The sequence below is a fragment of the Bacillus sp. FSL R5-0431 genome, assembly GCF_038002985.1.
Lineage (GTDB): Bacteria > Bacillota > Bacilli > Bacillales > Bacillaceae > Bacillus.
This window is the reverse complement of the sequence record NZ_JBBOOG010000001.1, coordinates 2,187,363-2,418,048: the sequence shown is the minus strand read 5'-3', so window position 1 is coordinate 2,418,048 and position 230,686 is coordinate 2,187,363. Positions and strand designations below refer to the sequence as shown.

Below are 230,686 nucleotides of genomic sequence, written 5' to 3'. Positions count from 1 at the left end.
AAAAAACAAGTGAGTGCTCTAGAGCGCAACTGTGCTGAATTTGGTGTCCGTCTAGCTGACCTTCACAGTGTAGATCAAGGGATCGTCCATGTTGTTGGACCGGAGCTTGGGTTGACACTGCCAGGGAAAACAATCGTTTGCGGAGATAGTCATACATCAACTCATGGCGCGTTTGGCGCACTTGCTTTTGGAATCGGTACAAGTGAGGTTGAACATGTACTTTCCACACAAACGCTTTGGCAGCAGCGTCCGAAAACATTAGAAATTAGAGTAGACGGAAAGCTGCAAAAAGGGGTAACGGCCAAAGATGTCATTTTAGCAGTCATTGGTGCGCATGGCGTGAAGTTCGGATCAGGTTATGTGATTGAATACACTGGGGAAGTATTCAGAAACATGACGATGGATGAACGCATGACGGTTTGTAATATGTCGATTGAAGCAGGCGCAAGAGCAGGATTGATTGCACCTGATGAAGTCACCTTTGAATATTGCCGCGGCCGCAAATATGCACCGCAGAAAGAAGACTTCGAAGCAGCGATTAAAGAATGGGAAGAACTTAAAACAGATCCAGGTGCAACCTATGATAAAACGATTGTTTTAGATGGGAATGAGATTTCACCAATGGTCACATGGGGAATTAACCCAGGAATGGTGCTGCCTGTAGATGCGTCGATCCCAGGACCTGAGGATTTTGCACAAGAGGATGATCAAAAAGAAGCGATTCGTGCGTACGAATACATGGGTGTTCATCCGCATCAGCGTATTGAAGATATTACGATTGAGCATGTGTTTATCGGCTCATGTACAAACTCAAGAATGACTGATTTACGCCAAGCAGCTTCTATGATAGAAGGACAAAAGGTAGCTGATCATGTCAGAGCGATTGTCGTGCCTGGCTCTCAAAGCGTCAAATTGCAAGCAGAAGAAGAAGGTCTTCATGAAATCTTCCTTGAAGCAGGATTTGAATGGAGAGAATCTGGCTGCAGTATGTGTCTTAGCATGAATAACGATGTGGTACCAGAAGGCGAACGCTGCGCATCCACATCAAACCGTAACTTTGAGGGACGTCAAGGAAAAGGTGCGAGAACGCATCTTGTCAGCCCGGCAATGGCTGCAATGGCTGCAATACATGGCCGATTTGTCGATGTCAGGAAGTTTAATCAAGAGAAAACAGTCGTGTAAGGAGTTGTCATAGATGGAGCCTTTAGTCACACACAAAGGGAAAGCCGCTGTGCTTAACCGTATCAACGTAGATACAGATCAAATTATTCCGAAGCAATTTTTGAAAAGAATTGAACGAACAGGATATGGCCGGTTTGCCTTTTTCGACTGGCGGTATTTAGCCGATGGCAGCCCAAATCCTGATTTCGAGCTGAATCAGCCGATTTATGAAGGAGCATCCATTTTGATCGCAGGAGAAAACTTTGGCTGCGGATCATCAAGGGAACATGCCCCTTGGGCACTTGATGATTATGGTTTCAAAATTGTCATCGCACCATCATTCGCAGATATTTTTCACCAAAACTGCTTTAAAAATGGGATGCTTCCGATTCGTCTTGATTATGATGTGTGGAAAACATTCGCTGCGTCATATGAGAACAAAGGGTATGAGATGACGGTTGATCTGGAAAAACAGCAAATAGAAGATCATGAAGGGAATATCACTCCTTTTGATGTGGATCCTCACTGGAGAGAAATGCTCCTGAATGGCTATGATGAGATCTCATTAACTTTACTACTAGAAGATGACATTCAAGCATTTGAAGATAAGCGCAGCAGCTGGCTGCGTGCGTAAACAACAAGAAGCCGTCCGCCCGAGGTGTGACGGCTTCTTTTTTGCATGAAAACCTCTCGTTACTTGTGTTTACTAACCTTCGTTGGTAAACTGATAAAAAATATGCGCCCGAAAGGAACGTAAGCATGAAACATGACAAGAAGAAAGATAATGTCATTTTGTTTCCTGGTCTGAAAGAAAGACTGATTGAAAAAGGAATGGCAGCATTAAAAGATAAACAGTATCAAGAGGCGCTTCACTTGTTTTCAGAAGCTAAATCTTATGATGACGATGAAGAATCCGATATTCACCTCGGCATGGCCATTTGTTTTCTGGAGCTGGGCGAGCTGCAGGATGCAAAGCGTGTTTGTGAAAAGATGCTGCATGAGGGATATGGTCATTACTTCACCGTGCTTCAAGTGTATATGACGATTTTAATTCAGCTGAAAGAATATGAAGAAGTGAAGCAGACAATTGAGGCAGTACTTGAGGAAAACCACCTTCCAGCAGAAAGCGCGGAGCATTTTTACAAGCTGCTCGAATTTAGTAGAAAAATGATTGAATCGCCTGAACAGATTTTAGATGAAGATGAGGAAGACGGCGGCGAAATCAATATAGATGATATGCTTGAGCGGCCAGAAGAGCAGGTGCAGTTCATCCATTCGTTGAAAGACCGGAACATCACACCACACATGGGTCTATTAAATACGATCTTACAAAAGCCTGATGGAAACCCTTTGGTCAAATCATTAATCCTGCAGCTTCTGTCAGATCATGATGTGGCAAAGCCGGTTCATGTGACGAAATTCGGTGATTCTTTAACGCTTGTTCCTTCTGAGGCTGTTAAGCCAGAGCAGATGCCGCTACTTCAGCAAGTCCTTCGTAAGCTCGATGACACACTCGGCAATGAGAACCCAACCCTTTACCAAGGCGTGGAAGAGTTATGGCGCCGGCACTTATTTGTGCTTTATCCATTTCTTCCTAAATACACAGATCCGAATCTTTGGGCAGCAGCACTTCATAAAGTCGGCTATGAAATGCACGGGATTGAGATTGACCTCGAAGAATTGCATCTATTGTATGAATTTAATGAACGAGAGCTGAGAGAAGCTTGCACAATGCTGAAAGATATTGAAGAAATTTCTTATTTGTAATTTGTCGATTTAGTTGAAAGACGGACTTGTTATGTTATAATATAATGGTTGTATTTGTGCATATATCGTGCAGTTGTAGATTCCAACGGTTGAAAGACGATATGTATAATCAAGTCAAATGTTGTATACATAATACCGCTTCTTGAGCGGCGTGCGTGGTTTTTGATTGGACGAAGTCTTTATGATGCTTTAGAATGTAACAACGCACAATCTGAATAGATTTTTGGAGGGAAACACACATGTCAGTAAAATGGGAAAAACAAGAAGGTAACGAAGGCGTCCTAACTGTAGAAGTTGATGCTGAAACATTTAACAAAGCACTTGATGATGCGTTTAAGAAGGTTGTCAAGCAAGTATCGATCCCTGGATTCCGTAAAGGGAAAGTACCACGTGGTCTTTTCGAACAGCGTTTTGGTGTAGAATCTCTTTATCAAGATGCATTAGATATTCTTCTTCCAGTTGAATATCCAAAAGCAATCGATGAAGCTGGTATCGAGCCAGTTGACCGCCCTGAAATCGATGTTGAGAAAATCGAAAAAGGCGAAAGCTTAATCTTCACTGCAAAAGTAACAGTGAAGCCTGAAGTGAAACTTGGTGACTACAAAGGTCTTAACGTAGAAAAAGACGACGCAACTGTCACTGATGAAGATGTACAAGAAGAGTTAAAAGGCATGCAAAACCGTCAAGCTGAGCTTGTTGTCAAAGAAGAAGGCGCAATCGAAAACGGCGATACAGTTGTTCTTGATTTCGAAGGATTCGTTGATGGAGAAGCATTCGAAGGCGGAAAAGCTGAGAACTACTCTCTTGAAGTAGGTTCAGGTTCATTCATCCCTGGTTTCGAAGAGCAGTTAGTTGGTCTTGAAGCAGGCGCTGAAAAAGACGTAGAAGTCACTTTCCCAGAAGAATATCATGCTGAAGACCTTGCAGGTAAACCAGCTGTATTCAAAGTGAAAATTCACGAAATCAAAGCAAAAGAACTTCCAGCACTTGACGATGAGTTCGCGAAAGATGTTGATGAAGAAGTAGAAACTCTTGCTGAACTAACTGAAAAAACAAAGAAACGTCTTGAAGAAGCGAAAGAAAACGAAGCAGAAGGTAAACTTCGTGAAGAGCTAGTGGAGAAAGCTTCTGAAAATGCGGAAGTTGACATCCCACAAGCGATGGTTGACACAGAGCTAGACCGTATGATGAAAGAATTCGAACAACGCCTTCAAATGCAAGGAATGAACCTTGAGCTTTACTTCCAATTCTCAGGACAAGATGAAAATGCGCTGAAAGAGCAAATGAAAGAAGATGCTGCTAAACGCGTGAAATCTAACCTAACACTTGAAGCAATTGCTGCTGCAGAAAACTTACAAGTGTCTGATGAAGAAGTAGAAGAAGAACTTTCAAAAATGGCTGAAGCATACAACATGCCAATTGAAAATATCAAACAAGCGATCGGATCTACTGACGCAATGAAAGAAGATCTAAAAGTTCGCAAAGCAATTGATTTTCTTGTAGAAAACCGTTAATATGGTGCATAATAATAAAACAGGGCGCGAGTGACTCGTGCCTTGTTTTGTACAATTTTTGACTTATCATCGCTTCTTTTGGAAACGATAGTGTAAGTCGCATCTTTCTGTTATACATATTTCAATGTGCAGTGTTAGAAACACATCATTACCGTCTTTTAGGAAAGTATGGTAAAATGCATACATACTGGACCCAGAAAGGTAGCTGACTGTTAGCTACAGGCAAGTGAAGAAGAATAAGGGGTGAAAGAATGTTTAAATTCAACGAGGAAAAAGGTCAATTAAAATGCTCGTTTTGCGGAAAAACGCAAGATCAAGTGCGTAAACTGGTCGCAGGACCTGGCGTATATATATGTGATGAATGTATCGAGCTTTGCACGGAAATAGTTGAAGAAGAGCTCGGCACTGAGGAAGAAGTTGAATTCAAGGATGTTCCGAAGCCTCATGAAATTCGGGAGATTCTTGATGAATATGTCATCGGACAAGAAAATGCGAAGAAATCCTTAGCTGTAGCGGTGTATAACCACTACAAACGGATCAATTCCAACAGCAAGATTGATGATGTTGAGCTTTCGAAAAGTAATATCTCTATGATTGGGCCAACAGGAAGCGGTAAAACTTTACTTGCTCAAACGCTTGCTCGTATTTTAAATGTGCCATTTGCGATTGCAGATGCAACATCTTTAACTGAAGCAGGTTATGTTGGTGAAGACGTAGAGAATATTTTACTAAAGCTGATCCAAGCAGCCGATTACGATGTAGAAAAAGCGGAAAAAGGCATTATCTACATCGATGAAATCGATAAAGTAGCAAGAAAATCAGAAAACCCTTCTATCACTCGTGATGTATCTGGGGAAGGTGTTCAGCAAGCACTATTGAAAATTCTTGAAGGAACTGTCGCTAGTGTACCGCCTCAAGGTGGACGTAAGCATCCTCATCAAGAATTCATTCAAATCGATACAACAAATATCCTCTTTATTTGTGGTGGAGCCTTTGACGGCATTGAGCAAATCATCAAACGCCGCTTAGGTCAAAAAGTCATTGGATTCGGTGCGGAAAATAAAATCGAAGATCTTGAAAAAGAAGTCCTTCTATCAAAAGTACTCCCAGAAGACTTGCTTCGCTTCGGTTTAATCCCGGAATTCATCGGCCGTCTACCGGTTATTGCAAGCCTAGAGCCGTTAGATGAAAAAGCACTTGTAGAGATCTTGACGAAGCCTAAGAATGCGCTCGTTAAGCAGTATACAAAAATGCTTGAGCTTGATGATGTAGAGCTTGAGTTTGAAGAAGATGCTCTTAGCGAAATTGCGAAAAAAGCAATTGAGCGTAAAACAGGAGCTCGTGGTCTACGTTCAATCATTGAAGGCATCATGCTTGATGTGATGTTTGATCTTCCATCACGTGATGATATTGAAAAATGTGTGATCACTGGTGCAACGGTTGCTGATGGCGAGTCGCCGCGTCTTGTGTTAAAGGACGGCACAGTCGTCAATAAAGATACGAAAACATCTGCATAAGAGTAGTCTCACTCCTGAATCTTTTTGATTCAGGAGTTTTTTATTTATCGTGGAAGTTGTGTTTATTCCGTCCAGCTCTAGGAAATACTAGCAGACAGAAACCAATACATACGATAGATGAAGGAGGGAGCACCGATTGAGCTGGACAGGAATCGTATTATTCATACAGCTGTTCTTTGGTATCGTCATCGGGCTGTACTTTTGGAACTTACTGCGAAATCAGCGCACACAAAAGGTGACGATAGACAAAGAGTCAAAGAAAGAAATGGAAGCACTCAGAAAGATGCGGTCAATCAAGCTGAGTGAACCTTTATCAGAGAGAGTCCGGCCAAAGGGGTTTCAAGATATTGTAGGGCAGGAAGACGGCATTCGTGCACTAAAAGCGGCACTATGCGGGCCGAACCCTCAGCATGTCATCGTCTACGGACCACCGGGAGTCGGTAAAACAGCCGCTGCCCGTCTTGTGATGGAAGAAGCGAAGCGTCACGCTGATTCTCCGTTTAAAAAAGATGCGGTCTTTGTAGAGCTCGATGCAACAACCGCGAGATTCGATGAACGAGGCATCGCAGACCCGCTCATTGGTTCCGTGCATGACCCGATTTACCAAGGGGCTGGAGCAATGGGACAGGCAGGCATTCCGCAGCCAAAACAAGGAGCCGTCACACATGCTCATGGCGGGGTTCTGTTTATCGATGAAATTGGCGAGCTGCATCCGATCCAAATGAACAAAATGCTCAAAGTGCTTGAAGATCGGAAAGTCTTTTTAGACAGTGCCTACTACAGTGAAGAAAATACCCAAATCCCCAATCACATTCATGATATTTTCCAAAATGGGCTTCCGGCTGATTTTCGATTGATTGGTGCCACGACAAGAACGCCTGACGAAATTCCACCAGCGATCCGGTCAAGGTGTCTCGAAATTTTCTTTAAGGACCTTGACCAGCATGAACTGAAAATCGTCGCTGCCAAGGCTGTCCAAAAAATTCAAAAGGAATTAAGTGATGAAGGGCTGAACCTTTTAACATCCTATGTGAAAAATGGACGTGAAGCGGTCAACATGGTGCAGATTGCCGCTGGTATGGCTGTCACGGAAAACCGAAAAGACATCACGATCGAAGATGTAGAATGGGTCATTCATTCAAGCCAGCTGACACCAAGATATGAACAAAAAGTACCAGAAAAGCCAAAAGTGGGGGTAGTCAATGGCCTGGCCGTTTATGGACCAAACAGCGGTGCCCTGCTTGAGATTGAAGTGAATATCTGTAAGGCGCTTGAAAAAGGCAGTATCAACATTACAGGCATTGCAGAAGAAGAAAGCATTGGCAATCAGTCGAAATCCATTAGACGAAAAAGTATGGCCAAAGGGTCAGTTGAAAATGTATTAACGGTGCTTCGAAATTTAGGCATTCGGACAAATGAATATGACATCCATATTAATTTTCCAGGCGGTGCCCCTATTGATGGACCGTCTGCTGGGATTGCCATGGCGACCGCGATCTTCTCAGCCATACATCAAATCCCGATCGATCATCTAACAGCCATGACGGGTGAAATCGGATTGCAGGGTCAGGTGAAGCCGATCGGCGGTGTGATACCGAAGATTAAGGCAGCGAAACAAGCTGGTGCCACAACTGTCATTATTCCTTATGACAACCAGCAGTCGATCTTAAAAGAGATTGAAGGGGTCACCATTGTGCCTGTGAAGCACTTCCAAGAAGTGCTGGATCAGTGTTTGGTCAACCCGCCAGACGAGAAGAAAGATGGACTAGAAGACGAAATGAAAAGGAAATCTGTTTAATCCCCATCACATATGGGGATTTTTTAGTGAAATAGATCTTTTTTTCTTTTTCATGATAAAAAGAAAGGGTATACTACGGTAAGATCAACATTTCTCAAGTCTTTTACATTGTACAAGACTGAAACAGGTATATTATAATGATTCATACTAGTGACGGAGGTGTCAATCAACATGGCAGATGAAATCAAAAAGAATGTTCCGCTCCTTCCATTGCGAGGTTTACTTGTTTATCCAACAATGGTCTTGCATTTGGACGTTGGACGCGAGAAGTCTGTTCAAGCATTAGAACAGGCGATGATGAACGATCATATGATTTTTCTAGCAACACAGCGGGAAATTTCAATAGATGAACCAGGTGAAGAGGAAATTTTCAAAGTCGGCACCTACACAAAAATTAAACAAATGCTGAAGCTGCCAAATGGAACGATTCGTGTACTCGTTGAAGGCTTAAATCGAGCGCAGATCGAATCATACGTAGAGCTGGAGGACTATACGTCCGTCGACATAAAAGAATTGGCAGAAGAAGAATTAAAGGACGCAGAAGCAGAAGCACTCATGCGCACATTGTTAGATCACTTTGATCAATACATAAAAATTTCAAAAAAAATCTCAGCTGAAACATATGCAACAGTGACGGATATTGAGGAACCAGGGAGAATGGCAGATATCGTCGCTTCTCACCTGCCGCTCAAATTAAAGGACAAACAAGAAGTACTGGAAACAGTGGATGTCAAAAAACGGCTGAATCGGGTCATCAGCTTAATACACAATGAAAAAGAAGTACTGGAGATTGAAAAGAAAATCGGGCAGCGCGTGAAACGTTCAATGGAACGTACGCAAAAAGAATATTATTTGCGTGAACAAATGAAAGCCATTCAAAAGGAGCTTGGAGACAAGGAAGGGAAAACTGGCGAAGTCAGTTCTTTAATGTCTAAAATCGAAGAGTCGAGCATGCCGGATTCTGTTCGTGAAACAGCGCTCAAAGAATTGAACCGTTATGAAAAAATTCCTTCAAGCTCTGCTGAGAGCTCTGTGATTCGAAATTATATTGATTGGCTGATCAATCTTCCATGGGGCATCTATACAGAAGATCGTCTAGATTTAAAGCTTGCAAGTGAAATTTTAGATGATGAGCATCACGGGCTGGAAAAGGTCAAAGAACGGGTGCTTGAATATCTTGCTGTACAGAAGCTGACCAATTCATTAAAAGGACCGATTCTTTGCTTAGCAGGGCCTCCTGGGGTAGGGAAAACGTCACTTGCCAAATCTATTGCCAAATCACTTGACCGAAAGTTTATCCGTATCTCCCTTGGCGGTGTGCGTGATGAGTCTGAAATTCGTGGACATAGAAGAACGTATGTAGGTGCGATGCCTGGCCGTATCATTCGCGGGATGAGCAAGGCAGGAACGATGAATCCGGTGTTCCTTTTAGATGAAATCGATAAGATGTCCTCTGATTTTAGAGGCGATCCATCTTCTGCGATGCTCGAAGTCTTAGACCCAGAGCAAAATCATAACTTTAGCGATCACTATATTGAAGAAACATTTGATTTGTCTCAGGTGTTATTTATTGCCACTGCCAACAATTTAGCAACCATTCCAGGTCCACTTCGTGATAGAATGGAGATTATCACGATTGCAGGGTATACAGAGGTTGAAAAAGCAGAAATTGTGAAAGATCACCTTCTGCCGAAGCAGCTAAAGGAGCACGGATTAAAGAAAGGGAACTTGCAGCTTCGTGAAGCAGCGATTTATGATACGATTCGCTATTACACAAGAGAAGCGGGTGTTCGTGGATTAGAGCGTCAGCTTGCGGCAATATGCCGTAAAGCGGCAAGAGCGATTGTGGCTGAAGACCGCAAACGCATCACGGTGACGGAAAAGAACTTATCTGAATTTCTCGGAAAAAGACTTTACCGTTATGGCCAGGCTGAAACGACAGACCAAGTGGGGGTTGTCACAGGACTTGCGTATACCACTGTTGGCGGAGACACCTTGTCGATTGAGGTATCACTTTCTCCCGGTAAAGGCAAGCTCTTGTTAACAGGTAAGCTTGGTGATGTCATGAGAGAATCTGCACAGGCGGCATTCAGTTATATTCGTTCGAAAGCAGATGAACTGAACATTGATCCTAATTTTAATGAAAAGCATGATATTCATATCCATGTTCCAGAGGGTGCGGTTCCAAAGGACGGGCCATCAGCTGGTATCACCATTGCGACGGCTCTTGTATCAGCACTCACAGGACGACCTGTGTCAAAAGAGGTTGGTATGACAGGAGAGATTACGTTAAGAGGAAGAGTGCTTCCAATTGGCGGACTAAAAGAAAAAGCATTAGGCGCACATCGCGCAGGACTGAAAACCATTATTCTTCCAAAGGACAACGAGAAGGATATTGATGATATTCCTGAAAGTGTGAGAGAAGGACTAACCTTTATTCCGGTCTCACATTTAGATGAGGTGCTTGAGAAAGCGTTGGTAGGAGAGGGAAGATGAAAGTAACAAAATCAGATATCGTCATTAGTGCGGTAAAACCAGAGCAGTATCCGAGCGGGGGACTGCCTGAAATCGCTCTTGCTGGACGATCAAATGTTGGGAAGTCCTCGTTCATCAACTCATTGATTAATCGTAAAAATTTAGCGCGTACGTCTTCTAAACCAGGTAAGACTCAAACGCTTAATTTCTACATCATCAATGATATGCTCCATTTTGTGGACGTTCCAGGCTACGGCTTTGCTAAAGTATCAAAGACAGAGCGCGAAGCCTGGGGTAGAATGATCGAAACGTATATTACAATGCGTGAAGAATTAAAAGCAGTCGTCCAAATTGTGGACCTGCGTCATAAGCCATCAGTAGATGATGTGAACATGTATGAATTCCTGAAATATTACGGAGTTCCCGTGATCGTCATCGCAACAAAGGCTGACAAAATTCCAAAAGGCAAATGGGAAAAACATGCGAAAGTCGTCAAACAGACACTCGACATTGACCCATCAGATGAACTAGTCCTGTTCTCTTCTGAAACGAAAAAGGGAAAAGACGAAGCCTGGAATGCCATCCTTGCGAAGATTAACAGCTAAAAGAAAAGGCATCTGTCATGGACAGATGCCTTTTTATTGTATAAGTTATTTCCTTTTTAAAAATAATAAGAGGAGACTGACAGCAATCAGTACATAAGGCCAGTACAATTCAAAACCGGAAGTAGGGATCGAAAGGGAACTTAGCTGTTTTGTAATTTGCTGAAAGAAATAAAGGAACAGACCGAGTGCAATGAGAACAACACTTTCAATACGATATTCTTTTTTCTGAGATGATTTCACAAAGAGTGCAAGTCCAACGATGAATACGATCATCGTAAATGTGTCTGGCCAGTGGTCTAATTTTGGCTGAAGAATAAAGTGTAGCGAAAGGCCCGTCATAAGCATACCGATAAACACATGAGCGCTTTCTTGCTCCTTCTTTCCTTGATATAAGAAAGCAAGGCCAAAAAGCAGTATGAGTGTATACCATTTCTCTTGATCCTTCCAAATGTCAAATTGACCTCCTGAGAGAATGGCATATAGCGCTACAGCCAGCAAAGTGAGCGGCAGCAAAATGGATTTCTTCTTCAAAGATGTCACCTTCTTTTAAGCAGATCATTTGTCCGCACGCGCCAAATCTGGTAAATTGCTTGAAGTGATGATATGGCATAATTAGTGTCGAACATTTTTCTACTATATCACAACATTTTTGAAATCTGTTCACAATTTTCATCCAGTTAAAAATGAATATATGTTATAATCATTATAAATAATAAATTCTATATTGTAATTATTATAAATTAGACAGGGCGTTGGGGGTGCAAGCTGAAGTTATGCATATTCTTGTTGTGGGTTTAGATTATAAAACAGCCCCTGTTGAGATACGGGAACAGCTGAGCTTTGAACCGAGTGAGCTCGGAACAGCGATGTCCAAGCTTAAAGAAGAAAAAAGCATTCTAGAGAATATCGTCATCTCAACATGTAATCGAACAGAGATCTACGCAGTGGTAGATCAGCTTCATACTGGACGGTTTTATATAAAAAGATTTTTAGCCGATTGGTTCGGTTTACAAAAAGAAGATGTCTCTCCTTATTTGAAGTTCTATGAAAATGATGGAGCGGTTGAGCATTTATTCCGTGTGGCCTGTGGACTTGATTCCATGGTGATTGGCGAAACACAAATACTTGGTCAAGTGCGCTCTAGCTTTAAAGTTGCTCAAGAGGAGAAGACCATTGGTACCGTTTTCAATTATTTATTCAAACAGGCGGTCACCGTTGCAAAACGCTCTCATGCGGAAACAGACATTGCGTCTAATGCCGTGTCTGTCAGCTATGCAGCTGTCGAGCTTGCAAAAAAAATCTTTGGACGTCTTTCTGATAAACATGTCCTGATTCTTGGTGCGGGTAAAATGGGCGAACTAGCGGCTCAAAACCTCCAAGGTCAAGGGATTGGTCAAGTAACGGTTATCAATCGAACGTATGAGAAAGCAAAAGAATTAGCGGGTCGTTTTTCAGGAGAGCCTAAAAGCTTAAACCAATTGGAAAAAACATTATCCGAAGCGGACATTTTAATTAGCTCCACTGGTGCGAAACAATTTGTCATTACAAAGGAAATGGTCGAAAGTGCGAATAAAAAGCGGAAGGGCAGACCTCTATTTATGGTGGATATTGCTGTGCCCCGTGATTTAGATCCAGCCATTTCTGAAGTAGAAGGTGCTTTTTTGTATGACATTGATGACCTTGAGGGCATCGTGGCAGCCAACTTAAAAGAACGCCGTGCGGTGGCTGAGCAGGTTGAGCTCCTCATTGAAGCAGAAATTGTGGAATTTAAGCAATGGCTGAATACGCTTGGTGTGGTTCCTGTCATTTCTGCACTTAGAGAAAAGGCGCTGACGATTCAAGCGGATACGATGCAGAGTATTGAACGAAAGCTTCCGAACCTCACACACCGTGAAATGAAGCTATTAAATAAACATACGAAAAGCATTATTAATCAAATGCTGAAAGATCCTATCTTAAAGGCAAAAGAAATTGCCGCGGAGCCGAATGCAGAGGAAAAACTTTTACTCTTCAAAGAAATCTTTGATTTACAGGTTGAAGATGAAGAGCAAAAGGTGGAGCCTGTACAGGTGGAGCAAGGGTCATTTCAGCTGTTCAAACCAAATATGGCACAAGGCTTTGCTACAGTTGCCAGTGAGTGATTAAGCGATGATGGAATCCATTGTAGCGAGACTAGGCGAAGCGACGACCTTGATCTATGCTCTAAGTGTCTTGTTCTATTTCATAGATTTTCTTCAACACAACCGGAAGGCTGGAAAAATGGCTTTCTGGTTGCTTTCTATTGTCTGGCTGCTGCAAACAGTCTACATGTTCTATATTATGATGGAAACAGACCGATTCCCTGTGTTGAATGTAGCAGAGGGTTTATATTTTTATACGTGGGTGCTTGTGACACTTTCACTTGTTCTCACAAAAGTATTGCGTGTTGAATTTATTGTCTTTTTTACAAATGTCATCGGTTTTTCCATGATGGCGATTCACACCTTTACACCATCTGATCTCCACTCTGCAGAACTAACGGGGAAGCTGACGAGTGAATTGCTTGTGATTCATATTACGATGGCGATTTTATCATACGGTGCCTTTTCACTTTCATTTGCTTTCTCCCTTCTCTATCTCTTTCAATATCGTTTGCTGAAAAAGAAAAAATGGGGAAAATGGCTTCTGAGAATTGAAGATTTATCGAAGCTTGATCATATGGCGTACGTATTAAACATTATTGGTGTGCCAATGCTCTTGCTTAGTTTGATTCTTGGCATCATTTGGGCATATATTTCGTATGATACGTTGTACTGGACAGATGCAAAGGTGCTTGGTTCGTTTATTATGCTGTTTTTATACGGCTTTTACTTATATATCAGATTGGTGAGAAATATGCAGGGCAAAATCGTGGCACTGTGGAATGTCGGTTCATTCATTGTGCTGATGATCAATTATTTTCTGCTTGGTAGCTTATCAACCTTTCATTGGTTTCAATAAATAATGATGAGTCTTAAGGGCATTGTCGGGAGGAAGACGTATTGCGTACAATTAAAGTAGGTTCTAGAAGAAGTAAGCTTGCAATTACACAAACAAAATGGGTTATTCAAAAGCTGTCTGAACTAAACCCTTCTTATTCTTTTGAAATAAAAGAGATTGTGACAAAGGGTGATCAAATTTTAGATGTGACCTTATCAAAGGTTGGCGGAAAAGGACTGTTTGTCAAAGAAATTGAACAGGCGATGCTGAATCATGACATCGATATGGCGGTTCACAGTATGAAGGATATGCCGGCTGCTCTTCCTGAAGGTTTAGTCATTGGCTGTATTCCTGAGCGTGAAGATGTAAGGGACGCTCTTATTTCGAAGGATCATCTGCGTCTTCATGAACTGCCGAAGGGTGCTATTGTGGGAACAAGCAGCTTACGGCGCAGTGCCCAGCTTCTTCAGGAAAGACCAGATCTTGAAATTAAATGGATTCGAGGAAACATTGATACAAGATTGGAAAAGCTGAAAAATGAAGAATATGATGCCATTATTCTAGCGGCTGCCGGTCTGTCCAGAATGGGATGGAGCAAAGAGGTTGTGTCGGAATTTTTATCTCCTGAGACTTGCCTGCCCGCCGTTGGCCAAGGCGCTTTGTCGATAGAGTGCCGCGGGGATGATGAAGAGCTATTGCAGCTCCTCGCTCAATTTACGAATGAATATACGAAGAAAACGGTTCTCGCTGAAAGAGCCTTCCTCAAACAAATGGATGGCAGCTGTCAGGTGCCGATCGCTGGCTATGCAACGATGAATGAGCGTGATGAAATTGAACTGACGGGTCTTGTGGCATCTGCTGACGGACACACGATTATTCGAGAAACTGTATCAGGCACTGACCCTGAGGCAATTGGGACAGCATGTGCGAAGCAGATGGCTGATAAGGGAGCAAAGGATTTAATCGACAAGGTGAAAAAGGATCTGTCCTCCCAATGACCATAGGCAAATCGCTTCACGGACAGACGGTGCTTGTCACTCGAAATGAACGTCAAGCGGGTGTGTTTCAGCAAAAGATTGAAGAGCTGAACGGCCATGCTGTTTTAACCTCTCTTATTAGGTTTGAGCCTACGCTCACAAAAGAAAAAGCGCAGGCCTTTTTAAAGGACTTAGAAAATAGCCAATGGCTTGTTTTCACGAGTGTGAATGGTGCGTCTTTTTTTCTGAGCTACATAAAGGACCATCATTTACATAAGAGTTTATCGCATTTGAAAGTGGCTGCTGTAGGTGAGAAAACCTCTGCCTATCTTGAGCAGCACGGCTTGAAGGTGGATGTGGTACCAGAACGATTCATAGCGGAAGAGCTCGCAGATGCGTTACTTGACCATGTGCGTTCAGGAGAGCGTGTGTTTGTAGCAAAAGGACACCTGTCTCGAGATGTCGTGAAGAAAACCCTCATTCCGCTTGGCATAGAAGTAAAGGAATGGATTTTATATGAAACCGTCAAGGATGAGGAAGGTATTGCCGCTCTCAAAACGGCGATGACGAAGCAATCATTTGATTTTATTACATTTACGAGCTCATCCACTGTCCATTCATTTATGCATGCCATGGAGGCAGATGCAGCGAAGCTGGCTGCTTCTGGCACCTGTTTTGTGACGATCGGTCCTCTGACAAAAGAGGCACTGCTTCAATACGGGATTTCTTCTGAAACCCCAGATACTTATACGATAGACGGAATGCTTGAATTGATGTGCCGTTTATCTGAAAGGAAGTTGAACCAATGATGAAATTTAACAGACACCGCAGACTGCGGACAAGCGCAGGAATGAGAGAATTAGTCAGAGAAACCTTTTTAAGACCATCTGATTTCATTTATCCGATCTTTTTTGTAGAGGGAGAAAATGTCCGAAAAGAAGTCCCTTCAATGCCGGGTGTTTATCACATTTCAGTTGACCTTGTAAAAGAAGAAGTCCAAGAACTTGTCGACCTAGGCATCAAATCAATTATTGTATTTGGTGTTCCAGATCATAAAGACCATGTGGGCAGTGAGGCGTATCACGACCATGGCATTGTTCAAAGAGCGACGCTTGAGATCAAAAAGCATTTCCCAGAACTTGTGGTCATTGCAGACACTTGCTTATGCCAATATACAGATCATGGACATTGCGGCATCGTTGAAGATGGTGAAATTTTAAATGATGAATCTCTTCAGCTTTTAGCGAAAACAGCTGTTAGCCAAGCGCGCGCAGGTGCAGATATCATTGCTCCTTCCAATATGATGGATGGATTTGTTGTGGCCATTCGTGAGGCACTTGATGAAGCTGGCTTTATTCATGTACCTGTCATGTCATATGCTGTGAAATATGCAAGTGCTTTTTACGGCCCGTTTCGTGACGCGGCGCATAGCACACCGCAGTTTGGAGATCGTAAAACATACCAAATGGACCCTGCAAACCGTTTAGAGGCACTCAGAGAAGCACAGTCTGATGTAGAAGAGGGGGCTGATTTCCTCATTGTCAAACCATCCCTTTCTTATTTAGATATTATGCGTGATGTCAAAAATGAATTTACACTCCCTGTTGTTGCTTACAATGTGAGCGGAGAATATGCAATGGTCAAAGCCGCTGCTCAAAATGGCTGGATTTCTGAAAAAGAGCTTGTTCTTGAAATGCTGACAAGCATGAAACGTGCAGGAGCAGAGCTCATCATTACGTATCATGCAAAAGATGCAGCCAAATGGCTCTCAGAATAAAGAACGGATAGACAGGAGGACGTTGAAATGGGACGTAGCTATGAAAAATCAAAGCAAGCATTTGAAGAAGCGCAGCATTTAATGCCTGGTGGTGTCAACAGCCCTGTGCGTGCATTTAAATCAGTTAACACAGACCCGATTTTTATGGAACGAGGCAAAGGCGCCAAGATATATGATATTGATGGAAATGAATACATCGATTATGTCTTATCATGGGGACCGCTAATTTTAGGGCATACGAATGACCGTGTGGTTGAAAGTATTCAACGAGTTGCGGAACAGGGGACAAGCTTTGGTGCTTCCACGTTAGTTGAAAATGAATTAGCTAAGCTTGTATCAGAGCGAGTTCCTTCCATCGAAGTCATTCGTATGGTCAGCTCTGGTACAGAGGCGACCATGAGTGCACTTCGTCTAGCTCGCGGCTTTACAGGCAGAAATAAAATTGTGAAATTTGAAGGCTGCTATCATGGCCACGGCGATTCTTTGCTCATTAAAGCGGGTTCAGGTGTCGCAACGCTAGGGCTTCCAGATAGCCCAGGTGTACCTGAAGGGACTGCAAGCAACACGATCACAGTGCCGTACAATGATTTAGAGAGCATTCAAGTTGCTTTTCAGGAGTTTGGAGACGATATTGCAGGTGTCATTGTCGAGCCGGTTGCAGGAAATATGGGGGTTGTTCCTCCGCAAGAAGGTTTCTTACAAGGGCTGAGAGACATCACGGAGCAATACGGAGCTTTACTCATTTTTGATGAGGTCATGACTGGCTTCCGTGTGGATTATCACTGCGCGCAAGGCTATTTTGGCATCACACCTGATCTGACGTGCCTTGGTAAAGTGATCGGAGGCGGTCTCCCGGTCGGTGCTTATGGCGGAAGAGCGGATATCATGAGACAAATTGCACCAAGCGGTCCAATTTATCAAGCAGGAACGTTATCTGGTAACCCTCTTGCGATGACAGCAGGCTTAGAAACCTTAAAACAGCTGACACCTGAGTCTTATGAAGAGTTTAGACGAAAAGGAGACCGGCTGGAAGAAGGCATTTCAAAAGCGGCGAAAGTACACGGAATTCCATTAACGTTTAACCGTGCGGGTTCGATGATTGGATTCTTCTTTACAAATGAAGAAGTGGTCAATTATGACAAAGCAAAAACCGCTGATCTCGCTTTATTCGCTGAATTTTACAAGGAAATGGCGGATCGCGGCATCTTCCTTCCTCCTTCTCAATTCGAAGGACTGTTCCTGTCAACAGCTCATACAGATGAAGACATCGAATATACGATTGAGACAGTGGAAAAGGTATTTCAAAAACTGCGTCGATAAACGAAAGCCGGTATGGGGACATATCGGCTTTTTTGTGTTGCTGAAAACCAATCATATTTTCACTGCCTCTCACATACATCTGTATTGACATCTAATTTTATTTTGAAGGATTAGATGAAAGGAGGACACCGACTTGTCTCAAAACAATCGATTACAGTTTTCGGTAGAAGAATCCATTTATTTCAAAAGCGGACAGGAAGTCAGTGAGCTGCTGTCAATTTCTCTCGATCCTGACATTCTCGTTCAAGAAGTGAATGATTATGTTTCGATTAGAGGTTCACTTGAGCTAACAGGAGAATACAACATAAATCAAGAGGAGCTATTGGGTGAATTGAGTTCCTATGCATCATACAGGGAAGCTGATGAGGTGAAGGTAAGAGAAGACGGAACGGCGGAGCTTCTGCATCAATTCCCGGTCGATATCACCATCCCTAAGAACAAAATCAGTCATTTAAATGATGTGTTTGTGTTTATTGATGCGTTTGATTACCAGCTGACAGAAAATCGTTTGCTCACCATTCAAGCTGATCTGGCGATTGAGGGTCTATTAGACGAGAAAATGCCTCAAGCGCCTGTAGTGGAGCCGTATGAATTTGTCCATCGTCCTCAAGAAGAATATGGCGATGTGACCTACGATTATCAGCTGCAGCCAGAGCATGAGGAACAAGAAGAGCTGCAAGGCAATGAACGTGAGGTCTATGAGGAACAGGCTGTATTACAGCATGATACACACGCCGAGCAAGAAGAACAGGAAGAAGAACGGGAAGAAGAAATTGAGATAGAGCTGGTGAGTAGGGAAGAAGAGGGAGAAACCGAAGAACTGGAAGAATCGGAAGAACTGGAGGAAACGGAGAGCCAAGAATATGAGGAACAGGCTGTATTACAGCATGAGACACGCGCCGAGAAAGAAGAACAGCAAGAAGAACAGGAAGAAGAAATTGAGATAGAGCTGGTGAGTAGGGAAGAAGAGGGAGAAACCGAAGAACCGGAAGAATCGGAAGAACTGGAGGAAACGGAGAGCCAAGAAGAAGTGGCGCTTGGTTATCGCTCCTTACCTGAAGCTCAGGTGCAAGAACCACCATTTTTTGAACCGCCTAAGCTCTTAGAAGAAGAGAAGCGGGAAGATACGTTCTTTGAGGTGGAAGTGAGAAAAGATCCGGAAGCAGCCGAAGAGCTGGAAGAAACGGTTCAGCCGTATCCAATATTTGAATCACCCACTTACCACGTAGAAGAGGAGCAAGAGGAACAGGAACAGGAACAGGATGATACGAACCAGCTCGGACGGTTATATGAACGAGAAGCACCAAAAGTATATGAGTCAGCTCAAGAAGAAGAGGAGCCTGAATATGACGAGAGAGAAACGTCTGGCAGTGAGAACTCTCTTTATTTAACAAAGCTATTTGCTAAGCAGGAGGAGGAAGATTTTTCTCGCATGAAAATATGTATAGTTCAGCAAGAAGATACGGTCGATCTTATTTGTGAGCGATATCAGTTGAATGTGCAGCAGCTCCTTCGCACAAACTCATTATCGGTTGATGCGGAGCTTGAAGAAGGGCAGATTCTTTATATTCCTGAATATCAAAAAAGCAATGCATAACAAGCGATGACCGACCGAGAAAATGTGGTGAGTGAACGTGGATGAAATCCAGTCTATCCTATACGAATACGGGCTTGAGGCGGAATACATTGAACCTGTCAGTCCTGCTGTCGTCAAAGTATATACAAAGCAGGGCATATTTGCCCTAAAGCGAGTAAAAGCCAATCGACATATGCAGTTTACAGAGCAAATGCTTGAACTAGAATCAAAGGGCTATCGCTCTTTTGTGCCGATTTATCGGACGAAGAGCGGTTCTTTTTTCTCAAGTCATCGAGAAAGCCAGTACGCATACTATCTCATGCCGTGGCTGACGAATGAAAAGAGAGAAGAGCAGGATGATAAACATGAATATTTATTTCAAGAGATTGCAAGACTTCATAAGCGGACTGAAGTGATGATGGATATCACAGAGCAAGAGATAGAAGCGCACTACACACAAATTAAGACCAAATGGGAAACAGAGAAAGACATGTATGAACGATTCATAGAGCGGGCAGAGCAGACTTGGTATATGTCGCCATTTGAACTGGCTGCTGCGATGTATTTTTCAGAGGCGATGTCTGCCAGCGAATTTGCGCTTGAACGATTAGAAGATTGGCATGATGAAATGAAAGATCAAGAGACAACACGTGTTGTGTTAAATCATGGGCAGCTGTCGATTCATCACTTTTTGTATAATGATGTGGGCACAGGACATTTCACCAATTTTGAGCGGTCTAAAAAAGCCGCCCCTATTTATGACCTTCTGACCTTTTATTTTCGGACATTCAAAACCTATCCCACGTCTTGTCCTGAATGCACTTCCTTGTTTTATACGTACCAAAAAGGAAATCCTCTTCGGGAGGAAGAGCTGCATTTGTTTCTTAGTTACCTTGCTTATCCGCAAGGTCTGTTTGATACAGTAAAAGCCTATGAAGCAGGCGGACAGGATGAAATGGAAAGCTGTCAGCGGCTGTTAAGAGCGTATTGGCAGATGAAAAATTCAGAGCCGATCGTCATGAAGATTCATGAGATTGAGCAGGCTAGACGGCTTGAAGAAGAACAAAGTGCCTCGTCATCAGCGGAATGACGAGGTTATTTTGTGTTCATATTGGCGGGTACATAAGCGCGAGTTTAAAACCAATCAAGGTGAAAGGCGCAGGCGAGAAAAATCAGAATACCTAGGATGAGGACGTCAAATGTCGTGGGGAAAATGATCGTACGAAATCCTTGAAATATCGCAATCGGGAGAACGACTTGGGAGGCCACTGCCCGAATTTGTCTCAGCCAGGGGGGAAGTGTGTAAGGATTGATCTTCTTCAAATCAAACGCCCTCCTTCTTCATTTTGTTATTATCATATGGGTAATAGGGCAAAGGGTGCCTGCTCAATTTGTATAAAGAAGAAGAAAAGCGGAAAAGATGATTGACGAAAACAAAAGGCATTTAGTAATATAAATAAAAGATGAGTATGTGCTGATGAACGTGATATATCGTAAGCGTGGATCAGGAAGAGTACGAGCAAGACCCTAAAGAGAGGGGGACCATGAGCTGAAAGGTTTCCTAGGATGTACTTGTTTGGAAGGTCGCCTGTGAGCTTAATTTCTTGAATGAACAAGTAGAGAAATTCGGGAGAACCCCGTTATCCTTTAGAGTGTATGGGACACGTCTATGTGTTCCATGAAAAAAGGTGGTACCGCGAAAAAGCTTTTTCGTCCTTTTATAAGGATGGAATGGCTTTTTTATGTTTCATCAGCCGAAAAAATGTGGAGGTTACACAAATGGGAACAAATAATCAAGAAATGCCAACAAAGTACGATCCAAATGCGATTGAAAAAGACCGCTATACGTACTGGCTTGAAGGGAAATTCTTCGAAGCACAAAATGACAAAACGAAAGATCCATATACAGTCGTCATTCCTCCACCAAACGTGACAGGAAAACTGCACCTTGGGCATGCATGGGATTCTACACTTCAAGACATCGTAACACGTATGAAACGGATGCAGGGCTATGACGTTCTATGGCTTCCAGGAATGGACCATGCTGGTATTGCTACTCAAGCAAAGGTAGAGGCAAAGCTTCGCGAAGAAGGCGTGAGCCGTTATGACCTTGGCCGGGAGAAATTTGTGGAAGAAACGTGGAAATGGAAAGAAGAATATGCGGACTTTATTCGCAGCCAGTGGGCGAAAATGGGACTTGGTCTTGATTATTCACGTGAACGTTTTACATTAGATGAAGGTCTGAATAAAGCGGTACGCCAAGTGTTTGTCCAATTGTATGAAAAAGGACTTATCTATCGCGGAGAGTACATCATTAACTGGGATCCAGCGACGAAAACGGCACTTTCTGATATTGAAGTCATTTATAAAGATGTTCAAGGTGCGTTTTATCACTTGAGATACCCGCTTTCAGATGGCACGGGTTCAATTGAAATTGCGACGACAAGACCTGAAACCATGCTTGGGGATACAGCCGTTGCCGTGCACCCTGATGACGAACGCTATCAGCATTTGATTGGAAAAACAGTGGTCTTACCAATTACAGGCCGAGAGATTCCAATCGTTGGTGATGACTATGTCGATATGGAGTTTGGTTCAGGAGCTGTGAAAATTACACCTGCCCATGACCCGAATGACTTTGAGCTTGGAAACCGCCATGAGCTAGAGCGTATTCTTGTCATGAATGAAGATGGCACAATGAATGCAAATGCATTGCAATACAAAGGAATGGACCGCTTCGAATGCCGTAAACAGCTTGTGAAAGATTTACAAGAAGAGGGTATTTTGTTCAAAATTGAGGACCACATGCATTCAGTTGGTCATAGTGAGCGAAGCGGAGCTGTCGTTGAGCCTTATTTATCTACTCAATGGTTTGTAAAAATGCAGCCGCTGGCAGACGAAGCCATCAACCTTCAAAATGGGGACGACCAAGTTCAATTTGTTCCAGACCGCTTTGAAAAGACGTATTTACACTGGATGGAAAATATCCGTGACTGGTGTATTTCTCGTCAGCTATGGTGGGGACACCGCATTCCGGCTTGGTATCATAAAGAAACGAAAGAAGTATATGTTGGACTGGAAGCGCCAGAAGATCTGGAGAACTGGGAACAGGATAACGATGTGCTTGATACATGGTTTAGTTCAGCGCTTTGGCCTTTCTCTACAATGGGCTGGCCGGATGCAGACAGTGAAGACTTCAAGCGCTACTATCCAACAAACCTGCTGGTCACAGGCTATGACATCATTTTCTTCTGGGTCTCTCGCATGATCTTCCAAGGCCTTGAATTTACAGGGGAAAAACCGTTCAAAGACGTTCTGATTCATGGGCTGATCCGCGACGAACAAGGACGTAAAATGAGTAAGTCGCTCGGCAACGGAATTGATCCAATGGAGGTCATTGATCAATACGGTGCAGATTCATTAAGATATTTCTTAGCGACTGGAAGCTCACCAGGTCAGGATCTTCGCTTTAGCTTTGAAAAGGTTGAATCCACTTGGAACTTTGCGAACAAAATTTGGAACGCATCGCGTTTTGCTTTAATGAACATGGATGGCTTAACGTATGATGAACTTGATTTGACTGGAGAAAAATCAGTCGCTGACCAATGGATTTTAACCCGCTTAAATGAAACGATTGAAAGTGTCACACAGCTAGCTGACAAGTATGAATTCGGTGAAGTGGGCAGACATTTATACAACTTCATTTGGGATGATTTCTGTGATTGGTACATTGAGATGGCGAAGCTTCCACTTTATGGTGAAGATGAAGCAGCGAAGAAAACGACTCGTTCGATCCTTGCGTACGTATTAGATCAAACGATGAGACTTCTTCATCCGTTTATGCCGTTCTTAACAGAAGAAATCTGGCAGCATCTTCCGCATGAAGGTGAGTCCATTACTGTAGCAGCTTGGCCTGAGGTGAAGCCGGAGCTTTCAAATGATCAAGCTTCTGCTGACATGAAACTGCTTGTTGAACTCATTCGCTCTGTTCGTAACATTCGCAGTGAAGTAAACACACCAATGAGCAAACAAGTCGAACTTTACATCAAAGCATCCACATCTGATGTACAAGAACGTTTAGAGAAGAATCGTTCATATATTGAGCGCTTCACGAACCCAAGTGTTCTTGAAATTGGCACAGAGGTCCCAGCTAGTGATAAAGCGATGACGGCTGTTATTTCTGGAGCAGAGCTCATTCTGCCGCTTGAAGGCTTAATTAACTTAGATGAGGAAATTGCTCGTCTGCAAAAAGAGCTTGATAAGCTGACAAAAGAAGTAGAACGCGTCCAGAAAAAGCTTGGCAACGAAGGCTTTATGAAAAAAGCGCCTGAAAGTGTCGTAGAAGAAGAGCGTGCGAAAGAACGTGATTATGTCGCAAAACGCGAAGCTGTTCAAAAGCGGATTGAAGAGCTGAAAGTATAAGGTTGAAAAGACGGCTCCTAACAAAATGGAGTCGTCTTTTTTGAAAATTTCGTATGAAATGAGAGATGACATTGTTTACAACCTATCATGAAGCCATTGAGTGGATTCACAGTAGACTGGCCTTTGGTGTAAAACCGGGTCTTGAAAGAATGAAGTGGCTGATGAACAGACTAGGCCATCCGGAACAACGCATAAAAGCGGTGCATGTTGCAGGGACAAATGGAAAAGGTTCAACCATTGCGTTTACTCGTTCCGTTTTACAGGCTGCAGGCTATTCGGTCGGAACCTTCACCTCTCCGTTTATTTTAACGTTCAATGAACGAATCAGCGTGAACGGAGCACCTATACAGGATGAAGAATGGCTGAGTTTGGTGAATAAGATCAAGCCTTTTGTTGATGAATTAGATCAAACAGAGCTTGGCGCAGCAACAGAATTTGAAATCATTACCGCATGTGCATTTGCTTATTTTGCCGATGTGCACCAAGTAGACTTTGTCCTATTAGAGACAGGGCTTGGCGGAAGACTTGATTCAACAAATGTTGCCGTACCTATCTTAACAGCGATTACGTCGATTGGTCATGATCATATGGCAATTTTAGGTGACACACTTGAACAGATTGCATCTGAAAAAGCGGGCATTATCAAAGAGAATATTCCGATGATCACTGCTGTTCATCAACCGGAAGCACTTGCGGTCATTCAAAACATCGCAAAAGAAAAGAATGCGGAATGCATCTCATTACAGCATACTTGTACCTTCGGTGAGCAGCAGCCAACAGAAACAGGCGAACGGTTTACGTTACACACATCAAAAAGGCAGTATCCGCAGCTTGAAACAGGATTAATTGGAACGCATCAACGGCAAAATGCTTCCCTTGCTGTTCTACTCATTGAATGGCTGGAGCAAGAAGGCTATATCAGCGTGACAGAAGAGCAGATGTATGAAGGCATTCGGCAGGCAGTGTGGGCTGGAAGATTTGAAAAGGTCAAAGATCATCCACCAGTTTATTTAGACGGCGCTCATAATGAAGAAGGAATCGACCGTTTAATCGAAACCGTACAAGCTCATTTTTCCAGTAAACAGGTGCATGTATGTTTTAGCGCTTTAAAAGATAAGCCTTACAAACAAATGATTCAAAAGCTTGAAGCTGTTAGTTCATCTATTCATTTTGTTTCGTTTGACTTTCCAAGAGCGGAATCAGCGGAAAAGCTTTATGCGTGCAGTCAGTTAGAGGCAAAATCGTATGATGATGACCCTCGTGCAGTGCTTGAATGGATTCAGAAAAAGAGTGATGATCCTTTAGCGGTGATCCTTGTGACAGGCTCTCTTTATTTTATTTCAGATATACGAAATCGTATGATCGGGTAACGAAAAGACGCAAATGGCTTTGGTGCCTCCTGCGTCTTTTTCTTTTTATATGTAGTAAAGGGGGAAAATCATATTTTCACTAGATGCTTTAGTGGATAGGGTCATGGTAAAATCCGGTCTATCTTATTCCCGGAAGGAGCACCATATATGATTGAGATTTTTCTGTTTATTGCAGGCATCACGATGGGGTCGTTCTTTCATCTCGTTGGCGAAAGGCTGCCGGTGAAGCGGTCCATTCTCTTCCCTCGCTCTCACTGCACAGTCTGTAAACAGCCGCTTTCTCTATACGAGATGATCCCGATAGTTTCGTATGCTTTCTTGAGGGGGGCCTGTAAACATTGCGGCACTCGGTTGTCTAGGTTATATCCAATGGTTGAGCTGCTGTCAGGCGGTCTTTTTTTGTTCATTTATAGAATCGCTGGTTTTTCGTTTGAAGGTCTTTTCCTTGTGATTCTTTGTAGTTTATTCGTGATTGCTGTCGTGAGTGATCTTCTCTATATGAAGGTGCCAAACGAGCTGTTTCTCTTCTTTTTCCCTCTTTTCGTCATATACCGCACGCTGGAACCGCTTCTTATCTGGTGGGAAGGAGCGGCTTCTCTGATTTTTTGCATTCTTTTGTTTTCTAGTCTAGATTATTTTAAGCCAAATAGCATGGGCGGAGCTGATATGAAGCTGTTCAGTTTGCTTGCGTTTTGCTTTGGATTCAAGCCGTTCCTTCTCATGCTTTTTCTCTCATGTATCGCTGGAATGGTCTATGCGAAGGTCTTTTCCTTTCAATTAGACGAGCCATTCCCCTTTGTTCCTGCGATCGCTTTTTCTTTTTGGCTGTATCTCTTTGGTGCTCCTGTCTTGTTTCTATTTGGCTAGTCGAAGGGGTAAAAAAATTGGCGAACACTTTTTTTCCCTGCCGACAAAAGTCTTGTTCTTTTTTTTTACTGCTATGTTAAAGTGTGAAACAGAAAGAAGGACGGGTTAAATTCGCGCTGATTCATTGGACAGAAAGGTCTTTCTTACAAACATGTCAGAAAGCGGGGAATGACAGTGAAAAAGAGGCAGGCAAAAAAACAAGGGCTCAAGGTCAATATTAATGGCAAGGAAGAAATGCTGCATGAAGATGATCATCAGCCGCCAAAACAGCAAGAAGATCAAGTGACGTTTTCGAATTGGGAGGAAAAGAGGCAGTCGGAACAGGAGACAGCGGCTTCTCAGGAAGATTCGTCTAAACCGAAAGAAGAAGATTTCCAGTGGGATGATGCAGCTGATCATATTTATCATTCTGATCCAAAGGTCGTCACGCCTTATCAAAAGAAAAAAGGCTCCTTTGATCAGAAGTTTGGTAAAAACCGCGGTCCCTTCAAGAGAGTAATGACAACGATTGTGTTTGCGGTGGTTCTTGGGACAGGCCTTGGGGTGTTTGCGCTTAGTTTAAGTCAAGATGGTACACCAAGTCCATCAGGTGGAGATATCAGTGTCTCAGCATCTGGAAACCAATCGTCGATGAAAGCCGGCGGGGATGCGCCGAAAGCAGGTACTACAGATGAATCAAAAGAGAACAACGATGAAAAAAGTGCCTCTGGCAGTTTGTCAACCTTTGTTGTACAGGCTGGGAAATTTTCCTCTGAAAAAGGAGCAGATGACTTAGTTGGAAGCTTAAAAGATGCAGGATATGCGGGGAAAAAGGTCTCAATGGATGATGGATATTATGTCATTGCTGGGCTTGCGACAGAGCAGGGAATGACAAGCGCTGTAGGGAAGAAGCTGATCGATCAGCACTTTGAGGCGTGGGGAGGAAAGGAGCTCTCATTTCAAGTACCGGATGAGCTGACTAGTTTAATAGAAAAGGCATCTGTATTATCCTCTAAAGTGATTGCCGGCGATGAAGTGGATCAAAAGGAAGTCACGCAGCTGGTTTCTGAGCTTGAAAGTGCCAAAACAGCGGACGCATCGGCTAAAAGCAGTTTGCTAAAAGCTGTGCAGCTATTAAATGACCCAACTGCTGAAAACGGCTGGAAATCTCAGCAGGCACTGCTTGATCAATTAAATACGTAAAATCATTTTTTAAGAAACGAAACTAGTCAAAAAATGACTAGTTTTTTTCTTTTACATCCAACATAATGATGAAGGTACATGAAAAATGAATTTTCGTAGATTGTCGGTAAGATGTACATTTGCTAGGATGAATGGGTATCTTACTTCTTAGGCTAAACCCTGAAAGGATGAACAAACATGAACCAATTGATTCTCGCATCTCAATCACCTAGAAGAAAAGAATTGCTTGATCTAGCAGGGTTTTCTTATGACATTCAAGCAAGTCATTTAAAAGAAGAAATAAATCGAAACCTTTCTCCTGCTGAGAACGTCCAATGGTTGGCAGAACAAAAAGCAAATGATATTCAAAGATTAAATCCTAAAGCTGTGATCATTGGTGCAGATACAATTGTTGCAATTGACGGCAAATGTCTTGGGAAACCAAAAGATAAGAAAGAAGCGGCTTTCATGCTTCAATTATTATCAGGAAAGACACATCAAGTCTTGACGGGTGTCACGGTTCAGTCAGAGAATAGAAAAGAAACATTTTATGAACAGACAGAAGTGACATTTTGGACGCTGACTCAAAATGAAATAGACCGCTATATCAATACGGGCGAGCCCCTTGATAAAGCGGGAAGCTATGGCATTCAAGGGAAAGGCGCACTGTTTGTTCAAAAAATAGATGGTGATTATTTTTCCGTTGTAGGTCTACCTATTGCGAAAACAGTCAGAGTGCTTGAAACCTTTGGAATCACCCCTTTTTGAAGACAGGAAGGAATTCTAAAAGGAGTGGTCATCCTGAACGATTTCCCTATGCTGCTAAAGCATTTCCCTCATGATGAAAAACCGAGAGAACGATTTATCAAATACGGGCCCAGCAGTTTGTCAAATCATGAACTTGTTGCGATCCTTCTAAGAACAGGCACAAAAAAAGAATCAGTTCTCCAAATTTCCGCAAGACTTCTGCAAACATTTGGCGGTCTTCGCTCTGTAAAAGAAGCCTCAATTGAAGAAATGTCGAAGATCCGAGGAGTTGGAAAGGCGAAGGCGATTTCTCTTTTAGCTGCTTTAGAACTCGGCACTAGATTACACCATCAAACGACGGATAACCGCTATGTGATCCGCACACCAGAAGACGGAGCGAACTTTGTGATGGAAGATATGAGATTTTTGACACAGGAAAATTTCGTTTGTCTTTATCTCAATACCAAAAATCAAGTTATTCATAAACATACCGTGTTTATTGGAAGCCTGAATTCATCGATCGTTCACCCGCGTGAAATTTTCAAAGAGGCCTTTAAACGTTCGGCGGCTTCATTTATATGTGTGCACAACCATCCATCTGGAGATCCGACGCCCAGCAGGGAAGATATTGAAGTTACACAGCGACTTTTTGAATGTGGAAAGCTGATTGGAATACAGCTGCTTGATCATCTTGTCATAGGTGATCAAAAATTTGTGAGTTTGAAGGAAAAAGGGTATTTGTAACACTTTTTTTTTCAATGTTTTACGATATAATAGAGTTTATGAGTTTTTCCCTAAAGGGAATTTTGGTTTAAGAAAGGAAGATACATACATATGTTTGGAATTGGTACAAAAGACCTTGGAATAGATCTTGGAACAGCGAATACGCTTGTTTTTATTAAAGGAAAAGGCATTGTTGTAAGAGAACCTTCGGTCGTAGCTTTGGAAACTGATACGAAGTCTATAGTGGCGGTCGGAAATGACGCTAGAAACATGATTGGCCGTACACCTGGTAATGTTGTGGCACTACGCCCGATGAAAGACGGAGTCATTGCAGATTACGAGACGACAGCAACAATGATGAAATATTACATTAATCAAGCATTAAAAGGCAAAGGGCTTTTTGCTCGTAAACCTTACGTGATGGTATGTGTACCATCTGGTATTACAGCTGTAGAAGAGCGTGCAGTCATTGATGCGACAAGACAAGCTGGAGCACGTGACGCATACCCTATCGAAGAGCCATTTGCTGCGGCAATCGGTGCTAACCTGCCTGTATGGGAGCCAACAGGAAGTATGGTTGTAGACATTGGCGGCGGTACAACAGAGGTAGCTATTATTTCTCTTGGCGGCATTGTGACCTCACAGTCGATCCGCGTGGCAGGAGATGAAATGGATGATGCGATCAGCAGCTACATCCGTAAAACGTATAACCTGATGATCGGTGATCGTACGTCAGAAGCCATTAAAATGGAAATCGGTTCTGCACAGCCTGATGTACATGATGAGATGGATATTCGCGGCCGTGACCTTTTAACTGGTCTGCCAAAAACGATCTCTATTACGGCAGATGAGATTGCAAAAGCGCTTCGCGATACGGTGGAAACAATTGTCGATGCGGTGAAAATGACACTTGAAAAAACCCCGCCTGAGCTGGCAGCAGATATTATGGACCGTGGAATCGTTTTAACTGGCGGCGGTGCATTGCTTCGTAATCTTGACAAAGTCATTAGTGATGAAACGAAGATGCCAGTCATTATTGCTGAAGACCCGCTTGACTGTGTGGCAATCGGTACAGGAAAAGCACTAGAGCATATTCATTTGTTCAAAGGAAAATCTAAAGATAATCGATAATCGGGCGTAAATAAAGAGGTGTAAGACATGCCGCAGTTTTTTATGAATAAAAGATTAATGTTGCTCCTTGTCTGTGTCATCGTACTGGTGGCCATGATTGGTTTTTCAGTGAAAAGCGGCAGAGGTGCTTCATGGCCGGAAAAATTAGTGGGGGATACGACAGGCTTTTTTCAAGGTGTCTTTCATAAACCATCACAATTTATTGCCGGTATTTATGGGAACGTACAAGATTTAAAGAACACATATGATGAAAACGAGCGTCTTCGAAAAAAACTTGATGGACAAACTCAATATGAGGCGAAACTTCAAGAGCTAGAAGATGAGAACAAAAAGCTTCGCAAGCAGCTCGGATATGTGAACTCTATTCGTGATTATACGCCAATTCTATCAACGGTTATCGCGAGAAACCCGTCCCTTTGGGATAGCTTTGTGATGATTGATAAAGGGAAAAAACAAGGCGTTGACAAAGATATGGCGGTCACAAATGAGAGTGGTGCGTTAATTGGGAAAATTGAAAGTGATAAGCTCAACAATTTTACTTCAACTGTAAGGTTGCTAAGCTCTACGGACCAAAATAATAGAATTTCAACGAAAATTTTTGCGAAAAAGGGCAAAGAAGAACTCAACGGAATTATTAACGGTTATGACAGTAAGAAAAAAATGCTGACAATGAATATTCTGAAATCTGATGCAGATGGAGATGTCAAAAAAGGAGATCTTGTTGAAACATCTGGAGCAGGGGGCGTATTCCCGCAAGGCTTGACGATTGGTAAGGTGAGTGAAATCGAACCAGATCATTACGGCCTGACAAAAATTATTTATGTAGAACCAGCGGCTGAACTCAACAATTTAGACCGCGTGATTGTGGTGAATCGCAGCTCAAGTACGGCAGATGCATCTGAATTGACGAAGGAGGAAGGCTCGTGAGACGTGTCCTTCTTGCTTTCGTCATGTTGTTTATCTTCGTATTTGACAGTATTTTTGTCGATCTAGTGAAGCTCCCATTTGTTTCAGACAATCAAATTTTAGCTCCTCATTTCATCTTACTCGCACTTGTATTTATGACTGCTTTTGTGAATCAAAAATATGGTGTGATTTTCGGTTTTATCTTTGGACTTTTATATGATATTTCGTATACAGGCATACTTGGTGTTCATATGTTTGGCTTTGGAGCGCTCTGCTATTTGCTAGCGAAAGCCTTTAAAGTTCTGCAAACGAATATGCTAGTGGTCGTCTTTCTGTCGATTATTGCTGTTTCCGTGATGGAGTTTTATGTATACGGCGTTCAAGCGACAATTCAACCAGGAATTATGCCGTTTAATACGTATGTCATCGAACGCTTTATTCCAACGATTCTTTTAAATACTGCTGCGTCTCTCATACTTGTTGTGCCGCTTAGGCTCTTTTTCATCAATATGAAACAAGGACTGATCGACGAATAAAAGCAGGAGTTTGTCCAATTACGGCGAAATGAGTATGTTGTTGAGGTGAGCATCTTGAAAACTCAAAAACAGCAATATGTGACGATAAAAGGTACAAAAAACGGATTAACATTACAGTTAAATGATGACTGTTCGTTTGATGACCTTCTTTCTGGCTTGCGAGAGGTTCTTTTACTTGAGCAATATACAGATGGTAGAGAAGGGCATAAGGTCAATGTGCATATTAAGCTTGGTTTTCGGTATTTAACAGAGGATCAGGAAATGCGTTTGACTGAAGCGGTCTCTGAAAATGAACATCTCGTCATTCACTCCATTGAAAGTGACGTCATGTCAACTGAAGAGGCGAGACGATTAAAAGCAGAGGCCGAAATTACCTCTGTAGCCAAAATTGTGCGCTCTGGACAGGTGCTGTATGTCGAAGGAGATCTCTTATTAATAGGAGATGTCAATCCTGGCGGAACGATTCGTGCAGGGGGAAATATTTTTGTGCTCGGCTCTTTAAAAGGCGTGGCACATGCTGGATGTAATGGGAATAAACAAGCTGTCATTGCGGCATCTCGTATGATTCCAACACAGCTTCGCATCGCACAAGTGTTTAACCGTGCACCAGATCAAAAAGAAGATGGAAACGAAATGGAATGTGCTTATTTAGATATAGATGGCAACATGATCATTGAACGCCTGCAGCAATTGGCTCATATAAGACCTAATCTGACAAGGCTTGAGGGAGGAATGTGAAATTGGGCGAGGCTATTGTGATTACCTCAGGAAAAGGCGGCGTTGGCAAAACAACAACATCTGCAAACTTAGGCACAGCACTAGCAATTCAAGGGAAAAAAGTGTGTCTAGTGGATACCGATATTGGCCTTCGGAATCTAGATGTCGTGATGGGGCTTGAGAACCGCATTATTTATGATCTAGTCGATGTAGTAGAAGGAAGATGTAAAATTCACCAAGCGCTTGTAAAAGATAAGCGTTTCGAGGATCTTTTGTATCTTTTACCCGCTGCTCAAACAAGCGATAAAACGGCTGTAGAGCCGGAGCAGATCAAAGAATTAATTCAATCATTGAAACAAGACTTTGATTATGTCGTCATTGATTGCCCTGCTGGAATTGAGCAAGGCTTTAAAAATGCTGTATCTGGTGCAGATAAGGCAATTGTCGTGACGACGCCTGAGATCTCAGCTGTGAGAGATGCTGACCGTATCATCGGCTTGTTAGAACAAGAAGATATCGAACCACCTCGTTTGATTGTCAACCGTATTCGTACACACATGGCGAAAAGTGGCGATTCAATGGATGTGGATGAAGTTGTACATCACTTATCGATTGATCTTCTTGGCATTGTCGCAGATGATGATGACGTGATTAAGGCTTCAAACAATGGTGAACCGATTGTCATGGATGCTAAAAACAAAGTATCGATTGCGTATCGCAATATCGCCCGCCGTGTACTAGGCGAATCTGTTCCGCTTCAATCATTTGAAGATGAAAACAAAGGAATGTTTGCGAAGCTGAAAGCATTTTTTGGTGTAAGAGCATAAGCATTCAAGTAAGATGAGACCGATTCGATGAGAATCGGTCTTTTTGTTGCATATCAGATGAGGTCGTCACATAAAATGTACAAACTGTTTGTATGTAAAGGGTGATCTCATGAAAAGAGTGGACGAGTACCGAAAGAAAATTGCGCAGCGCCGCAAAACGAAGCAGCCAGCTGCTCCACCTAAGAAGACGACTTTCAAGAAAAAAGAAGATATCCCTCCATGGGTCATGCTGACAGAGGAAGAAAAGCATTCAGGGTCGTCTTCCTTTGAGTCGTCGTCTCATCAGCCGAAGAAATATCGGCATCCGTTATTTAACCCCAATACCTTTGTGCTGAAATGTTTATTATCTGCGTCCCTTGTGTTGATTGCAGCCATTTCATTTAAAGGTCAGGCAGGGCCGTTTCAGCAGCTGAAGCCGATCATTACGCAGACCTTTGAGCAAGATTTTCAATTTGCTGCTGCCAATCACTGGTTTGAGAAAACAGTTGGAAACCCCCTTGCCTTTTTAACCGACAAAAAGGCAGACCAAAAAGATGTACAAGCGAACCAAGAACTGGCTGTACCTGCTTCTGGAAAAGTGCAGGAATCCTTTACGCAAAATGGAGCAGGTGTCAAAGTCGAAACATCGGCTGAAGCCATTGACAGTATGAAAGAAGGCTATGTGGTAGAGGTAAAAAAGAAAAGTGACACAGGGCTTACAGTGGTCGTGCAGCATGCGGATAACAGCTATAGCTGGTACGGTCAGTTAAAGGAAGCCGATGTGGCCTTATACGATTTTGTCGATAAGGGTGAGAAAATTGGCCAGATCTCACTTGATGATCAAGGAAAGGGCACATATTACTTTGCCATTAAGCAAAATGAACAGTTTATCGATCCTATTCAGGTGATGACCTTTGAATAGATGGCTGGTCATGCTGACGAAAATTCACATTCATCCGCTGCTGTGGATTGTGATGGCGTTTGCGATTCTCTCTGGTCAAATCAAGCCGCTGCTTTGTCTGCTCATCATCGTCTTTGTCCATGAGCTTGGACATGCAGCGGCTGCTTGCTATTATCATTGGCGCATTCGGCGGATTTTTTTACTGCCATTTGGCGGAGCGGTAGAAGTAGAAGAGCATGGGAACCGTCCGCTAAAGGAAGAGTTGGCAGTCATTTTATGCGGGCCGCTCCAGCATGTACCGCTCCAGCTTATGGCATGGCTTTTCATGGAAACTTCTCTTATTTCGCACGACATTTTTACGATGTTCACTTTTTATAATATGGCGATTTTTCTTGTGAATCTTTTGCCTATTTGGCCGCTTGATGGCGGGAAATTATTCTTTTTGCTCTTATCAGCATATTACCCTTTCCAACGTGCACATGCCCTTGCCATAAAAGGCTCACTTGTCTTTTTCGTTCTATTGACTGCAGGGTTGCTTTTGTTTGCGCCTCTGCAATTCAATGGCTGGGTGCTGCTCACTTTTTTAGCCTATTCACTCGTAATGGAGCACCGGCAGCGGCATTACGTCAGGGTCCGCTTTTTACTAGAACGCTATTACGGTAAAAAAGAGCAAAAGGTAGAAAAGCTTATTCCGCTGAGAGCGAGCGCTGAGGAAAAAGTATATGAAGTAATGGCGCGATTCCAAAGAGGCTGTAAGCATCCGATTATTATTGAAAGAGATGGCGTGAAAATGAGCCAGCTTGACGAAAATGAACTGCTCCATGCGTATTTTTCAGATCGAAGAACCACCTCCTCAATGGAAGAGCTCCTTTTGCCGTACTAGTGATGAAAATACGTTGACATTCTGCGTCTAATTTGATATATTTTTTAATGTTATGGATATGTAGCACCCGTGCTACAACCGCGCGAAGCAGGTGTAAAGAGCCTAAGGCCCCCTGTATTCGGCGAGTCTGAGTTTATTAGGAGGTGCAGAGATGTACGCAATTATCGAAACTGGTGGTAAACAAGTAAAAGTTGAAGAAGGTCAAACTGTTTATGTTGAAAAACTAGCTGCTGAAGCAGGTGAAACAGTAACTTTTGAAAACGTATTGTTTGTCGGCGGAGACACTGTCAAAGTGGGTAACCCTTCAGTTGCTGGAGCAACAGTAACGGCTAAAGTTGAAAAACAAGGTCGCGGTAAGAAAATTACTGTGTTCAAGTACAAACCGAAGAAAAACAACCACAAGAAACAAGGTCATCGTCAACCTTACACTAAAGTTGTTATCGAAAAAATCAACGCTTAAGGCGTGTGAGTGATATGATCAAAGCAACCATTACTCGGTCGGCAGCAGATGAAAGCATTACGTCTTTTCAGATGACTGGACATGCCGAGTTTGCTGAAAAAGGTCAGGATCTCGTTTGTGCAGGTGTATCTGCTGTTGTTTTCGGCTCAGTCAATTCAATTATTGCACTGACAGGAATGGATCCACTGCTCGATATTGGTGAAGAAGGCGGCTATTTCTCTTTTGAATTGCCAGCTGATACAGATCCAGTATCCTTTGAAAAAGCCCAGCTGCTTTTAGAAGGCATGGTCGTTTCCTTAGAGACAATCGAACGAGATTATCACGATTATGTGAGAATATCTACAAAAAAATAGGAGGTGAACTTCATGCTTAGATTAGATCTTCAATTTTTCGCATCTAAAAAAGGGGTAGGTTCTACAAAGAACGGACGTGACTCTGAGTCTAAACGTTTAGGCGCTAAACGTGCTGATGGTCAATTCGTAACTGGTGGTTCTATCCTTTATCGTCAACGTGGAACGAAAATCTATCCAGGTGAAAACGTTGGACGCGGAGGCGACGACACTCTTTTCGCTAAAATCGACGGAACGGTTAAATTCGAACGTTTCGGTCGTGACCGTAAAAAAGTGAGCGTATATCCTGCGGCACAATAATTGCTAAAAACTCCGGTCATTGACTGGAGTTTTTTTCACTTTTTACAAGTAGTATCGAAAATGATAAAAGAAGATGCACTCCATAAATATCAAAGAACGTTTGCTGACTTTGCCTCATTTTCTCCTATAGATCAGAAAAAACAACCTTTCCTCACATAACTAGTGTTTTTCTATGCTGTCTTCTCTGTTATAATTCAGGGAGACATAGTGATGATAAGACTCCTAAAAGAGAGACCAAACGATTGGGAGTGCGATAATGGAAGAGATACCAAGTAAACAAAACGAAAAATTAACTCACGTTGCATTAACAAATGAATTGATCTATCTGCTCAGTCGTTCAAGACACGACTGGATGAATAAATTGCAGCTGATCAAGGGCAACTTGACATTAGAAAAATATGACCGGGTGTTTGAAATTATAGAAGAAATGGTCATTGAAGCACAGCATGAATCCAAACTCTCAAATTTAAAAATTCCCCAATTGGCCTATTACTTTCTAACATTTAATTGGGAGTCGCATTTTATCACCCTAGAATATGAAGTGCTTGGTGAAACCCGAGACTTATCAGCATATGAATCGCAGCTGCTAACGGTATCACAGGAGTTGTTTTCGATATTCGATCAATCAGTTTGCCAAAAAACTGAAAATCATTTAACGGTCACGTTCCAAACAGATCAAGAAGAGAATGATGTGGTCTTATATTTTGATTTCAAAGGAAAATTAACAAGTTTGGATGCGTTAAATGCGTTTCATGACGCAAACTATCCATGTATGAGTGTAGCTCAATTTCATGTGACAAGTCATGAGTCCATGATTGAGCTTTGTTTGAGGCAAGAACGAGATATGTGATGCAGAGAAACGGAGGAAGTTATGTTTGTAGATCAGGTTAAAGTGTATGTTAAAGGCGGTGACGGCGGAAACGGTATGGTGGCGTTCCGTCGTGAAAAATATGTGCCAAAAGGCGGACCAGCTGGCGGCGACGGCGGAAATGGTGCAGATGTTGTATTTGAAGTAGACGAAGGACTCAGAACGTTGATGGACTTTCGTTATAAGCGCCATTTTAAGGCGGATCGCGGCGAGCATGGAATGAGTAAAAACCAGCATGGCCGAAATGCGGAAGAAATGATTGTCAAAGTTCCGCCCGGTACGGTCGTGACAGATGCAGAGACGGAACAAGTACTCGCTGACTTAACAGAGCATGGACAGCGGGCAGTCATTGCAAAAGGCGGACGAGGCGGACGTGGAAATTCACGTTTCGCAACACCGGCAAACCCTGCACCGCAGCTTTCTGAAAACGGTGAGCCGGGAAAAGAACGTGACGTCATCTTAGAACTAAAAGTACTTGCAGATGTTGGACTTGTTGGTTTCCCAAGTGTCGGGAAGTCGACACTGCTTTCAATTGTCTCTTCTGCGAAACCGAAAATTGCGGATTATCATTTCACAACGCTTGTGCCGAACCTAGGAGTTGTCGAAACAGATGATAACCGAAGCTTCGTCATGGCGGATCTGCCAGGACTGATCGAAGGAGCGCACGAAGGTGTTGGCTTAGGTCATCAATTTTTACGCCACATTGAGCGGACACGGGTTATTGTCCATGTCATTGATATGTCAGCACTTGAAGGACGTGACCCGTACGAAGATTATGTGACGATTAATGAAGAGCTTGAGCAATACAATATGAGATTGACTGAGCGTCCACAAATCATTGTAGCGAATAAAATGGACATGCCAGATGCAGCTGACAATCTAGCGGCATTTAAAGAAAAATTAACGGATGACTATAAAGTGTTCCCAATTAGTGCGATCACAAGAGAAGGGCTTCGTGAGCTTTTATTTGAAATCGCCAATCAGCTTGAAACAACACCGGAATTCCCGCTCTATAATGAAGAGGAACTGTCTGATAACCGCGTGATGTACAGGTTTGATGAGGGAGATGCACCATTTGAAATCACAAGAGATCCTGACGGTACGTTTGTCATAACGGGTAAAGCACTTGAGCGACTGTTTAAGATGACAGATTTCTCAAGAGATGAGTCTGTGAAACGATTCTCTAGACAACTGCGCGGAATGGGTGTCGATGATGCCTTGCGTGAGCGTGGTGCAAAAGACGGCGACATCATTCGTTTGCTTGAATTTGAATTTGAATTTATTGATTGATCAAAAGGAGGGTCCAGTCCATGGGCTCTCCCGTTTTTAAAAGGGGAGAAAACAGGTGAAAGAAGAAACGTTCTATTTAGTAAGAGAGGATGTCCTTCCAGATGCGATGCGAAAAACGCTTGAAGTCAAAAAGCTTCTCGATCGCAAAAAAGCGGATTCAGTTGCCGATGCTGTTCAACAAGCGGATTTAAGCCGCAGTGCTTTTTATAAATACAGAGATGCTGTTTTTCCATTTTATACGATGGTGAAAGAGCAGATCATCACATTGTTTTTCCACCTTGAGGATCGGTCTGGGGCTCTGTCAAGGCTGCTTCAAATTGTGGCGGACTCTGGCTGTAATGTGTTATCCATTCACCAAACGATTCCGCTGCAGGGAAGAGCGAATGTCACCCTATCCATTAGCACGGCTGGTATGGCAGATGATATCAATACAGTCATGAATCAATTAAGAAAACTTGAATTTGTCGAAAAAGTTGAAATTCTAGGTTCTGGGGCGTAAAAGGAGAGATCATAGCAGATGAAGCAATTAACTGTAGGTTATTTTGGACCAGAGGCAACATTTACTCATTTGGCCGTATGCTCTTGCTTTCCAGCAGATGCAGTGCAGCGTGCCTATGCAACGATTCCGCAATGTATGGATGCTGTGTCAAAAGGCGAAGTCGATTTGGCGGTCGTTCCACTTGAAAATGCACTCGAAGGATCTGTGAACTTAACGATTGATTATTTAATTCATGAAGAAGAGCTGTCCATTGTTGGTGAAATGACAGCACCGATTCGGCAGCATTTGCTTGTCCACCCATCAAGAGCGGAAAGCTGGGAGACATTAGATGTGATCCAATCACATCCGCACGCGATTGCCCAATGCCATCAATTTCTGAAAAAACAGTACCCAGATATTCCGCACCGTCCGGTAGAATCAACAGGCTATGCAGCCAAATATATCAGTGAGCATCCGGATGAGGCTGCTGGGGCCATTGCCAATGAAATTGCCGCACAAACGTATGGTTTAACGATTGCAAAAAAAGACATTCATGATTATCCGCACAATCATACACGCTTTGTTATTTTACATAAAGATCCTAAGGCGTCGTTCCCAATGAATGCTGGGTTCTCATCGAAGCCAAAAACGACCATTGTGGTCAGTCTGCCAAAGGATGACCAATCAGGTGCATTGCATCGCGTGTTATCTGCTTTTTCTTGGCGGAATCTCAACTTGTCAAAAATTGAATCTCGTCCAACAAAAACGGGTCTTGGACACTATTTATTTATAATAGATATTGAAAAAGAAATGGATGATGTCCTTGTCCCTGGCGCGATTCAGGAATTAGAAGCGATTGGCTGTGAGGTCAAACTGCTCGGCAGCTACCAAACATATGAACTAACGAATGAAAAATAGTGTCCCTTGCAGGACACTTTTTTTAGTCTTTAATTAAAAAACCAGCGTCATCGAGTGCTTGAATGGCTTGGTCAAGCTGCTTTTGACTGTAAGAAGTGAGTGTATGTAAATGCACGCCGTCTGTTAGTTCTGACAAGTAGGAGGCGCCCGTGTTAGAAATGTGATGGACGAAATCAGCTACTTGCTTGCGAGTGCTGACGCGAATAGAGGCCGTTAGTTCACCGTAAACGGGGTGCTCTATGATCACATCTTTCACCGTCACACCAAAGTCTACAATCAAGGTTAGTTCCTCTTCTGTACGAACAGGATTATGCTTGCAGGCGATGATTTGTTCAATTTCTCTTTCTGGCGCATGCTGCGGTGCCATATATACATAGCCTTGACTTGTAGCAATAATGGGTTCGTTTTTTGCTTTCAATAGTGACATATCTTGTACAATGACTTGTCGAGAGACAGCCGCCTTTTTAGCCAAAAAGCTTCCGGTGAGCGGTGAATCTGTTTCTTTCAGCCACTCTAAAATGGCGTTTCTTCTCTCTTCGCCAATGAGTTTCCTCTCTTGCTCCACGTCTTATGCTCCTTTCTTCTCCTTTTGCAATTGTTCAAATGTATGCAAAAGCTGATCGATGTCCTCTTTTGATGACTTCGATCCAAATGATACTCGAATGAATTGAAGAGCATCACGATCTGATACGTGCAATGCCTTCACAGCCGGTGAAGGATGATTATAACCAGAAGCACATGCGCTTCCAGTCGATATACAAATCCCATGCCGGTTACATGCTAACATTACATATTGTCCTTCAAACCCTTCAAAAAAACAACCAATAATATGAGGCAGCATGCGGCGATTGCCATTGTTTTGAAGTGTACGAACAGGAAGCTGTCTCATTTTCAGCTGCTGAAGAAAATAATCACGAAGCTGCTCATTCTGTCGTTGCTGCTCATCTAGCTTAAGCATCAATTGTTCACTCGCAGCAGCAAAAGCACCGATGCATGGAACGTTCACTGTTCCAAGGCGGAAGCCACCTTCCTGAACTGCACCTGAATATAAAGGCTTCCAAGGAACATGAGCGCTCATATAGACAGCACCAGCTCCTTTAGGTGCATAAACTTTATGGCTAGAGATGGACACGGCATCAACCCCAAGCTCCTTGATGGACACACGAATCTTTCCGAATGTTTGCACGGCATCTGTATGAAAAAGAATGTGCCTTTCTTTTAAAAGGGGTGCTAATTCAGCGAGCGGCTGGATAATCCCTGTTTCTGAATTAGCATGCTGAATAGATACTAGTCCTGTTTCAGGCAATAATGCTTCTTTGAGAATGTCCTGAGTGATGATCCCATCTTGATTCGGTTCAATGATTGTGACCTTCACGCCAAGACGCTCTAAGCTACTAACCGCGTGATGAACAGAAGGGTGCTCTACAGAAGTTGTGATGACATGCTGCCTGTGTGCTGGCAGACCATTTGCGATCGATTGAATCGCCAGAAGATTGGATTCTGTTCCGCCGCTTGTAAAGTAGATGCCGTCTGGTTCGCCCTCAAGAATGGCAGCGAATGATTGTCTGCTGTAAGTCAGTATGTCATTTGCTCTTCCACCTGCATCATGAAGACTGCTTGCATTCCCGTAGCAATCTTGACTTAGCTGCTGAAAAACATGCAGTGCTTCCTCTGAAACAGGTGTAGAAGCTGCGTAATCTAAATAAACCAATCCATCCATCTCCTATGAGAAAATTTTTTCTTGTATTTATTGTAGTGTTGTGTAATGATATGTGTCAAGACAGGTGTAAATGACAGGAGGGGCGAAGGTGTCATCAATCAAAAAAGTCATTGTGGTGGGATCAGGCATTGCAGCGCTTTCCTTTGCAAAAACCATTTCAGAAAGCTGCCAAGTTATCATGATGACAAAAAAACAATTTTCCTCTAGTAATTCCATGCTTGCACAAGGAGGAATCGCTGCTGCCTTTTCAGCACAGGATTCAGTTCATCAGCATGTACAAGACACATTAGCTGCCGGCTGTGATCACAATGATGAGAGGGCGGTACAAGAGATCGTAAGTCTTGGAAAGCAATTGGTGGAGCAGCTCGTAAAAGAAGGCTGTCCATTTGATCAAACGGAGACGGGCGAGCCGCAATTAGGTAAAGAGGGGGCACATACGACTCATCGCATTTTGCATGCAGGAGGAGACCAAACAGGCAAAACACTCGTGCAGTATTTAAAAAGTCAGCTTGGCTCACATATTCATTTATACGAATATCACCATGTCATTGATCTATTGGTCTATGAAGGAACCTGCATGGGTGTGGTGTGGAAAGACGAGAAAGGACACGTCCATACCATGACCGCAGATGCAGTTGTTTTATCCACGGGCGGCTGCGGCTCCCTATATGAAACAAACACAAATGATCCTTCTGTAACAGGAGACGGACTGATGATGGCCTATCGAGCCGGGGCACAATTAGCAGATCTTGAATTTGTTCAATTCCACCCCACCCTCTTGACGATCGCTGGAAAAGCAGTCGGTCTCGTTTCAGAGGCAGTCCGGGGAGAGGGAGCCTATTTAGAAGATGAAACAGGCAGGAGGATGATGAAAGGCATTCACCCACAAACTGATTTAGCGCCTAGAGATGTGGTCGCTAGAGCTATTTTTCATGAGCAGCAATTAGGTCATGATCTGTATCTCAATATCCGCGAGATTCCACATTTTTCAGCTCGTTTTCCAGCAATTAATGCGATGTGTCAGCGGGCAGGTGTCGATATGGCAAGCGGCAGGCTCCCAGTTTCCCCTGGTATGCATTTTTTAATGGGCGGAATCTGCGTGAATGAATATGGAGAAACCACTGTTCCATCTCTTTTTGCTATCGGAGAAGCGGCCTGTACAGGATTACACGGAGCGAACCGATTAGCGAGTAATTCTCTCTTGGAAGGTCTCGTTTTAGGAAACAAAGCGGCACGGAGAATTGAACAGGTACCTAAACAGAAAAAAACAGTCCCATCTTTTTCTATTCAAGAAGTATGGTCCGTCCCAGCGATTTCAGAGGATCAGTTGAGACAATGGATGATGACATATGCCGCAATTGTAAGAGACGAAAAAGGGCTAAAGACCTTGCTTCAAGTATTACAGCAAGTCCCTTATCAGCAAACGAATGTGAAGAATATCACAAGTGAACAGATCGAATTAAGCAATCAATGGGCATTAGCGATTTGCCTTGTGAAGTCTGCATTACTTCGTACAGAAAGCAGAGGCGGCCATTTTCGAATGGATTATCCAAATCGGAATGATGCTTTGTGGCGGGGCATGCAGATTGTCCATGAAAAAGGCCACATTCATATGATGAAAAATGAAAGGATCGGTGCCAAATGGAACGTTTACAGTTAAAACAAATGATGACTCATTTTTTCACAGAAGATATTGGCTTTGGAGATGTATCAGCTGATGCCATTTTTGGAGAAAAGAAAGGAACAGCATACATCATCGCAAAACAATCGGGTGTATTGGCAGGTTCTCAAGTCATTGACATAGGGTACCGCCTGCTGAATGAACAGATTCAAGCTGAATTGTTTTTTAAGGAAGGTGATTGGATTCATTCAGGCGCTGTGCTGGCGAAAATAAAGGGGCCGGTCAGCGACTTATTAAAAGGAGAAAGGGTCATTTTGAATGTCTTGCAGCGCATGACAGGTATCGCCACATTAACACATGAAGCGGTGCAGCGATTAGCGGATCCGTCGATTACGATTTGTGATACGAGAAAAACGACTCCCGGCTTGCGCATGTTAGAGAAATACGCTGTGAAGACAGGAGGCGGAAAGAATCATCGCTTCGGCTTATCAGATGGAGTGATGATTAAAGATAATCATATTGCCGCATGCGGCTCTATTCGTGAAGCTGTAGATAAAGCAAGAGCATATGCCGGTCATATGGTGAAAATTGAAGTAGAAATTGAATCAGAAACGCAGCTAATGGAAGCCATTGATGCAAAAGCCGATGTCATCATGTTTGACAACTGCTCTCCGGACGAAGTAAAACGTTTTAAACAAATGACGCCGGAGACAATTCTGACGGAGGCTTCAGGAGGCATCACGTTAGAGACATTGCCAAGTTACAGGGGGACAGGTGTCGACCTTATTTCACTTGGTTTTTTGACACATTCTGCTCCAGCATTTGATTTTAGTATGAATATGGAATTCAGTCATAAAGGGGGAACAACTCATGTCACTGCTTGATGTACTCGCAAATCAACATGCAGCCATGATGCCAGAAGAATATAAGCACCGCTCTGTTGATGAGATGAAGCAGCGTGTGTTAGACATTAAACGGGCCTTTGGATCAAAGCTTTTTATACCGGGGCATCATTATCAAAAGGATGAAGTCATCCAATTTGCAGATGCAACAGGAGATTCATTGCAGCTCGCACAAATAGCCGCGGACAATCAGGAGGCTGAGTACATTGTGTTTTGCGGTGTTCACTTCATGGCTGAAACGGCAGATATACTGTCAAATAAGAATCAAAAGGTCCTATTGCCAGATATGAGAGCAGGCTGTTCAATGGCTGATATGGCGAACATGAAGCAAACGGATAGAGCATGGGAGCAGCTCACTGATCTGTTTGGGGATACGATCCTGCCGCTCACGTATGTCAACTCAACAGCGGATATTAAAGCATTTGTCGGCAAGCATGGCGGGGCGACTGTTACATCGTCAAACGCTAAAAAAGTGCTGGAGTGGGCGCTCACACAAAAAGAGCGGATTCTGTTTCTCCCTGATCAGCATTTAGGGCGTAATACGGCATTCGATTTAGGCATTTCACTAGAAGAAATGGCTGTCTGGGATCAAATAGAAGAAAAGCTCATCACCGATCAGCCGCTTTCTCGCATCAAGATGATTTTATGGAAAGGCCATTGCTCTGTCCATGAGAAATTTACGGTGCGGAATATTGAAGAAACGAGAAAAAGAGACCGTGACATTCAAATCCTTGTCCATCCAGAATGCACGCATGAAGTCGTCAGGGCTTCTGATCTTGCCGGTTCAACGAAATTTATTATTGATACGATTAAGGAAGCGCCAGCAGGAAGCAAGTGGGCGATTGGAACAGAGATGAATTTAGTCAAGCGGATAATAGATCAGCATCCAGATAAACAAATTGAATCCCTCAATCCGGATATGTGTCCATGTTTGACCATGAATCGGATCGATCTTCCTCATTTGTTATGGTCACTAGAAAGCATTGAGAAAGGTGATTCGGTCGGTTTGATTCAGGTCAATGAAGACATTACCAAAGAGGCTTTACTTGCACTGAATAAAATGCTCGCCATTAAATAATAAATCAGCCCCTCCTATCAGAAAACAAGTTTTTATCATATCGGCTTGTAAATAGGCATAAATTTATGGTGAAACATATTGTACTTCTGACATAACCGTTACGTTCACGTTTTGCATAGGAGGGGAAAACGTTGAAAATTCATATTGTGCAAAAAGGAGACTCCCTTTGGAAAATTTCAAAGAAATACGGAGTCGACTTTCAAGAATTGAAAAAACTAAATTCACAACTCAGTAACCCAGATTTGATCATGCCGGGTATGAAGATCAAGATTCCATCTAGTGGTGTTCCTGTAAAAACAGATCATCACAAAGCAAAAGAAATGCCAAAGTCGAAAGAACATCCGTATGTGAAAGAAAAGCCAAAAGATGTCGTGCAAGTGCAAGATACGAAGCCGAAAGAAAAGCCAAATGAACCGGTACCTTATGTACCGCCAGTGCCAAAGATCGAGCATCCAGTTTTTCCACAAGTCGATGTGAACTATTATCAGACCAATCTCTACCAGCCATTCACGCCTCCTCCCAAAAAAGAACATCATGAGAAAAAAGATTACGTTCATGAAAAGAAAGATCATGTTCATGACAAAAAGGATCACAAAGATCATGTTCATCATGAAAATAAGGACTATAAAGATAACAAAGAACATTTTTATGATGAAAATAAGGACCATAAAGATAATAAGGAACATTTTCATCATGAAAATAAGGACCATAAAGATAATAAGGAACATTTTCATCATGAAAATAAGGACCATAAAAATAACAAGGACCATTTTTATGATGAAAATAAAGGCCATCTAAAAGATGAAGTGGCAAAGGGGTATGATCCGTTTATTCATATTCCGCATCAAAAGGAGGAGGGAAAAGATATGGAGCAAAGCAATTACCCAAACCTTCCTAATTTCCCGCAAATGCCGAATGTTGGAGGCGCAGCGGTAGGAGGAATGGCTGAGAATAAAGAGCATCATCACCATCACCAGCATCATGACTCATATGATCCTTATTATGGTTTTGGTCATGGACATTACATGCCGGCAATGTATCCATACCCGCAACAAATGGTGCCAGCATCGCCAATTTTACCTGGTTCAGGTCTTTGTTATCCTGTCCAGCCATATTATCACCATCACATGATGCCATATCCATACCCAGCTCAGCCGTATTATCCTGCGTATCAAGCGCCAGCTTATTACGGGGAACATTATGAACATCATGCACATCATGCAAACGATGGGCATCACTGGCACCACCATATGCACCCAAATGACAATGCGAACGTGAATCAAGGCTTTTATCCAAACGTTTCAAATGAAGCTTATGGCAAGGAAGACTGCGGATGTGATGATGGCATGAAGCAGCATCAGCCGTGGCCAGGACATTATCCGAATCCTGTTCCTTATGGCCAAATGGGGGGGTATCCAGCTCAGCCTTATATGCAGCCATATCCAGGTCAATCTGTTTTTGCAAGGCCAGAAGAAGACGAAGAAGAGTAATGACAGAAGGAACGATCTCAATCGTTCCTTTCAGCGTGTAGACAAACCCTCGCATTCGTTGTCAGGGCTGTGCTCCGGTGCTCGCCCTTCCTAGACTGCAAAGGTTTTCTATCACGCTGAAAAAGAGACAAAGGGCTAAAATAAAGATCATTTTAACAATCTGGAAGGAACGATCTCAATCGTTCCTTTTTTTGTTTATAACTGACAGCTTGATTTTTCCCCAAACTGTACATGCTAAAACAGAGCCTGTTTCGCGCTCATGAGATTGAATTTGTACAGGGGGTTTTTCGTTTGAGACAAAAATGGCAAAAAACGATCGCATTAGTGCTTCTTCCTATTGGGTTAACGGCATGTGGTACAAATGATAATGCAGGTGTAGATACACGTCATAATCAATCAGGTCAGCCAGTCGGATATCATTCGAATAACCGTGCGGCTGACAATAATCAAGATCATCAAGGGCCAGTTTCTGAACTCATGGAGGGGATGAACGGTGGGAACACAACGAATGTTGATTATCGCACCCGTCCTCAAGCCGATGATCGAATGCCTCTCGCAGGTGGAGATGGACGCTACAGTCATGGAGATATGAACTATCATAACCAAATGTCGTTCTCTGGCTACGATAAACAAGAGAACGTCCAGCGTTCAAGAAAAATTGCCAACCGGGTCAATAAAATGAACCACGTTGCAGACTCACAGGTGATGGTGACAGATGAAAATGTGTATATTGCCATTAAATCAGATGGACGTCTGACGTCAGAGGGCGTATCACAAGTTGAAGAAGCAGCGACTCGTTATGCAGATGGAAGAGCTGTCCAAGTCATTAAAGACGAGGGTGCTTTCACACGCTTTAGAGATATGAGAAGAACACAATTTGAAACAGGCCAAACAGGCATGACTCGATAGGTTGGAGAATAAGAAAGGCTAAAGTTCCTCAAGAACTTTAGCCTTTTCTTAAAAATAACCCTTGATGCCTGTATAAAATTCGTAAAAGAAATAACAGCCAAATCCAAGTAATAAAATACCAGCAATAATGAAGGTCCCTTTGATCATCGTTCGATTCATCACTTTTCTTGTTAAGGATACAAGGGGGAGAAGACCGATGTCATGAAGGAGAATCCCTGCCAAAATACCGCCTGAAGCCAGCATAAATTCAGATGAATCTGTTTTTGTATATGCATCTGCCAGTACAGCACCGAATACAGAAACCCAGAACACAAGGTTTCCAGGGGATACCGCGACAAGCAAGCCGTTTCTGTACGTTTTTGCGAATGATTTATTGACTTTTTCGCCAGCTAAATGGATGTCTTGATCCGAATTATTAAGAATACTGCTCCGATCAGCCAGAGCGGGATTTGGACAAATGGCAGTGATAAAAACTGAGCAAATTCAGCATCCATCAAAGAATCCGTTTTTTAATCCCTGTTTTGTCATTTCAACCGTGATCGCTCCAACTGGCAGAGCAATTGACAATCCTACGACGATAAATGCGAGAAATATTTGCAATCGACTAGAACTTCCTTTGGAAAAGTTTGTATAAAAATTCTCAGTTTAGATTAACTATACATATTAGGAGAAAAGGATCAATGATTATTTCATATTTTATCGAAATGATTGGGAGAGATGATGTATATAAAGGTGCATATCAAGCTTGCTGTATCTCTTTTGTAGTGGAAAGGAACTATTTTCCTAAAACTTCTTTTTTTCATGGCATCTCTATGCTACACTGTTGTGGAAATCAATAAATAATGTGACTAGGGGTGCCCGCAGTTGGGCTGAGAGAGAAGTGTATGCTTCTTAACCCTTTGGACCTGATCTGGCTCGTACCAGCGTGGGGAAGTTGAAGATGATACATGGGTCATATGGATGACATTCATGTTTATTTCTGTCGACGAAACCAGGTTCTGTTCATAGAGCCTGGTTTTTTGCTGGTGCTGATTCCATCCTGTCCGGTGACAAGAAGAGAAGGAGAGAACAGCAAATGAAAGAAAAGAAAAATACCCCAACAACTCAATCCTTATTATCAAGCTTTGACGGCAGCCGAAAGGTGTATGAGAAAGGATCAAGACCTGACATTTTAGTGCCAAAAAGGGAGATTGCTCTCTCAAAAACTGTGACACAGGCGGGGAACATTCAAAATGAACCGATTCGTGTGTACGATACGAGTGGACCGTACACCGATGAGAGAGCCCATATTGATGTCACTAAGGGATTAAAACGCCTTAGGGCAGCATGGATCGAAGAAAGAGGGGATACAGAAAGCTATGAAGGGCGCCATGTGAAACCAGAAGATAACGGATATCGTTCTAAGGAAAAAGAGTCCTTTCATCATGTTCATACTGATTTTCATCATGAGCCGCTCCGCGCAAAACAAGGTGCCTGTGTGACGCAAATGCATTATGCAAAAAAAGGTATTGTGACGCCTGAAATGGAGTTTATCGCGTTAAGAGAAGAGCTAAGCCCTGAGTTTGTGAGAGAGGAAGTAGCCAGCGGAAGAGCAGTCATTCCAGCGAATATTAACCATCCTGAAAGTGAACCGATGATTATTGGAAGGCATTTTCACGTCAAAATCAATGCGAATATTGGCAATTCAGCTGTGACATCATCCATTGATGAAGAGGTAGAAAAGATGACATGGGCGATCAGATGGGGTGCAGACACCATGATGGACCTGTCTACAGGAAAGGACATTCATACAACGAGAGAATGGATCATACGGAATTGCCCAGTCCCAGTAGGAACCGTTCCCATTTATCAGGCGCTTGAAAAAGTAAATGGAGTGGCAGAAGATTTGACGTGGGACGTGTACAGAGACACATTAATTGAACAAGCAGAGCAAGGAGTAGACTACTTTACGATTCATGCGGGCGTGAGGTTAAGGTATATTCCGCTGACAGTCGATCGGGTGACCGGAATTGTTTCAAGAGGCGGTGCCATTATGGCAAGGTGGTGTCTTGCCCATCATCAAGAGAATTTCCTCTATACCCACTTCGAAGACATTTGTGAGATTATGAAAACGTATGATATTGCTTTTTCACTTGGAGACGGTCTGAGACCAGGCTCGATTGCTGATGCCAATGATGAGGCGCAGTTTGCAGAGCTTGAAACGTTAGGTGAATTGACAGAGATCGCTTGGAAACATGATGTACAGGTGATGATTGAAGGGCCTGGACATGTTCCGATGGATAAAATCAAAGAGAATGTGGACAAGCAAATGGAGATTTGCAAAGAGGCACCATTTTATACGTTAGGGCCTCTTACAACAGATATTGCCCCGGGATATGATCACATTACATCCGCCATCGGTGCGGCCATGATCGGCTGGTATGGAACAGCGATGCTATGCTATGTGACGCCAAAAGAGCATTTAGGTCTGCCGAACAAAGAAGATGTGAGAGAAGGTGTGATTGCCTATAAAATTGCCGCACATGCCGCTGATCTAGCAAAAGGACATCCTGCTGCTCAAAAGCGCGATGATGCTTTATCGAAAGCAAGGTTTGAATTTAGGTGGCGTGACCAATTCCACCTGTCACTTGATCCAGAAAGAGCTATGGCGTTCCATGATGAAACATTGCCTGCGGAAGGCGCTAAGACTGCCCATTTTTGCTCGATGTGCGGACCGAAGTTTTGCAGTATGAAAATTTCCCATGATATTCGCAATCAATCAGAAGAAGTGAAAAGAGAGATGGAGAAGAAGGCGAAGGAGTTTATCAGCCAAGGAAGTCAAATTTATTCATCCTAAAAAAGAACCTCGCACGTATGTTGTGCGGGGTTTTATCAGATGGCGGAAAAGGCTTTTCTTAAGAGGTGGAAAAATGCTTTTAATGCAAGTACCATCATGTCCAAACTCGGAATGAGGGCATCTGTTAAATGAAAAAAGACGGTTTGTCTTTCGGGAGATGTTCGTTTCTTTTTCCGTTTCATGAAGAGAGCCTCCTTTTTAAATAATATACTTCTTTGCAAAGCAGAGGGATAGAGATGTTGTTTGAATTTAAACAAAATTTAAACTTCTTGTGTTTGAAAGGAAAGAAGGAGGGGAAACGAGTTGAATAGAGAATGAATGAAAAGAGCCGATCTATTTGGCCAGCTAACAAGAAAGAGTGGAAGGTGATCTTATGATGAAAGTATTTAAGGTAACATTTCATATGAACAATGGGGAAGTGCTTGATTTCGAGCTAAAACGCCCAGCTACCTATGATGTGTATAAGAAAATTGAAGAAGCCAATCATTGGTTTAAGCTGAATAATGAAATCATTAACTTATTAAATGTGAATAGCATCCACGTAGAAACAGATTAAAACAGAAAGCCGCTCTCTCTGAGCGGCTTTCATTATGCAGAAAAATCATTTCGATTATTAAGCTGACCGCGGGACAGCCAGTTCTTTTTATACAAATAAGCAATCACTTCAAGCCATAGACGCGGTGCTTTTTTAGGGAAAAAAGGTTTTTGATAATAAGCGTAAGCGGCTTTTAAATCATTCCATTGATGGCATGCTTTTGTTTGTGTGAAACGGGCTACGTCGATGACCCTGACCTGGCCTTCCTTTGTTAAGATCAGATTCCGCAGATGGATATCAGAAGGATTCAATCCTTTCTCGCGTGCTTCTTCTAGCGCATCATCGACTTGTTCAATCATTTGTTTTTTAATAGGAATCCCCTTTGTGAGGCATTCATAGAATGTGTAGCCTTTAATATATTCCATTAAAATATACTGATCCCCAGATTCATAAATCTCAGGGTAGTAAGACGAACCAGAAAGTTTTTCATAAATGGCGGCTTCTTTGCGGGCAATATGTTGATAAGAAGGGAAAAAGACTTTTAGTGCCATTTTCTTGCCGTCTTTTTTGTATGAAAAGACATAGGCACTTCTTCCTTTGCCGCACAGTTCAAGCTCTGCCGGTTTAAAGGCAAGCTTATGAAGACGTTTATCTTCATGATACTGAATCGATTCGGCTAATCTTTTAACATCTGACATTGACTTCACCTTCTTTGGTTTCAGTTTATGCGGCTGAAAAACGAATGATGAAAAAACCGAGTCATTCGATAAAGCAATGGATTGTATAAAACATACCATTTACGAATGAAGGATACAACGAAAGACTCTTCCCATACATTCATGTCATCGATTTGGTTAATGTTTAGAAAAATGGGTCAAACTACATATGTCATGCATCGATCTCATGTTCTAAAGAGGTGTAAATAGTGAAAGTGAAGATGAAATGTTTCGTTACAGGACTTATCATGACAAGTGTGCTTTTTTTCGCTGTGGATATGGAAGGAAAAGAACACTTGCAAAAGCAGTCAAACTCTATCACCGTGCAGCTTGAAAAAGTCTATCTAGACGGAGATGTGAGTATTGAAAGACACCGGGCATCATTAGAAGACAAAGACACATTCTGGGCACAGTATAAAGGCTGGACGCTAGTAGAACAGAGAGAGGATTTTGCGCTTTTTAGAAAGCAAATTGATGATATCTCTCCATTAAGTAAAGCAAATGGATATATCGGGTTATCAGAGGACGGTGTGATTTCTACGTTTCATGGAAGGCCTGACGGCTGGGCGGAGCCTATTCATCTCTTTTTTCAAATTGATACGTCCCGTTTAGAAAGTCATGTGGAGGAGCAGCTTGAGCAAGGCATTCCTTTTCGAACAAAGGATGAATTTGAGCATGTGCTTGAAGTCATGAAGCCTTACCGAAATGAAATATCGTTTTAAAGCGTGTAACAGCTTGCTGGTGTGAAGGCCGCAAGCTGTTTTTCGTGGTTTCATCGTAAAAATGCATTGAGCGAACGTATGTTAACTTTTATTGCGGTTTTCTTCTCGATTTATGTTACAATGAAGAACAGTCAAAGAGGTGAAAACGGTGATAGAGTTTGTAAAAGGGACCATTGATTATGTGTGCCCGCAATATGTTGTCATTGAAAACGGCGGAGTGGGATATCAAGTCTATACCCCAAACCCGTTTATCTATCAAGTAAACAAACAAGAAACGATTTATACGTATCATTACATAAAGGAAGACGCTTTTTCGTTATATGGATTTCAAACGCGAGAAGAAAAAGCGCTGTTCACAAAACTGTTAAATGTCACGGGGATTGGGCCGAAGGGGGCTCTAGCGATTCTTGCTTCCGGTGATCCTGGCGCTGTCATTTCAGCGATAGAACGTGAAGATGAAGCGTTCCTGATTAAGTTCCCTGGTGTTGGCAAAAAGACAGCTCGCCAAATCATTCTCGATCTAAAAGGAAAGCTAGCCGATGTCGTACCGGAAATGATTGGCAACCTATTTAATCACGAGGACCATATTCAGGTCGAAACGCAGCAAACGGCATTAGACGAAGCGCTTGAAGCCTTACATGTTCTTGGATACGGTGATCGTGAAATTAAAAAGGTTCTTCCATTATTAAAAGAAGAAAAGAATCTCACAACCGATCAATATGTGAAAAAAGCTTTACAAAAAATGTTGAAATAGGGTGATGTCTCATGGATGAACGGCTCGTCTCAACTGAAGCAGACAACCATGAATCAGCCATTGAGCAAAGTCTGCGGCCACAGACACTTAGCCAATATATCGGTCAGCAAAAAGTAAAAGATAACCTCAGTGTGTTTATTGAAGCTGCCCGCATGAGGCAGGAAACACTCGATCACGTCCTTTTATATGGACCGCCTGGACTCGGGAAAACAACGCTTGCGTCGATTATCGCCAATGAAATGAATGTTCAGCTGCGTACAACATCTGGACCAGCGATTGAACGTCCTGGCGATTTGGCGGCAATCTTAACTTCTCTTGAGCCAGGTGATGTGTTGTTTATAGATGAAATTCATCGCTTGCAGCGCTCAATTGAGGAAGTGCTTTATCCGGCAATGGAGGATTTTTGTTTAGATATCGTCATTGGCAAAGGAGATACAGCGCGCTCTGTACGGCTTGATTTACCGCCATTTACACTTGTAGGTGCCACGACCCGTGTAGGGCTTTTAACAGCACCGCTTCGTGACAGGTTTGGGGTACATGCAAGATTGGAATACTATGAGCAAAGAGATTTGGCTCACATTGTGGCAAGAACAGCCGAGCTGTTTGAGATTGGGATCGATCTTCGCTCAGCCGAAGAGATCGCAAGACGTTCCCGGGGGACGCCAAGAGTTGCCAATCGTCTGCTCAGAAGAGTAAGAGATTTTGCGCAGGTGCTTGGGAATCATGCGATTACCGAGGACATTGCGGAAGATGCCCTTGAGCGCCTTCAAGTCGACAGGCTTGGCCTGGATCATATAGATCATAAGCTGCTTTTAAGTATGATCGAAAAATTTAGAGGCGGTCCTGTAGGGCTTGATACAATCTCAGCGACAATTGGAGAAGAATCACATACGATTGAAGATGTGTACGAACCGTATTTACTGCAAATTGGTTTCCTGCAAAGAACACCAAGAGGACGGGTCGTCACAAGAGAAGCGTATGAACATTTTCAAATGGAGGTTCCGATTCGTGACTGAATTCCCTAAAATATTGATGATTTTAGGTGGTGTCCTTTTTGCCGCAGGATTAGTATTTCAATTGGTTGGTAAGCTTCCAGGTGATATTTTTGTAAAAAAAGGAAATGTGACATTCTTTTTTCCTGTGATAACATGCATTGCCATTAGCATTGTGCTAACCATATTACTTAATATCTTTGGACGGATGAAATAACGTTAACTAGTTAACTACAGAATAGGTGAAGGAAATGAAGCTAGAACTATTTGATTTTGATTTACCAGAAAGATTGATTGCACAAGTGCCGCTTGAAAAACGAGATGCATCAAGACTGATGGTCTTAAACAAACAAACGGGTGCGATGACACATGATACATTCTCACAAATCACCGATTATTTTCAAACGGGTGATTGTCTCGTTTTAAACAATACTCGCGTTCTGCCGGCACGTTTGTTTGGAATGAAAGAGGATACAGGTGCAAAAGTTGAACTTCTTCTATTAAAACAAGAGGAGGGAGACAACTGGGAAACACTTGTAAAACCAGCCAAACGGGTGAAAAAAGGAACGGTTATCACATTTGGTGATGGACGGCTTCAAGCGGTATGTACAGAAGAGATGGAACATGGTGGAAGAAAAGTTAAGTTTCAGTATACAGGCATTTTTTATGAAGTACTTGAATCCCTCGGTGAGATGCCGCTGCCTCCTTATATTAAAGAGCAGCTTGACGATCGTGAACGCTATCAAACGGTGTATTCAAAAGAGGTTGGCTCCGCTGCTGCTCCAACTGCTGGTCTTCACTTTACAAACGAGCTGCTGGATGCGCTGAAAGCAAAAGGTGTGCATATAGCTTTCATTACACTGCACGTGGGGCTTGGTACTTTTCGTCCGGTCAGTGCTGAACGTATTGAAGAACACGAAATGCACGCAGAGTTTTACGAAATGAATGAAGAAACAGCTGAAGAGCTCAATCGCGTTCGCAAGGAAGGCGGACGGATTATTTCAGTTGGGACAACGTCAACGAGAACGCTCGAAACCATTGCAAGTGCGCATGACGGCGAATTCAAAGCGTCAAGCGGCTGGACGTCAATCTTTATTTACCCAGGCTATACATTCAAGGCCATTGATGGCATGATCACGAATTTCCATCTGCCAAAATCCTCGTTAATCATGCTTGTCAGCGCATTAGCTGGACGAGAGCATGTACTAAAAGCGTACAATGAGGCTGTAAAAGAGGAATACCGATTCTTCAGCTTTGGCGATGCCATGCTGATTCAATAACATCATACAACAAAGACAGGAGGGCTCATTTTTGTCGCAATTACCGATACGTTATGAGTTCATTAAAACATGCAAACAAACAGGTGCACGACTAGGACGCGTTCATACACCGCACGGCTCCTTTGAAACACCTGTATTTATGCCGGTAGGTACACTGGCTACAGTCAAAACGATGGCACCTGAAGAACTAAAGGCAATGGATGCAGGCATCATCTTAAGCAATACGTACCACCTATGGCTCCGTCCGGGTCATGACATTGTGAAAGAAGCAGGCGGGCTGCACAAATTTATGAACTGGGATCGAGCGATTCTGACCGATTCAGGCGGATTCCAAGTATTCTCTTTGAGTGAATTTAGAAAAATTGAAGAAGAAGGCGTCCACTTCCGTAATCACTTAAACGGAGACAAGCTGTTCCTTTCTCCTGAAAAGGCCATGGACATCCAAAATGCGCTTGGCTCTGATATTATGATGGCATTTGATGAATGTCCGCCATATCCAGCAGAGTACGACTACATGAAACGTTCTGTGGAGCGGACAAGCAGATGGGCAGAGCGCTGTCTAGAAGCGCACCAGCGTCCAGAGGATCAAGGGCTGTTTGGAATTGTCCAAGGCGGAGAATACGAAGAGCTTCGTAAACAAAGTGCAAAAGATCTGGTTTCACTTGATTTCCCAGGCTACGCCATCGGAGGCTTATCTGTTGGTGAACCAAAAGATGTGATGAACCGTGTACTGGAGTTCACAACGCCATTGTTACCGGCAGACAAGCCAAGGTACTTAATGGGTGTCGGCTCACCAGATTCCTTAATTGACGGTGCCATTCGCGGTGTAGATATGTTTGACTGCGTGCTGCCAACGCGAATTGCAAGAAACGGCACCTTGATGACGAGCGAAGGACGTCTTGTTGTGAAAAATGCAAAATATGAGCGTGATTTCAGACCAATCGATGAAAATTGTGACTGCTACACATGTAAAAACTACACACGCGCCTATATTAGACATTTAATCCGAACAAATGAAACGTTCGGAATTCGATTAACAACTTATCATAATCTTCATTTTCTGTTAAAATTAATGGAGCAAGTGAGAGAAGCTATCCGTGAGGATCGTTTAGGTGATTTTAAAGAAGAGTTTTTTGAGCGTTATGGCTTTAACAAACCGAATGCGAAAAACTTTTAACGCATAAACGAAAGGCTTTATAATGCTTTAGAAAGGGGTGAAATAGAATGGATGGTGGTATGGGTTCAATCATTATGATTGTTGTCATGTTTGCTGTGCTTTACTTCTTGTTAATCCGTCCACAGCAAAAGCAACAAAAAGCTGTGCGTCAGATGCAGCAATCTTTATCAAAAGGCGATAAAATCGTCACAATCGGTGGTTTACACGGTGAAATCGACTACATTGATGAATCAAAAGTGGTCATCAAAACTAGCGAGAACAACCGTTTAACTTTCGATCGACGTGCTATTAGAGAATTAGCTGACAAAGGTTAATCCTCCGATACATAGCCATAAAAAAAGAGCGATATGATCCGCTCTTTTTTTATTTGCCTCGAAGATTGACGCCAATCATTCCGCCCAGCATACAAATCCCTAGAAATGCCCCATGATAGATAAACTGCTCTGGTGAAAAGGTTTCTCCAAACCCTAAATATTGAAATAAGAATACAGTGAGGGAAAAGATCATAGAAGTGATCGCGCCAATGAGCCAGCCGCGCTCCTTTGCTTTTCCTCCAGAAATGATCCCTCCTAATAAAAGTGCCACAAAGGACAAAATCATAATCATCCATTTAAACGATGATTCCTGCATACTTGTGAAGGTAAGCATGAGCGATACAAGTAAGCTTGTGACAATCATCACGATAAAAATGGCCATTAAGCCGGATAAAATCCCTTTTCCGATTTGTTTCGTTTCCTGCATGTGATTCGTCTCCTCTCCAATTGACCGAAGCTTGTCTTTTACTAAAATGTATTCACCGTGAAGAAAAAATAGACATGTTTCTCACGATAAAAACAGAGGCTTTCTTTTCTACATAAATAAAGTGTTTTGACACAAGCTATGGTGGAGAAGGAGGGTTTACATCACATGCAGGACATCTTGATTATCTCCATGAGAACAATCATTTTATATTTTCTTGTTTGGTTTATTTTTCGGTTAATGGGCAAGAGAGAAATTGGCGAATTGAGTATTTTAGATCTTGTCATTTTTATGATGATCGCAGAAATTGCAGTTCTCGCCATAGAAGAAGTCGAAGATCACATGTTACATACGGTATGGCCGATCCTGCTGTTAACCTTCATTCAAATCACACTCGCCTACCTCTCATTGAAATTCCAAGGTGTCCGGCGCTTTCTAGACGGCAAACCGACCCTGCTCATCATCAATGGGAAAATCGACGAGGGTGCGATGAGAAAACAGCGATACAATTTTGATGACCTGCTTATTCAATTAAGAGAAAACAACATCGATAGCATTCAGGACGTCTCTTACGCCATTTTAGAGCCATCCGGAAAGCTTGCGGTCGTTGAAAAAGAAAACAAGCACACACACGGAGCGCTTGAGCTGCCACTTATTGCAGATGGTGTTGTACAGCACGATCATCTGAAGCAAATTAATCAAAATGAACAGTGGCTGAAAGATGAGCTTGCCAAAAGGGGCTATCATGAAATTGATCAGATTTCCTACTGCAGCTTTAATCAAAAGACATTTTATATTGATTTGAAAGATGAAGTGATCAAGAAGAGATGAGCTAAAGCAGTTTCCCAATGAATGGGATGCGGCGAAGCTCTTCACGCTTCACTAGCCCTAGACAGATTAATAGAATGACATATAGCATACACGTAACAAAGATCAGCATCACAAGCTCAATAGGGGCAGAAAAGAGCCCGTTTACTTGAGACTTCAGCCAAAGGCTGACAGCCCCGGTGCCGATGATCACAAGAACGCATATCCCGTATTCCTTCATTGGTAAATGAATAGGCAGTACTTTACCGACAGTTGCCGCATGAAGCAGCGTGACAAGGACGATGCCGATTAATATCGCGAGTGCTGCCCCCATAATGCCAAAGCCCGGCTGTGAAGCAAGGACAAAAATCATCCCTGTTTTCACAACAGCACCTATCAGACTATTCGTCATCGCCGCACCAGCTAAATTGAGTGCTTGCAGGACAGCTTGAAGCGGCCCTTGAAAATAATATAATAGAAAAAATGGGGCCATGAATTTCACATAGATAGCCGCATGCGATGAACCATACATAAAGAGCGTTAAATCTTCTGCATAAACGAAAAGAATAATACAGGAAATGCCTCCGCTGAGTAGACAAAGACGCATCGCCTGCTTCAGCCGGTATTCGACCGTTTTGCGTTTGTTCTGCTCCATTCCTTCACTGATCGCCGGGACCAATGCAGTGGATAGAGAGTACGTAATAAAGCTAGGCAGTGTCAAAAGGGTCAGCGCAAGACCAGTCAACTCCCCATACTGCCTTGTCGCTTCTACAGCCGCATATCCAGCAATAGCAAGACTTTGCGCGACAACTATCGGCTCTAAAAACCACGAAATATTCCCGATGAAACGGCTGCCTGTTGTTGGCAGGGCAATACTCATCAGCTGCTTAAACGTGTCCTTACCGTCATGAATCGCCTTAAAAAATCGTTTTCGAATACGAATGGTCTTTTTATAACGAAAGGCAATCAGTAAATATGCAAGTGAAATCATCTCTCCAATGACAGATGAAATCATCGCACCAGCTGCCGCGTATTCAATCCCATAAGGAAGGAAAGCTGTTGTACATACTGCCACTAGAGAAATTCTTGCGACCTGTTCCAGTACTTGAGATATGGCAAGCGGGCTCATTTGCTGTCTGCCTTGAAAATATCCTCTCAGCACACTGGAAATGGCGATGACTGGGACAACGGGAGTAATGGCAAGCAGTGGATAGACCGTTCTAGGATCTGTCAGCATATTTTCTGCCATGATGGGTGCAAACCATAAAAAGAGCGGCGTGAATATCAGGCTGAGTGTCCCTGTTATCGCAAGGGACATGACTAGAATACGTTTAGTTTTCTGTTTGTCACCCCGGGCTTCTGCTTCTGCGACAAGCTTGCTAATAGCGACAGGCAGTCCAAATTGTGTCAGCGTCACAGCGAGAAAAAAGGTAGGGGCAGCCATCATATAAAGCCCGACTCCTTCTTCGCCAATGAACCTTGCAATCACAATCCGATTGACAAAACCCAATATTCTCGTGATAAAACCTGCTAAAATTAAAATAATCGTGCCCTTTAAAAACGTTTGCTTCGTCAAATCAAAGATCACCTGCCTTCTCAAACGACATAGAATCATATACAATAAGATATGCGTGTATATCGTCCAAGCATGACAAGTCTCTCGATAAAAACTGAAAAGGGGGAGCATCCCATTGACACAACATCCGGCTGCAATTTACAAAGACCATTTAAAGCCTTTTCTGTTCAGTAAGCTTGAAGAATTCATCGTTTTGGGCTATAAAGATGTAGATTTAGAGGAATTATGGTCATACTTAGAGAATAAGAAGTGGAAGAAAAAACAAGAGTATCCGATTCATGAAATGGTTGCAGATATTTTATCTGTGAAAATTGGCGAATTTATGAACTATGCAACCGTTCAGTCGTTTAAAACGTCTGCTTTTTTGGACAGTGAAGATGGCAAGAATATGCTAGATGAACTGTTGAAATAAGCCATCTTAATGGATTCAGGTGTTTAAGGAGGAAATACATAATGAAAAAAGGGCGCATTCTTGCGTTTTTCTTAGTGGTTCTGTTAATCGGAACTGGCGTAGGCTTACTAACAAAGCCTGTTGCGAAAGATATGACGCTAGGGCTGGATTTGCAGGGTGGATTTGAAGTCCTGTATGATGTACATCCAGTGAAAAAAGAGGACAAGATTACAAATAGTGTCCTCGTCAGTACAGTGGAGGCTTTAAACCGAAGAGCCAATGTGCTAGGTGTAAGTGAGCCGAACATCTCGATTGAAGGCAACAATCGTATCCGCGTGCAACTTGCGGGGGTAAAAGATCAAAACAGAGCTAGGGAGATTCTTTCCACTGAAGCACAGCTATCCTTCAGAGATACGAATGATAAAGAACTCCTAAACGGGGCTGACTTGGTCGAAAACAGTGCAAAACAAACATTCAGTCAAACGAATGAGCCAATTGTGACGGTTAAACTAAAGGATGCGAAAAAATTTGGTGACGTCACAAGAAAAGTAGCGGCGATGGCGCCGAATAACCAGCTTGTCATTTGGCTTGATTACCACAAAGGAGATTCCTTCAAAAAAGAAGTCTCAAAATCAAACCACAAGTATGTCTCTGCGCCGAATGTGAACCAAGAAATTAACAGCAGTGACGTGCAAATTGAAGGGAAATTTACTGTCCAAGAGGCAAAGGACCTTGCAAGTATTTTAAATGCTGGGGCATTGCCAGTGAAATTAACAGAAAAATATTCAACATCTGTGAGTGCACAGTTTGGTGAACAAGCACTGAACGAAACGGTGTTCGCAGGAATTGTAGGAATCGCATTTATCTTCTTATTCATGCTGCTTTATTACCGATTACCTGGTCTTATTGCTGTCATCACACTTTCAGCTTATATTTACATTACGCTTCAAGTGTTTGACTGGATGGGTGCAGTCATGACTCTGCCTGGAATTGCGGCACTGATTCTAGGGGTAGGGATGGCTGTTGATGCCAACATTATTACTTATGAGCGAATCAAAGAAGAACTCAAGCTCGGCAAATCTGTCCGTTCTGCTTTTAGATCAGGGAACCGCCGATCATTTGCGACCATCTTTGATGCAAACTTAACAAGTATCATTGCCGGCGGCGTGCTGTTCTTCTTCGGGACAAGCTCTGTAAAAGGGTTTGCAACGATGCTCATCCTCTCGATTTTAACAAGCTTTATCACAGCTGTCTTCCTATCAAGATTCCTTCTTGGTCTTCTTGTTGAAAGCCGTTATCTTGACCGGAGAAAAAGCTGGTTTGGTGTTCGTCAAAAAGACATTATGAACATTCACGAAACAACAGAAAATACCGAGCCGAAAACGCCATTTGATAAGTGGGATTTCGTCAGCAAACGTAAAGGATTTATGATTTTCTCAGCTACTATCACCATTGCGGGAATCATCGTTCTTTCCATCTTCAAGCTGAATGCCGGAATTGACTTTACAAGTGGAACTAGAATTGATATCCAAAGTGATCACAAGCTGTCAACTGAACAAATCGAGCAAGACTTTAAAAAACTGGACCTTGAGACAGACAGTGTCGTGTTATCGGGTCAAAAAGAAAATCAGGCAGCAGCGAGATTTGTCGGTGTGCCGAACAAAGAAAAGATTGCTGAAGTGAAAGATTACTTTAAAGATAAATACGGAACGGAGCCGAACGTAAGTACAGTGTCTCCGACTGTTGGAAAAGAACTTGCCCGAAATGCATTATATGCTGTCATCATTGCTTCAATCGGGATCATTTTATATGTATCCATTCGTTTTGAATATAAAATGGCAATTGCAGCGATTATCTCACTACTATATGATGCGTTCTTTATCGTGGCCTTCTTTAGTATTACGCGTTTAGAGGTGGACGTCACCTTCATTGCGGCGATTCTCACAGTCATCGGATATTCGATCAACGACACGATCGTCACCTTTGACAGGGTTCGTGAACAAATGAAGAAACGCAAACCAAAAACCATTGAAGATCTTTCGTACATTGTGAACTTGAGTTTACAGCAAACCTTTACGCGATCTGTCAACACGGTATTAACCGTACTTGTCGTTGTGATCGCACTGCTTATCTTTGGATCAGCATCTATTACAAACTTCTCCATCGCCTTACTTGTCGGTCTGTTAACAGGGGTGTACTCATCTCTATATATCGCAGCGCAAATTTGGCTCATGTGGAAAGGCCGTGAGATGAAAAAACCGGCGAAGATTGATACTGAGCAAGATATTTAATGTAGCGAGACTGCCTAATTGGCAGTCTTTTTCTGTAGTTTCTCCGGATCAGCAGTCGATTCGAAAAAAACATTTCGGGTTTCATTGATCTTGAAATGGTCTTTTGCTATAATGACATACGTTTAGATCAGTATAGAAAGCAAGTGTCCGTTTGAGGCATTTGGCTTTATTCATTGGAGGGGCTGTTATGAAGGTTCGGGAAACTGAACTGCCAGGTATCGGTCACAAAGCCGAAATGATCACAAGAAATAATGAGAAGCTTGCCATCATTACACACGATGACGGCAGAAGAGAAATGTATCATTTTCAAGAGGACGACCATGAAGAATCTATTTCTGGTATTTTGCTAAACGATGAAGAAGCAAGACAAATTGCAGCTATTTTAGGCGGCATGGTATATAAGCCGAAAGCGCTTGAAACTGTAGAGGTAGCCATTGATGAACTGATGATTGAATGGTTTAAGATTGAAAAGAATGCACCAGCTGTTCAGCAGACAATCGGAGACCTCAATGTCCGCCAAAACTATCAAGTAACAGTCATCGCTATCGTGAGAAAATCACATGAGAAGATTTTAAATCCAGGACCTGATACGGTCATTGAAGAAGGGGATACCCTTGTTATTTCTGGAGAAAGACAAGAAATAAAGAACCTCATTAAAGAAAAACTCAGCAGCTAATCATGCCCATGCTGATAGATTTTCTTCCGCTCTTTTCTTTCTGTGTTTAAAAAGGACAAGGAAAAGGGAAGAATAAAAGAAAAAGCTTGGGGGATATGTAGATGAACAAACAACAATGGACCATCATATTCGCATTTATTTTCGTATTAATTGTCTCAGTATTTGCCGTGATCAATGTGCGGCCAGTGCAAGTTGACTACTTATTTGGAACGGCTGAATGGCCGCTGATTCTTGTCATTATTGGTTCTGTGCTAATGGGCGGACTCATTGTGGCTTTTGCAGGGATTTTCCAAATTGTGAAACTAAAACGTGAACTAAGGGCTTTAAAAGATGAGCGTGCAGCCGCACCTGCACCTGCTGCTTCGAATAAAAAGATCGACAAAGACGTTCAAAAGAAACCGAATGTGACGCCTTTAAAAGAACAGCCAGCATCATTTGACCGGAAGGAAAAATAATCTTCCAGCACAATTTCATAAAATAAAAATTGAAACCCCTCAGGCCACTCTAGTATAATAGTGTGGTTGAGGGGTGAATTTATGTTATTATCCAAAATGCGCTGGGAATATGAACATCCAAGCGAAGAAAAAGTGAAATCACTCTCTGAAAATCTGAATATTTCAGCGCTGACTGCATCGCTTCTTGTAAAAAGAGGACTCGAAGAAGTAGAAGAAGCGAGGTCTTTTTTATTTGATCAAAAAGCCGAATTTCATGATCCATTTCTATTAAAAGGAATGAAAGAAGCAGTAGAGCGCATCAACAAAGCGATCGAAGAGCAGGAATCGATTGTGATCTTCGGAGACTATGATGCGGATGGTGTGACAAGTACGTCTGTGCTTTTACATACATTAAAAGAGAGGTCTGCGAAAGTAGACTTTTATATTCCAGATCGATTTAAAGAAGGCTACGGGCCTAATGAACAGGCTTTCCGATATATCAAAGAGCAAGGCGCATCGCTTGTCATCACGGTCGATACAGGCATTGCAGCTGTAAATGAAGCACGTATTGCAAAAGAAATAGGGTTAGACCTGATCATTACAGATCACCATGAACCAAGTGAGGAGCTGCCTGAGGCATTTGCGATTGTCCATCCTAAGCAGCCGGGCTGTGAGTATCCCTTTAAAGAACTTGCCGGTGTAGGCGTAGCGTTTAAAGTGGCGCATGCACTCCTTGGAAAGCTGCCAGCTCAGCTGTTAGATCTTGCGGCAATTGGGACAATAGCGGATCTTGTGCCGCTTCATGATGAGAATAGATGGCTCGCCAAAAAAGGGCTTGTGCAGCTTAGGCAGTCGAATAGACCGGGGCTGAAAGCGTTATTGAAAGAAGCGGGAGCTACTCTTGAAGAAGCAAATGAAGAAACGGTCGGCTTTCAAATTGCGCCAAGGCTGAATGCTGTAGGGCGAATTGAACAGGCAGATCCAGCTGTTCATCTTCTCATGACAGAGGATAAGGATGAAGCAGAAGAGCTCGCTCGTTTTGTACAAGAACTCAATAAAGAACGTCAAAAAATTGTGAGTACAATCACAGAAGAAGCCATTCAAATGGTTGAAGAGACAGGTGATGACCAGTCTGCGATCGTTGTAGCGAAAGCTGGCTGGAATCCGGGTGTTGTCGGAATTGTTGCTTCTAAATTGACGGATAGATTTTCTCGTCCGGCGATTGTGCTTGGAATAGATGAAGAGACGCAAATGGCAAAAGGATCAGCGCGGAGTATTCCTGGCTTCGATCTATTTTCCCATTTAAGCAAATGCCGTGACATTCTGCCGCATTTCGGCGGGCACCCGATGGCTGCGGGTATGACACTTCGAGCGGATGATGTTCCTTTACTAAGAGAAAGATTAAATCAATATGCGAATGAAACGTTGACAGAAGAAGATTTTATTCCGATTCAGCGGGTCGATGCCGTATGCAAGGTAGACGAATTGACGGTTGAAGCGATTGAAGAAGTGGGGAAGCTGTCACCATTTGGCATGCAGAATCCAAAGCCGTTCATCATGATTGAAGATGCGAGGCTTGAAGAGATTCGAACGATTGGGGCAAATCAGAATCATATTAAAATGTCTCTGAAAGACGAAGACAAGCTGCTTGACTGTGTCGGTTTTCATCAAGGTCAATTAAAAGAAGAAATTGTCACAGGTAGCCGCATTTCCGTAATTGGTGAAATGTCCATCAATGAATGGAATAACCGGAAGAAACCTCAGCTTATGTTAAAAGATGCCCGAGTAGATGAATGGCAGCTGTTTGATTTGCGCGGCAAAAAGGATTGGGAAAAGACAATCTCCACGCTTGATCCAGAAAAATATGTGGTGGTCTGTTTTGACGAAGAAACAAAACAGGAAGTCAATATCCCAATTTATCATGTCCATGCAGAAAATGTTTCAACGTTCGATGTAGAGGGCAAGTATATCGTCTTTGCGGATGTTCCTGCAGATGAGCATTTGCTAAGGCAGCTTTTAGAAAACCAAAAGCCAGCTAGAGTTTATACGGTTTTTCAAAGAAAAGAAGATCATTTTATGTCTTCTTTCCCTAGCCGTGATCAATTCAAATGGTTTTATGGATTCTTGTTAAAACGAGGAAGTTTCCCCCTCAAAGAACAAGGAATGGAGCTTGCCAAACATAGAGGCTGGACAAAAGATACAATCATTTTTATGACAAAGGTGTTTTTTGAACTCGATTTTGTTAAAATAGAGAATGGTGTGCTGTCAATAGTACGTGATGCCCCTAAAAAAGATTTAACGGCATCAGCATCCTATACAGCAAAACAACGATTGATGGAACTCGATCAAACACTAACATATTCCTCAGCCAAAGAGCTGAAGGAATGGCTGAATAGCATGATGAGCGAAGTCTCACCTGTGCTTTGACGTACGAGGAGGAAAAGGAAAAGATGGATTTAAAACAATATGTGACAGTTGTACCTGACTACCCAAAGGAAGGTGTACAATTTAAAGATATTACAACGTTAATGGATAAAGGCGAAGTGTACCGTTATGCAACGGATCAAATCGTTGAATACGCGAAGGAAAGAGACATTGATCTCATTGTTGGACCTGAAGCGCGTGGATTCATTATTGGCTGCCCTGTAGCATACGCACTAGGTGTAGGTTTTGCACCAGTTCGTAAAGAAGGAAAGCTTCCTCGTGAAGTCGTTAAAGTCGATTACGGCTTAGAATATGGTAAAGATGTATTAACGATTCATAAAGATGCGATTCGTCCTGGTCAGCGTGTCCTGATTACAGATGACTTACTTGCGACTGGTGGAACAATTGAAGCATCCATCAAGCTTGTAGAGGAATTAGGCGGCGTTGTGGCAGGAATTGCATTCTTGATTGAGTTGACGTATCTGGATGGCAGAAAGAAGCTTGACGGTTACGACATCTTGACGTTAATGCAATACTAATGGAGTTTTACGCAAAAAGCACTCGGTAAGAAGGGTGCTTTTTTCCTATCAAAAATCTTTTAGCGGACTTCTTCTCTTTACATCTATCGAATTTTTCTTGATAATAAACTACAATACAGTTTTCATTTAAAAAGGTGATTCCATGGCGAACGAACAAGTTTTAACGGCGCAGCAGGTCATTGACAAGGCAAGAGAATACCTGTCCGCTGAACATATTCAATTTATAGAGCAAGCATATGAATATGCTGAAAATGCACACAAGGAGCAATACCGGAAATCTGGTGAGCCTTATATTATCCATCCAATTCAAGTGGCGGGGATTCTTGTTGACCTTGAAATGGACCCATCGACCATTGCAGGCGGTTTCCTGCACGATGTTGTCGAGGATACGGATGTGACATTACAGGATTTAAAAGAGCATTTTAACGAAGAAGTTGCGATGCTTGTTGATGGTGTGACAAAGCTCGGGAAGATTAAATATAAATCACAAGAAGAACAGCAGGCCGAAAACCATCGAAAAATGTTTGTGGCAATGGCGCAGGATATACGCGTCATCTTAATTAAACTGGCAGACCGTCTGCACAATATGAGAACGCTCAAACACCTTCCTCAGGAGAAGCAGCGAAGAATTTCAAATGAAACACTTGAAATCTTTGCACCGCTTGCGCACAGATTAGGGATTTCAAAGATTAAGTGGGAGCTTGAAGATACAGCGCTCCGTTATTTAAATCCGCAGCAATATTACCGGATCGTGAATCTCATGAAGCGCAAACGAGCGGAACGTGAGGAATACTTGGACGAGGTTGTTAATGAAGTGAAAGACCGTGTGTCAGAGGTGAACATCAAGGCTGAATTTTCCGGCAGACCAAAGCATATTTATAGTATTTATCGCAAAATGGTCCTGCAAAATAAGCAGTTTAATGAAATTTATGATCTGCTGGCCGTTCGTATTTTGGTTGACAGCATTAAAGACTGCTATGCCGTGCTCGGGATTATCCATACATGCTGGAAGCCGATGCCAGGCAGGTTTAAGGATTATATTGCGATGCCAAAGCCGAACATGTACCAATCCCTTCATACAACAGTGATTGGGCCAAAAGGTGACCCGCTTGAAGTTCAGATCCGTACAGTGGAAATGCACGAAATTGCAGAGTACGGAATTGCAGCGCACTGGGCATACAAAGAAGGAAAAGAGTCAGCAGAATCAACGGAGGAAGCTGTCTTCCAGAAGAAGCTCTCTTGGTTTAGAGAAATCCTTGAATTCCAAAATGAATCGACAGATGCAGAAGAATTTATGGAATCATTAAAGATCGATCTCTTCTCTGATATGGTGTTTGTGTTTACACCAAAAGGAGATGTCATTGAACTGCCGTCGGGTTCCGTTCCGATTGACTTCTCTTACCGGATTCACTCGGAAATTGGGAATAAAACGATTGGTGCTAAAGTCAACGGAAAGATGGTCACGCTCGATCATAAATTGAAAACAGGTGACATTATTGAAATTCTGACATCTAAGCACAGCTATGGACCAAGTCAGGATTGGGTCAAACTTGCCCAAACCTCCCAAGCGAAGCACAAGATCAGACAGTTTTTCAAAAAACAGCGCCGTGAAGAAAATGTCGAAAAAGGCCGAGAACTCGTGGAGAAAGAAATCAAAAACCTTGAGTTTGATGTCAAAGACATTCTGACAGATGAAAACCTGCAAAAAGTGGCTGACAAATTTAATTTTTCAAACGAAGAGGACATGTATGCAGCGGTTGGTTATAACGGAATTACTGCACTTCAAGTCGCCAATCGTTTAACAGAAAAAGAAAGAAAACAAAGAGATCAAGAAGAACAAGAGAAAACTGTTCAAGAAGTGACAGTAGAGTCAAAGACGTATCATGGGAAAAAACGAGAAGCAGGCGTAAGAGTCAAAGGGATAGATAACCTGCTTGTCCGCTTATCTAAGTGCTGTAATCCTGTTCCAGGTGATAGCATTGTTGGTTTTATTACGAAAGGCAGGGGCGTATCTGTTCACCGTGATGACTGTCCGAACGTGAAGACAGGAGAAGCGCAGGAACGGTTAATCCCGGTAGAGTGGGAGCATGAACAGCCTGCTCGAAACCGTAAAGAATACAATGTGGAAATTGAAATATTAGGATATGATAGACGCGGCTTACTCAATGAGGTGCTTCAAGCAGTCAATGAAACCAAAACGAACATCTCTTCAGTTTCTGGGAAGTCTGACCGTAACAAAGTGGCGACGATCCATATGGCGATCTTTATCCAAAACATTAACCATTTGCACAAAGTAGTAGAGCGCATTAAACAAATCAAAGACATTTACTCTGTTCGCCGATTCATGAATTAGAAAGGAAGTATATCGTCTATGAGGCTTGTAGTGCAGCGTGTGACAAGTGCATCTGTGAAGGTAGAAGAAGAGATCACAGGTGCCATCAATGAAGGGTATATGGTGCTCGTTGGTGTCACACATGAAGATACAGAAGAAGATGTGCTTTATTTAGCAGAAAAGCTTGCACATTTACGTATTTTTGAAGATGAAAACGGGAAAATGAATCATTCGTTATTGGATGTAAAAGGAAGCGTCCTGTCTGTGTCTCAATTTACCCTTTATGGTGATACGAGAAAGGGCAGACGACCGAATTTTATGAAAGCAGCCAAGCCAGATGCCGCGAACTCCCTTTACGAATGTTTCAATAAAGCCCTTAGAGAAAAAGGCATTCATGTAGAAACTGGCCGCTTTGGCGCGATGATGGATGTGTCATTGACCAATTCAGGGCCCGTCACCATCTGGATGGATAGCAAAGAATAGATTCGCTTTAGACTGTAGATAAACTCATGCAGGAGTTTGTTTAGAGTCTTTTTCTTTTGCGATCAAACAAAAAAGAGGCGCAGAGGCCTCTTTCTTTTTAACGGAAATATTGTTTTAATCCTTCCGTCATTCCTTCTGTGACTCGTTCTTGGTAAGAAGCGCTATAAATGATCGCTTCCTCCTGAGGATTGCTTAAATAGCCGAGTTCATATAAAAGAGAAGGGCGTTTGTTCTCTCTTAAAACAAAATAATCTCCGAATTTGACACCCTTATCAGGGATTTGAGAGCGTTTAGCGACTTCTGTATGGACATTTGTCGCTAATTGCTGGTCTTTTGCTGCTTGATAATAATACGCTGTACTTCCTCTGACACTTGGGTCCATAAAACTATCATAATGAAGACTAATAAATGCATCTGCATTTCTGTAATGAGATGTCGCGACCCTCGATTGAAGGCTGATAAAAGTATCATCACTTCTTGTTAAATAGACATTTGCACCAGAAGCCCTTAATTTGCCTGCAAGTAAATTGGCGGTTTTGATGGTAATGTTCTTTTCAAATGCACCATCTGCGCCAATCGTGCCGCTGTCTTTTCCGCCATGACCAGGATCAAGAACAATCGTTTTTCCTTTTAAAGACCCAGTTCCAGACGATGAATCCTGCTGTGGTCTTGGTGCTTCGCTGCTATTTTTATTCGTTTGAACGACCCAGCTTGCCACATAACCAGTTCCGCCGTTTGATAGTGTCACCTCGTACCAGTCACCTTGCGTGCGAACAATTTGATAGGCAGCGCCTTTTGTGGCTCTTTCTGCAATCCCAGCAGAGGTAGAAGCGCTTTTTCGGATGTTGGTGCCATCGTAGACAATGTACGCTTTCTTTTGGGAAGACGAAGAAGATGAATTCTGTTCACCCGCCGAACTCGCTCCATTGCTTGTGACGATGTAATAGCTTGCAGCCCATCCTTTTACGCCTTTTGCCTCAATTTCATACCAGCCGTTCTGCTCGCGCAAAATGGTGATCTGTGTGTTGCGGGCAAGTGAAGCGACGACTTGTGCATTCGGTGCCGCCGATTGCCTTACATTCAAGCTCGATACGCCAACTGTGCCTGTCTGTTTAGAGCTAGAGGACTCGCCAGAGCTTGATTGAGAAGCTTTTTTGCCGCCTGAAACATAATCAGAGTGAACCCAGCCTACTGCTTGTTTATACGAAATTTTTGTCCATTCGCCGCTTGTTTTCAGCTTTTTAGCGGAAGCGCCTTGCGGGAAAGTTCCGATGACTTGATAGGAAGTTCCAGGGCCTGTCCGTATGCGAAGATCCGAGGCTGTCGATGTAATGGAACTGCTGCCTGATGCGCTCTGATTTTGCGCCTTTGGCTTAGCAGACTTTTTGCTGCCAGATGATGTGGTAATCAGCCATGAGACGACCCAGCCTTTTTGACCGTTCGACAATTGGATCTGCACCCATTCTCCTTGTTTAGTGAGAATGGGATAGCTTTCTCCGCGCTTCACAACAGCTGCGATTCCATAGCTTAAACCAGGGCCCGTTCTCACATTGATTTCATCTGTTGCGACCACAGCTTGATCTGTTTGTGCTGTAGCATGTGTCATAGGCAAAGTACTTGCGATGAGAACAAAACAGGTAAGAAGCATCAACATTTGATTGTGTTTTTTTAGATTCAAAACGGTGTTTTCCCCTCCCTTGTAAAACCGATGAATGTAAATTCGTTATGTAATGGACTAATTCCTTGCAGTTTCCCTAATAAAAATGAATCAATCTGTTTATACTAAATAAAAACGTGATAAAAGGATGTACAAACATGAGATTAAGCAGAAAATTAGGACGAGTGCAATATAATGGACACCGTGATATCGACCGCTGGCAGCACGACGAAATGGATCAACCAGGCTTCCTTGAAGAAACCGCATCTGAATACGGATGTACGTCAAAAGAAGAGCTGGAAAAGAAAAAGAGGCACGGCAAGGGTTGACAGAGTGGCAGCACCGACCTTATTATAATATAAATCAACACACTTGAAAATTTAAAATGTGGAACTGATGATAGAGAATAGTAGGGTAAATTGCGTGAGCAGAGAGGAATCGCCTTAGGCTGAAAGCGAATCCGCATGGCATTTATCACGAAAGAACACTCTGTAGGTTTCCTGCTGAACGCTCTAAAAATGAGTCAATAGGCGGAGAACGTGAATCTGCGTTAAGGATTTGAGCGGGAACATGGCTGGATCATGTTCCAACTAGGGTGGCACCACGGGTATAACTCTCGTCCCTACTATACACATAGTAGAGGCGGGGGTTTTTTATATGTCCACATAAAAAATGAATGATGGTCGTAGGAGGACGAAAAATGAGTTTTAATATTCCAAGAGGCACACAGGATATTTTACCTGGAGAGTCAGAACGCTGGCAGTATGTTGAACAAATTGCAAGAGATACATGTGCAGCCTTTCAATACAAAGAAATCCGTACACCGATTTTTGAGCATACAGAGCTGTTTGCACGGGGAGTAGGCGAATCAACCGATATCGTTCAAAAAGAGATGTATACATTTGAAGATAAAAAGGGACGCAGCATCACCCTTCGTCCAGAGGGAACGGCTTCAACTGTACGTTCTTATGTTGAAAATAAATTATTTGCACAGCCCGCGCAGCCAACAAAGCTGTATTACATTGGACCGATGTTCCGCTATGAACGTCCGCAAACAGGGAGATATCGTCAATTTTATCAATTTGGGATTGAAGCGATCGGTTCAAAGGATCCTGCCATTGATGCAGAAGTCATTTCACTTGCGATGAGTGTTTATGAGAAAGCAGGCCTTTCTAACTTAAAGCTCGTCATTAACAGCCTTGGTGACAAAGAGAGCCGTGCAGACTACCGCAAAGCACTTGTCGAGCACTTTGAGCCAAGAATTGATGAATTCTGTCATGACTGTCAAACCCGTTTACATCAAAATCCGCTGCGAATTCTTGATTGTAAAAAGGATCGTGACCACGAATTGATGGCAACGGCTCCATCCATTCAAGATTACTTAAATGAAGAATCACGGACTTATTTTGAAAAGGTCAAACAATACTTAACAGATATAGGCATTGAATATGTCGTCGATCCGAACTTAGTGCGCGGTCTTGATTACTACAATCACACGGCATTTGAGATCATGAGTAATGCTGAAGGCTTTGGCGCGATTACCACATTAGCCGGCGGAGGCCGTTATGATGGACTTGTTGAAGGAATTGGCGGTCCTGAATCACCAGGAATCGGTTTTGCTATGAGTATTGAGCGTTTCCTAGCAGCAATCGATGCTGAAGGGATTGATCTTCCACTGCAAGATGGCATTGATCTATACATTGCTGCACTCGGTGATGAAGCGAAGGATTACTCTGTTTCATTATTAAATCGTCTGAGAAAAGAAGGCATTTCAAGTGAAATGGACTATACAGGGAAGAAATTAAAAGGGCAATTTAAAGCGGCTGATCGATTAAAAGCCAAGTTTATTGCAGTCCTTGGTGAAGATGAGCTGGCGCAGCGCATTGTGAATGTAAAAGATACGACAACGGGTGAACAAATTGAAGTGAAGCTTGATGAGCTGATTCAAATGATGAAGGCCCACAAGAAGGCGTAAAGAAGGAGTGGAATGTTTGTGTTTGGTAGAACTTTTTATTGTGGAGAAGTAACAGAAGACCAAATCGGTCAAACCGTTGTATTAAAAGGATGGGTTCAAAAAAGACGTGACCTTGGCGGATTAATCTTTATTGATCTGCGCGACCGTACAGGGATTGTACAAGCTGTCTTCAATCCAGACCTATCAAAAGAGGCGCTTGAGACAGCAGAATCGATTCGTAATGAATATGTCCTTGATATTAAAGGAACGGTTGTCGCAAGAGAAGACGCAACGATCAACCCAAATTTAAAAACAGGGAAAATTGAAATTCAAGTCGAAACGGTCAGCGTGTTAAATGAAGCGAAGACCCCTCCTTTTGTGATTTCAGATCAAGCAGACGAGGTATCAGAAGATGTGCGCTTAAAATACCGTTACTTAGACCTTCGCCGTCCTGCTATGTTTGAAACGATGAAAATGCGACATGAAGTCACAAAAGCATTCCGCCATTTCTTAGATGACAACGGCTTTCTAGATATTGAAACACCGATTTTAACAAAAAGTACGCCAGAGGGAGCACGTGACTATCTTGTTCCAAGCCGTGTACATGAGGGAGAATTCTATGCCTTGCCTCAGTCTCCGCAATTATTTAAACAATTGCTGATGGTCTCAGGGATGGATCGTTACTATCAAATTGCCCGCTGCTTTAGAGATGAAGACTTGCGTGCGGACCGTCAGCCGGAATTCACACAAGTCGATATTGAAATGTCCTTTATGAGTCAAGAGGACATTATGACGCTTGCCGAAGAGATGATGGCAAAGGTGATGAAAGATGTCAAAGGCGTAGACCTGACATTGCCATTACCCCGTATGACATATGATGAAGCGATGAATTCTTATGGATCTGATAAGCCAGATACACGTTTTGAGATGAAGCTTGTCAACATTTCAGATACGGTAAAAGATTCCGATTTCAAAGTCTTTAGCGGAGCTGTGAAAAATGGTGGAGCTGTGAAAGCCATCAATGTAAAAGGTGCTGCAGCGAACTACTCAAGAAAAGACATTGATGCCCTTGGTGCATTTGCAGCGAACTACGGTGCAAAAGGTCTAGCTTGGCTAAAAGCAGAAGGGGCAGAATTAAAAGGACCGATTGCTAAATTCTTTGATGAAGCAAAGCAGGCAGAATTAAAGGAGCAGCTGCAAGTCGAAGAAGGTGACCTGTTACTTTTTGTTGCAGATAAGACGTCTGTTGTCCATGATGCACTTGGTGCCCTTCGCCTAAAACTCGGCAAAGAGCTTGAACTCATTGATGAGTCTCTATTCAACTTCTTATGGGTTGTTGATTGGCCGCTGCTTGAAAAAGATGAAGAAGAAGGCCGCTTCTATGCTGCCCATCATCCTTTCACAATGCCAGTACGCGACGATCTTGAATTAATTGAGACAAGCCCAGAAGACATGAAGGCACAGGCTTACGATCTTGTACTGAATGGCTATGAGCTTGGCGGAGGTTCGATTCGTATTTTCGAAAAGGATATTCAAGAAAAAATGTTTAGCTTACTTGGGTTTTCAAAAGAAGAGGCATATGAACAATTCGGCTTCCTTCTAGATGCTTTTGAGCATGGAGTTCCTCCGCATGGCGGAATCGCGCTTGGTCTTGACCGCTTAGTGATGCTGCTTGCCGGCCGCTCTAACCTAAGAGATACCATTGCGTTCCCGAAAACGGCAAGTGCGAGCTGTGTGCTTACAGATGCTCCTGGCACTGTAAGCGAAGCGCAGCTTGATGAGCTAAGTTTAGCCATTAAAACAAAAGTAAAACAGTAAAATAGACGCATGGTTATGGGCATGTAAACGCTTGAAAAAGCGGCATGCCTATGATATGCTTTCTTCAATCAATAAATAAAGTCCTGATACGTACGGTGGTTACCTAGTTTTGACCGAACATTTTTTTATACGGGAGCTTGCCTTTCCTTTCTGCATAAATGCCTCTTTAGAGGACTTATAAAGTCAGGAAGAAAGCACCCACCTGCATGGTGCGGGGTTCAAAACGAAGGAAAAGCTGGCGGCGTTGTCGGGACTTTTTTGTGTTTTTTTCTTTTTCAGAAGGATGACGAAGAAGTTTGAATATGATATGATTCTTTCGATTCATTTTAAATAAAGGTGGAGTGAGGCACTTGTTACATCAGTTTTCAAGAAACGAGCTTGCTATAGGCAAGGAAGGCTTAGATATATTAAAAAACAGTACAGTTGCAGTGCTTGGTGTGGGCGGCGTTGGCTCATTTGCAGTTGAGGCACTCGCTCGTTCAGGCGTTGGCCGTATTGTTCTTGTTGATAAAGATGATATTGATATTACAAATGTGAACCGTCAGCTTCCAGCGTTGCTTTCAACAGTTGGTCAGCCAAAGGTTGACTTAATGCAGGCGAGAATCGCTGATATTAATCCGGAATGTGAAGTAGTTGCACTAAAGATGTTTTATACAGAGGAAACATATGAGCAATTTTTTGAGTATCCGCTTGATTATGTCATCGATGCGTCAGATACGATTCACTATAAAATTCATTTAATGAAAGAGTGCCTGAAACGCAATGTGAACATCATTTCGAGTATGGGTGCTGCAAACAAAACAGATCCGACCCGCTTCAAAATTGATGATATTTCAAAAACACATACCGACCCAATTGCAAAAGTCGTGAGAACGCGTCTGCGCAAAGAAGGGATTCGTAAAGGAATTGAAGTCATTTTCTCTGATGAAAGTCCGATTGTGATTCGCGAAGATGTCAGAAAAGAAGTTGGAAATGATGAAGCGAAGATTCGAAAGGCACAAATGCCGCCATCATCCAATGCGTTCGTCCCGTCTGTTGCAGGGCTGATCATGGGTGGTCATGTCATTATGCAGCTCTTAAAAGATATTCCAATTACACGTGTGAAGGATAAATAAACAGCCCACCTGCTAACATGCAGGGGGCTTTTTTTATTTTTGGCGTTTTAAATTCTCATATACCTGTTTCAGTGCGCCTTCAAATTTGCCTGTTTGCTTCGGTTCATAGTATTGCTTGTTTTTCAGCGGATCAGGTAAGTATTGCTGCTTCACCCAGCCGTTTTCATAATCGTGTGGGTATAAGTAATCGACACCTCTGCCGAGTGCTGTAGCTCCTTTGTAGTGAGCATCCTTTAAATGAACAGGGATTTCACCAATTTTCCCTGATCGAATGTCACTGAGCGCCGCATCAACCGCCTTATATGCTGAGTTGGACTTAGGAGAAAGACACAGTTCAATGACTGCGTTAGCCAGCGGAATGCGTGCTTCCGGGAAGCCGACTCTTTCTGCTGTTTGAACAGCGCTTAACACACGAGGACCGGCCTGCGGACTAGCTAAACCAATATCCTCGTAAGCCATCACGAGTAATCTCCTTGAAATGCTTTCAAGGTCTCCTGCTTCAATCAGTCTGGCAAGGTAATGCAGCGCCGCATCTGCGTCAGATCCTCTAATGGATTTTTGAAAAGCCGAGAGGACATCATAATGAGCATCACCATTCTTATCATGTGAGAAGCTCTTTTTTTGTAAACATTCTTCTGCTGCGGCAAGAGTGATCATAATATGCCCAGCCTCATCTGCTTTTGTCGATAAGACAGCTAATTCTAACGCATTTAAAGCAGAGCGTACGTCTCCACCGCATCCATTGGCAAAATGATTCATCGCTTCATCGTCCACTGTCACCTCATAACCGCCAAGCCCGCGATGTTCATCCTGTAACGCTCTTGTTAACGCAGCTTTGATTTGCTCTGTTTCAAGCGGTTTTAGCTCAAATATTTGTGTCCGGCTTCGGATGGCAGGGTTGATCGCATGATAGGGGTTAGCCGTCGTTGCGCCAATTAAAATGATCATGCCATTTTCTAAATAAGGAAGAAGGAAATCCTGCTTTCCTTTATCAAGCCTGTGAACCTCGTCTAAAATAAGGATGACCTGGCCGCTCATTTTCGCTTCAGCGGCGACAGCTTCCATATCCTTTTTGTTATGAATGACTGCATTCAATGTCCGAAACGCAATGCTTGTGCTTCCAGCGATCGCGGTCGCAATCGATGTTTTGCCGATGCCCGGCGGTCCGTATAAAATCATCGAGGATAAATGTTTTGCCTCGACCATTCGTCTAATAATTTGACCTTCTCCAACGAGATGCTCCTGCCCAATGATGTCTTCAATATGACTTGGGCGCATCCGGTACGCTAAAGGTTTCATGATTATCTCTCCTAAAGCAATGTCTTGTTTGTATAGAGTACCGAAATTTCTTCAAATAGAAAAGGGATGCGTCCTCCTAAAGCGCTCAGAACCGGCAAATGAAAGTTGGCTGAAAGTATGATATAATTGCTTTTGGTCTATATATCAGCGTATATGAAATCAGAAAAATAATTGATGACATAGAATAGAAAACGCAGAGGTGTTTAACTTGAAAATTTCAACTAAAGGCAGATATGGTCTGACGATCATGATCGAATTAGCCAAAAAACATGGCGAAGGCCCCACATCATTAAAATCAATCGCTCAAAACAATAATTTGTCTGAGCATTATTTAGAGCAGCTTGTCTCACCACTTCGTAATGCCCGTCTTGTGAAAAGTATTCGCGGTGCATATGGCGGCTATGTTCTTGCACATGAACCAAACGAAATCACAGCCGGTGATATTATTCGTGTATTAGAAGGACCGATTAGTCCTGTCGAAGTCATCGAAAACGAAGAACCAGCAAAGCGTGAACTTTGGATTCGGATTCGTGATGCAGTAAAAGACGTACTAGACAATACAACTCTTGAAGACTTGGCAAGCTACACAGATGACGGAAATCAAGACGCGTATATGTTCTATATTTAGATCAGAGGTGTACCGGAAATGGAACGAATCTATTTAGATCATGCGGCCACAACGCCAATGGATCAGCGTATTGTGGACAAGATGATGCCTTACTTTACAGAGATATTTGGCAATCCCTCTAGTATTCATTCATATGGGCGCGAGGCAAGAAAGTGGCTCGATGAAGCAAGAGAAGTGATTGCAGGAGAATTACACTGTAAACCACAGGAGATCATCCTCACAAGCGGAGGAACAGAGGCGGACAACCTGGCGATTACAGGTGTGGCCATGGCAAGACAGCATAAAGGAAAACATATCATCACATCAAAAACAGAACATCATGCGGTGCTGCACACATGTGAACGCCTAGAGAAGCTAGGATTTGACGTGACATATTTAGATGTGGATGAAACTGGATTGATTCATCTTGAACAACTAAAACAAGCACTGAGAGATGATACGATTCTAGTGACCATCATGTACGGCAATAATGAAACAGGTGTGATTCAGCCAATCAAAGACATTGGCGAACTTTTATACAACCACACTGCTCATTTTCATACAGACGCCGTGCAGGCGTTTGGAACAATGCCTATTGATGTAGCAGACCTTCATATTGATCTCTTATCTGCTTCTGGCCATAAGCTAAATGGTCCAATGGGAACAGGCTTTTTATATGTAAACGAAGGCGTGAAACTTTCTCCGCAAATATTCGGAGGAGAACAAGAAAGAAAACGCCGTGCTGGCACTGAAAATGTGGCAGGGATCGTTGGACTTGCAGAAGCTGTTCAATTAACGAAGCAAAATAGAAGAGAAAAAGCCATGCATTATGGTAAGCTCAAAGAAATCATGCTGCAAGTATTCGAAGAGGAATCACTCAATTTCTCTGTCAATGGGCACCCGAAAGAGACATTGCCTCACATTTTAAATGTTCATTTCCCGGGCGTTTCCATCGAATCGTTACTTGTGAATTTAGATATGGAAGGAATTGCTGTTTCAAGTGGATCTGCATGTACGGCTGGATCCGTCCTTCCTTCGCACGTGTTAAGCGCCATGTATGGCGAAGAAGCAGACAAGCTGACGTCCTCAGTCAGAATAAGCTTCGGTCTTGGGAATGAAGAGGATCATGTGAAGCAGGCGGCGCGCAAGATAGCAGCTGTTGTCAAACGCTTAGCCAAATAAATGCTCCTCTTTTGTTCGTGTGTGAAAAATGAAACAGCCAAGCACCTGAAGAACGAAACGCACATGCTGTTTCATTGAAAATGGAGTTGATGAAGATGACAAAAAGACCAGAAGACACAAGAGTTGTGGTCGGTATGTCCGGAGGAGTCGATTCATCAGTTGCTGCTCTTATGCTAAAGGAGCAAGGCTATGATGTAATCGGCATATTTATGAAAAACTGGGATGACACAGATGAAAATGGTGTATGTACAGCAACGGAGGACTATGAGGATGTCATCCGCGTGTGTAACCAAATTGGAATCCCTTATTATGCGGTGAATTTCGAGAAGCAATATTGGGACAAAGTGTTTCAATATTTCCTTGATGAATATAAAGCGGGCAGAACGCCAAATCCAGATGTCATGTGTAACAAAGAAATTAAGTTCAAAGCGTTCCTCGAGCATGCATTGTCACTCGGTGCGGATTATTTAGCAACAGGCCACTATGCGCGCGTCGACAGAACTGGCGATGAAGTCAAAATGCTAAGAGGTCTTGATGCCAACAAAGACCAAACGTATTTCTTAAATCAGCTGACTCAGGAACAGCTTGATAAAGTCATGTTCCCAATCGGAGATTTAGAGAAGAAAAGGGTTCGTGAATTGGCAAAAGAAGCAGAGCTCGCAACAGCAACGAAAAAAGATTCAACGGGTATTTGCTTTATTGGGGAAAGAAACTTTAAAACATTCCTCAGTCAATATTTGCCTGCACAGCCTGGCGTGATGCAGACAATGGACGGAGAAGTCAAAGGTGAACATGATGGACTGATGTATTACACGATCGGTCAACGCCAAGGTCTTGGCATTGGCGGCAGCGGTGATCCTTGGTTTGTCGTTGGAAAAGACTTGGAACAAAATATCTTGTTTGTCGAACAAGGTTTCCACAATCCACTTTTATATTCTGAAAGCATTTCAGCCGTCAATATCAGCTGGACTCGTCCTCATATTGTCGGCGAAAATGGTGAATTAACATGCACAGCCAAATTCAGATACCGTCAAGAAGATCACCATGTGAAGGTCAAAATGACAGGTGAGCAAGAAGCGATGGTCATCTTTGATGAACCCGTTCGTGCTGTGACTCCAGGACAAGCGGTTGTCTTTTATGATGGCGACGAATGTCTTGGCGGCGGAACAATTGACGATGTTTTCAAGGACGGTCAAAAGCTGTCGTATGTGTAACATGTTTTCAAAACCTCAACGTCGCTGTTGAGGTTTTTTAATGAAAGGATGAGAGAGCGAATGAACTATAACGAAATCGGCATAAAAGCCTTAAATCAAGGCAACATCGAAAAAGCAGCTGAAGCTTTTACGAAAGCCATTGAAGAAAGCCCAAAAGACCCGGTTCCATATATTAACTTTGCGAACTTGCTTTCAAGTATCAATGAATTTGAACGTGCGTTAAACTTCTTTCAAAAAGCCATTGAACTTGATCACGCCGCAGCTGCAGCCTATTACGGGGCAGGAAATGTATACACATTAAAAGAAGACTTTATGAAAGCAAAAGACTATTTTGAACAAGCACTACAAGCTGGCATGGAAAATAGTGATTTATTTTATATGCTGGGGCAGACGCTCATCAAATTAGAGCAGCCGAAGCTTGCGATGCCCTATCTTCAGCGTGCCATCGAACTGAATGAAGAAGATAATGAAGCAAGATTCCAATTTGGCATGTGCTTAGCCAATGAACAATTGCTGGAAGAAGCGGTGACAACCTTTACCGAGGTGGTCGCGCGTGATCCGCAGCATGCAGATGCCTTTTATAATTTAGGGGTTGCGTATGCATACTTAGAGAAAAAAGACGAAGCACTTGAGATGCTAGGAAAAGCCATTGACGTGCAGCCTGACCATATGCTGGCACTACATGCGCAAAAGCTGATTCAAGAGGCAGAATAGACGGAAGGAGGGAAGACCTGTGCAGGAACATCCAGATCAAATGAAGCTTGAGGACGAACCGTTTTTAAAGGGGACAATTCAAGCCGTTATTTTCCATAATGAAAGTAATTTATACTCGGTGTTAAAGGTGAAAGTCATTGAAACATCGGAAAACTTAGAGGAAAAAACAGCATCTGTCACAGGCTACTTCCCAGCACTTCATGAGGAAGAAACTTACACCTTCTATGGCAAAGTCACAAGCCATCCGAAATTTGGTGAACAGTTTCAGGCCACTCATTTTCAAAAGGAAGTACCGACAACGAAGCAAGGAATCATTCATTATCTCTCAAGTGATTTATTTGAGGGGATAGGGAAAAAGACGGCGGAAGAAATTGTGGGGCAGCTTGGCAATCAGACGCTTCATAAAATTATGCGTGACCCAGCTGTTTTGTATGATGTTCCGCGCTTATCAAAAAAGAAGGCAGATAAGCTGGCCGCAGCGCTCCAGGAACATCAAGGATTGGAACAAATCATGATCAGCCTGAATCAATATGGCTTTGGTCCTCAGCTCAGCATGAAGATATACCAAGTGTACGAGAGTGAAACGCTGCAAAAGATTGAGGAAAACCCGTATCAGCTCGTCAAGGATGTTGAAGGGATCGGATTTATTAAGGCGGATGAGCTTGGCGCTAGAACCGGCATCTCAGGCAATGACCCAGAGCGAATCCGTGCAGCCCTGCTTTATACAGTTGAAACAGCCAGTCTTCAGGATGGTCATACGTACATACAAACGAAAGATTTGATCGTTGAAACCCGCAAGCTGCTCAATCAGACAGGCAATGAGTACAAAGTGACGGAAATGGATGTCGCCAATCAGATCATTGCACTTGGCGAAGGAAAAGAGATGATCATTGAAGATGAGCGCTGCTATCATCCGTCCTTATTTTATGCGGAGCAAAGTGTCGCCAAACGGATACAAAAGATCGTCTCCCAAACGGAATATGCAGATCAATTCCCTGAATCGGAATTCCTGCTCGCACTTGGCGAGCTTGAGGAACGGCTGGGCGTCCAGTATGCGCCGACACAAAAGGAAGCGATTCAAAAGGCACTCATGTCCCCGATGCTGCTTTTAACAGGCGGACCTGGGACTGGGAAGACAACGGTCATTAAAGGGATTGTTGAGCTTTACAGCGATCTTCACGGTGTATCTCTTGATCCGAGTGATTACAAAAAAGATGAATCCTTTCCATTTGTGCTTGCGGCGCCAACTGGACGAGCAGCTAAACGGATGACAGAATCAACAGGGCTTCCAGCTGTAACCATTCACCGTTTGCTCGGCTGGAACGGATCAGAGGGCTTTTCGCATGATGAGGAACAGCCGATTGAAGGAAAGCTTGTCATCATTGATGAATCAAGTATGCTGGATATTTGGCTTGCGAATCACTTGTTTAAAGCGATTCCTGATCATATCCAAGTGATCATGGTAGGAGATGAACATCAGCTTCCATCTGTCGGACCAGGCCAAGTGTTAAGGGATTTACTTGCCTCACAAGCCGTACCAGCTGTTACACTGACAGATATTTACCGGCAGGCAGACGGCTCCAGCATTGTTGAACTTGCACATGATATGAAAAATGGCGTACTGCCAAAAGATATTACCGCACGTTCAAAGGATCGATCTTTCATAAAATGCTCAGCTGATCAAATGAAAGAAGTGATTGAGAAAGTCGTCAGCAATGCTGCTCAAAAAGGCTATTCAGCAAAAGACATTCAAGTGCTTGCGCCAATGTATAAAGGGAAAGCAGGCATTAATGAGCTCAATAAAATGCTGCAGCACATTTTGAATCCTAAAAAACCAAAGGGCAGAGAAATCCCGTTTGGTGATGTGGTGTACCGGACCGGTGATAAAGTGCTTCAGCTTGTGAATCAGCCGGAAAATAATATTTTTAACGGTGATATCGGCGAAATTGTCTCGATTTTTTATGCGAAAGAAAACACGGAAAAAGAAGACATGGCTGTGATCTCCTTTGATGGGAATGAAATCACCTTTACAAAAAAGGATTTTCATCAATTTACACATGCCTATTGCTGCTCCATCCACAAATCACAAGGCAGTGAATTTCCAATCGTTGTGCTGCCAGTCGTGAGAAGCTACTACAGAATGCTGCGGCGAAATCTGCTGTACACAGCCATTACACGAAGTAAAAAGTTTTTAATCCTGTGCGGCGAGGAATCAGCGCTGGAGTGGGGCGTGAAAAACAATGAGGATTCGCTCAGACAAACGTCCTTAACGATGCGGCTGATGCAAACTGATGAAGTTATGGATGCGGAGCTTGCAGCGCTCCAAAAAGAACTTCCGTTTAGCGTACATGACGCAAATATTGGCATGGAGGGAATCACTCCATTTGATTTTATGCATGAATAAAAGGCTTCCATACGGGAGCCTTTTTAGCGTGAAAAGAAATCCTCATATTCCGTTCATGGAAGCCATTTCTTCGTATGAGTATCGAAGCAAACGCACACGATAAGACTGTTCCGCAAAAGGTGGTTGAGCACATTTTGAGAACATGTCGAGAGCTTGAAGGAATGTCAATCTATACAGGTGAGCTGTCTCATTCACTTGGTTCCATTAAAGATATTTGCTTATTAGCCGGAGGCAGCTGCGGAGGATATGTGTTAGATGGGAAAAAGAAAGACTGTGCACTCATTCCATTCTCTGCTGGTGATCAGCTGACAGACAAAGGCTTATATGTGAGCTGCCAGGAGGGAGTAGGCATGGATTCCTCTGCCCCATCCTTCTTATTTTCGAAATTGAAAAAGAAAATGATGCAGTCGCCTGAGGGTGAAAATTTAGGCATTTTGGAAGATGTATACTTTTGCACAAATTCGGGCACAATCGTAGCATATGAACTCTCGGACGGCTTCTTTACAGAGCTATCAGGGATTCGAAAACAGCTGCAGGCTGCCGGAACCTTGATCAACGTTCAAAAGGAAGCACTTGTTCTAAACCGAACGTAAAGAGGTGCTGATTATGCTCATTTGCCCAAATTGCAAATGTAAAGACATCGGAAAAATTGGGGTCAATCAATATTATTGCTGGGGCTGTTTTATTGAATTGACGCTGTCAAAAGGCAAAATATCTACACACCAAGTGGAAGAAGACGGGACACTAAGCAGCTTAGATGATCTGTTTAGTGATGATGAACGTTCAATTCAACTATAAGTGTTAAGGGGGAATTTCGAATGGGCAAAATGACTTCTTCACTATTAACGCTTGGTGCAGGTGCACTCGCATATCACTTTGCAAGTCGATATGATATGCCATCAAAGCGGGATATGAAAAAGCTAAGAAAACGTGTTATGAGAATGATGTAAACAAAAAGGCATCCGCCAAAAGCGGATGTCCTTTTTTATGCCTGCCTGTATTCTAATCGGCGTGCAAGTAGTGATAAGCTGAAATTGACGACAAAATACATCATCGCCGCTAATAGGAAGATGGGCAGTAAGTAAGATTGGCTCTGACCGTTTAATATTTGAGCGTGATGCAATAGTTCTGGAAGTGCAATGACAACAGCAAGCGACGTATCTTTTAAAAGAGAGATGAATTGACTGACAATTGGCGGCACCATTCGGCGTAAAGCCTGCGGCATAATAATCATTTTTAACGTTTGAATATAGGTTAAACCAGAAGACCTGGCTGCTTCGATCTGCCCCTTATCAATTGACTTTAAACCGCTTCGAATAATTTCTGACAGCATCGCTGATTCAAATACGGTTAAAGCTGCAATAGCCGAGGCTGTAATGCTCAGCTTAATGCCGATTTCGGGCAGTGCAAAATACGTAAAAAAGATGATCAATAAGAGCGGCAGGTTTCGAATGGTTTCTACGACGACTGCAAGTATCTTTGATAAAACCGGAATTTGAGCGAACCGCAATGTGCCAATGACTAATCCAATGAGAAAGCTCAAAATGATGGAGATAAAAGCCACTTTTAAGGTGACAGCAAATCCTTCAAGTAAAAAGGCGAGATGATCAGGCTGGTAGGCACCTATAAAATCCATGGTGTTTCCTCCTTTCTAGTGGCTTCTTGCTAATCTTTTTTCTAAATAACCAACGCCTATACTGAGCGGAATCGTTAATAGCAGATAGAACATGGCAACAAAGATGTAGACATCAAATGTCACAAATGTTCTAGAAGCGATGAGGTCTCCTTGATACATGAGATCAAACCCTGCAATGACACCTAAAATAGAGGAGTTTTTGACAAGGTTAATAAATTGATTCCCAAGAGGGGGAATGACAATTTTAATCGCCTGCGGCAGAATGATATACCGCATCGTCCCGCCATAGGATAGACCTGAAGCGCGGGCGGCTTCCATTTGTCCAAGCGGTACAGCTTGTATCCCTGCGCGAATGGCTTCAGCAATAAAGGCAGAAGTATAAATGGCAAGGGCAATGGTGCCAGCGGTGAAGCCATCTGCTACAATACCTAGCACGGGTAAACCAAAGAAGAAAACGAATGTAATCAATAATAACGGAATATTCCGAATAAATTCCACATAAGCCGTTCCTAACCAGTTGAGCGGCCTGAGTGGCGCAATTCTCATAATGGCAATGAGTGTACCGATCAAAAAGCTTCCAATCAAAGCAATGACACTTGCACCAATGGTATATTTAAAGCCTTCTACATAAAGATTGAAGTTTTCAGTGAGAATGGAAAACCGCAGCAATCAGTTCACTTCCTTCCTGATCAACAGGGGAGCCAATGAGCGGCTCACCCTAAGATAATAGGTCTTAACAAGTCAAACGGTTATTCTTTGATCCATTTTTGATGAATCTTGTCATACTCTCCATTGTCTTTTAAGGTTTTTAGGGCTTTATTGATCGCAGTTGTTAATTCCTGATCCCCTTTCTTTACAGCAATGCCATAAGGCTCATCTGTAAAGGTGCCGCCGACGACTTCGTAATTTGAATCCTCATCTGCCATACCAAATAAGATCGCATTATCAGTTGTCAGCACTTGCCCTTGGTTTGATTTTAAAGCTGTAAAAGCTTCCTGATAGTTCTCAAATTCTAATACAGACGCTTCAGGTGCTTTTTCGCGGATATTTTGAGAAGAAGTAGATCCTTTCACTGCAAGCACTTTCGTCCCTTTTTTAAGATCATCAATCGATTGAATGTCGCTTCCTTTTTTCACAAGCAGTGATTGTCCTGCTTCAAAGTAAACATCTGAGAAATTGACTTCTTTTTTACGCTCTTCGGTAATCGTCATGGTTGCGACGATCGCGTGAATATCTCCTTTTTGCAGTAAAGGGATTCTCGTTTTCGATGTCACTTCTTTGAATTCTGCTTTTTCTTCATCACCGAGCATTTCCTTTGCGATGGCTTTTGCTATATCGATATCAAATCCTTCGATATCTCCGCTGCTAGGATTTTTTAGACCGAAGAGACGTGTATCATTCTTGACCCCGAATATGATTTTTTTGTCTTTCTGAATGGCTTCTAAAGAGCTTCCTTGCTTTGCATTCGTCGAGCCTTTTTCAGCAGAGCCGCAAGCAGCTAAAGCGGCAATACAGCAAGTCATAAAGAGTAGTAGGCCAAAGCGTTTCATTTTTTTCATCAAATCTTTCCCCCTAGTGATTTAAAATACGGCTTAAAAAGAGCTGAGCGCGTTTCTCACGCGGTTTCTCATAAAATGCAGCCGGTGTTGACTCTTCAAGAACTCTGCCTTCATCAATAAAGACAATGCGGTCGGCCACTTCCCTGGCAAACCCCATCTCATGTGTGACGACAACCATGGTCATTCCTTCTCGGGCGAGCTGCTTCATCACATCTAGTACCTCTCCAATCATCTCTGGGTCGAGTGCCGATGTCGGTTCGTCGAACAGCATGACCTCTGGCTTCATCGCAAGCCCTCTTGCAATGGCAACACGCTGCTGCTGTCCGCCTGAGAGTCTTGAAGGGTAGGAATCGGCCTTATCAGGAATGCCGACTTTATTTAAATAAAATTCGGCTGTTTCCCTCGCTTCTTCCTTGCTCACCTTTTTCACCTTCATTGGCGCAAGCATAATGTTTTCAAGCACCGTTTTATGAGGATAGAGATGAAAATGCTGAAACACCATCCCGATATTTTGCCTGACAAGATTAATGTTGGTCTTCGGATGCTGAACAGGCACTTGGTTGACGAGTACCTTTCCCTCATCAATGCTTTCAAGACGATTGATGCATCTGAGCATCGTGCTTTTACCTGATCCTGAAGGACCGATGATCACGACCACCTCACCTTTTTGAATATGTAGGTTAATGTCCTTAAGTACATGGAACTGGCCATAATGCTTGTTGACTTCTTCGAATCTGATCATAAAAAACCTCCTCTTGTACATGATGGAATATTCAGTGGAGATATTTTAGTGACTTTTGATGGAGCTGTATGTTTCATGTGTATTCATTTTTAACAAAGTTAGGACAAATTTTATTTACATGGATAATTGCAGAAGAAGGTTAAACAATAAGAAAAGAGGTGAAAAAGGTGAAGAAACGTCCGATCCAATTTCTGATATATGCTGCAGGGGTCCTGCTTGTCCTTGCATCCTTGCTCATTTTACTGCAGCTCGACGAGTTATGGATGCCTATTTTTTTGTTGTTAAAGGCGGTTCTGATTCCGCTTCTCATTGCCATTTTTATTTCTTATCTGCTTTATCCGATAGTGGAAAGATTGCACGCGGGGGGCTTACCAAGGACTGTTAGTCTCTTATTGATTTATGTACTGTTTTTTGGCGGGATTGGGCTTGCGGTTTATAAAGGGGCACCGGTCATGATCAAGCAGTTAAATGAGCTGTCAGAACAAATTCCTGTGCTTGCCGAAACGTATAATGGCGCCTTATCTCATATTCATCGTCATACTAGCCATTGGCCCGACGGACTTCACGACCGGCTGGACCGTTTGATTGTCCAATCGGAGACTTATGCAGCTAACGGCGCAGAGCGGATGATTCTTAGCTGTAAAGTATTACTTGATTACGCATTAGTTGCAGCGCTCATTCCTTTTCTTGTTTTTTATATGGTGAAGGACATGAATACGATGAAGCGGGCTGCATGGTATTTAACGCCGCCCTCATTTCGGAAGAGGGGACATGCGTTTGTGAAGGCAGTTGATGAATCGCTTGGTAATTATATTAGAGGGCAGCTGCTTGTCTGTTCCTTAATCGGCGGTGCAGCAGCCATTGTGCTCTGGCTGTTTCATATCCCGTATCCGCTTGTCCTAGGTATGCTGATTGGCGCAACGAATGTCATTCCGTATTTTGGACCGATTATTGGCGCGATTCCCGCTGTCTTTATCGCGTTTACCATCTCGGTCAAATCGGTTATTATTGTGCTGATCACAGTAGCAGTGCTGCAATTTTTAGAAAGCAACGTCCTCAGCCCGATCATCGTAGGGAGAAGCCTTCATATGCATCCTGTCGTCATTATGCTTGTCTTGCTAGGAGGAGGAGAGTTATTTGGCTTAATTGGGATGATTTTAGCGGTACCTACAGCTGCTATAATCAGGGTGATCATTGTGCAATATATCCTCATGAGACGAAGCGTTCATTGACAAGAGGAGCCGAGTTGTCTATAATAATTTCGATTCATACATACTGAATTCAATGACGGACCCGAGTACGTTAAAAAGCTGTTGCAGAGAGAGGCTTTATTTTGCTGAGAAAAGCCTTATCAGACCTTTAACGGAAGCTAGTCCCGAGTGCAGATAAACACTGCCGCTCTCTTCCGGCGTTATCGGATGTGAAGGTGATAGACGAATAGGTCTATAATCAGGGTGGTACCGCGAGAGCATCTCGTCCCTGTGTAAGTCGTTTTGTGCTTGCATAGGGCGGGATGTTTTTTCGTTTGTGTGGAGATTGATGAATGATAAGGGAGGATTTTTGAATGAAAACTTTAACTTCAGCTCAAGTACGCCAAATGTTTTTAGACTTTTTTAAAGAAAAAGGACATGCTGTAGAACCGAGTGCGTCACTCGTACCGCATGATGATCCGACACTTTTGTGGATCAACAGCGGCGTGGCAACATTAAAGAAATACTTTGATGGCCGCGTCGTACCTGACAATCCGCGTATTTGCAACGCGCAAAAATCGATTCGTACAAATGATATTGAAAATGTAGGAAAGACAGCACGCCATCATACGTTCTTTGAAATGCTCGGCAACTTCTCTATTGGTGATTATTTTAAAGAAGAAGCGATTGAATGGGCGTGGGAATTCCTCACAAGTGACGAGTGGATTGGCTTTGATCCGAATTTGTTATCTGTAACTGTCCATCCAGAGGACGATGAGGCGTATGTTCTATGGAGAGATAAAATCGGTGTTCCTGAAGAACGTATTATTCGTCTTGAAGGAAACTTCTGGGATATTGGCGAGGGCCCAAGTGGACCGAATACGGAAATTTTCTATGACCGCGGCGAATCATACGGTGACGACATGAACGATCCAGAATTATATCCTGGCGGAGAAAATGAGCGTTATCTAGAAGTGTGGAACCTAGTGTTCTCTGAATTTAACCATAATCCAGATGGGTCATACACGCCGCTGCCGAAGAAAAACATTGATACAGGGATGGGTCTTGAACGAATGGTATCTGTCATTCAAAACGTGCCAACGAACTTTGATACAGATCTATTCATGCCAATTATTCGTGCTGTTGAAACCATCTCTGGAGAAAGCTATGGCGAGACAAAGGAAAAGGATACAGCATTTAAAGTAATTGCTGACCATATCCGGACGGTTGCCTTTGCTGTAAGTGATGGAGCGCTTCCTTCCAATGAAGGCCGAGGGTATGTGTTAAGACGTTTACTTCGCCGTGCAGTGCGTTATGCAAAAACCATTCACATTCACCGCCCGTTTATGTATGACCTAGTCCCAGTGGTTGCGGAAATCATGAAGGATTTCTACCCAGATGTACAAGCAAAAGAAGAATTTATTGCGAAAGTCATCAAAAATGAAGAAGAACGTTTCCATGAAACACTGAACGAAGGGTTAGCTATTTTGTCAGAAGTCATCAAAAAAGAAAGAGACAAAGGCAACACGCAGATTTCAGGTGAAGATGTCTTTAAACTGTATGACACGTATGGATTCCCTGTCGAGCTGACAGAAGAATACGCAGAAGATGAGAACATGACAGTGGATCGAGAAGGCTTCCAGGCTGAGATGGAGAAGCAGCGTGAACGAGCAAGAAATGCGAGACAAGATGTCGGCAGTATGCAGGTTCAAGGCGGCGCTCTAGGAGATATTAAAGTAGAAAGCACATTCGTTGGCTACGAAAATCTAACGGCAGATGCCCATATTGTCGAATTGCTTCAAAATGGTGAAATTGTCACAGAAGCACATGAAGGCGATACGGTACAAATCTTGTTAGATGAAACACCTTTCTATGCGGAAAGCGGCGGACAAGTGGCTGATAAAGGGACATTAAAAAGCGCTGAAGTCATCATCGACATTAAAGATGTGAAAAAGGCGCCAAACGGTCAGCATGTCCATGAGGGAGTGGTTGTAAGCGGTACAGCCAAAAAAGGACTTGAAGTCACTGCAGAAGTGGAATCAGCTCTTCGAAAAGGCATTGTGAAAAACCATACAGCGACACATCTTTTGCATCAGGCGCTAAAAGATGTATTGGGCAGCCACGTGAACCAAGCGGGATCATTGGTGAATGAAAACAGACTTCGCTTTGACTTCTCTCACTTTGGACAAGTGACAAAAGAAGAATTGTCTCAGATTGAAAAAATCGTGAACGAAAAAATCTGGGAAGGCATCTCTGTTGCGATTGACCTGAAGCCGATTGCTGAAGCAAAAGAAATGGGTGCAATGGCGCTCTTTGGCGAGAAGTATGGCGATATTGTCCGCGTGGTCCAGGTAGGCGATTACAGCATCGAGCTATGCGGCGGCTGTCACGTGCAAAACACGGCGGAAATCGGGTTGTTTAAAATTGCGTCTGAATCGGGTATTGGTGCTGGAACACGCCGGATTGAGGCTGTGACTGGTAAAGGTGCATACGAAGAATTAAATGACCAGCTGGCCATTTTAGAACAGGCAGCGAGTGAGCTGAAGTCAAATACGAAAGACGTACCAAAACGTATCGCCGCATTGCAGGCAGATTTAAAAGAGGCTCAAAGAGAAAACGAATCTCTTCTTGCAAAATTAAGCCAGGCTGAAGCAGGCTCTATTTTAGAGAAAGTGACAGAAATCAGCGGAGTGAAAGTGTTAACTGAAAAAGTAAACGCGAAAGACATGAACCATTTAAGAACAATGGTTGATGACTTAAAAGCCAAATTAGGATCAGCTGTCATTGTGCTCGGAGCCGTTCAAAACGGAAAAGTAAACATTTCAGCAGGAGTAACAAAAGACGTCATCGAAAAAGGTCTGCATGCAGGGAAACTTGTGAAGCAGGCAGCTGAAATCTGCGGCGGAGGCGGAGGCGGACGTCCAGACATGGCACAAGCAGGCGGTAAACAACCGGAAAAGCTAGAAGAAGCACTGGCAACTGTCGAAGAATCTGTCAAATCCGTTTTATAATCAGGCGATGTAGTGTAGAATAATGGTATTAGATGAGCGGTTAGAAAAAAGCTTGCTAGTAGAATGTTGGAAGAGAGGTGCAAGAAGCAGTGAGTTCATTTGATAAGACAATGAAGTTTAACTTCTCTGATGATTCAGCTGAAACCAATGTGAATGAAGTGCTCATTACAGTATATGACGCACTCCAAGAAAAAGGATACAACCCGATCAATCAAATTGTCGGATACTTGCTGTCAGGCGACCCTGCTTATATTCCAAGACATCAGGATGCACGCAACCTAATTCGTAAACTAGAACGAGACGAATTAATTGAGGAATTGGTTAAATCGTACTTAGAGACACATAAAGAGGCGTAAAACATGAGAATTTTAGGCTTGGATTTAGGCACGAAAACCCTTGGTGTTGCGATCAGTGATGAAATGGGATGGACAGCGCAAGGGATAGAAACAATTAAAATTGATGAAGCAGGCGGAGACTTCGGTCTCAGCCGCCTGTCTGAGATCGTCGCGCAATACGGAACGGATAAAATCGTACTTGGCTTTCCAAAAAATATGAACGGTACGGTCGGTCCTAGAGGCGAAGCCAGCCAATTATTTGCGAAAGTGTTAGAAAACACGTACAATGTTCCTGTTGTGCTTTGGGACGAGCGTCTGTCGACAATGGCAGCGGAAAAAATGCTCATCTCTGCAGATGTGAGCAGACAAAAGCGTAAAAAAGTCATTGATAAAATGGCGGCTGTTATGATCCTGCAAGGGTATTTAGACAGCTTAAATTAAAATGAGGTGAATCAAATGGAACACGGAGAAAAGCAAATTACAATCGTTGATGATAATGGAAATGAACAGCTTTGCGAAGTACTATTTACTTTTGAAAGCGACCATTTTAACAAATCATATGTTCTTTACTACCCAATTTCTGAGCAAGACAATGAAGAAATTGAAATTCATGCATCAAGCTTTACGCCGAACGAAGACGGTGAAGATGGCGAGCTAGAGCCTATTGAAACGGATGAAGAGTGGGACATGATTGAAGAAACGTTAAATACGTTCTTAGATCAAGAAGAAGACGAAGAATAGAACGAATAAAAGGCCTGTGAACGGATCTTAGTGATCTTTCTTCACAGGTCTTTTTTTACGATCAATATGTTAACTTTATTTTATTTTATGTTGACATAATAAACTGTACCTTTTACTCTATTTTTAACAATGAATTGAGTGAGGGGTATGAATATTGAAAATTCAAGACATGATGCAAATGGCTTTAATGACAGCGGTTATCGGGATGTTAGGGTTGATCCCGCCGATTTTACTTACGTTTACACCTGTACCAATCACATTGCAAACGGCAGGTCTTTTGCTTGCTGGGGGGCTGTTAAAGCCAAAACAGGCACTGATCAGTTTACTTCTGTTCCTCTTGGTTGTGGCAGCAGGCGCACCTCTTTTGTCTGGTGGGAGAGGCGGAATAGGGGTCTTTTTTGGACCAAGCGGTGGTTTTTTACTAGCTTATCCAGTGGCTGCTCTTATGATCAGTTTTTGGCTGAACCGACTAAAAAAAGTGACCGCTCTGCGTCTTTTTATGATCTATGCGGTATGCAGTATCGGGATTTTATATCTATGCGGTATTCCTTTTCAAGCCATGATGATGGATATAAAGGTCACTCAGGCAGCTCTTCTTAGTCTGATTTATATTCCAGGTGATCTCACCAAAGCGGGCATGTGTGCCGTTCTCACGGTGAAAATCATTGAGGCCATGTCATATCGAAAAAGGGATGTGCATAAAGGGAGGCGTGCGGTTTGAACAGAATAACGGATAGCTATACATTACATGCAGAAATGAACCCAGATCATATCGCTATCATTGATGGAAAAGAAAGGATCACTTATCAAGATTGGTATGAACGTGTCCAGATATCGGCACAATGGCTGCAACGAACGGCTCATGAGCAAAAAAGAGTCGCTTTTTTATTATCAAATGGTGCTTCTTTCTTGCAAATATTTGCTGGCGCTGCTTGTGCAGGGTGGACAGCTATCCCGCTTGATCCGAGATGGGGCCATGAGGAATGTGTAGAAAAGCTCTTGTTAAGTGAGGCAGCTCTCGTCATTATAGAGGATCGATATATGAAAAGATTTGAAAAACACAGCGTAGACATGCCGGTTTTTTCTTTATCTGAATGGAAGGAAAGAATGAGCCTGATCACACAAGGTCCATATAACAAAAGCGACAGCGAGAACGACCCTGTCTTTTATATGGGATTTACGTCAGGATCAACGGGTTCACCTAAAGCCTTTATCAGGCGTCAGCAGTCATGGATCGAAAGCTTTCGAACGACAGCGGATACATTTGGAATCACTCATCAAGATCATGTTCTTATAGCAGGCACACTCTTATCCTCTCACTTTTTATATGGTGCCATCAGTACCCTATACTTAGGCGGCACAGTGACGCTTTTAGAAAAATTCACGCCAGTGAAAGCAAAGAAAGCTTTAGAGACAGGAGACATCACTGTTATGTATACTGTCCCGACAATGACAGAATCGTTACTGCAAATTAATGCTTTTGACGGAGACAATCCGTTTCTTGTCATATCATCTGGAGCAGATTGGGGCATCTCTTCAAAAAAACAACTCGTCACCAACTATCCTCATGTCACTTTTTTTGATTTTTACGGCACATCAGAGTTAAGCTTTGTTTCCTACTTATCTTCAAATGACTTTCTGCAAAAACCTTCTTCTGTCGGACGACCCTTTTCTTCCATTCAAGTCGAAGTGAGGCGGGCCGATCAATCTGTCTGCCAGCCAAATGAGACAGGAAGAATTTATGTGAAGAGCCCAATGTCTTTTTCAGGCTACTTACATGAGGTGAAACCGCCGGAGGAGTGGCTGACAGTTTATGATATGGGCTGGATGGATGAAGACGGCTATTTGTATATGAGTGGCCGTGAGAATGGCATGATCGTCTATGGGGGGCTGAATATTTTTCCGGAGGAAATTGAACGCATGCTAAATGAACAGCCCGAGGTGAAGCGGTCGATTGTGGTTGGCGTTCCTGACCCATATTGGGGTGAAATTCCTGTTGCCATTATTGAAGAAGGACAGCAGACAAAGACGGTTCGGCAAGCTGTCAAAGAAAAATTGGCTGCCTACAAGATGCCTAAAAAATGGCTTGTCATTGATCAAATGATTGAAACATCTGGAGGGAAATTAGCACGTGCCAGCATGAAAAAGTGGGCGGAGGAGCAGTTGTCATGCAAGCAGTAATCGTACAAGCAAAACGGACACCCTTCGGTGATAAAAACGGGATGCTGAAGGATTATCGTCCAGAGCAATTAGCCGCGCCCCTTATTCAGCATTTGTCTCAAGGGATGACGCCGGACGACGTCATATTAGGCAATGTTGTAGGAGGCGGCGGAAATATGGCCCGTCTGTCCTCATTAGAAGCAGGGCTTTCTTTGCACGTTCCTGGTATGACGATTGATAGGCAGTGTGCCTCTGGTCTAGAAGCAATCCGAACAGCTTGCGTCATGGTTCAATCAGGGGAAGGCTCAATGTATATCGCTGGCGGGACTGAGAGCATTTCCAGATCACCAATGAAAGAAAGAGCGCGCTTTTCACCTGAATGGATAGGAGATCCGGCTATGGGAGAAGCAGCAGAGCTGACCGCATCGACATTTTCTGTGACAAGAAAAGAACAAGATGACTATGCGCAATTAAGCTGGGAAAGAAGTATAGACGCAATCAAACGTGGTACATATTCAGAGGAAATTGTTTCGATTAGCGGATTGAGCATTGATGAAGCGGCCGCTAAAATAAGACCGATGGAGAAGCTGATCCAGCGGGCAAAGCCTGTATTTTCACCGGGAAAAGGAACTGTGACTGCCGCCAATAGCTGCAAAGAAGCAGACGGGGCAGCAGCGGTCGTTGTGATGGAAAGAGCGTTAGCGGAGGCGAATGATTTTCAGCCGATGCTGCGATATGCCGGAAGTGCTGTGACGGCGATGCATCCACATTTTCCAGCTGCTGCGCCGATTGATGCGATCAAGAAACTTCTAGATCAAAAGAAAATTAAGGCAGAGGATGTAGCGCTGGTTGAAATCAATGAAGCCTTTGCTCTGAAAATAGCGCTGATTGCTCGTACGCTTGGTATTCCTTATGACCGGATCAATAAAAGAGGCGGTGCACTTTGTCTTGGTCATCCATACAGCGCATCGGGAGCTGCTATGATGGTGAGACTATTTTACGAAGCACGCGCTTTACCAAATGGAAGCTATGTCATGGCTGCTATTGGAAGCGGTGGCGGCGTTAGTTTAGCCGTATTATGTCAAGTTCTGTCATGAAATGCATGAGCAAGTAATTGCCGAACTCCGTCGAATCATGTACTATAAAAGCTAGATGTGAGGAGGGCCATGCATGTTTTCAGAACAAAAGAAACGACCATTTTTTAAAAGAAAAATGGGGATCGTCCTGTTATCTGTTCTTGCTGTCATCATCATTGCAGCATTATCAGGCTTTTTATATGTTAAATCAGCACTTGGACCGGTCGATCAAAAAAGCAAACAAACGATTAATATTCATATTCCAAATGGGACATCTGTCCGTGAGATTGCGGGCATTTTAAAAGAAAATGGGCTCATTTCGAATGACACGATTTTCACTTATTATGCAAAATACAAAAATGCGTCCGGATTTAAAGCAGGGTATTTTCATTTAAAACAAACGATGGACGCAGACAAGCTGATTCAAAAGCTGACATCTGGAGGGACAGACTACGCCTTTCAGCTTGTGATTCCAGAAGGAAAACAGCTGTCTGATATTGCGGCGGTTATTGCAAACCAGACGCATTTTTCAGCCAAGGAAGTGGAAGCAAAGCTTGATGATCCTGCGTTTATTCAAACGTTAATGAAAAAATATCCGAAAACGGTGACATCACAGGTAAAAGGCAAACAGGTGAAACATCCGCTAGAAGGTTATTTATTCCCTGCGACGTATCCATTTTATCGCGAGGATGAATCACTCGAAACGATCATTGAAACAATGATTAAACAAACAGATCAATACGTGAAAACGTATGAAAAAGACATGAAAAAGACAAACATGTCCATACATGATGTGTTAACGATGGCATCACTGATTGAAATGGAAGCGACGGAAAAGACGGATCGAGCAAAAATCTCTAGTGTATTTTATAACCGGTTGAAAAAGGACATGCCGCTTCAAACCGACCCAACCGTTCTTTATGCACTGGGTGAGCATAAATCCCGCGTTTATTACAAAGACCTTAAGGTGAAATCTCCTTATAATACGTATAATAACAAGGGGCTGCCGCCTGGACCTATTGCAAATGCTGGTGAATCTTCCTGGAAAGCCGCACTGCATCCAGAGAAAACGGATTATGTGTACTTCCTTGCGAAGAAAAATGGAGAAGTCGTCTTTACGAAAACGTTAAATGAGCACAACAAAGCGAAAGCAAAATACATCACAGGCAGTAATTAATGTACATGTGAATCGAAAAAGACTGTAGACAATACAAGATTGCCTGCAGTTTTTTTCGTTGGAATATCCATTTTATAGGTTCGCAATTACCACTTCTTTGTGGTAAAATATATCGGGTTGTTTTTACTTAGATGAACGAAAGATTGACGAGAAAGAGAGCTGCAATAGGCAGGACTCTTCTTTTTCAGGTCATGAAGGAGCTAGACAAATAATGACTATCGAAGATGATCAAATCAACGATTATATTGAACATTTAATTCACCCAAGTCCTGATGCAATCGCTCAATTAGAGGTATACGCAAAAGAGCACCATGTGCCAATTATGGAAAAGGTGAGCATCGAACTTTTACTGCAGCTGCTGTCGATGAAAAAGCCGAAGAAAATTCTTGAGGTTGGGACAGCGATTGGCTACTCCGCCATTCGAATGGCGACAGCTCTGCCAGATGCTGAGATTTATACGATTGAGCGAAATGCAAAACGCTATGAAGAGGCGACACGGAACATTGAGGAATTAAAGTTAAAAGAAAGAATACACGTGTTCTTTGGTGATGCCATGGAATCGGCTAAAACGGTCCAAACGATGGCGCCCTATGACGTGATCTTTATTGATGCCGCAAAAGGGCAGTACAAACGTTTTTTTGAGCTGTTTGAACCGATGCTTGCTCATGACGGAATGATTATTACAGACAACGTATTATTCAAAGGCTTAGTGGCAACGAATTATGAAGATGAAATTGAAGATAAACGAAAAAAACAATTAATTGGAAAAATTGATCGATACAATCAATGGCTCATGTCAAACCCTGATTTCCAAACGTGTATTATTCCAGTTGGAGACGGGATCGCCATTAGTACAAAAAGAGGTGACCAATCATGAAAAAACCAGAATTGCTTGTGACGCCAAGCAAGGTGTCAGACGTACTGCCATTAATCGAGGCGGGAGCTGATGCATTCTTCATAGGCGAACAAACATACGGTATTCGTCTTGCAGGCGAGTTTTCAAGAGAAGATGTGAAGCAGACGGTTGAGCTTGCACATGCGCATCACAAAAAAGTGTATGTGGCGATGAACGCGATTTTTCATAATGACCGTGTGCAGCTGCTTGGAGATTATTTAACCTTTCTCGATGCATTAAACATAGATGGCGTCGTCTTTGGAGACCCGGCCGTGATTATGGCGGCGAAGGAAACAGGAGTAAGCCTGAATCTTCACTGGAGTACAGAAACGACTGGGACAAACTATTACACTTGTAACTACTGGGGCAGAAAAGGCGCAACGCGTGCTGTTCTTGCCAAAGAACTGAACATGGACAGTGTAATCGACATCAAAGAAAATGCTGAGGTGGAAATCGAAATTCAAGTCCATGGCATGACATGTATGTTTCAATCGAAACGTACGCTCATTGGCAACTACTTTGAATACCAAGGCAAACAAATGGACGTTGAAGGCAGAAATATGGAGGAAGGACTATTCCTTCATGACCAGGAACGTCAAAACAAATACCCTATTTTCGAGGATGCAAACGGCACACATATTATGAGTCCTAATGATGTGTGTATGATTGACGAATTAGAAGAATTTGTTGACGCAGGCATTGACTCATTTAAAATTGACGGAATTTTAAAGTCACTTTCTTATATGACAGAGGTGACGTCACTATATAGAAAAGCAATTGATTTATTAGTGGCTGACAAAGACGCCTATGAAGATCAGAAAGAGGACTGGGTGAAGCGGATTGAAGAGATTCAGCCTTTCAACCGTTCAATCGATACAGGGTTCTTCTTTAAAGAAACGGTTTATTAATATAAGAGGAGGCAGAGGAAATGGCACTATTGAAAGATGGTATTTCTGAAATGATTGATGGAAAACGTGTCATTACAAAAAAACCAGAACTGCTTGCACCAGCAGGAAACTTGGAAAAGCTGAAAATTGCTGTACATTACGGAGCAGACGCGGTCTTTATTGGCGGGAAAGAATTTGGACTTCGCTCAAATGCCGATAACTTTTCAATTGAAGAAATGGCTGAAGGCGTCGCATTTGCAAACAAATACGGTGCACGAATTTATGTGACAACGAATATCTTTGCCCACAACGAAAACATGGACGGACTTGAGGAATACCTTCAAGGGATTGAAGGCGCTGGAGTAGCGGGCATTATTGTGGCTGACCCGCTGATCATTGAAACGTGTAAACGTGTCGCACCGAAGCTTGAAGTCCATTTAAGCACACAGCAATCTCTTTCGAATTGGAAAGCTGTTCAGTTTTGGAAGGAAGAAGGTCTTGAGCGTGTGGTGCTTGCTCGCGAGACAAGTGCGCTGGAAATTAGAGAAATGAAAGAAAAGGTCGATATTGAAATTGAAACGTTCATTCACGGTGCAATGTGTATTGCTTACTCTGGCCGCTGCGTGCTCAGTAACCACATGACGGCAAGAGATTCTAACCGCGGAGGCTGCTGCCAGTCCTGCCGCTGGGATTATGATCTTTATAAACTAGAAGGTTCTGAGGAAGCGCCATTGTTTGGAGAGGAAGACGCACCATTTGCGATGAGTCCAAAAGACTTAAAGCTTGTCGAATCCATTCCTCAAATGATCGAAATGGGAATTGACAGCTTGAAAATCGAAGGGCGAATGAAATCAATTCATTATGTGGCAACTGTCGTGAGTGTATATCGCAAAGTCATTGACGCCTATTGTGCTGACCCGGACAATTTTGTCATTCAGCAGGAATGGTTAGATGAACTAGATAAATGCGCAAACCGTGACACAGCGCCAGCCTTTTTCGAAGGTGTACCAGGAACGGATGAACAAATGTTTGGCATTCATGGAAAGAAAACGACATTTGATTTCGCAGGTCTCGTTCTTCATTATGATGAAAAAGAACAAATCGTCACATTGCAGCAGCGCAACTTCTTTAAAGCTGGCGATGAAGTCGAATTTTTCGGACCAGAAATTGAGAATTTCACATGCAAAATTGAGACGATTTGGGATGAAAAAGGAAATGAACTAGATGCCGCTCGTCATCCGCTGCAAATCGTAAAATTCAAGCTCGATCAAAAAGTATACCCTAGCAACATGATGAGAAAGGGGAAATAACAGGCACATGAGGAGTAAACCAGTTGTCATTGGAATTGCTGGCGGCTCGGGTTCAGGTAAAACGAGCGTCACCAATTCGATCTATGAAAAATTTAAAGGACATTCCATCCTCATGCTTCAGCAAGATTTATATTACAAAAATCAAAGTCATATGCCATTTGAAGAGCGCTTGCTTACGAATTATGATCATCCGCTTGCATTCGACAATGACCTGATGTTTGAGCATTTGGAACAGCTCCTAAGGTACGAATCCATTGAAAAACCAATATATGATTTCAAGCTAAACACACGTTCAGAAGAGACTGTCCATGTTGAACCAAAGGATGTCATCATCGTTGAAGGCATCTTTGCACTAGAAGATGAACGTCTAAGAGACTTAATGGATATTAAACTGTATGTCGATACAGATGCAGACCTTCGCATCATTCGCCGCATTTTACGCGATACAAAAGAAAGAGGCCGTTCAATCGATTCTGTGATTGAACAGTATGTATCTGTTGTCAGACCAATGCATAATCAATTCATTGAACCGACAAAGCGATACGCCGATATCATCATCCCAGAAGGCGGCCAAAACCATGTGGCGATTGACCTAATGGTAACAAAAATTCAAACGATTCTTCAAAACCGAGCAGAGTAAATGGTGGAGAAGAAAAAGACCTTTACATTGTAAAGGTCTTTTCAACATCATGATAAAGAGAATAAATACCAATATATCACTTGTTTCTATAAGTAGAAGCTGCTTAAATATTTTTAGAAGGAACACCTTGAATGAAAGATTTGGTATGATAGGAAAACAATGATGTGAAATAGATGTAGAAAAATGCCGTTTTCAAGCTGAATATTGAAGTTGTTTCGATTTTGTAATAGTATATTAAAAAAACGACAAACAAATCATCACAAATTTTCAAACAATTCTTGATCAAAAAGCAATTTTGTAATAATATAGCATAGACATATCGTACACTGACCATATTATGTATTGGAAGATGGAGAATGGATAAGCTATTCTTCTACATATGATCGAAATGGCGAACGAGGTACAGGAGCTTCCTGTGCCTTTCCACAGTTTGTGCGATGAAGATAGATCATCTTTAGACCACAGAGAGTGGTTCTGTCTGAAAAAAGGCATAATAGTTGCATCTAAAAGGGACGCCATGTAAGATGGACTTTTACAAATATGGGACAGAAGGAATGAGGGCCTGAAGAAGTCCTCATTCTTGTATATTTCAGTCGTCACTCACGTGCAGAAAGTTTGTATGATGAGGATTAATAGAAGGAGTGAATGATTCATGGCACAAGAGAAAGTATTTCCAATGACAGAAGAAGGAAAACGTAAATTAGAAGAAGAGCTTGAATATTTGAAAACGGTTAAACGTAAAGAGGTTGTAGAGCGTATTAAAATTGCTAGAAGCTTTGGAGACCTCTCTGAGAACTCGGAATATGATTCTGCTAAAGAAGAGCAAGCGTTTGTAGAAGGCCGTATCACAACGCTTGATAATATGATTCGCAATGCCAAAATTATCGAAGATGAAGGAAACTCAAATATTGTCTCACTTGGTAAAACAGTCACTTTCGTTGAATTACCAGACGGAGAAGAAGAGTCTTACACAATCGTTGGAAGTGCAGAAGCTGATCCGTTCGAAGGAAAGATTTCAAACGATTCACCAATCGCAAAAAGTCTGTTAGGCAAACAAGTAGACGACAAAGTAACCGTTCAAACACCTGGCGGAGAAATGTTCGTCCAAATTGTAAAAATTTCATAATCACGTTTATACGATAAACACCTCGTCCACAATAGGGACGAGGTGTTTTTATGCGCAAAAAACGTAGAATTCAATGGACAGGTGCTATCATTTTTATGCTGCTGCTCGGTCTTCTCATGAGACTGGCAGAAATTCAACTGTTTTTCACAGAATCTTTTTCAAAGCTTGATATCAATTTAATACAAGAAAGTGTCAAACAGCGTACAGAAGAAGTGGTCATTTCAGATGGTCGCGGTGAATTTTTAGATCGAAACGGCGAAGCGCTTCTCACAAAAGAACAGCCCGCGGTTATCTTATTTCCTTTTCTGCAATATGATCTTCCTCATTTAAAACAAACCGCTTCTATTCTTGAGATGGAAGAAGATGAACTCAAAAAACAGCTGACAGAAACCAAAAAACCTCTGATTCTCAAAGATGACATCACGAAAAAAAAGTTGAAAGACATCAATGATATGAAATATTCAGGTGTTTACGGCGTATATATGAAAGAGAAGGACAAAAAAAGACTTGCCCTCCACACATTAGGCTTCACGAGTGAAAATCCAGAATTGCTCAGAAAGCGTTATCCTGACAAAAAAGAGCTTTCCATCCGTACAGAAATCGGTACTTTTGGGCTAGAAAGTACCTTTGACGAATTTCTATTACCCGAGCAAGACACAAAATTGTTATATCATGTGGACGGAAGGGGAAACCCTTTGTTTGGAATGGACGTCAAATATACAGCAGAGGCTCATTCATTTTATCCTCTTCAGGTTCAAACAACAATTGATGAAAACATGCAAGCTGAAATGGAGAAAGTTCTGAAAGAACAAGGCGTCGAAAAAGGCGGGGCCGTTCTGCTCGACATTGAAAGCAGCAGCGTGCTGGCGATGGCGAGTACGCCAAATGTCACAAGCAAAAACCGGCATGAGGCAAGAAATTATATGCTGACTGCCATGGCACCAGGCTCTGTCTTTAAAACCGCTGTACTTGCCGCAGCAATCGAAAAAAACCTCGACCAGCCACAAACGATGTATGACTGTCGAAAGAATTTATATGGAGAGCCAGAAGGAACGCAGGAAGTGCTGAATCTGTCTGAGAGCTTTTCGCAGAGCTGTAATTATACCTTTGCGACACTTGCTGGCAAGCTTATCCAAACAGATGATCAAATCATCGAAAAGACGGCTGCAAAGCTTGGACTCATTGATCGAGCTGGCTGGGAAGGGGATGTCTATCATAAGCAGCATTTCAAACAGTTTGATCGTGAAGAAACCGGCAGTGTGTGGGGAGATAAAAGAGACAAGCATGTCAAAAAAGCCATTGCCCAAACCGCAATAGGACAAAAAAATGTCAAAACGACTCCTTTGCAAATCGCCAATATGATGGCATCGATTGCGAGAGGCGGAGAACGAAAAGAAGTGAAAATCGCTGAAAAAGTGCTGTATCAAAACGGAACAACGATGCTAACCTTTCAAAACAAACGACCGGAAGGAGACAGTATTGACCGCTATACAGCTCAAAAGCTGCAAAAGTACTTAAGGCAGGTGGTGACGTCTGACAAAGGAACAGGAAGAAGGTTTCAAGATCTTCCATTTGATGTAGCGGGGAAATCAGGCACTGCCCAAACCGGCAGTAAAGATAAAAAGGGGAATCCGCTTTATCATAAGTGGTTTGCTGGGTACTTTCCGGTGGGAAAACCAAAATATGCTCTTGTCGTTGTTCACCTTGATGAGGCAAGTGGCCGGGCTAAGACAAATGATGCGTTTTATGATATTGTAAAAAAGGTCAATGAAATTGAAAAGAAACAGACATAGAACATCCCTTCATGTCATGTTAGAATAGTAACGACTTAGGGAACGAGGCAAAGGAGTGCAGAGATTTTGAGTAGAAATTCTCGATTTGAACATCGTGATAAGCGCAGAAAGGCGAATATGGTGCTTAACATATTAATTGGTATCGTTGTGGTGCTTATTTTGGTTGTCGCATCGAGTTTGTTAATTTTTAATAAACCGAAAGATACAGATGTAGCGAAAGAACCATCAAAAACGGCGCCTGCAACAAGTGAAAATAAACAAAACTCAGAAGAAGATGTGAAAGATCAAAAGAAAGACACATCCGATGATTCAGATGCAAAAAAAGAGGACTCATCTGATCAAGACGACGATACGAAGCAGACAGATGATGAAGAAGAGCCTAATAAAGATGCGTTAAAAGACGCCAAAGAAACAGACGGCGGCAAAACGAGTGACGTAGACAAAACATATGAAAGCGATGACTGGGAGCCTGTAGGAACAGAGCAATCCGGTTCACATACAGCAACCTATGATTCTAACTCAAAAGACTGGAAAGAAATGATTAAAGCCATGTCCTACGCGACGGGAATTTCAGAAGATCAAATGACGGTTCTTTGGTTAGGAAATAACGGAGGCCCTCAAGATGCAAAGGGAACCATCCGTGACAAATCATCAGGTGAACGCTACCGCGTGGAAATCACATGGGTAGATGAAAAAGGCTGGAAACCTGTAAAGGTTGAAAAATTAAAATAAACATGAAAAAAAGATAGCAGCCATGCTATCTTTTTTATTTAGATATTCGCCTTAAAATGAACAACCGCTGTATACAAAATCCGGTCATCAATTACAGTCGTTTGATGACTGACAGAATGAACAGTCAGCAAGATTGCCTGATTATGTTCAATTTGTTTTTGGATCTTTTGTTCAAGTTCTTTTAAAGACGATGCTTCAAAGAATTCAATTTTATCCTTTAGAAAATCCAGCTGAAAATCCATTTGATTCACTCCTCCATACTCTCCATTCATCTTAATCTCTCTCCTCTAAAAGGGCAAATATTTTTCTACCCCTCCCAGTATTTTTTAGTAGGAAAGAAACAGAAGATGTGGTAGGATAAGAACTGTTCGACGAATTAAAGCATACTATACGCATAGGAATAAATAGATAAAGTGGAGGGAAAGAAAATGGGACGTGAGTTTCTTTCTTTATTTGATCATTGGGCTGAGTCTTATGACGACACGGTAAGTGGTCATGACGAGCAGTATGAAGAAGTGTTTCGCCGGTATCCGGCCATTTTAAAAGAGATTGTAGAACGTTCAGGTCAATATGTCCTTGAGTTTGGAAGCGGCACGGGTAATCTAACAGTGGCACTGCTTGCAGCTGATAAGAACGTGTTTGGTGTTGAACCATCAGACGCCATGAAGAAAGCGGCTCTTCAAAAGGGAGTACCCGATGTGTTTCATGATGGGGATTTTTTATCATTTCCAGCGCCGCCATTTGAGCCGGATACGATTGTCAGTTCATATGCTTTCCACCATTTAACGGACGAAGAAAAAAAACAAGCCATTCACACCTATAGCAACATCCTTCACTCAGATGGTAAAATAGTCTTTGCTGATACAATGTTTCAAAATCAAGCAGCACATCAAGCGGAAATCGACAAAGCGAAAGCCGCAGGATACGATCAGCTTGCTGAGGATTTAGAAACGGAATATTATCCATCCATTGATGTGCTAAAGCAAATCTTTGAAGAAGAAGGTTTTAGCACGTCCTTTCATCAAATGAATGATTTTGTTTGGATCGTAGAAGCGAAGAAAAGGGAATGAAAGGGTGTTTTTGATTTGAAAATCGCAGTCATAGGTGCAATGGAAGAAGAAGTGACAATATTAAGAGATCAACTAAAGAATGCTACACAAGAAAACATCGCTGGGTGTGAATTCACAACAGGTGTTTATGAAGATAAAGAAGTGATTTTATTAAAATCAGGGATTGGAAAAGTAAATGCAGCGGTCAGCACAACACTTCTGCTTGACCGCTTTCAGCCGGATTATGTGATCAATACAGGATCTGCTGGCGGTTTCCATCACACATTAAATGTAGGGGATATTGTCATATCTACTGATGTTCGACATCATGATGTGGATGTGACAATCTTTGATTACGAATACGGACAAGTACCAGGGTTGCCAGCTGCTTTCGCTGCAGACGAAAAGCTTGTGAAGCTGGCAGAGGAATCGGCTTTAGAGATCGATCATATTCAAGTGGCAAAAGGAACAATTGCAACAGGAGATTCGTTTATGAATGATCCGGATCGTGTAGCGTTTGTGAGAGAGAAGTTTCCAGAACTATATGCGGTGGAAATGGAAGCCGCAGCTGTTGCACAAGTTTGCCAGCTCTTTGGAACGCCATTTGTTGTCGTTCGAGCGCTATCTGATATTGCAGGGAAAGAATCCAATGTCTCCTTTGATCAATTTCTTGAGCAAGCAGCGATTCACTCAACTGACCTTGTCTTGCGTATGATAAAGCAAACTCAATAAAAGAAGGGGGTTCCCCCTTCTTTTCCATACAAAGGAAGGGAATCATATGGCTGTCATAAAGGATATTACAGAATTAATTGGCCGCACACCGCTTTTAAAGCTGTCAGGGATTGGCATCCCAGATGGTGTAGAGGTGTATGCAAAGCTTGAAATGATGAATCCGGGTGGAAGTATTAAAGATCGTTTAGGTGATATGCTCATAAGAGAAGCATTGGCATCAGGCAAATTGCGTTCAGGCGGAACCATCATTGAAGCAACTGCTGGAAACACAGGAATTGGTCTTGCCCTCAGTGCAAGAAAGCATCAATTGCGGACCATTTTTTGCGTACCAGAACATTTTAGTCAAGAAAAACAACAACTAATGAAGGCGCTCGGTGCAGAGATTATTCATACACCAAGAAAAGAGGGCATGAAGGGTGCGATTGATCGAGCTCTTGAATTAGAGGCAAGCCTTGACAATGCCTATTGCGTTTTACAATTTAAAAACCAAGTAAATCCATTGACTTACTATAAAACGCTTGGCCCAGAGTTATGGTCCGACCTACAAGGAAACATCGATGTATTCGTAGCAGGAGCGGGATCTGGAGGAACTTTTCAAGGGTGTGCTGCCTATTTAAAAGAGCAGCATCCGGCGTTAAGAACAATTGTTGTCGAACCTGAAGGATCGATTTTAAATGGAGGAGATCCGGGCCCGCATAGAACGGAAGGAATCGGCCTTGAATTTATCCCAGATTATATGGAATCTGCTTTATTCGATGAGATTTACACGGTCAGTGATGATGATGCTTTCCAAATGGTGAAAGAAGCTGCTGAAAAAGAAGGCGTTCTCATTGGAAGCTCTTCAGGTGCCGCATTATATGCCGCTTTAGAGGAAGCAAAGAAGGCAGCACCTGGGACAGTCATTGTCACCATTTTTCCTGACAGCAGTGAACGGTATTTAAGTAAAGGAATTTATGAGGGAGGAAAATAGAATGAAACCAAAAACAATGATGGTACACAGCGGAACAACTGGTGATGAAAAAACGGGCGCTGTGTCTGTTCCGATATACCAAGTGAGCACTTATAAGCAGCCGAAAGCAGGCGAACATACAGGGTATGAATATTCTAGAACAGCGAATCCAACAAGAACGGCACTTGAAACCGTCATTCGTGATCTTGAAGGGGGAGCAAACGGCTACGCATTCGGTTCAGGGATGGCTGCCATTACGGCAGTCATGATGCTGTTTAACAGCGGAGATCATATTGTCCTGACAGATGACGTGTACGGCGGAACCTACCGCGTCATTACAAAGGTACTAAACCGTATTGGCATTCATGCGACCTTTGTGGATACAAGTGATCCTGAAGCGGTGAAAAAAGCAATTTTACCCGAAACAAAAGCGGTTTACATTGAATCACCAACCAATCCTTTACTGAAAATGACTGATCTCAAAGCGATCGGCCAATTGACAAAAGAAGCCAACATCTTAATGATTGTTGATAATACATTTTTTACACCTTATTTCCAAAAACCGATTGAATATGGGGCGGACATTGTCCTCCATAGTGCCACTAAATATTTAGGCGGCCACAGTGATGTCGTAGGCGGGCTTGTTGTAACAGCGACGAAAGAGCTTGGAGAAGAACTTCATTTTGTTCAAAATTCTACTGGTGGAATTCTTGGACCGCAGGATTCATGGCTTCTCATGAGAGGGATCAAAACGCTTGGACTAAGAATGGAAGCACATCAACAAAATGCGCAGAAAATTGCTGAGTTTTTAGAACAACATCCAGCGGTCACACGTGTTTATTACCCAGGTCTCGGTGCTCACCCTGGACATGAACTTGCGAAAACGCAAGCATCAGGCTTCGGCGGAATGATCTCTTTTGATATTGGAAAAGAAGAACATGTCGATGTGTTTTTAAGCCAGCTTAAGCTGTTTACAATCGCAGAAAGCCTTGGAGCGGTTGAAAGCTTAATCTCTGTTCCTGCTCGAATGACTCATGCGTCCATTCCGAAAGACCGCCGGAAGGAGCTTGGCATCACTGATGGTTTAATTCGTATATCCGTTGGGATTGAAGATGTGGATGATTTACTGAATGATATGAAGCAAGGACTAAACGCACTAGTGAATGGATAGATTTACATGCCACTACCTTTCTTTTACTATGTTAAGCTATCAATAGACATGTTAAACAGGAAGGTGATTCAAGTGAAGAAAAAGTGGAGTGGTTTAGTGACAGATTACAAGCAGTACGCTTTTATTTTGCTTGCTGTCAGCACCTTTTTATATATTGGTACGATCATACCAAACCAGCACATCGAAGCATCTCCAAAAATGCTGATGATGGGAATTGATTGTGTTTTCTTATTAGCAGCTTTTCTTTGTGTCAGACGCGCGATCTTTTTTCAAAAGAAACTGCAAGAACTAGATGAAGATTAATTCGAAAAGTCTCCTCATATACGTGAGGGGGCTTTTTTGATTGTATTGGACAAACGGACAAGAATAACTGTAGAAATTTAGTCAAAAACACAAAAATCATCTATATTACTAAAAACAGGTTTACAAAATGGTGCTTGCTGGATATACTTACAAAGTAATTAAAAACGTAAAGGAGGCTGAAGAATATGTTATTCGTATCTACTTGTGATCAATTCAACCAACAATTTCATCATGTCATCAGCCTGTGGAAGAGCTCGTGTCCTTCCTTTACCTTATACGGTGCACGCTTCAAAACTGTTTAAGTAAACGAGGATTTCACGCATCATCCATTGCAGGTTGGAAGACATTGTCTTTTGATCTGCATTTTTGTGTGCCCGCAGGTCAACTGATAAAGAAGATCTGCGGGCTATTTCGCATGCTGCGAACTGAAGGGAGGTGAGCGTATATGACAATCCATTTATTCTTTATTACATTGACGATTCAGCGTAAATACAAAGACATTGAGACCGTTCTTTATGAACAACAAGTCGAAACATTTTATGAAGAAATGAAGCAGAAACAACTAAAGTATATGAACTAAAACAGGAAAAGAAAAATTGGAAAAGGAGGAGATTGACATGTTTATGATGCTTGCAATGCTTGATTGTTATACTAGGGAGAAGGACCAGGTTTAGACACGCTCCACATTGATCACCTGCACATATGATATCCGTAAAAGGAGATTGTGAGGTGATCAATGAATGTCGATGTCACCATATATGAGGTTTCCGTCAGTGGGGCACGGGTATACGTCCATTCCGCATTCCTTAAAGCACGGGTACGGCAATCCATACCGGATGCAAAGAGAGCAACAAGAAATGCTTAGACGCTATATGTACAATTACAATTATCCAACTTATTGGTATTAAAGAAAAGGAGCAGGAAACAATACGTTTCCTGCTCCTTTTACATTAGTAAATCCAGCTTGCACCGATGATGATCAACAAAATGAACAGTACAACAAGCAATGCGAATCCGCCTGCAAAACCGCCACCGTAACCACCGCAGTCTCCAGAATAACCGCCACCAAAGCCCATAATCTAGCACCACCTTTATCTAATCAAGATACATTCATAAAATATGCAGCTCATGCAGAAAACGAAATCAATCTGAGCACAATTAATGAAAACGCCTATTCAGATCAAAATTTTTTAAAGTTCTGCGAAACATTTTCTGAAAAGGTGCCGTCTAATCAATGACAACTAATTAGGACTAGGTCTTAAACTTTGTTAGGCGAGAGCCGATATGAAAAGTAAGAAAATTCGTAAATAGTTTTATTTACTGGTGCAAAGCAGGTGTTAACATTGATTCAAAGCTGGATTGGAAAACAAATGAGGGAACCAAAAGGCTTGTTCTCAAAATGGGTTGCCCGCTATATGGAAAAAAATCATCATAATATCAATGAATGGACGATTCAACTCTTAAATATACAAGAAAACGACCGAATTTTAGAAATCGGAACTGGAAGAGGCATGACATTATCGAAGGTAGCAGAAAAACTTGATCGCGGTAAAGTATGTGGAGTGGATGCCTCTCGTCATATGATCAAATATGCAAAAAGAAAACATAAGAAGCTTGTAGAACAGGATAAAGCCGTCGTGACTCTTGGTAAAGCTGAGCATTTACCTTTTGAAGACAGATCATTCAATAAATTATTTACGGTACAGACCATCTATTACTTGAAGGATATTGAGCAGGTCATGAAGGAAGTGTACCGCGTCCTTCAAGTGGATGGAGAAGTATTCTTATCTTTCCAACAGCAGGAACTGATGAAGGAACAAAAACGGTCACAATCTTTTTCATCGTATAGTGAACAAGAGATCAGCCGCCTATTTTCAGCGTATCACTTTAGAGAAGTTTCGGTTTATCACTATGATACATACATCTGTATCAAAGCGTTAAAATGATGAAAATATTTCCCAGGTAATGAACAAGCATTCAAAAAGAGGCTCTTCGTCAGAGGAGCCTCTTTGCTTACAATTGTACCCGTGATTGATGGGACGCAAAGTTAAAAAAGACTCTTCATCAGAAGAGTCTTTTCAATGTTATGTAGGCGCCAGCCAGGTGTGTAAGGAATGATAGTATATATAAGGAATTTGTTTGTCGATTAAGGATACCTGTCTGGCTTATTTCTTATATCGACACCGTTCTTCAAAAGTTTAGCTTTTTTTTCAATATTTTCTTTTTTATTTGACTGGAAGATACATTTTTCTCCCCCTGATAGACATTCTTCGCTTTTTTTTCATCCATTGTGCCATTTGAAGCAGGGAATTGCTTCATAAATAGAGAAAATTGTAGAGACTTCATTTTTAAACAAAAAGGGAGGAATGAAAACATGTCGGGAAACAAAGGTGTCGTTTATAAAGGAGCAGGAAATGTAGCAGTTGAGGATATTGGATACCCTGATTTGATTTTAAGAGATGGCCCGGGTGTACCGAAAGCCAATGTGGGGCGCAAATGTGAGCATGGCGTCATTTTAAAAGTAGTGACGACGAATATTTGCGGAAGTGACCAGCACATGGTGAGAGGTCGTACTACTGCGCCTGAAGGACTAGTCCTTGGTCATGAAATTACAGGTGAAGTCGTTGAGGTTGGACGAGATGTGGAGTTTATTCAAAAAGGAGACCTCGTGTCCGTTCCATTTAATATTGCTTGTGGACGCTGCGTCATGTGCAAGGAACAAAAAACTCATGTGTGCTTAAATGTAAACCCGGACCGTCCAGGCTCTGCCTATGGATACGTCGATATGGGCGGATGGGTTGGCGGTCAATCCGAGTACGTCATGGTCCCATATGCAGATTTTCAGCTGCTCAAATTTCCAGACAAAGATCAAGCGATGGAGAAAATACTTGATCTGACGATGCTTTCCGATATTTTCCCGACAGGTTTTCACGGTGCTTATACGGCTGGAGTAAAGCCTGGTTCGACTGTATATATTGCTGGTGCCGGGCCAGTAGGTCTTGCCGCAGCACATTCCGCTCAGCTCCTTGGCGCCTCTGCGGTAATTGTCGGTGATTTGAATGAACAAAGGCTGGAGCAGGCCAGAAGCTTTGGCTGTGAGACGATCAATTTAAGAAAACATGATCGAATCGGCGAACAAATCACGAATATCTTAGGAGAGCCAGAAGTTGACTGTGCCGTCGATTGTGTCGGCTTTGAAGCGTCAGGTCATGGAGATCAAGGAGAAGCACCTGCAACCGTTTTAAATACAATTATGGATATTACCAAAGTTGGCGGTAAACTCGGAATCCCAGGGCTTTACGTCACAGAAGACCCAGGTGCCGTGGATGCTGATGCAAAAGTTGGTTCTCTGAAAGTGCGAATTGGACTCGGCTGGGCAAAAGCCCATACCTTTGTGACAGGTCAAACCCCTGTCATGCAATATCACCGCAGTCTAATGAAATCCATTTTAAGCGGACGAGCACAAATCGCCAAAGCGGTGAATGCGACCGTCATTAACCTTGATCAAGCTCCTCAAGGATACAGCGACTTTGATTCGGGTGTGGCGAAGAAATTTGTCATTGACCCGCACGGAATGCTTTCTCGATAATTTTTAACATGGAAGGGGCCGCTCAATAAAATGGGACGGCTCTTTATTGTGGAAAATCACATAGAATATACAAATCCATTTCAAAGGGGAGGAATCAGATGAATTCAGATCAGGCTAAAAGAAGAGTTGTAGAACAATTTGGGAGAAATGCAGAAAAGTATGTGACGAGTCAAACTCATGCAAAGGGAGCAGACCTAGATCTAATTGTTGAATGGGCAGCTCCAGAAAAAAGCTGGATCGTACTCGATATAGCAACAGGTGGCGGGCATACCGCAAAAGCACTGGCTCCATATGTGAATCAAGTGTTTGCGACAGATTTAACGAAAGAGATGCTTTCTAATACATCACTTCATTTAAAAGCGTATCCACAAATTTTTTATGTAGTAGCGGATGCAGAAAGCCTTCCTTTTTTAGATGGAACATTTGATATGGTCACATGCCGAATTGCAGCACACCATTTCCCGCACCCTGAACAGTTCGCCAAAGAGGCGTCTCGCGTATTAAAATCAAATGGTCTGTTTTTCTTTATTGATAATGTTTCGCCAAATGATGAAGAGCCTGCACTATTTATCAATCAGCTAGAACGATTAAGAGACCCAAGTCATGTGTCCTGTCTATCTACAGAACAATGGAGGAAATTGTTTTTAGAAGAGGGAATAAAAGAAGTAAGATCAATGGAACGAAAAAAACGTTATCCTTTTCAAGAATGGGTCAAGCGCACAACGAAAACTTTAAAGGAAGAAGAGATTGTTACAGAATACTTGTTAGATGCTAACGAGAAAATAAAGCAATATTATAGATTAAAAATGACAGAGGAAAAAATAGAATCAATAGAGGTGGATGACTGGATCGCTCTTTTCAGGAAAGGATAAAAGTATTTCATTCATACCAGTTAGAAAGGAATCAATCATATGCTGAATTTTAAAGGAAAAACCGTTATCATCACAGGCGCAGCCAATGGAATTGGTGAATCGATCGCCTGGGGCTATGCAAAAGAAGGAGCGCGAGTGGTGCTTGCAGATATAGATGAAGAGAAGGGTAAGCGCTTGGAGGAAGAGCTAAAAAAAGAATCCTTAGAAGCTTATTTTAAAAAAACGGATGTGACACAAGAGAAGGATATTCAACACTTAATGTCGTTTGCGGCGGAGCGCTGCAAAAAGATTGATATTCTCATCAATAATGCCGGCGTCATGTGCACAGTATCGCCTTATGAATTAACGGTCGATGAGTGGGATCGTGTGTTACATACGAACCTAAGAGGGACTTTTCTATGTGCAAGAGAAGCAGCACGTTATATAAAAGAGAATCCAAAAGGCGGTTCTATTGTGAACATTTCATCCACCCGCGCGACCATGTCAGAGCCTCATACGGAAGCATATGCTGCATCAAAAGGCGGAATATCAGCACTGACTCATGCCTTGGCTGCTTCTTTTAGCCCGGATCACATCACGGTGAATAGCATTTCCCCTGGATGGATTGAAACGAAGGATGAGGAGAATCTTCGAGAGGTCGACCACAAGCAGCATCTTTCCAATCGAGTCGGGGCGCCAAAGGATATTGTGAAGGCTTGCTTTTATTTAACAGATGAAGACAATCAATTTGTGACGGGTACAGATTTAGTCGTTGATGGCGGCATGACCAGAAAGATGATCTATGCTGATTAACTTGAAAAAAAACATTGACGCTTTGATCGAGGCGCAGTACAATATGTAACAATTCAGCTGTTGATCGTGATGAAATAAAGACACAGCGCAAATAGAGAAGAGTACATCATAGTTGTCCCGCACAGAGAACTCCGTTAAGCTGAGAAGGAGCTGGGAAGCATGATGGAACCAAGCCTCTTAGCTCTGCACCGGATTCCTTCGGATGGTGGTGCAGCGAAATTCTCCCGTTACAGAGATGGGTTCATGATGACCTGCTAAGGTTCATCTGGCAACAGATGAATAAACTGAGGTGGCAACGCGGAGTAAATCCCGTCCTCAAGACAGAAATGTCTTGAGGGCGGGATTTTTTTATGACAAATAGGGGGAACAGCTATGAAAAAACATTGGCGGGATATGAGTTTGCTGCTTGGAGCCATCGGAATTGCGAACATAGGAGAATGGATTTATATGATTGCTCTCCATCTGCTCATTTTTCAAGAAACGGGCTCTGTGCTGGCTGTAACAGCCGTCTATATGCTGAGACCGGCTGCAGCTCTTTTGACAAACAGCTGGTCTGGCAGTTTGGTTGACAGGCTGAATCAGCGGAATGTGATGATCAGCTTAGATATCACCCGGGCTATCCTGATCGCATGTGTACCCTTTGCGTTATTTTCAGGACACCTGCTGATCCTGTATGTGATGGTGTTTCTCATTCAAATGGCACAAGCGATGTTTCATCCAGCTTCGATGGTATATATGACAGGATTGATCCCGGCGGATAATCGAAAACGGTTTAATGCCATTCGCTCATTATTACAATCGGGTGGATTTTTACTTGGACCCGCAGCAGCAGGTCTGCTTTTTTTAATCGGTACACCTGTTTTTTCAATTTATATAAATGCGATCTGCTTGTTGATATCTGCTCTGTTAACGATGTGTTTACCGAATTTGCTAAAACAAGATGCTGGCCAAAATGGCTTTTCCCTTTCAATGTTAAAAGAGGATGCGAAGCTTGTTCTTCGGTTTAGTTTGACATCACGCCAGATTATGGCGGTGTATTTATTGTTTAGTGCCGCCATCACGGTGCTTCCTACTGCCATTGACTCTCTTGAAACAGCCTTTGCAAAAGAAGTGCTGCTGCTGACTGATACAGAATATGGTCTTCTTGTCAGTATAGCTGGGGCAGGCATCATCACAGGCGCAGGTCTCAATTCGGTGATTGTGGAGAGGCTGCCTGTTTCGATCATGCTTGGGATTGGCAGTTTGTTTGTTGCATGTGGCTATCTCATTTATGCTTTTTCCAGCACATTGTTTGTAGCCGCTGTTGGTTTTTTTATACTAGCATTCTTTTTAGCATTTGCGAACACAGGTTTTATGACTTTCTATCAAACGAATATCCCGGTAGAGGTCATGGGGAGGGTAGCCAGTTTTTATGCTTTGGTTGAAGCTATTCTGACGATGATGATGACAGGGGTCTCTGGTGGACTTGCACATGTTTTATCAATCCGAACCTCCGTTGTCATCGGGTGTGTATGTATGCTTCTTGTCTGTTTATTGCTATGTTTTGTCATCTTTCGTCCATTGAATGTCAAAAAAATAGTGCATCCTACTTAGAAAATTAAAAAAATTATGTTATAATTATTTAAGTAAGTTAATCAAATTGATGAGAAAAGGAGTCTTACACATGAAAGCACTACGCTGGCACGATCAAAAGGACATTCGACTAGAGGAAATTGACGAACCAACAGTTGCTCCAGGAAAAGTGAAACTAAAAGTAAAATGGTGCGGCATTTGTGGTAGTGATTTACATGAATATTTAGGAGGACCGATTTTCATTCCAGTGAATGAACCTCATCCACTTACAAAAGAAAAAGCACCCGTTACGCTGGGACACGAGTTCTCTGGTGAGGTTGTTGAAGTAGGAGAAGGCGTGAGCAATTACAAAGTAGGCGACCGAGTGGTTGTAGAGCCTATTTTTGCGACTCACGGACACCAAGGTGCTTACAACTTAGATGAAAACATGGGCTTTTTAGGACTTGCCGGAGGCGGCGGTGGATTCTCTGAATATGTATCTGTCGATGAAGAATTACTTCATTTATTACCAGACGAAATCTCATATGAGCAAGGTGCGCTTGTAGAGCCTTCTGCAGTTGCTTTATATGCGGTTCGTTCTAGTAAAGTACAAGCTGGGGATACAGCGGCTGTGTTTGGCTGCGGACCAATTGGCTTACTTGTCATTGAAGCATTAAAAGCAGCTGGTGCTACTGATATTTACGCAGTAGAATTATCTAAAGAACGCCAAGAAAAAGCTAAAGAGCTTGGAGCGATCATTGTTGATCCTTCTCAATATGAAGATGTTGTTCAAGAAATCGCAAGCCGTACAAACGGTGGCGTCGATGTTTCTTTTGAAGTGACAGGTGTACCTGTTGTATTGAAGCAAGCAATCCAATCAACAAGAATTTCAGGTGAAACAGTCATTGTGAGCATTTGGGAAAAAGGCGCAGAAATTCTGCCAAATGACATTGTCATTAAAGAACGTACAGTCAAAGGAATTATCGGCTACAGAGACGTATTCCCATCTGTATTAAACTTAATGAGAAAAGGCTATTTCTCTGCAGATACGCTCGTCACGAAAAAAATCAAGCTGGACGATGTGATCGAAGATGGTTTCCATGCATTAATCAATGAAAAAGATCAAGTGAAAATTTTAGTTAGTGCTGAATAAGTAGGATGACAAAGGGAATGGCAGAGGCCATTCCCTTTTTTTGTGCACATATTCTGCTCATTTTCATAAAGAGGCATGCGGTTGAATAGTGATAAGTGAAAAGATGTTTTGATAAGGGAGATGACATCATGTTTTATCACATCAAAGAACTGCAATATGAAGCAAAGCCCTCAAAGCCTGATCCGCTTTACGCGAAAAAGCTGCAAGAAGTATTAGGCGGACAGTATGGAGAAATTAGTGTCATGATGCAATATTTATTTCAAGGCTTTAATTGCCGGGCAGATCAAAAATACAGAGATTTATTGTTTGACATAGGGACAGAGGAAATTGGTCATGTCGAAATGCTGGCGACGATGATCGCGCGTTTACTAGATAAAGCACCGGTTAAAGAACAAGAACAGGCGTATCAAAGTGATCCAGCTCTTGCAGCTGTCATGGGTGGAATGAATCCTCAGCATGCAATTGTTGCCGGTTTAGGAGCTATGGCAGCAGATAGTCAAGGGTATCCGTGGAATGCCAAGTATATCATTGCAAGTGGAAATTTAATGGCTGATTTTAGGGCTAACTTAAATGCAGAATCACAAGGGAGGCTTCAGGTTACAAGGCTCTACGAAATGACCGATGATCGCGGCGTGAAGGATATGCTTTCTTTTCTTATTGCTCGTGATACATATCATCAAAATATGTGGCTTGCGGCCATTAAAGAATTAGAAGAACGAGAAGGGGACGTCGTCGTACCAACCACCTTCCCGCGCTCACTAGAAAAACAGCAAGTATCCTACGATTTGTTTAACTTCTCAAGAGGAGAAGCAAGCAAGGAAGGCAGATGGGCATATGGCCGAAGCATGGATGGAAAAGGGGAATTCAGATATATTTCTGCACCAGTCGTGTTCGGTTCCGCACCAAAACTAAAACCCGCACCAAAGGAACTGTTTAACACACCGAAAAAAGGCGAATAAAAAAAAGCCGGTCAGGTATTTGAGCCTGATTGGCTTTTTTTAACGTCCGAGAGATCTTCCGTACACGCTGACACGTTTCTCTAACAAGGCAAAAACGAGTTCAAAGAAAATGCTCAGCAGCCAATAGATCAAAGCAGAGACGAGGTACGTTTCTAAAAACTGATAGCCGTCATTCGCAATGATTCGGGAAATCCCCATGATTTCAAGTACTCCAATCGTAAACGAAAGAGAGGTGGCTTTTAATAGCTGAATGAGCTGATTGCCTAGGTTCGGTAAGGCGACCACAAAGGCCTGCGGCAAAATAATGCGCATCATCGCCTGGCGCGTCGTCATACCCACAATTTTTGCCGCTTCAAGCTGCCCTTTGTCTACCGCAAGGAGTGCACTCCGAACCACCTCTGTTAAATGGGCGGCTGAATGGAGGCTGAAGGTAATGAGGGCAACAGCTAATGGGGAGACCATATCTGGATGAAAGGTCAGCCCGAATGTACCGCTCACTTTGGTTAGAACAAAAGGGAGTCCATAAAAGAAAGCGAACAGCTGAACAATAAGAGGCGTTCCTCTAAAAAACGAGACATAGAGTGTCACAAGCTGCCTGAGTACAGGAATGCGAAAGAGACGAATGAAAGCAAAAACAGATCCGATCAAAAGGCTCACAGCCATGGAAACGAGTGCAATCAATAAAGTAAAAGGAACGCCTTTTAGAATATGAGGTACTTGGTCAATCGCAAATGGAATATCAATGGTTTGCATCAAATCGCCTCCTTAACGTGACAGGCTGGTGCGGCCTTTTACAAATTTCCTTTCAAGCAACATGGTGATCAGTTCAATGCTCATGCAAATGAGCCAATACACAATCGCAATGATCGCGTACACTTCAAACATGCCGATCCCGTAGTTATTTCCTAAAATGATCTTCACCTGTCCCATGATATCAATAAGTCCGATTGTAAAGGCAATCGCTGTGTCTTTCACGAGATCAATGGTGTAATTTCCGAGGTTTGGCAGTGCAATGAGAAAGGCCTGCGGGATAATAATCCTGATCAAGGCCTGTGTATCTGTCATCCCAACAATGTAGGCGGCCTCAAGCTGATCCTTCCCAACAGATGAATACGCACTGCGAAAGACTTCAGATAAATAAGCGCCCGTATGTAAAGAAAACGTCATCATCACAAATAACACACGATCCCAATGATTGATTTGAATCCCTGCCACAAGTAAAAGCTGAGGCAGTCCAAAATAAATCAAAAACAACTGAACAATTAAAGGCGTACTTCGTGTAAAAGATAAATAGATAACAGCCAATTGCTTCAGCACTGGGATTTGCTTGATACGAATGAAAGCAAATAGCAACCCGATGATGATAGCGAAAAACAATGACACCGTAATAATGAGAAAAGTGAGTGGCAGGCGTTCAAGCACCTGTAAAAAGATGCGCAGCCAATCTCCAGCTGTAAACGTCATGACGCTTCCTTCCTTTCTTCATTTTGATCCCCTTGCTCTGAGATGTCATCAATATTTTGAAAGAAATCAACACCAAACCACTTTTTCGCAAGCTTAGGCAGTGTTCCATCATCAATCATTTCTTGTGTGATCCGGTCCAAATCTGCTGCAAGCTGCTTCTCGCTTGGCTGTAAGACAAGATAGATAGGCTCCTTTGACACAATGCCGCCAACTTTGACCTTTAGGTTCAAATGCTTTTGAATGGTATCAAAGGTTGAAATGTTCATAAATGCTGCATCGGACCGTCCGCTTTCAACACGTTTTAAGTTGAGTTCATTTGAAGGACTTTCAATGGTCGTCAGTGGAATATCCGGATCATGCTCTTTATTATATTGATTTAATATCGAACGCAAGCCTCCGCTAGGACTGACAGGAGCCAGTTTTTTAGATGTCATATCATCAAGCGATCGAATCTCCTTGTCTGATTCATTCACAATTAAACCTGTCATCGAATAGCCATACGGAACCTTAGGGTAAAGAAACCGCTTTTCACGTTCAGGGTTACTAAAAAACCAATTAGCCGCCATTTCAAACTTCCCTGCGCCTACACCAATTAAATTCGATTCTTCCTCGCCAAAAATGTAATCAAAATGTACGTGGGGAAGCCTCTTTTCCACTTCATTTAAATAATCAATGTTATAGCCAATCGGTTCGTTTCGTTCATTTGTTGCTAAAAAGGGTGGATTGACCTCTGCACTCAGTGCGACTTTTACAATTTTTCTACCATCTTCTGTCGTGGTTTTCACACTGCTGCAGCCCATCAGAGAAAGAAATAACAGAAGGACACTGGACATCATGAAAGCTGTCTTTTGCTTCATTTGTCTTTCTCCGATCCTTGCCACATTCCGCGATGAATCCTTGATAAAAATTGTTTCGTTCGTTCATGCTGTGGTTTCAACAGGACGTCTTCTGGTGAGCCTTTTTCAACAATTTCGCCATCTGCCATAAAGATCACCGTATCCGCCACGTCCTTTGCAAAAGAAATTTCATGTGTCACAATGACCATCGTCATTCCTTGGCTCGCAATATCTTTGATCATTTCAAGAATTTCTCCTACCATCTCTGGGTCCAGTGCCGACGTAGGTTCATCAAACAAAAGCACCGAAGGGTTCATCGCAAGAGCGCGGGCTATGCCAATTCGCTGCTGCTGACCGCCAGATAATTCACTCGGAAATGCATCCTTTTTATGAAGCAGTCCAATCCGCGTTAAAAATTGCTCTCCGACCTTTTCTGCTTCTTTCTTAGACATGTTTTGAGACACAATCAATCCTTCTGTAATATTTTCAAGTGCTCGTTTATTTTGAAACAAGTGATAATGCTGAAACACCATGGAAGATTGCTGCCTGAGTTTTAGCAGATCTTTTTTATGGTATCGTTCAAATTGAATCGTGGCTTCACCAACTGTCAGCTCTCCTTTGTCTGGAATATCGAGGCTGTTTAAGCTGCGAAGAAGTGTTGTTTTTCCTGATCCGCTCGGTCCAATAATTGCGACCACTTCACCTTCCTGTACGGTGAAATCAATGCCTTTTAACACATGGGTCTGCCCATAGGATTTATGTAGATTAGTAGCTGAGATCATAAAAGCATCACGTTCCTTTGACATATGTACTTAATATTGATAAAATTTAACACATTAAATCCTATAAGTAAAGTGTGTTTTATTTATTCCGATTGGAAAAATCAGATATGATAGATTGTGAGAAACAGAGGAGTTGGATACGTTTTGTCTAAAGCATTATTTGTCGATACCGGTTTTCAAAAAACATGGCTCAATCAACTAGAATCTCTTCGTGAAACGATCGAACAAACGGCAAAAGAACATGATGAAGGCGCTTATTTTCCTGAAAAAAATATTGAATCATTAGTAGAGATGGGCTATACGACGTTGTCTCTTCCTGCTGAATACGGAGGCGGAGGTCAATCTGTGAAGGATATGGTTCTGTTTCAAGAGACGCTCGGCAGCATGGACGGAGCAACTGCCTTATCAATCGGCTGGCACCAAGGGGTTGTAGGCGAAATTTACGAAAAGAAACAATGGAGTGAAAAGCAGCTGCAATTCTTTGCGGAAGAAGTGAAGAAGGGCGCCCTTGTCAACCGTGCCGTGAGCGAGGCGCAGACAGGCAGTCCAACAAGAGGCGGGAAGCCTGGGACAACAGCCACTAGATCAGGTAATGAGTGGATCATCAATGGACGTAAAATTTTCACAACGATGTCACCAGCACTTACATACTTTTTAGTCGGCGTATGGATTGAAGAAAAAGAGGCAATGGGCTTCTTCTTAATTCATCGCGAGACAGAAGGTGTCTCAATAGAAGAAACATGGAATGTTGTGGGGATGAGAGGAACTGAAAGCCATGATTTAATCTTAGATCAGGTGAAGGTTTCAGATGACATGCTTGTTGAGGTGCAAAAAGGGCCGCGCGGTGGTACGCTAAATCCTTGGATTGCACATATTCCATCCTGCTATTTAGGCATTGCGCAAGCGGCAAGAGACTATGCTGTTCAGTATGCCATCACCCATTCACCGAACAGTATCAGCGGAACGATTAGTGATCTACCAAATGTCCAAACACTTATTGGTGAAATTGACTTACTATTAAAGCAAGCACGCCACGTCATCTATTCAACGACCACATTGTATGAAAAGACGGAGAAAAGAGAGCTGTTAACCAATGAATTCGGCGCTGTGAAACATACAGTCGTCAATCACAGTCTGCAAGTTGTTGATAAAGCCATGCGTTTAGTCGGTGCAAAAAGCTTAAGCCTTGACTGTCCACTGCAGCGTTACTATCGAGATATTCGTGCCGGGCTCCATAACCCGCCAATGGACGATATGACGATTTCAAAAATCGCGAAGCAGGCCATTGAAGAGAAAAAAGAAAGCTAATATACAGCAAAAAGCCGGATGAACCGGCTTTTTTTGTTTGAAAGAAAAGAGGACAAGCGTACCTTATATCTCATCGCTCAACATGCTACAATCAATGGAATCATGGGAAAAGGAGCGATTGTTTTGAAGAAAAAGTATATAAAATGGCTCATTACTGGCATGATGCTGATGGCACTTTGTATAAGCCAGCCTTCATCAACTGAGGGAACATCACCAGCATGGTCAGTAGATGAATTCTTGAAAGACCGAGAAGGCACATTTGTGATTCAAGAAGTAAAAGAAAAGTCGCCCTGGGTGTATAACAAAAAAAGAGCGAAAGAGCGCTTTGCACCTCAATCGACATTTAAGGTAGCAAATGCCTTAATCGGACTCCAAATAGGCGCAGTGAGAGATGAATACGACATCAAATATTGGGATGGAGTGAAAAGAGAGATTGATAACTGGAATAGGGATCATACACTTGGTTCCGGCATGAGAGATTCAGTCGTCTGGTACTATCAAGCCATGGCCCGTGACATCGGTGAAGAACGCATGAGTCAGTGGGTGAAAGCCATTCATTATGGGAACGAAGACATATCTGGCGGAATCGATCAATTTTGGTTAAGCAGTACGTTACGTATTTCTCCAATTGAACAAGTTCGTTTCCTCAAACAGCTATATGAAGAGACTCTCCCATTTGACCTAAACACCATGAGAACGGTCAAACGAATGATGGTACAAGAAGAAGAGAAACACACCACCCTATACGGAAAAACAGGCTCCGGCTCAGGCATCGGCTGGTACGTAGGCTTCATCAAACATGAAAACAAAACCTACATCTTCGCCACAAATATCGAAGGCACCGGAATAGAAGCAAAAGAAATCACCTATCGCATTTTGAAAAAATATCATTTGATTGAAGCATCCGTTTAGGGTGCTTTTTTATATGAACTTATTATGGTTATCTACAAAACTAATGTTTTATTAATCAAAAAATTTGACGAGTAAGAGAATAGATAATGACCGTTGAATAAAGAGTTGTCATATAAATTAGTGAATAGACAAACATAATTGATGCCCACTTCTCGGAATGCATTCGCTTGTAACCCAAAATACTTAAGCAAATCCATATAAGGCCTAAAAAAAAGGATACAAGCACAAGCCCTATGCTTAAAGAATGGAAAAGAAAACTGCTTAAGGTAATTGCTAAGATATAAAGATTCGTTTGTAAGTATGTTCTTTTCATTCCTTTTACAACCGGTAACATGGGAATGTTTGCTGCCTTGTATTCATTTTGTTTTCTAATAGCTATCGAATAAAAATGCGGCATCTGCCAAATAATTGTAATGAAAAACAACCCCATAATAGCTGGGTGTGATATATCTGGTGAAATAGCTGCCCAACCAATGAGAGGAGGCATTGCTCCAGAAATACTACCAATTTCTGTGTTGTATACGGTTTTTCTTTTACTCCATATTGTATAAGGAAAAATATAAAAAAATAAACCAATCAATCCTATAATAGCTGCTAGATAGGTTGTAAATGCTAAAAAGCCTAGTCCTAAAACAGACATTAAAATACTAAGCCATAGAACTTTTTTAGGATTGACTTCTCCTGTTACAGTAGGTCTGTTTTTTGTTCTATTCATCACTGAATCTATGTCCCTATCATACAAATTGTTTAAAGCTCCAGCAGCACCAATTAATAAAATTGAACCTGCAAAAGCCAATAGTATCTCAATAGATTTATGAAGGATGTCAATTTGATATGTGTATAATGCCAAGGTTAAGCCAGCACACATTGGGATCAAATTTGATTTAATAATCCCTGATTTAACTGTTTGAGCGATTATTTCCATTTTCGTTTTGTGAATTTTTTTCCCCATCTGTCGCATTGTTTTTCTCCTTTTCACATTATATACCCTTTTGAATTTATATACTAATTGGTATATTAATTCTATATGGTATGATTGTCAAGAAAAGGAGGTAAAGGAATGATTAGACAAAGAAAGACGCAAAATGAAAGGAAAGAAGAAACAAGAAAATTACTCTTAAATTCTGCAGTTGAGAATTTCGCCAAGTATGGTTTTCATGGGGTCTCCATTGATAAATTGACAGAACATGCGGGATTTAGCAAAGGGGCCTTTTATGCGCATTTTCATTCAAAGGAAGAGATCTTTTTGGCACTATTGAAACAACAAATGCAATTACATGTAGAAAAAATTAATGCTTTAATAGCAGAACAACCTTCTCTTTTACACTTTTCAGAAAAAATGAATCAACAGTCTATTCAAAGTCGTGAAGAAAATCGGACGTGGAGTCTGCTAAACATGGAATTTCTTCTGTATTCAATGAGAAATGAAGAAGTAAGGTGTCAGTGGTCAAATATGATCCTACAATCGGTAAAACAAATATCGCAATCCCTTGAGAATTTGATGAAAAAAGAGAACCTTACATGTGCCCTTTCTTCTGAAGAAATGGCATGGGCAATTCTTTCACTGGAAAATGGTGTAGCAATATTCCACTATATTAGTCAAGACCATATACCAATTGACTTATTAGAAAAATCCCTAAAAAGAATAATTTCATATAAATAAAAATTATGGTCTATCAGTTGAATATGGAAGGTGTTTTTAGTCAAGATATGAAAAGTAAAAAAATAGCTCAAACTCAACATGAAATACGATTTATGAATGTGGCGTGCCTTTACCCTAATGGGGAGATGGTGATTCTAGAAAGGAGGTATAAGGAGTGTACTTAAAATATATCCAATTAATGTCAGATGATGACCGTGGGAACTTAGCCAGCCAATCCCTTTGTGTGACAGAAATGTTTTTATGGGAATTAGGGAAAAGAATTCAAACGAAAGATTGTGAGGCTATTATTTTTATATGTGGCTCTTTTAAAGATTACAAATTACTGAGTACTTCTAAAAAAGAACCTGACATCTTATTTTTAAAAAATACGTACGAGCTAGAATTACCCTTTAGTTACAGTGAATTTGAAAATGCAACAAATAAGAAAAAGATCTTAGCTGATACTTTGGAAAAAGCGATGCTCTATCTGTGTGAATTAAAAAACTGGGACAGTCAGCTAGTCAAAGCGACATTTCAAAAAATGAAAGAAAAGGAATATAAAGCGAAGATGAAAGGAAAACAAAGAAAATTAAGTCCTGATAAAACAAAGAAAGCATATACTCTGATTGAATTAGATTTAAAGCAGTTTACTCTTTATCTTGTAGTTGCAGACAATAAAAGAAATATCTTCCTACTTAGAAGATATTTCGTATCATATGAGAGAGCTTAAATGGTTAACGGATCATGAAGTGGCACTTTTCAAACGTGCACATAAAACAGTTTATACAAGTATACGTTTATCATGATAAAGCAAAATGAGAATAACATACATAACACTTGATGAAATCAAGAACGCAATATATAAGGAGTGTATTTTAAATGGGCTTTTGGGAAGAAGAACATAAGAAAAAGAACATCATGATTGGTGATGACGGACTAGATATTTTTGAAGAAGCGATCGAACAATTTTATGAAATGACTGAGGAACATTTGGAAAGAAAGCCAACGATTGATGAGATGCTTTTGACAATCATGACGGTCTTAAACAATGGAGGCAGTCACTATTTTGATGATTTAAATGAGAAAGAAGTAACGGATATTAAAGTAACAACTAAAAAAGCAAAAACTTTAAGTGACATTGAACCAGGAGCTATTATTGAACTCCCATTAAAAGAAGTTGGAAAATTGAGCTATGCTTTGATCATTTCAGGTGAGGGAAAAAATCAATATGATGAAATTTTAATCCAATACTATGATTTGTTTGTTGATGAAAGAATAGAAAAAAGAGAATTAAAACAATTGATGAAAAAGGAGAATGAGCTATTTGTTGCAAGTACAGGTTTGACAGGCTTTTTAAGTGGTTCATGGAAAGTCATCACAAAAATAAATAAAGACTTTATAAAAGAAGAGGATCTTCAAAATCTGAAATTCGTGACATATAGAGATGAAAATTATTACGTAAGCGAGGGGAAAGAAGGTTCAACTGCACCTGTAATGGACTTAGAGGTTGCTGATCCAAAAACGGCTAAGACTATATTTAACCCGATTGGTATATATGGCGAATACACTATTACGAACATTCTTTCTTTATATTTTAAAGGTATGTCAATGGAGGATATTATCAAATATGAAATATAGGCAGTTTACAACGTGAAGTGAGTTTTAAGAAAGGAATGGTGTAATGAATGGATGAACCCAAAATGCTAGACTGTTTAAATAAAATAAGACAAGTCTTGAAGGGGACGATCACAAGAGAACAAGTATCTGATTGGGCTGAAATTTACGTTTCTGCAGACGATTCAGAAATAAACGATGATCAAGTTTGGGATATGCTGATTCTTTTGAGTGGAATTGATTTGAAAGATTCACCTAATTCTTACTTGCATTGTGTAGATGATTTGAATGATTGGATAGAAAAGTACCAATAGCTCCTATATATCAGCTTACTATATTCTTATGGTTAAGCCCCCATCTATTAAAAGGAGTGAATGTTATGCCGAAACAGTCATCGCAATTCCAGGATTTTGGTCACATCATTTAAAAGAACTTGAAGAATTGAATGATTATATATTCGTGAATGATCGAATCATACATAAACGAACTGGAACTGATTACGAACTTGAAGTAGTGGATCATATTGATCAATTAAGCGAGACTTTCTTTCCAAATGAACAATTCAATTCAGAAGAACTTAAACAAATAGATACGCATCAAACATGCTTGTATATCATTGGGATGACTGAATCCTTAGAAGAAATAAACGCGTTTGTACAAGTTACTACGGATTTACTAAAGATTGATGGCATGGCGATAAAAGTTGATTCATCAGGTCGTTCTTTTATGAAGAAGACATGGCAAAGTTTAATAGAAGAATTCAATCCTTATCAATATATGCAACAATTTGGAGAGCCGGAAATGATGTTTGAAGGGTTTCAAATGAAGACGAAGACTCCAATGCCGCTTATTGTGCGATTGAACAATGGGGAAAATCTATGCCAGAAATGATTGATATAGACGATTCTTTAGAAGAGTGGCTGCCGGGAATGATAGCAGATGGAATCAATCCGTCCATTTTCTATAATCGAAATGATTCGGTTTCAATTGAAATTCAAACATTAAAAGAAGATATAGAGGAAGAATTAAAAAACTACTAGTTCGACAAGAGTGGAGGTAGTTGTTTGAAACGGCTTGAAGACTTATTTATTCGTTCAGAAAAAGAATTCAAATTCTATCAGAATTTAGTAGACCATGTGTTTCACACAAATAAAGAGCTACCACAACAAGTCTTCCGTAAGACATTTGATTGTTTTTTGTTTCAAGAGTTTGATTGGGCATTGAGTGATGATATTTTACCAACCATTAAAGAGTTATCAACTGTTACACAAGATAGAGAATTTTTGACTGCAGTCCTTCAACCAGATCCAACCGAATATTATTTGAAGGAATTTGGTTATTTTAATTGGCTGAAAGCGAGTGTGAACATTTCAGGTGAGGGTTATGTAAATGCACTATGGATGCACCCAAAAGGGTCTTTAGCAGATGATATCATAACGAATTCAAACATAGTGGTCTGGCTATCGCATTCGTTGCAGTGGGCGATTTGGGCAGATAGAGATATGGATATTTGTATCATAGGGTTGGTATCAACAAAAGATTCTGTGAAAAATAGGTTATTGAAAGAAGGATGGAAACCAATGGATCATCCTGTTTTAACAAATTGGCTTGAAGGATTATTGAAGGATCAAAAAACATTCAATGACTATTACACTCAAATGCTATCTCATTATGCGTCATGTTACAAGCGTTGAAATGGAGTATTAGTGGCTGATGATAGACCTATCCGAAGATATGAAAGGAACATAAAGTGAAACAATTGTTTATATCCAATCCAAAAGAATTTGAACATGTTCTATCGTTTGTTCATTCGCTCGTTCACAGTACAAAGACATTCCCTGATCAAGTGTTGAAAACGAAAACACCTCATTATTTATTCGAAGAATTCCATTGGTTGTTATCAGACGATAGCTGGGAAATCATCATGATGACTATATACTCATGGCTGTATTAGATGAGCAGAAGACTATGGATGATTATTATCGTGATTTTGGTTATTATCACTGGGTGAAAATCCCGTTAAACCTCACACCAAGTGATTACCTTGCTGGAAATTATGGTCATATTTTGATACTGTAATATATTTTTAAATTAGTCTTGTGTTTTAAATTGATGAGGTGGAGCAAGTAATGAGAATCGTATTAGCAAAAGAGAAAAATTTATTCGAAGCAAATGAATTAATAAAGAAAATCAATTTAAACGTAGAAGAGTATCATTGGGTCATAAGTGATGTGACACTCACAATGCTTCATGATCGGAAAAATCAATCCCATTCAGAAGTAATGCCGAATTATACGGATTTTTATTTCTGAAGGGTGAACATTTCAAAAAGTTCTTAAATGACTATTCTTATTCTTTTATTTTCGCCGTTTTGACCGCATTGCCTCGTCATGTACATCATTTGAATATCAACTCAATACCTCAAATTGAAGATAACGAACAATATTGGAACGTGAATTATACACCCGTTATTCCTCAAGCTGTGTTTGAAAGCGGATTTTTTGATTCGACAGATGTTATTTTTACAGGAGATCAGAAAATCTTAAGCGAATTTCGAAAAAAAGCGGACTTTATTTCATTTGAAGAATATTTACAAACTCCGTGACATGATAAGAATAGAGTTCATTCTGAAAAATACGTTAGGAGAGTGAATGATTAAAAACATTAAGAGAAAGGGGAAAGTCCATGAAAATCAGCCGAGATAAACAAGGTTTATTCGATGATTTAAAACAACGTTATCAATACTTATTAGATTCAGCTTATCCAGATGAGATCGTCTCTTTTGAAGAAGAAACTGGTATGTACTCAGATGATTTTTATATGTTTTTTTCACTTGTTGCAGGCAGCTTGAGTTATTTGATCGATCATAAACGAATACCGAAAAAACAGTTAAACGTGCTGCGTCAGTCATTTGAAGAGCAATATCCCCAAATCAAATCGTATCAACATATCCTTGAATCGTATCCTTTATTGCATTCCTATGTTCAATACCATGAAGAAACGAGAAAACGAATGATTGCACTTATACAATAACCTCTTGGAGGACAAACGATGACATGGTTTTTAAATGAAAAAATCCAGAAACAAATCCCTGATTTCGATATCAACCATCTAAAGCAAATCAATGAATTTCACTACTTTAAAGAGTATAATGAACATTACGACTTGATCAACTGTATTGTCCTGTAAATCTCATACGAATCTGCGACCCATAAAGCAGAAATCCATCTAAAATTCACCAATGTATCTTCTGTTCAAATCAAAGATTTGGACTTAACAAACGATTCTAGTCTATATTTAAATATTGAGCCTTTGAATAGAGGCTGGGAAAACATCAATTATTTCGTAGAAGACTATGAAGAAGATTATTTTTCATTTTATTGTCAAACAGTTCAAGTCATACAAGTCGTATCAAATGAATCGTACTAGTCTATCTACATATGTGCTAATCATGCTTCTTCATCCCAACATAGAAAGGTGCAATGACATTGAAACGAATCACGAAATGGCTCTTATTTGCGGCTGTCATCGCGGGCTTATTGGTATGCGCATTCTTTGTGTTCCGTTTAAACCAGCCTAAGCCGACGACGAACATCCATTATGCAGACACACAAAACAAACAGCAAACACTCGATATGTATATGCCAAAGGGAAAAGATGAAGACAATAAGAAGAAGCATCCAGTCATGATCTATCTCCATGGCGGCGGCTGGACAGGCGGCGATAAGAATAGAGTCGCTTCAAAGGCTGATTATTTTACGGGTCAAGGGTATGTGTTTGTTTCGATGAATTACAGGCTTCACCCTGATGCCAACTATGAGCAGATGGCAGATGATACGGCAAACGCCATTAAATGGGTCAAGGATCATGCAGGTGAATATCAAATCGATTCATCAAAAATCAACATGATGGGACATTCGGCAGGCGGTCATTTAACGGCATTGGTGGCCACAGATTCAACTTATTTAAAACGTGTTGGATTGTCGCCAAAAACGATCAATTCCATCGTGATTTTAGATGGACCGTTAAACATCAATCAATTTATACAAGCCATACCATCGTACAAAAAGGTGTTTGGCAAACAGGAGAAGAACTGGACAAAGGCATCACCTGTCACTTATATGAATCAAGCGAATGTACCGCCTGTTTATTTAGTCACAGGCTGGGAAAATCCTGAGGTGTACCGATTTGCAGAAAAACTGAATCATGATAAAGGCTCGCGGTTTGTTTTTCGAGTTCATTCGCTGAGCCACAGTGACTTGAATAAATGGTTTGGATCAGACAGGGCGCCAAAAGAAGCGCAAAAAATGACAAAGGCTGTCATGTCTTTTGTGAATAAACAGAATCAATAACGAAGACCGTATGCTCGACAATCTAATTTGCCGCAGTATATGATAAAGCGTAAATGGTTTGTACCAAAGGAGTGTATGTCGTTGTCATCACGTATGGAAAATAAAGTGTTCAATTGCGAAAAAGAGCTGACGCTGAATATTATCGGCGGTAAGTGGAAAATGCTGATTTTATGGCACCTTGGCAGAGAAGGGACAAAACGGTTTGGTGAGCTAAAGTCGTTAATGCCTGGGATTACGCAAAGAATGCTTGTCAATCAGTTAAGAGAATTAGAGGAAGATCACATTGTGCATCGGGAGGTTTATCCTGTCGTTCCGCCAAAAGTTGAATATTCCCTCACAGAACTAGGAGAAAGCTTAATGCCGATTTTAGAGGCGATGTATGATTGGGGAAAACAATATCTCGACAGCAATTTTTTAAAGGATGATAAATAGAAAGTGCAAAAGATACTGGTCGAAAGACAGTATCTTTTTTGTGACCATATGCGAAAAAGTATAGTATGTAAAAAAAAAGTGCGTACTTGGATTGCTGCCATCCTGTTGTTATACTCATTTCATCGTTCAAGAAGCACCATCCGCGAAGCTCTTGAAGATGAGATGAAAAAACGGGAGTGAAAGTTAATGAAATTACAATTAGCATTAGATTTAGTGAATATACCAGAAGCGATTGAGCTGATCAAAGAAGTAGAAGCATCTATTGATGTGGTCGAAATTGGGACACCTGTTGTGATCAATGAAGGCTTGCGTGCTGTAAAAGAAGTCAAACAGGCTTTTCCGAATTTACGTGTACTCGCTGATCTGAAAATTATGGATGCGGCCGGTTATGAAGTGCAGCAGGCATCTGAAGCTGGAGCGGATATCGTCACCATTCTTGCAGCGGCAGAAGATATGTCCATTCAAGGAGCGGTGAAAGAAGCGAAAGCAAGAGGGAAACAAATTTTAGTTGATATGATTGGTATCAAAGATATCGCTGGCCGGGCAAAAGAGCTGGATGAGCTTGGAGTCGATTATATTTGTGTGCACACAGGCTATGATCTGCAAGCGGTTGGTCAAAACTCATTTGCTGACCTTATGACCATTAAACAAGTCGTCAAACAAGCGAAAACAGCCATTGCAGGCGGGATTAAGCTTGATACGTTACCTGAAGTCGTGAAATTAAATCCTGATTTGATCATTGTCGGCGGCGGTATCGCAAGCCAGGACAATAAAGCAGAAGTGGCCGCACAAATGAAGCAGCTGATCGCACAATCATGAAGACCAGTGACTATGTGAAAGCCATTTTGAATGAGCTTTCTGAGCACTCGCCCGCTATTCAAGACGAACAAACGGAGCGGCTTGTCTCAAGCATTTTAGCTGCACGAAAGGTCTTTGTGGCAGGTGCTGGCAGATCTGGTTTGATGGGAAAATCATTTGCCATGAGACTCACACATATTGGCGTCAAGGCTTATGTGATCGGTGAGACCAATACTCCTTCCTTTACAGAAGAAGATCTCTTGATTGTTGGGAGCGGCTCTGGTCGAACAGAGACATTGCTAATCCTTGCAAAAAAGGCAAAAGCAATTGGCGGAAAAGTGGCAGCATTCACGCTTTCAGTTGACTCACCTCTAGCTGATCTATCGGATGAAGTCATTTTACTGTCAGGTGCGCCGAAGGATCAAAAGGAAGGAAGCCATCATACCATTCAGCCAATGGGCTCGCTATTTGAGCAATCGCTTCTTCTGACATACGATGCGGTCATTTTGCGTTTAATGGAAATAAAAGAGCTCGACACACATACAATGTACGGTCACCATGCAAATTTAGAATAGATATTTTCAAAGCCTTTCCTTTCTTAGAAGGAGAGGCTTTTTTTATCTAAATCAAGAGCAGAATCTTGACATCATCGATTGGATGTAACTATAATTGTTACATCGTTAAAGAAAAAGCGTAAGCTCGGAAGGAAGATGAAGATGAAAGTACAAATCTGGTCAGATATCGCCTGTCCTTTTTGTTATATAGGAAAAAAACAACTAGAAACAGCGCTTGAACAATTCCCTCAAAAGGAACAGGTAGAAATCGAGTTTAAAAGCTTTGAGCTTGATCCACATGCACCCGTTGATGTCGATTATGATGTCCATGATATGCTCGTCAAAAAATATGGGATGAGCCGCAGCCAGGCCATGGCGATGAATGAGCAGGTGAAGCAGGCCGGCAAAGAGAAAGGAATCGATTTTCAATTTGATCCACTCGTGTTGACAAACACCTTTGATGCCCATCGATTGGCGCAATATGCTGGTCAAATGGGGAAAGGCGATTTCGTCATGGGAGAGCTGTTTCAAGCATATTTTACAGATGGAAAGCATGTTGGTGATCGTCAAACCCTTTTAGATATTGCAGAAAAAGCAGGTCTTGATTTGCAGGAAGTACAGCAAGTTTTAGGCGGCGAAGAGTTTGCAGATCATGTACGAGAGGACGAAAAAGAGGCGAGACAGCTTGGCATTTCTGCTGTTCCTTTCTTCTTATTGAATGGCAAATATTCAGTGGCAGGTGCACAGCCACCCGATACCTTCCTTCGTGCACTTGAAACGGCTTGGACAGAAGAAGCAGCTCAAGCTGAGAAAGCGGCTGCCAATTCATTTGAAGCAGCATGTGCAGACGGCGTATGCGCAGTTCCTACCCCTAAAGAAGAGATCTAATCATATAAAAAATGAGCCTCCTCCAAAAAGGGCTCATTTTTTTCTTGCATTCATATGTTTGATCGTTTCACCTGGAACCAATTCAGGTTCGTAAAAGGTTTGATGAGGGAGATTCTTTTTTCCTTGAACTTTTTTAATCATCCAGTCTGCCGCATCCCGGCCCATTTGCTCCTGAGGGTGGGTCAATGTTGTCAGCTTCACATGGGCATTTTTCTGGGCAATATACGAATTATCCTGTCCAATAATGGAGAGATCCTCTGGAATGGACAGCCCAATGTCACTGCATACATTGGCAACTTCTAATCCAACCTCGTCGTTATAGCAAACAAGGGCAGTCAGCTCATGCTGATGCTCTATTAAGAAAGTTTTGATATCATCTCCCAAATGCTGCTTCGATTCTGTATCGAAAAAGAGGACGTGCTCAGGCAGAAAGTTAAGCTTGGCTTCACCGAGCGCTTGAATATATCCCTTCATTCGGTACTTTCCCTGTAAGTCATCTGTTTTTGAGATCAGGCCGATTTGCTGATGTCCAGAGGTGATCAGCTCTTTTGTGGCTAAATAACTGGATTTCACATCATCTAGACAGAGAAAAGGAACCTCTAACTGTTCATAATAGGCATTGATCATAATGAGCGGTACATCCTGTTCTTTAAAAGATAGGTAGTACGAGATGTTCGGATTATATAAATTGCTTTTCGTCGGCTCGACAATGAGTCCGTCCACACCAAAGGACAGCATCATTTCTAGCGCTTTTTTCTCCTGTTCCACATCATTATTCGTACTTGCCAGTAACAAAGAATAGTTTTCTTCGTTTAATCGGCTTTCAATGCCTCGAATGATGGAAGGGAAAATGTAATCGGATATGTATGTCGTCATGACGCCAATCGTTTTCATATGCGTATGTCCAGCAGGCTTTGTTTGATATTGATTGGTCACAAATGTGCCTGAACCTTTTTCACTTCGTAAAAACCCTTCGCTCGACAATTCTAAGATGGCCTTTCGAACCGTATGCCTGCTCACTTGATACATCTCCTGCAGGCTTGATTCGGTTGGAATACGTTCCCCGATCCGGTAATCCCCTGTGAGTATTTTGCTTTTTATATCATCGATAATGATCTGGTACTTCTTTTTCATCGTTTCACTTCTTTCTCAGTTGATCATCTACTCGGATTGAGAAGAAATTGTATGGACATATTTTAACATGGTTGTCGAATCAAAAACAGGCGCTTTCCCTTTCTGTCGTCTCAGCTTTAGAAAAGTGAAGGTTTTTGTCATATTGTGTATGCACAACTATTTTTAATATTGACATATGTACGTACAAATATTATATTGTGAATGTGCACAGAGAATCAATGAATCTAGAAAATTAAAATTGAAACCGCTATCAATTATGGAGGTGAACGCAGAATGGATCATGAAGAGACGACCAAAGCCTTAAAAGAAGGACGGACATCTTTAGGCATTGAATTTGGTTCAACACGAATTAAAGCCATTTTAATAGATGAAGCGTTTCAGCCAATTGCTCAAGGTACATTTGAATGGGAAAGTTCTCTCCAGGAAGGAATTTGGACGTACAACTTAATTGATATCATTACAGGTCTTCAAGTGGCGTACCGGGAGATGAAAGAGCAAGTCGAGCAAAGGTATGGCGTGACCATTCAAACCATTGGCTCAATTGGAGTATCAGCTATGATGCATGGCTATGTGGCATGTGACCATACAGGAGAGGTCCTCGTTCCGTTCCGCACATGGCGGAATGCAACAACCATTGAGGCGAGTCAAAAACTGACGGATGTCTTCCAATTTCATATTCCAGAAAGATGGAGCATTGCCCATTTGTATCAAGCCATATTAGAAGAGGAAAAACATCTTTCCCGTTTAGAATATATGACCACCCTATCAGGTTACATTCACTGGCTGTTAACCGGAAAGCAGGCCATTGGCATTGGGGATGCGTCAGGCATGTTTCCAATTGATGAACAAACGAAGGACTACAATGAAGTAATGCTCCATCAATTTGAAGACTTGATCGTAGAAAAAGGCTACCCGTGGAAGCTGCGTCACCTTCTGCCACGTGTTTATTTAGCAGGCGAGGAGGCTGGCGTGTTAACGGCAGCAGGAGCAGCCATTTTAGATCAAGGCAAACACTTGAAGCCAGGCATTCCATTTTGTCCCCCGGAAGGTGACGCCGGAACGGGAATGGTGGCAACAAACAGTGTAGAAAAACGGACAGGGAACATTTCAGTTGGGACATCTGTTTTTGCCATGATTGTGCTAGAGCAGGAGCTAAAGGGTGTGTATCCAGAAGTGGATATGGTCACAACGCCAGACGGACTGCCAGTCGCAATGGTTCATGCGAACAACTGTACAAGTGACTTAAATGCTTGGATGAATATATTCAGAGAGGCATTTGAAGCATTGGGTATGCAAGTGGCGTCAGAAAAGGTATACGAAGCCTTATTGCAGCAGGCGTTAGAAGCAGATCGAGATGGCGGCGGGCTCTTAAGCTATGGCTATTATTCTGGTGAAAATATTACAAGATTGCCAGAAGGAAGGCCTCTTTTTGTCAGATCAGCTGAAAGCCGCTTTAATCTGGCTAATTTCATGCGTACCCATCTTTTTTCTGCTTTTGGTGCAATGAAAATAGGGATGGATCGTTTAAAAGAACATGAACAGGTTGTGATTGATCGGTTACTAGGGCATGGGGGGTTATTTAAAACCCCGCTCGTTGGTCAAAAAATGGTGGCCGCAGCGCTTGATACACCTGTATCAGTCGTTTCCACTGCGGGAGAAGGCGGTGCGTTTGGAATGGCTGTCCTTGCTTCCTATATGGTCCATCATCAAAAGCAAACATTGGCTGAATTTCTCACGCATCAAGTGTTTGCCCATACATCAGAAGAGCTCATAGAACCCGATCCGCTTGATGTCAAAGGCTTTGACGAATTTTTAAAGCGCTATCAAGAGGGCCTTGCGATTGAAGAAGCGGCAGTAGCACATCTGATGCCAAAGAAAGGAGTGACAACTGTATGCTAGAGCGCTTAAAAGAAGAAGTATTTGAAGCGAATTTAGATTTGCCGAAATACGGACTTGTGAAATTTACATGGGGCAATGTCAGTGCGTGTGATCGTGACAGCGGTCTATTTGTTATTAAGCCGAGCGGTATAGCGTATGACCAATTATCAGCAAAAGACATGGTTGTGGTCGACTTTGACGGTGAAGTAGTGGAAGGGGAATTCAGTCCTTCATCAGATACAGCGACACATGCTGTTCTTTACAAACACTTTGAGGAAATTGGCGGTATATCACATAGCCATTCCATGTGGGCAACCGTTTGGGCGCAGGCGGGTCTTGATTTACAGGCAATGGGCACAACGCATGCCGATACATTTTACGGCGCTGTTCCGTGTGCTCGATTTCTGACAGAAGAAGAAGTCAACCGCGGTTATGAGGTAGAAACGGGCCGGCTGATCATCGAAACGTTTGAGGAAAGAAACCTAGATGTGATGGCGGTGCCGGGTGTATTGCTTCAAGGTCACGGCCCATTCACGTGGGGAAAAGATGCAAAAAGTGCGGTCACAAACAGTGTGATTTTAGATGAAGTTGCCAAAATGAACCTGTTCGCAAAGCAATTAAACGAATACGCGGAGCCTCTCCCGCAGCGAATTTTAGATAAACATTACTTAAGAAAACACGGAGAACATGCGTATTACGGACAAAAACCTTCAAGATAAAGAAAAGAGGGATTTCTATGTTAACAAGTCAACATAAAGAATGCTGGTTTATTGTTGGATCGCAGCATTTATACGGAGATGAAGCACTGCAGAAAGTAAAAGCAGATGCTCAAAAGATGACGGATGCCTTAAATAAGAGTGGTTTACTTCCTTACCCAGTGATCTTGCAGGAGCTGGCTGTCAGCGCGGATCAAATCACAAAGCTCATGAAAGAAGTCAATTATCGCGATGAGGTTGTCGGCGTGATGACGTGGATGCATACATTTTCACCGGCAAAAATGTGGATACGCGGAACCGATCTCTTGCAGAAGCCTCTTTTGCATCTTGTCACACAGTATTATGAGAAGATTCCGTGGGACACGATCGACATGGACTATATGAATCTTCATCAATCTGCCCATGGAGATAGAGAATATGGCTATATCAATGCGCGCTTAAATAAACAAAATCAAATTGTCGCCGGTCATTGGTCTAAGCCGGATGTGCAGCAGCAAATCGCTGATTGGATGGACGTGGCGGCTGCTTATCATGAGAGCTTTCAGATTAAAGTAGCTAGGTTTGGTGACAACATGCGCCAAGTGGCTGTAACAGAAGGCGATAAAATTGAAGCCCAGATTCAATTAGGGTGGACTGTTGATTACTTTGGAATAGGCGATCTCGTCGAATATGTAAATGCAGTAGAAGAAGCAGAGGTAGATGCATTATTTGCGGAGTATTTAACGCAATATGATGTGGATTATGGAACGTATTCAGTTGAAGAATGGGAAAAAAGTGTCAAGGTGCAAGCGCGTTATGAAATTGCCATCAAACGCTTCTTAGATGAAGGCGGCTACAATGCCTTTACGACAAACTTTGAAGATTTACATGGAATGAAACAGCTGCCAGGACTTGCGGTACAGCGGCTAATGGCAAAGGGATATGGCTTTGCTGGGGAAGGCGATTGGAAAACTGCTGCACTGGACCGATTATTAAAGGTGATGAGTCATCATCAATCCACTGGTTTTATGGAGGACTACACGTATGAAATGACCTCTGGACAGGAAGCGGTGCTGCAATCTCATATGTTAGAAGTAGATCCAGCGCTCGCCCATACGAAACCAGTGATTGTCGTATCTCCACTTGGTATCGGAAACAGGGAAGATCCAGCGCGTCTTGTGTTTGATGGAAAAGCAGGCGAAGGTGTTGTTGTTTCCATTGCTGACTTTGGAACCCATTTCAAATGGCTCATACAAGAAGTCGAAGCCTTTGAGCCGGAGGAAGCAGCACCTCATTTACCGGTTGCACGTGTGCTCTGGAAAATCAAGCCGAATTTTCAGGACGGAGTCAAAGCATGGATTAAGCAAGGCGGGGGTCATCATACAGTCGTATCCCTCAATTTAACAGTTGATCAAATTGTTCATTTTGCAAAGCTTGTCAATGCAGAATATGTGGTTTTATAGAAGGGTGAAAGGTCTTCTACTGATTGCAGTAGAAGCACGGGATGAAATGAAAGCGGTTAATTAAGTGAGGGGGTCATCCACTTGGAGAAAAAAGTGTCAAGCAAATTTATCTTCTTTTTCGGGTCCTTTGCAGGCATCTTATTCGGATATGATATTGGAATTATTGCAGGGGCAGAAGGACATATTCAGGAAGAATTTCAGCTAAGCCCATTATGGCTTGGAATAGTCGTCTCTTCATTAATGGGCGGAGCAATCATTGGTTCGATTTTAAGCGGCCTCATGGGGGATAAGTTCGGCCGCAGAAAGCTCATTTTGGTCTCATCGATCATCTTTTTTGTCGGAGCTATAGGGTCAGCCATCGCACCAGAAGAGATTTCATTAACCATTGCTCGTATCTTTTTAGGGACAGCAGTAGGAACAGCCTCATCTTTGGTGCCGGCTTACATGTCTGAAATCGCTCCTGCTAAAATCCGCGGGAAATTGTCTGGGCTCAATCAGCTTATGATTGTGAGCGGACTATTGCTGAGCTATATTGTCGCGTTTGTGTTTGAACCTATTCCAGACAGCTGGCGCTGGATGCTGGGAAGTGCCGCTTTATTTGCTATCGTGCTTTATATTGGTATGCTGAGGCTCCCTGAATCTCCGAGATATTTAATTAAACACGGAATGGCTCATAAAGCACGGGAGGTATTAGGATCACTGCGTTCTTCCCGTGAAGAAATCGAAGCAGAAATGCAGGAAATTTTAGAAGTCGCGAAAGAAGAACGCTCTGGTATTCGTGAATTGTTCCAAAAGAAATTCAGAATGGCTCTTTTCATCGGGGTTGGGATGGCGACCCTTCAGCAAATTCAAGGCGCGAACTCCATTGTGTATTATGCAACGAGTATTGCTCGGAATGTAGGCCTTGCGCCGCAGGTCGCAGCAGGCTTTACAGTCATTGTCGGTGTCATTTTTGTCGTGACAACCGTTATCTTTTTACAATTTGTCGACCGGTTCGACCGCCGAACGATTCTCACCGTAGGAGGCACAGGTATGGCACTTTCCTTCTTTGCACCAGCGGCATTAGGTGCACTTGGCGTTAGTGAAGGGATTTTAAACTGGGTGACATTGATTTCCCTTTGCTGCTTTATCTTGTGCTATGCTTTCTCATGGGCACCGATCACGTGGATCATCATCGGCGAAATCTTCCCACTCTCTGTCAGGGGCATTGGAGCAGGCATTTCATCTGCCTTTAACTGGACGGGATCGTTAGCTGTTGGACTCGTTTTCCCTATCTTAGCTGATAAGTTCAGCTTTGGGGTCATTTTCTCCTCATTTGGGGTTATCTGCTTAATCGGACTATTGTTCACCCGCTTTGTACTAGTTGAAACAAAAGGAAGAAGCTTAGAGCAAATCGAAACCGATATGGCAGCACGTGTATAAAGAAACCCCTCTATCCCATGTGGATAGAGGGGTTTTTTACTCAAGCGTCTGTTTTAGCTCAGCGGGCAATAAATCAATCAATTGATCATAAGAAGATAAATCCAGCACTTCAAGCAGCGCATAATATTTCGCATAAACCTCACTCAACTGATCAGGATGACTCGTTTCATATCGATTCAAATGCAATTGAGTCAGTTCAAGTGCAATGTCTAGCTTGTTTCGTTCGATTGGTTGTGTCGTATTGATCATATCGTTCACCTCGTATTTGATAAGTGGGAAGGTTATGGGCCACAATTTCTTCTACCACAATATATCATTTGTATAATATGTTAAAATTGTCCTTTTGTAAAGGAAGAGAAAACGAGATGAATAGTGGATTTTTTTAAAAATAGACAAGCATCTAGTCACGAAATGCACTTCTTACATACGATAGAGTGTAAGTGAAAGACAACTTGAAGGGGTGTTGAGATGAGCCGGAATCGATTAGATGACTTTTTCTTTGGTCCTCGCAGAGGAAACCAAGGAGGAGATGAAACGGTTGTTTTCCCCACACGTCAAATTGTCAGCACGACAACGAATGAACAAACCATCAGAAAAATTCATCCAACGCATATCACAAACGTCAATAAAAACATCAAAAGAATTGAAAACTACTACCCTGTCACTCAATCTACTCATAACGAGTACATTGTGGAAGAATACGATTGCGGCAGGGATATCAAAAACCCTTGCTGCCGTCCAGTGAAACGCTGTAAGTTGTAATGTGATCGAGAAAAAGAAGAGAGGCATCCTTTTATGGGATGCCTTTTGTATGTCTAACGTTCCACTTCGTTTAATTGTCCTTGATCCAGCTGGAAGAAACGATTTCCTAATTCTGAATAAAGGTAGCGCTGATGGCTGGTAAATAAAACACATCGATGTGAGAATTCTTTTTTTAATAAAGAAATCGATTGTATCTGTGAGGCCTCATCAAGAGAGGTAAAAGGCTCATCAAGAATGATCAGCTCTGGAGATCTTGCCACCATACAATTAAAGAAAAGTTTATATCTCATGCCCAATGAATACTGTTTGACTGGCATCTTTAGGGCATGCGTTAAATCAAATGCATCACAAAGCGATAGGAAAGTCTCTTTGTATAATTCTTTTTCTGACTTGTTCATTTTCCATAAAGACTGGACAAGCTCCATGTGCTCAAGACCAGTGAGCGCATCATAGACTAAAGGCTTATCAGGGATGTACGCCACCAGACTTTTATATTGAGTGGTCCCGGGGTGAAGCTGTTTGTTGAGTAAAATCGTTTCTGATACAGAAGGAAGCAGACCAGCGATGATCTTTAAAAGAGTCGATTTACCACTGCCGTTCTTTCCAATGATACAAGCTCGATCACTTCCTTTCAGATCAAACGAAACTTGATCGAGGAGGAGAGAGCTTTCTTCTGTTGTTTCATAGCGAAAAGATAGCTGAGACACTTGAAGACTAGCCATTGATGAATCCTCCAATAACAAACACAGTGGTCACCAGCATATACAAGATCACTGTCGCAAGGGCAGCCTTTTTCGACCCTTCTGCATAGTAAATGATGCCATCATAAAGGATGCGCAAAAGATATAAGTTGATGAAGAAGGAAATTGCTTGTATCAAGATAAAATAGTGATCTAATTGTAACACCATCACACAATAGATCGCTGCACTATTCACTAATAAAAGAAATGCATTATAAACCAAAATGACAAGATACATTTTGCGTAAAATAAAAGCTTTATGAAAAAAATACATATAAATAGAAGTGAGAACGGTACTGAGAAAATTTAAAATGAAATACAGCGGGATCGTCAGCAAAAAAATAAAAACAATGCTGGCTACTTGTTTTCCAGCAGATAACGGTTCATCTACTAACAAATCAATAATAAAAAATGTTAAAAAGACAGTCGAAACAAATAATGATAGTAAGACAAGGCCTACAATGGTTTTAATCGATTGATTCTGATTGAAAAATTCCTTAGGTCGTAGAAGTAGCTCCATGGAACCACATTCCCCTTTCTTCTATGGTAGATGTACATGGCTAACGTATTCCTCTAAAAGAGATGCTGCGAATAAGAGAACAATTGCTGCAAAAATCAATTGAAGCACAGTCACAGTCAGCTTTTTTAAATCAATTGTTTCTCCTTTTATAAATCGATAAAGATAAATAAAAGGAAAAGAGCTGACAATTGAAAACAGGATGAAACCAAGAATCTCTACGAAAGCATGAGGCAGTAATCCTGTGAATATCTGCTGCACTTCTTGATTGACAATCAAATACTGAACTAGTTTGCCAATAATGTATCCGTTGTAAAAAAGAATGCCAGCAGCCATGATGCCGCCTGTAAAAGCTCCGATCCCTAATATCGCCATCCCAACTTGCAAATTGTTTAAGAAAATAGATAGAAAAAACATCTCTTCATCCTTTTTTAAATAAGGAATCTGATCATAAGGAAGAAGGCTACCAATCAGCACTGCTGCAATAAAGATAGCAGCATAAATGTAGCCGAGTCGTAAAATCAGTCTATTCTCCGATAGAAAATATCTTATTTTTTTCAACATACTCAATCCCTTTATAGATGGTCTTGCGGCATAACACCCAGCAGATCAATGAAACGATCACAAAATATAAAGCAAACAGAAAGTTTATGAGACCTGAGGATTGCTGCAAAATAGGTAGAAAAGAGGTCAAGATCATGTAGTACATAAAAGGTAATACAAGAAAGTTTCTTGCAAAAGCCTGCCCTTTATCGATAACTTCTATTTCCTCATTGGTTGTCCCTATTTCATGCTCATGAATAAAATTGAATTTCGTTGTAAATGGAAACAAGTAAAGCTGAATCAAAGGGAAAATGAAAAAACCAATCCCTAATGCCACAAATTGAATGAGCATCTGAATATCAAAAAGCTGATATACACCCATGATTGATAGATTAATGAATAGCAGAAAGAGAGCTGGTATGGAAAATAAACAATAAAATAACTGGATTTTTGATAAGAAAAACTGAATAAGAGATGTTTGAGAAAGCTCAAAAAGCCAAATATTCTTTTTTTCAGCACTTAAAGAAAAAATAGAAGGGGTCAGCATTCTCATCTCATACGTTTGATTTGCTAAAATCATCACATTTAATGTAAAAAGCAGCTGAATCTGCAAAGCCGGATGATCAATAATGGAGATCAAACTAGTCATAACCCCGATATAAAAGAAGGCTTCATATGACATAAACATATAATTAAAAAACTCTTTAGACAGCAGCCATCTTTTTTCTTTTAACACCTTGAGGTCTTTTTGGATCAACATATTCTTTTGAAACAGCGAGCCTTGAATTTTATTAAGTACTTGAAAGTACCAATAAAATAAATCTCGAAAATGTGTTGAGTTTTGATCATGATCTTTCCCAGTTGGAATCCAGCGTACAGGACTCTTCATGACGAGTATAGCTGCTAATATCACCACGAAAAATGTGACAGGTGAAGTGAAAAGCGCTTGAAATTGTAGAAATACAGAATCCTTTGAGAATAAAGCATGATGGATATGCTGAAGATCATTTTGATATAAAGCCACCAAATTGTTGGAAAGTGTAATCCAAAACGAATCCTCTGCAAGCGATGAAATCGACTGAAAAAGTTGTTGGAAGGTGTGATAAAAAGGGAAAATAATGTTCAATATCAGGACTCTTCCAAATAAGAAAAAAAGTAAAGAGATGCTTGCGAAAAAAAGAACACGAATGATCCCGATTTTTTTCACGACAATATTATAGATGTAAGCACCAAATATCTTATTGCTGACGATAAAAAGGAAGAAACCTGTCAACATGACATTGAGATGCTTTAACCAGAATATCCAGTCATGTGTTTGTGCAATGGAATATTGAAACAGAAAATAGATTAAATAAGTACTCAAACTGGTCAACATCAACCAGATCAGTTCTGAAAACAAAAGCGTTTGGAAAAGGTGTCTTGAGGAAACAGGTGCAAGCTGTATCAATTCTTCAAAAGGAAGAATATGAGTTCTTCTATAAGATTCAATCCCTTTGACGATAGAGAAAAGAAACAAAAATATCACAAAAGCACTTTCCCATTCTATTTGATAGATCGGAGAGTAAAGAAATGAAGAAATAACGAATACAATCACACATCCGAATAAAGTATCAAGGATACAAGTAAATAATATGTACTGTTTAGAAGAAAACGATGTGAAAAATGGAACCTTACGTATTATAAACTGAGCTAGATTTGAATATTGTTGTTGAATTCTAATTGATAGAAGTAGTGATAATAATGGATATAACATCTTCTCACCTGCATCAAAATTTAAATAGAAGGAGAACAAAGTCTCCTTCTATTGAGTCATAAAAATGAATTACCAAGCAATAACGGCTTTACGGCCTTTTTTCTTAATTTGGGCTTTAAGGTACTGACGAATGGTCTCTTTACCAGCCGCTGCAATAAGAGAAAGACCACCTGATCCTACAGCAGTTAAAATGGAGACGATTGTTGTAACAGCTCCGCCCGCTTCAACAACGTTCAAAACAACAGCTGCAACACTGCCTGGAATACCAAATTCTTTTGCTAGATCAGCAACTGGCAGCATCTGTAGCGAGAAGGAAAAAAGAGCTAGCATAAGGAAACCTACTGCTAAAGCACCAAAAAGAACATGTAGTTTGATTTCGTTTCTTGTTTCTGTCATATCAAATTCCTCCCTTTTTTGTATTTTTATTACTATTCTATCTTATGATATCTTTTCATTCATAGCAATCCTTTTTTTTCTTTTTTTTCATGAATTAGTTATAGATTAATATAAAAAAGGTGAAAAGATAAGTGAGAAAAGAATCGTTTTTGCTAGGATAAAACGAGTAAACATGATCGGAAATACCTTGTTTTCACAGATGGATAAGCAAGTCTAATTGCATATAAGAAAAGAGATTGGTGCTAAGGGATCAATATCCTTTGATCAAAACCTCCTTTCAAGATAAAATTGGAAGTATCAATCATTCTGTTGGAGGTGGTTGTCTGAATATTCAATTGTTAACGCAGGTGATGCTGAAGAATTTACAGCATTAAGACTAGAAGCACTGCGATTACATCCAGAGGGCTTTGCGATGAGCTATGAAGAAGAACAAATAGATACAAAAGACAAATATGCGGCTCGTTTTACTTCGGCACAATCTATGTGGACCTTTGGCACCTTTTATCAAGGGCAGCTTGTGGGGACGGTCACGCTCATCCAAGAAACCTTACAGAAATTAAAGCACCGAGCGAATGTAGTAGCGATGTATGTAACGGCTGGTGCCCGCGGAAAGGGAGTAGGCAAGGCTTGATGACGGAAGCTCTTTCCTTCGCACGAGAACGACAGGACATCGAGCAAATGTATTGATCAGTGCACTAAAATGGACGGATACATATGCAGATGAAGAAAAAATGGGTTTATTTTTATCATCGTTTGGAGGAGATACAAGTGGAACAACAGACCATGCGCATCACATTAGCAACAGGACCAAATAGTGAGCTAGAATCTTTTGCCCTGCGTGCAGCATTTGAGAACTTTGGTGCACAAGTCGATATGCATTGGATAGGCAGACCCAATGATCTGATTGATGTGTTATCTGGGAGAAATAGAAGGGAGACGGACTACTTTCTTTTATCTTTTCATGGGGAAGAAGGAGCGTTTCTCATGCCGGAGTTAGGGGAAGATGTATACGAAGATGGGGAGCCTAGAGGTGTAATTTTTGGAGCGGATGAAATCAAGCGGTATGCTTCGTTAAAAGGGGTTCACGTCATATCAACCGGCTGCACACTAGGTGAGAAAAAACTTGCAGAAGCCTTTTTAGAAGCAGGTGCTTTGTCCTATACAGCGCCTGATGATTACATTGATGGAGATGCGGCATTTATCTTTGTCCTGACAATGCTGTATGAGCTCATGAACAATACGAAGACGGTTAGAGCGGCTTTTGATCGAGCGAGTTCTATTGATGAAGAAACGAAATTATTTCAACTATATATGCAAAAATAATCAAAGGGCTGAGAGATCAAGCCCTTTTTTTCAACCTCTCTTAATTGTGACGAAAATGTGACAAATGTGTTTTTTGAAAACTAAATCGAGTTCGCGCAAAGTCTATCCTACAAACACACGTCATCAAGACATGACGCCATCACGAGAGGGGAATCATTGTGTCAATGAAATGGAAAATTAGTCTCGTCCTATGCGGACTTGCAATCATCATCGGAATCGCTGCGTTTTATCATAATCAGCAGGCAAGCGGGACAGAGAAGAAGAAGGTAGAACCAGATGCGAGCTATAAAGAAGTTGAAATTGTCACTCTCGTGAATGACGGGAGATACTTGAGATATGCTGTGAACTATCCAGTGTTTCATCAAAAAAAGCTAGATCAAGAGATGAAAAGATTTGCAGAAACAGCGCTCGACAAATTCAAAACATCATTTAGTGAAGCAAGCGATGTCGATGAAGATCATCGATACGAATTAAACATAGATTACGAGATTACTCATTATGCCAAACAAACCGCTGCGATCAAATTCAATACATATGAATTGAAAGGCGGAGTAAAAGGCGCACATCAAACGAAGTTGTTCAATTTTGATTTCAAGAAACAGCATTTTTTATCAATAGATGATTTATTTTTATCAAAGAAAGAAGATCTGCAAAAACTGTCTCAAATGACATTTGAGGAATTAAAGAAAGATCGCACTCTTGCTGAAAACGAGCATTTGCTCAAGCAAGGAACGTCTCCTGCGGCAGAGCATTATCAGTATTTTGCCATCAAAGATCGTTTTATTGAATTCTACTTTCCAGCAGGACAAATCGCACCAAGCAAACAAGGTCCTCAAGTGCTGGCGATTAAAAAAACGCTGCTTAAAGGAATGTTAAAGCCTGAATACATTCATAAAGAAAAGAACAAAAATGAGAAAAAAGAACCGATCTCAAAAAGAAAGCTTGTAAAACTGCCAAAACAGGCAACATTCAACCCAAATCAAAAAGCCATTGCCCTGACATTTGACGATGGACCAAATCCATCCACGACCTCAAAAATCTTAAAAGCCTTAAAAGAAAACAAAGGACATGCGACATTTTTTGTATTAGGCAGCAGGGTTCAATATTACCCCGATATGCTGGGTGAGATCAGAAAGGGTGGGAATGAAATCGGAAATCATTCCTATAGCCATCCTTTACTCACAAGACTGCCGTTAAAACAAGCTATCAAACAAGTAGAAGATACGCAGCAAATTATTGAAAAAGCAGGCGGATTCACACCGACTCACTTTAGACCGCCATATGGTGGAACAAATGGGCAGATCAACGAAGCTGTCAACATGAAAGTCACGCTTTGGGACGTAGATCCTGAGGACTGGAAATATCGCAACAGCCAATACGTCGCCAACTATATTCTTACACATGCGTCTAGCGGAGAAACCGTCTTAATGCACGACATCTATGACACCTCGGCAAACGCAGCTGTCACAATTATCAAGGAATTGACCAAACAAGGATATCAATTATTAACAGTTTCAGAGCTTGAGCAGTGGAAGGAAGCGCGCGCGAAGAAAGGTGAATTGAATACGTAATGATCATGCGAATCTTAGTGGATTCGCATCTTTTTTTAAAAGCCAATCATGAAAATAAAGGGAAAATATGTTAAAGTGAATGTAGAAAGGGAGGGCTTCGGATGGTATTGATGAGGTTGATCAGTCTATATATGCTGACAGCGTTTTGTTTGGGTTTTATCGTCAACTATGTACCTGGTTTGATGCTGCCCATCTATATTCTTGCGATGATCGGGCTCATTTTATGTCTCGTTCATATTGCACTGCATTATATTCGTCGAATCAGATATATGTTGCTTCATGAGAAACGATAAGAATAATTGCTTACTCTAAAAACCTCTCTCTAAAAGGGTGAGGTTTTTATTTTTTCGGTTTTTGATGTTCTAACAGTTGTATGATTTTCTCGTTTGACTCTTTCATTTGTCTTAATAAAGAAACGATATTCCCTGTAAATCCAATGAGGACAATAAGTAAAATGATGATGATCCACATGCTGTGGCCTCCAATCTGCCCACCAATGCTGTTTTGCCCCTTATCCATTATCTTATATCAAGGATACAGTATAATGAATGTATTGAAATGAACAGTTCGTGCTATTTATTCGACAATTGATGTGAACAGAGAATGATTGAGGGGGATTCATTTGAAACGAGTAGACGTAGTATCAGCTATTATTTATGATGAGGAAGAAAATATGTTAATGGTCAAAAATGTAAAAGGATATTGGGAACTTCCGGGTGGTGCTGTAGAAAAAGGAGAACACCTGAAGCAGGCCGTGATCCGTGAGGTGAAAGAAGAGACAGGATATGTTTGCAAAGTAAATGAACTTCATTCGGTTCGAGAAGCGTTTTTTCAAGATAAAAAGCATCATGCGCTGATGATCACCTTCTTTGCTGAAATCACCGGGGGACAAATGAGTATTCTCGATCCGGATCATGATATTGAAGAAGTAAAATGGGTCAGCAAGCAAACTTTTCAAAAGCTAAACCCCAAGCTATATAACTTGCTAAAATTAAACGAAGAACCACAAGCTTTTTATAAATTTGAAGGAAATAGAACAGTTGGTTAACAAGTTGATATAGGTATGAAGGAGAGATATGGATGTTTTTATACTACGGCCCCACAGGAGCTCCAGTAGAAAATCCGGGAGAAGAATTCATGAAAAGAATTTTCTTTCAGGAGGGTGAAGAGTATTGGAAACAAGGAAATGGCGAATCTTCCATTGAGATAGAAGAAGAGTGGGAATGTGAAAGTCTAGTTTTCTTTTATACGGAACCGTATGGTTTCTTGATCATGAGGTATCCAAATTTTTTGGTTCCTTTTAAAAAGGGAGAAAAAATTGAAACTATCGAGCATTTGGTCGCAGGAGCCCCATTGTATGTGCCATCGTGTAGCTACATCAATCGGGATCAAGCTTATCAAATCGTTCACCTTTTTTTGACGACAAAAAAGGTACCTGATTTTGTTGAATGGGTCGAGTTGAGGGATATTGATTTTCAGCATGATATGGAAAGTTAAGGGGGTAAGATGAAAGTGAGTACAGCAGAAAAATTACATAGTTTAGACGATACTATGCATTTACATGTAGGATATTATGAACATGGTTTTGATTATGAAGGCGTGTTTTTTAAGAGTTTAGAAACAGGAAGATGGCTCTTGTTTTTTAATCAAAAAAGCTATGGGATAACGCTTTTAAAGGAATATGAGAAGTGGAATGATCTAGGGCTATTGATTGGAAAATATCTCGTTGAAGATGACCAAATTGAGGAAGAAGGTCATAAACTTTTTGAGCGTTTTTTAAAAGAAAACAATATAGTGAAATAAATGAGGATAAAACATGACATAGTTTTCTTTTGTGTATGTGGGCTAAATTGTGATGATAAAATAAAAACAGACCCAACAAGGTCTGTTTGTTATTAGAAGTTGGAAAGAGTTTGTTTTCACTTCCCCTTCTCCCGCTTCCGTTTCTCCTTCTCCGCCCTGTAAAACTCATGAAACATCTTCATCAGCGCCCGCTTCTCAATACGGGATACATAGCTCCGCGAAATCCCGAGCTCCTTTGCTATTTCCCGCTGCGTTTTTTCTTTCTTTAAATCAAGACCGAACCGGCCGACGATGACTTCTTTTTCCCGGCCGTCGAGAATGTCGATATACTCCTTTACTTTTTCAAGCTCCATGTTGAGCTGAATGGTATCGATCACATCTTCACTTTCTGATTTTAAGACATCAATTAAAGAAATTTCGTTGCCTTCTTTATCCTGACCGATGGGGTCATGTAAGGAGACATCCTTTTTAGTTTTTTTGAGTGCGCGTAAATGCATCAGAATTTCGTTTTCAATACACCGCGCCGCATACGTTGCCAGCTTTGTTCCTTTTCCAGAGGAATAGCTTTCGATGGCTTTAATGAGTCCGATCGTCCCGATGGAGATGAGGTCTTCAGCGTCTTCCCCGGTATTTTCAAATTTCTTGACAATATGGGCGACGAGCCGAAGGTTATGTTCAATCAGCATATTTCTCGCGTGTTCATCGCCCTGTGCCATAAGGGCTAAGTATTTTTTTTCATCATCTCCTGAAAGGGGCTGTGGAAAGGCATTGTTTTTGACATAGGACACTAAGAACACCAATTCTTTGACCATCAATCCCATCGCTGTAAATACTCCTGCCACGATTTTCACCTCCACCATGTTTAGGCCACTGCCTATATCCTCAAATGTATGTGAAGGGGGGATTGTCTGTGTCTGTACGATGAAAAAATCATCTTTTTCGAAAAAAACGGGCTTCTGTTCGTCTGTTTTTGCTGCCCTTCTCATATGTTTGCGGTTTCTTTGCGGTGCTTGGCGGTCAAGAAGCGTGCTAAAATATGTAATATTAGACCGAAAAGGAAGGGGTTTTTTCGGAACATGGGGAAGGTTCTTTCTTCACATGTAGGTATGAAAATTAATGAATGGTATCGAATGATACGGCAGTTTAGTGTTCCAGATGCGGAAATCCTGAAAGCAGAAGTAGAAGCGGAAATTGAACGGATGGAAGAGGACCAGCATTTACTGATTTATTATCAGCTCATGTGTTTTCGGCACCAAATCATGCTTGACTATATACACCCTTCAAAATATCAACCTTTCTCAGTATCTAATCTTGTCGATAAAATCGAAAATTCCAATCATGAGTTATCTGATATGCTGCATTATTACCATGCATTTTTTCGTGGCATGCATGAGTTTAGTCAAAAAGAATATTTAGAAGCCGTCAAATATTATCGAGTGGCAGAAAAACAGCTGTCCATGGTATTTGATGATATTGAGCAGGCTGAGTTTCATTTTAAAGTAGCAGAAGCCTACTATATAATGAAGCAAACGCATGTCTCGATGCATCATATTTTAAAGGCGCTGGAAATATACGATCAGCATGATGCCTACTCTATTCGCATCATTCAGTGCCTTTTTGTTATCTCAGGAAACTATCAAGATCTAAAACGGAAAGACCGGGCACTGCCTCATTTAAAAAAGGCAAAACAGCTCGCATCACAGATTGATCACCCGCGGATATACAGTTCAGCGCTTTATAATTTAGGAAAATGTTATGGGGAGCTGGGCTATAGAGAGGAAGCAGAACGCTATTTAACGGAATCGGCTGACATTGCCTGTAAAGAGCAGCTTCCCACGCTTCCGCATACGCTCTATACGCTGGCAAAACTGCTTTTTAGACAAAATGAACAAGTGGAAGCACGCCGCATATTAGAAGATGGAAAATTAGCTGCAAAGAAGCATGAAGACCAGCTGTTTTGTCATATGTTTGAGTATCTGGATGCTTTATATGTTCAAGGAATGAATGAAGAACAACTGCAAAAAACCATTGATTATTTGGAAAAACTTAGCCTATACTCTTATATAGAGGATATCTCACTAGAAATTGCGACAGCCTTAGAAGCCTCTCAACAATACCAGAAGTCCAACCAGTATTATCAGAAATTATTATGGGCTCAAAATCAAATCCAAGAAGGAGAGTGTCTGTATGAATTCTAAGCAACGTTCGACAGTTGAAGAGAGAAACCAAACGTGAAACAAAAAGCGGGCCTGATGGGCCGGCTTTTTTTTATGTCAAAAAAGAAGTCAGAGATGCGGACCGTGACTATGAATGCTGAATGATTCATCAAAAAACGGGCAATTTAATCTGTAAGAATGTTCTGTGGAGGCGGTCAAATGAGAGGGTTGCATGTCTTGATGTGTATATTGCTGCTATGCACGTTTGTTCCTAATAAAATAGAGGCTCGAACATTAAAAAGGATCGACCTAGAAAAAACAGGACGAGCTTTTTGGGACATGAGACAGGAACGAAAAAAGATTGCACTGACCTTTGATGATGGACCTCATCCAGTGTACACGAATCAAGTATTGGATGTGCTGAAGGAGCATCAAGTGAATGCCAGCTTTTTTGTTGTAGGCAGCCGTATCCATACATATCCAGAGATTGCGGAACGAATCGTAGGCGAGGGAAATGAGCTTGGCAATCACACGATGAATCATACGTATTTTGACCTGTTATCATCAAAGGAGATCAAGCAGGAATTAAAAGAATCAGCGGCTCATATCGCTTCACTTCAGCCTGGCGGACCCTTATTATTTCGCCCCCCTGGTGGCCGCTTGACGATGACATCATTCCGCATTTTGTCAAAGCAAGGATATGATGTGGTCATGTGGTCCTTTACGCAAGATCCGAAGGACTGGTCAAGACCAGGCTCACGCAAAATTGCGAGCCGGATTATTGATCATATTCAAGGCGGCGATATCATTCTTTTGCATGATGGCGGGGGCAATCGGAAGCAGACGGTAGAAGCACTGAAACAAGTGATTCCTGAATTAAAGGATCGAGGCTATGAATTTGTCAAAGTGAGCGAACTGCTGCATCATGACAAAGCGTATGTACCTGTTCACCTGCAATAGGAAGCATTCGTCAAAAACAGTCATTCATTGAAACCAAAAGTCTTGTCGTTTACTATATGAAGAGGGCTTTTGGAGGTGAATGTTGTGAAGAAATGTGTTGTCCTTTTTATCCTGCTTTGTGTCGCTGCTGGGTGCTCAAAGCCAGAACAAGAAAGTGTCATTGCATTTGGCGACAGCAATACAAGGGGATCAAACTGGGACTTTCGAGATTATCCAACATCTGAAAAATGGGTGAATCTCATGAAAAACGTCGAGCGCGGCCAAATTCAAGTGAAGAATGCAGGCATTGGCGGGCAGACAACTGAAGACGCGAAGCTTCGCTTTGAGCAGGATATTTTAAAGCAGAAACCAACTTACGTCCTCATCATGTTCGGTACGAATGATGCGGCGATTTTAGATGGGAAACATCCCCGCGTGACGAAAAAACGATTTAAAGAAAATGTATCCTACTTCATTTCTGAAAGTAGAAAAGAAGGCATTACCCCGATTCTCATGACCTGTGTACCTGTTGTAGAAGGCGGAAAAAAGGGCTTGTATTACTACTCTAGGTATAAGTCATCTTATTTTGCTGAGAGAGGCGGGGCAAGAGCTTGGCAAAATTCCTATAATGACATTACGAGAGAAATAGCCAAGGATCAGCAAGTACCGCTTGTCGACAATTGGAAAGCGTTCATCCGAGAAGCTGGTGAAGATAGTGACAATGCGCTGATTCAATCAGGTTTGATCGACCCTTCTGGCAATCATATGACGCCAAAAGGGGCAAGAATTATTTATAACGAAATCAAAGAGCGTGATGTCATCAAACATTTTTAAATGATGGCCATCTGCCTAAACAAGACCATCCATCCAGCATAGTCTAACAGTATATCTTCCTAGAAGGAGGTAACTGATATGTGGGGATGCCCTTATCCTTACCCTGCGTGTTCACCTTATCCAGCTCAAGGAGCAGGAATCGGTTACGCTTTTCTTGTTGTGTTCCTTGTGGTCATTTTGGTCGTAGGCGGAGGGTTATGGTTTTGGAATGAACAGCCTTGCAAATAAGACACCTCTTCTTTGATGAGAAGGGGTGTTTTTTACGGAAAATAGTAGTAAGCCTATAGCGCAAGTGATATAATATCAGTCACCTGAGTTTAAAAAGGAGAGTGCTCGGGAGGCATGGTTCCTGCGAAATGGAATTAAGAGGAAACAGAGAGCATATGCCCGAGCGAACGTCTTTTCATTTCTGTCTCAATTAATTCAATGAAGTCGCGATTTAAGTTCATTTCATTTGCTTTATAATACGATTCTATAAGTAAATCATCTGACAGCTTTTTCATACTAGAAACCCATATGATGGGAAAAACACCTCCCCTGAAAAAGTTGGCATAAAACTTAAGGAAAAGACATATCATCATAGGTTGATCGAATGTCTCTGAAGTACCTTTAATCTACCATGAATGGGAAACAAGAACAATCGTTCTGTTATCCACATGGTGAAGTGGATAACTTGTGGGTAGAGTGTTTATAATTGAATGAAAGCGTGATGAAATATAGGTGGATAATGTGTGTAAAATTATCCACACCTGTTGAAGGTCCTCGTCATATGTCGAAAACTTTTTCATTGTATTCGATAGACAGACAAATTGTGATTTGATTCGACACCATCGCTGAAAAACCAATGGAAGAAAGGGTGCAAATTGTGCTAAAGAAGTATTTCTTACCGGATGAATTTGTGAAAAGCATTTTCCACATTTCACCGCAAAAACTAAAAGAACGAAATGTAAAAGGAATTATTACCGATTTAGATAACACACTAGTAGAATGGGACCGTCCAAGTGCGACGCCCCGCTTAATTGAATGGTTTCAAGAAATGAAGGATCACGGGATACAAGTGACGATTGTATCGAACAATAATGAAAAAAGGGTCAAGCTTTTTTCTGAACCAGTTCATATCCCGTTTATTTATAAAGCGAAAAAGCCTATGGGAAGAGCCTTTAATAAGGCAGTCTCTGATATGCAATTGAAAAAAGAAGATGTGGTGGTCATTGGGGATCAGCTCATGACCGATGTACTAGGCGGGAATCGTCATGGCTTCCATACGATTTTGGTCGTCCCTGTCGCTGCCTCGGACGGATTTTTCACCAAGTTTAACAGGCAGATTGAACGCAGAATTTTAGGAGCCTTAAAGCGTAAGGGCCACATTCAGTGGGAGGAAGAGTAATAATGGAAAAGGTTGTTTGTATTGGCTGCGGTGTAGCCATTCAGACGGAAGATAAAGATCAATTAGGATATGCGCCGGCAGCATCTCTATTGAAAGAAGATGTGATCTGTCAGCGCTGTTTTAGGTTAAAGAACTACAATGAAATACAAGATGTTTCTTTAACAGAAGACGACTTTTTAAATATATTGCACAGCATCGGAGAGACAGATTCTCTGATTGTAAAGGTCGTTGATATTTTTGACTTTAACGGAAGCTGGATCAATGGGCTGAGTCGTATTGTCGGTGGTAATCCGATTTTACTCGTCGGCAACAAAGTAGATATTTTACCGAAATCCGTGAAAAAAGATCGTCTGATTCATTGGATGAAACGGGAAGCGAAAGAAAACGGATTAAACCCGATCGATGTTTTCTTAATCAGTGCAAGCAGAGGTCAGGGCGTACCTGAGGTGATGGAAGCGATCGATCATTACCGCGAAGGAAGAAATGTCTATGTCGTCGGCTGTACGAATGTTGGAAAATCCACATTTATCAATCGAATCATCAAAGAAGTATCTGGCGAAGAGAACGTGATCACCACATCCCAATATCCAGGTACAACACTTGATGCCATTGAGATCCCGCTTGATGACGGGTCTGCTTTATTCGATACGCCGGGCATTATCAACCGCCATCAGATGGCGCACTATGTCAGCAAAAATGACTTGAAGATCTTAACGCCGAAAAAAGAATTGAAACCGAGAACGTTCCAATTAAATGAAGCACAAACGCTTTATTTTGGCGGGCTTGCTCGATTTGATTATGTAAAAGGCGGCAGAACGTCATTTGTCTGCTATATGCCAAATGAGCTGAACATACACAGAACAAAGTTAGAGAACGCAGATGATTTATATGAAAAACATGCCGGGGAACTGCTATCACCGCCATCAAAAGAGGGGATGGAAGATTTCCCTCCGCTCGTTCCGCATACCTTTACGATTGATCAGCCGAAAATGGACATCGTCTTTTCAGGCTTAGGATGGGTAACGGCAAATGATGCAGGGAAGCAAATCAAAGTCTATGCGCCAAAAGGCGTTCATGTGTTTATGAGACGTTCGTTAATTTAAATGTTCAAAGGGGGAGAGACCTTGAAACCTTTATACGGATTAATCGGTAACCCTGTTGGTCATTCAATGTCTCCGGATATTCATAATGCAGCATTGAAGGATGCTGGGATTGATGGACATTATCATGGCTTTCAAGTAGAAGACGAAGACCTTAAAGATGCCATTCGCGGTATGAAAGCCTTAGGAATAAGCGGCTTTAACGTCACTGTTCCGCACAAGGTAGACATTATGCAGTACCTTGATAAAATTGATGTGACAGCTGAACGCCTGCGTGCAGTCAATACGGTGCGGCTTGAAGGAGGTCAGCTCGTCGGGTACAACACAGATGGAGAGGGCTTTCTTCATTCATTGCTTGAAGCCTTGGATCAGCCTTTAACAGAGCTGTCATTTCTAATGATTGGTGCTGGCGGAGCAGCAAGAGCGATTTATACGACAATCGCTAACTATGCACCGAAAAGCTTTGATATCACCAACCGCACCATTGAAAAAGCTGAGGCTTTAATTGAAAGTGCAGATGGGAACAACACATCTAGTGCCATTACTTTAAAGACAGCAGAAGAACGACTTGGGGAATATGATGTCATCATCCATACGACCTCAATCGGTATGTACCCGAATGTTGAAGAAACCCCGATTTCTTTAGCAAACGCAAAAAAAACAGCGGTCGTTTGTGATATTGTGTATAATCCAATAGAAACAAAGCTGCTCAAAGAAGCAGCCGGGTTAGGTTTGAAAACAGTAGATGGTGTCGGCATGTTTGTTGGACAAGCAGCAAGAGCCTTTGAACTGTGGACAGGCATCACGCCTGACGCCAGAAAAATGAAGTCAATTGTAATAGAGAAATTAGGAGGAACACCATGTTAAAAGGGAAACAAAAACGTTTTTTACGTGCAAAAGCACATCATTTATCACCTATTTTTCAAGTAGGAAAAGGCGGGGTAAATGACAATATGATCAAGCAAATTTCCGAGGCGCTTGAAGTAAGAGAACTGTTAAAGGTCAGCGTATTACAAAACTGCGACGAGGACAAAACGGAAGTTGCGAAAGCACTTGTAAAAGGTGCAAAAGCTGAACTTGTTCAAACGATCGGAAATGTGATTGTCCTTTATAAAGAATCGAAGGAAAATAAACAAATTAAGCTGCCGTAAAGGTGGATGTGATATGAAAAAAATAGGATTGTTCGGCGGTACGTTTGATCCTCCTCATAATGGTCATTTGCTGATGGCGAATGAAGTGCGTTTTCAAGTGGGGCTTGATGAAATGTGGTTTATCCCAAATCACAAGCCCCCTCATAAAACAGACCGGAAACGAGCAGATAGTCGTCACCGGGTGAAAATGGTGGAAGCGGCGATCCAGTCAAATCCTTATTTTCGGCTGGAGCTCATTGAAATGGAGCGAGAGGGACCATCTTATACAGTGGATACGGTGGAGCTTTTAAAGAAGCGTCATCCTGAAGATGAGTTCTTTTTTATGATTGGAGCGGACATGGTCGAGTATTTGCCAAAATGGCATCGGATTGATGATTTGCTTCAGATGATCACCTTTATTGGGATGAAAAGACCGGGTTATGCCGGAAGTACGGCATATCCTCTTTTATTTGCAGATGTTCCAGCTTTTGATGTATCATCGACATTGATTAGGCAGCGAATAAAGCAGGAAAAACCTGTCGATTATTTGATACCGAAAGCTGTTGAGCGTTATATAAAGGAGCATCATTTATATGAATCGTGAAGAAGCATTGAACTGTGTCAAAGAGCAGTTAACAGAGCATAGATATACACATACACTCGGGGTCATGAGTACAGCCATTTCATTAGCGGAACGGTTCGGGGCAGATGTCAAAAAAGCAGAGATCGCCGCTATTTTTCATGATTATGCGAAATTTAGACCAAAGGAAGAAATGAAGGGAATTATCCAGAAGGAACAGATGAACCCTCTATTGCTTGAATATTCGCCTGAGCTTTGGCATGCCCCGGTTGGTGCTTATCTGGTTAAAAAGGAAGCTGGAATTGACGATCAAGATATTTTAACTGCCATTGAATTTCATACATCAGGCAGACCAAACATGACATTACTTGATAAAGTCATTTATGTCGCTGATTATATCGAACCAGGTCGTCATTTCCCTGGTGTCGAAGAAGTAAGAGAGTTAGCAGAGCATGATTTGGATAGCGCGCTGGTTCAGTCACTAAAAAACACCATCAGCTTTTTAATGAAAAAGAATCAGCCGGTCTTTCCAGATACGCTTGCTACTTACAACTCGCTTGTGCATAAGAACAACTAAGGAGGAATTTGGATGGATTCATCATCAATTTTAAACGTCGCGGCAGGAGCGTGCGATGATAAACGGGCTGAGGATATTATTGCCCTTAATATGCAAGGAATCTCACTTGTTGCCGATTATTTTCTCATTTGTCACGGGAACTCTGATAAACAAGTGCAGGCCATTGCAAGAGAAGTAAAACATCTTGCAGAGGAAAGTGGAATCGAAGTGAAGAAGATGGAAGGCTTTGATGAAGCAAGATGGGTATTGATTGATCTTGGTGATGTCATTGCTCATGTGTTCCACAAGGAAGAAAGAGGATACTACAATCTAGAGAAGCTATGGGGAGATGCGCCGAGAGAAACGCTTTCACTTGGCATTAACTCATGATTTATCAAGGGTTTGCAGGTGTGTATGACGAGCTCATGACACATGCACCTTATGATGAATGGGTTCAGTGGATCCAGCAGTATATCAAGCCGAATGCTGCCATTATTGATGTTGGCTGTGGAACTGGAGAGATTTCTCTTCGGTTAGCTGAAAAGGGCCACACAGTCACAGGAATTGACCTCAGTGAAGAAATGCTGGTCTTCGCGCAGCAAAAAGCACAGGCGAAAAAGCAGTCCATTCAATTTTTACATCAAGATATGAGAGAGCTTACGGGTTTTGAGCAAGTCTTTCAAGCAGCGGTTATTTGCTGTGATTCCTTGAATTACTTAAAAAACGAAAATGACGTCAAAAAAACCTTTAAAAACATGTTTCAGCTTTTAGAGGAAGATGGGGTTTTACTCTTTGATGTTCATACACCTTATAAAATGGAAGAGGTATTCCCAGGTTCGACTTATGCCGATCAAGATGAAGAGATCAGCTATATTTGGCAGAGTGATAAAGGGGATGACGTGTATTCGGTCATTCACGATTTAAGCTTTTTTGTAAAGGACGGAGACGTGTATCAGCGTTATGATGAGACACATGAACAGCGTACATTTCCATTTGAGACATATGCGGCGTTCCTTGAGTCCGCTGGCTTTGAACAGATAGAAGTGACCGCTGATTTTACAAATGAAGTCCCTGGGGAATTCGCCGAAAGATATTTCATTTCAGCTAAGAAACCAAAAACCATCGTTTAATGGAACGATGGTTTTTTAAAACCCTTTTTTCGCTTGTTGCAGAGATGATTAATTTCTGCGATCATCAGTAAACACACTTGGCGGGTATTGATGCGCAACCGCTTCAAGGTCTTCATCGAATTTTTCATGGGTGTTTTGAAAGAGGCGGTGAAACATATCTTGAACACCTGCTTCAAGTGCTTTAATCCCTTCACCAGTGACGCCGCCTTTAACACACACTTTGTCTTGCAGTGTCGGAAGGGTATAGACTCTTTTTTCAATCAAACGGCCAAGTCCTACAAGCATATCTTCTGATAAGGTGGTGGCTTCTTCTTTAGAAATATCTGTTTCTTCGACAGCTGCTTCAATCATTTTCTGAACGAGAAAGCTGATAAAGGCAGGACCGCAGCTGACGATATCTGACGCCGCTCTTGTAATCGAATGATGAATCTCAATGGGTGTTGAAATGCAGGAAGCTAACTGTCTTAACGCTGTTTTCGTCGCGACATTGCATGACGATCCAAATGTTAAAAGTGACGCCCCTGATAAAGCGCGGTTCGTAATGCTTGGAATCAGCCGGGCTGTTTGACAAGGAACGATATCCTGAAGCTGTTCAGGATGTACCGGGCTTGTGATGATGACAATGGTTTGGTGCTCTGTTAAAAGAGGGCTCAGCTCTTTTAAAAGTGGATAAATATCAAGTGGTTTGACACAAACAAAGATAAAATCTTTATTCGTGACAGCTCCTGTAAGCTGTTTCGTAACTTCAAGCTCTGGGTGGTTCTTTTTTATATTGAACGCTTTTTCAATGGTCCGGTTTGTGATGGTGATGGATGAGGGATTGACTGCCTTTGATTCAATAAATGCCTCAGTAAGTATGGTACCCATGTTTCCTGTACCGATTATCCCTATATTCAAACGTTCTCCCTCCTTAGACGCATAGGATCTGTTATCTTCTAAACAGTATGTTGAGCAATAGAAAAATATGATTGAAAGAAGCGTGAGCACGTGAAGCGACTCATTCCATTGAAAAAATACAGTCTTTATATCGGAGCTGGGCTCATGGTCGTGATCATCATCACTTTCTTCCTTTTCGCAGGAAATAGGGAGAGCAGCAGAGAGCCAAGTGTATTGAAGGAAGATAAAGACATACAAGTCACATTAGAAGACAAACGAGAAAAGACCGATCATGAATCATCTCCCATTTTTGTAGAGGTCAAAGGAGCTGTGAAAAAGCCAGGGGTTTATACGTTTCAATCTGATGCACGGGTAGAAGAAGCGATTCGGAGAGCAGGGGGCTTTACTAGTAAAGCAGACACGGTTGAAATCAATCAAGCAGCAAAATTAGAGGACAGTATGATGATTTATGTCCGGAAGCAGGGAGAAGCGGAGAGGCAGACACAAATAGCAGCTACTGACGCTCCAGCGGGTAAAGAAAAGAGTCAAGGTGTCAATGTCAATCAGGCTGATGCTGCGGAATTGCAAACCATTAACGGAATAGGGCCAGCTAAAGCAGAAGCCATCATTACGTACAGAGAGGAACACGGAGAATTTCAACAAATTGAAGATTTGCGGAACATTTCAGGTTTTGGGGAGAAGACCATTGAACGGCTGAAAAGTGAATTGACCGTTAAGTAGAATTGACGGTATAGAAGGAAGGCATGTACACTTAATACCAACCATCATTCTGGAGGGATCAGTTCGTGGAAAGAATTTCATGGAATCAATATTTTATGGCACAAAGCCATTTGCTTGCTTTACGAAGCACCTGTGAGCGGTTAGCTGTTGGGGCGACCATCGTCAGAGACAAGCGTATCATTGCAGGGGGATATAATGGCTCAATTGCTGGTGATGTCCACTGTGCAGATGTGGGATGCTATGTCATTGATCATCACTGCGTTCGCACCATCCATGCGGAAATGAACGCTATTTTACAATGTGCCAAATTTGGTGCACCTACAGCGGATGCTGAAATATATGTCACGCATTTTCCTTGTTTGCAGTGCTGTAAAGCCATTATTCAAGCAGGTATTCGAACCGTGTACTATGCAAAGGATTATAAAAATCACCCATATGCCGTTGATTTATTTGAGCAGGCAGGTGTTCAAACGGAACAAGTTGAACTGGATGAAATGATCATCGACTTAAAAAATCAAGAAAAATTGGCCTTTGTTGCAGATTTAATTGGCAAGCTAAGTGAATCAGGACTTAGTGAAACAGAAATTCGCGTTATGCATGAGAAGGCGAATCAATTATTTACTTCCTATGTTTAATTATTTGCCGTTTGGGGCAATTTCAGCAGCTGTTGGAATTGCTCTGGCTGCATATCATCTTCATATGTATTTCCTTCTCCTTCTTCTCATCATATTACTTCTCAGCCTACTGAAAAAAATTCCCCGGCTCTTTCTGATGGTCAGCCTATGTGGAGCTGTTTATACTCTTATTTTTATGGTTCATGAGTTTTTTGAAACGGATCAACCTGTACAAGAAAAATTTCTTTCCGGCTCCGTTGTGATTGAAAGTATTCCGAAGACAGATGGCAATCGTTTTTCAGCAACTGTGTCAACAGAACATGAACGGCTAGCCGCTTTCTATACCATTCAAACAGAGCATGAAAAAGAGGCGCTAAAAGATGTAGAGCCAGGTATGAGCTGTCATATGACAGGTGATGTTCGGCCGCCTAAACACGCAACCATTCCTAACGGGTTTCAATACGATCAATTTCTAAAATCAAAAGCCATTAGCGCCATTTTCTTACCGCAGTCAATCAAAGGCTGTGCAAAAAAAGACAGACCTTCCTATTATCTTCAAGCGATGAGGCAAAAGGGCTTAAAATTCTTAGAAGATCATGTGCCAAAAAACTCTGTAGGCATTGTACAGGCCCTTATTTTTGGTGACCGTGAGTTGATTGATCCTGACACATTAAGAGACTATCAAATGCTCGGCATTATTCATCTGTTAGCGATCTCAGGACTGCATGTGCAAACGCTTCTTGCCTGTTTATTATGGTGTCTGCTTCGTGCCGGTGTGACAAGAGAGACAGCACGTATTCTTCTATTATGCTTTCTTCCTGTTTATGCTTGTTTGACAGGTGCTGCACCATCGGTTTTAAGAGCTTGTCTCATGGCAGGAATCTATTTAGTGATGACGAGCCTGCCGAAAGAAATGAAACAGCCTTCTGCTGTCGTATTAAGCGCAACGTTTTTACTCTTATTAGCGATTCATCCTCTATATCTATTTGATATCGGATTTCAGCTTTCATTCGTGGTAACGTTCTTTATTTTGTTATCGACCAGAATCTTATCACAAGTGAAAAGTGCAGTGATGCAGTTATTCCTTATATCCTTTGTTGCGCAGCTTGCCTCGCTTCCTGTTCTTTTATATCATTTTCAGCAATTTTCTTTGCTGAGCATCCCATTGAATATGATGTTTGTCCCTTTTTATACGACGGTTGTCCTGCCTCTGTCCTTACTCTTTTATCTTTTGTCCATCATTTATCTCCCTCTTGGACAAGCATTGTTCCAGCTGCTTGATTCGGTCATCCAGCTAAGTCATCAGTTGTCAGCACATATGGCAGTTTTTGATGGGTTTAACTTGATTTTTATGAAATCTACTTGGTGGCATATCCTTCTGGAAGTGAGTGCCATTGTTTTTCTGCTGTTTGTGATGGAGTGCAAAGCTTCTGTGAAATCCTATTCTGTGCCAATTCTTTTTTTCATTGGTGTTTTGAGTGTACACTTTTTTACTCCGAACTTTCTCCAAAAAGGGGAGGTCACGATGCTGGATGTAGGGCAGGGGGATAGTTTGTTTATTCAACTGCCCTATCGAAAGGGGCATCTACTTGTGGATACAGGGGGCAGACTTTCTTTTGAAGAGGAACCGTGGAAAAAAAGACGTAAAGTATCTACGATCGGTGATCAAACGCTGATCCCGTTTCTGCATTCTAAAGGTATAGCAAAACTTGATGTGCTGATTCTTACGCATGCAGATCAAGACCACATGGGAGAAGCGGTTCGTTTAATCAACCGAAATAAAGTAAAGCGGCTGGCCATACCAAAAGGCTTTGCCCGAAGTCCAGAGGACGCAAAGCTGCTAAAAGAAGCAGCTAAAAAAGGGATATTTATTGATGAATTAGAAAGAGGAGATCAGCTCCGAGTTGGAGAGCACATATTTGAGGTTCTGCACCCTTCGCAAGACCGGGTGACAAGTAAGAACAATGATTCACTCGTTCTGGCTTTTACTCTTGGTGGGAAACGTTTTCTGTTCACTGGAGACCTTGAACAAGAAGGGGAACGAGACATCATAGAAGCCTATCCCCACCTGCGAGCGGATGTCTTAAAGGTTGGGCATCATGGCAGTAAAGGGTCAACAAGTGAGGAGTGGCTTCGACATCTGGAGCCGTCCTATGCACTCATTTCGGCTGGTGAACGCAATCGTTATCAGCATCCTCATCAGGAAGTTTTGAAAAAACTAAAGGATCATCAAATGGAGGTGTACCGCACAGATCGAGACGGAAGTGTGACCTATGAATTTCTTGAGAAGAAAGGAACGTTTTACACGCAACCTCCATATGATATCTTACAAAATCAATAAAAAAACTGCCAAAACGGCAGTCATTTAGCAATCATGAAGTTAAGATCCAACGAGGTGTATAATTGTTGCCAAAATAAACATTGAGGCGAAAAATCCGAATGTGACGATAAAACCAACGGCTGAGTCGGTCACATCATTCCGCTTGCTTTGAACATTTTTTTCAAATTCATTCATTTTCATCCCTCCTGGCTAATTTTAGTATACTTGAACTCATTTGGAATTGCTAGAAGGTAAAGTAACCGTTTTCCATTTTCATGATCATTTTATGAATATCGTCTGACAGCGAGCTGACCCGGGAGCTTGCACCAGACGTTTACTATAAATGAGGAGGCGGCACTTTCAGCTTCCTCTTTACTAATGTCTTCACACACTTTAGGATAGAGGAGGAAGTGAAAGAGAGGGATTCAATTTATGGTCTTTGAAGTTTGGAACAATTTAAAAAGAGGGGATATCCATCCCGTTTATTGCTTATATGGAAAAGAAACGTATTTACTGCAAGAAACAGCAGCTAAATTAAGACAAGCTGTAGTAGACGAGGAGACGAAGGATTTTAATTACTCCGTCTTTGATATGGAAGAGGTGCCGCTTGAACAGGCTGTGACGGATGCAGAAACCTTTCCGTTTATGGGAGAAAGGCGGCTCGTTGTGATCAAGAATCCTTATTTTCTTACAGCGGAAAAGAAAAAGGAGAAGATTGAGCATGAGCTTTCTGTGTTAGAAGCTTATTTAGAAAAGCCGGCGCCTTATACCATTCTCGTGTTATTAGCACCATATGAAAAGCTGGATGAACGGAAGAAAATCACCAAATTGCTAAAAAAGAAAGCGGCTATGGTTGAGGCAAAAGAGTTAAACCCAAAAGAAACAACGGATTTCACCATTACACTGGTGAAAACAGAAGGAAAGGCGATGACACCTGAAGCGGCTGAGCAGCTTGTGATGCTATGCGGTGGGAGTCTATCCTCATTGTTTCAAGAGGTCAGGAAGCTGAGTACATATATTGGAGAACGAGAAGAAATTGAATTAGCGGATGTCAATCAGCTCGTTGCAAGAAGCTTAGAGCAGAATATTTTCGAATTAATTAACCAAATTGTCAACAGACGCCGCTCTGAGGCCATGCAGATGTTTTATGATTTGCTGAAACAAAATGAGGAACCCATTAAAATATTAGCACTCATATCAACTCAATTTCGATTGATTTTGCAGACGAAGTATTTCGCTCAGCAAGGATATGGGCAAAAACAAATTGCTTCAAATCTAAAAGTCCACCCATTCCGCGTCAAACTTGCTATGGATCAGGCAAGGCTGTTTTCAGAAGAAGAGCTCAAGCAGATTGTCAAAGAGCTATCAACGATCGATTATGAAATGAAAACCGGTAAAAAGGACAAGCAGCTATTGTTAGAATTGTTCCTGCTTCGACTATTGGGCGCTTGAACATAAAAAAACGACCTTCTAAAAAGAGGGTCGTTTTTGTTTAGATGTATAATTGCCAGTCTGTCCTAATGGCTGAGCCGGTCAGGACGGACGTACAGTTAAACAGTTGCCTCATCACTGAGGCGTTGCAAGCATTATGCAGAAAGTCCGTTTACTTGTTTAGCAAGTCTTGACTTGTAACGCGCAGCTGCGTTTTTGTGTACAAGACCAGTTTTAACGGCTTTGTCAATGCGTTTTGCAGCAGAAGAAAGAGCAGCTTTTGCTTGCTCAGCATCGTTGTTAGCTACAGAAACTTCAACTTGTTTAATCGCAGTACGCATCGCAGACTTGATTGTTGCGTTGTGTGCACGGCGTTCGTTATTCGTTTTTGTACGTTTGATCGCTGATTTAATATTTGGCATGTGTTTCACCTCCTAAGATACAACCTAAACACAATTGTCTTAAGGTTAAATCTTCACAATAGAACAAGTTGTATTCTATCAAACACACCTTTAGAATGCAATATAAATGTAAAGTATTTTTCATTGATGAAGCGATCGAATGTTTCTTTAAAGAGATGGAAAGACTACTGTTAATTACTTGGTGGAAGGAGTCTTTTTATGGAGAAACAGAAACTTGATTTAAGTGCTTATCAAATCCGGACAGACTTGGCTGTTGAAACAAAAGAGATACTAGAACAAGAGAACGATCCGAATGTCGTCAAAAAGGACGGAATTCAAGGGATTGTCGAAAAGGAAAAAGAGGAGCACGGCATCCGTATACGCACAGTGGAGATCACGAAAGAAGGGGAGGAGCTGACCAGCAAAAAGGCAGGAACATACTTGACGCTTGAGGCGCAGGGCATTCGGGAGAAAGATTCTGAGATGCAGGAAAAAGTCGTCGAAGTATTTGCGCGTCATTTTGCTCAGTTTTTAAAAGACCGAGGCATTCAGGCTGATGCGAGCTGTCTTGTAGTAGGACTAGGAAACTGGAATGTCACGCCAGATGCGCTAGGCCCGCTCACGGTTGAAAGCCTGCTTGTGACCCGGCATCTCTTTGAATTGCAGCCGGAAAATGTACAGGAAGGGTATCGCCCAGTGTCCTCTTTATCACCGGGAGTGATGGGACTGACCGGTATTGAAACAAGCGACATTATACAAGGTGTAATCGAGCGGTCCAAACCTGATTTTGTCATTGCAATCGATGCTCTTGCTGCTCGTGCAGTGGAACGGGTGAATACCACGATTCAAATCTCTGATACAGGCATCCATCCCGGTTCAGGTGTAGGGAATAAGCGGAAAGAATTAAGCAAAGAAACGTTGGGAATTCCAGTGATTGCGATTGGCGTTCCAACAGTGGTAGATGCAGTAACCATTGCAAGTGACACAATTGATTATGTCTTAAAGCATTTTGGTAGAGAACTGAAAGATGACCGGCCGTCCCGCTCTCTTGTGCCGGCTGGTTTGACTTTTGGGAAGAAAAAAGTGCTAAACGAAGAAGACTTACCAGATGAGGAAACGCGTCAATCATTTTTAGGTATCGTAGGGACTCTTCCGGAAGAAGAGAAACGGCAGCTGATCCATGAAGTACTTGCGCCGTTAGGGCAAAATTTAATGGTCACGCCTAAGGAAGTGGATACATTCATTGATGATATGGCAAACGTACTCGCCAATGGATTAAATACAGCACTCCATCAAAAAATCTCTCAAGATAACATGGGTTCTTATAATCATTAATCGGTTCTACTTTCTCTAGCTCGCTCATAGTGTAATTACTAGAAAGCGTGCTGGAGGGAGTAAATCATGAAAAAAAGACCCCGCCGTCCTCGACAGTTGGTCGTTGCGATTAATGGAACAAAAGTAGTGAAAAGCATTTTCTTATTTATAGCCTCGCTTGTTGTGGTGTTTGTGATGTCAGGGGCGTTGACATCTTTAAAGCCAGAGCTGAGGCCACAAGCCTCACTATATGGTGTAGCAGATGAGCTTTCCGGAGCGTTCTTCGCTACATTAATGGGTATGGAAAATCAATATTTCGCCTCAGCAGTCCCGAAAGATCAAAAAGGGTTTCATTTCTCTGGACTGTCACTCAAGCTTGCGACTAGTATCAATTTAGAAGACCCGCGTAGTTTTCTAGGGAGAGAACTCCCAGGTTTTGAACATTTTGATACAAAAATCATCTTAGCGGGTGAAGGAACAGACTATACCAACATGCCAATGGAATCGCCGCCGCCAAGTGAAGTCATCCAAGATGAAAAAGAAGCAAATTTGGCAGAGTTGGACAAGCTCGACAAAGATGTGCCGAAAAAGCCTGCGAAAGAGCCGAACCGGTCGACAGGAAAACGAAAAGCCGTGTACATTTACCACACGCATAATACGGAATCATATTTACCATTTTTAAAAGGAGAAACGAATCCAAACAATGCACGGCACTCAAAAGTGAATGTCACCCTTGTCGGCGACATGTTCGGAAAGGCGCTTGATCAGCAAGGCATCGGGAATACGGTCGACAAAACGGAAGTTGAAAAAAGGCTCCTGCAAAAAGGATTAAAGTATCCCCAGTCTTATAATGAATCAAGATTGGTCGTAAAAGAAGCCTTAGCGAAAAATGATGACCTCGAATACTTAATTGATATCCACCGTGACTCAAGAAGAAAGAAAGACACCACTGTCGAGATCAAAGGGGAAAAATATGCGAGAATTGCGTTTGTTGTAGGGAAGAAGAATCAAAGCTATGAGAAAAACCTCAAGCTTGCGACGGAGTTCCACCATTTGATGGAGAAAAAATATAAAGGGCTCAGTGTCGGTGTGTTTGCCAAAGGAGAAATTGGCGATAATGGAATTTATAATCAAGATTTATCCGACAAAGCCCTTCTTTTAGAATTTGGCGGAGTGGATAATAATATGGAAGAATTGAAAAATGCATCCAATGCAGCAGCTGATGTCTTCAGCGACATTTTCTGGGACGCGGAAAAGGTAAACGGCAAAGCAAAGGATGAGAAAAAACGCTCTTAAGGTGGTGACGGTGCATGGGATCATTTATTGGAAAAACCATTATTTTAGGACTTGTCTTGCTATTTGGCGTCTTTTTAGGAATGCAGCAGGCGAATAATGGCATGCTGCAAATGAAGGGTTACCATGACCCGCAATTAAAAGGCGCTTTCTCCATCCAAATGAACGAAGATGAAGAACGAGAAGCCTCTATCTTAGGAACGGCTGTTACAGAAAAGGATCTTGCCGAAAAACAAAAGCAGCTTGAGGAAATAGAGAGCTTTAATGCCTTCTCCAAGGCAGGAAAAGCGCTGTCTGATGGCATGACACATGCAGCCCGTTCTCTTTATGATTGGATGAATGGGAAATAAACAAATCAACACCATATGACTAAAGCCGCTGACCGATGAGCGGCTTTTCTTGATTTCGATTGAATCTTTACAGCCCTATTGATATAATCTAAGCTAGCGCAACCCGCGTTTTATAGTAGGAGTGATAGATTGTGACAGATAAAGAAAAACGATTAGAACGGCAATCAAGAATTCGAAATTTCTCCATTATCGCCCATATTGACCATGGGAAATCCACATTGGCGGACCGTATTTTGGAAAAAACAGCGGCGATTACTCAGCGAGAAATGAAAGAACAATTACTTGATTCCATGGACTTAGAGCGTGAACGCGGCATAACGATTAAATTAAACTCTGTCCAGCTGAAATATAAGGCGAAGGATGGAGAAGAATATATTATGCACCTGATTGATACACCAGGGCATGTCGACTTCACCTATGAGGTATCTCGAAGCCTAGCTGCCTGTGAAGGTGCAATTCTTGTAGTAGATGCAGCACAAGGAATTGAAGCACAGACACTTGCGAATGTTTATTTAGCTCTTGATAACAACTTAGAGATTCTTCCGATTATCAATAAAATCGATCTGCCAAGTGCAGAGCCTGAGCGTGTAAGAGAAGAAATTGAAGATGTCATCGGGTTGGATGCGTCTGAAGCTGTTCTCACCTCTGCTAAGGCGGGTATTGGGATCGAAGATATTTTAGAACAAATCGTCGAAAAGGTGCCGGCACCTGCTGGAGACCCAGAAGCACCGCTTCAAGCTCTTATTTTTGATTCTCTCTACGATGCGTATCGCGGCGTTATTGCGTACATACGAATTGTTGAAGGAACCGTCAGACCAGGTCAGAAAATCAAAATGATGGCGACGGGCAAAGAATTTGAAGTGCTTGAAGTCGGCGTATTCACACCAAAAGCCATGCCAACAGATGAACTCACTGTTGGAGATGTTGGCTACTTAACAGCAGCGATTAAAAATGTCGGTGATACACGTGTGGGGGATACGATCACAAGTGCGGAGAACCCAGCGAAAGAAGCGCTGCCAGGATACAGAAAGCTGAACCCAATGGTGTACTGCGGGCTTTATCCGATTGACACAGCGAAATATAATGACTTACGTGAAGCCCTAGAAAAGCTTGAATTAAATGATTCTTCCCTTCAATATGAGGCAGAGACATCCCAAGCACTTGGCTTCGGTTTCCGCTGCGGCTTTCTTGGAATGCTTCATATGGAAATCATCCAAGAACGGATTGAACGTGAATTCAAAATCGATCTTATTACGACAGCACCAAGTGTTATTTACGATGTGTATATGACAGACGGAGAAAAAATCGTCGTAGATAACCCGTCCAATCTGCCTGATCCGCAAAAGATTGAGCGAATTGAAGAACCATACGTGAAAGCAACAATGATGGTGCCGAATGACTATGTAGGCTCTGTCATGGAGCTTTGCCAAGGAAAGCGCGGCAATTTCATTGATATGCAATACCTTGATGCAAACCGAGTGAGCATCGTGTACGAAATTCCTTTGGCGGAGATCGTGTACGAATTCTTTGATCAGCTAAAGTCCAACACAAAAGGCTATGCGTCCTTTGACTATGAGCTGATTGGCTATCGCCCATCTACTCTAGTGAAAATGGATATCATGCTGAATGGCGAAAAAATCGATGCTCTATCCTTTATTGTTCACCGTGATTACGCATATGAACGAGGCAAGATCATCGTAGAAAAGCTGAAAGAACTCATTCCACGCCAGCATTTTGAAGTACCAGTTCAAGCAGCGATTGGACAAAAAATCGTGGCTCGTTCTACCATTAAAGCGATGCGTAAAAACGTACTTGCTAAATGTTATGGTGGAGACATTTCCCGGAAAAGGAAGCTTCTTGAGAAGCAAAAAGAAGGGAAAAAGCGCATGAAACAAGTGGGCTCTGTTGAAGTCCCGCAAGAAGCATTTATGGCTGTGCTGAAGATGGACGACAGCACACCAAAAAAATAACACCCTCAAGGCAACCTGCTTTACAATGTCAGCCTTGGCGTTTATAGTCGAAAACAAACAAAGGTGCCGCAGCGATAAACTGCGGCTCTTTACCTGTAAAGAAGGTGTCATCAAATGAAAGCAGCATACATTCATATTCCATTTTGTGAGCACATTTGCCACTATTGTGATTTTAATAAATTTTTCATTAAAACGCAGCCAGTCGATGAATACTTAGCGGCTCTTGAAAAAGAGATGCAGCACACGATCGAGCAAAAGGGCGAGCAAGAACTAAAGACGATCTTTATTGGCGGGGGAACTCCGACATCACTGACCGTCAGCCAGCTAGACCAGCTCATGAACAGCATTCACCGTGTGTTAAAACCGGCAAAGCATCTGGTTGAATTTGCAATGGAAGCGAACCCAGATGAATTATCACTCGAGAAGCTGCATGTATTAAAAGCAGCCGGCGTCAATCGGCTAAGCTTTGGGGTGCAAACCTTTGAAGACGATTTACTCAAAAAAATCGGACGAGTTCATCAAAAGAAAGATGTCCTCACGTCTTTCCAGCGAGCAAGAGATGTTGGGTTTGACAACATTAGCCTTGACCTCATGTTTGGCTTGCCGCATCAAGAAAAGCATCATGTCATGAATTCACTTGAGACAGCTTTCTCATTAGGAGCAGAGCATTATTCTGTCTACTCACTGATTGTGGAGCCGAAAACAGTTTTTTACAACTTAATGCAAAAAGGCAAACTGCATTTACCGCCGCAAGAACGTGAGGCTGAAATGTATGAGCTTGTGATGGATGAAATGGAGCGACATGGATTAAAGCAATACGAAATTAGCAATTATGCCAAACCTGGCTTTGAAAGCCAGCATAACCTGACCTATTGGAGCAATGAAGACTACTTCGGTTTCGGTGCAGGAGCACACGGGTATGTAGATGGCATCCGAAATGTGAACGCAGGGCCTGTGAAGCATTACTTGGAACTGATTGAGCAAACTGGGTTCCCGTATAAGGAAACTCATCAGGTCACAAAAGCAGAACAGATAGAAGAAGAAATGTTCTTAGGCCTTCGAAAGATCGAAGGGGTGGAAAGTGCCGATTTCCAAGCCAAATATGGTGTTGCACCAGAAGCTCTTTTTTCCACTGTTCTTGAAGAATTAGAAGAAAAAGGTCTCATTGTAAAAGATGACATCGGCATTCGTTTAACAAGAAAAGGGAAATTGTTAGGAAATGAAGTATTTCAAGCGTTTCTCGGTGAGTTATAATTGACATTTTAATTTGAGTTTGGTAATTTTGTTTATACAATTAGCACTCGTTGAAAGAGAGTGCTAACAGGGGTGATGATGATGTTAACAAATCGTCAGCTTTTGATTCTGCAAGTCATCATTAATGACTTTATTCGTTCGGCGCAGCCAGTGGGGTCAAGGACTCTTTCTAAAAAAGAGGACATCACATTCAGCTCTGCGACGATTAGAAACGAAATGGCTGATTTGGAGGAACTTGGTTTTATTGAAAAGACCCATTCTTCATCTGGAAGAATTCCTTCAGAAAAAGGATATCGTTATTATGTAGATCATTTGCTCTCTCCGCGAAAACTGTCGTCTAAAGAGCTTGTGCTCATCCAGTCGGCTTTTCAGGAGAAAATTTTTGAGCTGGAAAAAACAGTTCAAAAATCGGCGGAAATTTTATCAGATCTCACAAACTATACATCGATTGTGCTTGGTCCAAAGCTGAGTGAAAATCGATTAAAGCAAATTCAGCTTGTCCCCGTTCAGCCAAACAAAGCAGTAGCGATCATGATTACAGACAGCGGGCATGTTGAAAACAAAACCATTACCTTCTCTGAGCATCTCGATGTCTCCGATATTGAGAAGCTGATGAATATTTTGAATAGCCGATTAGCTGGCGTTCCAATGGACCAGCTGAAGGACAGGATGTATAAAGAAGTGGTCATGCTTCTGCGCACACATTTAAAAGATTATGATCACATTTTAGATGCGCTGGGCAACACATTTACATCGACACAAAATGAATCAAAACTTTTCTTTGGCGGGAAGATTAATATGTTGAATCAGCCAGAGTTTCATGACATCGACCGCATTCGCTCACTCATGATGCTGATTGAGCAAAAGAATGATGTCATGCAGCTGTTTCATCCAAATCAGCAAGGAATCACCATTAAAATCGGTTCAGAAAACAATTTGGAAGCAATGGAGAACTGCAGTTTGATCACAGCCACTTATTCGATTGATCAAAAATCACTTGGCTCCATTGCCATCATCGGTCCAACCCGCATGGATTACGGGCGAGTCGTTAGTCTTTTGCATCATGTATCAAAAGACTTGTCAAACGCACTTTCCAATTTGTATGATGAGTAGGGTGATAAAAGATAGGGGCATTGCCCCTTCGTATTCTTGAATCTTTTGAGGGAGGTGAACACAATGTCAGAAGAAAAACAGACACCTGGGCAAGAAGCAGAGGTTGAAGCACAAGAAGAAGCAGTTCAAGCAGATACTGAGGAAGTAACACATGATGAACAGTCTGCCTTCCAAGAGAAAATCGATGAATTGCAGCAGCTTCTAGATGAAAAAGAAAACAAAATTCTGCGTGTTCAAGCAGATTTTGAAAACTATAAACGCCGTGCTCGAACTGAAGTGGAGACCGTGCAAAAATATCGTTCTCAACATGTTGTCAGCGATCTTCTCCCAGCTCTTGACAACTTTGAAAGAGCGCTTGGAATTGATCCAGACAATGAGCAGACGAAAAGTTTGTTAGAAGGAATGCAAATGGTTTACCGCCAGCTGGTAGAAGCGTTGAAAAATGAAGGCGTTGAACCGATTGAAGCTGTCGGCAAAGAGTTCGATCCAAACCTTCATCAAGCCGTCATGCAAGTTGAAGATGAAAATGTCGATTCAAATATCGTAGTAGAAGAATTGCAAAAGGGCTATAAACTCAAAGACCGAGTTATTCGTCCATCAATGGTAAAAGTAAATCAATAACTACATAATGGGAGGTCATCGATTATGAGTAAAATCATTGGGATTGACTTAGGAACAACAAACTCATGTGTTGCAGTACTTGAAGGCGGAGAGCCAAAAGTTATTGCAAACGCTGAAGGAGCACGTACAACACCATCTGTTGTCGCTTTTAAAAACGGAGAGCGCCAAGTTGGTGAAGTAGCGAAACGTCAATCAATTACAAACCCGAACACGATCATGTCTGTTAAAAGACATATGGGTACAGATTATAAAGTAGAAGTTGAAGGCAAGAACTATACACCGCAGGAAATCTCTGCAATCATTCTTCAACACCTTAAATCTTATGCTGAAGGCTATCTTGGCGAAGAAGTAACAAAAGCTGTAATCACAGTTCCTGCTTATTTCAACGATGCAGAACGCCAAGCGACAAAAGATGCTGGTAAAATTGCTGGTCTTGAAGTAGAACGTATCATCAACGAACCAACAGCAGCTGCACTTGCGTATGGTTTAGATAAAACAGAAGAAGATCAAACGATTCTTGTATACGACCTTGGCGGCGGTACATTTGACGTATCAATCCTTGAGCTTGGAGACGGGGTCTTTGAAGTACGCTCAACTGCTGGTGACAACCGTCTTGGTGGAGACGATTTTGACCAAGTTATCATTGATCACCTAGTAGCTGAATTCAAAAAAGAAAATGGTATTGACCTTTCTAAAGATAAAATGGCGCTTCAGCGTTTAAAAGATGCTGCTGAAAAAGCGAAAAAAGATCTTTCAGGTGTATCTTCTACACAAATCTCATTGCCATTTATCACAGCTGGAGAAGCAGGTCCTCTTCACCTTGAATTAACGCTGACACGTGCTAAATTCGAAGAGCTTTCTGCAGATCTTGTAGAGCGCACAATGACACCTGTACGTCAATCATTGAAAGATGCTGGTTTATCTGCTAGCGAGATTGATAAAGTCATCCTTGTTGGTGGATCAACTCGTATTCCTGCAGTACAAGAAGCAATCAAAAAAGAAACAGGCAAAGAGCCTCATAAAGGTGTAAACCCTGATGAAGTGGTTGCTCTTGGTGCGGCGATCCAAGGTGGAGTCATCACAGGAGATGTCAAAGACGTTGTTCTTCTTGACGTAACACCACTTTCTTTAGGAATTGAAACAATGGGCGGCGTATTCACGAAGCTGATTGAACGTAATACAACCATTCCAACAAGTAAATCTCAAGTATTCTCAACGGCTGCTGACAACCAAACAGCGGTAGATATCCATGTCCTGCAAGGTGAGCGCCCAATGGCAGCAGACAACAAAACATTAGGCCGTTTCCAATTGACTGACATCCCGCCAGCACCACGCGGCGTACCACAAATCGAAGTATCTTTTGATATCGATAAAAACGGTATTGTCAACGTACGTGCGAAAGATATGGGTACAGGCAAAGAGCAAAACATCACAATCAAATCTTCTTCAGGTCTTTCTGATGATGAGATCGAAAAAATGGTAAAAGAAGCAGAAGAAAATGCTGAAGCAGATGCGAAGAAAAAAGAAGAAATCGAAGTGCGCAATGAAGCAGATCAATTAGTGTTTACAACTGAAAAAACATTAAAAGATCTAGAAGGCAAAATCGATGAAGAGCAAGTGAAAAAAGCAAACGACGCGAAAGATGCACTAAAAGCTGCGATCGAAAAAGGCGAGCTTGAAGACATCAAAGCGAAAAAAGATGAGCTGCAAACAATCGTTCAAGAACTAACGACAAAGCTCTATGAAGAAGCTGCAAAACAAGCACAAGCTCAGCAAGAAGGCGGCGCTGAAGGTGCTCAAAAAGCAGATGACAATGTAGTGGATGCAGAATACGAAGAAGTAAACGACGATCAAGAGAAAAAATAATCACCTTTACTTTTGAAAAAGACTGCTGAAACGTACTCGTCAGAAAGTCAAAGTCAGGATCTCTTGGCTTTGACTTTTTTTCTTTCCAATGATGAAAGCAATTGAAAAAGGTCAAATCAAAATGATACAATCGTATTTATGTGAGAAAATCGGGAGTGTGAAGAGATGAGTAAGCGTGATTACTATGAAGTGCTTGGCGTGAGTAAGAGCGCCTCAAAAGACGAGATCAAAAAGGCATACCGCAAGCTTTCAAAAAAGTATCACCCTGATATTAATAAAGAAGCTGGCTCAGATGAGAAATTCAAAGAAGTAAAAGAAGCCTATGAAACCCTTTCTGACGATCAAAAACGTTCGCAATATGACCAGTTCGGTCATACCGATCCAAACCAAGGCTTTGGCGGCGGCGGTTTTGGCGGAGGAGGAGACTTTGGCGGATTCGGCGGCTTTGATGACATTTTCTCTAGTATTTTTGGCGGCGGAGCCAGAAGAAGAGATCCAAATGCACCGCGTCAAGGAGCAGACTTGCAATATACAATGACGCTTTCATTTGAAGAAGCAGCATTTGGGAAAGAAGCAACGATTGAAATCCCTCGCGAGGAATCATGTGAAACATGTCATGGATCAGGGGCAAAGCCTGGGACAGAAGCGAAGACTTGTTCACATTGCGGCGGCTCTGGTCAATTAAATGTTGAGCAGTCAACTCCGTTTGGTAAAGTGGTCAACCGCAGAGTATGTAACTACTGCAGCGGAACAGGAAAACAAATCGATCACAAATGTTCTACATGTGGCGGCTCTGGTAAAGTGCGTAAGCGTAAGAAAATCAATGTAACGATCCCAGCAGGTGTTGACGATGGTCAGCAGCTCAGAGTGTCTGGTCAAGGGGAACCAGGTGTAAATGGAGGACCTCCAGGCGATCTATTTGTTGTGTTCCATGTGCGTTCGCATGAATTCTTTGAACGTGACGGAGATGACATTTACTGCGAAATGCCGCTAACTTTTGCACAGGCTGCATTAGGTGACGAAATTGAAGTGCCGACATTACACGGTAAAGTGAAATTGAAAGTCCCTGCTGGCACGCAAACTGGCACGAAGTTTAGACTTAAAGGAAAAGGTGTGAAGAATGTACGCGGCTATGGCCAAGGTGATCAGCATATCGTTGTACGAGTCGTCACACCGACAAATTTAACGGACAATCAAAAAGATATCATTAGAAAATTTGCTGAAGTGAGCGGAAATAAACCGGACGAACAAGAAATGAGCTTCTTCGATAAGGTGAAACGCGCATTTAAAGGCGAGTAAGACGGATAAGGAGTTGGTAGTATTGAAGTGGTCAGAAATTAGCGTCCATACAACAAATGAAGCGGTGGAACCGATCACCAATATTTTGCATGAAGCAGGTGCTAGTGGTGTCGTGATTGAGGACCCGCTTGATTTAGTCAAGGAACGTGAAAATGTATACGGTGAGATCTACCAGCTCGATCCGAATGACTATCCTGAAGAAGGGGTCATCGTCAAAGCCTATCTTCCAATGAACAGCTTTTTAATGGAAACGGTAGATGAGATCAAAGAAGCCATCAATAATCTTCTTCTATACGATATTGATCTTGGACGAAATACGCTGTCCATTTGTGAAGTAAATGAAGAAGAATGGGCCACCGCATGGAAAAAATACTATCATCCTGTGAAAATCTCTGAAAAATTCACCATCGTTCCAACATGGGAAGAATATACTCCGGTTCATTCTGATGAACTGATTATTGAAATGGACCCAGGAATGGCCTTTGGAACAGGGACACATCCAACAACCGTTCTTTGTATTCAGGCGCTTGAGCGCTATGTGAAGGAAAACGATACGGTGATTGATGTTGGAACAGGCTCCGGGATTTTAAGTGTGGCAGCAGCGATGGTTGGTGCAAAGGACATTCAAGCCTTTGATCTCGACACCGTTGCGGTTGAAAGTGCGAAGCAAAACATCGAGCTAAATGGTGTAAGCGAACAAGTGACGGTCAAGCAAAACAACTTACTTGATGGGATTTCAGGTGAACGTGATGTGATCGTCGCCAACATTCTCGCAGAAGTGATTTTGCGCTTTACAGATCAAGCCTATGACTTATTGAAGAAAGATGGCTATTTCATTACATCAGGCATCATTGGACAAAAGAAATTACAAGTCAAAACAGCATTAGAAGAAGCAGGTTTTGACATTGTTGAAGTGCTGTCCATGGAAGATTGGGTCAGCATTATAGCGAAAAAATAAAGCGAGTAGGTGTCAGGACACGTATGCAACGATATTTTATCGACCTCACGAAAGAAGAAGTGATCGCAAAGGGATCTATCGTCATCAATGGTGAAGATGTACATCACCTTTCCAACGTCATGCGCATGAAAGCAGGGCAGGAAATTCTTTGCTTAACGACAGACGGCTTTGAAGCGCTCAGTAAAATTGATACAATAACAAAGGAAGAAGTCATTTGTCACGTTGAAGGCTGGACAAATCAGGACAGAGAGCTTCCGGTAAAAGTAACAATTGCGAGCGGTCTCCCAAAAGGAGATAAGCTTGAGCTGATTATCCAAAAAGGCACAGAGCTTGGCGCAAGTGCATTTATCCCGTTTCAAGCGGCTCGTTCTATTACAAAACTTGACCAAAAGAAGTCACATAAAAAACGAGAACGCTGGGAGAAAATCGCGAAAGAAGCAGCTGAGCAGTCCTACCGGAATATCATTCCTCGTGTTTATCCAGTATCAACGTTTAAAGAGCTGACTCAATTAGCTGGTGAATTCGATAAATGTGTCGTTGCATACGAAGAATCATCGAAAGAAGGAGAGCAAAGCCGCTTTCAAACTGTGCTCCAACAGATGAAAGGCGGACAAACCTTGCTCGTGGTTTTTGGCCCTGAAGGCGGTTTGGCAGAAAAGGAGATTGACGAGCTTGAAACGCTTGGTGCAGTCATTTGCGGGCTCGGACCACGCATTTTAAGAACGGAAACAGCTCCTCTTTACGCGCTTTCTGCTATATCTTATCAAACAGAGTTATTAAGAGGTGAATCATGATGGGAACAGTAGCGTTCCATACACTTGGCTGTAAGGTCAATCACTATGAAACAGAAGCGATCTGGCAGCTGTTTAAAGAAGCTGGCTATGAAAGAAAAGATTATGAATCAAAAGCAGACGTATATGTCGTTAATACATGTACGGTCACGAATACAGGCGATAAGAAAAGCCGCCAAGTTATTAGAAGAGCCATTCGTCATAACCCGGATGGTGTCATTTGTGTAACAGGCTGTTATGCGCAAACATCTCCAGCAGAAATCATGGCGATTCCTGGCGTTGATATTGTCGTGGGAACACAAGACAGACATAAATTACTCGGTTACATTGAAGAATATCGCAGAGAAAGACAGCCGATTAATGGGGTTGGCAATATCATGAAAGCACGTGTGTTTGAAGAACTCGATGTTCCTGCATTTACAGACAGAACACGCGCTTCATTAAAAATCCAAGAAGGCTGTAACAATTTCTGTACATTCTGCATTATTCCTTGGGCTCGCGGACTTCTTCGTTCTCGTAATCCAGAAGAGGTCATCAACCAAGCGCAGCAGCTTGTGGATGCCGGCTATAAAGAAATTGTATTAACAGGTATTCACACAGGCGGATACGGAGAAGACTTAAAGGATTATAACTTTGCAAAGCTTCTGAAAGAGTTAGATGAACGTGTCATCGGTTTAAAACGAATCCGTATTTCATCGATCGAAGCAAGTCAAATTACAGATGAAGTGATTGAAGTGCTTGATCAGTCAGATAAGATTGTCAGACACTTGCACATCCCGCTTCAATCTGGCTCGAATACAGTCCTGAAAAGAATGCGCCGTAAATATACGATGGAATTCTTTGCAGAGCGTTTAACAAAGCTGAAACAAGCATTGCCAGGCCTTGCTGTCACCTCTGATGTGATTGTTGGATTCCCTGGGGAAACAGAGGAAGAGTTTTTGGAAACGTACAATTTTGTCAAAGACCATCAATTCTCTGAACTGCACGTATTCCCTTACAGCAAACGTACAGGTACGCCAGCTGCAAGAATGGAAGATCAAGTGGATGAAAATGTGAAAAACGAACGTGTCCACCGCTTGATTGCTCTTTCTGACCAGCTTGCAAAAGAATATGCATCAGCTTATGAAGGAGATGTCCTAGAGATTATTCCGGAAGAATCCTTCAAAGAACAAGAAGGAAAGCACAATCTTTATGTGGGATATACAGATAACTATATGAAGGTTGTTTTTGAAGGAACAGAGGACATGATCGGCCGTTTGGTCAAAGTGAAAATCATGAAAGCGGGTTATCCTTATAACGAAGGACAATTCGTTCGTATGAGCGATGATGTGCAAACAGACAAAGTGAGAATGACCTCATAATAGATAAAAAAACCGGCTGCCAAAAGGGCAAGCTGGTTTTTTTATTTTGACTGATTTGGTAAAAGACATAAGATCAATGTGTGAAATGGATGAATGAACGGGAAGAAAAGCAAAGAGCTTGCCACATTAAACAGCAGGCTGAAGTGCGCAATTTGCTGGGCTGGAGCGTTTGCAAGAAGGGCGACGAATTCCGTCATCATGGCGAGAAATGGGAGACATAAAAGCACGCCGAGCACATTAAACAAAACGTGTGCATAAGCCGTTTGTCGTGCTGCATAGCCGCCAGATATGGCAGCCATTACGGCTGTAATACATGTCCCGATATTTGACCCTAACACAAAGCTTATGCCTTCCTGAAGCCCAACAGTTCCTTCATTCATAAACCCCATTAAAATGCCGATACAGACGGAGCTCGAATGAACAATCGCTGTGAAAATGGTACCCGAAAGCAGCGCCGTCCAGTCAGAATGCTGCATCATTTCAAGAAAGCGCAATGTCTCAGGCTGACTTGTCATCATACCTGCAATTTTAGAAAAGCCTTGAATACAAAAAAAGATCATCCCGAGCCCAAATATACTTTTTCCTGCATGCCTAAAAGATTTTCTGCCAAACATGATGCATATCAGACCAGCTAGGATCAAGACCCACATGAAAACATCCATTTTAATGGCTATAAATTCTGTTGTAAACGTGGAGCCAATATTGGTGCCAAGAATCATTGGAATGGATTTTTTAAAAGAGAGAATGCCTGTACTGACAAAGCCGATCACGATGACCATAAACGCTGAACTGCTTTGAAGAATCCCTGTAAATACGATGCTGACCAAGAATGCTTTTATTGGGTGATCTGTAAAGAGTAGAAGTGATTTCTCAATACGAGACGACGCAAGCGCCATTAATCCTTTTCTCAGCAAACCCATTGACCATAAAAAAATGAAAATAAGTGCACAAAAATAAATGATCGCCATCATAGAAAAGTCCTCCTCTTACCAATGAATATATGGACTTGTCTACCTGCTCATGACGAAAATATATTTCCAAATCACTTAGTTGACCTCACACTAGGCTTATATTATAATGTCTAGGTACATGTTTTGCATGTATATCTTTTTTTAATGCAGTCGATTGGTGTATTCGGAGGGAGGGAAAGAGAATGTCAAAAACGGTCGTTAGAAAAAACGAATCGCTTGAAGATGCTCTTCGTCGCTTTAAACGCAGTGTATCCAAAACTGGAACATTGCAAGAAGCAAGAAAGCGTGAATTTTATGAAAAGCCTAGCGTAAAGCGCAAGAAAAAGTCTGAAGCTGCTAGAAAACGTAAATTCTAAAGAGGGTGGATTTTATGAGTCTTCTTGAGCAATTAAATACTGATATGAAGCTTTTTATGAAAAACCGTGAGAAAGACAAGCTTGTTGTCATTCGTATGGTAAAGGCTTCGCTCCAAAATGAAGCAATTAAGCTTAAGAAAGACAGTTTGACCGGCGATGAGGAACTAACCGTCCTTTCCCGCGAGATTAAGCAACGTAAAGACTCCCTCCATGAATTTTCGAAAGCTAATCGCTTAGATTTAGTAGATAAAGTTCAAAAAGAGATTGACATCTTAGACGTTTATTTACCTGAACAGCTTTCTGAAGAAGAACTGCAAACGATCGTGAAAGAAACGATCGCTGAAACAGGTGCTTCATCGAAGGCTGATATGGGTAAAGTCATGAGCGCTATTATGCCAAAAGTAAAAGGTAAAGCTGATGGTGCTGTCATTAACAGACTTGTCAGCGAGCAGCTGTCTCAATAAAAAAGTATCCTTCTATTGTTAGAAGGGTACTTTTTTTATACCTTCATCATTCTGTCATATAAAAATGAAACCTATGATACATTTGTAACGTATGTAAAGGAACGGTAAAATGGAAGATAGAGAGGAGGGATCACCAAATAGATGAAAAAAATAAAAATTTCTATTGCTCTCTTCAGTTGTTTTATAATATGCTTGTTATTAGGGGTTCAATTGACCGCGAAATCAGCAGATCAGAAAGTTCATGTTATCCCAATTGAAGATACAGTAGAAAAAGGACTTTCAAAATTTATTGAACGATCATTTGAGCAGGCAAAGTCCGAACGAGCGAAACATATCATTCTAGACATCAATACACCAGGTGGTGCAGTCGATGCGGCGCTTGAGATCGCAGATACCATTCGTGCGTCTGATATCCCTGTGACAGCATTTGTGAATCATAGAGCGCTTTCAGCTGGGGCATTCCTTGCACTAAATGCCGACGAGATTTATATGACCCCAAATGGAAAGATGGGAGCTGCTGCGATCATTGATGGGGAAGGCAATGCTGCCGATCAAAAATCTGAATCGCTATGGCTTGCTGAAATGAGTGATGCTGCCGAAAAGCAGGGGCGTGATCCGAAATATGCGCTTGCGATGGCTGATCCAGACATAGATGCGAAAGATGCTGGTGCACCAAAAGGAGAACTGCTCACCTTTAATACGGATCGAGCGCTTCAATTTGGTTACGCAGAAGGTGAAGCGAAGAATTTAGATGACTTGCTTCAGAAGCTGAAATTAGCAGACGCTTCTGTTCAATACGATGAAGTGAGCTTTGCTGAAAAGGTTGCGCGCTTTCTCACGCACCCAATCGTCATTCCAATCCTTTTATCCATCGCAAGCTTAGGGTTAATTGTTGAGCTCTATTCTCCTGGCTTTGGGGTTCCAGGCACCATGGGAGTGACAGCGCTTCTTTTATTCTTTTATGGACATCTCGTGGCTGGTTTTGCAGGATATGAGACGTTGTTCCTGTTTTTAGCAGGGATATTGCTCATTATTCTGGAATTGTTTTTGCCGGGGGGAATCGTAGGTGTCATTGGACTGATCTGTGTTGTTGCCAGCTTATTTTTAGCAGCTGGAAGCTTTACAGAAATGGCGATTTCCATCTTGATTGCCACTGCTGTTTCAATCATAGCAGTTATTTTATTGACAAAGGTGTTGGGGAAACGTATGAAATTTTTTAAAAAGTTCATTTTAACCGATTCAACCAATAAAGAAAGCGGTTATGTCTCAAATGAAACAAGAGAGGATCTTGTTGGACAGATCGCTGTTACATTAACAGCGCTTCGCCCATCTGGGACGGCTGTACTCGGAGATGAGCGCATTGACGTTGTGTCAGAAGGTGCGTTTATTGACAAGGATGAACAGGTTAAAATCGTCAAAGCGGAAGGCTCACGCATTGTCGTGAGGAAAGTATAGATAACTGATTTTATAGGAGGAATAAAATGGATCCATCTACTTTACTATTATTTGTGATTATCGCAGCAGGTCTGATCGTTCTATCGATCTTCTTCACCTTTGTACCGGTGATGCTGTGGATTTCTGCCTTAGCGGCTGGCGTAAGAGTGAGCATTTTTACACTTGTAGGAATGAGACTTCGTCGAGTCATTCCAAACCGAGTGGTCAATCCGCTCATCAAAGCACATAAAGCAGGTCTTGATGTGACGATTAACCAATTAGAAAGTCACTACCTGGCAGGTGGTAACGTTGACCGTGTTGTGAACGCATTAATCGCAGCTCAACGTGCGAATATCGAATTGAACTTTGCACGTTGTGCAGCGATCGACCTAGCAGGCCGTGACGTACTTGAAGCTGTACAAATGAGTGTAAATCCTAAAGTCATTGAAACACCATTTATCTCTGGTGTGGCAATGGACGGGATTGAAGTAAAAGCCAAAGCACGTATTACAGTTCGCGCAAACATCGAACGACTTGTCGGTGGTGCAGGGGAAGAAACAATCATTGCTCGTGTAGGTGAAGGAATTGTCTCTACAATCGGTTCATCAAATAATCATAAAAAGGTTCTAGAGAATCCTGATATGATTTCTCAAACGGTTCTAGGAAAAGGATTAGATTCAGGTACTGCATTTGAAATTCTCTCGATTGATATCGCAGATGTGGATATCGGTAAGAACATCGGGGCGATTCTGCAAACGGACCAAGCAGAAGCAGACAAAAACATCGCACAAGCGAAAGCGGAAGAACGCCGCGCAATGGCTGTTGCCCAAGAACAAGAAATGCGTGCAAGAGTTGAAGAAATGCGCGCGAAAGTCGTAGAAGCAGAGGCTGAAGTACCACTTGCAATGGCTGAAGCATTACGCGAAGGTAATATTGGAGTCATGGACTACATGAACATTAAGAATATCGATGCTGATACGGATATGAGAGATTCATTTGGTAAAATGACAAAAGGGCCATCTGATAATGAAAACAAATAAGCATCCTCTCACGCTTTAAGGAGGGAGCCCAATGGACATTCTATTTGAAAATCCGTTACTAATTGCGATTATCATCGGTATCATCTCTGCTGTATTTGGGAAAATCGGCAAACAAGAGGAGAAGGAACAAAACAACCAGCAACATAAGCCGGCTCCTCAGAATAAGCCTATGCCTCAAAAGAAAGCAGAACAAACTAGCCCGAACCCAGTCAAAACAGACCAGTTGGACGATTTCGGCGATGTACATGATCATGGCGGGATGAAGAAACAAGGTTCACAGTCCTTACAGGATCGTTATACCGCTACACTAGCTGAAATGGAAGAAAGAAAAAGCGAGCTGAATAAAGAGTTCAAATCTCTTGAAAGGCAGCTGACCAGACCGAAAGCTTCTGCTGCGGAAATGAAGCCGCACGTCATTGACAGGCTTAACCAAAATACTGTTGTTCAAGGCATGCTTCTTGGAGAAGTATTTGGAGAGCCGCGCGCGAAAAAGCCGCACAGAACGATGAAACGGCCATATAAAAGATAAAGAAGAAAGTCCCTTTATATAAAGGGGCTTTTTTGTTTTTCCTGATGGAGATTTCTCGCAATAAAAATGATGAAACGGCTGTTTTGCGGGATTCATTAGCATGATCTGAACCGCTGAGGAATAGGATGATATAGAGGCTTTCTCATCAGTCTCACCATCTTTCAGTTTGATCTCATACACATGAGGCGGGAAGGGGTTCTTATTGAATGGGAAAAAGAAAAAATCGACTTAAAGCATGGCTGACAAGAACACTTGAAATCCCTCCAGACGTCATGATGGATCTTCCCCGTATTACGATGGTTGGCAGACTCCACATTTACATAGAGAACCATAAAGGGCTTTTGCTTTTCAGTGATCAAGAGGTAAGGCTGATGCTCAAACAAGGACAATGCATTATTTCAGGGAAAGATTTTGTGATTAAAACGATTTTGCCAGAAGAGATCTTATTAGAAGGGAGAATCGATGAGGTCCGTTATATTGATTCTTAACTGACGGAGGGGAGAAGTGTGAAGAATAAATGGTTCGCCTATTTTATTGGCAGAGTGGAAGTGGAGATCAAGGGAAACGGCATTGAGCGGCTCATCAATGAGTGCACGAGACAGGGGATCACAATGTTTCAAGTGAGCCGCCGTCAAGACAGCGTGCGCTTATTTATTCGCTTATCAGATGTACATGCCTTCAGAAAAGTACAAAGACATCATGAGGTAACATGTTCATTTCATCAAAAGAAGGGATTTCCGTTCCTTCTCCTATGGTCAAGAAAGAATATTGGGTTTACCCTTGGGATTGTGTTCTTTCTAGTGACGATCTTGGCGCTTTCAAACATGGTGTGGAAAATTGATATTAAAGGAGCCAATCCAGAAACTGAACATCAGATGAGAAAGCATTTAGACGAGATTGGGGTACAAAAAGGGCGTTTTCAGTTTCTAATGGGAACACCTGAAAAAATTCAAAAATCACTGACCGCCAATATTCAAAGCATTACATGGGTCGGCGTTGAACTAAACGGTACAACATTTCAAATGAAAGTTGTGGAAAAAAATGAGCCGGAAAAAGAGAAATATACGAGTCCTCAGCACATCGTTGCCAAGAAGAAGGCTGTCATCACGAGAATGTATGTGGAAAAAGGGGAGCCGCTTGCCGCAGTTGATGAACATGTGAAGAAAGGGCAGATGCTCGTCTCTGGCCTCATCGGCAGCGAAGACCAGCAAAAAACGGTGGGTGCTAAAGCGAAAATTTATGGTGAAACGTGGTATCGTTCTGAAGTTTCTGTCCCTCTTCGAACATCTTTTGATGTCTTTACGGGTAAAATGAAGACAAAGCACAAGCTCTCCGCATTTGGAGGTTCAATGCCATTTTGGGGCTTTTCCTTTAAAAAGGATGATTTTAAGCAGCCAAAAACAGAAACAGAAGTTCACCCACTACATTTCTTAAACTTCCAGCTCCCATTTTCCTATGAAAAAGAAATGACACGCGAAAGTGAAAAAATAAACCGGACATACACAAATAAAGAAGCCGTTCAAGCAGGGATTAAAATGGGTAAAAAAGAATTAGAAGAGAAGCTAGGCCAAACAGGAGAGGTGAAAAGTGAAAAAGTTTTGCACGAGACAACAGGGAATGGTAAAGTTAAGTTAATCATCCTTTACCAAGTAATAGAAGATATTGTTCAACCAACACCTATCGTTCAGGGAGACTAGAGAATGACAGAACATTTACTTGAAATTCAACAAAAATTAGATAGCCCAAACGAAGCGATTGCTTTATTTGGAAATCAAGATGCTTATCTGAAACTGATGGAAAACGAGCTGAATGTCTCCATTATTACGCGCGGAGAAAAAGTGTATGTTTCTGGTCAGGAAGCATCAAGAGAAACAGCGAGCCGTCTGATCACATCTCTCTTACATCTCATCCGAAAAGGAATTGAGATTTCTGAACGGGATGTCGTATATGCCATTAAAATGGCGCAAAAAGACAAGCTCAATTATTTTGAAAATATGTATGAAGATGAAATTACGAAAAATGCAAAAGGGAAGTCAATCAGGGTAAAAACCATTGGCCAGCGGGAATATGCTGCGGCGATGAAAAAAGATGACCTGGTCTTTGGAATTGGACCAGCTGGAACAGGGAAGACGTATTTGGCAGTCGTCAACGCGGTACATGCACTGAAAAATGGACATGTGAAACGGATTATCCTGACAAGACCAGCTGTTGAAGCAGGAGAGAGTCTTGGATTTTTACCAGGTGATCTAAAGGAAAAAGTAGATCCTTATTTAAGACCACTATATGATGCCTTGCATGATGTGCTTGGCAGTGATCATACGGAACGTTTAATCGAGCGCGGCGTGATTGAAATAGCGCCTCTTGCCTACATGAGAGGACGGACACTCGATGATGCATTTGTTATTTTAGATGAAGCGCAGAATACAACGCCTGCCCAAATGAAAATGTTTTTGACGAGACTTGGGTTTGGCTCTAAAATGGTCATTACAGGAGATATTACACAGATTGATCTGCCGAAGGGCATGCAGTCTGGCCTTGCAGCTGCAAAGGACATGCTTGCAGAGATCAAGGGCATTTCATTTATTGAGCTAGACCAGACAGATGTGGTCAGACACCCGCTTGTGGCGAAGATCATCGGAGCATACGAAAAGCAAAAATGAACTTAGTGACCCGATCGTCTTCATCGGGTCATTTTGTTTCGATCGTGGTTTAAAGTAAAAAAGGAGGTACTTTCCTTGAGAAAGAATCAGAAAGACAGTAAGCGCAAAAGACTGCTGTCTAAAAAAGAACCTCAGAAAATGGAGCGCTCACGTTATTTAAATGTTTTGCTATACGCTGGTTTAGCAGCCATTCTATTCGTGGTGCTCTTCTTCCATGTAAAGCCTGAATCGCTCGACTTAGATTTATTTTCAGTGAGCGAACAGACCATCTATTCTCCATCAACCGTCGATGATCAAGAAGCGACAGAAGAAAAGAAGCAAGAAGCAACAGATCAAGTAGAGGATCAATATACACTCAAAAAAGCGTATTCTGACAATCGTGTTGACCTCATCTCCTCCCTTTTTGAAGCCATTAAAGAAGAGAAGAAAGCAGCTGATGAAAAAGAGAATCCGCCATCAGATAAAGAAATGGTCAAGCGTGTCAAAGAAAAACTCACATCAGATATGCAGGAGGCTGTTTCAGACCAATCCATCAAAGCACTGCTTCAGGCAAGTGACGAAAATCTCTCTTTTACTAAGGATTCCATCATCACAGTGGTGAATTCACTGATGAGTAAAGAAATCACAGCAGCGAAATTACAAGATGAGAAAAAACAAGTGAAAACAGAGCTTGAAAATAATTCAATTCCATCAAAATACTTAAATGCAGCAAAAGAAATCGGTGAATTTGCGATCATTCCAAACTATGTATTTGATCCAGTGGCTACAGAGAAGAAAAGACAAGAAGCCGCTGATAATATTCAGCCGGTTCAGATTAAGCAAGGGCAAATTTTAGTCGAAGAAGGAGAACTTATCGACCGGGAAGTGTATCGTAAATTAGAACTGACAGGCCTCTTAAACAGCTCCAATTTGATTAAGCCTGTAAGCGGTCTTATGATATTGATTGGTCTGTTTTTAGCAGCGATTATTCATTCACTTGAAACGAGGAAAAAATCGCTTGTTCATAAGAATAAGTCGCTTCTGCTCTACTCGCTTATTTTCACCATTATTTTAGTCATCATGGAAGTATTCAGTCTCTTCCAGGAAACGAAGTATACGACGATAGGTTATGTGGTACCAGTGGCACTTGGCACGATGCTGATCAAGCTGCTTATCAATGAACGGCTAGCGATCTTCTCTGGCCTTGTATTTGCTCTTTGCGGCAGTATGATGTTTAATCAAGGAGTAACCGGCGTCTTTAACTATGTGATCTGTGCTTATTACCTTGTGAACGGGATGGCGGGCATTTTATTTTTGAGAAAGCATAATGCACGTTCAAAAATATTGCAGGCAGGGCTTTGGGTCGCTTTGGTGAATGTCCTTGTGGTTCTATCCATTACGCTGATCCAAAACTCCTCACCATCAGGGCTTGAAATCGGTGTGAACCTCATGATGGCGTTTGTGTCAGGGTTTGCATCATCTATTTTGGTCATTGGGTTAATGCCTGTGTTTGAGAGTATGTTCGGCATCCTTTCAACAATGAAGCTGATTGAATTATCAAACCCAAATCATCCACTGCTCAAAAAGATTTTAACAGAGACACCAGGTACATATCATCATAGTGTCATGGTGGCAAATTTAGCGGATGCTGCATGTGAAGCAGTCGGCGCAAACGGTCTTTTAGCAAGGGTTGGCGCTTATTATCATGACATTGGGAAAACGAAAAGACCGCAATACTTTATCGAAAACCAAATGAACATTGATAATCCGCATGACAAGCTTTCTCCTCAGCTAAGTAAAAATATCATTATTGCCCATACGACAGATGGAGCTGATATGCTGAGAGAAAAGAAGTTTCCTGAAGAGCTTGTCGATATTGCAGAACAGCATCACGGGAAGTCACTGTTAAAGTTCTTTTACTATAAGGCAAAAGAGCGTGATGATCAGGTGACAGAGGAAGAATTCCGTTATCCTGGTCCAAAACCGCAATCAAAAGAAGCGGCAATTATTTCTGTAGCGGACAGCGTTGAAGCGGCAGTACGATCGATGCATAATCCAAATCCAGAGCGAATCGAAAAGCTCGTCAAAGGCATTATTTCAGATAAAATGCAGGATGGACAATTTAGTGAGTGTGATCTGACATTTAAAGAATTAAGTATTATTGGTCAAACGATTTGTACAACATTAAAGGGGATTTTTCATTCTCGGATTGAATATCCAGATGCCCCGAAGCAGAAGGTGAAGTAAATGACATTGTTAATCGATTTAATAGATGAAACAGGACAAGTATCAAAAGAGCAGCTTGAAGAAGTGGAAAAGCTTCTTCAGTTCGCTGCAGATGCCCTTGAGGTCAAAGATCAAGCGGAGGTATCAGTGACGATCGTCTCGAATGAAGAGATTCATCAAATCAATAAAGAATACCGCGGGAAAGACGCACCAACGGATGTCATCTCCTTTGCACTTGAGGAAGAAGGAGAAGGGGAAATTGAAATCATTGGTGCTGATGATATTCCGCCTGTACTCGGCGACATCATCATTAGTGTGGACCGTACGAAAGAGCAGGCAGAGGAATATGGACATTCCTTTATGAGAGAGCTTGGATTTCTCACAATTCATGGGTTCCTTCATTTGCTCGGGTTTGATCATATGACAGAAGAAGATGAAAAAGAAATGTTCGCCAAACAGACAAAGATCTTGGATGATTATGGCCTTTCAAGATCTTCGTAAGAAAAGAAGGCCGCTTGTCCGTTTTTTTCGGAGTTTTTATTATGCATTTAGAGGAATATGGCGAACTTTCTTGAATGAACGGAATTTTCGATTTCACACAGTCGCAGCCATCATCGTGGTGATCTGCGGCTTTTGGTTTCACATTGAACCATTCGAATGGACGATCGTTTTGCTTTTATGCGGGGGGATGTTTGCGCTTGAACTTGTCAATACAGCCATTGAACATACAGTGGACCTGATGACAGAAGAGAAGCACCCTCTTGCAGAGAGAGCGAAGGACGCTGCAGCAGGCGCTGTTTGCGTTTACGCCGCGATTTCGGTTATGATTGGGGTGATCATCTTCTTACCGAAGATCATGCAATAGAACAATATTACTATTTATTAACATTTTTAGAAATGGGCGTGAAAATGTCACGTGAATTATGTAAAATATAAATGTGACAGTGGGTCCATTTCTTCTGAAAGTGGGAACTAGGAATGAACAAACAAGAGTTGATTTCAGAAGCAGTTAAAGCAAGAGATTTTGCATATGTACCCTATTCAAAATTCAAAGTCGGTGCAGCATTATTGTCGAATGATGGAAAAGTGTATGGCGGCTGCAACATTGAAAATGCAGCATATGGCATGTGTAATTGTGCGGAAAGAACAGCACTTTTTAAAGCCTATTCAGAAGGCATCACATCGTTTCAAATGCTAGCGGTAGTGGCTGATACAGACCGACCTGTTTCGCCGTGCGGCGCATGCAGACAGGTCATTTCAGAGCTATGTGCACCTGATATGCCAGTGATTCTAACGAACTTAAAAGGACATATATACGAAACAACAGTAAATGAACTATTGCCAGGCGCATTTTCACCGGAGGATTTAAATGACTAACGAAAGCTTCAAATCAGGATTTGTATCAATTATTGGAAGACCAAATGTAGGAAAATCAACCTTTCTTAATCGTGTGATTGGACAAAAGATCGCGATCATGAGTGATAAGCCCCAAACGACACGTAACAAAGTGCAAGGTGTCTTAACAACAAACACGTCACAAACGATCTTTATCGATACACCAGGGATTCATAAACCTAAGCATAAGCTTGGTGATTTTATGATGAGAGTGGCTCAAAATACACTGAAGGAAGTCGACCTGATCTTGTTTATGATCAATGCAAAGGAAGGCTATGGCAAGGGTGATGAATTCATCATTGAACGACTCAAGCAAACATCTACACCGGTATTCCTAGTCGTCAATAAAATCGACCAAATTCACCCAGATGAGCTGTTCCTTTTAATTGATGAATACCGCACACGTTATCCATTTAAGGAAATTGTGCCAATTTCAGCTCTTGAAGGAAACAACATTGACACGCTTCTTCAGCAAATTGAAGGTTATCTTCCTGAGGGCCCTCAATTTTATCCGGCAGATCAAGTAACAGATCATCCAGAGCGGTTTATTATTTCTGAATTAATTCGTGAAAAAGTGCTGCATTTAACGAGAGAAGAGATCCCGCACAGTATTGCAGTTGCGATCGAATCCATTAAGCCAGATGAAAATGGCAAGATCCATGTTGCGGCGACCATTGTCGTAGAACGTGATTCACAAAAAGGGATCGTCATTGGTAAACGAGGCAGCTTATTAAAAGAAGTGGGACAAAAAGCGCGCAGAGATATTGAAGCACTTCTCGGTTCAAAAGTGTATCTGGAGCTTTGGGTAAAGGTTCAGAAGGACTGGCGTAATAAATCCACTCACCTTCGTGACTTCGGATTTAGAGAAGACGAATATTAAAAAATCGCTGCTGTTGTCATAAAATCTGACAATGGTGCGGTTCGATTAGTAAAAATTGTTTATCATGAAATGGAGGTAGCTTGGTCAAGATAAAATTAATATGTTGGATGTAGCGTTGCTGCTTCTAATAAAGAAAGGTGGGGTTTTTATGTTGAATTTTACATGGAACGTATTTTCACAAACAGGAAGCGTTGACACGTATCTGCTTTTCAAAGAGTTAGAAAAGGAGAACCTGGAAAGACCCGATGTACTTGAAGAAGAGATAGCACGATTTGATTTTCCAATCTTATAATTCTTGACCCCCTCCAATGCTCGGAGTGTAGACAAATGCTCATTAAAAGTGAAGGAATCGTCCTTAGAACAACAGATTATGGCGAAACAAACAAAATTGTCACGCTGCTCACTAGAGAACATGGGAAAATTGGCGTGATGGCAAGAGGTGCAAAAAAATCAAACAGCCGCCTGTCAGCCATAAGCCAGCCGTTTTTATACGGAACCTTCCTGATCCAATCATCAACAGGACTTGGAACGCTCCAGCAAGGCGAAATGATTGAAAGTATGCGAACCATTCGGGAGGATTTATTTTTGACCGCATATGCCGCATATATGACAGAGTTACTCGATAAAGGCACAGAAGAAAAAAAGCCAAACCCTTATTTGTTTGAGCTCCTGCTTCAATCTCTGCGTCATCTGAATGAAGGCACAGATGCTGATATTATCTTATTTATCGTAGAGGTCAAAATGTTATCAGTAATGGGAATGAAGCCTGAACTTGATCAATGTGTCCATTGTGGTAAAAAAGAAGGGCAGTTTCATTTCTCTATTAGAGATAACGGCTTCATTTGCCAAAATTGCTTTTCTAAAGATCCGTATAAACTGCCCTTATCCCCAGCAGCTGCAAGGCTGCTCCGTTTATTTCATTATTTTGATTTATCAAGGCTCGGTCAGGTTGATGTGAAACCGCAGACGAAACAAGAAATTCGTCAAGTGCTCGATCACTACTATGACGAGTATTCAGGCCTTTATTTGAAATCAAAAAAATTCATGAATCAGATGGAATCCATGAAAAAGCTAATGGGCGGGGAAAACAAAAGTTGACATCTCCCATGACTTTTTGTAAGATCATCTAAGATAAAATATGTTGCATTGACAGAAAGAAGTACTTACGCAGAATTCATTAAAAGCGACCTTAGGGCGGTGTGAGCTAAGGATGGAGGCGTAACGAAAGGCATTCTTGAGCAACGTAAAACAAAGCGGCTGGATGCTACGACACCAGCAAATAGGGTGGAACCGCGGGAAAAACTCTCGTCCCTATGTTTGCAAGGAGCCTTGCGAGCATAGAGACGGGAGTTTTTGTGTTCTCTTGCGGGGTTCTCATCCCCACCCGCCATATCATAGCGGATGGTGTAGAAAAGATGGAGGTGCGATCATTGAATATTCAAGACATGATTTTGACGCTGCAAAAGCATTGGTCAAATGAAGGCTGCGTATTAATGCAGGCGTATGACACAGAAAAAGGTGCCGGAACGATGAGTCCATACACGTTCCTGCGAAGCATTGGCCCAGAGCCGTGGAAGGTAGCATATGTAGAGCCTTCAAGACGCCCGGCTGATGGCAGATATGGAGAAAACCCAAATAGATTGTATCAGCATCATCAATTTCAAGTGATCATTAAGCCGTCACCTGACAATATTCAAGAACTGTATCTTGAATCATTGAAAGCACTTGGTATTGACCCGCTGAAACATGATATTCGTTTTGTGGAAGACAACTGGGAAAACCCATCTCTTGGCTGTGCAGGACTTGGCTGGGAAGTATGGCTTGATGGGATGGAAATTACACAATTCACGTATTTCCAGCAAGTCGGCGGCTTAGAATGTAAGCCTGTTTCCGTTGAAATCACATACGGTATTGAACGTCTTGCTTCCTACATCCAGGACAAAGAAAATGTCTTCGATCTTGAATGGACAGACGGGTTTACAGTCAGAGATTTATTCTTAATGGCTGAATATGAGCACTCTGTTTATACATTTGAAACATCTAATACTGACATGCTGTTTGAGTTATTTACGACCTATGAGAAGGAAGCGCATAGCCAAATGGACAAAGGGCTTGTTCACCCAGCATACGATTATGTGCTCAAATGCTCTCATACGTTTAACCTGCTCGATGCAAAGGGCGCGATTTCTGTTACCGAGCGAACTGGCTATATCGGAAGAGTGCGCCAGTTAGCCAGAAAAGTAGCCAAAACATATTATGAAGAACGAGAAAAATTGGGATTCCCTATGCTAAAAGAGGAGGCGGCTTCTCATGAATAAACAAGATGTATTACTCGAAATTGGCTTAGAAGAGATGCCGGCTCGTTTCATGCCGGAAAGCACAAAGCAGCTAGGTGAGAAAGTAAAAGCATGGTTTGAAACGCAAAATATTTCATTTGAAGATGTTGCTTTATTCAACTCACCAAGACGTCTTGCTGTACTCGTGAAAGGTGTCGCAGAAAAACAAGAAGACATCAAAGAAGAAGCAAAAGGCCCAGCTAAAAAGATTGCGAAAGATGCAGAAGGCAATTGGACAAAAGCAGCAGAAGGCTTTGCCCGCGGACAAGGTGCCTCAACAGCTGATCTCTATTTTAAAGAGATCAAAGGAGTGGACTACGTTCATGTCCAAAAGTTTCAAGAAGGAAAGCAAGTCAAAGACCTTCTGCCAGCGTTAGGTGAGATCGCCGCCTCATTAAGTTTTCCAAAGAACATGAGATGGGGAAGCAAAGATTTACGCTATATCCGTCCGATTAAATGGATTGTTTGTTTATTTGGAGAGGAGATTGTACCTGTTGAAATTGCTGGGGTGAAAAGCGGCCGTGAGACAAGAGGACACCGTTTCCTTGGTAGGGCAGCCACCATCGACTCGCCTGCTTCTTATGAGCAAACATTGCGCGGTCAATTTGTCATTGCAGATTCAGATAAAAGAAAACAATCCATTACTAAGCAGCTAAATGCTCTATCTTCAGAAAAAGGCTGGGTCATTCCTGTTGATCCTGAGCTTCTAGAAGAAGTCAACGATCTTGTAGAATATCCAACGGTGCTTTCTGGTTCCTTTGAAGAAGAATTCCTTGCATTGCCGGAAGAAGTATTAGTGACCACAATGAAAGAGCATCAGCGCTACTTCCCTGTGAAAAATGAGCAAGGGGAATTATTGCCGCACTTTATTACGGTCAGAAATGGAAACAGTGAGGCGCTTGAAAATGTCGCAAGAGGGAACGAAAAAGTACTTCGTGCACGTTTATCAGATGCTGCATTCTTCTATAAAGAAGACGAAAAACTAGTCATTGATGACAATATTAAGAAGCTTGATAAAGTTGTATTTCATGAGAAACTTGGCACAATTGGCGACAAGCTAAAAAGAGTGACAGACATTGCGACCCGTCTAGCAGCGCATGTCGGTGCAGATGACGAAACGACAAAACGAGTGGCAAGAGCAGCAAGTATTTCGAAGTTTGATCTTGTGACTCAAATGGTCTATGAATTCCCAGAATTACAAGGAATCATGGGCGAGAAATATGCAAAAGCACTTGGCGAACATGAAGAAGTGGCAAAGAGCATCAACGAGCACTATATGCCGCGCTTTGCCGGTGATGAGGCGCCCTCCACTTTGATTGGTGCGATTGTGGCAGTAGCAGATAAGCTGGATTCTATTTGTTCCTTCTTCTCAATTGATGTCATTCCAACAGGCTCTCAAGACCCTTATGGACTGAGAAGACAAGCGAGCGGTATCGTTCAAATCCTGCTCGATCGTCATTGGAATATTTCATTTAAAGAGCTTTTGGCACTTGCTCAAGTAGAAGCAGAACATGAAGCTGCTCTGATTGAATTTTTGACACACCGTTTAAAATATGTCCTCCAAGCAGAGCATATCCGTCATGATGTTGTGGATGCAGTGCTGGATGTTGAAAATATTGAACCTTATGCAGTCGTGAAAAAAGCAGCTGTTCTTGAAGAGAGCGTGAAACAAGAAAGCTTCAAAGAAACGGCAGAAGCATTAGGACGCGTCATTTCAATCAGTAAAAAAGGGGAAGATGCAGAGATTCAGCCTGAGCTGTTTGAAAATGAGCATGAGCAAAAGCTATATGAGGCGTATCAACAAGTAGAGACAGCTGTCAAGGAACATGTAGCAGCAGGGCAATACAGCGCAGCACTTGAGGCGCTAGATACGTTAAAAACACCGATTGTTCATTATTTCGATCACACAATGGTACATGCGGATGATGAAAAGCTGAAGCAAAATCGTTTGGCGCAAATGGTCAAACTAGCCAAAGTCATTCAATCATTTGCGAATATGAACAATTTAATTGTAAAATAAATACTTAAGAACGGTTGCCTTTTTCGAAGGGCAATCGTTTTTTACTCATTTAATTCACGGTTTTTGAGTGGATTTTTGTTTCATTCGGACAAAGATGCGCTATAATATGATGAGTTATGAAAATGATATACATAAAGTAAAGATTCGCTCTCTCTATTTAAAGGTGGTGAGTACAATCGAGTTAAATAAACGGCAAGAGCAGATTTTACAGATTGTCAAAGAGAATGGTCCGATCACTGGAGAGCATATCGCCGATCGGCTGAACTTAACTAGGGCGACCCTCAGACCGGATTTAGCCATATTAACGATGTCAGGCTTTTTAGAAGCAAGACCAAGGGTCGGCTACTTTTTCACAGGAAAAACAGGCACGCAGCTTCTAGCAGATAAGCTGAAAAAACTTCAAGTAAAAGATTTTCAATCCATTCCAGTGGTGATACATGAGAATGTTTCAGTTTATGATGCGATTTGTACGATGTTTTTAGAGGATGTGGGCACATTATTCGTTGTGGATGATCACTCTATTTTAACAGGCGTGTTGTCAAGGAAAGACCTCCTTCGCGCAAGTATTGGAAAACAGGAGCTTCCATCTATCCCTGTCCATATTATTATGACAAGAATGCCGAACATCACCGTATGCCGCAAGGAAGATTTTATTATGGATGTGGCGAAGCACTTGATTGAAAAGCAGATAGATGCACTTCCTGTTATAAAAGATACGGATAAAGGCTTTGAAGTGGTCGGCAGAATTACGAAAACAAACATGACGAAAATACTTGTTAGCTTATCGGAGAATGAAATAATCTAATGACAGAAGACTGCGAGGGGATGTTATGAGTAATCGCGTAATTTTTGTGGTATCAGATTCAGTAGGAGAAACGGCAGAGCTCGTGGTCAAAGCGGCACTTAGCCAATTTGATGGCGGCTCATCAGACCATTCAAATATTAGAAGAATTCCGTATGTAGAGGATGTCGGTACGATTAAAGAAGTCATTTCACTGGCGAAAGCAGATAACGGAATCGTCTGCTTTACTCTTGTTGTGCCAGAAATGCGCCAATTCTTAATTGAAGAGGCAGAAGCAAACGGAGTCGTTTATTATGACATCATCGGACCACTCATCGATAAAATGGAGACTGCTTATGGAAATGAAGCGAAACATGAGCCGGGGCGTGTACGTCAATTAGATGAGGACTATTTTAAAAAGGTTGAAGCCATTGAGTTCGCAGTGAAGTATGATGACGGCAGAGACCCAAGAGGCATTCTAAAGGCTGATATTGTGCTCATCGGTGTATCACGTACATCTAAGACACCATTATCTCAATACTTGGCGCATAAACGGCTGAAGGTAGCGAACGTTCCAATTGTTCCTGAAGTAGATCCGCCAGAGGAGTTATTTTCAGTTGATCCAAAAAAATGCATCGGTCTAAAAATCAGTCCAGACAAACTAAATCATATTCGTAAAGAGCGTTTGAAATCTCTAGGTTTAAATGATCGCGCAATTTATGCGAACATTGAGCGGATTAAAGAAGAACTAGAGTATTTTGAAAAAGTGGTGGACCGCATTAACTGTCAAGTCGTTGATGTATCGAATAAAGCAGTTGAGGAAACGGCAAATGTCATTCATCAAATGCTGACCAAAAGAGGTTCCGAATAAACTCAGGATGCTCCTCCTGGGTTTTTCCTATGGTGGGAAACGGGTAAACAAAAACAATGGCATATTTGCTGCATTTGTATTATAATAAAAAATTGTGATAAAATGATTGATTTTAGGTTTAAGTTAAGTCAAGAACGAATAAACTAATATTGGCAGAAGTCAAGTGATTCTGAACATAACTTTTCGACAAAATGAGTTTTACTGTTGTTTGCTATATGGGGGGAAAGTATGGTCTTTTTGCTTCTCTAAAGCAGGAATAAGGTGGAGGGATGGAGAATTAGTCACCTGAATGAACATAAACAAGAGAGGACGATTTATGTCGATGCAGATGCTTGTCCTGTAAAAGACGAAATCCTTTCTGTCGCATCTCAATTTCAAGTACCTGTGATGTTCATTGCTTCATATGAGCATTTTCAAACCAAAAGATCTCCACTTGAAGATTGGCGGTTTGTAGATACACATAAGGAAGCAGCGGATTTAGTCATTGCGAACTCAGCTGCCGCGCATGATATTGTCGTCACCCAAGACATTGGTCTTGCCTCCTTACTGCTTCCAAGACAGGTCATTGTACTGTCTGAAAGAGGACGGATGTACACAAACGAAACAATTGATTTTGATTTGGAACGCAGACATGTTTCCAGTAAACAGCGAAGAAAAGGTGTATATGGAAAAGGTCCCAAAAAGCTTTTAGAAGAGGATAAAAAGCGATTTATTGCGCAGCTACAAAAAATCCTGTCGAATCATGAAGGATTTTTGAATTAAAAGGCGAATAATGTACGACGGAGTGTTATAGGATGAGCAAACGTATACCAGATGAACTTTTGGAGCAAATCCAAAAAAACGCAGACATTGTCGAAGTGATTGGAGAATACGTACAGCTTAGAAAGCAAGGTCGAAATTACTTCGGTCTTTGTCCATTCCATGGTGAAAATACTCCTTCATTCTCTGTTTCAGCAGATAAGCAAATCTTCCATTGTTTTGGCTGTGGTGCAGGAGGTAATGTATTTTCGTTCCTCAGACAAATGGAAGGCTACTCATTTATTGAAGCCGTTTCACATGTTGCTGATAAGTACCATATTGATTTGCCTGATCATGTAGCAAATGCTCAGGTCAGCTCCTCACAGCAAGAGGACACTGCAGATCATAAAATGATTGAAGCGCATGAGCTTCTTAAGAAATTTTACCACCATTTGCTGGTAAATACAAAGGAAGGTCAAAACGCACTCAATTATTTACGGGCGAGAGGCTTTACGGATGAAACAATTGCCAAGTTTGAGATCGGATATGCTCTTGACTCTTGGGATTTCGTGACCAAGTTTTTAGAAAAACGAGGGTTTGATCCTGTGATGATGGAGAAGGCTGGTCTTTTGATTCAACGTGAAAACGGAACAGGCTTTTTTGACCGCTTTAGGGATCGTGTGATGTTTCCCATTCATGATCATCATGGGACAGTTGTCGCTTTTTCCGGAAGATCGCTTGGTGATCAGCAGCCTAAGTATATGAATAGTCCTGAAACGCCACTTTTTCATAAAAGTAAGCTGCTTTATCACTTTCATGACGCGCGTATGCATATACGAAAACGCGAACGGGCGGTTCTTTTCGAAGGATTTGCTGACGTCATTTCAGCTGTCACATCAGGTGTCGGCGAAAGTGTTGCAACAATGGGTACGTCTCTAACAGAAGAGCACGTAAAACTTCTCAGACGTAACGTAGAAGAGATCATTCTTTGCTATGACTCTGACACGGCCGGTTATGAAGCCACCATGAAAGCATCAGATTTGCTTGGAAAAAGAGGATGTAAAGTTCGCGTTGCCATGATACCAGATGGACTTGATCCAGATGATTACATTCGTAAATATGGCGGCGAGAAATTTAGGAATGACATCATAGATGCAAGTGTGACATTAATGACTTTTAAGATGAACTTTTTCCGTAGGGGAAAGAATTTATCTGACGAAGGAGACCGGCTTACTTATATGAAGCAGGTACTCCGAGAAATTAGCCGGTTAAACGGTTCCTTGGAACAAGAGATTTACATGAAACAGCTTGCTGGAGAGTTCTCGATCTCACTTAATTCATTAAAAGAACAACTGGAGCTCTTTGAAAAACAGCAGCGGCAAGAAGCCAAAAGCACACAGGAAGAAAGCGGGCTTGAAAAACGGCGTGCACATCTGTCAACACAGGTAAGAAGAAAGCGTCTGCGGCCAGCATATGAAAATGCAGAGCGAATGCTGCTTGCTCATATGTTAAAAAGTGATGACGTGATCCGAAAAGTACTTGACAGAGTAGGGATTGAATTTAATATAGATTCTCACAGGGCGCTGGCCACGTACATTTATGCTTTGTATGAAGAAGGGAAAGAACCAACGCCCCAGCATCTGATGAACCGTATAGAAGATGATATTATCAATCAGCTTCTGACGGATATATTCATGATTCAAGTTGGAGACGAACTAAGTGAAGCTGAATTAAGTGATTATGTAAAAAAAGTGTTGAATCATCGGAATTTGTCAATGATAAAGGAAAAAGAACTAGAACGTGCAGAAGCGGAGAGGCAAAAAGATTTCTTCAAAGCGGCAACACTTGCAAAAGAAATTATTCAGTTGAACCGTTCGCTGAAGTAATACGTCTAATATTTATGACAAGACTTACGGCTGGCAATGAATCCTTTACGGGAGGAGCATAAGACCGCAAGCATCTTGCCTTCATCATTATTTATTTTATTCCTATTTGCTCATCTGTTTGATAAAGAGAGAAAAGCAGAGCGAAAGCAAATCGCAAGTTACTTTAGAATTCGTTGCAAGCTTTGGAAGGAGGGATCCATAATGGCTGATAAACAAGCCCACGAAACCGAAACTGAATTAACCTTTGAACAGGTGAGAGATAAGCTCACTGAAACGGGTAAAAAACGGGGCGTTTTAACATACGAAGAAATTGCAGAGCGTATGTCTAGCTTTGAAATTGAATCAGACCAAATGGATGAATACTATGAATACTTAGGCGAACAGGGTGTAGAGCTCATCAGTGAAAACGAAGAGACAGAAGACCCAAATGTTCAGCAGCTGGCTAAAGCAGAAGAGGAATTTGACCTGAATGATTTAAGCGTACCACCAGGTGTCAAAATTAATGATCCTGTTCGTATGTACTTAAAAGAAATCGGACGCGTCAATTTGTTATCTGCTAAAGAAGAAATTACGTATGCTCAAAAGATCGAAGAAGGCGATGAGGAATCAAAAAGAAGATTAGCGGAAGCAAACCTTCGTCTCGTTGTCAGCATCGCGAAACGCTACGTCGGTCGTGGTATGCTGTTCCTTGACTTGATTCAAGAAGGAAACATGGGTCTTATGAAGGCAGTTGAGAAGTTTGATTACCGCAAAGGATACAAATTCTCAACATATGCAACCTGGTGGATTAGACAGGCGATCACGCGTGCGATTGCCGATCAGGCCAGAACAATCAGGATCCCGGTTCATATGGTGGAAACCATTAATAAATTGATCCGTGTTCAAAGACAGCTTCTGCAAGACCTAGGCAGAGAACCAACGCCAGAGGAAATTGCTGAAGACATGGATTTAACTCCAGAAAAGGTAAGAGAAATTCTTAAAATTGCGCAAGAGCCTGTATCTTTAGAAACACCTATTGGTGAAGAAGATGACTCGCATCTTGGTGATTTTATTGAAGACCAAGAGGCGACATCTCCATCTGACCATGCTGCATACGAATTGTTAAAAGAGCAGCTTGAAGATGTATTAGACACGCTAACGGACCGTGAAGAAAATGTACTGAGACTACGCTTCGGACTAGATGACGGAAGAACACGTACGTTAGAAGAGGTTGGAAAGGTGTTCGGCGTCACAAGAGAGCGTATCCGCCAAATTGAAGCGAAAGCTCTGCGTAAATTAAGACACCCAAGCAGAAGTAAACGATTAAAAGACTTCTTAGAGTAGAAACTGGACGGATCTTGAAAGAGATCCGTTCTTTCTTCATCAAAAATGAAAACGCTTTTTTCAATCTGATTATATTTTACTGAATAACAAATGAATTTGCAACGTTCTTAGAGAAAAGATGTATAAAAAATACATCAAAATGTGCTGAAGTCTTCATTTCTCATCTTGCATCATTTTTGTCTAATCTGTGAACTTGACCAAAGTTTTGTATCATAATTCGTTTACTTTTTGTAAAATTAAAGTAGAATTAGAATTGTTTGCATAGTCTCAAAGGGGTTTTCACAAAGGGGAGGATGAAAGAAATGAAACGGAATCCACTTATACCATTCTTATTGATTGCCATTTTAGGTATTGGACTCACTTTTTTCTTATCAATGAAGGGGTTGAAAGATGAAGACAAAATCGCCTCTGGAGGCGAGGAGCAAAAACAAGAAGAGACAGCGAATGCGACGCCGGAAGAATTGTATAAGCAAAACTGTTTGAGCTGTCACGGGGAAAACTATGAAGGCGGCGCAGGTCCTGCATTAAAAGGCGTTGGAGACAAGCTTGAAGTGGCAGACATCAAGAAGAAAATTCAAGAAGGCGGCAACGGGATGCCAGGCGGGCTGATCCCGAATGAAAAGCTCGATGAAATGTCGGAATGGGTATCCAAAATTAAATAATGTTACGCAAAAAGCTCTTTTTCATCAGAAGAGCTTTTTTCATTTGAAAACGACTTTTAAAAAGTCCATAATTTATATAAGATAGACAAGTATGAACATTAAAGAAAAGTAGTGATACGTATGAATGAAATGAATTTATCAAAACGATTAAAAAGAGTCGCAGACTTTTTACCACATGAGGCCGTCTTTGCTGATATCGGCTCAGATCATGCCTATTTGCCATGCTATGCGATCCTGCATCAAAAAGCAGTAAAAGCCATTGCTGGTGAAATTACAGAGGGACCGCTTCAATCGGCGAAGCAGCAAGTACATAGACTTGAATTAGATGACCAGATCTCGGTCAGAAAAGGTAATGGCCTTGAAGTTATTGAAAAGGGCGAAGTGAATGCTATCACGATTGCAGGTATGGGCGGAGCACTCATCGCAAGCATTTTAAATGACGGCAAGCATAAGCTCGCAGGCCATGAGAGGCTCATTCTTCAGCCAAATATCCATGCTCACCACATTCGTTTATGGCTCTATCAAGAGGGGTATGAATTGATGGATGAAGTCATTTTAGAAGAGGATGGCAAAATATACGAAATCATGATCGCAGAAAAAGGCGACAAAGATAAAGCCTATGAAGGGATGTCGATTGAAACAGGCATGCTAGTTGGTCCGTTTCTTGCGAAAGAGCAAAACGACGTCTTCCGGCGCAAGTGGATGCAAGAGCTTCAGCATATGGAGAAAATAGAAAGTCAAATTCAGCAGGCAGCGCGGGCAGAAGAGAATAAGGAGCGCCTTGAAGAGCTGCATGTAAAAATAAAGATTCTAAAGGAGGTTTTGACTGTTGGCTAAAACAGTAAACGGACATGAAATCATCCAATTATTTGAACAATTTTCACCAAAGGCGTATGCCGTAGAAGGTGACAAAATCGGTCTCCAGATTGGGACGTTAAATAAAAAGGTAAACAATGTCATGATCACCTTGGATGTATTAGAGAATGTGGTAGATGAGGCGATCGAAAGAAATGTGGATCTCATTATTGCTCACCATCCACCGATCTTTCGTCCGTTAAAACATGTAGCGACAGATCAGCCAGCTGGACGGATCATTGAGAAATGCATCAAACATGATATTGCGGTATATGTGGCACATACGAATTTAGATGTGGCTGATGGAGGAGTCAATGACTTGCTTGCGGAGGCTTTAGAGCTTGAAGAAACAAGTGTGTTAGTCCCGACATATGAAGATCAAATCAAACAGCTTGCCCTGTATGTCCCGCAGGAATTTGAAGAAGCCATCCGTACAGCTTTAGGAAATGCGGGCGCAGGCCATATTGGCAACTACAGCCATTGCGCGTTTTCAAATGAGGGGACAGGCAGCTTTTTGCCATCAGAAGATGCGGATCCGTTCATTGGTGAGAGCGGTCAATTGGAATTTGTCAAAGAAGTGCGGATTGAAACCATTTTCCCGGCAAGTATAGAAAAACAAGTGATTCGTGAAATGATCAAAGCACACCCTTATGAAGAAGTCGCTTATAGTGTACACACGACAGATCTTCCTCCAATTCAAAAAGGCCTTGGCCGTATAGGGGAGCTAAGAGAGCCTATGACCCTTGGAGATTTTACACGATTTGTGAAGACAAAGCTGGATGTAAATGGTGCTCGCTTTGTAGGTGATCAGGACGCTGTTGTGAAAAAAGTGGCTGTGCTTGGCGGAGACGGAAATAAATACATTCATCAAGCGAAAAGAATGGGTGCTGATGTGTATGTGACAGGGGATCTTTATTTCCATGTCGCCCATGATGCCATGATGCTCGGGCTGAACGTAGTGGACCCAGGGCATTATGCAGAAAAGATTATGAAAGAGGGCGTAAAGGCGAAGCTTCAATCGCTATGTTCAGATAAAAAGTATGATGTACAGCTCTTTGTTTCTGAATCGAACACAAACCCATTTCAATTTATGTAAACAAAAAAACGTCAGAGCTGCTATGCTCTGACGTTTTCTTTATTTCTTTGTTTTCACGCGCGGTAGTATTTTCGAAAGAGGAACCGACCGTTCAATCTTCCAAGTTGCTTCATCATCCGGCTCGTAGTTTTCTAAGAAACGTATGACTTCCTTTGTAATAGGTGTTGGTGTTGAAGCACCAGCCGTAACGGCAACGGTATTTACGCCTTGCAGCCACTCCAGCTTGAGCTCACTTAGGTCACCAATACGGTAAGCCTGCGTTCCAGCAATCTCCATGGACACTTGTGCCAGACGGTTGGAGTTATTACTTTTTGGATCGCCGACAACAATGGTAAGATCAGCTTGGCCAGCTTGCTCGGAAACAGCTTCCTGACGTACCTGTGTCGCAAGACAAATTTCTTGATGGTACTCGACGTGAGGGTATTTCTCTTTAATCAGCTCCATTAGATCGTGAACATCCCACTGAGACATCGTCGTCTGATTGGTGATGAGCAGTTTATCTGATGTTAAATCGAGCGCCTCAATGTCGGCTTCTGTTTCGACAAGATGCACCTTGTCAGGAGCTACTCCGACAGCTCCCTCTGGCTCAGGATGACCCTTTTTCCCAATATAAATAATGTCATATCCATCGGCTGTTTTCTCTGAAATGAGTTCATGTGTTTTCGTTACATCGGGACAGGTTGCATCAATGGTGATAAGGCCTTTTTCTTCTGCAATTTGACGAACCTCAGGTGAAACGCCGTGAGCGGTGAAAATGACTGTTCCGCTTTCAACCTGCTTTAAAATGTCCATGCGGTTTGGTCCGTCCAGTGTGTAGATCCCATCTTCTTCGAAGGCATCTGTCACGTGCTTGTTGTGCACAATCATACCTAATATATAAATTGGGCGTGGCAAGTTTTTATCAAGTGCGGCATTTTTAGCAATGACCATTGCATCCACAACGCCATAGCAATAGCCACGCGGCGAAATTTTAATTACATTCATTTATTCGTCCTCCTGTAGGGAAGTGCTGCTAGAGAAGAACAATATAAAAAGCCGTAAAAAACGGCTTTTTATCATTCTCTAGCTTCCATTATAGCCAAAGTAAGCGCATATATCAAAGATTGTTATACGCAGTGAACACTTCGCCGTTAAAAGATCACTAGACATATAGTTTTGGAACAGAGCTGCCAGGTCTTTTTTTCGGTTTTGCTTCAGGAGCAGGTGATGTGTGAGGAGCTGCTTTTTTGACGAGGATGTCCTCTGGTTCTTTGTTTTCTTCTATTTCATCATCTCGTGCTGCTTCTTCTTGCGGCACTTCTGTTTCCTTGCCGATCTCTTTAGGATCTTCATCTGCGCTTGTTTCATCATCATCCGCACTGCCGAGCTGGCTGTACAGCTTAATCATGGCAGGCAGATTTCTTACTAAAGGACCGTATTGCTGAATCATTGGTGTAAATTGCTGCGCCATACCGAGCACTTTTTGTACATTTCCTAACATGCTTGAGAGGGTCGCAGGATTTGTGAAGCTCTGGATTCCTTGTAATCCCGCACCACCTCCAGAGATCCCTGCTCCCCCTGCGCCAGGAAGAAATTTAGCGAGCATGCCTTTCATTCCTGCTCCGCCGCCTAGTGCGCGGCTCTCGCCTCCTGGAATTCCGTCCATCCCGCGTATACCGCCTCCCTGTACAGACGGGGAGCGAGGCATCATTTGCTGAAATTGATTGCCTTGCCCTTGAAAAGGCTGTTCGATAGGAGGCTGCTGCCCTCTTTGAAAAATCCCGGGTTGTCCGCCATTTCCAAGATGCCGGCGTGAGGGACGGTGCGGCTGAAAATCGCCCATAGGCCTTTGCCCTAACATACTTGTACCTCCCTTACTGCATTCTCTTTCTCTTCATAGGTTATGCAAGGAAGCATCAATTGGTTTCCTGTAAGAAAAGCGGACATGGTTTTTTTGCTGAAAATCAGCTATAATGAGGAGATGAGCAAAAAGGCATTGCCTTAAGGAGTGAAAACATGAACGAAACAAAATTTACGACATATGAATTAAAGCCTTTTATTATAGATGCTATTCATGAACTGGGCTTTTATGAGCCAACTGATATTCAAAAAAGAATCATCCCTGCTGTGTTAAAAGGAGAAAGCGTGATTGGTCAATCACAAACAGGAACAGGAAAAACCCATGCGTACTTATTGCCGCTTATTCATTCAATTGATCCAAGCAAAGAGCAAGTACAAGTTGTGATTACTGCACCTACAAGAGAATTAGCCAATCAAATTTTCAAAGAAGCCCAAACGATTTTAAAGAATGCCTCTCCAGAAGAAGAGATGAAAGCAAAGCTTTACATTGGTGGAACGGACAAGCAGAAATCCATTCAAAAGCTAAAAACCCAGCCGCATTTGGTTGTCGGTACACCTGGACGTATTGCTGACCTCATTCATGAGCAGGCGCTGAACGTTTACAAAGCGACATCTCTTGTCATTGATGAAGCGGATTTAATGCTGGATATGGGATTTTTAGAAGATGTGGACCGTATTGGTTCACAAATGCCAGAACAGCTGCAAATGCTTGTGTTCTCAGCAACTATTCCAGAAAAACTAAAGCCGTTCCTGAAAAAATATATGGACAATCCAAAATATGCCCATGTTGAACCAAAACGAATTACAGCTGAAAACATTCAGCATATTTTAGTCCCATCTAAACAGCGTGACAAGCTAAAACTGCTCCATGAAATGGTGACGAATGTACAGCCTTATTTAGGCATCATTTTTGCCAATACAAAAACAACCGTTGATGAAATCGCATCATTCTTACAAGAAAAAGGAATGAAGGTTGGGGTGCTTCATGGCGGATTAACGCCGCGCGAACGTAAAAAAGTAATGAAACAAATTGATGATTTAGAGTTCACTTATATTGTGGCATCTGATCTTGCAGCCCGCGGAATTGATATTAAAGGCGTCAGCCACGTGATCAACTATGAACTTCCATCTGATCTTGATTTTTATGTTCACCGTGTTGGTAGAACAGCTCGAGCTGGTTCATCTGGAATTGCAATGACTATTTATGAGCTTGCTGATGAGGATGCACTCATTCAAATTGAGAAAATGGGCGTTGTGTTTGAAAACAAAACCATTGTTCATGGCGAATGGCGAGATGCAGATGACCGCTTGAAGCGTCAAAGACGTAAAAAAGCACCTAATGAAATTGAAGAAAAAGCAAAGCGTCTTGTGAGAAAACCGAAAGCCGTCAAACCTGGATATAAAAAGAAAATGACACGTGAGATGGACAAAATCAAAAGACAGGAACGTAGAAAGTCAAAGCGTAATGGAAAGTAGGGGGAAACATTGTTGAAGATTGGTTCACATGTATCCATGAGCGGAAAACATATGCTTCTTGCAGCGAGTCAAGAAGCTGCCTCTTATGGTTCGAATACGTTTATGATTTATACAGGTGCACCGCAAAATACGCGCCGCAAAAAAATTGAAGACCTCAATATTGAAGCTGGACAAGCGCATATGAAAGAGCATGGTATGACAGATATCGTCGTACATGCACCGTATATTATTAATATTGGGAACACCGTCAATCCAGCGACATTTGAGCTTGGCGTGGACTTCCTTCGCTCTGAGATTGAACGTACAGAAGCGCTAGGTGCAGGGCAGATTGTTCTCCACCCAGGTGCACATGTCGGAGCAGGACCAGAAGCAGGAATCCAAAAAATCATTGAAGGTTTAAACGAAGTCATCGTAAAAGGGCAAAAGGTTCAAATTGCACTTGAAACAATGGCAGGCAAAGGATCAGAGTGCGGAAGAAGCTTTGAAGAGCTTGCCCAAATTATCGACGGAGTGACACATAACGAAGCACTTTCTGTCTGCTTTGATACGTGTCACACACACGATGCTGGTTACCCGATTGTGACTGACTTTGATGGGGTGTTAGAAGAATTTGATCGAATCGTCGGTATTGACCGAATCAAGGTTCTTCATATTAATGACAGTAAAAACGTACAAGGCGCAAGAAAAGACCGACATGAAAATATCGGCTTTGGTGAAATTGGCTTCGATGCACTGAACTATATTGTGCATCACCCGCAGCTTCAAGATGTGCCCAAAATCTTAGAAACGCCTTATGTAGGTGAAGATAAAAAGAACAAAAAACCACCTTACAAATTCGAAATTGCGATGCTGAAAGAAAAGCAATTTGACGAAGGCTTACTAGATAAAATTAAGGGTCAGTAAAAAAAGCATACAACATCATGAGGTGCCGCTAAATGCGGCCCTTTTTTGCTTAACTTGTAAACTGATTAAACAGATCATTGACAGTCTGAGCTGTCTGTTTAGAAGTAATCGCTTCCACTTGCTTAAGAAGCCGGTTACGCTCTGCATCATTAAAAATATTGACGTTTTTCCCATTCATGAGTTTGGCCACCTCGACAGCTTGGTTTGACGTTAAACTGACACCATACTGTTTCGCATACCTTAACAGATCATTTGCTGTGATCTGATTGAGCCGCTGCAGGACAATTTTTTGAATTAAAATCAATTCCATTCCTCCCCTCTGTAACAATGTATGGGCGAAAACGGAAAATGTGCAAAAAATTTTATTTTATCCTGTGAAATGATAAAATAATAAAGTGAATAAAATGTTCATTGAAAATTTAACATGTGTAGAAGGGAGAACGTATGGCAAATAGTAAACAGCATAGAAAGGAATCAGTGCCTCATTTTATTTTGAGAATTTTCCTGATTCTAGTAGGAGCTGCATGCGCAGCAGTCAGCATTGAATTATTTTTAGTGCCAAACAATATTATTGATGGAGGCATCATCGGTATTTCGCTTATTTTGGATTATCTCTTTACAGATAACCCATTCATCAATTTTGCGACGATTGTTGTCATTTTAAATATTCCATTTATGATATCAGGATACAAACATATTGGGAAAACCTTTCTGGTTTCCACAATGATTGGGATTGTCAGCTTAGCCGTGATTGAATCTTCACTCCATCATGTAGAGGCATTTACAAATCAGCCGATCTTAGCTACTGTATTTGGCGGGCTATTACTTGGTTTTGGTGTTGGACTTGTCATCCGTAATGGAGGCTCAATGGATGGAACAGAGATCTTAGGAATTCTTCTGACGAAAAAAATTCCTTTCTCCGTCGGTGAGTTTGTCATGATCGTCAATGTGTTCATTTTTATTTGGGCAGGCTTTGTCTTCGGACCAGAGCAGGCTATGTATTCTGTCATGACATATTATTTGGCAATGAAAACAATTGATGCTGTCATTCAAGGGCTTGATGAAACAAAAGCTGTCATTATCGTGTCAGATTATTATGATGAAATTTCAGATGCGATTCTTCATCGACTTGGCAGGGGAACGACAAAGCTGAGAGGGAAAGGCGGCTATACAGATGAAGAAAAGGATGTCATCTACGCCGTTGTCACAAGACTTGAAATTACAAAGCTAAAATCCATTGTATTTGAAATTGATGGTCAAGCATTTATTACGATTATGGATACGCATGAAACAAAAGGCGGTAAGTTCAAAACAGCCATTCATTAGCTTTTATTTTACTTTTTAATCTTTCTTTTATATAATGAAATGTATGTATGGACAGAGAAAATGGCAAAAGCCATTTTCTTTTTGTTGTATAAATCGTAATCATTCTTTTTATATTGATTAAAGGTGGAAAGATTCATGGCAAAGCCAATTATTGAAATGAAGGACATTTCGTACTCGTATGGACAGCGAAATGTCATTGATCACATTCATTTAACAGTAGAGGAAGGGAACTTTCTAGCACTTGTTGGACCGAATGGATCTGGTAAAACAACCTTATTAAAATGCCTGCTTGGGCTCATTAAACCACAGCAAGGTGAATTAAAGCTATTTGGCACGCCTGCGTCAAAATTTAGAGACTGGGATCAAATTGGATTTGTTTCTCAAAAGGCGAATAGTTTTAATACGGGTTTCCCTGCTTCTGTTTACGAGGTCGTTGCAAGTGGATTGACGGCGAAAATTGGTTTATTCAAACGAATGAGCAAGCAGGACAAATGGCAAGTTGAGGATGCCATTCGCTCAGTTGGCATACAAGATTTAAAGCACCAAAACATCGGTGAACTTTCAGGCGGTCAGCAGCAACGTGCTTTTATTGCCCGTGCGCTCGTCAGTCAGCCAAAGCTGCTCATTTTAGATGAACCGACGGTTGGTGTAGACCAGCGGACAGTAGAAGGCTTTTATCAGCTGCTCGAAACATTGAACAAAGAAAAAGGAATGTCTTTAATTCTCGTTACACACGACGTTGGCACCGTTTCTGATAAAGTCACCCATGTGGCTTGCTTAAATCAGACACTTCATTTCCACGGGGATGCAGAAACGTTTGATTCAATGGATGATCAAGCGTTATCTCAATTTTACGGACATGACATTCAAGTGATTCATCACGACCATCACCATCATGGGGGACATGAATAATGCTATTTCCATTTTTTCATTATGAATTTTTACAAAATGCGTTTATCGCAGGAATGCTGATCGGCTTTATTGCGCCCTTACTTGGTGTATTTATCGTCGTGAGAAGGCTCTCGCTGATTGCAGATGCCCTCAGTCACGTATCACTTGCCGGTATTGCAGCAAGCTTATTCCTTGATAAAAAGTTTGGCCTCTTGACAGGGGTGAGCCCGCTGTACTTAGGGATGGCGTTTTCTGTTGCCGGTTCATTGTTTATTGAACGTCTGCGCTCCGTGTATAAGCATTATCAGGAGCTTGCGATTCCTATTATTTTATCAGGTGGTATCGGGATTTCCGTCATCTTCATTTCACTAGCGAATGGCTTTAATACCGATTTGTTTAGTTATTTGTTCGGAAGTGTCAGTGCGGTTTCGAGATTAGATCTTTGGATTATTGTTGGGATTTCACTCGTTGTTGTGTTAGTTGTCGTGCTTTTATATAAAGAATTGTTTTTACTTTCTTTTGATGAAGAGCATGCAAAGGCTTCTGGTATTTCAGCGAAATGGATTCATTTTATTTTTATCTTAGTCGTCGCACTCGTCATTGCGGCATCGATGCGTATCGTAGGCACACTGCTTGTCTCCGCGCTTATGACGCTTCCTGTTGCGGCAAGTATCCGCATTGCCAAAGGATTCAAACAGGCGATCTTCCTTTCGATCTTGTTCGGTGAATTGTCTGTATTGGCCGGATTAATCTTAAGCTATTATCTAGATTTAGCGCCAGGCGGAACCATTGTGATGCTGTCCATTTTGATTTTAATCGGATGTATTAGTATTGGAAAATTCAGAAGGGGGAATCATCATGAACGTACAAGAAGCGCTTGATTTATTAAAGGAAAAAGGCTACAAATATACAAGCAAACGTGAAGATATGCTTCAATTGTTTTCTGATTCTGATAAATATTTGACCGCTAAAAATGTGCTGACGGCACTAAGTGAAGACTACCCAGGTCTTAGCTTTGATACGATATATCGAAACTTATCGCTATATGAAGACTTAGGTATATTAGAAACAACGGAATTGTCAGGGGAGAAGCTTTTTCGTTTTAAATGCTCATTTTCTCATCACCACCATCACTTTATTTGTCTTGCATGCGGTAAAACAAAGGAGATCGATGCCTGTCCTATGGACAAGCTAGACGCCGATTTAGAGGATTATCACATTAGCGGACATAAATTCGAAATCTACGGAACGTGTCCTTCCTGCGAACCGAAGGAAGTTCACTCATGAAAAAGCCAGCCGCAGAGCTGGCTTTTTCTTTTGTCTTTTTGAAAACGTTTTACAAAGGGCGGCTGTTTCATTAAAATGAGAACAAGGTACGATGCAGCAATTTGCGTCTTTTGGAGTAAGGGAGGGGTCAAAAGTGGCGTATTATGTCGTGTTCGATGTAGGCGGGACGAGAACAAAACATGGATTAATGGATCAGGATGGGGAGCTGGTCACGAGCGGTGACTATCAAACGAACTGCCGGCAGCTTGAACCGTTTTTAGAAGTTATGGCGGATGTGGTCAAGCAATATCAGAGAACGTCGGATGTCAGCGGAATCGCCATTAGTCTTCCGGGTTTTGTGGACAGTGAAACAGGTTATACAGAATTTGCAGGAGCCATCATCGCCTTAAATGGTCAAAATGTAAAAACACTTTTAGAAGAGAAAACATCTCTTCGTGTTGAAGTTGAAAATGATGCGAATTGTGCAGCTCTTGCAGAAAAATATAGTGGCCATGCGAAAGATTGTGACAGCTTTATTTGTATGACGATTGGCACAGGTGTTGGCGGTGGTCTTTTCGCTGGCGGTCAGCTTGTGCGCGGGGCTTCCTTCCGCGGCGGTGAATTTGGCATGATGCTGACAGAGACAGAAAATGGACAATTTACAACACTCAACAGCAGTGCTTCAACGGCTGGATTAATTCGCAGCTATAAAGAAAAGCAAGGAATTCCGCAAAGTACTCAAATAGACGGTCAAGAAATTTTTGAAAAGGCAAAGCACGATCCGTCCATTGAGAAGCTGGTGGATCAGTGGTACAAGCGAATCGCCATTGGTATTTACAATGTAGCAACTGTCCTTAATCCAGAGAAAATCCTCATTGGAGGCGGCGTAAGTGCAAGACCGGATTTACTATCAAGCATTGAGAAACATTTACATACACTGCATGCGTGGAAGAACATTCAGGTGAAGCTGGAAACGTGCTACTACTTGAATCAGGCAGGCATGAAGGGAGCACTGTACCATTTTCTCATGAAAGAAGGTCAGCTTGTTCCATCAAAAAAGCCGATACATTAAGGGTTTTCAACTATGCTGAAATGAAGCCAAAGAGATAAAATAAAGATCATTTTATCTCTTTGTGCGCCATCAAAAGCCGATACATTAGCGTATCGGCTTTTCTGTATTAATAAACAGTTTCAAAACGCTGCTCGTATTGTTTGATCCATTGAGATGCTTCCTGCCAGTTGTTGACGCGTATAATCCTGTCGTCAAGGGGCATTTGATTATAAGGGGAGTTAAAAAGAATAACCGGAATGTCAGCCTCTTTTGCAATCATCGTAGCATTCCCATGATGATCCTCGAAAAACACATCAATCTTGTGCTTTTGAACAGCTTCGAGCTTATGATGACCGCCAACCAGCTCAATGTCATCATAGTGCACGTGATGTTTGTGAAACCACTCGTAGGTGATATCCGCATGATGCTGCCTTCTCGCTGTAATATAGATCAGCCTGTGTTGATGTTTCATTTGATCAAGAATCTCTTTTGCGTCCTTAGCAGGCTTTGCCTGTTTATATATATGAGGCTCATGCTGATTCATCCAGCCCCAAAACTCTTCTTGAGAAATATTTAAAAGCTTCGTCAAATCATATTCTGTCATATCATCTAGTGTCATGGCACATTGGAACGACTCATTTAAATAGGGAACAAAGGTATCCTGCGCCGTCACTGTGCCATCTATATCAATTCCTAAACGTAACATGCCCACACTCCTCATTTTTATACTCTTAAAGTGTAACATAATCAATTCACAATTCCAGCAAGTTTTAGCAAACATGAAACAGACATTTTTGCTCATACTAAAAAAGCTCCTTTCTATTAACCAAAAGGGGGAATTGATCATGGAAAGAGACGAAGATTTCAGAAGAAATGATCGTGAAATCGACACAAACTTTAGTAATGATGATGGCTATCTAGAGGAAACAGCTGCTGAAATTGCAGAGCCATATCAGGCTTCAAGAGATCGAGTAGATAGACGAGAACGTGACCAAGCTGGTGACGATTCAGGCAGTAAGGGGATAGGCTATACAGCACTCGCGATTGCGATTATCTCGTTATTTGTCTTGCCGGTGCTATTAGGAGTAGCGGCAATCGTCGTTGGTTATATTGCAAGAAGAAAAGGAGCACATGCGCTTGGCGCATGGTCAATCGGGATCGGAATTGTTTCCGTCATCCTTGGCATATTTATCACCCCGTTCTTTTAACAAGAACAGAAAAACGCCTGACAGTGACGTCAGGCGTTTTTTGTTATGCGTTGGCTTTTGCTTTTTCAGCTTCTATTTTTGCATAATGCTCTTCAGCGATTTTATCGATTTCTTTTTTCAGTTCTTCAACCATTGTTTCTTCTGGCACTTTACGAACAATTTCACCTTTACGGAACAATAGGCCTTCGCCTCTAGCGCCGGCAATTCCGATATCAGCTTCACGCGCTTCACCTGGACCGTTTACAGCGCAGCCAAGAACAGCTACTTTAATCGGTGCTTTAATCGTGGAGATATATTCTTCGACTTCATTTGCAATGCTAATGAGGTCAATTTCAATTCGTCCGCAAGTTGGGCAAGAGATCAGTGTGGCTGCATTTGATGCAAGACCAAATGATTTCAACAGTTCACGTGCTACTTTTACTTCCTCAACTGGATCAGCACTTAATGAAATGCGGAGTGTATTCCCAATCCCCATATTCAAAATAGCGCCGAGACCAGCTGCACTTTTAACCGTACCTGCAAATAATGTACCTGATTCTGTAATTCCAAGGTGAAGAGGGTAGTCAAACGCTTTTGCTGCTTTTTCGTACGCCTCAATAGCTAGGTTGACATCAGATGCTTTCATGCTGACGATGATATCATGAAAATCTAGATCTTCTAGAATTTTAATGTGGTGCAGTGCACTTTCGACCATACCATCTGCTGTTGGGTAGCCGTATTTATCAAGAATTTTTTTCTCTAATGAACCAGCGTTTACCCCAATACGGATTGGAATGCCTTTTTCTTTTGCTGCTTTTACAACCGCTTCGACTTTTTCTCGTCTTCCGATGTTTCCTGGGTTGATTCGAATTTTGTCTGCACCTGCTTCAATGGCCTTCAGTGCAAGCTTGTAGTCAAAATGAATATCGACAACAAGCGGGATGTTGATTTGTTTTTTGATGTCTGCAATCGCATTTGCTGCACGCTCGTCTGGGCATGCGACACGCACGATTTGACAGCCTGCTTCTTCAAGACGCTTAATTTCAGCTACTGTCGCTTCGACATCATGTGTTTTGGTTGTTGCCATACTTTGAATGACAACCTCATTATTTCCACCTATAGTTAAAGGTCCCACTTTGACGGGACGCGTTTTAGTACGATGTGTGACTTCACTCACTTGTCAATCGCTCCTTAGTGTACAAGCAATCATTTGCCATGTACGTCTTGTTTTACAGTTCATATTGTAACAGTCTCTTTGTATGAATGACAAGGAATTAACGTTTTATCTCTTATATACCGGAAACTTATATGTGCTGCCTGCCCGAATTTCGTTTGCTTTGACGCCTTGATTCAGCTCTTCAAAATCCTCAATGACTTCATCAAGTGGCTTGCTTGTATGGACGATAGAGACGACGGTTTCACCTTGTTTCACCGTGACCTTCTTATATGCTTTTTTCTCAGGTGTTTGAAAGGCATTTGCAGGGACAGCTGGACCTTCTTCAACGGGGATGGTGCCATTTTTTAAATCAAAAAAGATAATAAAGAGGACAAACAAACTGATTAGCAAAAAAATAATACGCCGCATTTCACTCACCGCTTTTAAGAGTTTACTTCAGTCTATGCATGTCCTGAAATGATAGAACCAACATGAGGAGAAAAGGTGAAAAGGGAGGTTCTAGTTCGTTCTAGTGAGTCTTGTATTGAATTTACGCTCGGCGATGCTTTTTCAAGCTTCTATCACCATTATGATAAAATAAAAACAGGGGGAGAGTTTATGAAGAAAATCAGTCAGCAGATATATGTGAGAGCGCTAACAGAAGAAGATGCACAGCCACTACTTACACTTGAGCTTGAGAATCGCTCCTATTTTCAGCAATTTACACCTTTGGTTAAAGACGATTTTTTCACGTTATCTCGTCAAATTGAACGAATTCAGCGCAGTGTGGAAAGGTGCGCAAAGGATGAAGCCTACATGCACGGTATTTTCTTAAATGAAACAGATGACTTAATTGGGACGATCTCATTAAGTTCTGTCGTTAGAGGCCCGGTAGAAGGAGCTTGGCTAGGGTATGTACTTGATGAAAAGCATGGCGGGAAAGGGTATATGACAGAAGCCATTCGTTTAATCATTGATTATGCCTTTGATGAACTGCACCTTCATCGTATTGAAGCTGGAGTAAAGCCGAGTAATATAGGTTCTATTCGTGTACTTGAAAAGACAGGTTTTGAAAATGAGGGATTGAATCGTAAAAAAGTAAAGATTAATGGTGTGTGGGAGGATCATTATTTGTTTGCGATCATTCATCCAGATGAATCATAGAGCATGAACATACATAAAAAGCTCCTCCAAGTTGGGGGAGCTTTCATTTACTCATTAACTTTTGACAAGTGGTTTATGTTTAGCGGGTATTTCCTTTACGACGAGATATAAGAAGATAAAGTTAATGATCCAATTTAATAAAAATGAGTTCGCAACAGGCGTGTTTAATGCACTCATGATAGCGAAAAAGACCGTTGTTAATGTGAGTGAATAAGCGGAGAGCTTCCATAGCATTTGGAAAGACAGCTCTTTTTGCTGCATGCGTTTAATAAATGTACCAAGCATCGCAAGGAATGTTGCGCTAATGAACATGAGAGCCGCAGTTGATAGATACAGCAGCACCCAGATAACTGGGATAATAATCGCTTGATTCTGATTTGTGACGCGGGCGAGTTCGTCTTTTGTCAGCGTTCCGCCAAGCAGCTGGTATGGGATATCTGTCATTTGTCCATCAATGGCAATCACTGCTTTTTCTTTTAATAATGCGATGGCCGTTTGCTTTGATTCAAGCTCACTTGCTTTTATTTTTTCAGCAGGATCAAAGATGATCGTAATGCCGTTTTCTTCTTTTTCTATCGGTGCACTTTGATCCGCTTGAAGCTTTCCTTTTTCGATTGAGAAATCAGGTAAATCTTTTTTGATCACATGCTGAAATCCTGACATCGCATTCGAGATCTCCTGACTCATATGATAACCCTGAGGAACTGCTGCGATGATCGAAAGGATAAAAATGAATAAAATCGCTTTGCCAATCCCTGTAAACCGTGCTTTAGCAATATCTTTTGGTGAATAAATGCCTTTTAACAATAGTTTAAATACGTTCAATCAATTCACTTCCTACATTCTTTTCTATTTCTCATATTGTATCAATGTCTATCTATCAAGTACAAGTATGGCCTTCATCGCTGGTTAAGATAGATGGAATGAGGCATAATGTATACAGCATATAAAAAGGAGGCGGCAGTGACTTGGACGTGCTGTATTGGATTCTGGTTATCTGTGCATTTATCATTGCGTTTGTTGGACTTGTGTATCCAATTATCCCTAGCGTGGTCTTTATGGTTCTCGGATTTATTCTATATGGTTTCTTTTTCAGCTTCGAGCCGCTTACACTGACGTTCTGGCTCATTCAAGCCGTGTTTACCGCGGTATTATTTGCGGCAGATTATGTCTCAAACCTCATTGGGGTCAAGCGTTTTGGCGGCAGCCGCGCAGCCATTTGGGGAAGCACCATTGGGTTATTAGTTGGTCCTTTTGTGATTCCCATTGCAGGAATTATCATTGGTCCATTTATCGGAAGTGTTATTGCAGAGCTCCTTGTTCATCAAAAAGATGTGAAGACGAGTGTGAAAGTAGGATTAGGCTCATTAATCGGATTTATATCAGGTGTATTTGCCAAAGGATTGATTCAAGCGCTGATGCTGGGCATCTTTTTATTTTATGTCCTTCGCTAAATAGAAAAAGGGAGTTTAAAACTTTTTCTAAAGGGCTAAATACAAAATAAACACTGAAATGTTTCAGATCATGAGCAATAACATTGAAACAAGCCAATTCTTTTGATACTCTTTGAGTAGGTTGAATTGCTTGCTTACGACCTAAGGAAGCATTTCAGTACATACATTTCTAAGGAGGAATTTAACCATGGCTTTTAAACTTCCAGAATTACCATATGCTTACGATGCATTAGAACCACATATCGACAAGGAAACAATGACGATTCACCACACAAAACACCACAACACATACGTAACAAACTTAAACAAAGCAATCGAAGGTGTATCAGCTCTTGAAGATCAATCAATCGAAGAGCTAGTGGCTAACCTAAACTCTGTGCCTGAAAACATTCGTACAGCTGTACGTAACAATGGCGGAGGACATGCTAACCACTCATTATTCTGGACGCTTCTTTCACCAAACGGTGGCGGCGCACCAACTGGTGAACTTGCAGATGCAATCGAAAAAGAATTAGGCGGATTTGAAAAATTCAAATCTGATTTCGCTGCAGCAGCTGCAGGACGCTTTGGTTCTGGTTGGGCATGGCTTGTTGTGAACAATGGCAAACTTGAAATCACAAGCACGCCAAACCAAGATTCTCCTTTAACTGAAGGAAAAACACCAATTCTAGGACTTGACGTTTGGGAGCATGCTTACTACCTAAACTACCAAAACCGTCGTCCTGATTACATTTCAGCTTTCTGGAATGTTGTGAACTGGGATGAAGTGGCTCGCCTTTACAGCGAAGCTAAATAAATCATTCGATTTGAAAAGACCTGCTCTTTAGAGAAGCAGGTCTTTTTATATTTTCCCTCCTTTTTTTACATATCTGTCTTTTGATGAGACAGACTATTGTGTAGAAAAGGAGAATGAAATATATGAGCAGATTAAAGAAAATGTTCGGGGACATGGATGTTACAAGAGATTTAATGCTCCTCCTCACGATTGGCGGATTATATGCACTTGCCATTGCGCTTTCAAATACGTTTGTAAACGTGTATTTATGGAAACAGTCTGGGAAATTCACGGATCTTGCAATTTACAATCTGGCTATTGTTGTGCTTCAGCCCATTACATTTTTATTCGCAGGCCGGCTCGCTAAAAAAATAGACCGGGCGTTTGTCCTTCGTTTCGGCGTTATCTTTTTAGCCGCTTTTTACTTAATTGTCTTAATGGCAGGAGAGCAAGCGGCCGCGCGGCTTGTTTTATTAGGGAGTGTCCTTGGGATCGGCTATGGTTTTTACTGGCTTGCTTTTAACGTACTTACCTTTGAGATCACTGAGCCTGAAACAAGAGATTTCTTTAATGGGTTTCTCGGAGTGCTGTCATCTACTGCTGGCATGATCGGTCCTCTCATTGCGGGGATTGTCATTTCTCAATTAACGGATGATACAGGCTATACGGTGATTTTCACGTTATCGCTTTTTTTGTTTTCACTAGCGGTTGTGATGAGCTTTTTCCTCAAGAGAAGGCAGTCAAAAGGGAAATTTATCATCAAGCAAATATGGAAAGAACGCCATGCCGACGAGAATTGGCGTAAGATTACAACAGCTCACTTTTTTCAAGGGCTTCGTGAAGGGGTATTTGTCTTCTTAATCAGTGTCTTTGTGTTTATTGCAACAAACAGTGAGCTTGCTCTCGGGACGTTTGGTTTAGTGAACTCCGGTGTTGCTTTTTTCGCTTATTTCTTCGCTACACGTTTGATTAAGAAAAAATGGCGAAAGAAGGCCATTATGCTTGGCGGGCTGATTTTATACGGCGCCTTGTTCTTAATCGTCTTTCACTTGTCCTATGTATCACTTCTCATGTATGCGGTAGCCATTGCGATAGGATACCCGCTTCTGCTTGTTCCATATGTATCCTTAACATACGATGTCATCGGTCATGCAAGGTATGCAAGGAAAGCCCGAATTGAATATATTGTGGTCAGGGAGCTGTTTTTAAATGCTGGCCGTATTTGTTCCATTGTGTTGTTTCTTCTATCTGTCACCTTACTGGGTGATGAGCTTGGGATTCCTGCATCTCTTGTTGTGCTTGGAGCGGGACACACACTCATTTATTATTTTGTAAAAGATATTCATTTAAAAGAAAAAACAGCTGATATGAAAGAGACTGACGGTCAAAAGCCAGTTTCTCACACGAACCTTATTAAGGGAGAAAGGTAAAATTTCTTACCAATGGAACATCAAATTTCTAGATAAATAATAGAAAAACCGCTAAAATGATGATGGCACCTTTTATACACAAAAAGGGGTGCCATTTCTTTCTTGATAGAAAAGGTGATGTGATGAGAAACAAGAAAAACAAAAAAGACGCAAAGGAAGGGCGCAAAACACTTCCACTCCGGCTGAATTTACTATTTTTAGCTGCGTTTATTATTTTTACCGGTGTTGTTGTGAGACTCGGATTTGTACAAATTGTCAATGGAGAAGATTATAAAAAGCAGGCAGAAAAACAAGAAGATGTGAATGTCAGCTCATCTGCTCCGCGCGGAAAAATTTACGATCGAAACTATAATACGATTGTCAGCAATAAAGCGCTAAATGCCATTACATATACGAGAACCTCGACAACTTCACAAGAAGAGCGGCTCAAAGTGGCAACAAAATTAGCGGATATGATTCATGTGAGTACGAAAAAAATCACAGATCGTGACAAAAAAGATTTCTGGATCTTAACGCATCCGAATGAAGCGAAAAAGCTTGTTCAAAAGGAATCGGAATTAAAGGGTGACGATAAGGTCTCTGATGATAAACTATATGAGCTTCAACTAAAACGCATCACGGACAAGGAATTAAATCAACTGACGAAAAAAGACTTGCAAGTGCTTGCGATTAAAAGACAAATGGATGCAGGCTATGCACTTACGCCTCAGTTCATTAAAAATGAAGATGTGAAGCCAAGCGAAATTGCTTACGTCTCTGAGCATTTGGACGAGCTGCCAGGTGTGGATGTCACAACAGACTGGTCACGCAGCTATCCGTATAAAGGACTGCTCCGCAGTATGCTCGGCAGTGTGTCCTCAAGTGATGAAGGACTTCCGCAGTCACTTCTTGAACATTATTTATCGCTCGGCTACAGCCGAAATGATCGTGTAGGAAAAAGCTATCTAGAATATCAATATGAAGATGTCCTGCAAGGCCAAAAGGAAAAAGAACAGAGCACAACCGATAAAGAGGGCAATGTGACAAGCTCTAAAGTGCTAACAGAAGGAAAGAGCGGGAAAGACCTTGTGCTCACCATTGATATTCAGCTGCAAAAAGCGGTTGAAAAAATCGTTGAAAAGAATTTGAGAAGTGCGAAACAAAGAGGCGGAACAGAGCTTCTTGATCGCGCGTTTGTTGTCATGATGGACCCGAGAAATGGAGAGGTTCTCTCAGTTGCGGGGAAACAGATTTCAAATAAAAACGGAAAATATAAATTTGATGACTACGCATTAGGAACGATGACATCATCCTATGCGATGGGCTCAGCTGTCAAAGGGGCAACTGTACTGACGGGATATAAAACAGGCGCGCTGCACATTGGAAGTACCCAGTATGATGAACCGCTGTATATCGCGCAGTCACCGCCAAAGAAATCCTATCAAAATATGGGACTTGTTAATGATTTAACGGCACTCGAGCGTTCATCAAACGTGTATATGTTCAAAACAGCGATCGCCATTGGGAAAGGGGAGTATCGTAAGAACCAGCCGCTCCCAATCGATACGAAAGCATTTGATACGTTCCGCTATAATTTCAGTAAATTTGGTCTTGGGGTCAAAACAGGGATTGACCTGCCAAACGAAGCAACGGGCTATCGGGGAACATCTACACAATCTGGTCTCCTGCTTGACTATTCAATTGGACAGTATGATACGTTTACACCGCTGCAAATGGCGCAATACGTTTCAACAGTTGCCAATGGCGGATATCGTTTACGTCCGCAGCTTGTCAAAGAAGTGAGAGAGCCAGATCCGCAGCGCGGCATTGGTGCTGTGACAGAATCCGTCAAACCAGACGTATTGAATAAGCTAGACATGACAAGTGAAGAGATCAAGCGTGTTCAGCAAGGCTTCAAGCTTGTTATGCAGAATCCAAGAGGGACAGCCTATTCGAACTTTGGTAACAAAAAATACAACCCAGCTGGCAAAACAGGGACCGCTCAATCATTCTATGACGGCCCAATTAAAAGTAAACGCGGCACACCGACGTATAACACCACACTTGTTGCGTATGCGCCTGCTGATAATCCAGAGGTGGCCATTTCCGTCGTTGTACCGTGGGTGTATCAAGACTACAACCAGCGCTATCCAATTACAAATGATATCGGTGAACAAGTATTAGACAAGTACTTTGAGCTGAAATCAAAACAGGAAAGCAATGATACACAAGCGAAGAACAAAAATAAAATTGAAAATGAAGCAGAAACAAATGACTAGACCTTTTCTAGGTAAAAACGCTCACTTTTTGTGGGCGTTTTTTTACGTTTTCTTCAAATTTTTCGAGATAAATTGACAAAATGCATAAAAAACATCGCAAGATCTCTACAAAACTTCGACATTTACAAAACCTTAACATTCCATTTAAACGAAATTAATAAAGAACCTTTAATGTATTACTCGTAGGACAAATTATTCAGGGGGTATTCTTGAAATGAAAAAGAACAAATTATGGCTGCTTACTTTCCTTACTATCGCATTGTTAGCATTCGTCACAGCATGCGGAAACAGCAGCTCAAGCGGAGATTCAAAAGACAGTAAAGGAAATGCTTCAAACAAAGATGAGGCATCAGGTTCCATTACCATCTCAGGATCATCTGCGATGCAGCCTTTAGTTCTTGCGGCAGCAGAAAAATTCATGGATAAACATCCAAAAGCCGATATTCAAGTGCAAGCCGGCGGTTCAGGAACAGGACTTTCTCAAGTGTCAGAAGGATCTGTACAAATTGGTAACTCAGATGTATTCGCAGAAGAGAAAGACGGAATCGACGCAAAAGCTTTAACAGACCACAAAGTAGCAGTTGTTGGAATGGCCGCAGCTGTAAACCCTGAAGTGGGTGTCAAAGACATCACAAAGGACGAATTGAAAAAAATCTTCACTGGTAAAATCAAAAACTGGAAAGAGCTTGGCGGGAAAGACCAAAAAATCACTCTTGTGAACAGACCTGACTCTTCAGGAACTCGTGCAACATTTGTGAAGTATGCACTTGATGGTGCAACACCTGCAGAAGGAATCACAGAAGATTCTTCAAACACAGTGAAAAAACTGATTGCTGAAACACCAGGTGCGATTGGATACCTAGCATTCTCTTATTTAACAGATGACAAAATTACACCGCTTAGCATTGATGGTGTGAAACCGGAAGAAAGCAATGTAGAAAGCGGTAAATATACAATTTGGGCTTACGAGCATTCTTATACAAAAGGTGAGCCGGATGGTCTAGCAAAACAATTCTTAGATTACCTCATGAGTGATGAAGTACAAAAAGAAATCGTCAAAGACCAAGGCTACATCTCAGTTTCTAATATGAAAGTAGAAAGAGACGCAACAGGCAAACAAACAGATAAGTAAGAGGTCTTGAATTGCTGATGAAGGAAAAGTGGAGCTTTTCACTTTTCCTTTTATGACATTCATAGGAGTGTAGAAAAAGATGAAGCAGATAGAACATACAGAAGCGAGCGATCGACTGATCAGCTCGAAGAAAAATAGGCAAATGGATGAAGTAAGAGGAAGTATTTTGGTGAGATTTTGCGCATTCTTAATGATTGCTGTATCAATCGCCATTACCATCTTCCTTGGCATTAAGGGTTTACAATCTTTCATCGTAAATGGTGTAAGCCCAATTGAGTTCTTAACCAGTATCAATTGGAACCCAACAGCAGAAAACCCGCAGTACGGTGCATTTCCGTTTATCTTTGGATCAATCGCCGTCACGCTCCTATCGGCACTCATTGCAGCGCCGCTAGGCATCGCAGGCGCCATCTTTATGACAGAAATTGCACCTGCTTGGGGACGTAAAATCCTCCAGCCAGTCATTGAATTGCTTGTAGGGATTCCATCCGTTGTTTACGGATTCATAGGTCTTACAGTATTGGTGCCGTTTATCGGACATTTCAAGTCAAGCGGCTCAGGACATAGCGTGCTAGCAGGAACGATTGTCCTGTCTATTATGATCCTGCCAACCGTTACATCCATTGCGACTGATGCAATGGGTTCACTACCAAAAAGTTTACGTGAGGGATCGTACGCATTAGGCGCAACAAGATGGCAAACGATTAGACGTGTGCTTGTCCCGGCAGCTCTGCCAACATTAATGACAGCGGTCGTGCTCGGCATGGCTAGAGCATTTGGAGAAGCCCTTGCTGTACAGATGGTCATTGGAAACACGCGTAATTTACCAGAGAGCATTATGGATACAGCTGGTACATTAACAACCATTATTACGTTAAACATGGGTCACACAACGTATGGAAGTGTTGAAAACAATACACTTTGGTCAATGGGACTTGTCCTTCTAGTTGTATCATTTATGTTCATACTTATTATTAGATACTTGTCGTCTAGGAGGAAGATTTAATGAATAGCAAAATGACCGATCGTTTTGCCACGTTTGTTTTTGGATTATGTGCTGCCATTATTACGGCGATCCTCGTTGGTTTGTTTTCTTATATCATTTTCAATGGTGCAAAAGAATTAAACTTTGACTTTTTGACCACTCGCTCAAGTGCGATTGGCTCTGGCGGCGGCATCAGGGATCAGCTGTTTAACTCGTTTTATATTTTGTTTATTACGATGCTGATCACAGTCCCGCTTGGCGTCGGCGGGGGAGTGTATATGGCAGAGTATGCACCTCAAAACAAAGTCACAGATTTTATTCGTACATGTATTGAAGTGCTGTCTTCACTTCCGTCTATCGTCATTGGGATGTTTGGTTTACTCATGTTTGTGAATTTAACAGGCTGGGGCTATACGATCATTGGAGGAGCTCTTGCGCTCACTGTGTTTAACCTGCCGGTGATGGTCAGGGTGACAGAAGATGCGCTGCGCTCTGTACCGAAGGATCAAAAGGAAGCATCACTTGCGCTTGGTGTAACGAAGTGGCACACAGTCAAAACGGTCCTTATTCCAGGTGCGCTTCCGTCTATAATCACTGGTGCGATTTTAGCATCAGGAAGAGTCTTTGGTGAGGCGGCTGCCCTTCTTTTTACAGCAGGTCTCTCCACACCGCGCCTTGATTTCACAAACTGGAGTCCTTTTTCTGATACGTCACCGCTGAATGTGTTTAGACCGGCAGAAACATTAGCCGTTCATATATGGAACGTCAATACACAAGGAATCATTCCAGATGCAGAAGCCATTGCAAATGGTGCATCAGCTGTACTTGTGCTTTCAGTCTTATTGTTCAATTTAGCAGCTAGATGGCTTGGTTCATTTATTCATAAAAAGCTTACGTCAAAATAATGTGAGAGAGGTGTGAAGGGGATATGGTTCAAATGCTAGCAGAAAAAAAAGAGATTGCAGCGAAAAAGGCTCCATTTCAAGCGGAACAGATTTTACAAGTGCAGGATTTAAGCATTTATTATGGTGAAAAAAGAGCGGTCAATCACATTTCATTCGAGATTGAGAAGAATGCAATCACCGCATTAATCGGTCCATCCGGCTGCGGGAAGTCTACCTTTTTACGCAGTATTAACCGCATGAACGACTTAATTCCAGGTGCGAGAAGTGAAGGGGCGATCATGTACGAAGGGTTAAATATTTTGGATGACCGCATTAATGTGGTGAATTTAAGAAGAGAAATCGGCATGGTCTTCCAAAAGCCAAATCCATTTCCTAAATCGATCTACAATAACATCACCCATGCGTTAAAGTATGCCGGGGAAAAAAGAAAATCTGTGCTTGATGATGCGGTTGAGGAAAGCTTAACAAAGGCGGCGCTATGGGATGAGGTCAAAGATCGTTTGCACAGATCTGCTTTGTCATTGTCAGGCGGTCAGCAGCAGCGCCTTTGTATTGCACGTACACTTGCGATGAAACCTAGTGTCTTGCTATTAGATGAACCAGCTTCTGCTCTAGACCCTATCTCAAATGCGAAAATTGAAGAGCTATTAGGCGAATTGAAAAATGATTATTCAATCGTCATTGTGACACACAACATGCAGCAAGCGCTCCGTGTATCTGATCGTACGGCCTTTTTCTTAAATGGAGATCTAGTAGAATATGATGCCACAGAACGTATCTTTACACGTCCTGCGCAGCAAAAAACAGAAGACTATATCAATGGTCGATTTGGATAAGGCGGGTGGATTTGATGAATGCAGTAGCAACTGAAACAGCAAAAAAAGAAGTGTTTCGTGTGAATGATATGAACCTTTGGTATGGACAGCATCATGCATTGAAGCATATTGACTTAGCGATTAGAGAGCATGAAGTCACAGCGATTATCGGCCCATCCGGCTGCGGAAAGTCAACGTTTATTAAAACGTTAAATCTTATGGTCAAAACAGTGCCAGGTGTGAAAATCACTGGGGATATGATGTATAAAGATGACAACATTTTAAAAGGCCGTGTCGATTTAGTGGAGCTGCGTAAAAATGTCGGTATGGTGTTTCAAAAAGGGAATCCATTCCCTCAGTCAATTTTTGATAATGTCGTATACGGACCAAGAATTCACGGAGTTAAGAGCAAGCAGCAATTGAAAGAAATCGCTGAAAAAGCGCTTCGAGATGTTGCCCTATGGGATGAAGTGAAAGATCGATTAAGTGCTCCCGCTCTAGGCCTTTCTGGCGGTCAGCAGCAGCGTCTTTGTATCGCAAGAGCCATTGCCACAAGCCCAGACATCTTATTAATGGATGAACCAACATCAGCGCTTGATCCTGTCTCAACATTAAAGATTGAAGAATTGATTATGAAATTGAAAGAGAAATATACAATTGCCATTGTGACGCATAACATGCAGCAAGCGGCTAGGGTATCAGACCGAACGGCATTCTTCTTAATGGGGGAGCTTGTTGAGGTTAATGATACGAATGTGATGTTTTCTGAGCCAAACGATCAAAGAACGAATGATTATATATCTGGTCGATTTGGATAATAAAAACCCCCTGGAGGTCAGTGCCGCCAGGGGGTTTTTATTGTTATTTTGTTAAGGCTTTGACGATTTGTTTGAACGTCATCCCTGTTTTTAAATTGAACTTGCCTGCACGAATTTCTTTATGGTAGCCGGCGTCAATCACGTAATCATTAAAATCTTTAGACGAGTTGATGATGCCGTCCTTTTCCAGTATGTCTGAAACATCACTTGTACTCATACCGTTTTTAATCACGAATTTGATCGATTTGCCTTTAGGCTTTTGTTTATCACTCTTAGAATCGCCGTCTTCATTTGCCTTCAGCGCTTTTTCTTTATAGTCAAGAAGCTGCTGGTACGTTTCACGGCTGACAGTGACTTCTTTTTTGGAGTCTAAATAGTTTTTCACGTCAGTGTCTGTTACTTTCTGTGCGAGGGTTTCTTTTGTTGTTGTATCAGCTGCTGCCTCGTCTTTCCCAGTGAGAAAAAAGACAATCGCAAGAACCCCAGTTGCAAGAATCATACCTGCTGCAAACGTTTGGATGCTTTTTTTCGTCATACAAGCACCCTCTCGTTGTCTTTAATGATCATGTTGACATCTTCTACAGATACATGCTCAGCGCGCGCAATGGCCTCAGGAGACATGCCATTTTGGTGCTTTGAAATGATCTGTCTTGCGATGGATGGATCAATTTCTGAATGCTTGCGAACGACGATGTTTGTTTCAAGTAATTCTTCTTCAAGCACTTTCATTTTCTTTTTCAGTTTATAGATTTCTTGCATTGCAGATAGTTGAAGTGTTTCAAGTTCCTGCTCGACTTCTTTAATCGGCTCTCTTTGAAAATATGAGAATGCGATCAGTACAATACTGACAACAAGCAATCCGATAATTGCAATTTCCATGTTTCATCACCTTTTATTCATATTTTAATGCTGAAAGCCATAAAAGGCTTTCAAGATTGTTTCAGACAGTTTTCGACCCTTCTTTTTTATACCATAAAAAAGCTAGTTTCAAAAGGAATTGCTGAAGAAAATCACCTTTTTTTCATCTTTTTTCTTTTTATATGTAAAACGAGTATGAAAACCTTGCTCGCTGTCAAAATAAAAGAGAGCGGCGGGGAGAAGAGGGGGTCTCATGTATACAGTACGACAAAGGATAAGGTTTTATAGGGGAGCAGACGATTTTTCATGACATAACCATGCGATATGTAAGTGAATGCACTCAAAATGAAATTGGTGAAAAAACATTCTAGCATTCCTAAGCTAGAAGTGGTATTATAGTTAGGTCTGAATGTGAATTGATTTTAGTTTGGAGGGAAAAATATGCGCGTAAATATTACTCTAGCTTGCACTGAATGCGGTGAGCGTAACTATATTACTAAAAAGAATAAGCGAAACAATCCAGATCGCGTTGAATTCAAAAAGTATTGCTCACGTGATAAAAAACAAACTTTACATCGTGAAACAAAGTAAGCAGCAGGGAATTTTCCTGCTGTTTTTTTATGATGGGAGATGATCTGTATGAAAAAGGAGCTTCGCCTTCAAACATTAGCCAAGCTGGATCAGATAAGCGCTGAAGAGTTTGAGCGCAGCACCGCTTTACTTCATGAGCACTTATTGCAGCTGCCGGCATGGAAACAGGCGAAAACGATCGCTTTGACAATGTCTAGAGGAAAAGAGATACCGACAATGCCTCTGATTGAAAAAGCGTGGGAAGAAGGAAAAACAGTATGTATACCCACCTGTTTTCCGGAAACAAAAGAGATGATGTTTTATGAATATACACCCGAAACAAAGATGACATCCAGCTACTTTGGGCTATTGGAGCCAGACCCACGGGCGTCGGCAGCTGTACATAAAGAAGCCATTGATTTAATCATTGTGCCTGGGGTATGCTTCGATCAAAAAGGCTACCGGATTGGATTTGGTGGCGGCTATTATGACCGCTACTTAGCTGACTACCACGGCGTAACCATTGCCCTTTGTCTGTCTTTACAGCAAATCGAGCATGTGCCGGCTGAAGCACACGACATACCGGTGTCTATGATTGTCAGTGAAAAAGGTATATTATATCAAAAGTAAAAGTCCGCTGATTGTCCAAAGAGCGGGCTTTTTGTGTTGAGATCGTTTCATCAGAGTTGCAGTAACGGTAGGGTGAAACGCAATATGATTTCACATTGATTAAAAACCAGCATGTAATGGCATTTTGCTAGGAGGTCCGTTTTGAAAAAATTTCGTGGAAAGAAAAGATACTTCCGTAATATGTGGGAGGAAGTGAATAATGACGTTTCTTATGATCAATCAGAGTGTGAAGAGGTCTATTATATTCAATCAAAAGAACAAGGGATTAGATTGCGAAGGGCGGCTAATGAAAGAAACCATTGTAAGCGATAAAAATGATCGTTCATGCATAAACAAATCCTATTTAAGCCACGATACGAACATAGGAGGGAATATGATGAATAAAATGATTTGGAGCATTGTGTTCACATTGTTTGCATTCGTTCTCGTGCAAAATCGTTATCGGCTGATGAATTTGATCTTAGGTCAAAATCAAGTGCGTCACTTTTTTATTAAGTGGCTGATGAAAATCCCATATTTTCGGACGAAATTTATTCGCCAAGCATTCTAATCCCGCAGAAGCCGGGATTTTTTTTGTTCAGAAATGCGGATAAGAACGATTCTTGTTATAATAATGTAAAAAATGGAGCGCGAATGAATGAATGTCATAGATAGTCTATTTTGGCGAGTTGTTGATGAATTAAGACAAAAAGGGTACGAGATGATTCAAAGTCCGTATCCAGAAGATGAAATATTTTTTGAAGCACCACGAAACTCAGGGTATGATCTCATCCGTCTATATAGAAAAGATGTGAATTTTAGACAGGAGATCGTTCGAGATATCGAAGAGCAGACGTATCGGATGAATCAGCTGAGAGAGGCGATGCGTAAACGGTCTCTTCATCTCTTGCAGCTCCAATTTACAGCTGACAATCCTGTAGATGATTGGGAAGACTTAAACGGTCAGCCGCAAAAAAAACAAAAGGTGACGGTTACACCTGTATTACTGAATGAAGACACTCTTCAACACGACGTAAACGAGCTGCAAAAATGGCTGAACACCTCGCTGACAGTGGATGTAGAAGAGGCGAAGAGAGACACAGCTGAAGATGTCATGCGGCTTAAAGTGAACGTACTTCAAGCATTTGATGATCAGGAAAAGCAGCGTGAACGAGAACGGGCCGTTTTTCAAAATGGCAGACCGATTTTCACCTACTTGCTCATCGCTGTTCAAGTGGTGATGTTTCTTTTGCTTGAACTATCTGGCGGAAGTACCAATACGGCAACTTTAACAGCGTTTGGTGCTAAAAATAATGGGCTGATCTTAGATGGAGAATGGTGGCGCCTGATTACACCAATGTTTTTGCACATTGGCTTGACGCACTTACTCTTTAATACATTTGCTCTTTGGTCTGTCGGAGCGGCTGTTGAGAGAATTTATGGCTCATGGAGATTTTTGCTCATCTATTTCATTTCCGGCATTTTTGGCTCCATTGCGAGCTTTGTCTTTAATACGGCCATCGCAGCCGGTGCATCAGGTGCGATCTTTGGCTGCTTAGGTGCGCTATTATATTTAGCAATTTCTAACCGCAAGCTATTCTTTCGAACGATGGGGACAAATATTATTGTGATCATCCTTATCAATTTAGGGATAGGCTTCACCGTATCAGGTATTGATAACGCAGGGCACCTTGGCGGTCTGGTTGGCGGTTTTTTAGCCGCTTTAGCTGTCCGGCTCCCTAAACAGGTGCAGCCTGTCAAAATGTTTGTTGCTAGTGCTGTTCTGCTGTTGATTGGCGGTTTTGGACTGTATACAGGGTTTCATTCAGACGATCAAAAGGAAGCGGCGGCAGTAAGTGAGGCAGCAAGTCTATTTGATGAGAAGAACTATAACGAAGCAAGTAAACGATTAGAGGAATATGTACACCAAAAGGATGCATCAGCTGATGCTCTCCATATATATGCACTATCGGAAGCGCAGCTCGGCCACCTTGACAAAGCGATTGAATTTTTACAAAAGTCGCTTAAAAAAGATCCTGATGATCCAAATAAACTGTATCATTTATCGTTGTTGTACGTAGAAAAAGGAGAGACAGCGAAAGCGGAGGATCTAATCGAGAAAGGGTTAGACCAAGATCCAAAAAATGATCAATTTTTAAAACTGAAACAATATATTGAAAGCACGCAAACACATTGAATGACTTGACTGAAAGCGCATTTATGAATACGCTTATCCTATCTGTTGATGAGAAGAAATGGTGGAAATAATGAAAACGTTATATGATGTACAGCAGCTGCTCATGAGATTTGGAAATTATGTGTATTTCGGAGATCGTGAAGTGGAATTAGAATTTATGGCAGATGAACTGAAGGAAATGTATACATCGGGCATTATTGACCGGACCGAATGGTCAAACGCAATGACTATTCTTCAAATGGAACTAGCCAAATTAAATCGAAAAACAATGTGAAGGTGGAGGGCATATGACAGGGGATTGGTTTGTAGGAGTTGATCTTGGCGGTACGACAATTAAGCTTGCGTTCATTAATCTA

Annotated in this window: 252 protein-coding genes, 1 other RNA gene, 2 pseudogenes, 1 riboswitch and 4 other annotated features (2 of these 260 only partly in view); of the genes and pseudogenes, 210 read left to right on the top strand and 45 right to left on the bottom strand. The window is 41.8% G+C overall.

All coding sequences use genetic code 11. The annotated features are described in order from the left end of the window. The 8 genes from leuC to yihA form a co-directional block, all read left to right on the top strand. Positions 1-1,182, top strand: partial view of a 3-isopropylmalate dehydratase large subunit gene (gene leuC, locus MKZ03_RS12325; RefSeq protein WP_106048517.1) — the 3' portion only. It extends 234 nt beyond the left edge of the window; only the last 1,182 of its 1,416 coding nucleotides appear in the window; the start codon falls outside the window, past its left edge; its stop codon occupies positions 1,180-1,182. Positions 1,183-1,195: 13 nt separating this feature from the next. After that, positions 1,196-1,795 (top strand): 3-isopropylmalate dehydratase small subunit, encoded by a 600-nt coding sequence (gene leuD / locus MKZ03_RS12320; RefSeq protein WP_060596899.1) that lies wholly within the window; start codon positions 1,196-1,198, stop codon positions 1,793-1,795. Between the two features lie 125 nt (positions 1,796-1,920). Continuing rightward, positions 1,921-2,928, top strand: coding sequence for a DNA damage checkpoint antagonist DdcA (gene ddcA, locus MKZ03_RS12315; protein ID WP_060596898.1), 1,008 nt, complete (start codon positions 1,921-1,923; stop codon positions 2,926-2,928). A gap of 239 nt (positions 2,929-3,167) precedes the next feature. Continuing rightward, a complete protein-coding gene (tig, locus tag MKZ03_RS12310) occupies positions 3,168-4,442 on the top strand; it encodes a trigger factor (protein ID WP_034661695.1) in 1,275 nt (424 codons plus the stop codon). A 251-nt stretch (positions 4,443-4,693) separates the two neighbouring features. Next, positions 4,694-5,959 carry an ATP-dependent protease ATP-binding subunit ClpX gene (gene clpX / locus MKZ03_RS12305; protein WP_012010785.1) on the top strand — a complete coding sequence of 422 codons (1,266 nt, stop codon included), beginning with the start codon at positions 4,694-4,696 and terminating at the stop codon, positions 5,957-5,959. 136 nt (positions 5,960-6,095) lie between these two features. Continuing rightward, positions 6,096-7,757 carry an ATP-dependent protease LonB gene (gene lonB, locus MKZ03_RS12300; RefSeq protein WP_012010784.1) on the top strand — a complete coding sequence of 554 codons (1,662 nt, stop codon included), beginning with the start codon at positions 6,096-6,098 and terminating at the stop codon, positions 7,755-7,757. Positions 7,758-7,928: 171 nt separating this feature from the next. Continuing rightward, on the top strand, positions 7,929-10,253 hold the full coding sequence (gene lon / locus MKZ03_RS12295; RefSeq protein WP_095285529.1) for an endopeptidase La: 2,325 nt from the start codon (positions 7,929-7,931) through the stop codon (positions 10,251-10,253). Further along, positions 10,250-10,837, top strand: a complete 588-nt coding sequence (gene yihA, locus MKZ03_RS12290) for a ribosome biogenesis GTP-binding protein YihA/YsxC (protein ID WP_034661689.1) — start codon at positions 10,250-10,252, stop codon at positions 10,835-10,837. Before lon ends, yihA begins: the two co-directional genes overlap by 4 nt. 45 nt (positions 10,838-10,882) lie before the next feature. Here yihA and MKZ03_RS12285 read toward each other — a convergent pair whose 3' ends face one another. After that, entirely contained in the window at positions 10,883-11,368 is a 486-nt protein-coding gene (locus MKZ03_RS12285; RefSeq protein WP_034661687.1) for a hypothetical protein, read from the bottom strand. 242 nt (positions 11,369-11,610) lie between these two features. On the opposite strand from MKZ03_RS12285, the gene hemA reads away from it, so the two are divergent. The 8 genes from hemA to ysxE all read left to right on the top strand — a co-directional run bounded on the left by hemA (position 11,611) and on the right by ysxE (position 20,535). Beyond that, positions 11,611-12,978, top strand: a complete 1,368-nt coding sequence (hemA, locus tag MKZ03_RS12280) for a glutamyl-tRNA reductase (protein WP_341032622.1) — start codon at positions 11,611-11,613, stop codon at positions 12,976-12,978. Between the two features lie 7 nt (positions 12,979-12,985). Then, the gene (locus MKZ03_RS12275; protein ID WP_034661681.1) at positions 12,986-13,816 is read left to right on the top strand and encodes a cytochrome c biogenesis protein; all 831 of its coding nucleotides are present in this window, start codon (positions 12,986-12,988) and stop codon (positions 13,814-13,816) included. A gap of 41 nt (positions 13,817-13,857) precedes the next feature. Beyond that, the gene (gene hemC, locus MKZ03_RS12270; RefSeq protein ID WP_066030588.1) at positions 13,858-14,793 is read left to right on the top strand and encodes a hydroxymethylbilane synthase; all 936 of its coding nucleotides are present in this window, start codon (positions 13,858-13,860) and stop codon (positions 14,791-14,793) included. Continuing rightward, positions 14,790-15,581, top strand: a complete 792-nt coding sequence (locus MKZ03_RS12265; RefSeq protein WP_341031927.1) for a uroporphyrinogen-III synthase — start codon at positions 14,790-14,792, stop codon at positions 15,579-15,581. Before hemC ends, MKZ03_RS12265 begins: the two co-directional genes overlap by 4 nt. Next, positions 15,578-16,549, top strand: a complete 972-nt coding sequence (gene hemB / locus MKZ03_RS12260; protein ID WP_034661673.1) for a porphobilinogen synthase — start codon at positions 15,578-15,580, stop codon at positions 16,547-16,549. The genes MKZ03_RS12265 and hemB overlap by 4 nt, the downstream gene beginning before the upstream one ends. 27 nt (positions 16,550-16,576) lie before the next feature. After that, positions 16,577-17,869 carry a glutamate-1-semialdehyde 2,1-aminomutase gene (hemL, locus tag MKZ03_RS12255; protein ID WP_034661671.1) on the top strand — a complete coding sequence of 431 codons (1,293 nt, stop codon included), beginning with the start codon at positions 16,577-16,579 and terminating at the stop codon, positions 17,867-17,869. A gap of 133 nt (positions 17,870-18,002) precedes the next feature. After that, positions 18,003-19,466, top strand: coding sequence for a LysM peptidoglycan-binding domain-containing protein (locus tag MKZ03_RS12250; RefSeq protein ID WP_341031924.1), 1,464 nt, complete (start codon positions 18,003-18,005; stop codon positions 19,464-19,466). Between the two features lie 37 nt (positions 19,467-19,503). Continuing rightward, the gene (gene ysxE / locus MKZ03_RS12245; RefSeq protein ID WP_034661665.1) at positions 19,504-20,535 is read left to right on the top strand and encodes a spore coat protein YsxE; all 1,032 of its coding nucleotides are present in this window, start codon (positions 19,504-19,506) and stop codon (positions 20,533-20,535) included. A 44-nt stretch (positions 20,536-20,579) separates the two neighbouring features. On the opposite strand, the gene MKZ03_RS12240 is transcribed toward ysxE, so the two are convergent. Continuing rightward, on the bottom strand, positions 20,580-20,768 hold the full coding sequence (locus MKZ03_RS12240) for a hypothetical protein (protein WP_003216497.1): 189 nt from the start codon (positions 20,766-20,768) through the stop codon (positions 20,580-20,582). A gap of 168 nt (positions 20,769-20,936) precedes the next feature. Then, positions 20,937-21,166: a binding site (T-box leader), on the top strand. Positions 21,167-21,224: 58 nt separating this feature from the next. Here MKZ03_RS12240 and MKZ03_RS12235 point away from each other — a divergent pair. The 20 genes from MKZ03_RS12235 to pheA all read left to right on the top strand — a co-directional run bounded on the left by MKZ03_RS12235 (position 21,225) and on the right by pheA (position 39,279). Next, complete coding sequence (locus MKZ03_RS12235) at positions 21,225-23,867, top strand: valine--tRNA ligase (protein ID WP_341031921.1); 2,643 nt, start codon at positions 21,225-21,227, stop codon at positions 23,865-23,867. A 71-nt stretch (positions 23,868-23,938) separates the two neighbouring features. Next, positions 23,939-25,237, top strand: a complete 1,299-nt coding sequence (locus MKZ03_RS12230) for a bifunctional folylpolyglutamate synthase/dihydrofolate synthase (RefSeq protein ID WP_302621046.1) — start codon at positions 23,939-23,941, stop codon at positions 25,235-25,237. A gap of 147 nt (positions 25,238-25,384) precedes the next feature. Beyond that, positions 25,385-26,104: a prepilin peptidase gene (locus MKZ03_RS12225; protein ID WP_341031919.1), complete on the top strand. Its 720-nt coding sequence runs from the start codon at positions 25,385-25,387 to the stop codon at positions 26,102-26,104. 168 nt (positions 26,105-26,272) lie between these two features. Continuing rightward, the gene (locus tag MKZ03_RS12220) at positions 26,273-27,286 is read left to right on the top strand and encodes an SPOR domain-containing protein (RefSeq protein WP_341031916.1); all 1,014 of its coding nucleotides are present in this window, start codon (positions 26,273-26,275) and stop codon (positions 27,284-27,286) included. Positions 27,287-27,463: 177 nt separating this feature from the next. Beyond that, a complete protein-coding gene (locus tag MKZ03_RS12215; RefSeq protein ID WP_034661651.1) occupies positions 27,464-28,033 on the top strand; it encodes a Maf family protein in 570 nt (189 codons plus the stop codon). 48 nt (positions 28,034-28,081) lie between these two features. Continuing rightward, positions 28,082-28,756: a RadC family protein gene (gene radC, locus MKZ03_RS12210; RefSeq protein WP_340973817.1), complete on the top strand. Its 675-nt coding sequence runs from the start codon at positions 28,082-28,084 to the stop codon at positions 28,754-28,756. Between the two features lie 90 nt (positions 28,757-28,846). Continuing rightward, positions 28,847-29,866 (top strand): rod shape-determining protein, encoded by a 1,020-nt coding sequence (locus tag MKZ03_RS12205; RefSeq protein WP_012010766.1) that lies wholly within the window; start codon positions 28,847-28,849, stop codon positions 29,864-29,866. A gap of 27 nt (positions 29,867-29,893) precedes the next feature. Next, complete coding sequence (mreC, locus tag MKZ03_RS12200) at positions 29,894-30,793, top strand: rod shape-determining protein MreC (protein ID WP_003216396.1); 900 nt, start codon at positions 29,894-29,896, stop codon at positions 30,791-30,793. Further along, positions 30,790-31,308 (top strand): rod shape-determining protein MreD, encoded by a 519-nt coding sequence (mreD, locus tag MKZ03_RS12195; protein WP_034661648.1) that lies wholly within the window; start codon positions 30,790-30,792, stop codon positions 31,306-31,308. Before mreC ends, mreD begins: the two co-directional genes overlap by 4 nt. Before the next feature lie 54 nt (positions 31,309-31,362). After that, the gene (gene minC, locus MKZ03_RS12190) at positions 31,363-32,046 is read left to right on the top strand and encodes a septum site-determining protein MinC (protein WP_106039612.1); all 684 of its coding nucleotides are present in this window, start codon (positions 31,363-31,365) and stop codon (positions 32,044-32,046) included. 2 nt (positions 32,047-32,048) lie between these two features. Beyond that, positions 32,049-32,852 carry a septum site-determining protein MinD gene (gene minD / locus MKZ03_RS12185; protein WP_003216504.1) on the top strand — a complete coding sequence of 268 codons (804 nt, stop codon included), beginning with the start codon at positions 32,049-32,051 and terminating at the stop codon, positions 32,850-32,852. Between the two features lie 109 nt (positions 32,853-32,961). Continuing rightward, positions 32,962-33,753: a M23 family metallopeptidase gene (locus MKZ03_RS12180; RefSeq protein ID WP_106039611.1), complete on the top strand. Its 792-nt coding sequence runs from the start codon at positions 32,962-32,964 to the stop codon at positions 33,751-33,753. Further along, positions 33,746-34,615 (top strand): M50 family metallopeptidase, encoded by an 870-nt coding sequence (locus tag MKZ03_RS12175; RefSeq protein WP_106042551.1) that lies wholly within the window; start codon positions 33,746-33,748, stop codon positions 34,613-34,615. The genes MKZ03_RS12180 and MKZ03_RS12175 overlap by 8 nt, the downstream gene beginning before the upstream one ends. A 66-nt stretch (positions 34,616-34,681) precedes the next feature. Next, positions 34,682-34,754, top strand: a sequence feature (ribosomal protein L21 leader region). A 12-nt stretch (positions 34,755-34,766) separates the two neighbouring features. Further along, complete coding sequence (rplU, locus tag MKZ03_RS12170) at positions 34,767-35,075, top strand: 50S ribosomal protein L21 (RefSeq protein ID WP_003216781.1); 309 nt, start codon at positions 34,767-34,769, stop codon at positions 35,073-35,075. 14 nt (positions 35,076-35,089) lie between these two features. Continuing rightward, positions 35,090-35,428 carry a ribosomal-processing cysteine protease Prp gene (locus tag MKZ03_RS12165; protein WP_034661634.1) on the top strand — a complete coding sequence of 113 codons (339 nt, stop codon included), beginning with the start codon at positions 35,090-35,092 and terminating at the stop codon, positions 35,426-35,428. 12 nt (positions 35,429-35,440) lie between these two features. Then, on the top strand, positions 35,441-35,725 hold the full coding sequence (rpmA, locus tag MKZ03_RS12160) for a 50S ribosomal protein L27 (protein ID WP_003216586.1): 285 nt from the start codon (positions 35,441-35,443) through the stop codon (positions 35,723-35,725). Positions 35,726-35,981: 256 nt separating this feature from the next. After that, complete coding sequence (locus MKZ03_RS12155) at positions 35,982-36,575, top strand: sporulation initiation phosphotransferase B (protein ID WP_034661629.1); 594 nt, start codon at positions 35,982-35,984, stop codon at positions 36,573-36,575. Positions 36,576-36,596: 21 nt separating this feature from the next. Next, positions 36,597-37,883, top strand: coding sequence for a GTPase ObgE (gene obgE, locus MKZ03_RS12150; protein ID WP_066030594.1), 1,287 nt, complete (start codon positions 36,597-36,599; stop codon positions 37,881-37,883). A gap of 55 nt (positions 37,884-37,938) precedes the next feature. Next, positions 37,939-38,382 (top strand): ACT domain-containing protein, encoded by a 444-nt coding sequence (locus MKZ03_RS12145; protein ID WP_003216269.1) that lies wholly within the window; start codon positions 37,939-37,941, stop codon positions 38,380-38,382. A gap of 18 nt (positions 38,383-38,400) precedes the next feature. Further along, complete coding sequence (pheA, locus tag MKZ03_RS12140; protein ID WP_307500009.1) at positions 38,401-39,279, top strand: prephenate dehydratase; 879 nt, start codon at positions 38,401-38,403, stop codon at positions 39,277-39,279. 22 nt (positions 39,280-39,301) lie between these two features. Here the strand turns inward: pheA and MKZ03_RS12135 are convergent, their stop codons facing one another. Together MKZ03_RS12135 and MKZ03_RS12130 are read right to left on the bottom strand one after the other, a co-directional pair. Further along, positions 39,302-39,844 carry a transcription repressor NadR gene (locus MKZ03_RS12135; RefSeq protein ID WP_307500008.1) on the bottom strand — a complete coding sequence of 181 codons (543 nt, stop codon included), beginning with the start codon at positions 39,842-39,844 and terminating at the stop codon, positions 39,302-39,304. A 3-nt stretch (positions 39,845-39,847) separates the two neighbouring features. Then, entirely contained in the window at positions 39,848-40,990 is a 1,143-nt protein-coding gene (locus MKZ03_RS12130; RefSeq protein WP_370876257.1) for an IscS subfamily cysteine desulfurase, read from the bottom strand. A 97-nt stretch (positions 40,991-41,087) separates the two neighbouring features. Here MKZ03_RS12130 and nadB point away from each other — a divergent pair, with 97 nt between their 5' ends. The 5 genes from nadB (at position 41,088) to MKZ03_RS12105 (ending at position 46,999) form a co-directional block, all read left to right on the top strand. Next, complete coding sequence (gene nadB, locus MKZ03_RS12125; RefSeq protein ID WP_334749914.1) at positions 41,088-42,659, top strand: L-aspartate oxidase; 1,572 nt, start codon at positions 41,088-41,090, stop codon at positions 42,657-42,659. Further along, positions 42,641-43,504 (top strand): carboxylating nicotinate-nucleotide diphosphorylase, encoded by an 864-nt coding sequence (nadC, locus tag MKZ03_RS12120; RefSeq protein ID WP_340973446.1) that lies wholly within the window; start codon positions 42,641-42,643, stop codon positions 43,502-43,504. Before nadB ends, nadC begins: the two co-directional genes overlap by 19 nt. Continuing rightward, positions 43,491-44,600 carry a quinolinate synthase NadA gene (gene nadA / locus MKZ03_RS12115; protein WP_341031911.1) on the top strand — a complete coding sequence of 370 codons (1,110 nt, stop codon included), beginning with the start codon at positions 43,491-43,493 and terminating at the stop codon, positions 44,598-44,600. The genes nadC and nadA overlap by 14 nt, the downstream gene beginning before the upstream one ends. 131 nt (positions 44,601-44,731) lie before the next feature. After that, positions 44,732-46,090 carry a SafA/ExsA family spore coat assembly protein gene (gene safA, locus MKZ03_RS12110; protein ID WP_341031909.1) on the top strand — a complete coding sequence of 453 codons (1,359 nt, stop codon included), beginning with the start codon at positions 44,732-44,734 and terminating at the stop codon, positions 46,088-46,090. Between the two features lie 291 nt (positions 46,091-46,381). Beyond that, positions 46,382-46,999, top strand: a complete 618-nt coding sequence (locus MKZ03_RS12105; RefSeq protein WP_060596878.1) for a YhcN/YlaJ family sporulation lipoprotein — start codon at positions 46,382-46,384, stop codon at positions 46,997-46,999. A 48-nt stretch (positions 47,000-47,047) separates the two neighbouring features. On the opposite strand, the pseudogene MKZ03_RS12100 reads toward MKZ03_RS12105, so the two are convergent. Continuing rightward, positions 47,048-47,599 (bottom strand): annotated as a pseudogene (locus tag MKZ03_RS12100) (LysE family transporter). Between the two features lie 240 nt (positions 47,600-47,839). Continuing rightward, positions 47,840-47,948: riboswitch (TPP riboswitch) on the top strand. A gap of 126 nt (positions 47,949-48,074) precedes the next feature. On the opposite strand from MKZ03_RS12100, the gene thiC reads away from it, so the two are divergent. Next, the gene (thiC, locus tag MKZ03_RS12095) at positions 48,075-49,835 is read left to right on the top strand and encodes a phosphomethylpyrimidine synthase ThiC (protein ID WP_034661590.1); all 1,761 of its coding nucleotides are present in this window, start codon (positions 48,075-48,077) and stop codon (positions 49,833-49,835) included. Positions 49,836-49,870: 35 nt separating this feature from the next. Here the strand turns inward: thiC and MKZ03_RS12090 are convergent, their stop codons facing one another. Next, entirely contained in the window at positions 49,871-50,017 is a 147-nt protein-coding gene (locus tag MKZ03_RS12090) for a hypothetical protein (RefSeq protein WP_189313012.1), read from the bottom strand. 191 nt (positions 50,018-50,208) lie between these two features. Between MKZ03_RS12090 and MKZ03_RS12085 the strand changes: the two genes are divergently transcribed. After that, positions 50,209-50,391 (top strand): hypothetical protein, encoded by a 183-nt coding sequence (locus tag MKZ03_RS12085; RefSeq protein ID WP_003216799.1) that lies wholly within the window; start codon positions 50,209-50,211, stop codon positions 50,389-50,391. Positions 50,392-50,423: 32 nt separating this feature from the next. On the opposite strand, the gene MKZ03_RS12080 is transcribed toward MKZ03_RS12085, so the two are convergent. Next, positions 50,424-51,068, bottom strand: a complete 645-nt coding sequence (locus tag MKZ03_RS12080) for a serine/threonine protein kinase (protein ID WP_034661587.1) — start codon at positions 51,066-51,068, stop codon at positions 50,424-50,426. A gap of 239 nt (positions 51,069-51,307) precedes the next feature. Between MKZ03_RS12080 and MKZ03_RS12075 the strand changes: the two genes are divergently transcribed. From MKZ03_RS12075 to yajC, 7 genes are all read left to right on the top strand, one after another. Next, complete coding sequence (locus MKZ03_RS12075) at positions 51,308-51,808, top strand: intercompartmental signaling factor BofC (protein WP_170938406.1); 501 nt, start codon at positions 51,308-51,310, stop codon at positions 51,806-51,808. A 148-nt stretch (positions 51,809-51,956) separates the two neighbouring features. Then, a complete protein-coding gene (gene ruvA / locus MKZ03_RS12070; protein WP_034661580.1) occupies positions 51,957-52,562 on the top strand; it encodes a Holliday junction branch migration protein RuvA in 606 nt (201 codons plus the stop codon). Between the two features lie 11 nt (positions 52,563-52,573). Continuing rightward, entirely contained in the window at positions 52,574-53,578 is a 1,005-nt protein-coding gene (gene ruvB, locus MKZ03_RS12065) for a Holliday junction branch migration DNA helicase RuvB (RefSeq protein ID WP_060596875.1), read from the top strand. Next, a complete protein-coding gene (locus MKZ03_RS12060; protein ID WP_034661574.1) occupies positions 53,571-53,771 on the top strand; it encodes a DUF2905 domain-containing protein in 201 nt (66 codons plus the stop codon). The genes ruvB and MKZ03_RS12060 overlap by 8 nt, the downstream gene beginning before the upstream one ends. A 34-nt stretch (positions 53,772-53,805) precedes the next feature. Further along, positions 53,806-54,834: a tRNA preQ1(34) S-adenosylmethionine ribosyltransferase-isomerase QueA gene (queA, locus tag MKZ03_RS12055; RefSeq protein ID WP_034661572.1), complete on the top strand. Its 1,029-nt coding sequence runs from the start codon at positions 53,806-53,808 to the stop codon at positions 54,832-54,834. Positions 54,835-54,865: 31 nt separating this feature from the next. After that, positions 54,866-56,011 carry a tRNA guanosine(34) transglycosylase Tgt gene (tgt, locus tag MKZ03_RS12050; protein ID WP_034661568.1) on the top strand — a complete coding sequence of 382 codons (1,146 nt, stop codon included), beginning with the start codon at positions 54,866-54,868 and terminating at the stop codon, positions 56,009-56,011. 47 nt (positions 56,012-56,058) lie between these two features. Beyond that, positions 56,059-56,325: a preprotein translocase subunit YajC gene (yajC, locus tag MKZ03_RS12045; protein WP_003216659.1), complete on the top strand. Its 267-nt coding sequence runs from the start codon at positions 56,059-56,061 to the stop codon at positions 56,323-56,325. A 49-nt stretch (positions 56,326-56,374) separates the two neighbouring features. On the opposite strand, the gene MKZ03_RS12040 is transcribed toward yajC, so the two are convergent. After that, positions 56,375-56,752 carry a TIGR04086 family membrane protein gene (locus MKZ03_RS12040; protein ID WP_034661565.1) on the bottom strand — a complete coding sequence of 126 codons (378 nt, stop codon included), beginning with the start codon at positions 56,750-56,752 and terminating at the stop codon, positions 56,375-56,377. 165 nt (positions 56,753-56,917) lie between these two features. On the opposite strand from MKZ03_RS12040, the gene MKZ03_RS12035 reads away from it, so the two are divergent. Further along, positions 56,918-57,580 carry a DUF421 domain-containing protein gene (locus MKZ03_RS12035; RefSeq protein WP_034661562.1) on the top strand — a complete coding sequence of 221 codons (663 nt, stop codon included), beginning with the start codon at positions 56,918-56,920 and terminating at the stop codon, positions 57,578-57,580. 1 nt (position 57,581) lies between these two features. On the opposite strand, the gene spoVB is transcribed toward MKZ03_RS12035, so the two are convergent. Continuing rightward, positions 57,582-59,132 (bottom strand): stage V sporulation protein B, encoded by a 1,551-nt coding sequence (gene spoVB / locus MKZ03_RS12030; protein ID WP_034661559.1) that lies wholly within the window; start codon positions 59,130-59,132, stop codon positions 57,582-57,584. Positions 59,133-59,247: 115 nt separating this feature from the next. Here spoVB and MKZ03_RS12025 point away from each other — a divergent pair, with 115 nt between their 5' ends. The 8 genes from MKZ03_RS12025 to dtd all read left to right on the top strand — a co-directional run bounded on the left by MKZ03_RS12025 (position 59,248) and on the right by dtd (position 68,702). Continuing rightward, positions 59,248-59,544 (top strand): post-transcriptional regulator, encoded by a 297-nt coding sequence (locus MKZ03_RS12025; protein WP_003216788.1) that lies wholly within the window; start codon positions 59,248-59,250, stop codon positions 59,542-59,544. Positions 59,545-59,585: 41 nt separating this feature from the next. Then, positions 59,586-61,814 carry a protein translocase subunit SecDF gene (secDF, locus tag MKZ03_RS12020; protein ID WP_034661556.1) on the top strand — a complete coding sequence of 743 codons (2,229 nt, stop codon included), beginning with the start codon at positions 59,586-59,588 and terminating at the stop codon, positions 61,812-61,814. 187 nt (positions 61,815-62,001) lie between these two features. After that, on the top strand, positions 62,002-62,490 hold the full coding sequence (locus MKZ03_RS12015) for a cation:proton antiporter regulatory subunit (RefSeq protein WP_106039602.1): 489 nt from the start codon (positions 62,002-62,004) through the stop codon (positions 62,488-62,490). A 101-nt stretch (positions 62,491-62,591) separates the two neighbouring features. Beyond that, positions 62,592-62,945, top strand: coding sequence for a LapA family protein (locus MKZ03_RS12010; protein WP_341031905.1), 354 nt, complete (start codon positions 62,592-62,594; stop codon positions 62,943-62,945). A gap of 81 nt (positions 62,946-63,026) precedes the next feature. Then, positions 63,027-65,351 (top strand): single-stranded-DNA-specific exonuclease RecJ, encoded by a 2,325-nt coding sequence (gene recJ / locus MKZ03_RS12005; RefSeq protein ID WP_341031903.1) that lies wholly within the window; start codon positions 63,027-63,029, stop codon positions 65,349-65,351. 23 nt (positions 65,352-65,374) lie between these two features. Then, complete coding sequence (locus MKZ03_RS12000) at positions 65,375-65,887, top strand: adenine phosphoribosyltransferase (protein ID WP_034661543.1); 513 nt, start codon at positions 65,375-65,377, stop codon at positions 65,885-65,887. A 142-nt stretch (positions 65,888-66,029) separates the two neighbouring features. Next, positions 66,030-68,240 carry a RelA/SpoT family protein gene (locus MKZ03_RS11995; RefSeq protein WP_307499997.1) on the top strand — a complete coding sequence of 737 codons (2,211 nt, stop codon included), beginning with the start codon at positions 66,030-66,032 and terminating at the stop codon, positions 68,238-68,240. Positions 68,241-68,258: 18 nt separating this feature from the next. Then, positions 68,259-68,702, top strand: coding sequence for a D-aminoacyl-tRNA deacylase (gene dtd, locus MKZ03_RS11990; protein ID WP_060596866.1), 444 nt, complete (start codon positions 68,259-68,261; stop codon positions 68,700-68,702). Positions 68,703-68,799: 97 nt separating this feature from the next. Here the strand turns inward: dtd and MKZ03_RS11985 are convergent, their stop codons facing one another. Continuing rightward, complete coding sequence (locus MKZ03_RS11985; RefSeq protein ID WP_370876316.1) at positions 68,800-70,356, bottom strand: SH3 domain-containing protein; 1,557 nt, start codon at positions 70,354-70,356, stop codon at positions 68,800-68,802. 161 nt (positions 70,357-70,517) lie between these two features. Between MKZ03_RS11985 and MKZ03_RS11980 the strand changes: the two genes are divergently transcribed. The 5 genes from MKZ03_RS11980 to MKZ03_RS11960 all read left to right on the top strand — a co-directional run bounded on the left by MKZ03_RS11980 (position 70,518) and on the right by MKZ03_RS11960 (position 75,246). Then, positions 70,518-70,688, top strand: coding sequence for a YrzK family protein (locus MKZ03_RS11980; protein WP_003216250.1), 171 nt, complete (start codon positions 70,518-70,520; stop codon positions 70,686-70,688). Between the two features lie 58 nt (positions 70,689-70,746). Then, positions 70,747-70,986: a binding site (T-box leader), on the top strand. A 73-nt stretch (positions 70,987-71,059) separates the two neighbouring features. Next, positions 71,060-72,334, top strand: coding sequence for a histidine--tRNA ligase (gene hisS, locus MKZ03_RS11975; protein ID WP_034661532.1), 1,275 nt, complete (start codon positions 71,060-71,062; stop codon positions 72,332-72,334). A gap of 18 nt (positions 72,335-72,352) precedes the next feature. Further along, positions 72,353-74,131: an aspartate--tRNA ligase gene (aspS, locus tag MKZ03_RS11970; RefSeq protein ID WP_106037007.1), complete on the top strand. Its 1,779-nt coding sequence runs from the start codon at positions 72,353-72,355 to the stop codon at positions 74,129-74,131. A gap of 77 nt (positions 74,132-74,208) precedes the next feature. Next, positions 74,209-74,389, top strand: a non-coding RNA gene (ssrS, locus tag MKZ03_RS11965) — 6S RNA. Positions 74,390-74,481: 92 nt separating this feature from the next. Further along, a complete protein-coding gene (locus MKZ03_RS11960) occupies positions 74,482-75,246 on the top strand; it encodes a tRNA threonylcarbamoyladenosine dehydratase (RefSeq protein ID WP_044140034.1) in 765 nt (254 codons plus the stop codon). A 33-nt stretch (positions 75,247-75,279) separates the two neighbouring features. On the opposite strand, the gene MKZ03_RS11955 is transcribed toward MKZ03_RS11960, so the two are convergent. Further along, positions 75,280-76,545 (bottom strand): replication-associated recombination protein A, encoded by a 1,266-nt coding sequence (locus tag MKZ03_RS11955; RefSeq protein WP_307499995.1) that lies wholly within the window; start codon positions 76,543-76,545, stop codon positions 75,280-75,282. Between the two features lie 208 nt (positions 76,546-76,753). Between MKZ03_RS11955 and cymR the strand changes: the two genes are divergently transcribed. The 8 genes from cymR to MKZ03_RS11915 all read left to right on the top strand — a co-directional run bounded on the left by cymR (position 76,754) and on the right by MKZ03_RS11915 (position 83,616). Next, complete coding sequence (gene cymR / locus MKZ03_RS11950; protein ID WP_012010726.1) at positions 76,754-77,173, top strand: cysteine metabolism transcriptional regulator CymR; 420 nt, start codon at positions 76,754-76,756, stop codon at positions 77,171-77,173. An 18-nt stretch (positions 77,174-77,191) separates the two neighbouring features. Continuing rightward, positions 77,192-78,334, top strand: a complete 1,143-nt coding sequence (locus tag MKZ03_RS11945; protein ID WP_307499994.1) for a cysteine desulfurase family protein — start codon at positions 77,192-77,194, stop codon at positions 78,332-78,334. Positions 78,335-78,429: 95 nt separating this feature from the next. Further along, positions 78,430-79,548 (top strand): tRNA 2-thiouridine(34) synthase MnmA, encoded by a 1,119-nt coding sequence (gene mnmA / locus MKZ03_RS11940; RefSeq protein ID WP_003216305.1) that lies wholly within the window; start codon positions 78,430-78,432, stop codon positions 79,546-79,548. 60 nt (positions 79,549-79,608) lie between these two features. Continuing rightward, a complete protein-coding gene (locus MKZ03_RS11935; protein ID WP_307499993.1) occupies positions 79,609-80,262 on the top strand; it encodes a tetratricopeptide repeat protein in 654 nt (217 codons plus the stop codon). A 19-nt stretch (positions 80,263-80,281) separates the two neighbouring features. Further along, complete coding sequence (gene recD2, locus MKZ03_RS11930; RefSeq protein ID WP_340973429.1) at positions 80,282-82,666, top strand: SF1B family DNA helicase RecD2; 2,385 nt, start codon at positions 80,282-80,284, stop codon at positions 82,664-82,666. Positions 82,667-82,740: 74 nt separating this feature from the next. Beyond that, positions 82,741-83,259: a PRC-barrel domain-containing protein gene (locus tag MKZ03_RS11925; protein WP_045209900.1), complete on the top strand. Its 519-nt coding sequence runs from the start codon at positions 82,741-82,743 to the stop codon at positions 83,257-83,259. 13 nt (positions 83,260-83,272) lie between these two features. After that, a complete protein-coding gene (locus MKZ03_RS11920; protein WP_003216308.1) occupies positions 83,273-83,464 on the top strand; it encodes a hypothetical protein in 192 nt (63 codons plus the stop codon). 20 nt (positions 83,465-83,484) lie between these two features. Continuing rightward, positions 83,485-83,616, top strand: a complete 132-nt coding sequence (locus MKZ03_RS11915; protein WP_003216198.1) for a YrzQ family protein — start codon at positions 83,485-83,487, stop codon at positions 83,614-83,616. A 35-nt stretch (positions 83,617-83,651) separates the two neighbouring features. Here MKZ03_RS11915 and MKZ03_RS11910 read toward each other — a convergent pair whose 3' ends face one another. From MKZ03_RS11910 to MKZ03_RS11895, 4 genes are all read right to left on the bottom strand, one after another. Beyond that, the gene (locus MKZ03_RS11910; RefSeq protein ID WP_060596860.1) at positions 83,652-84,302 is read right to left on the bottom strand and encodes an amino acid ABC transporter permease; all 651 of its coding nucleotides are present in this window, start codon (positions 84,300-84,302) and stop codon (positions 83,652-83,654) included. Positions 84,303-84,317: 15 nt separating this feature from the next. Further along, positions 84,318-84,971 carry an amino acid ABC transporter permease gene (locus tag MKZ03_RS11905; RefSeq protein ID WP_060596859.1) on the bottom strand — a complete coding sequence of 218 codons (654 nt, stop codon included), beginning with the start codon at positions 84,969-84,971 and terminating at the stop codon, positions 84,318-84,320. Between the two features lie 80 nt (positions 84,972-85,051). Then, positions 85,052-85,861: a transporter substrate-binding domain-containing protein gene (locus MKZ03_RS11900; protein ID WP_334749883.1), complete on the bottom strand. Its 810-nt coding sequence runs from the start codon at positions 85,859-85,861 to the stop codon at positions 85,052-85,054. Positions 85,862-85,874: 13 nt separating this feature from the next. Further along, complete coding sequence (locus MKZ03_RS11895; protein ID WP_334749882.1) at positions 85,875-86,603, bottom strand: amino acid ABC transporter ATP-binding protein; 729 nt, start codon at positions 86,601-86,603, stop codon at positions 85,875-85,877. 167 nt (positions 86,604-86,770) lie between these two features. Between MKZ03_RS11895 and MKZ03_RS11890 the strand changes: the two genes are divergently transcribed. The 16 genes from MKZ03_RS11890 to MKZ03_RS11815 all read left to right on the top strand — a co-directional run bounded on the left by MKZ03_RS11890 (position 86,771) and on the right by MKZ03_RS11815 (position 103,676). Next, positions 86,771-87,835, top strand: a complete 1,065-nt coding sequence (locus tag MKZ03_RS11890; RefSeq protein ID WP_341031899.1) for an AI-2E family transporter — start codon at positions 86,771-86,773, stop codon at positions 87,833-87,835. Between the two features lie 43 nt (positions 87,836-87,878). Then, positions 87,879-88,087: a binding site (T-box leader), on the top strand. An 80-nt stretch (positions 88,088-88,167) separates the two neighbouring features. Continuing rightward, positions 88,168-90,804: an alanine--tRNA ligase gene (gene alaS, locus MKZ03_RS11885; RefSeq protein ID WP_307499988.1), complete on the top strand. Its 2,637-nt coding sequence runs from the start codon at positions 88,168-88,170 to the stop codon at positions 90,802-90,804. Between the two features lie 89 nt (positions 90,805-90,893). Continuing rightward, positions 90,894-91,160 carry an IreB family regulatory phosphoprotein gene (locus MKZ03_RS11880; protein ID WP_024718370.1) on the top strand — a complete coding sequence of 89 codons (267 nt, stop codon included), beginning with the start codon at positions 90,894-90,896 and terminating at the stop codon, positions 91,158-91,160. A gap of 3 nt (positions 91,161-91,163) precedes the next feature. After that, complete coding sequence (gene ruvX / locus MKZ03_RS11875) at positions 91,164-91,580, top strand: Holliday junction resolvase RuvX (RefSeq protein ID WP_034661502.1); 417 nt, start codon at positions 91,164-91,166, stop codon at positions 91,578-91,580. Positions 91,581-91,595: 15 nt separating this feature from the next. Beyond that, positions 91,596-91,880, top strand: a complete 285-nt coding sequence (locus MKZ03_RS11870) for a DUF1292 domain-containing protein (protein ID WP_034321391.1) — start codon at positions 91,596-91,598, stop codon at positions 91,878-91,880. A gap of 154 nt (positions 91,881-92,034) precedes the next feature. Beyond that, positions 92,035-92,601 carry a biotin transporter BioY gene (locus MKZ03_RS11865; protein ID WP_307499987.1) on the top strand — a complete coding sequence of 189 codons (567 nt, stop codon included), beginning with the start codon at positions 92,035-92,037 and terminating at the stop codon, positions 92,599-92,601. Then, entirely contained in the window at positions 92,598-94,061 is a 1,464-nt protein-coding gene (locus tag MKZ03_RS11860; protein ID WP_341031898.1) for an acyl-CoA synthetase, read from the top strand. The genes MKZ03_RS11865 and MKZ03_RS11860 overlap by 4 nt, the downstream gene beginning before the upstream one ends. Further along, the gene (locus tag MKZ03_RS11855) at positions 94,049-95,137 is read left to right on the top strand and encodes an acetyl-CoA C-acyltransferase (RefSeq protein WP_341031897.1); all 1,089 of its coding nucleotides are present in this window, start codon (positions 94,049-94,051) and stop codon (positions 95,135-95,137) included. The genes MKZ03_RS11860 and MKZ03_RS11855 overlap by 13 nt, the downstream gene beginning before the upstream one ends. A gap of 73 nt (positions 95,138-95,210) precedes the next feature. Further along, positions 95,211-96,293, top strand: a complete 1,083-nt coding sequence (gene mltG / locus MKZ03_RS11850) for an endolytic transglycosylase MltG (protein ID WP_341031896.1) — start codon at positions 95,211-95,213, stop codon at positions 96,291-96,293. Between the two features lie 211 nt (positions 96,294-96,504). After that, on the top strand, positions 96,505-97,170 hold the full coding sequence (locus MKZ03_RS11845) for an O-methyltransferase (protein ID WP_307499982.1): 666 nt from the start codon (positions 96,505-96,507) through the stop codon (positions 97,168-97,170). Continuing rightward, entirely contained in the window at positions 97,167-98,096 is a 930-nt protein-coding gene (locus tag MKZ03_RS11840) for a peptidase U32 family protein (protein WP_307499981.1), read from the top strand. Before MKZ03_RS11845 ends, MKZ03_RS11840 begins: the two co-directional genes overlap by 4 nt. Before the next feature lie 20 nt (positions 98,097-98,116). Then, the gene (locus tag MKZ03_RS11835; RefSeq protein ID WP_034661487.1) at positions 98,117-99,385 is read left to right on the top strand and encodes a peptidase U32 family protein; all 1,269 of its coding nucleotides are present in this window, start codon (positions 98,117-98,119) and stop codon (positions 99,383-99,385) included. 7 nt (positions 99,386-99,392) lie between these two features. After that, positions 99,393-100,025 carry a uridine kinase gene (gene udk / locus MKZ03_RS11830; RefSeq protein WP_024423106.1) on the top strand — a complete coding sequence of 211 codons (633 nt, stop codon included), beginning with the start codon at positions 99,393-99,395 and terminating at the stop codon, positions 100,023-100,025. A 652-nt stretch (positions 100,026-100,677) separates the two neighbouring features. Beyond that, on the top strand, positions 100,678-101,151 hold the full coding sequence (greA, locus tag MKZ03_RS11825) for a transcription elongation factor GreA (protein WP_007501433.1): 474 nt from the start codon (positions 100,678-100,680) through the stop codon (positions 101,149-101,151). Between the two features lie 50 nt (positions 101,152-101,201). Continuing rightward, a complete protein-coding gene (locus MKZ03_RS11820; RefSeq protein ID WP_106042505.1) occupies positions 101,202-102,944 on the top strand; it encodes a peptidoglycan D,D-transpeptidase FtsI family protein in 1,743 nt (580 codons plus the stop codon). A 66-nt stretch (positions 102,945-103,010) separates the two neighbouring features. Then, positions 103,011-103,676 (top strand): YrrS family protein, encoded by a 666-nt coding sequence (locus MKZ03_RS11815; RefSeq protein ID WP_341031892.1) that lies wholly within the window; start codon positions 103,011-103,013, stop codon positions 103,674-103,676. A gap of 38 nt (positions 103,677-103,714) precedes the next feature. On the opposite strand, the gene MKZ03_RS11810 is transcribed toward MKZ03_RS11815, so the two are convergent. Further along, a complete protein-coding gene (locus MKZ03_RS11810; protein WP_034620637.1) occupies positions 103,715-103,918 on the bottom strand; it encodes a YrzA family protein in 204 nt (67 codons plus the stop codon). A 186-nt stretch (positions 103,919-104,104) separates the two neighbouring features. Here MKZ03_RS11810 and MKZ03_RS11805 point away from each other — a divergent pair, with 186 nt between their 5' ends. The 7 genes from MKZ03_RS11805 (at position 104,105) to MKZ03_RS11775 (ending at position 108,788) form a co-directional block, all read left to right on the top strand. Next, complete coding sequence (locus MKZ03_RS11805; RefSeq protein ID WP_341031891.1) at positions 104,105-104,746, top strand: class I SAM-dependent DNA methyltransferase; 642 nt, start codon at positions 104,105-104,107, stop codon at positions 104,744-104,746. A gap of 15 nt (positions 104,747-104,761) precedes the next feature. Next, positions 104,762-105,457, top strand: a complete 696-nt coding sequence (gene mtnN, locus MKZ03_RS11800; protein WP_034661478.1) for a 5'-methylthioadenosine/S-adenosylhomocysteine nucleosidase — start codon at positions 104,762-104,764, stop codon at positions 105,455-105,457. A gap of 46 nt (positions 105,458-105,503) precedes the next feature. Then, positions 105,504-106,427: a PLP-dependent cysteine synthase family protein gene (locus tag MKZ03_RS11795; RefSeq protein ID WP_341031890.1), complete on the top strand. Its 924-nt coding sequence runs from the start codon at positions 105,504-105,506 to the stop codon at positions 106,425-106,427. 1 nt (position 106,428) lies between these two features. Continuing rightward, positions 106,429-107,577, top strand: coding sequence for a bifunctional cystathionine gamma-lyase/homocysteine desulfhydrase (locus MKZ03_RS11790; RefSeq protein ID WP_341031889.1), 1,149 nt, complete (start codon positions 106,429-106,431; stop codon positions 107,575-107,577). Between the two features lie 72 nt (positions 107,578-107,649). Then, complete coding sequence (locus MKZ03_RS11785) at positions 107,650-107,880, top strand: YrhC family protein (RefSeq protein WP_041815772.1); 231 nt, start codon at positions 107,650-107,652, stop codon at positions 107,878-107,880. Between the two features lie 445 nt (positions 107,881-108,325). Continuing rightward, on the top strand, positions 108,326-108,460 hold the full coding sequence (locus tag MKZ03_RS11780) for a YrzI family small protein (RefSeq protein WP_008342648.1): 135 nt from the start codon (positions 108,326-108,328) through the stop codon (positions 108,458-108,460). A 166-nt stretch (positions 108,461-108,626) separates the two neighbouring features. Then, positions 108,627-108,788 carry a hypothetical protein gene (locus MKZ03_RS11775; protein ID WP_212040727.1) on the top strand — a complete coding sequence of 54 codons (162 nt, stop codon included), beginning with the start codon at positions 108,627-108,629 and terminating at the stop codon, positions 108,786-108,788. 42 nt (positions 108,789-108,830) lie between these two features. Here the strand turns inward: MKZ03_RS11775 and MKZ03_RS11770 are convergent. Further along, positions 108,831-108,914: pseudogene (locus MKZ03_RS11770) on the bottom strand (YjcZ family sporulation protein); the annotation flags it as partial. A 309-nt stretch (positions 108,915-109,223) separates the two neighbouring features. Here MKZ03_RS11770 and MKZ03_RS11765 point away from each other — a divergent pair. The 7 genes from MKZ03_RS11765 (at position 109,224) to MKZ03_RS11735 (ending at position 116,796) form a co-directional block, all read left to right on the top strand. After that, on the top strand, positions 109,224-109,826 hold the full coding sequence (locus tag MKZ03_RS11765; protein ID WP_307500681.1) for a class I SAM-dependent methyltransferase: 603 nt from the start codon (positions 109,224-109,226) through the stop codon (positions 109,824-109,826). A gap of 428 nt (positions 109,827-110,254) precedes the next feature. Beyond that, positions 110,255-111,469, top strand: a complete 1,215-nt coding sequence (gene fdhA, locus MKZ03_RS11760) for a formaldehyde dehydrogenase, glutathione-independent (protein ID WP_307499979.1) — start codon at positions 110,255-110,257, stop codon at positions 111,467-111,469. A gap of 98 nt (positions 111,470-111,567) precedes the next feature. Beyond that, positions 111,568-112,341 carry a class I SAM-dependent methyltransferase gene (locus MKZ03_RS11755; RefSeq protein WP_307499977.1) on the top strand — a complete coding sequence of 258 codons (774 nt, stop codon included), beginning with the start codon at positions 111,568-111,570 and terminating at the stop codon, positions 112,339-112,341. A 42-nt stretch (positions 112,342-112,383) separates the two neighbouring features. After that, entirely contained in the window at positions 112,384-113,133 is a 750-nt protein-coding gene (locus tag MKZ03_RS11750; protein ID WP_341032620.1) for a glucose 1-dehydrogenase, read from the top strand. A 372-nt stretch (positions 113,134-113,505) separates the two neighbouring features. Next, on the top strand, positions 113,506-114,726 hold the full coding sequence (locus tag MKZ03_RS11745) for an MFS transporter (RefSeq protein ID WP_066030617.1): 1,221 nt from the start codon (positions 113,506-113,508) through the stop codon (positions 114,724-114,726). A 70-nt stretch (positions 114,727-114,796) separates the two neighbouring features. After that, on the top strand, positions 114,797-115,837 hold the full coding sequence (locus tag MKZ03_RS11740; RefSeq protein ID WP_034661461.1) for a 2,3-butanediol dehydrogenase: 1,041 nt from the start codon (positions 114,797-114,799) through the stop codon (positions 115,835-115,837). A 128-nt stretch (positions 115,838-115,965) separates the two neighbouring features. Beyond that, positions 115,966-116,796, top strand: a complete 831-nt coding sequence (locus tag MKZ03_RS11735) for a manganese catalase family protein (RefSeq protein ID WP_106031267.1) — start codon at positions 115,966-115,968, stop codon at positions 116,794-116,796. 39 nt (positions 116,797-116,835) lie between these two features. Here the strand turns inward: MKZ03_RS11735 and MKZ03_RS11730 are convergent, their stop codons facing one another. The 4 genes from MKZ03_RS11730 to MKZ03_RS11715 are packed head-to-tail and all read right to left on the bottom strand — an operon-like array spanning position 116,836 to position 119,878. Further along, positions 116,836-117,549 carry an amino acid ABC transporter permease gene (locus MKZ03_RS11730; protein ID WP_341031888.1) on the bottom strand — a complete coding sequence of 238 codons (714 nt, stop codon included), beginning with the start codon at positions 117,547-117,549 and terminating at the stop codon, positions 116,836-116,838. A gap of 12 nt (positions 117,550-117,561) precedes the next feature. Further along, positions 117,562-118,260, bottom strand: a complete 699-nt coding sequence (locus tag MKZ03_RS11725) for an amino acid ABC transporter permease (protein ID WP_095285488.1) — start codon at positions 118,258-118,260, stop codon at positions 117,562-117,564. Beyond that, positions 118,257-119,117 carry an amino acid ABC transporter substrate-binding protein gene (locus MKZ03_RS11720; RefSeq protein WP_341031886.1) on the bottom strand — a complete coding sequence of 287 codons (861 nt, stop codon included), beginning with the start codon at positions 119,115-119,117 and terminating at the stop codon, positions 118,257-118,259. The genes MKZ03_RS11725 and MKZ03_RS11720 overlap by 4 nt, the downstream gene beginning before the upstream one ends. Continuing rightward, positions 119,114-119,878, bottom strand: a complete 765-nt coding sequence (locus MKZ03_RS11715) for an amino acid ABC transporter ATP-binding protein (protein WP_066030622.1) — start codon at positions 119,876-119,878, stop codon at positions 119,114-119,116. Before MKZ03_RS11715 ends, MKZ03_RS11720 begins: the two co-directional genes overlap by 4 nt. Positions 119,879-120,022: 144 nt before the next feature. Between MKZ03_RS11715 and MKZ03_RS11710 the strand changes: the two genes are divergently transcribed. Both MKZ03_RS11710 and blaBPU read left to right on the top strand, forming a co-directional pair. Then, positions 120,023-121,186 carry an acyl-CoA dehydrogenase family protein gene (locus MKZ03_RS11710; protein WP_341031884.1) on the top strand — a complete coding sequence of 388 codons (1,164 nt, stop codon included), beginning with the start codon at positions 120,023-120,025 and terminating at the stop codon, positions 121,184-121,186. Between the two features lie 123 nt (positions 121,187-121,309). Beyond that, positions 121,310-122,098 carry a BPU family class D beta-lactamase gene (gene blaBPU, locus MKZ03_RS11705; RefSeq protein WP_307499971.1) on the top strand — a complete coding sequence of 263 codons (789 nt, stop codon included), beginning with the start codon at positions 121,310-121,312 and terminating at the stop codon, positions 122,096-122,098. Positions 122,099-122,153: 55 nt separating this feature from the next. Here blaBPU and cyoE read toward each other — a convergent pair whose 3' ends face one another. Next, entirely contained in the window at positions 122,154-123,050 is an 897-nt protein-coding gene (gene cyoE, locus MKZ03_RS11700) for a heme o synthase (RefSeq protein WP_370876314.1), read from the bottom strand. A 108-nt stretch (positions 123,051-123,158) separates the two neighbouring features. On the opposite strand from cyoE, the gene MKZ03_RS11695 reads away from it, so the two are divergent. The 16 genes from MKZ03_RS11695 (at position 123,159) to MKZ03_RS11620 (ending at position 132,378) form a co-directional block, all read left to right on the top strand. Then, a complete protein-coding gene (locus MKZ03_RS11695; RefSeq protein ID WP_034661446.1) occupies positions 123,159-123,761 on the top strand; it encodes a TetR/AcrR family transcriptional regulator in 603 nt (200 codons plus the stop codon). Between the two features lie 154 nt (positions 123,762-123,915). Continuing rightward, positions 123,916-124,470: a hypothetical protein gene (locus MKZ03_RS11690; protein WP_341031881.1), complete on the top strand. Its 555-nt coding sequence runs from the start codon at positions 123,916-123,918 to the stop codon at positions 124,468-124,470. Between the two features lie 149 nt (positions 124,471-124,619). Next, positions 124,620-125,378, top strand: a complete 759-nt coding sequence (locus MKZ03_RS11685) for a hypothetical protein (RefSeq protein WP_106039719.1) — start codon at positions 124,620-124,622, stop codon at positions 125,376-125,378. A 47-nt stretch (positions 125,379-125,425) separates the two neighbouring features. Continuing rightward, a complete protein-coding gene (locus MKZ03_RS11680; RefSeq protein ID WP_340973399.1) occupies positions 125,426-125,668 on the top strand; it encodes a DNA-binding protein in 243 nt (80 codons plus the stop codon). A gap of 127 nt (positions 125,669-125,795) precedes the next feature. Beyond that, on the top strand, positions 125,796-126,245 hold the full coding sequence (locus MKZ03_RS11675) for a hypothetical protein (protein WP_307499969.1): 450 nt from the start codon (positions 125,796-125,798) through the stop codon (positions 126,243-126,245). Then, entirely contained in the window at positions 126,233-126,394 is a 162-nt protein-coding gene (locus tag MKZ03_RS11670) for a hypothetical protein (protein WP_307499968.1), read from the top strand. Before MKZ03_RS11675 ends, MKZ03_RS11670 begins: the two co-directional genes overlap by 13 nt. 24 nt (positions 126,395-126,418) lie before the next feature. Continuing rightward, on the top strand, positions 126,419-127,048 hold the full coding sequence (locus tag MKZ03_RS11665; RefSeq protein ID WP_307499967.1) for a hypothetical protein: 630 nt from the start codon (positions 126,419-126,421) through the stop codon (positions 127,046-127,048). A gap of 56 nt (positions 127,049-127,104) precedes the next feature. Further along, entirely contained in the window at positions 127,105-127,308 is a 204-nt protein-coding gene (locus tag MKZ03_RS11660) for a hypothetical protein (protein ID WP_223260776.1), read from the top strand. Between the two features lie 175 nt (positions 127,309-127,483). Further along, the gene (locus MKZ03_RS11655; RefSeq protein ID WP_307499966.1) at positions 127,484-127,666 is read left to right on the top strand and encodes a hypothetical protein; all 183 of its coding nucleotides are present in this window, start codon (positions 127,484-127,486) and stop codon (positions 127,664-127,666) included. A gap of 373 nt (positions 127,667-128,039) precedes the next feature. Then, positions 128,040-128,387, top strand: coding sequence for a YxiJ family protein (locus MKZ03_RS11650; RefSeq protein WP_106039715.1), 348 nt, complete (start codon positions 128,040-128,042; stop codon positions 128,385-128,387). A gap of 18 nt (positions 128,388-128,405) precedes the next feature. Next, the gene (locus tag MKZ03_RS11645) at positions 128,406-128,543 is read left to right on the top strand and encodes a hypothetical protein (protein ID WP_307499965.1); all 138 of its coding nucleotides are present in this window, start codon (positions 128,406-128,408) and stop codon (positions 128,541-128,543) included. 293 nt (positions 128,544-128,836) lie between these two features. Then, on the top strand, positions 128,837-129,706 hold the full coding sequence (locus MKZ03_RS11640; protein ID WP_341031877.1) for an alpha/beta hydrolase: 870 nt from the start codon (positions 128,837-128,839) through the stop codon (positions 129,704-129,706). 75 nt (positions 129,707-129,781) lie between these two features. After that, positions 129,782-130,138 carry a winged helix-turn-helix transcriptional regulator gene (locus MKZ03_RS11635; protein WP_012010675.1) on the top strand — a complete coding sequence of 119 codons (357 nt, stop codon included), beginning with the start codon at positions 129,782-129,784 and terminating at the stop codon, positions 130,136-130,138. 186 nt (positions 130,139-130,324) lie between these two features. Further along, complete coding sequence (gene hxlA, locus MKZ03_RS11630) at positions 130,325-130,957, top strand: 3-hexulose-6-phosphate synthase (RefSeq protein WP_024718772.1); 633 nt, start codon at positions 130,325-130,327, stop codon at positions 130,955-130,957. Then, a complete protein-coding gene (gene hxlB, locus MKZ03_RS11625) occupies positions 130,954-131,511 on the top strand; it encodes a 6-phospho-3-hexuloisomerase (protein WP_334749834.1) in 558 nt (185 codons plus the stop codon). The genes hxlA and hxlB overlap by 4 nt, the downstream gene beginning before the upstream one ends. Before the next feature lie 141 nt (positions 131,512-131,652). Further along, positions 131,653-132,378, top strand: coding sequence for a DsbA family oxidoreductase (locus tag MKZ03_RS11620; RefSeq protein ID WP_334749833.1), 726 nt, complete (start codon positions 131,653-131,655; stop codon positions 132,376-132,378). Between the two features lie 33 nt (positions 132,379-132,411). On the opposite strand, the gene MKZ03_RS11615 is transcribed toward MKZ03_RS11620, so the two are convergent. After that, positions 132,412-133,512, bottom strand: coding sequence for a GntR family transcriptional regulator (locus MKZ03_RS11615; protein ID WP_268495629.1), 1,101 nt, complete (start codon positions 133,510-133,512; stop codon positions 132,412-132,414). A gap of 273 nt (positions 133,513-133,785) precedes the next feature. On the opposite strand from MKZ03_RS11615, the gene MKZ03_RS11610 reads away from it, so the two are divergent. The 4 genes from MKZ03_RS11610 (at position 133,786) to MKZ03_RS11595 (ending at position 138,970) form a co-directional block, all read left to right on the top strand. Then, complete coding sequence (locus tag MKZ03_RS11610; RefSeq protein WP_334749830.1) at positions 133,786-135,411, top strand: xylulokinase; 1,626 nt, start codon at positions 133,786-133,788, stop codon at positions 135,409-135,411. Continuing rightward, positions 135,405-136,109: an L-ribulose-5-phosphate 4-epimerase gene (locus tag MKZ03_RS11605; RefSeq protein ID WP_034661424.1), complete on the top strand. Its 705-nt coding sequence runs from the start codon at positions 135,405-135,407 to the stop codon at positions 136,107-136,109. Before MKZ03_RS11610 ends, MKZ03_RS11605 begins: the two co-directional genes overlap by 7 nt. A gap of 17 nt (positions 136,110-136,126) precedes the next feature. Then, positions 136,127-137,548, top strand: a complete 1,422-nt coding sequence (gene araA / locus MKZ03_RS11600; protein WP_341031872.1) for an L-arabinose isomerase — start codon at positions 136,127-136,129, stop codon at positions 137,546-137,548. An 81-nt stretch (positions 137,549-137,629) separates the two neighbouring features. Continuing rightward, positions 137,630-138,970 carry a sugar porter family MFS transporter gene (locus MKZ03_RS11595; RefSeq protein ID WP_034661417.1) on the top strand — a complete coding sequence of 447 codons (1,341 nt, stop codon included), beginning with the start codon at positions 137,630-137,632 and terminating at the stop codon, positions 138,968-138,970. A 36-nt stretch (positions 138,971-139,006) separates the two neighbouring features. Here the strand turns inward: MKZ03_RS11595 and MKZ03_RS11590 are convergent, their stop codons facing one another. Continuing rightward, positions 139,007-139,219 (bottom strand): hypothetical protein, encoded by a 213-nt coding sequence (locus MKZ03_RS11590; RefSeq protein WP_340973379.1) that lies wholly within the window; start codon positions 139,217-139,219, stop codon positions 139,007-139,009. Between the two features lie 219 nt (positions 139,220-139,438). On the opposite strand from MKZ03_RS11590, the gene MKZ03_RS11585 reads away from it, so the two are divergent. Then, positions 139,439-139,732, top strand: coding sequence for a spore coat protein (locus tag MKZ03_RS11585; RefSeq protein ID WP_341031871.1), 294 nt, complete (start codon positions 139,439-139,441; stop codon positions 139,730-139,732). 53 nt (positions 139,733-139,785) lie between these two features. Here the strand turns inward: MKZ03_RS11585 and MKZ03_RS11580 are convergent, their stop codons facing one another. The 5 genes from MKZ03_RS11580 to MKZ03_RS11560 form a co-directional block, all read right to left on the bottom strand. After that, positions 139,786-140,454, bottom strand: coding sequence for an ATP-binding cassette domain-containing protein (locus MKZ03_RS11580; protein ID WP_106042467.1), 669 nt, complete (start codon positions 140,452-140,454; stop codon positions 139,786-139,788). Continuing rightward, the gene (locus tag MKZ03_RS11575) at positions 140,447-140,992 is read right to left on the bottom strand and encodes a hypothetical protein (protein ID WP_034661406.1); all 546 of its coding nucleotides are present in this window, start codon (positions 140,990-140,992) and stop codon (positions 140,447-140,449) included. Before MKZ03_RS11575 ends, MKZ03_RS11580 begins: the two co-directional genes overlap by 8 nt. 21 nt (positions 140,993-141,013) lie before the next feature. Further along, entirely contained in the window at positions 141,014-141,553 is a 540-nt protein-coding gene (locus MKZ03_RS11570) for a stage II sporulation protein M (protein WP_223249893.1), read from the bottom strand. Then, positions 141,516-143,057, bottom strand: a complete 1,542-nt coding sequence (locus MKZ03_RS11565) for a hypothetical protein (protein ID WP_223251540.1) — start codon at positions 143,055-143,057, stop codon at positions 141,516-141,518. The genes MKZ03_RS11570 and MKZ03_RS11565 overlap by 38 nt, the downstream gene beginning before the upstream one ends. A 297-nt stretch (positions 143,058-143,354) precedes the next feature. Continuing rightward, positions 143,355-143,681, bottom strand: coding sequence for an uberolysin/carnocyclin family circular bacteriocin (locus tag MKZ03_RS11560; protein WP_034661404.1), 327 nt, complete (start codon positions 143,679-143,681; stop codon positions 143,355-143,357). A gap of 319 nt (positions 143,682-144,000) precedes the next feature. Here MKZ03_RS11560 and MKZ03_RS11555 point away from each other — a divergent pair, with 319 nt between their 5' ends. The 4 genes from MKZ03_RS11555 (at position 144,001) to MKZ03_RS11540 (ending at position 146,868) form a co-directional block, all read left to right on the top strand. Continuing rightward, positions 144,001-144,312, top strand: coding sequence for a GNAT family N-acetyltransferase (locus MKZ03_RS11555; protein ID WP_334749820.1), 312 nt, complete (start codon positions 144,001-144,003; stop codon positions 144,310-144,312). Positions 144,313-144,449: 137 nt separating this feature from the next. Continuing rightward, complete coding sequence (locus MKZ03_RS11550; RefSeq protein ID WP_341031867.1) at positions 144,450-145,004, top strand: delta-aminolevulinic acid dehydratase; 555 nt, start codon at positions 144,450-144,452, stop codon at positions 145,002-145,004. Between the two features lie 158 nt (positions 145,005-145,162). Further along, entirely contained in the window at positions 145,163-146,575 is a 1,413-nt protein-coding gene (locus MKZ03_RS11545; protein WP_341031865.1) for a polysaccharide deacetylase family protein, read from the top strand. A gap of 101 nt (positions 146,576-146,676) precedes the next feature. Next, positions 146,677-146,868: a hypothetical protein gene (locus MKZ03_RS11540; protein ID WP_003217441.1), complete on the top strand. Its 192-nt coding sequence runs from the start codon at positions 146,677-146,679 to the stop codon at positions 146,866-146,868. A gap of 46 nt (positions 146,869-146,914) precedes the next feature. On the opposite strand, the gene MKZ03_RS11535 is transcribed toward MKZ03_RS11540, so the two are convergent. Then, a complete protein-coding gene (locus MKZ03_RS11535; protein ID WP_003217310.1) occupies positions 146,915-147,046 on the bottom strand; it encodes a hypothetical protein in 132 nt (43 codons plus the stop codon). Positions 147,047-147,197: 151 nt separating this feature from the next. Here MKZ03_RS11535 and MKZ03_RS11530 point away from each other — a divergent pair, with 151 nt between their 5' ends. The 3 genes from MKZ03_RS11530 to MKZ03_RS11520 are packed head-to-tail and all read left to right on the top strand — an operon-like array spanning position 147,198 to position 148,378. Next, positions 147,198-147,623 (top strand): NUDIX hydrolase, encoded by a 426-nt coding sequence (locus tag MKZ03_RS11530; RefSeq protein WP_341031864.1) that lies wholly within the window; start codon positions 147,198-147,200, stop codon positions 147,621-147,623. Positions 147,624-147,655: 32 nt separating this feature from the next. Then, positions 147,656-148,072, top strand: coding sequence for a hypothetical protein (locus tag MKZ03_RS11525; protein ID WP_340973366.1), 417 nt, complete (start codon positions 147,656-147,658; stop codon positions 148,070-148,072). Between the two features lie 15 nt (positions 148,073-148,087). Further along, on the top strand, positions 148,088-148,378 hold the full coding sequence (locus MKZ03_RS11520; RefSeq protein WP_340973364.1) for a DUF3986 family protein: 291 nt from the start codon (positions 148,088-148,090) through the stop codon (positions 148,376-148,378). Between the two features lie 116 nt (positions 148,379-148,494). On the opposite strand, the gene sigK is transcribed toward MKZ03_RS11520, so the two are convergent. Beyond that, positions 148,495-149,220: an RNA polymerase sporulation sigma factor SigK gene (gene sigK / locus MKZ03_RS11515; protein WP_034620857.1), complete on the bottom strand. Its 726-nt coding sequence runs from the start codon at positions 149,218-149,220 to the stop codon at positions 148,495-148,497. 234 nt (positions 149,221-149,454) lie between these two features. On the opposite strand from sigK, the gene MKZ03_RS11510 reads away from it, so the two are divergent. The 4 genes from MKZ03_RS11510 to MKZ03_RS11495 all read left to right on the top strand — a co-directional run bounded on the left by MKZ03_RS11510 (position 149,455) and on the right by MKZ03_RS11495 (position 152,535). Next, positions 149,455-150,576, top strand: a complete 1,122-nt coding sequence (locus MKZ03_RS11510; protein WP_034661385.1) for a Rap family tetratricopeptide repeat protein — start codon at positions 149,455-149,457, stop codon at positions 150,574-150,576. A 177-nt stretch (positions 150,577-150,753) separates the two neighbouring features. Then, positions 150,754-151,494: a polysaccharide deacetylase family protein gene (locus MKZ03_RS11505; RefSeq protein ID WP_106031285.1), complete on the top strand. Its 741-nt coding sequence runs from the start codon at positions 150,754-150,756 to the stop codon at positions 151,492-151,494. 84 nt (positions 151,495-151,578) lie between these two features. Next, positions 151,579-152,307 carry an SGNH/GDSL hydrolase family protein gene (locus MKZ03_RS11500; protein WP_223249890.1) on the top strand — a complete coding sequence of 243 codons (729 nt, stop codon included), beginning with the start codon at positions 151,579-151,581 and terminating at the stop codon, positions 152,305-152,307. A gap of 78 nt (positions 152,308-152,385) precedes the next feature. Beyond that, entirely contained in the window at positions 152,386-152,535 is a 150-nt protein-coding gene (locus MKZ03_RS11495; RefSeq protein ID WP_003217499.1) for a hypothetical protein, read from the top strand. A gap of 134 nt (positions 152,536-152,669) precedes the next feature. On the opposite strand, the gene MKZ03_RS11490 is transcribed toward MKZ03_RS11495, so the two are convergent. Continuing rightward, positions 152,670-152,810, bottom strand: a complete 141-nt coding sequence (locus MKZ03_RS11490; protein ID WP_003217327.1) for a sporulation histidine kinase inhibitor Sda — start codon at positions 152,808-152,810, stop codon at positions 152,670-152,672. Between the two features lie 362 nt (positions 152,811-153,172). On the opposite strand from MKZ03_RS11490, the gene MKZ03_RS11485 reads away from it, so the two are divergent. The 8 genes from MKZ03_RS11485 to MKZ03_RS11450 are packed head-to-tail and all read left to right on the top strand — an operon-like array spanning position 153,173 to position 158,190. Next, entirely contained in the window at positions 153,173-153,694 is a 522-nt protein-coding gene (locus MKZ03_RS11485) for a YqeG family HAD IIIA-type phosphatase (RefSeq protein WP_034662006.1), read from the top strand. Positions 153,695-153,696: 2 nt separating this feature from the next. Continuing rightward, positions 153,697-154,797 (top strand): ribosome biogenesis GTPase YqeH, encoded by a 1,101-nt coding sequence (gene yqeH, locus MKZ03_RS11480; RefSeq protein WP_034661381.1) that lies wholly within the window; start codon positions 153,697-153,699, stop codon positions 154,795-154,797. A gap of 21 nt (positions 154,798-154,818) precedes the next feature. Then, complete coding sequence (aroE, locus tag MKZ03_RS11475) at positions 154,819-155,661, top strand: shikimate dehydrogenase (RefSeq protein WP_334749799.1); 843 nt, start codon at positions 154,819-154,821, stop codon at positions 155,659-155,661. Further along, positions 155,655-155,945: a ribosome assembly RNA-binding protein YhbY gene (gene yhbY, locus MKZ03_RS11470; protein WP_034661378.1), complete on the top strand. Its 291-nt coding sequence runs from the start codon at positions 155,655-155,657 to the stop codon at positions 155,943-155,945. Before aroE ends, yhbY begins: the two co-directional genes overlap by 7 nt. Positions 155,946-155,958: 13 nt before the next feature. Beyond that, the gene (locus MKZ03_RS11465) at positions 155,959-156,528 is read left to right on the top strand and encodes a nicotinate-nucleotide adenylyltransferase (RefSeq protein ID WP_034661376.1); all 570 of its coding nucleotides are present in this window, start codon (positions 155,959-155,961) and stop codon (positions 156,526-156,528) included. Further along, positions 156,518-157,081: a bis(5'-nucleosyl)-tetraphosphatase (symmetrical) YqeK gene (gene yqeK / locus MKZ03_RS11460; protein WP_334749798.1), complete on the top strand. Its 564-nt coding sequence runs from the start codon at positions 156,518-156,520 to the stop codon at positions 157,079-157,081. Before MKZ03_RS11465 ends, yqeK begins: the two co-directional genes overlap by 11 nt. A 12-nt stretch (positions 157,082-157,093) precedes the next feature. Further along, a complete protein-coding gene (gene rsfS, locus MKZ03_RS11455; RefSeq protein ID WP_003217467.1) occupies positions 157,094-157,450 on the top strand; it encodes a ribosome silencing factor in 357 nt (118 codons plus the stop codon). Beyond that, positions 157,447-158,190 carry a class I SAM-dependent DNA methyltransferase gene (locus tag MKZ03_RS11450; protein WP_341031860.1) on the top strand — a complete coding sequence of 248 codons (744 nt, stop codon included), beginning with the start codon at positions 157,447-157,449 and terminating at the stop codon, positions 158,188-158,190. The genes rsfS and MKZ03_RS11450 overlap by 4 nt, the downstream gene beginning before the upstream one ends. Positions 158,191-158,238: 48 nt before the next feature. Here the strand turns inward: MKZ03_RS11450 and comER are convergent, their stop codons facing one another. After that, positions 158,239-159,087 carry a late competence protein ComER gene (gene comER / locus MKZ03_RS11445; protein ID WP_106042452.1) on the bottom strand — a complete coding sequence of 283 codons (849 nt, stop codon included), beginning with the start codon at positions 159,085-159,087 and terminating at the stop codon, positions 158,239-158,241. Between the two features lie 90 nt (positions 159,088-159,177). On the opposite strand from comER, the gene MKZ03_RS11440 reads away from it, so the two are divergent. From MKZ03_RS11440 to MKZ03_RS11430, 3 genes are all read left to right on the top strand, one after another. Next, positions 159,178-159,807 carry a helix-hairpin-helix domain-containing protein gene (locus MKZ03_RS11440; protein WP_341031858.1) on the top strand — a complete coding sequence of 210 codons (630 nt, stop codon included), beginning with the start codon at positions 159,178-159,180 and terminating at the stop codon, positions 159,805-159,807. 65 nt (positions 159,808-159,872) lie between these two features. Beyond that, complete coding sequence (locus MKZ03_RS11435; RefSeq protein ID WP_034661371.1) at positions 159,873-160,442, top strand: ComE operon protein 2; 570 nt, start codon at positions 159,873-159,875, stop codon at positions 160,440-160,442. After that, entirely contained in the window at positions 160,435-162,762 is a 2,328-nt protein-coding gene (locus MKZ03_RS11430) for a DNA internalization-related competence protein ComEC/Rec2 (RefSeq protein WP_341032619.1), read from the top strand. The genes MKZ03_RS11435 and MKZ03_RS11430 overlap by 8 nt, the downstream gene beginning before the upstream one ends. Before the next feature lie 39 nt (positions 162,763-162,801). On the opposite strand, the gene MKZ03_RS11425 is transcribed toward MKZ03_RS11430, so the two are convergent. After that, the gene (locus MKZ03_RS11425) at positions 162,802-162,936 is read right to left on the bottom strand and encodes a YqzM family protein (protein ID WP_012010638.1); all 135 of its coding nucleotides are present in this window, start codon (positions 162,934-162,936) and stop codon (positions 162,802-162,804) included. A 237-nt stretch (positions 162,937-163,173) separates the two neighbouring features. Here MKZ03_RS11425 and holA point away from each other — a divergent pair, with 237 nt between their 5' ends. Further along, positions 163,174-164,193, top strand: coding sequence for a DNA polymerase III subunit delta (holA, locus tag MKZ03_RS11420; protein WP_341031854.1), 1,020 nt, complete (start codon positions 163,174-163,176; stop codon positions 164,191-164,193). A 134-nt stretch (positions 164,194-164,327) separates the two neighbouring features. Here the strand turns inward: holA and rpsT are convergent, their stop codons facing one another. After that, positions 164,328-164,594, bottom strand: coding sequence for a 30S ribosomal protein S20 (gene rpsT, locus MKZ03_RS11415; RefSeq protein ID WP_008342485.1), 267 nt, complete (start codon positions 164,592-164,594; stop codon positions 164,328-164,330). A 198-nt stretch (positions 164,595-164,792) separates the two neighbouring features. Between rpsT and gpr the strand changes: the two genes are divergently transcribed. From gpr to mtaB, 12 genes are all read left to right on the top strand, one after another. Next, positions 164,793-165,908, top strand: coding sequence for a GPR endopeptidase (gpr, locus tag MKZ03_RS11410; protein WP_034661368.1), 1,116 nt, complete (start codon positions 164,793-164,795; stop codon positions 165,906-165,908). A 66-nt stretch (positions 165,909-165,974) separates the two neighbouring features. After that, positions 165,975-167,183 carry a stage II sporulation protein P gene (locus MKZ03_RS11405; RefSeq protein WP_341031852.1) on the top strand — a complete coding sequence of 403 codons (1,209 nt, stop codon included), beginning with the start codon at positions 165,975-165,977 and terminating at the stop codon, positions 167,181-167,183. Between the two features lie 14 nt (positions 167,184-167,197). Next, positions 167,198-167,530, top strand: coding sequence for a YqxA family protein (locus tag MKZ03_RS11400; protein WP_060596648.1), 333 nt, complete (start codon positions 167,198-167,200; stop codon positions 167,528-167,530). Positions 167,531-167,661: 131 nt separating this feature from the next. After that, positions 167,662-169,500 carry a translation elongation factor 4 gene (lepA, locus tag MKZ03_RS11395; RefSeq protein ID WP_024423038.1) on the top strand — a complete coding sequence of 613 codons (1,839 nt, stop codon included), beginning with the start codon at positions 167,662-167,664 and terminating at the stop codon, positions 169,498-169,500. 114 nt (positions 169,501-169,614) lie between these two features. Next, complete coding sequence (hemW, locus tag MKZ03_RS11390; protein ID WP_341031849.1) at positions 169,615-170,754, top strand: radical SAM family heme chaperone HemW; 1,140 nt, start codon at positions 169,615-169,617, stop codon at positions 170,752-170,754. 81 nt (positions 170,755-170,835) lie between these two features. Next, entirely contained in the window at positions 170,836-171,867 is a 1,032-nt protein-coding gene (gene hrcA, locus MKZ03_RS11385; RefSeq protein ID WP_060596651.1) for a heat-inducible transcriptional repressor HrcA, read from the top strand. A gap of 63 nt (positions 171,868-171,930) precedes the next feature. Next, the gene (grpE, locus tag MKZ03_RS11380) at positions 171,931-172,488 is read left to right on the top strand and encodes a nucleotide exchange factor GrpE (RefSeq protein WP_334749787.1); all 558 of its coding nucleotides are present in this window, start codon (positions 171,931-171,933) and stop codon (positions 172,486-172,488) included. A gap of 24 nt (positions 172,489-172,512) precedes the next feature. Then, positions 172,513-174,354, top strand: coding sequence for a molecular chaperone DnaK (gene dnaK / locus MKZ03_RS11375; protein ID WP_034661361.1), 1,842 nt, complete (start codon positions 172,513-172,515; stop codon positions 174,352-174,354). Between the two features lie 165 nt (positions 174,355-174,519). Continuing rightward, positions 174,520-175,653 (top strand): molecular chaperone DnaJ, encoded by a 1,134-nt coding sequence (gene dnaJ, locus MKZ03_RS11370; protein ID WP_003217525.1) that lies wholly within the window; start codon positions 174,520-174,522, stop codon positions 175,651-175,653. Between the two features lie 22 nt (positions 175,654-175,675). Next, positions 175,676-176,611: a 50S ribosomal protein L11 methyltransferase gene (gene prmA / locus MKZ03_RS11365; protein WP_003217481.1), complete on the top strand. Its 936-nt coding sequence runs from the start codon at positions 175,676-175,678 to the stop codon at positions 176,609-176,611. 23 nt (positions 176,612-176,634) lie between these two features. Next, positions 176,635-177,405, top strand: coding sequence for a 16S rRNA (uracil(1498)-N(3))-methyltransferase (locus MKZ03_RS11360; protein WP_334749785.1), 771 nt, complete (start codon positions 176,635-176,637; stop codon positions 177,403-177,405). Then, entirely contained in the window at positions 177,405-178,763 is a 1,359-nt protein-coding gene (mtaB, locus tag MKZ03_RS11355; RefSeq protein WP_340973815.1) for a tRNA (N(6)-L-threonylcarbamoyladenosine(37)-C(2))-methylthiotransferase MtaB, read from the top strand. Before MKZ03_RS11360 ends, mtaB begins: the two co-directional genes overlap by 1 nt. Before the next feature lie 41 nt (positions 178,764-178,804). Here mtaB and MKZ03_RS11350 read toward each other — a convergent pair whose 3' ends face one another. After that, entirely contained in the window at positions 178,805-179,734 is a 930-nt protein-coding gene (locus MKZ03_RS11350) for a Na/Pi symporter (protein ID WP_034661358.1), read from the bottom strand. 182 nt (positions 179,735-179,916) lie between these two features. Between MKZ03_RS11350 and rpsU the strand changes: the two genes are divergently transcribed. The 25 genes from rpsU to MKZ03_RS11225 all read left to right on the top strand — a co-directional run bounded on the left by rpsU (position 179,917) and on the right by MKZ03_RS11225 (position 203,265). Continuing rightward, positions 179,917-180,090 carry a 30S ribosomal protein S21 gene (rpsU, locus tag MKZ03_RS11345; RefSeq protein ID WP_003152957.1) on the top strand — a complete coding sequence of 58 codons (174 nt, stop codon included), beginning with the start codon at positions 179,917-179,919 and terminating at the stop codon, positions 180,088-180,090. Between the two features lie 14 nt (positions 180,091-180,104). Next, a complete protein-coding gene (locus tag MKZ03_RS11340; protein WP_034661357.1) occupies positions 180,105-180,554 on the top strand; it encodes a GatB/YqeY domain-containing protein in 450 nt (149 codons plus the stop codon). Positions 180,555-180,695: 141 nt separating this feature from the next. Continuing rightward, entirely contained in the window at positions 180,696-182,009 is a 1,314-nt protein-coding gene (locus MKZ03_RS11335) for an NfeD family protein (RefSeq protein WP_340973345.1), read from the top strand. Between the two features lie 26 nt (positions 182,010-182,035). Further along, complete coding sequence (gene floA / locus MKZ03_RS11330; RefSeq protein WP_034661354.1) at positions 182,036-183,028, top strand: flotillin-like protein FloA; 993 nt, start codon at positions 182,036-182,038, stop codon at positions 183,026-183,028. Positions 183,029-183,059: 31 nt separating this feature from the next. Then, entirely contained in the window at positions 183,060-183,557 is a 498-nt protein-coding gene (locus tag MKZ03_RS11325) for a hypothetical protein (protein WP_106042442.1), read from the top strand. A gap of 206 nt (positions 183,558-183,763) precedes the next feature. Continuing rightward, positions 183,764-184,045 (top strand): sporulation protein YqfC, encoded by a 282-nt coding sequence (gene yqfC / locus MKZ03_RS11320; protein WP_334749779.1) that lies wholly within the window; start codon positions 183,764-183,766, stop codon positions 184,043-184,045. Positions 184,046-184,063: 18 nt separating this feature from the next. Beyond that, positions 184,064-185,254 carry a sporulation protein YqfD gene (yqfD, locus tag MKZ03_RS11315; protein ID WP_334749778.1) on the top strand — a complete coding sequence of 397 codons (1,191 nt, stop codon included), beginning with the start codon at positions 184,064-184,066 and terminating at the stop codon, positions 185,252-185,254. 3 nt (positions 185,255-185,257) lie between these two features. Beyond that, the gene (locus MKZ03_RS11310; protein WP_060596660.1) at positions 185,258-186,217 is read left to right on the top strand and encodes a PhoH family protein; all 960 of its coding nucleotides are present in this window, start codon (positions 185,258-185,260) and stop codon (positions 186,215-186,217) included. A gap of 114 nt (positions 186,218-186,331) precedes the next feature. After that, positions 186,332-188,443, top strand: a complete 2,112-nt coding sequence (locus tag MKZ03_RS11305; protein ID WP_400559210.1) for an HD family phosphohydrolase — start codon at positions 186,332-186,334, stop codon at positions 188,441-188,443. Continuing rightward, entirely contained in the window at positions 188,444-188,923 is a 480-nt protein-coding gene (ybeY, locus tag MKZ03_RS11300; protein ID WP_012010615.1) for an rRNA maturation RNase YbeY, read from the top strand. It begins immediately after the preceding gene. Further along, complete coding sequence (locus MKZ03_RS11295) at positions 188,901-189,287, top strand: diacylglycerol kinase family protein (RefSeq protein WP_334749775.1); 387 nt, start codon at positions 188,901-188,903, stop codon at positions 189,285-189,287. Before ybeY ends, MKZ03_RS11295 begins: the two co-directional genes overlap by 23 nt. Before the next feature lie 113 nt (positions 189,288-189,400). Next, positions 189,401-189,799 (top strand): cytidine deaminase, encoded by a 399-nt coding sequence (locus MKZ03_RS11290; protein WP_034661347.1) that lies wholly within the window; start codon positions 189,401-189,403, stop codon positions 189,797-189,799. After that, a complete protein-coding gene (era, locus tag MKZ03_RS11285) occupies positions 189,792-190,697 on the top strand; it encodes a GTPase Era (RefSeq protein ID WP_099726610.1) in 906 nt (301 codons plus the stop codon). Before MKZ03_RS11290 ends, era begins: the two co-directional genes overlap by 8 nt. Positions 190,698-190,845: 148 nt before the next feature. Beyond that, positions 190,846-190,989 carry a YqzL family protein gene (locus MKZ03_RS11280; RefSeq protein ID WP_003217288.1) on the top strand — a complete coding sequence of 48 codons (144 nt, stop codon included), beginning with the start codon at positions 190,846-190,848 and terminating at the stop codon, positions 190,987-190,989. Between the two features lie 35 nt (positions 190,990-191,024). Further along, entirely contained in the window at positions 191,025-191,795 is a 771-nt protein-coding gene (gene recO, locus MKZ03_RS11275) for a DNA repair protein RecO (protein WP_334749769.1), read from the top strand. A gap of 332 nt (positions 191,796-192,127) precedes the next feature. Next, positions 192,128-193,015, top strand: coding sequence for a glycine--tRNA ligase subunit alpha (gene glyQ / locus MKZ03_RS11270; RefSeq protein ID WP_012010611.1), 888 nt, complete (start codon positions 192,128-192,130; stop codon positions 193,013-193,015). Beyond that, complete coding sequence (gene glyS, locus MKZ03_RS11265; RefSeq protein WP_334749766.1) at positions 193,008-195,053, top strand: glycine--tRNA ligase subunit beta; 2,046 nt, start codon at positions 193,008-193,010, stop codon at positions 195,051-195,053. The genes glyQ and glyS overlap by 8 nt, the downstream gene beginning before the upstream one ends. A 166-nt stretch (positions 195,054-195,219) precedes the next feature. After that, positions 195,220-195,858, top strand: a complete 639-nt coding sequence (locus MKZ03_RS11260; protein ID WP_024423017.1) for a helix-turn-helix transcriptional regulator — start codon at positions 195,220-195,222, stop codon at positions 195,856-195,858. Between the two features lie 25 nt (positions 195,859-195,883). Further along, a complete protein-coding gene (locus tag MKZ03_RS11255; protein ID WP_008342399.1) occupies positions 195,884-196,705 on the top strand; it encodes a pyruvate, water dikinase regulatory protein in 822 nt (273 codons plus the stop codon). A 261-nt stretch (positions 196,706-196,966) separates the two neighbouring features. Next, positions 196,967-197,467, top strand: a complete 501-nt coding sequence (locus MKZ03_RS11250) for a YaiI/YqxD family protein (RefSeq protein WP_106042432.1) — start codon at positions 196,967-196,969, stop codon at positions 197,465-197,467. 32 nt (positions 197,468-197,499) lie between these two features. Beyond that, positions 197,500-199,329, top strand: coding sequence for a DNA primase (gene dnaG, locus MKZ03_RS11245; protein WP_341031839.1), 1,830 nt, complete (start codon positions 197,500-197,502; stop codon positions 199,327-199,329). A 201-nt stretch (positions 199,330-199,530) separates the two neighbouring features. Next, positions 199,531-200,652, top strand: coding sequence for an RNA polymerase sigma factor RpoD (gene rpoD, locus MKZ03_RS11240; RefSeq protein ID WP_008342392.1), 1,122 nt, complete (start codon positions 199,531-199,533; stop codon positions 200,650-200,652). Positions 200,653-200,954: 302 nt separating this feature from the next. Next, positions 200,955-201,314, top strand: coding sequence for a cytochrome c550 (gene cccA / locus MKZ03_RS11235; protein WP_003217503.1), 360 nt, complete (start codon positions 200,955-200,957; stop codon positions 201,312-201,314). Positions 201,315-201,434: 120 nt separating this feature from the next. Next, positions 201,435-202,151: a tRNA (adenine(22)-N(1))-methyltransferase gene (locus tag MKZ03_RS11230; RefSeq protein ID WP_106030984.1), complete on the top strand. Its 717-nt coding sequence runs from the start codon at positions 201,435-201,437 to the stop codon at positions 202,149-202,151. Then, complete coding sequence (locus tag MKZ03_RS11225; RefSeq protein ID WP_060596667.1) at positions 202,144-203,265, top strand: Nif3-like dinuclear metal center hexameric protein; 1,122 nt, start codon at positions 202,144-202,146, stop codon at positions 203,263-203,265. Before MKZ03_RS11230 ends, MKZ03_RS11225 begins: the two co-directional genes overlap by 8 nt. A gap of 39 nt (positions 203,266-203,304) precedes the next feature. Here MKZ03_RS11225 and MKZ03_RS11220 read toward each other — a convergent pair whose 3' ends face one another. Further along, on the bottom strand, positions 203,305-204,249 hold the full coding sequence (locus tag MKZ03_RS11220) for a 4-hydroxy-3-methylbut-2-enyl diphosphate reductase (RefSeq protein WP_034661333.1): 945 nt from the start codon (positions 204,247-204,249) through the stop codon (positions 203,305-203,307). A 157-nt stretch (positions 204,250-204,406) separates the two neighbouring features. Continuing rightward, entirely contained in the window at positions 204,407-205,105 is a 699-nt protein-coding gene (gene vrrA / locus MKZ03_RS11215; protein WP_034661332.1) for a VrrA/YqfQ family protein, read from the bottom strand. A 155-nt stretch (positions 205,106-205,260) separates the two neighbouring features. Between vrrA and MKZ03_RS11210 the strand changes: the two genes are divergently transcribed. After that, positions 205,261-206,580, top strand: a complete 1,320-nt coding sequence (locus MKZ03_RS11210; protein WP_060596668.1) for a DEAD/DEAH box helicase — start codon at positions 205,261-205,263, stop codon at positions 206,578-206,580. Between the two features lie 9 nt (positions 206,581-206,589). After that, positions 206,590-207,483 carry a deoxyribonuclease IV gene (locus tag MKZ03_RS11205; RefSeq protein WP_106039262.1) on the top strand — a complete coding sequence of 298 codons (894 nt, stop codon included), beginning with the start codon at positions 206,590-206,592 and terminating at the stop codon, positions 207,481-207,483. Positions 207,484-207,532: 49 nt separating this feature from the next. On the opposite strand, the gene MKZ03_RS11200 is transcribed toward MKZ03_RS11205, so the two are convergent. Next, positions 207,533-207,787, bottom strand: coding sequence for a DUF2624 domain-containing protein (locus MKZ03_RS11200; RefSeq protein ID WP_034661327.1), 255 nt, complete (start codon positions 207,785-207,787; stop codon positions 207,533-207,535). Between the two features lie 140 nt (positions 207,788-207,927). Here MKZ03_RS11200 and MKZ03_RS11195 point away from each other — a divergent pair, with 140 nt between their 5' ends. From MKZ03_RS11195 to MKZ03_RS11175, 5 genes are all read left to right on the top strand, one after another. Beyond that, the gene (locus tag MKZ03_RS11195) at positions 207,928-208,809 is read left to right on the top strand and encodes a YitT family protein (RefSeq protein WP_034661326.1); all 882 of its coding nucleotides are present in this window, start codon (positions 207,928-207,930) and stop codon (positions 208,807-208,809) included. Between the two features lie 135 nt (positions 208,810-208,944). After that, on the top strand, positions 208,945-209,721 hold the full coding sequence (locus MKZ03_RS11190) for a metal ABC transporter ATP-binding protein (RefSeq protein ID WP_095285396.1): 777 nt from the start codon (positions 208,945-208,947) through the stop codon (positions 209,719-209,721). Further along, positions 209,721-210,581, top strand: a complete 861-nt coding sequence (locus MKZ03_RS11185) for a metal ABC transporter permease (protein ID WP_060596671.1) — start codon at positions 209,721-209,723, stop codon at positions 210,579-210,581. Before MKZ03_RS11190 ends, MKZ03_RS11185 begins: the two co-directional genes overlap by 1 nt. After that, positions 210,559-210,987, top strand: coding sequence for a Fur family transcriptional regulator (locus MKZ03_RS11180; RefSeq protein WP_012010595.1), 429 nt, complete (start codon positions 210,559-210,561; stop codon positions 210,985-210,987). The genes MKZ03_RS11185 and MKZ03_RS11180 overlap by 23 nt, the downstream gene beginning before the upstream one ends. 133 nt (positions 210,988-211,120) lie before the next feature. Next, a complete protein-coding gene (locus tag MKZ03_RS11175) occupies positions 211,121-212,038 on the top strand; it encodes an ROK family protein (RefSeq protein ID WP_341031833.1) in 918 nt (305 codons plus the stop codon). 106 nt (positions 212,039-212,144) lie between these two features. On the opposite strand, the gene MKZ03_RS11170 is transcribed toward MKZ03_RS11175, so the two are convergent. Then, the gene (locus MKZ03_RS11170; RefSeq protein ID WP_341031831.1) at positions 212,145-212,723 is read right to left on the bottom strand and encodes a 5' nucleotidase, NT5C type; all 579 of its coding nucleotides are present in this window, start codon (positions 212,721-212,723) and stop codon (positions 212,145-212,147) included. A 139-nt stretch (positions 212,724-212,862) separates the two neighbouring features. On the opposite strand from MKZ03_RS11170, the gene MKZ03_RS11165 reads away from it, so the two are divergent. Beyond that, on the top strand, positions 212,863-213,225 hold the full coding sequence (locus MKZ03_RS11165) for a DUF308 domain-containing protein (RefSeq protein ID WP_060596674.1): 363 nt from the start codon (positions 212,863-212,865) through the stop codon (positions 213,223-213,225). A gap of 43 nt (positions 213,226-213,268) precedes the next feature. Here the strand turns inward: MKZ03_RS11165 and ispG are convergent, their stop codons facing one another. Together ispG and MKZ03_RS11155 are read right to left on the bottom strand one after the other, a co-directional pair. Next, positions 213,269-214,381 (bottom strand): flavodoxin-dependent (E)-4-hydroxy-3-methylbut-2-enyl-diphosphate synthase, encoded by a 1,113-nt coding sequence (gene ispG / locus MKZ03_RS11160; RefSeq protein WP_341031829.1) that lies wholly within the window; start codon positions 214,379-214,381, stop codon positions 213,269-213,271. A 105-nt stretch (positions 214,382-214,486) separates the two neighbouring features. Beyond that, the gene (locus MKZ03_RS11155) at positions 214,487-214,789 is read right to left on the bottom strand and encodes a hypothetical protein (RefSeq protein WP_034661318.1); all 303 of its coding nucleotides are present in this window, start codon (positions 214,787-214,789) and stop codon (positions 214,487-214,489) included. Between the two features lie 189 nt (positions 214,790-214,978). Between MKZ03_RS11155 and MKZ03_RS11150 the strand changes: the two genes are divergently transcribed. Beyond that, a complete protein-coding gene (locus MKZ03_RS11150) occupies positions 214,979-215,524 on the top strand; it encodes a GNAT family N-acetyltransferase (protein WP_034661316.1) in 546 nt (181 codons plus the stop codon). Positions 215,525-215,578: 54 nt separating this feature from the next. Here the strand turns inward: MKZ03_RS11150 and MKZ03_RS11145 are convergent, their stop codons facing one another. Next, on the bottom strand, positions 215,579-216,349 hold the full coding sequence (locus tag MKZ03_RS11145; RefSeq protein ID WP_034661315.1) for a DUF1189 domain-containing protein: 771 nt from the start codon (positions 216,347-216,349) through the stop codon (positions 215,579-215,581). A 143-nt stretch (positions 216,350-216,492) separates the two neighbouring features. On the opposite strand from MKZ03_RS11145, the gene MKZ03_RS11140 reads away from it, so the two are divergent. From MKZ03_RS11140 to pstB (MKZ03_RS11100), 9 genes are all read left to right on the top strand, one after another. Then, positions 216,493-216,978, top strand: a complete 486-nt coding sequence (locus MKZ03_RS11140; RefSeq protein WP_095285394.1) for a DUF456 domain-containing protein — start codon at positions 216,493-216,495, stop codon at positions 216,976-216,978. A gap of 187 nt (positions 216,979-217,165) precedes the next feature. After that, a complete protein-coding gene (gene sodA, locus MKZ03_RS11135) occupies positions 217,166-217,774 on the top strand; it encodes a superoxide dismutase SodA (protein ID WP_007501264.1) in 609 nt (202 codons plus the stop codon). Positions 217,775-217,896: 122 nt separating this feature from the next. Further along, a complete protein-coding gene (locus tag MKZ03_RS11130; RefSeq protein ID WP_060596680.1) occupies positions 217,897-219,183 on the top strand; it encodes an MFS transporter in 1,287 nt (428 codons plus the stop codon). 122 nt (positions 219,184-219,305) lie between these two features. Continuing rightward, entirely contained in the window at positions 219,306-221,441 is a 2,136-nt protein-coding gene (locus MKZ03_RS11125) for a peptidoglycan D,D-transpeptidase FtsI family protein (protein WP_334749750.1), read from the top strand. 214 nt (positions 221,442-221,655) lie between these two features. Then, on the top strand, positions 221,656-222,573 hold the full coding sequence (locus MKZ03_RS11120) for a phosphate ABC transporter substrate-binding protein (protein ID WP_034661310.1): 918 nt from the start codon (positions 221,656-221,658) through the stop codon (positions 222,571-222,573). Between the two features lie 79 nt (positions 222,574-222,652). After that, positions 222,653-223,579 carry a phosphate ABC transporter permease subunit PstC gene (gene pstC, locus MKZ03_RS11115; RefSeq protein ID WP_003217329.1) on the top strand — a complete coding sequence of 309 codons (927 nt, stop codon included), beginning with the start codon at positions 222,653-222,655 and terminating at the stop codon, positions 223,577-223,579. Next, positions 223,579-224,463: a phosphate ABC transporter permease PstA gene (pstA, locus tag MKZ03_RS11110; RefSeq protein ID WP_034661309.1), complete on the top strand. Its 885-nt coding sequence runs from the start codon at positions 223,579-223,581 to the stop codon at positions 224,461-224,463. The genes pstC and pstA overlap by 1 nt, the downstream gene beginning before the upstream one ends. A 23-nt stretch (positions 224,464-224,486) precedes the next feature. Beyond that, positions 224,487-225,299, top strand: coding sequence for a phosphate ABC transporter ATP-binding protein PstB (pstB, locus tag MKZ03_RS11105; RefSeq protein WP_400558783.1), 813 nt, complete (start codon positions 224,487-224,489; stop codon positions 225,297-225,299). Positions 225,300-225,313: 14 nt separating this feature from the next. Then, entirely contained in the window at positions 225,314-226,096 is a 783-nt protein-coding gene (gene pstB / locus MKZ03_RS11100; RefSeq protein ID WP_034661307.1) for a phosphate ABC transporter ATP-binding protein PstB, read from the top strand. Between the two features lie 43 nt (positions 226,097-226,139). Here the strand turns inward: pstB (MKZ03_RS11100) and MKZ03_RS11095 are convergent, their stop codons facing one another. Beyond that, a complete protein-coding gene (locus tag MKZ03_RS11095; RefSeq protein WP_334749748.1) occupies positions 226,140-226,631 on the bottom strand; it encodes an endolytic transglycosylase MltG in 492 nt (163 codons plus the stop codon). Beyond that, positions 226,628-226,975 carry a hypothetical protein gene (locus MKZ03_RS11090; protein WP_003217285.1) on the bottom strand — a complete coding sequence of 116 codons (348 nt, stop codon included), beginning with the start codon at positions 226,973-226,975 and terminating at the stop codon, positions 226,628-226,630. The genes MKZ03_RS11095 and MKZ03_RS11090 overlap by 4 nt, the downstream gene beginning before the upstream one ends. Positions 226,976-227,395: 420 nt before the next feature. Between MKZ03_RS11090 and rpmG the strand changes: the two genes are divergently transcribed. The 7 genes from rpmG to MKZ03_RS11055 form a co-directional block, all read left to right on the top strand. Beyond that, complete coding sequence (rpmG, locus tag MKZ03_RS11085; protein WP_008360061.1) at positions 227,396-227,545, top strand: 50S ribosomal protein L33; 150 nt, start codon at positions 227,396-227,398, stop codon at positions 227,543-227,545. Positions 227,546-227,593: 48 nt separating this feature from the next. Beyond that, complete coding sequence (locus MKZ03_RS11080; protein ID WP_341031822.1) at positions 227,594-228,154, top strand: 5-formyltetrahydrofolate cyclo-ligase; 561 nt, start codon at positions 227,594-227,596, stop codon at positions 228,152-228,154. A 141-nt stretch (positions 228,155-228,295) separates the two neighbouring features. After that, entirely contained in the window at positions 228,296-228,466 is a 171-nt protein-coding gene (locus tag MKZ03_RS11075; protein WP_309415618.1) for a hypothetical protein, read from the top strand. Between the two features lie 64 nt (positions 228,467-228,530). After that, the gene (locus tag MKZ03_RS11070; protein ID WP_017367602.1) at positions 228,531-228,704 is read left to right on the top strand and encodes a hypothetical protein; all 174 of its coding nucleotides are present in this window, start codon (positions 228,531-228,533) and stop codon (positions 228,702-228,704) included. 87 nt (positions 228,705-228,791) lie between these two features. Further along, the gene (locus MKZ03_RS11065) at positions 228,792-230,330 is read left to right on the top strand and encodes a rhomboid family intramembrane serine protease (RefSeq protein WP_341031819.1); all 1,539 of its coding nucleotides are present in this window, start codon (positions 228,792-228,794) and stop codon (positions 230,328-230,330) included. Between the two features lie 70 nt (positions 230,331-230,400). Beyond that, positions 230,401-230,604, top strand: a complete 204-nt coding sequence (locus MKZ03_RS11060) for a YqgQ family protein (RefSeq protein WP_008342322.1) — start codon at positions 230,401-230,403, stop codon at positions 230,602-230,604. A gap of 13 nt (positions 230,605-230,617) precedes the next feature. Further along, positions 230,618-230,686, top strand: partial view of an ROK family glucokinase gene (locus MKZ03_RS11055; RefSeq protein ID WP_340973317.1) — the 5' end (the start) only. It continues 885 nt past the right edge of the window; 69 of the gene's 954 nt are visible here — the first part of the coding sequence; the start codon lies at positions 230,618-230,620; the stop codon falls past the right edge of the window.

Bases quoted from the DNA above. Each gene is read 5' to 3' on its own strand.
- hisS (WP_034661532.1), top strand. From the start codon at position 71,060: ATGAGTTTTAATATTCCAAGAGGCACACAGGATATTTTACCTGGAGAG.
- MKZ03_RS11945 (WP_307499994.1), top strand. From the start codon at position 77,192: ATGGAACGAATCTATTTAGATCATGCGGCCACAACGCCAATGGATCAG.
- yqeH (WP_034661381.1), top strand. From the start codon at position 153,697: ATGGAAAAGGTTGTTTGTATTGGCTGCGGTGTAGCCATTCAGACGGAA.
- udk (WP_024423106.1), top strand. From the start codon at position 99,393: ATGAGGAGTAAACCAGTTGTCATTGGAATTGCTGGCGGCTCGGGTTCA.
- clpX (WP_012010785.1), top strand. From the start codon at position 4,694: ATGTTTAAATTCAACGAGGAAAAAGGTCAATTAAAATGCTCGTTTTGC.
- MKZ03_RS11350 (WP_034661358.1), bottom strand. From the start codon at position 179,734: ATGATGGCGATCATTTATTTTTGTGCACTTATTTTCATTTTTTTATGG.
- alaS (WP_307499988.1), top strand. From the start codon at position 88,168: ATGAAAACTTTAACTTCAGCTCAAGTACGCCAAATGTTTTTAGACTTT.
- MKZ03_RS11525 (WP_340973366.1), top strand. From the start codon at position 147,656: ATGTTTTTATACTACGGCCCCACAGGAGCTCCAGTAGAAAATCCGGGA.
- MKZ03_RS11745 (WP_066030617.1), top strand. From the start codon at position 113,506: ATGAAAAAACATTGGCGGGATATGAGTTTGCTGCTTGGAGCCATCGGA.
- MKZ03_RS11810 (WP_034620637.1), bottom strand. From the start codon at position 103,918: ATGGATTTTCAGCTGGATTTTCTAAAGGATAAAATTGAATTCTTTGAA.
- hemB (WP_034661673.1), top strand. From the start codon at position 15,578: ATGATGAAATTTAACAGACACCGCAGACTGCGGACAAGCGCAGGAATG.
- MKZ03_RS11805 (WP_341031891.1), top strand. From the start codon at position 104,105: ATGGGACGTGAGTTTCTTTCTTTATTTGATCATTGGGCTGAGTCTTAT.
- hemW (WP_341031849.1), top strand. From the start codon at position 169,615: ATGAAAGCAGCATACATTCATATTCCATTTTGTGAGCACATTTGCCAC.
- MKZ03_RS11725 (WP_095285488.1), bottom strand. From the start codon at position 118,260: ATGACGTTTACAGCTGGAGATTGGCTGCGCATCTTTTTACAGGTGCTT.
- MKZ03_RS11230 (WP_106030984.1), top strand. From the start codon at position 201,435: ATGAATGAAATGAATTTATCAAAACGATTAAAAAGAGTCGCAGACTTT.
- MKZ03_RS11180 (WP_012010595.1), top strand. From the start codon at position 210,559: ATGAACGTACAAGAAGCGCTTGATTTATTAAAGGAAAAAGGCTACAAA.
- floA (WP_034661354.1), top strand. From the start codon at position 182,036: ATGGATCCATCTACTTTACTATTATTTGTGATTATCGCAGCAGGTCTG.
- MKZ03_RS11740 (WP_034661461.1), top strand. From the start codon at position 114,797: ATGAAAGCACTACGCTGGCACGATCAAAAGGACATTCGACTAGAGGAA.
- rpmA (WP_003216586.1), top strand. From the start codon at position 35,441: ATGCTTAGATTAGATCTTCAATTTTTCGCATCTAAAAAAGGGGTAGGT.
- pheA (WP_307500009.1), top strand. From the start codon at position 38,401: ATGAAGCAATTAACTGTAGGTTATTTTGGACCAGAGGCAACATTTACT.
- rpoD (WP_008342392.1), top strand. From the start codon at position 199,531: ATGGCTGATAAACAAGCCCACGAAACCGAAACTGAATTAACCTTTGAA.
- MKZ03_RS11915 (WP_003216198.1), top strand. From the start codon at position 83,485: ATGGGCAAAATGACTTCTTCACTATTAACGCTTGGTGCAGGTGCACTC.
- MKZ03_RS11820 (WP_106042505.1), top strand. From the start codon at position 101,202: ATGCGCAAAAAACGTAGAATTCAATGGACAGGTGCTATCATTTTTATG.
- dnaK (WP_034661361.1), top strand. From the start codon at position 172,513: ATGAGTAAAATCATTGGGATTGACTTAGGAACAACAAACTCATGTGTT.
- MKZ03_RS11195 (WP_034661326.1), top strand. From the start codon at position 207,928: ATGGCAAATAGTAAACAGCATAGAAAGGAATCAGTGCCTCATTTTATT.
- MKZ03_RS11730 (WP_341031888.1), bottom strand. From the start codon at position 117,549: ATGCAAACCATTGATATTCCATTTGCGATTGACCAAGTACCTCATATT.
- cccA (WP_003217503.1), top strand. From the start codon at position 200,955: ATGAAACGGAATCCACTTATACCATTCTTATTGATTGCCATTTTAGGT.
- MKZ03_RS11070 (WP_017367602.1), top strand. From the start codon at position 228,531: ATGAATAAAATGATTTGGAGCATTGTGTTCACATTGTTTGCATTCGTT.
- MKZ03_RS11955 (WP_307499995.1), bottom strand. From the start codon at position 76,545: ATGAAACCTTTAGCGTACCGGATGCGCCCAAGTCATATTGAAGACATC.
- MKZ03_RS11290 (WP_034661347.1), top strand. From the start codon at position 189,401: ATGAACAAACAAGAGTTGATTTCAGAAGCAGTTAAAGCAAGAGATTTT.
- MKZ03_RS11325 (WP_106042442.1), top strand. From the start codon at position 183,060: ATGGACATTCTATTTGAAAATCCGTTACTAATTGCGATTATCATCGGT.
- MKZ03_RS11935 (WP_307499993.1), top strand. From the start codon at position 79,609: ATGAACTATAACGAAATCGGCATAAAAGCCTTAAATCAAGGCAACATC.
- MKZ03_RS11130 (WP_060596680.1), top strand. From the start codon at position 217,897: ATGAGCAGATTAAAGAAAATGTTCGGGGACATGGATGTTACAAGAGAT.
- ruvX (WP_034661502.1), top strand. From the start codon at position 91,164: ATGAGAATTTTAGGCTTGGATTTAGGCACGAAAACCCTTGGTGTTGCG.
- MKZ03_RS11190 (WP_095285396.1), top strand. From the start codon at position 208,945: ATGGCAAAGCCAATTATTGAAATGAAGGACATTTCGTACTCGTATGGA.
- MKZ03_RS12075 (WP_170938406.1), top strand. From the start codon at position 51,308: ATGAAATGTTTCGTTACAGGACTTATCATGACAAGTGTGCTTTTTTTC.
- MKZ03_RS11695 (WP_034661446.1), top strand. From the start codon at position 123,159: ATGATTAGACAAAGAAAGACGCAAAATGAAAGGAAAGAAGAAACAAGA.
- holA (WP_341031854.1), top strand. From the start codon at position 163,174: ATGGTCTTTGAAGTTTGGAACAATTTAAAAAGAGGGGATATCCATCCC.
- hxlA (WP_024718772.1), top strand. From the start codon at position 130,325: ATGAAATTACAATTAGCATTAGATTTAGTGAATATACCAGAAGCGATT.
- MKZ03_RS12215 (WP_034661651.1), top strand. From the start codon at position 27,464: ATGAACCAATTGATTCTCGCATCTCAATCACCTAGAAGAAAAGAATTG.
- MKZ03_RS11310 (WP_060596660.1), top strand. From the start codon at position 185,258: ATGACAGAACATTTACTTGAAATTCAACAAAAATTAGATAGCCCAAAC.
- MKZ03_RS12220 (WP_341031916.1), top strand. From the start codon at position 26,273: ATGACAGTGAAAAAGAGGCAGGCAAAAAAACAAGGGCTCAAGGTCAAT.
- mreC (WP_003216396.1), top strand. From the start codon at position 29,894: ATGCCGCAGTTTTTTATGAATAAAAGATTAATGTTGCTCCTTGTCTGT.
- MKZ03_RS11170 (WP_341031831.1), bottom strand. From the start codon at position 212,723: ATGTTACGTTTAGGAATTGATATAGATGGCACAGTGACGGCGCAGGAT.
- MKZ03_RS11185 (WP_060596671.1), top strand. From the start codon at position 209,721: ATGCTATTTCCATTTTTTCATTATGAATTTTTACAAAATGCGTTTATC.
- MKZ03_RS11605 (WP_034661424.1), top strand. From the start codon at position 135,405: ATGCTAGAGCGCTTAAAAGAAGAAGTATTTGAAGCGAATTTAGATTTG.
- MKZ03_RS11615 (WP_268495629.1), bottom strand. From the start codon at position 133,512: ATGAAAAAGAAGTACCAGATCATTATCGATGATATAAAAAGCAAAATA.
- nadC (WP_340973446.1), top strand. From the start codon at position 42,641: ATGGAACGTTTACAGTTAAAACAAATGATGACTCATTTTTTCACAGAA.
- pstC (WP_003217329.1), top strand. From the start codon at position 222,653: ATGAAGCAGATAGAACATACAGAAGCGAGCGATCGACTGATCAGCTCG.
- MKZ03_RS11845 (WP_307499982.1), top strand. From the start codon at position 96,505: ATGACTATCGAAGATGATCAAATCAACGATTATATTGAACATTTAATT.
- MKZ03_RS11510 (WP_034661385.1), top strand. From the start codon at position 149,455: ATGGGGAAGGTTCTTTCTTCACATGTAGGTATGAAAATTAATGAATGG.
- MKZ03_RS11870 (WP_034321391.1), top strand. From the start codon at position 91,596: ATGGAACACGGAGAAAAGCAAATTACAATCGTTGATGATAATGGAAAT.
- thiC (WP_034661590.1), top strand. From the start codon at position 48,075: ATGAAAGAAAAGAAAAATACCCCAACAACTCAATCCTTATTATCAAGC.
- hrcA (WP_060596651.1), top strand. From the start codon at position 170,836: ATGTTAACAAATCGTCAGCTTTTGATTCTGCAAGTCATCATTAATGAC.
- yajC (WP_003216659.1), top strand. From the start codon at position 56,059: ATGGATGGTGGTATGGGTTCAATCATTATGATTGTTGTCATGTTTGCT.
- MKZ03_RS11430 (WP_341032619.1), top strand. From the start codon at position 160,435: ATGTTTAATTATTTGCCGTTTGGGGCAATTTCAGCAGCTGTTGGAATT.
- MKZ03_RS11465 (WP_034661376.1), top strand. From the start codon at position 155,959: ATGAAAAAAATAGGATTGTTCGGCGGTACGTTTGATCCTCCTCATAAT.
- MKZ03_RS11835 (WP_034661487.1), top strand. From the start codon at position 98,117: ATGGCACTATTGAAAGATGGTATTTCTGAAATGATTGATGGAAAACGT.
- MKZ03_RS11165 (WP_060596674.1), top strand. From the start codon at position 212,863: ATGGAAAGAGACGAAGATTTCAGAAGAAATGATCGTGAAATCGACACA.
- nadA (WP_341031911.1), top strand. From the start codon at position 43,491: ATGTCACTGCTTGATGTACTCGCAAATCAACATGCAGCCATGATGCCA.
- MKZ03_RS11910 (WP_060596860.1), bottom strand. From the start codon at position 84,302: ATGGATTTTATAGGTGCCTACCAGCCTGATCATCTCGCCTTTTTACTT.
- MKZ03_RS11335 (WP_340973345.1), top strand. From the start codon at position 180,696: ATGAAAAAAATAAAAATTTCTATTGCTCTCTTCAGTTGTTTTATAATA.
- MKZ03_RS11985 (WP_370876316.1), bottom strand. From the start codon at position 70,356: ATGTTGATGCTTCTTACCTGTTTTGTTCTCATCGCAAGTACTTTGCCT.
- mtaB (WP_340973815.1), top strand. From the start codon at position 177,405: ATGGGAACAGTAGCGTTCCATACACTTGGCTGTAAGGTCAATCACTAT.
- yqfC (WP_334749779.1), top strand. From the start codon at position 183,764: ATGGGAAAAAGAAAAAATCGACTTAAAGCATGGCTGACAAGAACACTT.
- MKZ03_RS12015 (WP_106039602.1), top strand. From the start codon at position 62,002: ATGAAGGTTCGGGAAACTGAACTGCCAGGTATCGGTCACAAAGCCGAA.
- grpE (WP_334749787.1), top strand. From the start codon at position 171,931: ATGTCAGAAGAAAAACAGACACCTGGGCAAGAAGCAGAGGTTGAAGCA.
- MKZ03_RS11575 (WP_034661406.1), bottom strand. From the start codon at position 140,992: ATGGAGCTACTTCTACGACCTAAGGAATTTTTCAATCAGAATCAATCG.
- dtd (WP_060596866.1), top strand. From the start codon at position 68,259: ATGAGGCTTGTAGTGCAGCGTGTGACAAGTGCATCTGTGAAGGTAGAA.
- MKZ03_RS11125 (WP_334749750.1), top strand. From the start codon at position 219,306: ATGAGAAACAAGAAAAACAAAAAAGACGCAAAGGAAGGGCGCAAAACA.
- MKZ03_RS11670 (WP_307499968.1), top strand. From the start codon at position 126,233: ATGCCAGAAATGATTGATATAGACGATTCTTTAGAAGAGTGGCTGCCG.
- MKZ03_RS12205 (WP_012010766.1), top strand. From the start codon at position 28,847: ATGTTTGGAATTGGTACAAAAGACCTTGGAATAGATCTTGGAACAGCG.
- MKZ03_RS11535 (WP_003217310.1), bottom strand. From the start codon at position 147,046: ATGTGGATCATCATCATTTTACTTATTGTCCTCATTGGATTTACAGGG.
- rsfS (WP_003217467.1), top strand. From the start codon at position 157,094: ATGGATTCATCATCAATTTTAAACGTCGCGGCAGGAGCGTGCGATGAT.
- MKZ03_RS12000 (WP_034661543.1), top strand. From the start codon at position 65,375: ATGGATTTAAAACAATATGTGACAGTTGTACCTGACTACCCAAAGGAA.
- era (WP_099726610.1), top strand. From the start codon at position 189,792: ATGACTAACGAAAGCTTCAAATCAGGATTTGTATCAATTATTGGAAGA.
- MKZ03_RS11255 (WP_008342399.1), top strand. From the start codon at position 195,884: ATGAGTAATCGCGTAATTTTTGTGGTATCAGATTCAGTAGGAGAAACG.
- MKZ03_RS12085 (WP_003216799.1), top strand. From the start codon at position 50,209: ATGATGAAAGTATTTAAGGTAACATTTCATATGAACAATGGGGAAGTG.
- MKZ03_RS12080 (WP_034661587.1), bottom strand. From the start codon at position 51,068: ATGTCAGATGTTAAAAGATTAGCCGAATCGATTCAGTATCATGAAGAT.
- MKZ03_RS11570 (WP_223249893.1), bottom strand. From the start codon at position 141,553: ATGTTGAAAAAAATAAGATATTTTCTATCGGAGAATAGACTGATTTTA.
- MKZ03_RS12035 (WP_034661562.1), top strand. From the start codon at position 56,918: ATGCAGGACATCTTGATTATCTCCATGAGAACAATCATTTTATATTTT.
- secDF (WP_034661556.1), top strand. From the start codon at position 59,586: ATGAAAAAAGGGCGCATTCTTGCGTTTTTCTTAGTGGTTCTGTTAATC.
- leuD (WP_060596899.1), top strand. From the start codon at position 1,196: ATGGAGCCTTTAGTCACACACAAAGGGAAAGCCGCTGTGCTTAACCGT.
- MKZ03_RS11360 (WP_334749785.1), top strand. From the start codon at position 176,635: ATGCAACGATATTTTATCGACCTCACGAAAGAAGAAGTGATCGCAAAG.
- pstA (WP_034661309.1), top strand. From the start codon at position 223,579: ATGAATAGCAAAATGACCGATCGTTTTGCCACGTTTGTTTTTGGATTA.
- MKZ03_RS11650 (WP_106039715.1), top strand. From the start codon at position 128,040: ATGAAAATCAGCCGAGATAAACAAGGTTTATTCGATGATTTAAAACAA.
- MKZ03_RS11780 (WP_008342648.1), top strand. From the start codon at position 108,326: ATGACAATCCATTTATTCTTTATTACATTGACGATTCAGCGTAAATAC.
- MKZ03_RS11620 (WP_334749833.1), top strand. From the start codon at position 131,653: ATGAAAGTACAAATCTGGTCAGATATCGCCTGTCCTTTTTGTTATATA.
- MKZ03_RS11720 (WP_341031886.1), bottom strand. From the start codon at position 119,117: ATGAAGCAAAAGACAGCTTTCATGATGTCCAGTGTCCTTCTGTTATTT.
- MKZ03_RS11980 (WP_003216250.1), top strand. From the start codon at position 70,518: ATGAGATTAAGCAGAAAATTAGGACGAGTGCAATATAATGGACACCGT.
- MKZ03_RS11590 (WP_340973379.1), bottom strand. From the start codon at position 139,219: ATGATCAATACGACACAACCAATCGAACGAAACAAGCTAGACATTGCA.
- MKZ03_RS12155 (WP_034661629.1), top strand. From the start codon at position 35,982: ATGGAAGAGATACCAAGTAAACAAAACGAAAAATTAACTCACGTTGCA.
- MKZ03_RS11640 (WP_341031877.1), top strand. From the start codon at position 128,837: ATGACATTGAAACGAATCACGAAATGGCTCTTATTTGCGGCTGTCATC.
- MKZ03_RS11080 (WP_341031822.1), top strand. From the start codon at position 227,594: ATGAAAAAGGAGCTTCGCCTTCAAACATTAGCCAAGCTGGATCAGATA.
- MKZ03_RS11220 (WP_034661333.1), bottom strand. From the start codon at position 204,249: ATGAATGTAATTAAAATTTCGCCGCGTGGCTATTGCTATGGCGTTGTG.
- MKZ03_RS11580 (WP_106042467.1), bottom strand. From the start codon at position 140,454: ATGGCTAGTCTTCAAGTGTCTCAGCTATCTTTTCGCTATGAAACAACA.
- gpr (WP_034661368.1), top strand. From the start codon at position 164,793: ATGGAGAAACAGAAACTTGATTTAAGTGCTTATCAAATCCGGACAGAC.
- MKZ03_RS12090 (WP_189313012.1), bottom strand. From the start codon at position 50,017: ATGAAACGGAAAAAGAAACGAACATCTCCCGAAAGACAAACCGTCTTT.
- MKZ03_RS11775 (WP_212040727.1), top strand. From the start codon at position 108,627: ATGTCACCATATATGAGGTTTCCGTCAGTGGGGCACGGGTATACGTCC.
- MKZ03_RS12225 (WP_341031919.1), top strand. From the start codon at position 25,385: ATGATTGAGATTTTTCTGTTTATTGCAGGCATCACGATGGGGTCGTTC.
- MKZ03_RS11505 (WP_106031285.1), top strand. From the start codon at position 150,754: ATGAGAGGGTTGCATGTCTTGATGTGTATATTGCTGCTATGCACGTTT.
- MKZ03_RS11425 (WP_012010638.1), bottom strand. From the start codon at position 162,936: ATGAATGAATTTGAAAAAAATGTTCAAAGCAAGCGGAATGATGTGACC.
- MKZ03_RS11795 (WP_341031890.1), top strand. From the start codon at position 105,504: ATGGCTGTCATAAAGGATATTACAGAATTAATTGGCCGCACACCGCTT.
- MKZ03_RS11295 (WP_334749775.1), top strand. From the start codon at position 188,901: ATGGCCTTTCAAGATCTTCGTAAGAAAAGAAGGCCGCTTGTCCGTTTT.
- MKZ03_RS11855 (WP_341031897.1), top strand. From the start codon at position 94,049: ATGCAAGCAGTAATCGTACAAGCAAAACGGACACCCTTCGGTGATAAA.
- ddcA (WP_060596898.1), top strand. From the start codon at position 1,921: ATGAAACATGACAAGAAGAAAGATAATGTCATTTTGTTTCCTGGTCTG.
- ybeY (WP_012010615.1), top strand. From the start codon at position 188,444: ATGACATTGTTAATCGATTTAATAGATGAAACAGGACAAGTATCAAAA.
- hemL (WP_034661671.1), top strand. From the start codon at position 16,577: ATGGGACGTAGCTATGAAAAATCAAAGCAAGCATTTGAAGAAGCGCAG.
- MKZ03_RS11400 (WP_060596648.1), top strand. From the start codon at position 167,198: ATGGGATCATTTATTGGAAAAACCATTATTTTAGGACTTGTCTTGCTA.
- hxlB (WP_334749834.1), top strand. From the start codon at position 130,954: ATGAAGACCAGTGACTATGTGAAAGCCATTTTGAATGAGCTTTCTGAG.
- MKZ03_RS11790 (WP_341031889.1), top strand. From the start codon at position 106,429: ATGAAACCAAAAACAATGATGGTACACAGCGGAACAACTGGTGATGAA.
- radC (WP_340973817.1), top strand. From the start codon at position 28,082: ATGCTGCTAAAGCATTTCCCTCATGATGAAAAACCGAGAGAACGATTT.
- MKZ03_RS11610 (WP_334749830.1), top strand. From the start codon at position 133,786: ATGGATCATGAAGAGACGACCAAAGCCTTAAAAGAAGGACGGACATCT.
- cyoE (WP_370876314.1), bottom strand. From the start codon at position 123,050: ATGGGGAAAAAAATTCACAAAACGAAAATGGAAATAATCGCTCAAACA.
- MKZ03_RS11060 (WP_008342322.1), top strand. From the start codon at position 230,401: ATGAAAACGTTATATGATGTACAGCAGCTGCTCATGAGATTTGGAAAT.
- MKZ03_RS11450 (WP_341031860.1), top strand. From the start codon at position 157,447: ATGATTTATCAAGGGTTTGCAGGTGTGTATGACGAGCTCATGACACAT.
- MKZ03_RS11210 (WP_060596668.1), top strand. From the start codon at position 205,261: ATGAACGAAACAAAATTTACGACATATGAATTAAAGCCTTTTATTATA.
- rpsT (WP_008342485.1), bottom strand. From the start codon at position 164,594: ATGCCAAATATTAAATCAGCGATCAAACGTACAAAAACGAATAACGAA.
- MKZ03_RS11685 (WP_106039719.1), top strand. From the start codon at position 124,620: ATGGGCTTTTGGGAAGAAGAACATAAGAAAAAGAACATCATGATTGGT.
- MKZ03_RS12275 (WP_034661681.1), top strand. From the start codon at position 12,986: ATGATGGAATCCATTGTAGCGAGACTAGGCGAAGCGACGACCTTGATC.
- sodA (WP_007501264.1), top strand. From the start codon at position 217,166: ATGGCTTTTAAACTTCCAGAATTACCATATGCTTACGATGCATTAGAA.
- MKZ03_RS11900 (WP_334749883.1), bottom strand. From the start codon at position 85,861: ATGAAAAAAATGAAACGCTTTGGCCTACTACTCTTTATGACTTGCTGT.
- MKZ03_RS12010 (WP_341031905.1), top strand. From the start codon at position 62,592: ATGAACAAACAACAATGGACCATCATATTCGCATTTATTTTCGTATTA.
- dnaG (WP_341031839.1), top strand. From the start codon at position 197,500: ATGAGCAAACGTATACCAGATGAACTTTTGGAGCAAATCCAAAAAAAC.
- glyS (WP_334749766.1), top strand. From the start codon at position 193,008: ATGAATAAACAAGATGTATTACTCGAAATTGGCTTAGAAGAGATGCCG.
- yqeK (WP_334749798.1), top strand. From the start codon at position 156,518: ATGAATCGTGAAGAAGCATTGAACTGTGTCAAAGAGCAGTTAACAGAG.
- pstB (WP_400558783.1), top strand. From the start codon at position 224,487: ATGGTTCAAATGCTAGCAGAAAAAAAAGAGATTGCAGCGAAAAAGGCT.
- MKZ03_RS11560 (WP_034661404.1), bottom strand. From the start codon at position 143,681: ATGACAGAAACAAGAAACGAAATCAAACTACATGTTCTTTTTGGTGCT.
- MKZ03_RS11405 (WP_341031852.1), top strand. From the start codon at position 165,975: ATGAAAAAAAGACCCCGCCGTCCTCGACAGTTGGTCGTTGCGATTAAT.
- rplU (WP_003216781.1), top strand. From the start codon at position 34,767: ATGTACGCAATTATCGAAACTGGTGGTAAACAAGTAAAAGTTGAAGAA.
- yhbY (WP_034661378.1), top strand. From the start codon at position 155,655: ATGTTAAAAGGGAAACAAAAACGTTTTTTACGTGCAAAAGCACATCAT.
- MKZ03_RS11585 (WP_341031871.1), top strand. From the start codon at position 139,439: ATGAGCCGGAATCGATTAGATGACTTTTTCTTTGGTCCTCGCAGAGGA.
- MKZ03_RS11735 (WP_106031267.1), top strand. From the start codon at position 115,966: ATGTTTTATCACATCAAAGAACTGCAATATGAAGCAAAGCCCTCAAAG.
- MKZ03_RS11155 (WP_034661318.1), bottom strand. From the start codon at position 214,789: ATGCGGCGTATTATTTTTTTGCTAATCAGTTTGTTTGTCCTCTTTATT.
- recO (WP_334749769.1), top strand. From the start codon at position 191,025: ATGCTCATTAAAAGTGAAGGAATCGTCCTTAGAACAACAGATTATGGC.
- mnmA (WP_003216305.1), top strand. From the start codon at position 78,430: ATGACAAAAAGACCAGAAGACACAAGAGTTGTGGTCGGTATGTCCGGA.
- MKZ03_RS11645 (WP_307499965.1), top strand. From the start codon at position 128,406: ATGACATGGTTTTTAAATGAAAAAATCCAGAAACAAATCCCTGATTTC.
- ruvB (WP_060596875.1), top strand. From the start codon at position 52,574: ATGGATGAACGGCTCGTCTCAACTGAAGCAGACAACCATGAATCAGCC.
- mltG (WP_341031896.1), top strand. From the start codon at position 95,211: ATGTTTTCAGAACAAAAGAAACGACCATTTTTTAAAAGAAAAATGGGG.
- yihA (WP_034661689.1), top strand. From the start codon at position 10,250: ATGAAAGTAACAAAATCAGATATCGTCATTAGTGCGGTAAAACCAGAG.
- araA (WP_341031872.1), top strand. From the start codon at position 136,127: ATGTTAACAAGTCAACATAAAGAATGCTGGTTTATTGTTGGATCGCAG.
- MKZ03_RS11895 (WP_334749882.1), bottom strand. From the start codon at position 86,603: ATGATCAGATTCGAAGAAGTCAACAAGCATTATGGCCAGTTCCATGTA.
- MKZ03_RS11995 (WP_307499997.1), top strand. From the start codon at position 66,030: ATGGCGAACGAACAAGTTTTAACGGCGCAGCAGGTCATTGACAAGGCA.
- MKZ03_RS11680 (WP_340973399.1), top strand. From the start codon at position 125,426: ATGGATGAACCCAAAATGCTAGACTGTTTAAATAAAATAAGACAAGTC.
- MKZ03_RS12265 (WP_341031927.1), top strand. From the start codon at position 14,790: ATGACCATAGGCAAATCGCTTCACGGACAGACGGTGCTTGTCACTCGA.
- MKZ03_RS11655 (WP_307499966.1), top strand. From the start codon at position 127,484: ATGAGAATCGTATTAGCAAAAGAGAAAAATTTATTCGAAGCAAATGAA.
- tig (WP_034661695.1), top strand. From the start codon at position 3,168: ATGTCAGTAAAATGGGAAAAACAAGAAGGTAACGAAGGCGTCCTAACT.
- queA (WP_034661572.1), top strand. From the start codon at position 53,806: ATGAAGCTAGAACTATTTGATTTTGATTTACCAGAAAGATTGATTGCA.
- MKZ03_RS11280 (WP_003217288.1), top strand. From the start codon at position 190,846: ATGTTGAATTTTACATGGAACGTATTTTCACAAACAGGAAGCGTTGAC.
- greA (WP_007501433.1), top strand. From the start codon at position 100,678: ATGGCACAAGAGAAAGTATTTCCAATGACAGAAGAAGGAAAACGTAAA.
- MKZ03_RS12165 (WP_034661634.1), top strand. From the start codon at position 35,090: ATGATCAAAGCAACCATTACTCGGTCGGCAGCAGATGAAAGCATTACG.
- MKZ03_RS11065 (WP_341031819.1), top strand. From the start codon at position 228,792: ATGAATGTCATAGATAGTCTATTTTGGCGAGTTGTTGATGAATTAAGA.
- MKZ03_RS12235 (WP_341031921.1), top strand. From the start codon at position 21,225: ATGGGAACAAATAATCAAGAAATGCCAACAAAGTACGATCCAAATGCG.
- MKZ03_RS11095 (WP_334749748.1), bottom strand. From the start codon at position 226,631: ATGACGAAAAAAAGCATCCAAACGTTTGCAGCAGGTATGATTCTTGCA.
- MKZ03_RS11920 (WP_003216308.1), top strand. From the start codon at position 83,273: ATGCTCATTTGCCCAAATTGCAAATGTAAAGACATCGGAAAAATTGGG.
- vrrA (WP_034661332.1), bottom strand. From the start codon at position 205,105: ATGTTAGGGCAAAGGCCTATGGGCGATTTTCAGCCGCACCGTCCCTCA.
- hemA (WP_341032622.1), top strand. From the start codon at position 11,611: ATGCATATTCTTGTTGTGGGTTTAGATTATAAAACAGCCCCTGTTGAG.
- MKZ03_RS11540 (WP_003217441.1), top strand. From the start codon at position 146,677: ATGGTATTGATGAGGTTGATCAGTCTATATATGCTGACAGCGTTTTGT.
- rpmG (WP_008360061.1), top strand. From the start codon at position 227,396: ATGCGCGTAAATATTACTCTAGCTTGCACTGAATGCGGTGAGCGTAAC.
- MKZ03_RS11150 (WP_034661316.1), top strand. From the start codon at position 214,979: ATGAAGAAAATCAGTCAGCAGATATATGTGAGAGCGCTAACAGAAGAA.
- MKZ03_RS11340 (WP_034661357.1), top strand. From the start codon at position 180,105: ATGAGTCTTCTTGAGCAATTAAATACTGATATGAAGCTTTTTATGAAA.
- MKZ03_RS11490 (WP_003217327.1), bottom strand. From the start codon at position 152,810: ATGAAAAAGCTGTCAGATGATTTACTTATAGAATCGTATTATAAAGCA.
- MKZ03_RS11120 (WP_034661310.1), top strand. From the start codon at position 221,656: ATGAAAAAGAACAAATTATGGCTGCTTACTTTCCTTACTATCGCATTG.
- fdhA (WP_307499979.1), top strand. From the start codon at position 110,255: ATGTCGGGAAACAAAGGTGTCGTTTATAAAGGAGCAGGAAATGTAGCA.
- MKZ03_RS11635 (WP_012010675.1), top strand. From the start codon at position 129,782: ATGTCGTTGTCATCACGTATGGAAAATAAAGTGTTCAATTGCGAAAAA.
- pstB (WP_034661307.1), top strand. From the start codon at position 225,314: ATGAATGCAGTAGCAACTGAAACAGCAAAAAAAGAAGTGTTTCGTGTG.
- MKZ03_RS11495 (WP_003217499.1), top strand. From the start codon at position 152,386: ATGTGGGGATGCCCTTATCCTTACCCTGCGTGTTCACCTTATCCAGCT.
- recJ (WP_341031903.1), top strand. From the start codon at position 63,027: ATGTTATTATCCAAAATGCGCTGGGAATATGAACATCCAAGCGAAGAA.
- rpsU (WP_003152957.1), top strand. From the start codon at position 179,917: ATGTCAAAAACGGTCGTTAGAAAAAACGAATCGCTTGAAGATGCTCTT.
- MKZ03_RS11715 (WP_066030622.1), bottom strand. From the start codon at position 119,878: ATGATCTCAGCTACTAATCTACATAAATCCTATGGGCAGACCCATGTG.
- obgE (WP_066030594.1), top strand. From the start codon at position 36,597: ATGTTTGTAGATCAGGTTAAAGTGTATGTTAAAGGCGGTGACGGCGGA.
- MKZ03_RS11925 (WP_045209900.1), top strand. From the start codon at position 82,741: ATGAGTATCGAAGCAAACGCACACGATAAGACTGTTCCGCAAAAGGTG.
- MKZ03_RS12180 (WP_106039611.1), top strand. From the start codon at position 32,962: ATGAAAAGAGTGGACGAGTACCGAAAGAAAATTGCGCAGCGCCGCAAA.
- MKZ03_RS12040 (WP_034661565.1), bottom strand. From the start codon at position 56,752: ATGCAGGAAACGAAACAAATCGGAAAAGGGATTTTATCCGGCTTAATG.
- MKZ03_RS11755 (WP_307499977.1), top strand. From the start codon at position 111,568: ATGAATTCAGATCAGGCTAAAAGAAGAGTTGTAGAACAATTTGGGAGA.
- MKZ03_RS11840 (WP_307499981.1), top strand. From the start codon at position 97,167: ATGAAAAAACCAGAATTGCTTGTGACGCCAAGCAAGGTGTCAGACGTA.
- MKZ03_RS11090 (WP_003217285.1), bottom strand. From the start codon at position 226,975: ATGGAAATTGCAATTATCGGATTGCTTGTTGTCAGTATTGTACTGATC.
- dnaJ (WP_003217525.1), top strand. From the start codon at position 174,520: ATGAGTAAGCGTGATTACTATGAAGTGCTTGGCGTGAGTAAGAGCGCC.
- lon (WP_095285529.1), top strand. From the start codon at position 7,929: ATGGCAGATGAAATCAAAAAGAATGTTCCGCTCCTTCCATTGCGAGGT.